Below are 230686 nucleotides of genomic sequence, written 5' to 3'. Positions count from 1 at the left end.
AAAATCTAATCAAATTTATTTTTGCGACGTAGCTCATATACTATGTTAGAAAATAAGCTTCGCAGTTTTCTTACTCAATGATAAACAATGACGGTTAAAGCAGATGTCAAAAATCAAGAGAATTTTGGGTATTTAGCCGAAACCTATCCTCGAAATGGGTCCTTTATGCTACTAAACATCAAAAGGACTTTTTCTTTTAAGTTTTATGTGATTAATAAAAAGCTCAGGTTTACATTGATATTGAGACGACGTGATGAAAAACGTTCGGCTTCTTTTGAAAATTAGTAGCCTTAAAAAACATATGAAGAGGAATTTATCAGATTTTATTCGCACCCGAACTCTGTCTTGAAAGTGGCCAAATATACGTGATTGGTAGAAAATTAGTGGTCTCGGTTAATAGACTCGGACCACATGAGGACCTTTTAAGATTCTTTTTCGAACAAATGAATGCTTTGGAGTTATATTGATTATGAGCATAATTAAAGCTGTCTAGAATAGCATTCGTTTATTTACAGATAGTTCTTTTTTCTACATATTCTATTATAATACTATTTTAGTAGTCTGACCAATATTTTTGGTTAATACTATGCTTTTGCTTTAAAAAATCAACTTAGTGTATCCCTTTTAATTCAGTATTATGGACCAGTAACAACCTTAATAATGGGGCAAATCTCATCTTATTTAACTATCGATTTGTCGCCATGTTAGGTGTATTTTTATATGAAGGGAGTTGAATTATTACCATAATTCACTATTTAGTCGATTTCATCCTATCGAAAAAATTGGAGGGGAATGTTACCTTGTAATTATATGCACCGCATATGATTGGCGGAATAATGATTGTTTTTGGGTTATCACTAGATGGGCACTATAGCGCAATACTATTTTAGCAGGAGCGGTATTGTAGCTCTAAGAAATGATATGGGCAACACAAAATTACTTATAGCGCTCGATCCTATTTAGCCTATTTATTTTCTTTTTATTTTATGGTAGCGGTTTTAATAACTTGCGATTATATTTCAAAATGCAGAATAACATAATTTTTTTAACCAAAAAAATGCCTACATTGTGTGAGGATTTTTTGTTAATGTAAGGTCGTTGTGTGTATTTAGCAGATGGAAGGGCATCTTGTGGGGGGTCTTTCATGGCAAAGCACGAGCGGCCCGCTGGAAATAGTTAAAACAAGAGGGAAATCTCGTTACACTAGATTTTGATCAATTAGAATGAAAAATCTTTGTTTGGTATCTCTTTTGATAATGTAATTTCGGGATTATCTCAGATAGTACGTCAATCTTCGAAATTATCTTGTATTAGTTGGTAAAACAAAACAAGTGGTAACATATCATAAAAGTATGATTTTATATAGAATTTCTTTTTTGACCGTGAGACTTAGAAACGTATATACTGGATAAGGCTGAATTGTAAATAGGTTGAAAAATTAAGTCACTTGTTTCAATTTAACTATCCTGAAGATTACAACACAATAATGTCACCTTTTGTGTAAGCTTTATTTTTAAAATATTTAGTCATCATCCATACACACAAATAGTAAGATTAGGTGGTTTGTAAACGGATACTTATTGAGTTATTTTGACTGGAGATTAGGAATCCCCAAAAACGATTCCTTGGTTTTTTAAAGATAGGAGTAAGTTACCATGGATTCTACAGTGAAATTACGAATTTCAAACCAAAAAAAATATTTGGAGAGTTTTCGAAGCAGATAAAAGGTCTTGATAGGTTTTAAGTCAAAGTAAAATTAATACAATTTACATCTAAATCTAATCACACTCGTACGAACTGAAGAACAATTAATATGACTACGAATTTCGATTAAAAACATATTTAAACCACTAAAACCTCTAATAAATAGAATCCATCCAGTTTTTAGACAATACAAGATAAAATCGTATTTCTTATCTGGCCCCATTCGAGTTCAAGATTTCCTAAAGAATCACATACGGACGTGGTTAATTTCATAAATGAAAAATACTCTAGATTTGTTCACATGATGAGACTTTATTATTGAAACTATTATTTCTGATATACATAGCACCAAGATTATTTCAATCCTGTCAAGTCTAATTTATCTAATTGATTTTCCATCAATTCTAGATATTTTAAATTTTGACAATTGTTAAAATGAGAAATGATAAATCATTATAAAATTATATTTTAGATTATTTGCTCCCTTAAAATTTGATTAGAGTATAATTTTCTGACTCGCAGAGTAAGAAAGAGTACTTACCACCGACAACTTTAACGCAGTAAGTTTCTTCTGTCACAAACCATTTGAGTTCCTTAAACTACTAACCTCTAATTTGTTCGATGGTTACAGCACAATTCAAAGTTTCCCGGGTACTTTCCCGTACTTTAGTGTAAGCAAATTTTGATACACCACAACTACTGAAGGTTTCTGGCACTAACATTAAATGAAGAGTAAGTCTTTATTAGTACAATTTAATGATTTAAATTCGTCAAACAGTTACATCTAGTGAAGAAAGTAAGGTTAGTATAACAATTCAAAATGAATATTTGTAAAAACTCGTAATTCCTACTAAACGTTAATTGCGGTAAAACTTACGTACTTCTATTAGTGTAGTGCTTCATTTTGGATTGTCCGTCACTTTAGCATCAACTTAAAATAATTTCAGCTAAATATTGCGGTTGTCTTATAGAACTCGCGCTAATAACTTCGCCTTTAAAGTAGTCAGGAATATTCATATTGTGACACATTCTTAACCCTACATACTGCCAATATCACCGTAGTTTTTTTTTTGTCGATTATGGCAAATATACAACAAAAATCAAATATTTTATACTTTAAATAATTATAAACACAAAAAGTCAATCCTGAGAGGCTTTTATGATAAAAAAGTGAGAATTTAATTTTTCCGAATTATCATTTTACGCTTTCAAAGAGTAATACATCCATGTTGTCAACCTAAATTCGAGCTGGTGCGTTCGTGATGCAGATGAAGTATTTTCGTTGCAGCATTCACTTTTTCTCTCTTCTTCACGTGAAGCTGCAGTGTGAGATGTACTTTCTTTTGCATTCTTTGTTGAATTCATTACTATGAAATCTGCAGATTCCACCTTTTTTCAATTTTTACCGTCTTCTTTTTCAAGGTGACGAGAAGGAATGAAAGCAACGATATCATTCCCATAATCAGACGACACTTGTCAACTCTCAGAGATTTGTTGAGGATGATCCAACGCGACAGCTCTTGTAACTGATCCGGGTTAGCCAGTGTTGTTAGTGACTAACGATATTTCGGTCCTTCACATCTACTTTAATACCTACAACGTCAGTATTTCCACACGTTTACAACCTAGCTGGGTGTTTGCATTTTCTTAGGTCCAGATAATTCAGAGATGTAGATTATTCAATTTCTTCTTTAATTACGAAAACAATACACCGTTGTGAAGTTTTCTAACGATACTGTATGTTTAGACCTACAGGGTATTTAGAGTAATATAGTCCAGGCTTTGAGATAATTGTTTGATCTCATGTATCTTACGATCTTTCTTATCTAATGTTAAGATTGATTTCGATTATCCCTACTTTGAAATCTTGAGCAGACGTAAATGAGTAGCCATGACTTTCAGAAAACGTGGATTAAACTTCAAACACGTCAGCAACACGATGAAATGCTCCGTATCAGCGATAACGATACTTTACCAGAAACCTTTATACCAATGTTTAAGTTTGCATCAAGTGCCTCCCCTGGTAGTGAGCGTTTTTATTTGTCTTTCAATCCTATTGGATTTTGTTGTTTCATCATCGAATCAAGGATTACAACGTTTTAAATTTTTGATCAATTCAAGAACCTCAGATGGGTGGTTGATTCTAGACAAGAAAGGTCAGTAATGTGATTAATCATCAACATAGTAATAAACACACCGTAAGAAGTACTGGTTTTAAAACACTTCTAATACTTGTCTTTTTGTAATTTGACCAAGGATTTCTTCTTTTGTACTTCAATATCCGCTTCATAAGCGCTTTGAGCGATCCAACAACGTTTTTAAATTCGTGGTTGATTACAACTTGAAGTCATAGTTGTGTTTACTGTAAGTCATATCTCTAATTGGATTAACATCAATATGAGAAGGTAACGCACGTTCGATCGAAACGTAAGATCTCCTATAGTTTACATTTAACAACCAATTACCGATTTCTCAGTTTCATGCAGCGATATCTATCAGCAATTGCTAGTAGCGCTTTTCTGTGAGACAATATAATTGATGTTTTTATCCTCACGGATGTCAATTAAACCTCTTTACGTATCAAACTTTTTAAGTTTGGGTTGTACGGAATTCGTTTAAAGAGCATAACCACTTCAGATTAGCTTGATATCCCACAGATAAGTTTCTAGTAATTTAAAACAACCCATCTACTATTCTTCCTTGATTGTCGTCGATACACCGTTTTGTACTAATTTTCGAATTCTTGCAAGTGTTGTTCTACTAATAATATTTTCGCAAATTGTGAGTTTAAAATTGCTAAAATTCTTTGGGTATTGGATTTGTTCAGACATGCTGATTAAAACATTTGTTTATTTGGTTGTTTGCGTATATGAGTGATGAGAAACACCAGAAGCTTGTTTGTCATACTTAACCTGAAAACTCGAGGAAACTCTTATTCCCCAAACGGACTGCAACAATTACTACATTTTTAGTTAACAACCAAGCAAATACTACTGATAATTCCACAAAACCACAAAACATAACCATATATCACCGGTTTTCCTGGCTTTCTTATTAGAGCAAAAAGCCCCCCGTTTACACCAACACACTCCCATCAGCTCTCGCCTAAATCATCCGTCCGACGTCTCCGGGACTACCGCAGGATACCGGCTCATCCGGCTAGGCTGTTGTAGGTGATGTTATTCTATAGTTAGTTTATCTGGGAATCTTACAAAAAAAATTACTCAAGAGAGATTTTTATGACATAAAAGGCTATATTTGATGCACACTAAAAAAGAAACAATCCTCATAAATCTACTATCTTTGGGTCTATTCTGCGAAGATATAGTTTGTCAATCTACGTAGGTTGGCCAACGCAACACACCATAGAATACAGACAACTACTTGTACATAACACAAATGACCTTATCCAACACCAAGAACTTTAATTGAAACTTTGTTTTTCAATCGCAACAGAACTAGTACTTTTAGTGATACCAATATTTGCTGCAAAGCAGAATAATTCATGAAGATGGAGAACCTTTTGCAAACTATGTTTAGACTCTTTGTATTACGTATCATTGGAAGTGCACTTGTTTAAATAGCTTTCAAAGCACAAATCAAAGCTAACTCACAATACGTAAGATAATTTATTCAGCAAAATTACGATCAGAATTTTTATAGACTTGTTCGGACAATATTCAAACTCGAATTATCAAATTCAGAAATTCAAGTCCTCAATAGTGAAAAAATAGAAAAAGGCTATACTAATCTACCAAATACATTGTTTCAGAATGTTAGTTAACGGAGAAAAGACAAGTAAACCGTTATTGGCTACCCACATTATAACTTTTCATCGCCAGAAATTTCAAGGGCTGCAATTTGGATCAACTTATATCAACGCATGTTACCCACAAGCATACCCTGATATTCACACATATTTACAAATGCTCTCTGTTGCCGCTGAAGAAAAAACAAAAAAGAAAGATCGAAAATTAAATTATGACCGAGATTTCGATCATGAATTTTATGAATATTCTCATCTAAGGATCTTGATATTTATATCAGAGAATTTAAGAATATTTTTACGAACAAACGGATGATATTCTTTTACATATTATAACTTATCTCACAAACTTTATTAAAAACAACTTATGTTTTTTTGAAAGTTATTAACGATCTCTATCTATGATATTAAAGCTATAGACAGTCTTGCAGACAAAATTTTATTTAGAACTTTTATTGCTAGTTAATACTTACGAATAATTACTTATTTGGTTAGCGTAGATCTAACGATTTTAGAGATGAATACGTCCAAAGCAATAAACATTCAATTATTAAGTACAATAATCCAATAAAAGGCGCATTAAATTGGCTTCAAATGGTTACGGGAAGACATAATCATACAAGATTGAACTAAAACCGCTCACGAAGAAACTCGATCACGAGAGTACACGCTCGCGAATACTTTTGGATGGCTTGTCGATTAGATCGATACCGTGGAATCTCATGTCTGACGAGTACAATATCTTCTAAGTGCTGGCAAATTTCTTGACTTTGGCCATTTAAAGTTTATTAAACGAACTCGTCTAAAAGTATAGACTTTCTACAAAATTTTTTACCCCAATCGGTGTTGTGTCAAATCTCAAACGCTCCCGATATATATATGTGGGATTTATTTGGATTTTACAAAGCTATAAAACAATCAAACGGTAGTCAAATGCAATTTATTTCGTACCAACGAATAACAAAGCAATCAAGCTAAGAGGATACGATTGTGAGAACTTTTTTATTGTACTTAGTTTACGTTAATTTGGATTTTTAACATATACAAACCCTATTTAAACAGCGTAAAGTTTTTACAGTCAAATCAAATGATAAGATTTATTTCACCGCACAATCCAAACATTTCATTATCTAACTGAGTTAGCAGTGTTTTGCCGATCTTTTAACCCTAACAGATTAAGACAAGGAATATGCTAGTGAAGGAGAAGTCTGTAGTTTGAAGGTTTTTGTAAAAGACGGTGTTTTGGAATTTTACTTGACCTAAACCGGCCAGAAAACAGCTTATTTGCGCTAAGATAGGTGGTTATGGATATTTATAGTTTTTGAATCAATAAGCTTGATTTAAATTTTAGTTTGGAAGACAGTGAAGATCTTTGATCACTGAAAGATAAATTGGTTTCTCGGACTCTGCTGTTGTAAGGAAACATGTTTTATCGATTGTTCAAAAAGCTTTGGTAGTAGGACAAGCCAGAATGCTAGAACTAGCATCACAGCACAAAGAACGTATCTTATTTCAAGGAAACTACCAACATCGCACTCAAAAATCAAAACGACACCAATCGCAAGTTCAAAGGCCATCTCTGATTTAAGAACTACCAAGGCAACAACCATTGTTATATAAATCTAGAGTAGACCTTGTACAATCTTTTTCTAAGGTTTTACAATTTTTTATAAAAATTTTAAACCAAAATAGAAAAAAACGTATATTTTTATAAACAGATGAATAAGGAAAATGGAGAAAAAAAAGGTTTATAGGACTCGAAGAATATTCTCTCCCTATTATATTTAATGACAACCGAAAATTAAGGTAACATAATTTTTTTAAGGGAGGGCTTAAGCCACCAGTAAAGTACCAGATTTTAAAACGCCACATCCGTTCAATGTATGATAAGAACATACACTGCCACCTAGGTCACCTCGTCTTGAGCTGTAACTCAAAGAATATGCTGGAAATTTTCCCAGGTGGTCAGGAATTTGGGATTTTACTGACAAACCATTGATTGTCTTCTTGAAAGCTAATTCAACGCTAACATGTCGAGTGTCTGTTTGAAGCTATCGTTTTGAACGCGACGACAGTCCTGGCACCATTAGAAAACACAAGCACACAACAGAAAAGGCATTTCCCAAACGAAGAATGCATTGGTATAGACGCTTGTTTATTATGGTTGCGCAAGAATGACCAACAAAGGGATATATTTCCAAGGGAAGCTGGGTCTTATGTCTAGAGACGGTCCATCTTAAATACAGGACAATCGGTTCATCTAGCTGTTGACAATTATCATCATAAACTACATAAGCGATGATTCATTACACCTTAAACTTTTGAATGTTGTATTTACCCTTGCTTACTATATCCAACAGTCAGACTACACCTTCACGCTTAAATGCAGTCTTTCCCGCTATACACCAAGCACAGAAACCGAGACGCTAAAATTATGACAATATAGCAGTTGGTCAGGCTGCTGTGTCACTTAAAGGTTACTCCGAATGGAGGCTATATTTATGGTGTATTGCTGGCTTCAAAAACGCAAAACGGTGTACATTGTCCAGCGGAGCTTAGGTCCTCACCCAGAGGGATTATTTATAACATCGAATCTTAATAATGGATTCTGTTTTTCAGGATGGCGATGCCAATAACCAATAAGAATGCACTTATTGGTGATTGGAAAAAGTGGTGGTCTAATGAACAGTCACGAATTGAACAATTGGAGCTTACTGTATTGATAAGCTCCACTTAAATAAAATAATGAATGACAGACTTACCAACCAATTCAACGGTATAATCTTGTAATAACATTCGTCGCTCAACGATTGACAACTTCTCAGGCGGAAATCCCCCCCAACCCCCCAGTCCGAACCTACTATCCCCCGAAATAAAATTACTTTATGAGGAATTGACAGCTACGTCTGTGTGTAATCTTCTCTTTTTCCTCTGTTTGTAGTTGATGAGCGAGATCCACCGTTAGAGTGTGTCCTCCTGAAAAAGGAAACTATTATTTAAACAGATTGTGCGGATCCAGATGTTGTTTGTAGTGTTCTTGCATTGATTGGGTATGGCTTGTCCTCTTTGAGCGGAATGCACTGGTTGATAGCAATAAAAAAATAGGTTCTTTTTTTTACATTTGTTCTATTATTGTTAAACAGATTCGCCATATTAACGCACAGGTCTTGTAGCATTCGAGCATTTGTACATAGTACCACTTAATCACTCGCCCTCATAATGTTTTAAATTTAATTCCCTCTGGCCAGAGATAAAACATATTAGCTAGTACTATGATCTCCTCATCCACTGGTAGGGTAAGTTAAACCTCCGGTGACGCTGATCCAACAGTAGGCGGAATATGATAAATTGATGGAACACAATCACCCACCCTCTGCACTAGGGCACGCTAATAAACCGATGCCGCACACAAGCCCACTAACAGTACTAGGTCGAACATATTTATCTAAGAGTAAATGACAGAAAAACAGTAAAACTGCAACATGTTATTGACAATAGAGATGACTGACAGGGAGATAATGTATTGAAAAACACACAATCCAACATTTAATTGATTAGTGACTAATTTATATTAATAATTGCTTACTAATTATTGAGCAAAGCTCGGGAGGAGGGAACTTTGTCTGTAATTTTAAACTAGGAGTCATCACTACTCACGCTAAGTTCTTTGGACAAAATATGTTGTATTATCAATTTTACCACACCAAAACAGGACAATCGTGGTCTAAAACAAAGGCATTTTTTGCATTTGAACTGTTTTACTTTTACTAATATAAAGGGTGTGCCCTCAGTTTACGTTTTTAAACAATGGGGTGCCACCCGCTTAAGGTTTTAGGGTATGATCCCCAAACATACGAGCATGAATTAAGATTTCGGCTAAATCCAACGTGGGTCGTGCCCTGGGTACAAAATGCTACCTCGTTCGGATAATCGTACCGAGACGGTATAAGCCCTATGCTAGAGATCTATTAATCCAAGAATGGAAGGTTGAGTGAATTGCATAGGAAATTCTTAAGTGGGTCCAAGAGGTAGGCTTTTTAGGAGAATTAGATTTATTTCATTCGTTGTCATATAATCGATAATAGGGGCGGCACTTTCAATTCCACACCTGTATTTTTCCAGTGTTTCTAATTCTGAGAGAGCTTGTTAAACAAATAATCGTTTTTCATTTAGATTCCACCTTTATCGTACCAAATTTGTCACCAATATGCGCATATTTGACACGTTATCAATAACAAGGAATTTTATTATATTTGCTATTTGCTTTTACTTAGGATATGAGTCATTCAAGGTCCTTGATATTAGTTTGTCGTTGATTTTTGAGGCGATGTTGGGGTAGTTTTCTATAAAATAACGATCTCGATCTTTTGCAGTATGGATGTTTCGATCAATTTCTTTGAAGCACCCAAGTTTATGGAGAAAGATTACAGTTTTTCCCCAGGCAGGATTGTATAACGCATATATCGTTCTCATTTATCACAGGATTCACTTCTTCAACGCTAGATAAATATATCGAGTTGCTTGATCATAAAACTATCAAAATCATTATCCCATCTTTTCGCGGCAAATCGAGGTGTTTTCATTTCTATTTGTCGATGTGAAAACAAAAACAAGTCTAATACACCCCTTCAAACTTCCCGACTTTCTTGCTGAGAATTTTTTTCATCGTTTTAGGGTAAACATCGGCAAACACTTTAACAGTGTAGAAAAAGAAAATGTTTTGGTGATGTTTTTTTTAATAAATCGTTTATCATTGGGTTATATTGGAACTGTAAAACTTAGGTATTTGGTACTCTGTTTTTAAGGCTATTAAAAATCGAATTATTACCGCGTACAATACACGATGGTTTCCAATCTAATTCTCTAGCGGCGTTTGATAGGTTTGTATATTGTTGGTACGAAATGAAAAGTGCTTTAGACTAACGTGTCTGATAGTGTTTTCTAGTATGGTGACTCAAATATCAGCAATAAGATTATACTCGGTATGTTTGGATTTTGCACAGATTTGGGGTTAAAAAATGTTTTGTCGAAAAGTCAGTATACTTTTAGGCGCATTTGTTATTCACATGTAAAAATTGGCAGCGAGAATTTGCGCAGCATTCGATAGTATTTTGTCTTTCGGGAGCAGTCCATCACGTCTCGATTATCATCAAAGCATGACCGTATGGGCGGGAGCGAGGGTATTCTTCGTGGAGTCTAGGATTCTTCGTGGAGCGGTTTTTAGTTAATCTTTGTTATTTTAAATTTTGGTGTTCGTATCTTTGAAGGCGCAATATTAAATCTTTTATTTCGTTATTGTATTATAATTGAATTTTTTAATATTTGAGTGATATCAAAAATCGTTTAGATGTAGCTGGAACACATAAGTCAACAGTTCGTAAGTAGTTAGTATCATAAATATTCTAATACAAATTTTTAGTTTCAATACTGTCTAAATGCTTTATCTATACATATAGATCGATAAAATCTATCAAAAAAAACATAAATATTTGTTTAAAAATGGCTTTTGTGATTAATTATAATATTTTAAATAATATTCACGATAGTTCGTCAAAATTCTATATAACTATTTGAGAATAAATTCCGATTTATATTGGAGCATATTATAAAATTATGATCGAAATCTGTTCTAAATTAATTTTGACAATTTCATCAGAACACGAAGATTTTTCCATCTAGTAAAATGGGTCGCCTATTTTTTATTTTATATCTTTGATCAAGATTTCAATCAGAAGAATTCTGGATGTAAAAATTAAATTTGTCTGCAAAAAGAATATAGATTTATCAGCTTTATCACAGTACTGAAAAATGTATTGTGATATCGTAAAGCTTTTTTTATTTTTTCCTATTAGTACGATGATTTTGACTTTGAAATTCGAGTTTTAAATTGTTCAAGTCTATAACAAATTTGAAGTAATTTTGTAATCAAATTGATCTTGAATTTGTGAGTTAGCTTTGATTATAGTTTGCAAAAGCAATAACCAGTCACTTCCTGCATTAATAAATGAGTAAACTAGCCAAATGCAAGTCATTTATAATTATTGTTTTGAGAACTATGGTATCATAAAAGTATCGTAAGTTGCGATTCCCACCCGTTTCCCTTCAGTTATGATTTATGATTACTTTATTTGTTAACGGTTTTTTAACATTTTTCATTTTTTTGTCTTCTTTTTTGTTTCGTTTGGCACATTATCTGTTACGACCACAAATCTTGCAGATATACCCATAGTTGAATAAGCCGGCTTGATTTATTTGTTGATCAAATATCTCCTTATCTTTCATAAAAATAACAAGAGTAATTTTTTTCGCGTAAGAGTCATTAATAAATAATTAGAAAACACCAACTCAATATAGAGAAGGCGCGGAATTGTAGTGAGCTTGGGCGGAGCGCTCACGGCGCATGAGGGCTGGAGTGAGAAGAGAACCGGGATTATGCTCCAAAAAAGGAAAAGATACTTTATGGTGTTTGTATTTGTTTGTGGTAATTATGTAGTATTTTCTTATGTCGTTACACTAAAAATGTATTCATATTGCAGTCTTTTGGTGATAAGGTTTCCATAGGTATATTATTATAAAACCATTCTGTTGTTTTCTCTCATAGAACTACGGCAGCGAATAAACATTTTAATAGCATGTTGAAAATCAAGACAGAAGCGTATATAGCACATATTAACTGGACAATTCGAAGAAGGAATTGAAGTAGATAGATGAACAACACTTGCACGAATTCTGACGACTTAGTATCAAAAACGTTTAACGCTACCAGATCACGAAGAAGTAGTCGATGGTGTAGGTGTGTACGAATTCTGATAGCGACGTTCATAGTTGATGCAAAGCATGAAGTCAGCGGTGTTTCGACTCTTTAAACACGAATTCCGTTACACCCAACTTCCAAAGTTGGTGTTTGGGGAGGTGAGTGGGATCTGTCGCGGTACTTGATTGACCTCCGTAGCGGATTACCACAGGTCAAATAGACTTGTACTCACAGAACAGGCGTACATCAAATCAATGGGATCGCGTTTATCGCTGCTACTGACACGGGAGCCATCGTTAATGGTTATGTTACATGTATAGAACTAAGGTGGTTATGCTCGTTGACGTTTTCGGACTCGAAGCGTTCTTACCTGGGTCTGCAAATTGATGATTACACCAATTCGAGATTATGACAGTTTACGTAAACCAACACTAAGGAATTCAAAGTTGTGAACATCACACCACGAATTTTAAAAACGTGTTGATCTCACAAAGCTCGCTTATTTGAAGGCGGATACTTGAAGTATCAATAAAGAAAGAACTCATGGGTCAATTATAGTACAAAAAGGACAAGTAATAGAAGGTGTTTTGTTAAGATAACATTACTTTTACCGTGTGTTTATTGACTTAGGTGGTGTTCGAAGCGATTAAATTCCACTTATACTGACCTTTCTAGGTCTAGATCAACTCACCACATCTGAGGTCTTGCATTACGATCCAAAATTTACACGTATGTCATCTGCTTTCGAAGCTGAGGACATAACAAGAATCACTTAGGAATTGAAAACAATTAACGCACGTCACCACATGGGATGACACTTGATGTCAAACTTAACTCTTGTGTGATAACGTTTACTGGTAAAGTTGGAGTTATCGCTGAATAACGGAGCTTTCATACGAAGTCGTGAAGGTGTTGACGGTTTAATCCCACGTTTTTGAAATGTTCATGGTCTACTCATTTACGTTCTGCTCAAGATTTCGTAAACGGAGGTGATGTAATCGAAGCTCGGGAGATCTTAAATCGATGAGCATGGACGATCGTAAGATGTCATTAGGTCTCCAAACAATTCTTCAAGAACCATGGGACTGATATTACGTGCTTCAATACCCAGTCGGTCGTTTCTAAACCTCCAGGTATTCGTTAGAAAAACACAAACTTTTGGGTATTTTTCGTATGGAAATAGCAGAAGGAAATGAAGGACTTCATCGACTATCTTGGACATATGCTTGGGCCTAAGCACATCAAACACCCACCTGAGTTTGTAAACGTTGGTGCAACAACTTGCCGTTGTAGTATATAGCAATTAGCTGTAGCCGGACGTATAATTTTCGTTAGGTCACAAACAAACTCACTGCTAACCTGGGATCAGTACGAAGATTCATTCGCTGTTGGAAACTATCCACAACGGAGAGCTCTCTGAGATTGTTGACACAAGGAGCTACTTGTAGAACTATGGAGAGTGCTATCGTTGCTTTCATTCTACTCGTCACCATGACACAACGATGACGGTAAGAAATTGAAAACAAAGGTGAATCTGCAGATTTCAAAGTACATTGAATTCAACAAGAGATTCAAAAGAGTAAGTAGCATACTCACCCAGCTTATCTTCCGTGAAGTAAGAAGAGAAAAATGTGAAAGCAGCAACTGAAAATATTCATCAGCATCGTACTAACGCACCAGCGGCGACTTTGAGGTGTCAACACTCATGATGTATTCGCAGCTCTAGAAAGGCTAAATGGGAAAACTCTGAGAAAAACATAATTCACACTTTTTATAGAAATAGAAAGCCTCACAGGGATTGTGAGGCTTTTTTTTGTTTAAAATTATTTAAAGTAGGAAACTATGTAGTGGTAGTTTTTGTGGTATATTTGCTCCAAAATCTTACAAATGAAGGAAAAACTACTTTTTAGTAACATAGCATTAGATTTATTTTGAATAATGTTGTTGCACTAAGATAGTGAATATTCCTAGATGCTAATTTTAAGCGAAGTTATTAGCGGCGAGTTCTAGTACTACAACACGCAAAAAATTTTAGACTGGAAATTATTTTAAAGTTGCTGCTAACTCAGTGACGGAACAAATCCAAGAATAGAGAAGCACTCTAACTACAAGAATTGGGACAGTTAAGTTTTACCGCAATAATAACTCTTTAGTCAGGGATTAGCGGTTTTACAAATATTTTTTTTTTTGTCAGGGTTTGAATTGTTATACTAACTACTTTCTTCACTAGCTTGTAACTGGTTTGACGAATTTAAAATCATTAAATTGTACTAATAAGAAGCTTACGTCATTTAATGTTTGTAGCCTAGAGAAACCTTCAGTATTTGAGGTGTGATATCACATTTGCTTACTACATTTTACATGTAAACAGGGTTAAATAACACTTGAAACTGTTTAATTGTGGCTTATAAACCAACTAACAGAATTAGATGTTAGTACTAGTTTAATGTAAACTCAAAAGAGTTGGTTGGTGAGCAGAATAACACTTACTGCCGTTTAGCAATTTGTCGGAGTTTAAGTACTCTAACTTACTCTGCGTAGTCCGGAAAAATTTATTGAACATCTATCAAATTTAATGGAGGGCAAAGCAATCTAGAGAATTATAGATGTTTTTAGGTAAAAATGATTTATCAATTCTCACAATTTAACAGGATTGTCAAAATTCAAATATCTGAGATGTGTATGGTAATCGAATTAGATCCAATTACGACCATGACAGGAATTTGAATAATACCTTTTGGTGCTGAATATATCAGGAAATCACATATATCAAGTGTCTAGAAGTCTCTCATGTTTTGACAACTCTAGAGTTATATTTCATGGAATGGAAATAAACTCAGTCGTCTTTGGATCGTGAGTTCTTTAGTAAATCTTGGAACTCTTAATTTGCCATGATATCACATTGACTCATTGAACTATTCGGAGATGTGGTTCTAAATGGAACTGGATTGTAGTTCCTAGATTTAATAGATGGTTTTAGGTTGTATAAAAATGTTTATAAATCTCAAATGTAGTCAGTCATAATAATTTAACAACCATTAATCCCCCCCCCCACCCCCCCCCCCGACGGAGTTTCTTAGAGAATATTAGATTGTAGTTTTCATAACTATTGGTGACCTATGGACTTAAGAACTATCTCAAGACCTCCCATTTTATCATGCTTCGGGAAAATCTCCAAATTGATTTTTTTGGTTTGTACTCTCGGTTAATTTCATGTAGATCATACTTTTAACTAAACACCTATCTTCACCAACCACAGTGAATTGTTATTGGTATTCCTAATCCTCCAGGTCAAACTAACACTCCATAAGGTAATCCTTTTACAAACACGCTCAACCTAATTCTTACCTATGTTGTGTGGGCTTGGATCTATGACCGTAAATAATTTGTAAACACTAAACGATACACAACAAGGTTTACATTGTATTGTGTTGTCGAGTCATCATGTGATTAGAGTCATGTAGGAAACCAATTGACTTAGAATTTTTGCAACCTCTTTTACAATATCATCCTATCCAGTAGATAGCTTTTCATGTCTCTACGGTCCACACTGAACTTCTCACTCAAATCACTAGCTGTTTATGATGTGTTAGGCTCCACATTGTTTGGTTTTACACAACTACAAAAGGAAATTTCGAATAATTGCACGTCTCTACTGTCATAGAACCGGGAACATAAGCGCGATTGCATCAAATAGATACTCAAACAAAAGGGAATTACAAGGTTCAAAGCTTTATCAAAACACTAGTGGCTATAACTTATATATTACGCACTTTTTTTTTAGGGCGGCGAGACTATTTCAGCTGTCCGCTCTATCTTTGTGGCGAGAACTGCCGCGACCACTAAGGATGGCCGCTTCAATCTGGGCTAGGAATACACACAATCAGATCTTACATCTACCACCACATGCCTCACAGCAATGTGCGGATTTTTTTGGTTAAAAAAATTATTGGTTAATGCTGCATTTTGAAATAGTAATCGGCAGAGTAATTACCGCTACCAACAATAAAATAGAAAATACCAATTGCTAAAGTAACAGCCGGCTAGAAATAGTATTGTGTGTTGCCATATAATTCATTCGCGCTACAATACCGCTCCTGCTACCATAGGTAGTTGCGCTATTCTTGGCCCATCTAGTGCGTAAACCCAAAACAATCATTATTCGCCAATCATATGAGCTGGTGCGATCAACTGTTACAAGGCACATTCGCCTCCCAAATTTTATCTTATAGGGGGATCTGAAAACTTACTGAATGAGATGAATATTGGTAATCAATTCACACTCCCTTCATGAATAAAACAATACACATAGGAGCCAATACGGCCGAAGTCAGATAGTGTTCACTAAGAATGAGCATTTGCCTCCATTTATTTAGGTTTTTTTACATTGGTCCTAAATACTGTAGTTTAGAAATTGACATACACTAAGGTCGTTGATTTTTTAAAGACAAGCATAGTGATTAGACCAAAAATCTTTGTACAGACTAATCGCAAATGCGTTGAATATAAGTCACAATATTGTAGGAAAAAACGAACTACTCTGTTCCATAGGCCGAATGCTATTCTATATCCTTTAATATAATTCGTCATATTCCAAATAGAAACGCCTCCAAACATTCATTTTTTTCGAAAATCCAAAAAGACAGTCAAAAATGGAGGTCCACAATGATTTCTATTGCGACTAACCGACACCTAAATTTACTACCCGATTACGACTTATAGTTTTGCCACTTCAAGGACTATTTCTTTTTCGACTACCAGTCTTTGCTAAATTCTTCTTCGAGTATGTTTTTAAGGCTACTAATTTTTCAAAAATAAGCCGCAACTGTTTTTCAACACTTCCGATGGCAATTATCAATGAAAACCTGAGCATATTTTTATTCTAACATAAAACTTAACAGCTAAAAGTCTATTGATATTAGTATCATAAAGTAACCCATATCGCGAGGCTCATTTTCGGCCAAAATGTGACCACAATTTCTCTTTTGCTTTTTTGACTTTCTGCTTTACTGTACATTGTGTTATGCGCTTAGAATTCCGGAAAACTGCGCGAAGCTTTATTTTCTAGACTATACTTTATACTGGCTACGGTCTGCAAAAAAATGAGGTGAGAGTGTGGTGGATTTTCATCTAGTGTTTTTAGAATTGTTCCCACATATATTAAGGCTGCACTTCCTGCTCACGGTGTGCTCATGCACAAAAAGGTCTCCTTGCGCGCATGGAGAGAGTCCTAAAGATCATTGACGTTGACGCAAAAAAACAAAACACTGGCAGCCTGTAACGCTGCGTATTTGTACTCCTAATGCAGGTATTAAACAGTTGGTTTTGATTGTTCGCACTTTTACTATGGACGGGTTCGATTCTGGACAAATCAGCTAATCCTGTGGGCACAATTTGAAGCTCAGAGATGGTGTGTAAGCACAAACAGCCTCTTGCGTGTTGAAAAACACATGGAAGAAGTAGGAGTGCCGCCTGCTCTTTATGCAGAAATAAAAACGATTATTAGCCTATTTATCTATTCCGCTCGCAATTTTTGGTCATTATCCTCTTTTATGGTGGCATTACGTACCACCGAATCGATGCTATAGTTACCAGACCTTCTGAAAGTAGAATACGAGTAATTGAAATGCCTTTATCTGTGTTTTTGAGGTGGAAGAAGATATTCTTGTACAAGTTACGTTATTTGACAGAACCTCGTACGCACCGAATACTGAGAAGTGCCGGCATTTGAAATTGAAGGACAAAAGGTGTGGGAGCAAACTGCCCATGCTGGTTGAGTGCCTTAAAACGCAGTATTAACGGAAGTAATGCGCCTAGCAAGCTCACCACACGGCCCTCATAGACTCACTCAAAACTCGCCCTCAAACTTCAGCTAATCGCAGGCTCGTGAACAGCTAAACCAATTCTATAGTTATGAAAAAATGGAGTACAATTCGTACCCCAACATTATTATAGAAACATTTTTTTTCTGGGAATGATTAAACAACGCAATCCTTTGGTCTATATATTTGTTTATCACACGTGGTTATTCGTGTTTTTGGCGCCTTAACTTCATAGACGTTATCGGGGTATAATGACATTGGCAAATTTGACGGTTCTGACATCCGATCACAATTTACCCCGACACCATGGACGTTTTGTATCCACCATTCAAACATATTTTGGGGATGTGGTGGCCATGTTTCATGTTTTAAATGCAAGATTGAGCGGTTCGATACTGTTAGTATCAAAAATGTAGGCTGATCTGTGGGACCTAAACTCAATAATATATTATTGTAGGCGGCCAAAAGAAACCATGCAGCGGGCTTGTTGCCTCGTTATTATGCGCGTATGGCCGGAGCATTACAGTTGAAACGCTACTTGGCTCGTTCAAACGGAGTTAGATGAAACCGAAAAAAGAAGTACACCCTACATCGATTACTGTGCTATAACAATAGCACTACAGGACGGAAGGTGATGCTACTTTCCGCAAGGACCTACCCAATCAATTTCAAACCTGTTCGAAACAGGAACAGCCCACCTTACTCCAAACAAACATAGGCCTATTGTCTGTATACCTATCGTCATTGACGGTGTCCGCGATCATATGATAAAAAAGGCTTGCGTTGTCAAGAAAACCAGGACATTTTACAATCATTCTAATCATCAAAGAGCCATTGCAATTTGATTATGAAAACGACACACGAATGACGCGAAATTGTAGACAAAGTAGAGTAAGCGATTAGAGCAACATCTCATCATTTCCTTAATGTGCTTTCGGTTGAAGAACTAGAAGAAACAAGAACGAATGAATAGGTTGAGAGAATGGAGGTTTAGTAAGGTCGTTGAAGAGTTTACCGGATTAATTGGTTAACTGCATCATCGACTGAAATACTTACGTAACTTCAAAGCCGATTACACGCAAATCAATCATATTACCCTTAACGAATAAGCCTTTTCTAACGGACTCATAACCTCTAACCTATCGTAAATCATGAATATTCCAAAATACCTCATTACCTAGAATTAGTTATACATGGCGGTGGTTTTGCAGGGCATCTCGCTTTGGCGAAAGCCTTAGAAACAAAAGCTGTACACGTGGTGCTTATGTTGAGATAAAACATTATTACCTAAACTTTTCAAACCTTACTGTATCAAGTAGCAACAGGTGGACTCTCGACGACACGGGTCGATTGGCTTATAACTATGGCGAAAAGTGATTCTGGAAATATGATAATTTATCTTTTAGGTCTAAAATGTACGCGAAATTGACACAAACCAACCACATCACCATACTGCCATTAGGGGCGCTTGCGTTATGATTATATTTGGTCCTTGGCAACATGGGGCAAAAAACGCATTATTTTTGGTAACAAAGATACTAGACGCCCCCGCATGGCAGCTGAAAACATCCCACAAGCGTTGAATATACGAAGTTTGATTTTGGAAAACCTTTGAGCATAGCGGTTTTTTAACCAACGATATAAGCTGAAAGAGCAAGTCTTATTACATTGTCCTTGGGGGTGGCGGACCACAGGAGTATAGAGATGGCTGGGCTTTGGCCAGAAATGAAAAAAGAGCCAGATACTTCAAAAGACTAACCCGATCTTGAATATTTCCAAAATGCTCACATCAATCTGCATTCAAAGTGGCGACCCGAAGTCCTGACTCTATGAGTGAGAAGAAATCTCGATTGCGGCGATCGAAAATTCATGGTAGGCTTAGGATGTGCGTATTTGGGACAACATGTGGCGTGTTAAAAACACTATAACGGTCGAACTGTTACCACAAATTCCGACTGACTTTTGAGGCGGCAACGAGTGATTTGGATGTTTTTTCCACCCTTCAGGTGTACACGGGGCTTTGGTGCAGGCATTAGCCCCCGATTCGATAATGAAATGAAAAGCGGAAAGCATTCCGCGGAACATGTAATTTAAGCCATAATACACGGGTAGGAAAATCTCTTAGCTAATAGGCGCGATGTCGCTTGTCATGGCAACAGAGATATTCACAAGGGCTCCTTGATGGCCACAGCTATACAACCAAGGTAAAAGTTTTGGGAGAAAATATTGTGCAAGGTCTTATTCACAAACAACCATAGGAGGCCTTTGCGAATATTGCGACAAAGGTTTCGATGGCTCAACCATCGGTCGAAATAAGGCAGTTGTTGATTATACAATTTCTTTTGCATCCAGTCTGTGAGTATTTTTTTTTCCTCCACTCGATTGTTGTTGTTGAGAAGAGAATAACGCTGTGGTTCACCCTGACCTTTAGGAAATCATAAACTGCCTTATTTGACGATGGTTGCATCGAACCTTTGTGAAATTCAAAAGCCTTTGGGTATGTTTTGAATAAAGTTCCAATTTTTCTCCACAATTTTACCTAGTTGTAAAGTGGTTGGGCCTCATGGCTGCCTTGTGGCAAAATCAGTGGTATACCTCCCAGCGACATAGGTATAGCAAATAGATTTTCGTTATTCTTTGGTAACTTCTTTACGCGAATGGTTGCTATTATAATTCACGATGGTGGTACTCATGACACGCTAGTACACGCAGTCCAACTACCGTTGGCCTCCAAAGTAGTTCGGCATTTGTGGACAGAACCGCGTAAGAAATACCGCCTTATTCATAGCACTCTCAGTCGCCGGTATTTTGCCGCAATGAGGAATTTTCTCACTCATAGTATTCGGATTGGTCGCATTTGAATCAGTTGAGTTGCATTATGGACCTAACAAGATCGGGTAGTCTTTTAGAAGAATGCTTTTTATTATTTGGCCAAAGCGCCCGCAACGCTCACTGATGGACGCCCCAAGGCCCAAAAACTCCGACATATAATCCGCTATAATAAGGTTCAACCCCCCGCTTGTCCGTTTTCCCCATACCCTATCGCAAATCCACGTCTAGTGGGCATAAAAAATCATCATATTAAACAAAAAAATAACCCCACCAATAAAAATCACTAATCCCTCCCCACCACCACTCCTAACAAACTACAACCAAAAATTAAATTATACAAATCCAATTACCACCCACCCCCAAACCAAATCCACCCAAAACCCTCCCCTTCACCTCCACTCTACAATCTACCATAATACATAACCTACTCTTAATCCCTAATTAAATAAAACACCCTTCCCTACTCAATAAAAAAACTTAAATCCCCCTTCAACATCCCCCCCCCTCCATACACCCCAAACTTAACCCACTTACAAATCGCAACTCAAACCTTCACTCTTAAACCACTTAACTCCCCTTTCTTTTTCTTTTTTTACAACAACTACCTTTACACTTACCAATAAACCTTAAAAAAATTAACTCCAAACTACAACAAACCTATCACCTTAACCCCAACCACCTAACCAAACTCAACCCCAAAAACCCACAACCATAAAATAAAAACTAAAACCCTCCTCAACTCCATCATTATATAACATCACACCAAAAAACCCCCAAACTACCCATTAACTAAAACACCACCCAATCCCATTAAAATCATCACCCATCAATACCCACAAAAAATCCTCCTCAAAAAACACCCATCCTTTTCCCTACCATCTCACATACCCCACTACATAAATAAATCACCATAGTTATAAAAAATCCCTTAAACCATCAAATTTAAATTTCCCTAACACCCTAATCCTATACTAAAACACAATAAATATTTAACAACAAAACAACTTAACCAACAAAATTCCTCCTATAACCATACCTACCTAACACCATTACTCCTCCACTCTTCCCCCTTAATCCATTAAAAAAATTCTACACACCCACAATCTAAACTTAACTCAACTACCCAAAAATCACACACTACTTCTACCAATCAACCCCATCCCATTCCCATCCCCACTTAAATCATTAATTCACCCCCTCCCAATTAAATTTACCAACCACCATCAAACTCCAACAAATCCAACCCCCCAACCATCACCTAACATCTAATTTCCCCCCCTCCAACCCAATATCACCCCCACACACATCCACCCCCTTAATTAAACCACCACCACCCCCCCCATAAAACACCCATATTTTACTCATACAAAAAAAACCACACACACTCATTAAACTATAACACAAACTCAACTACCAAAACTATAAAAATCAATCAAACACAAACTTAAACAACTCATATCATCAAACACCAAAAAACCAACCACCCACATTCCTAATACACCAAAATAACCCCCAAACCCATTTTTTTTTCAACAACTTCTTTACTCTTACCCTAAAAAACCACCAAAACACCCCCCTCACCCTATCCCAACCAAACACTCAACAACTCTTTACCTTCCCCATCTCAAACTAAATAACACCAACACCCATTCACCAAACCCCCCCCAATCACTTCCCAACCACTTTCCCCCAAAAAAAACAACTCACCCCACTGTTCCCAACAAAACATATATAAACTCTTTAAATATCCCCCCCAAATAACCCAAATCTTCCCCTTCAAATATCAATCCCTACACACCCAATTCCACCCCCCATATAACCCATAAACTTCCCACCCACAACTTATCCCTAAAAATAAAAAAATCCAACCCTACACAAAAACTCATACAACTACCACTTCTCATAACTCATCTCCTACTATCCTCACTAACACCACATTTTCCCCCAAACACCCCCATATCCCCACCCCAACCACAAACAAATACCCTCTACTCCACACCAAACTACACTCCCAACCTCAAACTCTAAAAAACAACCCATACCCCATACCCCTACCTCTCCCTACAACCACCCCTCTCAAATTTTACCCCAATCCTCCCACAATCCCATTTAAAACATACCACCCCCCCCCTCAAAAAAACTAAACATAATCACACCCCCCTACCTTAAACAATCACATCTCACTCCTATCATCATCCCTAACTTTGCAAAATCCACTACTAACCCCCAAACATCTCTAAAACCCTCAATACAATCCCCTCACATAAATCTAATTCCCCACACTACTACAATTTACTCCCCAACTTATACTTAAAATTCACTCAACCAATTCCCAAAAATCAAAAAAACTCCCATCCATCAAATTATCAAAAAACAAATTCCACATCTCAAACACCCTCAACTCCACTCAATAAACAACCCTACTAACAAAAAAACACCAAACCCAACACCACCAAAACACTACTAATCCCCACAAAAATTAACCACCACTAAATAAACCCCCACCACAACTATACACCAACACCCCACATCAACACTCCATACCCCCAACCCACCAATTTCCACATCCCCACACAAACCACTCAAACTCTCCCCTCACACCCTTAAACATCCACCATCCTTTTAATCAACCACCCACAACCCACCACTACCCAAAACACTAATCACTCCCCAAATACATTACTTCAAAACCCACACCCAACACACACTACCCAACCTCCACCCCACCTACACCACATTCACCCACTCACCAACTTCAACAACACTCTCCACCACAAAACCCCCCCCCAAATACCAACTAACACTACCCATCCCAATCCACCCAACAAATCACTTATTCCACACCCTAATAACCACTCCCAACCATATCAAACCATAAAAAACACATACTACACATTACCCCAACTCAACACAAACCCCCATTCCATCACTGCCCTATTTCATCAACCAAACCTACCCCATCACCCATATATCTTCAATAAACACACTACCTTATCCCCTCCATACAACACTCCCTAATCCTACTATCAAACATAATCATTCAAAATTCCACTCATCTTCCATTCACACTCCACCCCACTCTTCACACAACACCCCCACTACATACATCACCAACCCCAACAACAAAACACAAATACCATTCCAAAACTCCAACTCACCTACCACAATCCCAACAATACAATAATTAACCCCCCCCCCCACCATTCCACCATCACCAAACATCTCATCAACAATCAACCCAATATACAACTCAAATCACACTTCAACTTAAACCATCAAATACCACACAACTCACCCCACTACAAAAACCCAATAACAACAACCCACTCTCCAACCACCACACCATTCCCCCAAATTCAAGACCCCTCAATAATACAACCCTAAAAAACCACACAACCCCCCCACTACCTCAACCCACAAATCAACCCCAAACCAACATAAAACAACCAAACCACTCCTTCACACTCACCCCCAACCCCTCAACCACAAAAACCCCACTCATCCAACCCCCTAATCACCTCCCACCCTCATACCACCCCACACCATTTCCCTACAAACATACACCATAACATCACATAAACCTACCACACCCCAAACAACCACCCAACCCAAACACCCAACAACCTAATATACCCAACAAATCCACCCACAATCAACCCACAAAAACCCCCACCCCAACACCCAACCACCCACTCACAACCCCCCCACCAACCTCCAACACCCAACATACCCCACCCCAACACTACCACTAAACCCAACCCCCCAACCCTCATATTCCAAACACACCCCCCCACAACCCATACCCAATCTAAAACACCCAAAACCAACCATACACAACTCCCACCCCCCTAACACCCACATACCTACACCCAACAACCACACCACCCAAACAACAAACCAAAATCCACTAACCCTCTCCAACCCCCACACATACCACACACCCAAAACTCACAAACACCAATCACACCTACCCCCACCCAACAACCACCTCAACCATTACAACCTCCCCAAACCCTTCCAAACAACTCCCCCAACACAACCACCCACCCAACCCATACAAACCACCCACCCCTAACCCATCAAACCCCAACCACCCAACTACCCCAAAACACACCCACATCTAAAATTAACCAAAAACCATCCAACCCAACCACCACCAAACCACCACACACCCTAACCCCCACCAACTACCCCTACTAAACTACACCCCACAACCCCATCACAACACCCCATACAACCCATACCCATCCCCCATACCCCACAACACCTAACAACACACCAAAACCCCCTAAACACCCACCCAAAACCCCACCCAATACCCACACCCAACCCAACACCACCCCACCCTACCACCAACCCAACCCCAATCACTCACACACACATCTCCCCACAAACACCCACACCATCAACCCACCCCCACCAACCCACCACACACAACCCACACCCCACACCCCCCCAACCAACACCCCAACCCCACAACCCCCCCCACCCACACAAACCACCCCTACACCAACACCACACACCCCAACCACCCAACCACCACCCACCCCCAAACCACCAAATACTCAACTCACCCCACCAAACCCACCAAACAACAAAACCACCCACCCAACCCAACCACCACAAACCCCAACACCCACCCACCCCCCAAACACAACCCCACAAAAACCAAACCCCACCACACACAACCCACACAACCCCCCAACACCCACCCCACCAAACACCCCACCAACCTCCACCCCCCCCACAAACCACACCAACCCACCACACCCCCACCAACCACCACCAACACCCACCCCACACACCACAACAACCCCACCAACCCACACCAACCACACCCACCAAAACCCACACCCACCCCAACCAACACCCACCCACCAACCCAAACCACCACACCCCACCCCAACACCCACCCAACCCCAAACCAAAACCCAACCCTCCCACACCACACCCTCCCCACATCCACCACAAACCACCCAACACACCACCCAAAACACCCACCCAAACCAACCACCAACACACACTCAACCCATCACCACCCCACACCCACTACAACCCACCCACACACCCAACCACCACCCCACCCCCCACACACAACCACCCCACACCCCCACCCCACCATAACACCAACCCCAAACACCACAAAACCACCAAACACAACACACCCCCCCACAACCCCACCACCACAACAACCCCCCAACCAACAACAACCCCCACCCCTCACCCATCAACAACACCCACCCCACAACCCCAACCCCCCCCACCTCCTACCAAAAAACCCAACCACCATACACAACCCCCACAACAAACAAACCACCACCCCAACCCACAACCACTCCACCCAAACAACCCCACACCAACACCCCAACAACACCAACAACCCACACCACACCCCCACCCAACCCACCCACCCCCCAACTCAACCCCCCACCCCCCACCCCCACAAACCAACCACCCCCAACCAAACAACAACCCCCCCCACCACAACACCATCACCCTACAACCAACCCCAACCACCCAACCATACAACACCTCACCCAACACACCTAACCCCCACAACCACAAACCACCACACCAACCCACCCCAACACCACACCAACCCCACCACAACACCCACCAAACCACCCCCCACACACAACACCACCCCAACCCACCAAAACACCAACCCACAACACAAACCCCACACCCACCCCACCAACCAACTATCACACAAAACCCCAAAACCTACCACAAACCCACCAACCACCCCAACAACAAACCCACAAACTCACACCCCACCCCACCTAACCAAAACCACACCAACCACACACCCACACAACCCCCACCTACCACCCCAAACAACACAACACCACCCCATCCACACACCACCAACCACCCCCCACCACCCCCCACAACAAAACCTAACAACCCACCAAACCCCCCCACAAACAACCAACAACAAACCACCCAACACACCACAACACCAAACAAACACACAACCCACACCCAACCAACACAAACACCACCCCACCCCCAACCAAACACCCACCACACCCCCCCAACACCAACACCCACCACAAAACACCAAACCCCCACCCACCCCACCACCCACCCCCCACCACCCAACCCCCACCCACACCCCCCACCCCAAACCACCCAACCACACCACCCACAACAACCACCACCCCACCACACCCCACAACACCCCCACCCACAAACCCCACCACACCCAAACCCACCCACAACACACCACCCCACCCCACACCCCACCCACACCCACCAACACCACAACCCCACCAAACCAACACCCAACCCCACAACCCCCCACCCACCCACCACAACCCCCACACCCCCACCCCCCACAAACCACCACACCACCCCACAACACCACCCCCCACCACCCAACACACCAACAAACCACCCCCCACACACCCACCCCAACCCCACCAACCCCCACCACACCACCCCCACACCCACCCAAACCCCCCACAACCCCCACCCCACCACACCACAACAAACCCACCACAACCCCACCCCAAACCACACCACCCCACACACCACACCAACCCCCAACCCCCCAACACCCCCACCCAACCAACCCCCCACACCACCACACACCCCACAACCACCACAACCCACACCACCCAACACCCCACCCCCACAACCCCCACCCAACAACCCACAACAACACACCACAACCCCCACACAACCAACAACCCCACCACCCCAACCACCCACCACCACCCCCACCACACACCCCCACCACACCACAACCACCCCCCACACCCCCCACAACCCAACCCACACCCACCCCACCCCCCCACCACCACCACACACCCACCCCACCAACAAAACACACCACACACACCCCCCACACCCCCACCCCACACAACCCCACCAACACCACACCCACCACCACCCCCAACACCCCCCACCCCACCCCACCAACACCCACCAACCACACCCCAACCCCACAACCACAACACCCCCCACAACACCCCACCACCACACACCCCCCACCCCACCCCCCCACACCCCAACACCACCCCCACCCACAACCCACACCACACCAAACCCCAACCCCAACACCCCCCACACCCACACCCACACCACACCCCCCAACACCCCACCCCACACCACCCCCCAACCCAACACACCCACCCCCACACCCACCACAACACCCCACCCCACCCCAACCCACCACCCCCACACCCACACCCACAACCCACCCACCACCCCACCCCCCACCCAACACCCACACCACCCCAACCACAACCACCCCACCACCACCACCCCACAACACCACCCCCCCACCCAACCACCACCCCCACCCACACCACACCACCCAACACCACCCCCAACCCACCAACCCCCCACACACCAACCACCACAACCCCAACCACCCCACCCACAACCCAACCCCCACCCACACCCCACCACACCCCACACCCACCCCCCCACACCACCACACCCCCCCCACCACCCACCAAACACACCCCACCACCAACCCACCCCACAACACCCCAAACACCCCACCCAACCCACCCCCCACCACCCACCCCCACACCAACACCCACCCCCACAACCCCCACCACACCACCCCACCCAACCACCCCACCACACCCACCAACCACCACACCCCCACCACAACCCACCCCACCCACCAACCCCACCCCACACCACCCCCACCCACCAAACCACCCCACCCACACACCCCACCCAACCCCACACCACACCCCCACACCACACCCCCACCCACCCCCACCCACACCCCACACCCCCACCACACCCACCAACCCCCCACCCCAACCCACACACCACCCCCAACCCCCACCCCCCACACCAACACCCACCCCCACACCACACCCACCACCCACCACCAACCCACCCCACAACCCACCCCCCACAACCCACCCAACCCCCACCCACCACACCCACCCCCCAACCCCCACCAACCACCCCACCCCACCACCCCCCCCACCAACCCCCCCCACCACACCCCACACAACCCCCACACCCACCCCCCCACACCCCACCCCACCCCCACCCAACCCACACCCCACCAACACCCACCCACCCAACCCACCACCCCCCACACACCACACCCCCACCACCCACACCAACCCCCACCCCACCCACCCCCCAACCAACACCCACCCCAACCACCCCCCCCCACCACCCCCACAACCACCCACCCCCCACCACCCCCCCACCCCCCCCCCACAACCCCACCCCACCCAACCCCACCACAACCCACACCCACCCCAACCCCCCACCACCCACACCACCCCAACACCCACCCACCCACAACCCACCCAACCCCCCACACACCCCCACCCCCCCACAACCCCCCCCCACCCCACCCCACAACCCCACACCCACCCCCACCCACCCACACCCCCCAACACCCCCCCAACACCACCCACACACACCCCCCACCCCCCACCACCACCCCACACCAACCACCCACCCACCCACCCCCACACCACCCCCACCACCCCAACCACCACACACCCCCAACCCACCACACCACACCCCACCACCACAACCACCCCACACCCCACCCCCCCACCCCAACCACCCCCACCAACACCCCACCACAACCCCACCCCACCCCCACCACCCCACCACACCCACCCCACACCCCACCACCCCAACCCACCCCCACACCCACACCCCCCCCCAACCACACCCACCCCAACACCCCACACCCCACCCCCCACCCCCCCCACCCCCACCCCCCAACCCCCCCACCCACCCCCCAACAACCCCACCACCCCACCCAACCACCCACCCACCCCACCCCCACACCCACCCCCCACCCACAACCACAACCCACCCCACCCACCCCCCCACCCCCACCCACACACCCACCACCCCAACCCCACACCCAACAACCCCCCACCCCACACCCCACACCCAACCCCACCCACCCCACCACCCCACCACACCCCCCACCACCCCACCCCCCACCACCCCCCACCCACCCCCCCACCACCCCACCCACCCCACCAACACCCAACCCCAACCCACCCACCCCACCCCCCACACCCCAACCCCACCACCCCCCACACCCCACACCCCACCCCCCACCCACACCCACACCCACCCCACACCCCACCACCCCCCACCAACCCCCCACACCACCCACCCCCACCACACCAACCCCCCCCCACCACCCACACCACCCCCCACCAACCCACCCAACACACCCACACAACCACCCCAACCCCAACCCACACCCCCCAACCCCACCCCACCACCCAACCCCCCCACACCCCCACCCCCACCACCCACACAACCCCACCCACCCCCCACCACCCACCCCCCACCCCACCCACCCCCCACACCACCCCCACACCCCAACCCCACCACACCCACCACACCCCCACCCACCCCAACACCACACCACACCCCACCCACACCCCCCACCCCCCCCCCACACCCCCCACCAACCCACACCCCCCACCACAACCCCCACCCCACACCCACCCAACCCACCCACCACCCACACCCCCCCCCACCACCCCACCAACCACCCCCCACAACCCCCACCCACCAACCCACCCCCCCAACCCCCCCACCCCACCCCCACACCCACCACCCACCCCACCCCCACACCCCCCCCACCCCCCCCCCACAACCAACCCACACCCCCCACAACCACCACCCCCACCCCCACACCCCCCCACCCCACCACCCCCACACCCACCCCCCCAACCACCCCCCACACCCCCACCCCACCCACCCCACCACCCCACAACCCACCCACAACCACCCCCACCACACCCCCCCACCCAACCCCAACCCCCCCACCCCACCACCCCCCCCCCAACACCCACCCCCCCCACCCCCCACAACCCCACCACACCCACACAACCACCACCCCCCCCACAACCCACCCACCCACCCACAACCCACACCCCCACCACCCCCCCACCACCCCCCACACCCACCCCACCCACCCCACACACCCCCCACCAACACCCCCCACCCCCCACCCACCCACCCCCACCACCCCCACCCACCCCCCCAACACCAACCCCAACCCCCCACCACCCCCACCCAACACCACCCCACCCCCCCACCCAAACCACCCACACCACCCACCCCACCCCCCAACACCCCACACCCCCCACACCCCACCCACCCACCACCAACCCACACACCCCACCCACCCCCACAACAACCACCCCCCACCACCAACACCACCCAACCCCCACCCACCCCCCCCCACCCCACCACCCAACCCACCCCCCCCACCACCCCCACCACCCAACCACACCCCACACCCCCACCCACCCACCCAACCCCACCCCCCCCCACCCCACACCCCCCCAACCCACAACCCCCACCCCACCCCCCAACCACCACCCCCCACCCCCACCCCACCACCCCCACACACCCACACACCCAACCCACCACCCCACCCCACCCCAACCCCCACCACCCACCAACCCACCCCCCCCCCAACCCCCACCCCACAACCAAACCCACCCCCACCCACCCCACACCCCCCAACCACCCCCCCCCCCCACAACCCCCACCCCACCCCCCCAACACCCACCCCCACCCACCCCCACAACCACCCACCCCCACACCACCCACACCAACACCCCCAACCACCCCACCCCACCCAACCCCACCCCCAACCCACCCACCCACCCCCCAACCCACCAACCACAACCCCCACCCCACCCACCACCCCCCCCCCACCCCCACCCCCCACCACCCACCCCACCCCCCACCCCCACAAACCCACCCACACACCCCCCACACCACCCCCACCACCCCCCCCCACCCACCCCCCACCCAACACCCCACCCACCCACCCCCCCAACCCCCACCACCAACAACCCCACCAACACCCACACCCCCCCCAACACCCCCACCCCACCCACAACCCCACCAACCCCCCACCCACCACCCCCCCAACCCCCACCCACACCACCCCCACACCCCCCCCCCCCCCCCCCCACCCCACCCCCCCCCACAACCCACCACACCCCCCACCACCCCCCCAACCCCACCACCCCCCCACCCACCCACCCACCACACCACCCCCCACACCCACCCACCCCCCACCCAACCACCACCCCACCCCCCCCACCCCCCCACCAACACCCCACCCCACCCCCCCAACCCCACCACACACCCCACCCACAACCCCCCACCCCCACCCACACCCCCCCCAACCCCCCCACCCCCACCCCCCACCCACACCACCCCCACCCCCCACCCACCACACCCCACCCCCCCACCACCCCCCACCCCCCCAACCACCCCCCCCACCCCCAACACCCCACCCACACCACCCACACCCACCCACCCCCCCACCACCCACCCCCCCACCCAACCCCCACCCCCCAACCCCCCACCCACACACCCCCCACCCCAACCACCACCCCACCACACCCAACCCCCCCACACCAACCCACCCACCCCACACCCCACCCCCACAACCCCCACCCACCACCACACACCAACACCCCCCACACCACACCCCCACAACCCACCCACAACCCCCCCACCCCCACACCCCCCCACAACCACCCACCCACCCACAACAACACCCCAACACCCACACCACCCCACACCCCCCCACCACCCCACCCAACCACACCACCCACCCCCACCCACCACACCCCCACACCAAACCCACCACAACCCACCCCAACCCAAACAACCCCCACCCCCCCAAAACACAACCCCCACCCACAACAACCCACCAACACCCACACCCCCCCACCCAACCCACCCCAACCCCCCCACCCCCCCACCCACAACCCCAACCCAACCCCAAACACAACCACACCCACCCCAACAACCCCCCACCAACCCCAACACCCCACCCACACCCACCCCCCCACACCCACCAACCCACAACACCAACCCACCCACACCCCCACCACCCACCCCCCACCACCCCAACAAACACCACCACCAAACAACACCCACCCACCAACCAACAACCCCCCACACAACCAAACCACACACCACCCAACCCCCCAAAACCCCAAAACCACAAACCCACCCCACCCACACCCAACCCACCAAACCACCCCACCACCCCACCCCAAACACCACCACACACAAACCCCAAACCCCCCCCAACCACACACCCCAACCCACCCCCAACACCAACCACAACACCACCCCACACCCCCCACCCACCAACAACACCCCCAACACACACCCCACCCCCCCCAACACCCCCACAACCCCACAACACACCCCAACCCCCCAACCACACACCACCAACCCCCACCACCACAAACCCCACCCCCCCCACCCCCCCACCCAACCAACCCCAAACACCACCCAAAACCACCACAACCCACCCCCCCCCACCCCACCCCCCACCACACCACCCAACCCACCCCAACCCAAACAACCCCACCCCACCAACACCCACCCACACCACCCCCCACACCAACCCACCAACACCAACCAAAACCACCCCCACACACCCACCCACCACCCAAAACACCCAACCACCACACCCCCACCCACCAATAACCCCACACACCCACCCCCCAAAACCACACACACCCCCCAACCACCCACAAACCACCACAACCACCCACCCCACAACCCCACCAACACACCCCCCCACACAACCACAAAACCCACCCCCCACCACCCAACCACAACCCCAACCCCACCCCACCACCCAACACCACCACCACCCACCCCAACACCACCCACAAACACCCACCAACCCCAAACCCCACCCACACCCAACCCCCACCCCCCCAACCACCCCCACACACCAACACACACCAAACACACCCACCAACAACCCCCCACCCCACCCCACCACCACACCCCCCACCCTACAAACACCCCACCCCCCACCCAACCACAACCCCCACACCCACCCCCCACCCCCCACCACACACCCCCCCACACCCCCCAAACCCCACCAACCCACCAACCCCCCCACACCCACACCCCCCCCAACACACCAACCCCACCACCACCAACCAAACCCACACCCCCCCCGCACACCACCCAACCCCTCCAACCCCCCCAACCACCCAAACCACACCCCACCAAACCAACAAAACCCCAACACACCCACCCCAACCCCCACACCACCAACCCCCCCACCACAACAACCCACACCCCCCCCACCCACCAACACCCCCCCAACCCCAACCAACCCCCCCCCCACCCACCAACCACCCACCACACCCAAAAACACCCACCAACCCCCACCCACAACCCCACCCCCAAACCCCCACCACACAACCCCCACCCCCCCCACACACCCCCACCCCCCCCCCCCACCAACCCACCCCACACCCCCACCACCAACCAACCCCACCACCCCCACCCACAACACCCCACCAACCCACCCCCACCCACCCCCCCCAAACCACCCCAACCCCCCCACACCCCCCCCCCCACACCCCCCACACCCAACACACACACCCCCCACCCCCACCCCAACCCCCCACCACCACCCACCAAACACACCACAACCACCACCAACACCACACCACCCACCCCCCCACCACCAACCAACCACACCCCCACCACCCCCACCCACCCTCAACCACACCCCACCCAAAACACCCCCACACCACCCCAACCCACCCCCCCCCACCCCCACCCCAACCCAACACAACACCACACCACACCCCCACCCCCCCCCACCAACCCCCACCCAACCACCAACCCCACCCCACCAACACCCCCCAACCCACACCCCACAACCCAAACCACCACCCACCAACACACCCCACCCCCCCCCACACCACCCCACCCCCCCCCACCCACCCCCCCACACACCACCCCCCCCACACCCCCACCCCCCCACCAACCCCCCACACAACCCACCACCCCCACCCCCCCACCCACCCCCACACCCCAACACCCACCCCACCCCCCACCCAACACCCCAACACCCCCCCCACCCCCCCACCAACCCCCCCACACCAACACCCACCCCCAAACCCAACACCCCACCACCCCACCCACCCCCCACACCCCCACCACACCCCCCACCACCCACCCCCACCCAACCCCCACCCACCCACCCCCCACAACCCACCAACACCCCACCACACACACACCCCCCACCCAACCCACCCCACAACACACCCCAACCACCCCCCACCCCACCACCCCACCCCCACCCCCCCCAACCCACCCCACACACCCACACCCACCAACCCCCCACCCCCCCCCACCCCCACCCCCCAACCACCCCCCACACCACCACCACCCCCCCCAACCCCACACCACCACCCCCACCAAACCCCCCCCACCCCAACCAACCCAACCCCCCACCCCACACCCCCCCCACCCCACACCACCCAACCCCCAACCCCACACACCCCAACACCCCCCCACCCAACCCACCCCACCACCCACCCACAACCCAACCCCCAACACCCCCCCCCACACCCCAACCCCCCACACCACCACACAACCCCCACACCCACCCCACCCCCACAAACCCCCCCCACACACCCCCCCCCACACCCCCCCCCCCCACCCAACCCCACCCCCCCCCACACCACCCCCCCCAAACCCCCCCACCCCCACCCACCCCCCCCCCACCCCCCACCCCCACCCCCCCCCCCACAACACCCCACCCACCACCACCCCCCACCCCCCACCCCACCCCACCCCCCCCACCCCACCACACCCAAACACCCACACCCAACCCCCCACCCCCCCCCACCACCCCCCCACACCCACACCCCCCCCACACCAACCCCACCACCCCAAACACCCCCACCCAACCCCCCCACAACACCCCCACCCACCCCAAACCAACCACCCACCACCCCCACAACACCACCACCCCCAACCACCCACCCCCCCCACACCCCACACACCCAACCCAACCCCACCCACCCCCCCCACCCCCCACCACCCACCACCCCCCCCCCCACCCAAACCACCCCCACCCCCACCCAACCACCCCCCCACACCAAACCACCACACCCCCCACCCCCCCACCCAACCACCCACACCCACCCCCCCCAACCCACCCCCACACCACCCACCCCACACCACAAACCCCCAACCACCCCACCCAAACACACCACCCACCCCACCCACCCACCAACACCCCCAACCAACACCCCACCCCCCACCACCCAACACCCCAACCCCCCCCACCCCCACACACCACCCCACCACCCCCCACCCCACCCCCACCCACAACCCCACCCACCCACCCCCCACCACCCCAACACCACCCCACCCCCCCCCCCCAACACCCCCCAAACCCACCCCCCACCACCCCACAACCCCAACCCACCACCCCCACCCCAACCAACACACCCCCACCCAACACCCCACCAACACACCCCCCCCCCCCACACACCCCCACCAACACACCCCACCCACCCAACCCCACCACCCCACACCCCACACCCACCCCCCCCCCCACCCCAACAAACACCCCCCAACCACCCCCCACCCAACCCCCCACCACCCCCACCAACCCACACCCACCCCCAAACACCCCCAACACCCCCACCACACCCCCCACACCCCACACCCCCACCACCCACACCCCACCACACCCCCAAACACCCCCAACACACCCAACCAAACCCCCCACCCCCAACCACCCACACACCAACCCCACCCCACCCCACACACACCCCCACCCCAACCCCCCACACAACCCCCACACCAACCACCACCCACCACACCCACCCACCACACCACACCCCCAACACCCACCCACACCCACACCACACCCCAACCACCCACCACAAACCAACACAACCCCCCCCCCCCCCACCCAACCACCCCACCCAACCCCAACACACCCCACCCAACCCACCACACCCACACCACAAACACCCACCAACCCCCCACCCAACCACCACAACCACACACCACCCCCAACCCACAACCACACCCCCCACCCCAACCCCAACCCACCCCACCACCCCCAACACACCCCACCCACCCCACCAAACCACACCCACACCCACCCACCCCCAACCCACCCCCCACCCACCCAACCCCACCCACCCCCACACACACCCCCCCAACCCACCCAAACACCCACCCACACCCCAAACACACCCCCACCCCCCACCCCCACCCACACCCCCACACCCCCCCCCAACCCAAACCCCCCCACAAACCACACCCACACCACCACACCCCACCCCACCCACAACACAACCCCCACCCACCCCAACACCACCCCCCAACACCACCCAACACACCACCCCACCCCACAACCCCCCCCCCCCCACACCCCCAAACAACCCCCACCCCAACCACCACCCACAACCCCCACACCCCACCAACCACCACCCACCCCCCACCACAACCCCACCCCCCCACCCAACCCCCACAACCCCCACCCCCACCACCCCCCACCCACAACACACCCACCCCAAACCCCCCAACAACCAACCACAACCCCACACCCACCCACCAACCACACCACCCCACACACACCAAACACCCCCCACACACCCCCAACCACCCACCACCAACACAACACCCCACCCCCACCCACACCCCCAACAACACCCACCCCAACACCCACCAACACCACCCCCCCCCACAACCCCCACACAACCCACACACCACAACCAACACCCACCCCCACCACCCCAAACCACCACCCCCAAACACCCACACAAACCCCCCCCCACCAACCACCACCCACACCCACACCCCCCCACACCACCAAAACAACACCCCCACAACACCCCCCACACCACCCCCAACCCCAACCACCCCAACACCAACCCCACACCACCCCACCCCACACCACCCACCACCAACACCCCACAAACAACCCACCCCACCACCCCCCAACACCCCCCCCACCCCCACCAACACCACCCCACAACCCAACCCCCACCCCACCACCACACCCCCCAACCCCACCCACCCCAACAACCACCCACCCACACACCAAAACCACACCCCCCCCCACACCCCCCCCCCACCCCCCCCACACACACACCCACACCCCCCAACACCCCACCCCCACACCACACCACCCCAACACAACACCCACCCACACCCCACCCCACCCCCAACCCCAACCACCCACACCCCACCACACCCCAACCCACCCCCACAACCCCAACACCCCCACCCCCCCCCAACCCCCCACCAACCCCAAACCCCCCCCCCACCCACCCCACAACACCCACCACCCCAACACACACCCAACACCCCCCAACCCCACACCACCACCCCAACCACACCCCCACCCCCCCAACCACCCCACACCCACCCCCACACACCCCCCCCCCAACACACCACCAACCCCCCCCACCCCCCACACCCCCACCCCCCACAAACCACCCACCAACAACACCCCCAACCCCCACCACACCCCACCCCCCCACACACCCACCCCCCCACAACACCCCACCCACCCCAACCCCCCCCCCCCCCCCCAACCCACAACACCCCCACACCCCACACCACACCACCACCCCCCCCCACACCACAACCCACCCCCACACCACAACAACACCCACCCACACACCCCACACAACACCCCCCCCCCACCCAACCCCACCACCACCAAACCCCACCCCCCACCCACCCACCACCCCACCCCACCCAAACCCCCACCAACCCCCACACCCCACAACAAACACCACCAACAACCCCCCCCACCCACCACACAAACCACAACCACCCCCACCAACACCCACCCCACCCCCCCCCCACCACCACCACCCCAACCCCCCAACACACCCACCCACCCAACACACCCCCCCCCCCCACCCCCCACCCCCCCCAACCCCCACCACCCACCCCCCACCCCAACCCCCACCACACCCACACCACCCACCCCCCCCACCACCCACCCACACACCCCCCCCCCACACCCCCACACACCCCCACCCCACCCAACCCCACCACCCCCCACACCCACAACCCCCACCCACACCCCCCCCAACCCCCACCCACAACCAACACCACCCCCAACAACACCACACCCCCCACACCCCCACCCCCACAAACACCCACACACACCCACACCCCACCAACCCCCCCACCCCCCCCCCAACCACACCACCCACCACACACCCACCCACCCCACCCACCCCCCCAACCCCACACCCCCCACCCACCCCCACCACACCCAACCCACCCCCCCCCACCCACCAACACACCCACAACCACCCCCCCCAACCCACCACCCCACCAACACCCACACCCCCCCAACCACCCCAACCCCCCCCCCACCCCCAACCCCCCCCACCCCCACCCACCCCACAAACACACCACCACCCCCACCACCCCACCACCCACACCACCCCACCACCCCACCCCCCACCCAACCCCCCACCCCCCCCCACCCCCACCCACCCACCCCAACCCCACACCCCCCCCCCCCCCACCCCAACACCCCCCACCCCCACCACACCCCCACCCCCCACCCCAACCCCCCACCCCCCACCCACCCCCCCCCCCCCACCCACCCACACCCACACCCCCCCCACCCCCCAACCCCACCCCAACCCCACCCACCCCACCCACCCCACACACCCCCACACCACCCCCAACCCAACCCAACACCCCCCCCAACCCACCCAACCCCCCCCACCACCCCCACAACCCACCCCCCCCACCCCCACCAACACCCACCCACCCCCCACCCCCACCCAAAACCCCCCACCCCAACCCCCACAACCCCCCCCCACAAACCACCACCCAACCACCCCCCCCAACCACCCACCACCCCACACCCCACCCACCAACCCCCCCACAACCCAACACCACCAACCACCCCCCACCCACACAACCACCCAACCACAACCCCCCCACACACACCAAACCCCCCACCAACCCCCACCACCCCACCCACCCCAACACCCCCCAACACCACCCCCCCACCCCCAACCCACCAACCCCCACCCCACCCCACCACCCCCACCCCACCCCCACAACCACACACCCACCCACCCACCCCCACAACAACCCACCAACCCACACCCCCACACCCACACCCACCCCCACAACCACCCACCCCCCACACCAACCCCACCCCCCCCACAACCCCCCCCCACCCCACCCCCCCCCCCAACACCACACCCCCCACCCAACACCCACCCAACCACCCACCCCCCCCCACCCCACCACCCACACCCACCCACCAACCCAACCACCCCAACACCCCACCCACCCACCCACACACCCCCAACCCCCCACCACACACCCCACCCCCACCCCCCCCACCACCCCACCCCCCCAACCCCCCAACCACCACACACCACCCCCCCACACCCACCCCCAACACACCCAACCACCCCACAACCCCCACCCCCCCAACACACCCCCACCCCCCACAACCCCCACCACCCCACCCCAACACCCCCCACAACCACCACACCCCACCCACCCCCCCCACCACCCCCAACCACCCCCACCCCACCACACCCACCACCCCCACACACCCCACCAACACCCCCCAACCCCCCACCAAACACCAACACCACAAACCCACCCCACACCACCACAACCCACCACCCCCCCACACACACCCACCCCACCCACCCCAACAACCCCCCACCCCCCACCCCCCACACACCCCCCCCACCCACCCACCCAACACAACCCCCCACCACACCAACCCCCCACCCACCACCCCCCCACCAACCCCCACCACCCACCCAACCACCCCCAACCACCCCACCCCCCACCCCCACCACACCCCCCCCCACACACCCCCAACCCAACCACCCAACCACCCACACCACCACACCAAACCCCCCCCACACCCCCCACACCCAACCCCCCACCCCCCCACACACCCACCACCCCCCAACCACCCCACCCCCCACCCCAACCACAACCCACACCCCCCCCCCACCCCCCCACCCCCCACACACCCCCCACCCCCAACCCCCACCCACCCACAACACCCACCACACCCCCACCCCCACACACCCCCCCCCCCACCCACCCCACACCCACACCCCCCCCCCACCACAACCCCCCCACCCCCCCCCCCACCCCCACCCCCCCCACACCACCCCCACCACCCCACCACCCCACCCCCCCCCAACCACCCCCCCACCCCCCACCCCCCACACCACACACCCACCAAACCCACCCCCACCCCCCACCCCCAACCCCCCCCACCACACCCCCACCCCACCACCACCCACCCCACCACCACCCCCACCCACCCCAACCACACCACCCCCACCACCCCCCCCACCCCACCCCCACACCACCCCCCACCCCCCACCCAACACCCACCCAACCCACAACCCCCCCCACCACCCCCAACACCCCCACACCCCACCACCCACCCCACCCCCCCCCAACCCCCCACCACCCACCACCAACCCACCCCCCCCACCCCCCCCCAACCACCCCCACCCAACACCACCACACCCACCCCACAACCCCCACCCACACCAACACCCCACCCCCCCCACCCCCCCACCACCACCCCCAAAACCCCCCCCACCCCACCCACCACACCCACAACCCCCAACACCCCCACCCCCCAACCCCCCACCACACCCCACCCCAACCACCCCCCACCAACCACCCACCCCCCCAACCCAAACCCCACCCCCCACCACCCCCACCAACCAACCACCCACACCCAAACACCCACCCCCACCCCCCCACCCCAACACAAACCACCACCCACCAACACACCCCCCCACCCACCACCCCACAACCCCACCACACCCCCCCCCACCAACACCCACCCAACCACCAACCACCCAACCACACCCCACCCACCCACAACACCCCACCCACCCCACCCCCCCACAACCCAACCACACCCAACCACAACCCCCCCCCACCCCCCAACCCCCACACCACCACCCAACCCCCCCCCCCCACCCCCCCCCCCCCCCCACACCACCACCACCCACCCCCCACCCCCACCCCAACACCCACACCCACCCCCCAAACCCCCCACCCACCCACAACCACCACCACCCCCCCCCACACCACACCCCACCACCCCCACAACCCAACCACAACACCCCCCCACCACACCCACCCCACACACCCAACACCCCCCCACCACAAACACCCACACAACCCACCAACCCCACCCACACAACACACACCCCCACCCAAACCCCACCCACACCCCACCACCCAACACCACACCCACCCAACCACACCCCCACCCACAACACACACCCAACACAAACCCACCAACCACCAAACCCCCAACACCCACACAACCAAACACCCACACCAAACACACACCAACCCCCAAACCAACAAACCCCCCACCCACAACCACCCACACCACACAAACACCCACCCCCAACACCCACCCAACCAACCCCCAACAACCCCAACACCCCCAAAACCAACCACCACCCCCACCCCAACCACCCACCACACCCCACAACACCCCCCCACAACAACCACACACCACCCCCAACAAACCCCACCCAACCCCCCCAACCACAACCCCCCACACCCCACACACCCCCAACCCAACCCCCCACCACCACACCAAACCACCCCCCAACACCCCCACCCCACCAACCCCACCCCAACCACACCCCACACCCCACCCACCAAACCACCCCCACCCACCACCACCACCCCCCCCACCACACCCCCCACCCCAACCACCACCCAACACCCCACCCAACACCCACAAACAACCCCACCCACAACCACCACCAAACCACCACCCCCACAACCACCCACCAACAACCCCACACCCCCAACCCCACCCCCACCCACCAACAACCACCCACAACCCCCCCACCCACAACAACCCCACCACCACCAACCCCCACACACCAACCCCACCCACCAACAACACCCAAACCCACCCCACCACCCCAACAACCCCACCAACCAAACCCCACACCCCACCCCCACACCACCAACACCACCCCCACCCCCACCAACACCCCCCAAACCACAACACCCCACACCCCACAACCACCCACCAACCCCACCCCCCACCCACCCCCCCCCACCACACCACAACCCCCACCCCAAACCCCCACCCCCCACCCACCCCCACAACCCCAAAAACACCACCCCCACACCCCCACCCACACCACCCCCACCACAACAACCAACCCCCCAACCAAACCCCCACCAAAACCACCCACCCCCACCCCCACCACCACCACACACAAACCCACCACCCACCCCCACCCCCACACCCCCACCCCAACCCCCACCAACCCCAACCACCCCACCCCCCACACCACACCCCCCCCCCCACCCCCCCAAAACCCCACCCCCACCACCACCCCAACCCCACAACCACCCCCACCACAACCCCACCCACCCACCACCACCCCCCCACCACCCACCCCCCCCCACCACCCCAACCCACCCCACACCAACCCACCACACACCCCACACCACCCCCCCACACACCACCACCCACCCCCCACCAACCCCCAACCCCCACCCAACCCCCACCCACCCCAACCACCACCCCCACCACCCCACCCACCACACCCCCCCACCCCCCACCCCACAAACCCACACCCCCCACCCCACCCCCCCCACCCACAACACCCCACACCCAACCACCACCCCACAACCCCCCCCAACAACCACACACCCACAACCCCACCCCACCACCCACACCCCAACCCCCCACCCCACACAACCACCCCACCACCCACACCACCCAACCAACCACCCACACAACCCCCAACACCCCCCCAACCACCCAACCCACCACCCCCCACACCAAACCCACCCACCCCACACACCCCACCCCCACACCCCAACCCCCACCAACCCACCCCACCCACCCCCCAACACCACCCCCCCCACCCCACCCACAACCACCCACACCCCCCCACCACAACCCCCCACCCCCCCCCACACCCCACCCCCACAACCCCCCAACAACCAACCCCCACACCCCCCACCCAACCACCACACCCCCAACCCACCCCACCACACCCCACACCCCCAAACACCCACCACCACCCACCCCCCCACCCACACACACACCCCCACCAACCCACCCACACCCCAAAACCCCCCACCCAACCACCCCACACCACAACACCCCAACCAAACCACCCCCCACCACCCCCACCCCAACCAACCCCCAACACCACACACCCACACCCCCAACACCACAACCACCACACACCCACACCACCCCCCCCCCACCCCCAACAACCCCACACCCCAACCCACCACCCCCACAACACCCACCAACAACCACCCAACCCCCCCCCCACCACAACCACCCACCCCCCCAAACCAACCCCACCACCCCCCAACCCACCCAACACAAAAACCACCACAAACCCCACCCCCACAACCCCACACACCACCCACAACCACCCACCCACACAAAACCCCAACACCCCAACAAACCACACCCACACACCTCCAACACCACACCCCCCCAACCCACCACCCCAACCCCACCCCACACCCCCACCCAAACCCCACACCCCACAACCCCACACACACCCCCAACCCCCACCCCACAACCCCAACCCCCACAAACCCCCCCCACCCAACCCCCCACCACCCACCCCACCCCCCCCCACACCCCACAACCACACCACCCCCCAACACCCCAAACACCCACCCCACCACCCCCCACACCCCCCCACACCCACACCCCCAAACACACCCAAAACCCCCACACCACCCCACCCCCACCCCCCCCCCCACACCCCACACACCCACCCCAACACCAACCAACCCCACCCACCAACACCCCACACCACACCCCCCCCCCACACCCCCACACCACCCCCCACCCCCACCCCCCCACCACACCCACCCCCCCCCCCAACAACCACACCCCACCCCACCCCCACCCCACCCCCCCCAACAACACCACACACCCAACCCCCCCACACAACCCCCCCCCACCACACACCAACCCCCACCACCCCACCCCCACCCACCCCCACCACCACCCACCACCAACCCCCCACCACCCCCCCACCCCCACCCAACCACCACACCCAACACCACCCCACCCCCAAACCCCACAACCAACACCACCCACCCCCAACACCCACCCACCCCACCCCACCACCCCCACACACCCCACACCCCCACCCCAACCCCCAACCCCCCCAACCCACCCCCCCCACACCACAAACCCCCAACACAACCACCAACCCCCCACCCACCCACCCCCCAACCCCACCCCCCACCCCAACACACCCCCACCACCCCCACCCACACACACAACCCAACACCCACCCCCCACCCCCCCCACCACCCCCCACAAACACCAACACCCCCACCAACCCACCAACCCCCACCCCACCCACACCACCAACCCCAACCACCACAACCCCACCCCCACCCAACAAACCACAACCCCCCACCCCACCCCCAACCCCCCAACCCCCCCACCCACCCAACAACCACCCCCCCAACCCACCCCCCCCCACACCCCCCCACCCCCACCACCCCCCCACCCCCCCCCCCAACCCCCCCCCACCCCACCCCCCACCACCCCACAACCCCCCCCACCCCCCCAACCCACACCACAACCCCCCCACCCAACCACCCACACCAACACCAACACACCCCCAACCCCCCACCACCCCCCCCAACCCCACCCCCACACCCACCCCCAACCCACAACCCCACAACACCCCCCCCACCCACACCACCCCCCACCCCCCACCAACACCACCCAACAACCCCACACCCCCCACCCACACCACCCCCCACCCACCCAACCCACCCCCACACCACAACCCCACCCACCCCCACCACCCCCCCAACCCAACCCCCACCACACCACCACCCCCACCCCACCCCCCACCCACCCCCCCCCAAACCCACACCACCCCCAAACACCACCCACACCACACCCCCCCCACAAACCCCCCCCACCACCCACCACCACAACACCCCCACCCCACCCCCCCACCACACCCACCACCAACCACCCCCCCCCACCACCACACCCCCACACCCCAACCACCCCCACCCCCCCACCACCCCCCCCACCCCCCCCCACCCCCACCCACCCCCCAACCCCCCCCCCCACCCCCACACACCCAACCCACCACCCCCCACCCCCCCACCCAACACCCCCCCCCCCCCCCCACACCCCCCCCCACCACCCCCACCCCCCCCACCCACACCCACCCCCCCACACCCCCCCACCACCCCACACCCACCCCCCCCCCCACACCCACCCCCACACCACCACCCACACCACCCCCACACCCCCACCCCCCAACCCCCCACCCCCCCCACCCCCCACACCACCCCACCCCACCCCCACCACCCCACCCCCAACCACACAACCACCCACCCCACCAACCACCCCCACAACCCCCCCCACCCACCACCCACCACCCCACCCCACAACCCCACACCCCCACACCCACCACACCCCACCCACCCACCCCACACCACCCCCCACCCACACACCCCCCCCCCACACCCACCCCCACCACCCCCACCCCACCCCACCCCCCCACCCCACCCCCACCCCCACCCCCCCCACCCAACCCCACCACCCACCCACCCCCCCCACCCCCCACCCACAACCCCACCCAACCAACCCCCACCCCCAACCCCCCACCCCCCCCACCCCACACCCCCCAACACCCCACCCCACACCAACCCCCCACCCCCCCCCCCCCCCACCCCCACCCACCCCCCCCCCCCACACCACCCCCCACCACCCCACCCACCACCCCCCCCCCCCACCCCCCCACACCCCCACACCACACCCCCCACACCACCCACCCCCACCCAACACCCCCCCCACAACCCCCAACACCCCACCACCCACCCCCACCCCACCCCCCCAACCCCCACCCCCCACCCCCCCCCCACCCCAACCCCCCACACCCAACCCCCACCCCCACCCCACCCCCCACCCACCCCCCACACACACCACCCCCCAACCCCCAACCACCCCCCCCCCACCCCCCAACCCCACCCCCACCACAACCCACCCCCACCCCCCCCACCCCCCCCCCCCCCACACACCCACCCACACCCCACACCCCCCCACCCCACACCACCCAACACCCCACACAACCCCCCCCCCCACCCACCCCCCCCCACACCCCCCCCCCCCAACCCCACCAAAACCCACCCCCACCCACCCCACCACAACCACCACACCCCCCCACAACCACCCCACACCCACCCCCCCACCACCCCCCCACCCCCCACCCCCCCACCCCCCAACCACACCCACCCCCCCACCACACCCCACCCCCCACCCCCCCCCCAACCACACCCACCACCACACCCCACCACCACCCCACACCCACACCACCCCAACCACCCCCCCACCACACCACCCAACCCACCCACCCCCACCCCCCCCCCACCACCCCCCCCACACCCCCACCCACCCACCCCCCACCCCACACCCCCCCCCCCCCACACCCAACCCCCACCACCCCCACCCACACCAACCCCCACCCCAACCCCCCCCACCACCCCAACCCACCCCCCCCACCCCACAACACCCCCACCCCCCACCCCCACCCAACCACCCACCCCACCCACCCCCCCACCCACCCCCACCCAACCCACACACACCCCACCCCCACCCACCCCCCCCCCCACCACCCCCACCCCACACCCCCCCCCCACACACCCCCACCCCACCAACCACACCACCACACCCCCCCAACCACCCCCACCCCACCACCCACCCACACCCCACCCCACCCCACCACACCCCCCACCACCCCCCCACCAACCCACCCCCCCACCCCACACCCCCCCCACCCACCACCCCCCACCAAACCCCACCCACCCCCCAACACCCAAACCACCAACCCACCCCACCCCCCCACCACCCCCACCCAACCACCCCACCACAACCAACCCACCACCCCCCACCACAAACCCCAACCACACCAACCACCCCCCCCCCCCCACCAACCCCACCACCCCCCCACCCCCCCACCCCAACCACACCCCCCCCACCACAACACCCCACCCCCCACCCCACCAAACACCCACCCACCCCCAACACACACCCCCCCACACACCCCCCCACACCCACACCACCCAAAACCCACCACCCACACCACCACACACCACCAACCCCCCACACACCCCACCACACCCAACACCCCACCAACACCCACCACCCAAACAACCACCCCACCCCCCACCAAACCCCCCACACCCCCCCCACCACACCCCACCACCCCAACAACCCACACCCCCCCACCCCCCACCACACACCCCAACCCACACCCCCCAACCCCACACAACCCCCACCACCCCCACCCCCACACCCCACCACCCCCCACCAACCACACCACCCCCCCAAACCCCACCCCAACCCCCCCCCCACACCACCCCCACCAACCCACCACCCACCCCCCCACACAACACACCCCCACCAAACCAACAACACCCCCACCCCACCCCAAACCACCACCCAACCCCACCAACACACCCCCCACCCCACCACAACACACCCACCAACACCCCCCACCCAACCACCCCACACCCCACCCCACACCACACCCAACACCCCAACCCCACCACCCCACACCCCACCACCCACCCACACAACCACCCCACCAACACACCCCACACACCCCACCCCCCCCCCCCAAACACCCAACCACCCAACAACACCCCACCACCCCCCACCCCCAACACACCCACCCCCAACACACCACCCCCCCACCCCAACCCCCCCCACCCACACACACCCCCACCCAACACCACCCCCCCCAACCCCCACCCCCACCCCACCCCCACCAACCCACACCCCCACCCACACACCAACCCACCAACCCCACCACCCCCCACCACCCACACCCCCCACACAACCACCCCACCCCACCACACAACCCCAAACACCACCCAACACACCAACACACCAACCACACCCACCCCCCACCCCACACCCACCACCCCACCCCCCCAACCACAACCACCCCCCACAACCACAACACCCCCCACCCCCACCCAACCCACAAACACCCCCACCCACCCCACCACAACCCCCCACACCCCACCCCCACCCCCAACACCCACCCCCCCCCCCCAACCCCACCCCCACCACACCCACCCACCAACCCACCCCCCCACACCCCACCCCACACAACCCCACACCACCCACCCCCCAACCCCCACCCCCAACCCCCCCACCCCACACCCCACCCACCACCCCCACCCACCACCCCACACCACACCCCACCCCACCCCCCAACACACCCCCACACCCCCCCACCCCAACCCCAACCACCCACCCCCCCACACCCCCCCAACACACCCACCACCCACCACAACACCCACCCACCACCCCCACACCACCACAACACCCCACCACACCCCCCCACCCCCAACCACCACCCCCACCAACACCACACAACCCCAACCCACCAACCCAAACCCACCCCCCACCACCAACCCCACACCACACAACCCCCCACCCACAACCCACCCACCACACAACCCCCACCACCACCCCCCACCACAACCCCCACCACCCACAACCCCCCAACCAACCACAACCCACCACAACCCCCCCCACCACCCCCCCACCCCCCACACACCCCACCCACCAACACCCACCACAACACCCCCAACCACCACCCCCAACACCAAACCCCCACCACACCCAACCCACCCCCCACACCACCCCACCCCACCACCACCCCCACCCCCAACACCACCCACCCACCACAACCCACACCCCCCCACACCCCAACCCACCCACCCCCCACCCCACAACCCCCCCCACAACACCCCACACACACCCCCACCCAACACCACACACCCCACCACCCCCCACCACCCACCCCCCACACCCCCCCCAACACCCACCCCAACAACCCCCCCCCACAACCCCCACCACCCCCCACCCCACCCAACACCACACCCCCCACCCCACCCACCAAAACCCCCCCACCAACCCACCCCACCCCCACCCACCCCAACACCCCCCCACCCCCCCCACAACACCCACCCACAACACCCCCCACCCACACCCACCCCACCCCACCAACCCACCACCCAACAACCCACCCACCCCCCCCAACCCACACAACCCCCACACACCCCCACCCCAACACCCAACCACCCACCCCCACCCACACCACCCCCCACACCCACCCCAACACACCAACCACACCCCCACACACCCCCCCACACCCCACAAACCACCCCCCACACCACCCCCAAACCCCCACCCACCAACCAACCCCCACACCAACCACCCAACCCCCCCCACACCAACCCCCAACACCCACCCCCAACCCCCAACCACCCAAACACCAACCCCCACCCCACACCCCACACCCAAACACCCACCACAACCACCCCCCACACCCCACACCACCCAACCCCACCACACCCAACCCAACACCACCCCACACCACCACAACCCCCCACCCACAACCCACCCACCCCACAAACAACCACAACCACCCCCCCCCCACACCCCCACACCCCCAACCCCCACACCACAACACCCCACCACAACACACCCCCACCACCCCACCACCAACACACCCACCCAACCACCACAACCCCCCCACCCACAAACCAACCACACCCACACCCACCCACCCCCACCACACCCCACAAACACAACCCCACCCACCACCCCCACACCAACCCACCACCCCCACACACCCCCACCCAACCCAACACCCCACCCCCCCACAACCACCACAACCCCACCAAACCACCCCACAACCCCCCCCACCCCCCACCCCACCCCCACAACCCCACCCACACAACCCCACCCCACACCACCCCCCCCCAACCCCCCCCCCACACCCCCACACCCACCCCCACCCCACCACCAACACACCACCCCACACCCACAACCCCCCACCCACAACCCCCCCCCCACCCACCCCCACCCCACACCCCACCAACACCCACCCCCCCCCAACCCCACCCCACCACCCCCACCACAACCCACCCACCCACAACACCCCCACCCACCCCCCACCCACCCCCACCCCACCCCCACCAACAACCACCCCCACCAACCCACCAACCCCCACCACAACACCCCCCCCCCCACCCACACACCCCCCCCACCCACACCCCACCAACACAACCCACCCCAACACCAAACCCCCACCCCACCCCCACCACCCCACCCCCACCCACCCCCCCCAACCCACCCCCAACCCACCCCCCACCCCACCCCCACCCCCAACCCCACCCCACCCCCCCCCCACCCCCACACACCCCCCCCCAACCCCCCACCACACCACCCAACCCACCAACCCCCCCCAACCACACCCACCACCAACCCCCACCCCACACACACCCACCAACCCCCCCCAACACCCCCACCACCCCCAACCCACCCCCACACCCACAACACCCCACCACCAACCCCCACCCCCCACACCCCACAACCCCACACCCCCACCCCACCCACCCACAAACCCACCCCCCCACCCAACCCCCCCACACCACCCCCACACCCACCCCAACCACCCAACCCCCCCCACCCCACCCCCACCCCCACACCAACACCCACCCACCCCACACCCACCACCCAACACACCCACCACCCCCACCCCAAACCACCCCACCCCCCACACCCCACACCCCCACACCACACCACCCCCAACCCCCCACAACCACACCCACAACCCCCCCCACACCCCACACCCCCACCCCCAACCAACCCCACCCCCCCCAACCCCACCCCCACCCCCCACACCCCCACAAACCCACCACCCACCCCACAACACCCCACACCACAACCACCCCACCCCCCCCCAAACCCCACCCCCCCCCACCCACACCCACCCACAACCACCCCACCACCAACCACCCCCCACCCACAACCCAAACCCCACACCACACAACCCCACCACCCACCCACACCAACCACACCCCACCACACACACCCACCCCCCCACCCAACCACACACCCCCCACCCCCCAACCCCCCACACCACACCACCCACAAACACCACCAACACCCACACCCCACCCACCCACACCCCCAACCACAACACCACCCCACCACCCCCCAACCACCACCCACCCCCCCCACAACACACCACCCCACCCAACCCCCACCAACCCCCCAACCACACCACACCCCCACCCAACCCCCACCCACACCAACAACACCCACCCCCCCACACCCACACCCCCCCCCCCCACAACCACCCCCACACACCCCCCACCCCACCCCACACCCCCCCCACCCAACCCCAACCCCACACAAACCCCACCAACACCAACCCAACCCCCCCACACCACAACCCCAACAACCCCACACCCCACCAAAACCCACCACACCACCCCACAACCCCCACCCCCAACCCCCAACCCCACACCCACCCCCAACCCACAACCACCACCAACAACCCCCCAACACCCAACACACCCCCACCCACCCACACCACCAACAACCACCCCCCACAACCCCAACCACACCCACCCACACCCCAACCACCCCACCACACCCACACCCACACCACCCCACACAAACCCCCACACCCACCCCCCCACCCCCCACACCCCCCCCACCAACCCCACCCACACCCCCAACACCCACCCCACCCAAACCCCCCACCACCACCCCCAACCCACCCCCCACCACAACACACACCCCCCCAACCACCAAACCACACCCACCAACCCCCACCCCCCCCAACCCCACCCCCCAACCCCCCCACAACCACACCCCACCCACCCCAACCCCCCACACCACACCACACCCCACAACAACACCCCCACCACCACCCCCAAACCACCCCACACCCCAACCCCACACCAAACACCCCACAACCACCACCCCCCACCACCCCACACCACACCCCCCCACCCCACCCACCCCCACACAACCCACCCCCCCACACCACCCCCAACCACAACCCACCCCACCCCCACCACCACCCCCCCCCCCCACACACCCCACCACCCCCCACCCCCACCAACCCACCCCACCCCCCCCCCACCCCCCCCCCCACCCCACCCCCACCCCCCCCACCCACACCACCCCCACCAAACCCCACCCCACACCCCCACCACCCCCCCACCAACCCCCACCCCACCCCCCACCACCCCACCCCCCACCCCCACACAACCCCCCCCCCCACCCACCCACCCACCACAACCCCCCCACCCCACCCCAACCACCCCCCCACCCACCCCCCCACCCACCCCCACCCCACAACCCACCCCACCCACCAAACACCACCAACCCCCACCCCCCACCACCACACACCCCCCCACCACCACACCACCCCACCCCACCACACACACCCACCAACCCACCCCCACCCCCAACAACCCCCCCACCACCCCACCCCACACCACACAACCCCCCCACCACCCAACCACCCACCCACCAACACCCCCCACCCCCCACACACCACCCAACACACCCCCACCCACACCCACCCCCCCCACACCACACCCCCCCCACCACCCCCACCCAACCCCAACACCCACCCCCAACCCCACACCCCACCAAACACCCACCACACACCCCCACCCCCCACCCCCACCCCACCCCCAAACCCCCCCCCACCCAACACCCACCACACCACACCAACCCCCCCCCACCACCCCCACCCACCACCCACCCACCACCCCCACACCCCACCCCACACCCCCCCACACCCCCCAACCCACCCCCCCCCCACACCCCCCACCCCCCACCCCCCCACACACCACCCCCCCCCCACCCCCCCACCCACCCCCCCCCCCACAACCCACCCCCCACAACACCCCACCCCCACCACAACCACACCCCCCACCCACCCCACCCACCCCACACCCCCCACCCCAACACCACACCACCCCAACACCCACCACCCCCACCACCACCCCCCACCCCCCCCACACCACCCCCCCCCCACACACCACCCCCACCCACCCCAACCCCACCACCCCACCCCCACACCCACCCCCCACCACACCCCACCCCCCACCCCCCACACCACCCACCCCCACCCACCCCCCCCACACCCCCAACCCCCACAACCAACACCCACCAACCCAAACCCCACCCACCCCCCCCAAACCCACCACCCACACACCCCCCCCCACCCCACCAACCCCCCACCACCCCCCCAACCCCCCCACCCACCCACCACCACCCAACCCCCACCACACCACCCACCCCACCCACCCCCACCCCCCACACCACCCACCCCCACCCCACACCCAAACCCCCCACCACCACCAACACCCCACCCCACCCACCCCACCCAACACAACCCCCCCACCCCACACCCCACACCCCACCCCCAACCCCCACCCCCCCACCCCACCAACCCCACACACCCACAACACCCCCCCCACCACCACCCAACCCCCACCCCCCCCCCACACCCCCACCCACCAACCACCCCCACACCCACCCCCACCCCCACCACCCCCACACACCCCCCCCAACCACCCCCCCCCAACACCACACACCCAACCCACCCCCAACCCCCAACCCCCCCACCCCCCCCACCCACCACCACCCACCCCACACCCCACCCCACACAACCCAACACCCCCCCACCACCCCCACACCACCCCCCACCCACCCACACACCCACCACCACCAAACACCCCCCCACCCACACCCCCCCCCCCCACCCCCACCCACAACACCCACCACCCAACCCACCCCCACCAAACCCACCCAACCCCCCCACCCACCCACCCCCCCCCACCACCCCACACCCCCCCCCCCCAACCCCACCCCCCCACCCCCAACCCCCCCCCACCCACCCACCCCCCACACCCCCCCCCCACCCCACCCAACCCACCCCCCCCCCCACCCCCCACCACCCCCACACCCCCCACCCCCCCCCCACCCCCCACACCCACCCCACACCAACCCCCACCCCACCCACACCCCCCCCCACCACCCACCACCACACCCCCCCACACCACCAACCCACCCCCCCCCCACACCCCACCACAAAACACCACCCCCACCCCCCACCCACCACCCACCCAACCCCCCCCCACACCCCCCCCCCACCAACAACCACCACCCACCCACCACACCACCCCCACACCCCCCCCCCCACCAACCCCCCCACCCCCACCACACCCCCCAAACCCCCACCCCCCAACACCCCACACACACCCACCCACCCCCACCCCCCCAACCACACCCCCCCACCCCCCCCCACCCACCCCACCACACACCCCACACCCCCCCACCCCAACCCACACAACCCAACCCACCCCCCCCCACCACCCACCCCCCCACCCCACCCACCCCCCCACCCCCACCCCCCACCCCCCACACCCCACCCCCCACACCCCCCCCACACCACAACCACCACCCCCCCCCCCACACCCACCCCACCCACACCACCCCACCACACCCCCCCCAACACCCACCCACCACCAAAACCCAACCCCCCACCCCCACCCCCCACCCAACCCCCAAACCCACCCACCCCAACACCCACACACCAACACCCCACCCCCACCACCCCCCACCCCACCCAACCCCACAACCACCCCACCACACCCAAACACCCCACCCCCCCACACCAACCACCCCCAACCCCCCCACCCCACCACAACCCCACACAACCACCACCCCCCACCACCCCACACCCACCCCCCCCCACCACCCACCCCAACACCCCCCCCCACCCCCACCCCCCACCCCAACCCCCCACCCCCCACACACACCCCCACCCACACACACCCACCCCCCAACACCCACCCCCCCACCCCACCCCCCCCCCCACCCCCCCCCACCCCCCCCACACACCCACACAACCAACCCACCCCCCCCACCCCCACCCCCCCCACCCCCCAAACCCCCACCACAACACCACCCACCCCCCCCCACCCACCACCCCCACCCACAACACCCCCCCCCCAACCCCACCCCACCACCCACACCACCCCACCCCCACCCCACACACCACACCCCCACACCCCCCCCCACCCACCCCCCAAAACAACACCCCCACCCAACCCCCCCCACCCCCACCCCCCCCCAACCCACACCACCCCCCCCCCCACCCCCAACCCCCCCACACACCCCCCACCCCACCCACCCCACCCCCACCCCCCCCCCCCCCCCACCCCCACCCCACCCCCCACCCACCCCCACCACACCACCCCCCACCCACCCACAACCCCACCCCCAACCCCCCCCCCCCACCCACCCACCCCCACACCCACCACCCCCCCACCCCACCCCCCACACCCCCCCACCACCCCCCCCAACCCCCACCCCACCACACCCCAACCCAAACACCCAACCACCCCCCCCCCCCACACCCAACCCCCCCCCAACAACCCCCACCCCCCCCCCCACCCCAACAACCAACCCACCACCCCACCCCCAACCAAACCACACAACCACAAACCCACCCCCCACACCCCCCCACCACACCCCCCCCCCCCAACCCCACCACCCCCACACCCCCACAACCCCACCAACAAACAACCCCCAACCCCCCCCCCAACACACCACCCACCCAACAACACCCCCACCACCCCCAACCCCCCCACCCCACACCCCACCACCCCACCCCCAAACCACACCCACCCCACCCACCACCCACCCCACCCCCAACACCCCCCCACCCCAACCCACCCACACCACCCACACCCCACAACCCCACCAACACACCCCAACCACCCCCACACCCCCCACAAACACCCCACACACCCACACACAACCCCCCCACACCAACCACCCACCAAAACACCACCACCCCCACACCCACCCCCCCACACCACCCCCCCACCAACAACACCCCACACACCCCACAAACCCCAACACCCCCCCACCCCAACCCACCCCACACCCAAACACCCACCACCCCACCTCCCCACCCACACCACCCACCCCCCCCCCAACACACCCCACCCCCACCCCACCCACCACACCACCACCCCACACCCCACAACCCCCCACCACACACCCCACCCCCCACCCCCCCCACCACCCCAACACCAACCCCCCACACCACCCACCACCACCACCCACCCACACCAATAATACCACAACACCCCCACCCCACCACCCCCCACCACCCAACCCCCCCACCCCAAAACCCCCCACACCAACACCAACCCCCCCCCCACCACCCAACCCCCAACAACCCACCCCACACACCCCACCACACCACACCCCCACACCCAACACCACCACCCACAACACCCACAAACCCACCAACACCACCCCAACACCCACCCCCCACCCCACCCCCCCAACCCCCACCCCCACCCCACCCCCAAACCACCCCAAACACACCCCACCCCCACCCAACCCCCCCCCCCCCCCCACACACACCCCCAACCACACAACCCACACCCACACCACCCCACCACCCACACCCACCACAAACACCACCCCACCCCCAACACCACAAACCCACCACCCCCCCACAAACCCACCCCCAACACAAACCAACCACCCCCACCCCCCAACCAACCACACACCCACACAACCCAACCCCCCAACCCCCCCCACCCACCCACAACACCAACCACCCCACCCCCACACAACCCCACCAAACCCACACAACACCCCACCACAACACACACACCCCACCCCCCCCCCCCCCAACACACCCCACCCACCACCCACCCCCACCACCCACACCACCCCCCAACCACCAACCCCCCCACCACCCCCCCAACACACCCACCCAACCACCACCCCACCCAACACCCACCCCCACCAACCCCACACCCACCACCACACAACCCCCCCCACCACCCCACAACCACCCACCCCCACCAACCCACCCCCACCCACCCCCACACCCCCACACCACCCACCACCACACCCACACCCCCCCCCACCCACCACCCCCCCACACCACCCAACAACCCCCAACCACCACCCCCAAACCCCCCCCACACCCCCACCAACCCCCCACCCCACCCACCAACCAAACCCCCCCCCACACCCACACCACCCCCAAACCACACCCCACCACACCCCCCACAACACAACACCCCACCACACACCCACCACCACACCCAACCCCAACACCCACCACCCCACCCCACACCAACCACCCCCCCCAACCCCCCCCACCACCCCCAAACCCCCCCCCAACACCCCACCACCACCCCCCCACCCCACACCCACCCAACAACCCCCAACCCCACCCACCCAACCAACCAACCACCCCCCCACCACCACACCCCCCACACCCACCCCCACACCACCCCCCCACACACCCCACCCACCAACCCACCCACCAACACAAACCCACCCCACCACACCCCAACACCCCCACCCCCCACCACCCCCCCCACCCCCCACCCCCCCCAACCCAACCCCACCCCCCAACCACCCCCACCACCCAACACCCACCCCCCCCCACACCACCCCACCCCCCCACACCAACACACACCCACCCACAACAACCCACCACACCCCAACCACAACCCCCACCACACCACCCCAACCCACCCCAAAACCCACCCACACCCCCCCACCAAACACCCACACACCACCCCCCACACCACACCAACCCCCCAAACCCCCACCACCCCCACCCCAACAACAACCCCCCCACCCACACCCCCCACCAAACAAACCACCCCAAACACCACCCAAACACACCCCCCCCCACCCCACCAACACACCCCCAACCCCCACCACCCCACAAAACCACCCACACCAACCACCCCACACCACCACCCCCAACCACCACCCCACCCACACCAACAACCACCACAAACCCACCACAACAACCCCACCAAACACCAACCAACCCACACCCCACACACCCCAACCCAACCACCCACCACCCACCAAACACCCACACCACCCAACAAACCCCCACCCACACCCCCCACACAAACACCCACCCACCCCAACCCACCCCCACCACCACACAACACCCAACCACCACCAACAACCCACACCACCCAACCCCACCACCACCCCCACACAACCACAAACCCACCCACACCCCAACACCCCCCAACCAACACCACAACCAACCAACACCCACAACCAACCCCCCAACCCCCACCACACACACACCCCCCCAACCCCCCAACCCCCAAAACACCCCACCCCACAAACACCCCACACCAACACCCCCCCCCCCCACCCACACCCAAACCACCACCCCCAACCCACACACCCCCACCCAACAAACACCACCAACACCCAACAAACACCCCACCACCCCACCCCCCAACCAAAACCACACACCACCCCCAACCCCCCACCACCCCACCAAACCAACCCCCCACCACCCCCCCACACAACCCACCCACCAACCACAACAACACACCAAACCCCCACCCACAACCCAACCCACACCCCCCCACAACCCAACACCACACCCCCCACCACCACCCAAAACCAACAAACCCAACACCACCCCCCACCACACCCAAAACCCACCACCACCCACCCCCACCCACCACACCACCCACCACAAACCCACACCCCCCCACCCCCACACCACACCCAACCCAAAACCACCACCACACCCCAACCCCCCACACCCCCCCACCCACACAACCCCCCCACCACCAACCCCACCCCACCCAACACACCACCAAACCCCCCACCACACCAACCCCCACCCCACACCCCCCCCAACCCCACCACAACCCACAACACACACCCCACCCCCACCAACCACACCCACCCCACCCCCCCACACCCACCACCACCAACCCCAACCCACCCCCCACACCACCCCCAAACCCACACCCCCACCACACCCCCCCCCCCACACCCACAAACCCAAACCAACCACCACCCCACCCAACCAACAACCACCCAACCACCCCCACCCCCCACCCCCCAAACCACCCCCAACCCCCCCACACCCACCCCACCCCAACCCCCCCCCACCCCCCCACCACCCCACCCACCACCCACCCACACCAACCACCCCCCCCACCACACCCCCACCCCCCCACCCCAACCCCACCCCCAACAACCCCCCCCCCACACCCCCCCCCCACCACCCCACCACCCACAACAACCAACCACCAACCACCCCACCAACCACCCACCCCACAACCCCCCACCAACACCACCCACACCCACCAAACCCCACACACCCACAACCCCCCACCCCACCCCCCACCCCCACCAACCCCCCACCCACCCACCCACCCCCCCAACAACCCACACCCAACCCCCACCCACCCAACACACCCCAACCCAAACACCCCCACCCCCCCCAACCCCCCACCACCCCACCCACCCCAACACAACCACCCACCACCCCCCACCCACCCCCCACCCACCAACCCCCACCACCACCCACCCCCACCCACACACACACCCCCACCACCCACACACCCCAACCCCCCCCCACCCCCCCACCAACACAACCACCCCCCACCCAACCCCACCCCACACACCCCAACCCCCCCACCCCCACACCCACACACCACCCAACCCCACCCCCACAACCACCACCCAACCACACCACACAACACCACCACCCCCCACCACACCCCACACCCCCCCCCACCAACCCCCCCCAACCCCACCCACCACCCCCCCCCCACCCAACCCCCCACCCCCCCCCAACAACCCACCCACCCCCACCCCCACCCCCCCCACCACAAACCCCACCCCCCCCACCACCACCCCAACCACCCACCCACCACAACCCACCAACACAACCCCCCCACCCCCCCACCCCACCCAACCCCCACCCACCCACCCACCACCCCCCACCACCCACCACCACCACCCCCCCCCAACCCACCACCAAACCCCCCCCCAACACCCCCCACCCACCCCACACACACCCCCCCCAACACCCCACCCACCACCCCACCACCCACCACAACCCCCAACCACCCACCCAACCCACACCACCAAACCACAACCCACCCACCCCACCCCAACCCCACCAAACCACCCACCACCACAACACCCACCCACCCAACCACCACCACCCACCCAACACCCCCCCCACCACCCCAACCCACCCACCCCCACCACCCCCACACCCACACCACCAACACCACCCCAACCCACCACCACCCACCACCCCACCCCCCACCCAACCCCACCCACCCCCCAACCCAACAACCCCACAACAACCACCCCCCACCCACCACCCACCCCCCCACACCCACACAAACAACACCCCACCACCCACCCACCACACCACCCAACCACCACCCCCCACCACACCACCCCCCACCACACCCCCAACCAAACACCCCACCCCCCCCAACCCCCACACCCCCCACCCACCACCAACACCCCAAAACCCACCCCCCAAACCACACACACACCACCCCAAACAACACCCCACCACACCCCCACACCCACAAACCACCCACCACCACAACACCCCACACACCCACCCCAACAACCAAACCCAACACCAACACCACCCACCCAACCCCCCACCCCCACCCCCACCCCCACACCCCCCCACACCCCCCCACCCCACCCCACCCCACCCCCACCACACCACCCCCCCACCCCCCAACACCCCACCCACACCCCCCCCCCCCCCCCCACCCAACCCACCCCACAACCACCCACCACCAACCCCCACCCACAACCCCCCACCCCCCACCCACCCCCACAAACCCACCCCACCCACCCCCCAACCCAACACCCCACCCCCACCACAACCCCCCACCCACCACCCCCCCCCCCCCACCACCCCCACCACCAACCCCACACCCCCCACCCCCACCAACCCCCCACCCCAACCCCACACCCCACACCCCACCCACCCCCCCCACACCACACCCCCACACCCCCCCCCACACCCACCCAACCCCACCCACACCCCCACCCCACCAACCACACACCCACCCCCCAACCACCACCACCCACCCCCCACCCCACCACCCCACCAACACACCCCACCCCCACCAACACCCCCCCCCCCCCCACCACCCCAACCCACCCACCACACCACCCCACCCCAAACACACACCCCACCCCCCACACCCACCCCACCCCAACCCCCCACCCACCACACCCCCACCACCACCCCACCACACCCCACACCACCCCCCCCCACCCCACCCACCCCACACCCCCCCCCACCCCACCCAACCCCCACACCCCACACCAACCCCACCCACCCCCCCCCCCACCCACCAACCACCCCACCCCCCACCCCACACCACCCACCCCCCCACCCACACCCCCACACCCCCCAACCACCCCCCACCCCCACCACAACCACCCACCCCCCCCACACCACCCAACACCCACCCCCCCCACACCCCCACACCCCACACAACCACCCCCCCCCCACCCCCACCACCCCCACCCACCAACCACCCACCCCCCACCCCACACCACCACCCACCCCCCAACCCCACACACCCACCACACACCAACACCAACCCCACCCCCCCCACCCCCCCACCCACCACACCCCCAACCACCCCCACCCCACCACCCCCCACCCCCCACAACACCCACCCCCCCACACCCCCCCACCCCCCCACACCACCCCCCCCACCACCCCACCCCCCCACCCCCCACCCACCCCCCCCCACCCCCACCCCCCACACCCCCACCACCCACCCCCACCCCACCCCACCCCCCCACACCCACCACCCCCCACAACCCACCCCACCACCCCCCCCACCACCCCCCCCCACCCCACAACCCACCACAACACCCACCCCCCCCACCCCCACCACCACACCCCCAACCCCCCCCACACCCCACCCCCAACCACCCACCCCACCCCCCACCCACCCACCCCCAACCCCCCCCCCAACCCACCACCCCCCCACCCCACCCCCCCACCACCCACCCCCCCCCCCACACCCACCCCCCCACCCCCACCACCCCCCCCCACACCCACACCCCCCACCACCCCCCCCCCACACCCCCCCCCACCCCACCCAACCCCCACACCCACCACCCACCCCCCCACACCCCACCCCCCCACCCACCCCCCCAAACCACCACCCCCACCCCACCACCCCACCCCACCCCCCCCACCCCACCCCCACAACCCCACCCCCCACACCCCACCCCCACCCACCCCCCACCCCCCCACACACCCCCCACCCCACCCACCACACCCCCCCCACCACCCCCCACCCACCCCCCCACCCACCACCCCACCACCCACACCCCCCCCAACCACCCCCCCACCACCCACAACCACCCCCACCAACCCCCCCACCCCCACCCACCCCACACCCCCACCCAACCCCCCCCCCACCCCCCCCAACCCCACACCCAACACCCCCCACCCCCACACCCACCACCCCACACCACCCCCACCCACACCCCCCACCACCCACCAACACCCCCAACACCCACCCCACCACACCACCCCCACCCAACCACACCCCCCACAACCCCCACCACCCCCCCCAACCACCCACAACCACCCCCCCACACCCCACCCCACCACCCACCCCCCACACCCCCACCCCACCCACCCCACACACCCCACCCCCCAACCACCCCCACCCACCCCCACCCCCCACCCCCACCCCACCCACACCCCCCCACCCCCCACCCACACCCCAACCACCCCACACACCCCAACCCCCCCCACCCCCAACCACCCCCACCCCACACCCCCCCAACCACACCCCACCCCCACACCCCACACCCCCACCACCCAACCCCCACCAACCACCCCCCACCCCACCCCCAACACCCCCCCCCACCACCCCAACCCCCCCACACCCCCCACACACCCCACCCCACCACCCCCCACCCACCACCCACCCCCACCCAACACCACCCACCCACACCCCCCCACACCACCCACACCCACCCAACCACCACCCACCCCACCAACCCCCCACACCCCAACACCACCCCACCCCCACCCACCCACCCCACCAACCCCCCCCCCCACACCCAACACCACCCCACAACCCACACCCCCCAACCCCCACACCACCCACCCCCCCACCACCCCACCACCCCACCCCCACCCCCCACAACCCCACCCCCCCCCACCCAACCACCCACACCCACCCAACCACCCACCCCCAACCAACCACCCACCCCCCACCACCCCCCACCACCACCCCACCCCAACCACCCCCACCCCACACCCCCCACCCCACCACCCAACCCCCACCAACCACCCCCACCCCACCACCCCCCAACACCACCACCCCACCCCCCCCCACCCACCCAACACCCCCCCACACCACCCCACCCCCACCCCCACCCCAACCCCACCACCAACACACCCCCACCCAACCCCCACACCCACCAACCCCCCACACCACCCCCAACACCCCACCACACCCCCACCCCCCCCACCCCAACCCCCCCACAACCACCACCCCCCCAACCCCACCACCACACCCACCCCCAACACCCCACCCACCCCCCAACCACCCCCACACCCCACCAACACCCCCCCACCCCCCCCCACCCACCCCCCACCCCACCCACCACCCCCCAACACCCACCCCACCAACCCACCACCCAACCACCCCCCCCACACCCCACCCCACACCCAACCCACCCCCCACCCCACACCCCCCACCACCCACCACCCCCACAACCCACCCCCACCCACCCACCCAACCACCACCCCACCCCACCAACCACCCACCACCCCACCCCCACCCACCCCCCCACAACACCCACACCCCACCCCACCCACCAACCCACCCCCACCACCCCACCCACACCCCCCACCACCCACAACCACCCCCACCCCCACCCACCCCACAACCCCCCACACCACCACCCCCCACCACCCCCACCCCCACCAACCCACCCCCCCACCACCCCCAACCACACCCCCACCCCCCCCACCCACCCCACCACCCCACACCACCAACACCCCCCCCACCCACCCCACCAACCCCCCCACCCCACCCCACCAACACCCCCCACCCACCCCACACCCCCACCACACCACCCCCCACCCACCACCCACCCCAACCCACACACCCCCCCCACCCCCACACCCACCACCCACCCCACCCACACCCACCCCCCCACACCCCCCCCACCCCACCAACCCCACCACCCACCCCACCCCCAACAACCCACACCCCCACCACACCCCCCACCACCCACCAACACCCCACCAACCCACCACCACCCCCACACCCAACACACCCCAACCACCCACCCACCACCCACACCACCCACCCACCCAACCCCCCCACCACACACCCCACACCCACCCCCACCCCCAACACCACCACACACCCACCCCAACACCCCCACCCCCACCCACCCCACACACCACCCCACCCCCACACCCCACCACACCCACACAACCCACCCCCCCAACCCCACACAAACCCCCACACCCACACACCCCCACCCCAACCCCACCACAACCCACCACCCCCCCACACCACCAACCCCCCCACACCCAACCCCACCACCACACCCACCACACCCCCCCACCCCCACCACCACCACAACCCACCCCACACCCCCCACCCCACACACCCCCCCACACACCCCACCACCCCCACCCCCACACCACCCCCACCCACCCCCACACCCCCACCACCCCACCCCACCCACCAACACCACACCCCCACCAACCCCACCACCCACAACCACCCCACCCCCACCCCACACCCACCCCACCACCCCCCAACACCCCACCCACACCCCAACCCCCACCCCAACCACCCCCACCAACCCCCCCCACCACAACCCCCCACCCCACCACCACCCCCACCCCCACACCCAAACCCACCCCCACACAACCACCCACACCCCCCACCCACCCACACCCACACCACCCACCAAACCCACAACCACCCCACCCCCACCCCCACACACCCACCCCCACACCCACCCAACCACCCCCCACCCACACCCCACCCCACCCAACACCCACACACCCCACCCACACACCCACCCCCAACACCCACCACACCCACCAACCCACCCAACCCCCCACCACACCCCCCACCAACCCACCCACACACCCCACACAACCAACCACAACACCCCCCACCCCACACCCAACACCCCACACACCCCCCACCACCAACACCCCCACCCACCACCACACCCCACCCCACCACACCCAACACCCACACCCCCCACCACAAACCCACCCCAACCCCCCACACCCCACCACAACACCCACAACCCAACCACCCCACACCCCCCAACCCCCCACACCCACCACCACACCACAACCACCCCCACCACACCCACACCACCCCACCACACCACACACCACACCAACCACCCAACACCCCCACCCCACCCCACAACCACCCACCCCAACCCACCCCACACCACCACCCAAACCCACCCCACCCCACCACACCCCCCAACACCACCCCACCCCACACCACACCAACACCCACCACCAACCACCCACAACCCCACCACCCCACCACCCCCACACCCCACCACCCAACACACACCCCACCCAACCCCACACCACACCACCCCCACCAACCACCCACACCACACCCACCACCCACCACAACCCCCAACCCAACACCCCACCCACCCCACACAACCACCCAACCACCAACCCCCCACAACCCCCAACACCACCCCCACCACCCAACAACCCCACCAACCCCACCCACCCACCACCCCCCCCCACCACCCCCCCAACCAACCACAACCACCCCCACACCCCCCCACCCACCAACCCCCCACCAACACACCAACCACAACACCCCACCCACAACCCCCCCACCACCCCACCACCCAACCACCCCCCACCCACCCAACCACCCACACCCCCCAACCACCCACCCCCCACACCCACACCCACCACACCAAACAACCACCCCACACCCCCACCCCCCAACCCACCCCAACACACACCCCACCCACCCCCCACACCCACCCCCACCACCCAACCCCCAACCCACACCCACCCCAACCCCCACCACACCCACCCCCCACAACCCCACCCCAACCACAACCCACCACCCACAACCCCACCCACCCCCAACCCACCCCACCCCCCCCCACACACCCACACCCCACCCACCAACACCCCCCCACACCACCCACAACCCCACCCCAACCCACCCCCACCCACCACCCCCCCCCACCCCACACCCACCCCACACCACAACACCCCACCACAACCCCCACACCACCCACACCCACCCCCCACACCCACAACACCCCACCACCCCCCACCAACCACCCCCCCACACACCCCCCCACCCCCACCACCCAACCACACCCCCACCCACACAACCACCCACCACACCCCACACCCCACCCACCACCCCACCAACACCCCAACCACCACCCCCCACCCACCCCACCCACCCCCCCACCCCACACACCCACACCCCCCACCCCACCACACCCCCAACCACCAACCCCAACACACCACCCCCCACACCACCCCACCACCCCCCACCCACCACAACCCCCCAACACACCACCCAACCACACAACCCCCCCACCCCCCACCCCACCACCCCACACCACCCCCACACCCACCCCCCACCACCACCCCACCACACCCCACACCCCAACCCACCCCCAACAACCCACCCCCCCCCCACCCCCACCCACACCACCCACCACCCCCCCACCCCACCCCCAACCACAACCACCCCCACCCCCCCACACCCCCACCCACCAACACCCCCACCCCCACACCCCACCCACCCCACCAACACCAACACCCCACCCACCCAACACACCCACCACACACCCCACCCCCCACACCAACCCCACCCACCCACCCACCCCCACCCCAACCACCACCCCAACACACCCCACCACCAACCACACCCCCCACCACCCCCAACCCACAACCACCCACCCAACAACCACCCCCACCCCAACCACACCCCCCAACCCACACCCCCACACCCCACACCCCACCACCCCACAACCCCACCAACCCCACCACACCCCCCCCACCCACACCCCACCCCCCCCACCCACCCCACACCCCCACACCAACCCCACCCACACCCACCAACCCCACACCCACCCAACCACCCCCACCCCCCACACCACACCCCCCCCCACCCACCACCCACACACCCCAACCACCCACCCACCCCCCACCCCACACCCCCCAACACCACACACCCCACCACCCCCCCACCAACCCACCACCACCCCCCACCCACCCCCACAACCCACACCCCAACCACCCCCACCAACACCCACCCACCCACCCCACACCCCACCCACCACCCCCCACCAACCACACCCCCAACCCCACCCACCACACCCCACAACACCAACCCCCACCCCACCACACCCCACCCCCACCCACCCCACCACAACCCCACCCCAACCACCACCAACACCCCAACACCCCCCCCACCACCACCCACCACAACCCCCACCCACCCACCCCACACACCCCCACCCCCACAACCCCCACCACCACCCCAACCCACCCCCACACCCCCCACCACACCCACCCACAACCCCACACCCCACAACCCACCCCCACCCCACCCACCCCACACCCCCCCAACCCACCACAACACACCCCAACCCACCACCCCACAACCCACACCCCCCACCAACCACACCCCACCCCACCACCCACCACCCCACCACAACCCACCCCAACACACCCCCACAACCCCCAACCACCCACCCACCAACACCCACACCCCCACCACACCCCCACCCACAACCACCCCACCCCCCACCAACCCCACCCACCCCCACACCACCCCACCCCCACCCACCCCCAACCACCCCACCACCCACACCACAACCACCCCCCAACACACCAACACCCACCCCCCCACACCCCCACCCAACACCACACCACCCCACAACACCCCACCCCCAACCCACACCCACCCCAACCACCCCCCCACCCACCCCCAACCCACCCACCCACAACCCACCCCAACCACCCCACCCACACCCCAACACCAACCCACCCCCACCACCACCCCCCACACCCCCAACCACCACCCACCCCAACCACCACCCCACCACACCCACCCCAACCCACCACCCCACACCCACCCCCCACACACCCCCACACCACCACAACCACCACCCACCCCACACCCCCACCCACCCCCACCACAACCCCCCACCAACCACAACCACAACACCCCACACCAACCACCCCCCCCACCACACCCAACACCCCCCAACCCACAACCCCACCACACCCCACCCACCCAACCCACACCACCCCCACCCACACCACCCACACCACCCAACACCACAACCCACCACCAACCCCCCCACCCCACCCAACCCCACCAACACCCCCACCCCACCAACCACAACCCCACCACCCACCCCCAACACACCCAACCCCACCCCCACACCCCACCACCCCACACCACCACCAACACACCACCCACCCCACCCAACACCCCCACACCCCAACCACCCACCCACCAAACACCCCCCACCACCAACACCCACACCCCACCACCCCACCCACAACCACCCCAACCACCCCACCCCCACAACAACCCACCCAACACCACCAACCCCCCACAACCACCCCACACCCCCCAACCCACCCCCCACCAACACCACAACCCAACCCCACAACCACCACCAACCCCACAACCCCCCACCCCACACAACCCCACCCAACCCAACCCACCCACCAACACCACCACACCCCCACCCCACACACCCCCACCACAACCCACCACCCCCAACCCACCCACAACACCCCCAACACCACACACCCCCCACCAACCACCCCCACCCACCCCACACAACCACCCAACCACACCCCACCCCACAACCCACACCCACAACACACCCAACACCACCCCCAACACCACCCCCACCACACAACCCACCCCCACACCACACCCAACCACCCCCCACAACCCCACCCACACACACACAACCCACCCAACCCACACAACCCCACACAACCCCCACCAACACCACACACCCACAACCCCCCACCCCACCCACCCACAAACCCCACAACACCACCACCCCAACACAACCACAACCACCCACACCCCCCAACACCACCACCCAACCACCCACCCACAACACCCCACCAACCCACCCACCAAACCAACCCCACCCCACACCACCCCACCCCAACACCAACCCCACCCCACAACACACAACCAACACCACCCCACACACCCCCACCACACCAACCACACCCACCCACAACAAACCACCCCACCAACCACAACCCACACCACCACCAACACACACCCCACCACCACCACACCCCACCCACACCAACACACCAACACCCACACCCCACCACCACCACCCCCCCAACACCCAAACCACCCACCACCACCCACCAACACCCACCACCACACAACCCCACCCCCACCCACCCACCAACAACCCCACACAAACCAACACCACCCCACACCAACCCACCCCCCCAACCACCACACCCACCAACCCCCCACCCCACCACCCACCACAACACCCACCCAACCACCAACACCCACCAACCCCACCCACCAACCCACAACAAACCACCACCCCCAAACCCACCACACCCCCAACCCACACCACCACACCAACACCACCAACCACACCCCACCCCACCACCCCACCACAACACCCACCACCCACACCCAACACCCCACCAACCACCCCCACACCCCCCACCCCAACCCACAACCACACCCAAACACCCACCCCCAACCAAACACCCACACCCCCACCACCAACCCCACCAACACACACCCACACCAACACCACCCAACCACCCAACACAACCCCCACCCACCAACACACCCCCAACACCCCAACCACACAACCCCCACCAAACACCCACCACCACCCACCACCACCCCCACAACCAACCACACCCCAAACCAACCCCCACAAACCACACCAACCCACCCACCCCACAACCCACCCAACACCCACAACACCAACCCCACCAACAACCCACCACACCCACACACCCACCACCCCAACCCCCACCACCCACCCCCCAACCAACAACAACCACCACCACCCCACCAACAACACCAACCCACACCCACCAAACACACCCACCCACCCACCAAACCCCCCACCCACCACCCCACCCCCCACCAACCCACCCCACCCAAACAACCCAACACCACACACCCAACCCCACACCAACCACCCCACACCCACCAACCAACCCCACCCCCCACAACCCACAACCCCACACCACCCCACCACACAACCCACCACCCCACCCAACACCCCCACCACCCCCAACCCACAAACACACCCCAACCACAACCCCACCACCAACCCCACACCCAACACCAACCCCACCACACCCCACAACCACCCACCACCCACCCCAACCCACAACCACCCACCCACCCCAACACCACACAACAACCCCACCACCCCACACACCCCAACACACCCACACACCCACCCCCACCCAACCCACCACCCCCCCACCCCAACACCACCAACCCAACCACCAACACCCAACCCCACCACCCACCACCCACACCCACACCCCCAAACCACCACACCCCCCCACCCACCAACCACCCACAACCACCCCCAACCACCCCCACAACACCCCACACCACCACAACACCCACCCCACCACACCCACCCCACCCCCCCCCACCAACCCAAACACCCACCCCAACCACAAAACCCACACAACCCCCCACACCCCACCCACCAACCACCAACCACACCCCACCAACCAACCCCAAACCACCCACCACAACACCCCCAACCCCACACCCACCACACCACCCACACACAACCACCCCACCCACACCACAACCCACCCCCAACCCCAACAACACACCCCCACCACCAACCCACACACCCACCCCACCCACCCACCACCCAACCACCAACCCCAACCCACCCCACCACCCCACAACCACACCCCAACCCCAACAACCACAACACACCACCCCCCCACCAACCCCACAAACCACAACCCACCCACAACCCCACAACCAACACCCAACCCCCCCACCACCCCCCACAACCCACACAACACCCCCACCCACCACCCACCAACCCACCCCACCAACACACCCCCAACACCCACCAACACAACACCACCACCACAACCCCACAAACCACCACCCCACCACCAACCCCCACACCACCCAACACCCCCACCCAACAAACCACACAACACCCACACCCCCACCACCACCCACACCACACCCACAACCCACCAACACCACCCCCACCCACAACACCCCAACCACCCCACACCACACCCCAACCCCACCACCCAACAACCACCACACCAACACCCCAACACCACACAAACAACCCAACCCCACCAACCCACCACACCACAACCCCAACACCACCCAACCCCACCCCAAACCACCACACAACACCACCCACAACCCACCACACCAAACAACCACCCCACCCCACCACACCACACCACCAACCCCCAACCCCACCACACCACCCCACCACCCAACACCCCACCACACCCCACAACAACACACCCCACCACACACCCCCCACCCAACCACCCACCCACACCCACCCCACACCACCAACCCACCCCACCCAACCACCAACCACACAACCCACACAACCACCACCAACACCCCCACCAACCCAACCCACCAACACCCCACCAACACCCCCCACCCACCAACCCACCCCCACACACCACCCCACACCACAACCACCCCCACACCCACACAACACAACCACACCACACACCAAACAACCCACCCACCACCACCACCCAACAACCCACAACACCCCCCCACCCACCCAACACCCACCACCCAACAACCAACCCCACACCAACAACCACACCCCACACCACCACAACCAACCCCCAACCACCCCCCCAACCACACCCACCACCCACCACCACCCCCACCACACCCACACAAACACCCACACAACCCCCACACCAACCACCACCCCACCCCCAACAACCACCCACACCAACACCACCAACACCACACAACCCCACCCCCCCCAACCCACACAAACCCACACCCACCACAACCCACAACCCACCCACACCCAACCACCCCCACACCCACAACCCACCACACCCACAACCACACCCCACCCCCCAACCACACCCACACCCAAACCACCCAACAACCAACAACCCAACACACCCCCAACCCACCCCCACAAACCACCACCCACACCCACCAACACACCCCCACAACACCCCAACCACCACCACAACCAACCCACCCAACCACACCCCCCACCAACCCCCACCCCACACCCACCAACACCCCCACCCACAACACAACCACCCCACCCACACACCCCAAACCACAACACCCCCACCCCCCAACACCCAACCAACCCCAACCACCACCAACCCACCAACCACCACAACACCACACACCCCAACCAACCCACCCACCCCCACCACAACCCCAACCAACCCACACCCACCACAACCCAACAAACCACCCACACCACCCCCCACAACACCACACAACCCCCCAAACCAACACCCCACCAACCCAACACACACCACCCCACCCAACCCACACAACCCACCAACCACACACCCCACACCACCCACCCCACACCAACCCCACCCAACCCACCACACCCACACAACACCCAACACACCACCAACACCCAACCCCCACCAACACCCCACAACACAACCCACCCCACACACCACACCCCCACACCCACCCACACCACCCCCCACAACAACCACCCCCACACCACCAACCAACACCCCAACCCCACCACACACCCAACAACAACACCAACCCCACACCACCCACACCAACCACCCCCACACAACCCCCACCCCACAACCCCACCCCACCCCCACACCCCCAACCCACCACAACCCACCAACCCACCAACCCCCCACCAACCACCCACAACACCACCACAACCCCACCCACCCCCACCAACACCACAACCACCCCACACACCACAACCACCACCCCCCACCCACCACCCAACCCCCCAACACACAACCACCCACACAACCCACCCCCACACACCACCCACAACCCAACACCACACCCCACCAACCACCAACCCACCACCCAACCACACCCCACCCCACCACAACCACCCCACACAACACACCCCCACCCACCACCCCACCCACCCCACCACCCAACAACCCCCACCCCAACACCAACCACCACCCCCCCCACACCCCAACACCACCACACACCCACCCACCACCACCACCCACAACCCCACCAACACCCACCCCACACCCCCACCCCAACACAACCACCCCCACCCACACCCCACCACCAACCACCCCACACCAACCCACCCACCCCACCCAACCCCCCACCACCCACAACCCCCACCAAACCACCAACCAACCACACAACCACCCCCACACCACCAACACCCCACCACCCAACCACACAACCCCCACCCCCCACCCACACCCAACACCCCAACCCACCACCACACCCCCACACACCACCCACCCCCCACCCCCACCCACAAACCACACCACCCACCCCAACCCCCCCACACCCAACCCACCCAACACCACCCACCACACCCCACCCACCAACACCCCACCCCCACAACCCCACAACCACCACCAACCACCCCACCAACACCCCCCCACACCCAACCACACCCCACCCACCCCACCCACCACCCCAACACACCCACCACCCCCACCCAACCCCACACAACCACACCCCACCCCCAACCACCCACACCCCCCACCCACAACAACCCAACACACCCACCAACCACACCCCCACCACCCAACACCCACACCCCCCAACCCAACCCACCCCCCAACCACCACCCCCACCCCCCCCACCACACCCCACCACACCCCCCACACCCAACAACCACCACCCACACCCCACCACCCCCCACAACCAACACCCCAACACACCCCCCACCACCCCACACCACCCCACCCAACAACCACCCACACCCCACCCACACCCCCACACCCCCACCACCCCACACCACCCCCACCCCAACACACCCCACACCCACCCCCACCACCCCACCCCACCACCCACACCACCCCCCCACCCCCCCACACCCCACAACACCCCCCACCCCCCACAACACCAACACCACCCCCCACCACCCACCACAACCCACCACAACCCCACACCCACCACACCCCACCCACCCCACCCCCACACCCACCACCCACCCCACACCCCCACCCAACCACACCCCCCACCACCCACCACCCCCCCCACACCCCACCACCCACCCCCACCAACCACCCACCACAACCACCCCAACCCACACCCACCACCCCCACAACCACACCCAACCACCCCACCCCCCACCCCACCCAACCCCAACACACCACCCCCCCACCACACCCCACCACCCCCACCCACAACCACCCCACCCACACCCACCCAACCCCCCACCCACACCAAACACCCACCCCACCAACCACCCCACCCCCACCACCCCAACCCACCCACCACCCCCAACCCCACCCACCAACCCCCCCACCCACCACCCACCCCACCACCCCCCAACCCACCCCCCCCCCACCAACAACCCCCACCCCACCCAACCACACAACCCAACCCACCCACAACCCCACCCCCACCACCCCACCCCCACCCACCCACACCACCCCCCAACCACCCCCCACCCCACAACCCCCCCACCCCAACCACCCCCACACCACCCACCCACACCCACCCCAAACCCCCCACCCAACCCCCACCCCCCACCACCCACCCAACCACCCCCCCACCCCACAACCCACCCACCCCAACAACCCACCACCCCCCACCCCCCCACACCACCCCCCCACCACCCCACACCCACCCACCCCCCCACCACACACCACCACCAACCCCCAACCCACACCCACCCCCCCAACACCCCACCACAACCCACCCCCCACCCCACCCAACCACACCCCCCACCACACCCCCCACCCCCAACCACCCCCCCACCCCACCACCCAACCCACCAACACCCACCACACCACCCCACCCCAACCCCCCCACCCACACCCCCCCACACAAACCCCCCACACCCACACCAACCCCCACCCCACACCCACACACCCCCACCACACCCCCACCCCACCCCACCAACACCCCCACCCACCCCCCCACCCAACCCAACCCCCACCACCCCACCCACCCACCCCACAACCCACCACCCCACCAACCCCCCACCCACCACCAACACCCCCAACCACCCACCCCACACCCACCCACCACCCCACCCCCACCCACCCCAACACCCCAACACAACCCCACCCACCCACCACCCACCCCACAACCCCCACCCAACCACCCCCCCACCACCCCCCACCACACCCCCACCACCAACCCCCCACACCCCACCCACAACCCACCCCACCCCCCCCACACCCACCCCACCCCCCCACCCACACCCACCCACCCCCACACCCACCCCAACACCACCCCCCCACACCCCCACCCACCACACCCCCCCCCCACCCACACACCCCAACCCCCCCCCACCACACCCCACCCCACCCCCCCCCACCACCCCCCCCAACCCAACCACACCCCCCAACCACCCCACCCACCACAACACCCACACCCACCAACCCCACACCCCCCAACACCACACCCACCCCCCACACCCAACCCCCACCCCACAACACCCCCCACACCCACACAACCCCCCACAACCCCCCCCACCACCCCACCCAACACCCAACCCCCACCCCACCACACCCAACACCCCACCCAACCCCACCACCCACCCACCCCCAAACACCCACCACCACCAACACCCACCCCACCACCCCACCCCCAACCACCACCCCCACCCCCACCACCCCAACAACCCCACCACCCACCCCCACACCCCCACCCCACCACCCCCCACCCCACCCACCACCCCCACACCCAACCCCCCACCCACCACCCCCCCCCCACCACCCAACCACCCCACACCCCCCACACCAACCACCCACACACACCCACCCACCACCCCCCACCCACCACCCAACCCCCCCACACACCCAACCCCCCCACCACCCCACCACCCACCCACCACACCCACCCAACCCCCACCCCACACCAACACCACCCCACCAACCCACCCCACACCCCAACCACCCACCCACCACAACACCCACCCCCCCAACCCCAACACCCCACCCACCACCCACACCACCACCCCCACCCACCCACCCCCCAACCACCCACCCCACCACCCCCCCACCCACCACACCACCCAACCCCCCAACACCCCACCAACACCCACACCCCCCCACCCCACCCCCACAACCACAACCCACCCCACACCACCACCCCCCCACACCCCCAACCCCACACCCCACCCACACCACACCCCCCACACCACCCCCACCACCCCCCACCCCACACCCCCACCCAACCACAACACCCCACCCACACCCCCCCACCCACCCCAACACCCCACCCCACCCCCACAACCCACCCACCACCCACACCCCACACCAACCCCCCACACCCCCACACCACACCCAACCCCCACCACAACCCCCACCCACCCCCCCACCCCACCCACCACACCAACCCCCCCACCACCACCCCCACCCCCACCCCACCCACAACCCCCAACCACCCCCAACCACCCACCCCACAACCACAACCCCCACACCCCCCCACCCACACCCCCCACACCCAACCACACCCACCCACCCCCCACCCACAACCACCCACCACCCCCCACACCCCACCACACCCAACACCCCACCCAACCACCCACCACCCCACAACCCCCACCACCCACACCCCACCCCACCCCACACCCCCCACCACCACCCAACCACCCCACAACCCCCACCACCAAACCCAACCAACACACCCCCCCACACCACCCCAACCACCAACACCCCACCACCCAACCACCACAACCACACCCCACACCCCACAACCCCACCCACCCCACACCCAACCCCCACCCCACACCACCCAACCACACCCCCCCACCACACCCAACCACCCCCCCACCCACCCCACCAACCCACACCCCCCACCCCACCCCCACCCCCCCACCCCACACCCCCCCCCAACCCCCCACCCCAACCCACACCCACCCCCAACCCACCCCCACACCCCACCACCCACCACACCCCAACACCCCCACCCACCCACAACCAACCCACCCCCACCCCCAACCCACCACACCCACACCCCCCCACCCACCAACCCCACCCCACCCCCACAACCCACCACCACCCCCACCCCACCACCCACCAACCCCACCACCCCCACAACCACCACACCCCCCCCCACCACCCAACCCACCCACCCCACCACCCACCCCCCACCCCCACAACACCCCACCCACCCCACCCAACCCACCCCCACCCCCCACACAACCCCCACACCAACACCACCACCCACCCCCCCACCCACCACCCCCACACCACCCCCCCCCCCCACACCCACACCACCAACACCCCACCAACACCCACCACCCCACCACCCCCCACCCCCACCCACCACCAACACCCCCCACCACCCCCACCCACACCCACACCCCCACACCACCCCACCCCACCCACACCCACCCCACCACACCCCCCACCAACACCCACACCAACCCCCACACAACCACACCCCACCCCCACACCCACCACCCACAACCCCCACCCACAACACCCCACCACAACCCCACCCCCCCACACCCCACCCCACAACCCCACCCACCCCACCACACCAACCCACCACCCCACACCCCCCCACCCCACCACAACCCAACCACCCACACCCCCACACCCCCCCAACCCCACCACCCACCCCAACACCCCACCCACCAACCCCCCACCCACCACCACCCCACAACCACCCCCACCACCAACACCAACCACCCCACCCCCCCCCACCACACCCCACCCACCCCAACCCCCACCCCCACCACAACCACCCACCACAACCCCCCCACACCACACCCCCCCCCACCCACCCCACCCCCACCACCACCACCACCCCCACCAACACCCCCACACCCACCCCCCCACCCACACCCCACCCACACCACCCACCCCCACCCACACCCCCCCCCACCACACCCCCCCACCACCCACACCACACCCACCCACCAACCCCACACCCACCCACACCCCAACCCACCCCACACACCCCCACCACACCAACACCCACCACACCCACCACCCCCACCCCCACCACCCACCACCCCCCACACCCACCCACCCACCCAACCCACCCCACCCCCCCACACCCCCAACACCCACCCCAACACCACCCACACACCCCACCCCACAACCACACCCCACCCAACAACCCAACCCACCCCCCCACCCCCCACACCCACAAACCCACCCCACCACCCCAACACCACCACCCCCCACCCACCCACCCCACCCACCCACACCCCACCCACACCACCCACCAACCCCCCACACCACAACCCACCCCACAACACCACCCCCCACCCCCACCAACCACCACACCACCCCACACCCACCCCCAACCCACACCAACCCCACACCCCCCACCACCAACCCCACAACACCCCCACCCCACCCCCACCACCCACAACCACCCACCCCCCACAACCACCCCACACCACCCCCCCACACCCCCACCCCACCAACCCCCACCCACACCCCACCCACCCCACCCAACACCACCCCCACCACCCCCACCCCCCACCCCACCCCACCCAACCCCCCCACCCACCACCCCAACCAACCCCACACCCACCCACACCCCCAACACCCACCCCCACACCCCCACACCACCCCCACCCACCCCCAACACCACCCACACCCCCACCACACCCCCCCACACCCCCAACCACCCCACCCCACCCCACCACCCACACCCCCCACACCACACCCCACCAACACCACACCCCCCACCCAACCACACACCCCACCCCCACCCCACAAACCACACCACCCACCCCCACACCCCACCACCACCAACACACCCACCAACCACACCCCCACCCCCACCACCACCCCCACAACCCACCCACACACCCCAACCACCCACCACCCACACCCCCACAACCCACCACACCCCCACACCCCCCACCACCACCCCACCCACCCCACACCCACCCCACCCACCACACCCCACCACCCCACCACCCCCAACCCCACCACCCACCCCCCCCAACCCACACCAACCCACCCACCACCCCACACCCCCCAACCCACACCACCCCACCCACCACCCACCCCCACCCACCACCACCCCCACCCCCACACCACACCACCACCAACCACCCCACCACCAACCCCCACCACCCACACCCCACCCAACACCCCCCACCCCACACCACCCCCACCACCCCCCCCCACCCCACACCCCACAACCACCCCACCAACCCCACCCACCAACACACCACACCCCCACAACCCCACCCCCCACCAACCCCCACCCCAACCCACCACCACAACACCCCACAACCACACCCACCAACCCCACCCCCCACCCACCCAACACCACCCCACACCCACCAACCACCCCCCACACCAACCAACACCCACCACCAACCACCCCACCCCCAACACCCCACACACCCCACCCACCCCCACACCCACCCCCCACCCAACCCACACCCCACCACCAACCAACCCCACCACCCCCACACCCCAACCCACCCCCACACCACCCCACACCCACACCCACCAACCCCACCCACCAACACCACCCCACCCACACCCCCCACCCCACCCCCAACCACCCACCCCCCACCAACCCCCCACCCCCACACCCACCCCACCAACACCCACCACCCCCCCACCCCAACCCACCCACCAACCCACCCCCACCCCCCACCACACCAACCCCACCCCAACACCCCCACCCCACCACCCACACCACCACCCCACCAACACCCACCCACCAACCACACCCCCCACACACCCACCCCACCACCCAACACCCCCCCACACCCCACCAACCACCCCCCACCCACACCACCCCCCCACACCCCCACCAACACCACCCACAACCCCCCACACCCACCACCCCACCCACCCCACACCCCCCCACACACCACCCCACCACCAAACACCCCACCACACCAACCCCACCCCCCAACCACACCCAACCCCACACCCCCACACAACCCACCACCCCCCCACACCCACAACCACCACCCACAACCACCAACAACCACCACACCCCCACCCCCCACCAACACCCCACACCCCACCACCCCCACCCCCCACCAACCCCAACACACCCCACCCCACCCACCACACCCAACCCACACCCACCCACACCCCACCCCCACACCACCCAACCACACACCCACCCCCCCAACCCCACACCCACACCCAACCAACCCCCCCACACCAACCACCCCACACCCCCCCCACCACCACCCAACCCACACCCCCCACCACCCCACCCACCACACCCCCACCCACCCCACACCACCCACCCCACCCAACACCACCCACCCCACCAACCACCACCCACCCCCCCAACCCACCCCACCACCACCCCACAACCCACCCACCCCCCACCACCAACCCCCCCACACCCACCCCAAACCCACCACCCACACCAACCCCAACCACCCCCACACCACCCCACAACACCCACCCCACCACCCCCACCACCACCAACCCCCCACACCCCCACCCCCCCAACCCCAACCACCCCCCCACCCACACCCACACCACCCCCCCCACCCAAACCACCACCCACACCCCACCCCACCACACCCCACCCACAACCAACCCACCCAACCACCCCCCCACACAACACCACAACCACCCCACCACCCCAACACCCACCCACCCCACACCACCCCCACCCACCCAACCACCCAACCACCCCACCCACCCACCCCCACAACCACACCCACAACAACCCCACACCCCACCACCCCACCCACCAACCACAACCAACACCACCCCCCCACCACCACCCAACCCCCACCACACCCCCACCAACACCCCCCACCAACCCACACCCACCCCCCACCCACCACACCCACCCCACCCCCACACACCCAACACCCCCAACACCCACCACACCACCCCCACCCCACACCACCCAACACCCCACACCCAACCCACAACACCCCACCACCCCCACCAACACCCCACACCACCACCCCCCAACCAACACCCCACCCCCACCACCCCAACAACCCACCCACCACAACCACCCCCCAACCACCCCACCCACCCCCACCCCACACCACCCAACAACCCCCACCACCCACCCAACCACCACACCCCCCACCACCCCAACAACCACCCAACCCCCCCACCAACACCACCCCACCCAACCCACACCCCACCCAACCACACACCCCCACCACCACCCCACCCCCACACCCACAACCACCCCCACCCACCCCACACCAAACCACCCCCCCCACACCCACCCACACCACCCACCCACCACCCAACACCCCACCAACCACCAAACCCCCCACCACACCACCACACCCCACCAACACCAACCCCACAACCACCCACCCACCCCCACCAACACCCACCCCCACACCACCCCCCACACCCCCCCACCCAACCACACAACCCCACCCCCCAACACCCACCACCACACCACCCAACACCAACCCCACACCCCCCCCACCCCACACAACCCACCCCCCAACCCACCACCACCCAACACCCCCCCCCCACACCCCAACACCCACACCACCAACCCCCACCCAAACCCACACACCCACACCCCCCACACCCACCCCCCACCAACCCACCCACAACCACACCCAACCCCACCACCCCAACCCCCACCACACCCACCACCCACCCACACCACACCACCAAACCACCCCCCAACCCCACACCACACCAACACCCACACCACAACCCCACCACAAACCCACCAACCACACCCCACCCCCAACCACAACACCCACCACCCCCACCCACACCCAACCCCACACAACCAACCCCACCCACCACCCAACACCACAACCCACCCCCACCCCACCACCCAACACCCACAACCCACCACCCCCACCACCCACACCCCCCACAACCACACCCACCACCCACAACACCCCACCACAAACCCAACAACCCCCCACCACACCCCACCCCACAAACCACCAACCCACCCCCCCACCCCACACCCCCCCAACCCAACCACAAAACCACCCCAACACCCACCACCAAACCACCACACCCCCAACACCCAACCACCCCACCCCCACCCCACCCACACCCACCACAACACCCACCCCACACACCCACCCAACCAACCCCCACCACCCACCACCAACACCACCCAACCCCAACCCCCCCACACCAACCCACCACACCCAACCCCCCAACCCCCACCCAACACCACCAACACACCCCACACCACCACCCAACACCCCACCAACCCACCACCCACCACACCACACCCCCCAACCCACCCACCCAACCACCCACCCACCCCAACACACCACCCACACCAACACCACCACACAACACCCACACCCACCACCACAACACCCACCACCCCACCCCCCCACCACCCAACACCCCACCCCCCACAACACCCACACCCCCCACCCCACCCACACCCACCACAAACCACCCCACCACCAACACCCACCCACACACCCCACCACACCCCACCAACACCCACCACCCCCAACACCCCCACAACCACCCCCCAACCCACCACAACCACCCAACCACAACACCACCCACAACACCACCCCACCCACCACAACCCCCACCCACAACCAACACACCCACCACCCCCACCACCCACAACCCACAACACCACCCACACCAACCACAACACCACCCCCACCAACCCACCACAACCACACCCCAACCCCACCCCCACACCCCAACACCCACCCCCCACCAACACCACACCACAACCCCACAACCCCAACCCCCCACCCCACCCACCCAACCACACAACCCACCCCCAACCACACCAACCCCCACCACCCCCAACCCACACACCCCACACCACCACCAAACCCCCCACAACCACACCCCCAACCACCCAACCCCCACACCCCACCCACAACACCCCACCCCACCCCACCCCACCCACACCACAACACCCCAACACCCCCACAACCACACCCCCCCAACACCAAACCCAACACCCACCCCCACCCACACAACCCCACCACCAACACCACCACCCCACCAACCCACACAACCACACCCCACCCCCACCCCCAACCCACCACCACCCCCACAACACACCAACACACCACCCCACCCAACACCACACCACCCCACAACCCACCCAACCACACCACCACCCCCAACACCCACACCCCCCACCACCCAACACCCCACCAAACCACCCCCACACACCCACCACCACACCACCCAACCCCCACCCCAACCACCACCACACACCCACCCCCCACACCACCACCCCCACCCCACCCCAACCACCACCCACCCCCCAACCCACAACCCCACCCCCAACACCCCACACCCAACCACCCCCACCCCACCACAACAACAACACAACCCCACCACCCCACCACCCAACACCCCACAACACCCCCCCACCCACACCCCACCCACCACCCACACCCCCACCAAACCCCAACCCACCCCCACACCCACCCAACCACCCCCCCACCCCACAACCAACACCCCACACCCCACAACACCCACCCCCACCACCCACACCAACACCCACCCCACCAACACCCCACCACCAACACACCCCCCCCCACCAACCACCCAACACCACCACCCCCACCCACAACCCACCACACCCAACCCACCCCCCACACCCACCCACCCCCACCACCCACCAACCACCCCCAACAACCAACCCCACCCCACCACCAACCACACCCCCAACCACACCCCCACCACACCCCCACCAACCCCCCAACCACACCCCCACCCACAACCCACCACCCCCACCACCCCACAACCCAACCCACCCCCACACCCACCAACCCCCCACCACCCCAAACCCCAACCCACCCCACCAACACCCCACCACACACCACAACCACCCCACACCCCCCAACACACACCAACCCACCCCACCACCCCACCCCACCAACCACCCCACCCACAACCCCACCCCACACCCCACCCAACCCACCACCCCACCAACCACCACACCCCCCAACACCCCACCCACCCCCACCACACCAACCCCCACCAACCCCCACACCCACCCACACACCCACCCCCAACACCACCCCACACAACCACCCACCCACACCCCCACCACCCCCCCACACCACCAACAACCCCCCCACACCCACACACCCACCACACCCCCACCACACCACCCCACCCCACCAACCCCACCCACACCCCCACACCAAACCAACCACACCCCCCCACAACCCCACCACCCCCCCACCCCACCCCCACCCACCCCCCACACCCCAACCCCACCAACAACCCACACCCCCCACCAACACCCCCACCCACCACACCCCAACACCACCCCCCACCCCACAACCACCACACCCCCACCCCACCAACACCCACCACCACCCCACCCACACACCACACAACACCCCCCACCACCCAACCCCACCCCCCCACCAACCCACCCACAACCCACCCCCCCCCACCACCCCACAACAACACCACCACCCACCAACACCCAACACACCCAACCCCACCCACCCCAACCCCCCACCCCACCACCCCACCACCCCAACACACCAACCCACCCCCACACCCACCCCACAACCCCACCCACAACCACCCCACCACCAACCCACACCCACCACCCCACCAACCACCACACCCACACCCACCCAACCCCACCACCCCCAACCCCCACCCACACCCCACCACCCAACACCCCCACCCCCCCACACAACCCCCCCACACCCCACCCACCACACCACAACCCCACCCACACCACCCCACCCACAACCACCCAACACAACCACCAAACCACCACCCCCACCACCCCCCACACCCAACCCACCACCCACCCCCCACACCCCACACCAACACCACCCCACCACACCCCACACACCCCCACCCCCCACCACCCCACACCCACCACACACCACCCCAACACCCACCCCACCCAACACCCCAACCCACCCACACCCCAACCCCCCACCCCCCCACCCCACCCCCAACCCACCACCCACCCCCACCCAACCCCCCCCACCACCAACACCCCACCAACCCCCCCCACCCACACAACCACCACCACCCCCACCACCCCAACCCCCACCCCACCACCCCCACACCACCCCACCCACCCCCACAACCCCACCCCACCACACCCCCCACACAACCCAACCCCCACCACCCACCCCACACCCCCCACAACCCAAACCCCCCACCCACCCACCACCCCCAACCCCACCAACCCCCACACCCCACCCACACACCACCCACCACAACCACCCCCCCCACACCCCACCAACCCCCCACCCACCCCACCACCCCCACACACCCAACCCCCCCCCACACCCACCACAACCCCCACACCCCACCCACCCCCAACCCCACCCCACACCCCACACCCCCACCACCCCACCCCAACCAACACCCCCAACCCCCACCACCCACACCACCCCCCCCACACCCACACACCCACCCCCCACCACACCCCACCACCCCAACCCACCACCACCAACACCCCCCCCAACCCAACCCCCCACCCCCAACCACCACACCCACCACCCCCACCCCACAACCACCCCCCACCCACCCACCACCCCCACACCACCCACCAACCACACAACCCCACCCCCAACCCCACCACCCCACCCAACACCACCCCACCACACCCCCACAACCCCCACCACACCAAACACCACCCACCCCACCACCACACACCACCCCCACCACCCCCCACCCACCCCCAACACCCCACCCACACCAACCCCACACCCACCCACCACCCCACCCCCACCCAACCCACCACCAACACCCACACCCCACCCACCCCCAACACCCCACCCCCAACACCACCACCCCCCACCCCCCACCACAACCCCACCCCACCCACCCCCACCACCAACACCCACCACCCCCCCAACCACCCCAACACCCCACCCACAACACCCCACCCACACCCAACACCCCCCAACCCCACAACCACCCCCACCACCCACAACCCCCCCCACCACAACCCCACCAACCCACCCCCACCCAACACCCCACACCCACACCCCCACCACCCCACCACAACCCACCCCACACCCCCACCACCCCACCACCAACCACCCACACCCCCCACCACACCCACCCCCCACACCACCCCCCCAACCACACCCACCACACCCCACCCACCAACACCCACCACACCCCCCCACCACAACCCCACCAACACAACCCCAACACCCCAACACCACCCCACCACCCAAACACCACCCACCCACACCCCAACACCACCACACAACCCACAACCCACACACCCACACCACAACCACACCCCACACCCACCACCACACCCCAACCCCCCACCCCACACCCACAACCACACCCCCCCACACACCCCAACCCACACCCCCACCCACCCACCACCCAACCCCCACCCACACCCAACACCCCCCCCCACAACCCCCACCACCACCCCCACCCCCCCACACCCACCCCACCCCCACACCCCCACCACCCCCACCCAACCACCACAACCCCAACCCCACACCCACACCCCCACAACACCCCAACCACCACCCACCCACCCCACCCCACCCCCACAACCCACCAACCCCACCCACCACACACCCACCACCCAACACCCCACCCCACCCACAACCACCACACCAACCCCACCACACCCACCCCCACCCACAACACCACCCCACACCCACACACCCCCACCACCACCCCACCCCCAACCAACCAACCCACACCACACCCCACCAACCCCACAACCCACACACCCCCCAACCCCACCACCCCCCCACCCACCAACACCACCCCAACACCCCCACCACAACACACCACCACCCACCCCCACCACACCACCAAACACCCCCCCCAACACCCACCACCCACACCCCACCCCACCACCCAAACCCCACCCACCACCCCACCCCCACCCCACCACCACCACCCACAACACCAACACCCCACCACACCACCCCCACACCACACCAACACCCACCCCCACACCACACCACCCCACACCCCCACACCAACCCCACCCACCCAAACACAACAACCCACACCCCCAACCACCCACACCCCACCAACCAACACCACCCCACCCAACCACAACCACCCACCACACACCACCCAACCCCACACCCCACAACCACCCAACACAACCCCACCACAACCCACCCACACCCCCACCACAACCCCACCCACACCCCCAACCACCCCCACCCCAACACCACAACCACCACAACACCCCACCAACACCCAACACCACACCCACCACACCCACACCACAAACCCAACCCACACCCCCAACACCCACCACCACAACACACAACACCCACCCCACAACCCACCCCACAACAAACCCCCAACCACCCCCCACCCACCACAACCCCAACACCACCCAACCACCCCACCAACCCACCACCAACCCCCCACCAACAACACCCAACCACCACAACCCACCCAACCCACCACCCAACCCCACAACACACCAACCACCCCACCCACAACACCACACCCCCCACCCACACACCCACCCAACCAACAACCCACAAACCACACCCCAACCACACCCACCAACACACCCCACACCCCACCCACCACACACCCCCACCCCACCCAACCCCCACCAACCCACCCCCACCACAACCAACCCACACCCAACCACCCCACCAACCACACCCACCCCACACAACCCCACCACACCAAACACACCCCCACCACCCACACCACCACACCCACCACCCACAACAAACCCCACACCAACCCCCAACCCACAACACCACACCACCAACCCACACAACACCCACACCACAACAACCCACCCCACACCCCCACCCCCACACCCCCACCCACCCCCAACCAAACACCCACACACCCCACACCACACACACCCACCCACACCCAACCACCACACACCCCCAACCCACCAACACCCACAACCCACCCCCACCCCAACCACACCACCCACAAACCCCCACCCACACCCACCCCACCCCACCAACCACCCCACACCCCACACAACCCACACCACCCCACACACACCAACCACACCCCACCACACCCCACACCCCCAACCCAACAACCACCCCACCCAACCCCACAACACCACCAACACCACCAACCCACCCCCACAACCCACACCCAACCACCCACACCACCCCACCAAACCACACCCCACACCCCCACACCCACAACAACACCACACCAACACCCCCCACACCCCACACCCCCCACCACCCACAACACAACACCCACCCCACCACCCACAACCACACCCACCCCACAACACCACAACCCCACCACCCCACACCCCCACCCAACACCCACCACAACCCACCCACCCCACAACACCCCAACCAACCCCACCACCACAACACCCCCCCACACCAACCACACAACCCCACCCACACCAACACCCCCAACCACCCCCACACCCCACCACAAACCAACCACCCACCACCCCAACCAAACACCAACCCCACAACCACCAAACCCACCCCACCCAACCAACCCACCCCACCCCCACCACAACAACCACCCCCAACACCACCACCCACAACCACACCCACCCCACCCCAACCACACCACCCCCACAACACCCCCACCCCCACCCACCCACCAACACCACCCCACAACCCCCACCCACAACAACCCCCCAACCACCCACCCCACACCCCCACACCAACAACACACCCCCAACCACCCACACCCACCCCCACCCCCCCCAACCCCACCCACCAACCACAAACCCCCACCCAACCACAACCCACCCACCCACCAACCCCACCCACCCCACACCCACACCCACCACACCACACCCCACCAACACAACCAACACCCAACCCACACCACCCCAACCCCCCCAACCAACCCCACCACCCCCCCCCACACAACAAACAACCCCCCAACCCAAACCACCCAAACACCAAACAAACCCACCCACACAACACCCACCACCACCACCCACCACCCCACACCACCAAACCCACCCCCAACAAACAACCCACCCACCCAACCCACCACACACAACCCCCAACACACCCAACCAACCCACACCACCCACACCACCAACACCACACAAACACCAACACACCCCCCCACCACCCCCAACCACCCACCAACAACCCAACCCACAACACAACCACAACCCCCACCCACCCACCACCAACCCACAAAAACACCCACCCCCCAACACACAACCCACCACCACCCCACACCACCAAACCCCCACCCACCACCCAACACCACACCACAAACCAACCACCCACCCCCCCACCCAACACCCCAACCACCCCCCCCAACCCAAACCCCCACAACACCACCACACCCCCAACCACACACCCCACCCACACCCCCAACAACACCCCACCACACCCCAACAACCACACCACCCACAACCCCACCCACCCACCCCCACCACCCACCCCAACACCACCAAACCCCACACCAACCCCCACCCCCACCCAACCACCAACACCACCCACCACCCACAACCCCCACCACCCCCAACAACCCCAACCACAACAACCACCCAACCACCCAACAACACAACCACACCCCACCCCACCAACCCCACCACCACAACACCCACACCCCCCACCCACAACACACCCCCCACACCACCCACACACCCCCCCCACCCACCACCCCACACCACCACAACCCCACCACCCCACCACACAACCACCCACCCCCACCAACAACAACACCCACACCACCAACCCCACACCCCCCCCCACACCCACAACCACCCAACACCCACAAACCCACCCAACCCAACCAACCACCCCCCAACCACCCACCCCAACCACCCCACCCAACCAACCACACCACCCCCACCCCCCCCAACCAACCACCCCCCACCAACAACCCAACACACACCCCCAACAACACCCACCCCAACAAACCCACACCCACACCACCCACAACCCACCCCCACCAAACCAACAACACCCCACAACCACACACCCACCCCCACCCACAACACCACCACCCCAACCACCCACCAACCCACCCACCCCCACCCCCACACAACCCCACACCCACCCCCCACACACCCACCAACACCCAACACACCCCCCCACACAACCCCCCAACCCACCAACCCCACACACCACAACACCCCACCCACCCACACCCACCACCACCCCACAACCCCACCACCAACCCAACACCCACCCCCCACCCCCACCCCACACCAACACCCCAACCCACACCCACCACCCCACCAAACCCCACCCCCACCACACACCCACCCACCACCCCCCCAACCCCACACCCCACCCAACCACACCCCACCACCCCAACCCCCACCCAACCCACACCACCCAACCACCCCCCACACCACCAACACCACCCACAACCCCAACCACCACCCCCCCACACCAACACCACCAACACCCCACCCCACACCACAACCCCCCCACCACCCCACACCCCCCACACCCCACACCCACCACCCACCCCACCCCAACACCCCCCCACCCCCACCACCCCCCACCCCACCCCAACCACCACACCCCACCCAACCACACCCCCCACACCCACAACCACCCCACCCAACCACACCACACCCCCACAACACCCCACCCACCCACCCCCCCACCACCACCCAACCACCACCACCACCCAACCCCCCCACCACCCCCACACCACCCCACCCACACCCCAACCCCCCCCACACCCCACCAACCACACCCCACCACCACCCCCCCCCACACCACCCCCACACCCACCCCACACCACCCCCCACCCCCACCCACCCCACCCCAACCACCCCCCAACCCCCACCCACACCCCCACCCCCACCACCACCCCAACACCCACCCACCCACCCCAACCCCCCAACCACCCACCCCACCCCCCCACCCCCACCCACCACCCCCAACCAACCACCCCCCACCCACCACCCCCACACCCCACCCCCACCCCACCCACACCCACACCCCCCACCCACCACACACCACACACCCACCAACCCCCCCAACACCCACCCAACCCACCACACCCCACCCCCCACCCCCACACCCACCCACAACACCACCCACCCCAACCAACACCCACCCCACCCCACAACCCACCCACCCCCCAACCACACCCACAACACCCACCCCACCACCCAACACCACCCACCCACAACCCCCCACCACCACCACCCCCACCCACAAACCCCACCCCACACCCAACACCCACCCCACACCCCCACCCACACCCACCCCAACCAACCCCACCACCCCCCCAACCACCACCCCCAACCCACCCACCCCCACCCAACCCCACCCCCACCCCCACACCCCCCCACCAACCCACCCCCACCCCCAACACCACACCACCCCACCCCCCCACCAACCCCCCCACACCCACCACACCCCCCCCACACCCCCCACCACCAACCCCCACCCCCCACACCACAACCCAACACCACCCACACCACCCCCCCACCCACACCCCAACACCCCACCCACCCCACCCCACCCACCCCACCACACCCCACCCCACACAACCAACACCCACCCAACCACACCCCCACACCCCCCCACCCACCCCACCCACACACCACCAACACCCACACCACCCCCCACCCCCCACACAACCCCACCCCACCCACCCCACCCACACACCCAACACCACCACCAACCCCACACCACCACCCCACACCCCCCCACCACACACCCCAACCCAACACCCCCACCAACCCAACACCCCCCAACCCCACACCCCACCAACCCCCACCCCACCCACAACACCCACCCCACCCACCAACACCCACCCCACCAACCCACACCCCCCACACCAACCCCCACACCCACCCCACACCCCCACCACCACAAACACCACCACCCCCCACCACCCCACCCACCCACACCACCCCACCCCAACACCCCACCCACCCCACCACAACACCCACCACCCCCCCACCCCACACCCACCCCCCCCAACCCACAACCCCCACACCCACCCACCCACCCCCACCCCCCAACACCACACCCCAACCCCACACCAACCCACCCCCAACACCCCACCAAACAACCACACCCCAACCCACCCCACCCCCCACACCCACCAACCCACCCACCCCCAACCACCCCCCACCACAACCCCACACCACACCACAACCACCCCCACCACCACCCACCAAACCACCAACACCCCACCCCACACACCCCACCCACCCACACCCCCACCACCCAACACCCACCCAACCACCACCCCACAACCCAACCCACACCCACCACACCCACCCCCACACCACACCCACACCCCCCCACCACCCCAACCACCCACACACCCACCACCCCACCCACCCACCCCCACAACCCACCACCCACCCCACCACCACCCAACACCCACCCCCACCCAACACCCACCACACAACCCAACACCCCCACCACCCCCACCCACAACCCCCACCCCACACCACACCCAACACCACCCCCCACCCCAACCACCCCCACCCCCACACCCACCCCAACCCCCCACCCACCCAACACCACCCACCCCACACCACCACCCACAACCCCCCACACACCACACCACCCCACCAACCACCCACACCCCACCCCCCAACCACCCCACACCACCCCCACCAACACCCCCACCCACCAACCCCCACCCCCCCCACCACCACCCCCAACCCCCACCCCAACCACCCCACACCCACCCCAACACCACCACCAACCCACCCCCCACCCCCCCACCACACCCCACCACCCACACCCCCCACCACCAACCCACCCCCAACCACACCAACCACCCACCCACCCCACCCACAACCACCCCCCAACCCCCCACCCACCCCACACCACCACACCCCACACCCCCCCACCCCAACCCACACCCCACCCACACCCACCCCCACACCCCCACCACACCCCCCCAACCCCCACCACACCCACCCACAACCCAACCCCCCCACCCCACCACCCCCCCCACACCCCCCAACCCACACCCCACCCACCCCACCCCACAAACACACCCACCACCCACCACAAACACAACACCCCAACCACACCACCCCCCCACCCACAACACACCACCCCCACACCACCACCCACAACAACCACAAACCCCAACCACCCACCCCAACACCCACCCACCAACACCACCCCCCACACCCACCCCACACCCACCACAACCACCCACCACCCACACCCCCCCACACCAACAACCACCACACCCCCACCCCACCCACCAACAACACCCACCCCAAACCAACCCCCACACCCCCAACCAACCACCACCACACACCCCCACCCAACACCCACACCCACCACCCCACACCACCCAACACCACCCCCCACACAACCACCCACAACCACCACCCACAACCCCCACCACCCCCCAAACCCCCCCCACCACACCCCACACCACCCACCCACCCCACAACCCACCACCACCCCCACACCACCCCCCACCCACACCCACCCCCCACACCCACCCCACCACCACACACCCCCACACCACCCCACACCCCCCAACACCCCCCCACCACAACCACCCACCAACACCCACACCCCACCCCCCACCACAAACCCACACACCACAAACAACACACCCCCACACAACACCCACCCCAAACCAACAACCCCCCACCCAAACCACAAACCCCACCCCTCCACCACACCCCCCCCACACCCCCACCCAACCACCAAACCACCCCACCACCAACACAACACACAACCACAACCAATAACCCCCCTAAACTAAACCACCCACCACAACCACCCATACCTAAAAAACTCCCACCACCAAATACTACCAACCCACATCCACCTAACACCCAACTCACCCCTCACACCTAAACACAATCCAACCCACAAAACCCTTATATATCAACCCCTCACCCCCCATTAACCAAATCACCCCAACCACACCACCCATTCCCAACTAATCTAACCAAACTAACCCATACAAACATATACAAAACTTAATACCCCCACACCACACCCCTAAAATTCACATCCACTAAACCCAACACACACCACAAATACCCAAACATCCCACACAAAATCCCTCAACACCACAAAACTACTACCAACACACAAACCACAAAAATCCACACTTCCAACCTAACCCCACCTAACCTAAATAAACACCCTAAATTCCCCACAACACCCCACCCTACTAACAATATCAACATACCATTCAACCCACACCACAAATCCCAAACACACTCCCCACCCCAAAAAAACAACTCCCCTCCATCACCACACCAACCTCCACTAAAAATCACCACCCCAAATACACATAAAACCAAAACCCCCACAACCAACACCCCCCCAACCAACCAACACCCACCAAATCCACACAAAAAACCCACCAATAATACATAATACCCCACACCCTCCCTACCCCAACCTCACCTCCTCTACCAAAAAAAAACCATACATTACCCCACATTACCCCCCAAACCCCAAAAAATCCACAACCCCACAAAACCACCCACCAAACACAACAACTAACACACCCCCCACCCTAATCACAATTTAAACACACCATCCACACACCCCAACTCCTACAAATACCTACACATAACAACATCAAACCCCACACCAACCCAACCCCTAACACAACCCCACCCCCTTAAACACCACAACCACAATAACACCACAAAATAACAAACTCAACTAACCTCCCATCAAACATATACATCCAACCCATATCATATAAAACACTACATTACTCACCCAACACTCCCTCACCACACCCTTACCCCCACCTCACCATCCTCAACATTTTTACCCACATACCAACCACTCCCTATACACAAACTTCCCAAATAAACCAACCCATAACCATTCCTACCTCTACCAAATCTCTCACAATCCACTACAAAATACCAAATCTCTCCATTCACCCAACCTAACACCCTCAACAAACCTCCCCTCAATTTCTTTCTCATCTTACAAACTATCTACACATCAACAACTATTCATCTTTTAAAAACTAACCAACAAATAAAAATTTACAATACCACCAATCTTCCCCCAAACAACAAACAATACTAACAATACCAACCACCAATCCAAAAAACACAAATCACAACACACAATAAACTCATTAAATCCCCCAACACACCACACTACTAACATATACTTCACACACACCATCAAAACCCAACCCATTAAAATACAACAACATACACAATTCAAACAACACATCACAAACTAACCACCACAACACCCCCAAAACAATTACCAAACCCCTTAATAATATAACAAATCACTAAAAAACCCACCACCACTTCAATAACTAAAACCACACAAAACCCAACAAATCACCACACCACACCTCAACAAAAATCTCACAACACCCAACACATCACCACACTAACACCAACCAAAATCAAAAACACATCCCCTCCCTCCAAAAACACAATACCCAATTTACATCAAAAAAAACCAAAACACACCAAATCACCCAAACACTCCACAAAATTCAACCCCAACCCAAATACATCCCCCTACACAATCAAAAATCAAAACACCTAAAATCCCCCATACAATACTCCACTACACTAAAAACAAAAAACACAACTACCTAATCCAAAATCAAATCCAACTCTAAATCCACAATACACCCTACACACCCCAAATCATACCAAAATCAACCACCCAATCAAATCCAAATATCTAACTCAAATCAAATATCAAATCCCTCCACACCCCCTATCCAACCATCCCAACACACCTTCTACCACAAATCCCCCATCACACCAAACACCAACAAATAAAATCTCCCACAATTACACACCCTACACTACCTAATCTCAACCCCCCTAAACCAACCCTAAAATAAAAATCACAAACAAAAAACCTAACCAACAAAAATACAAACAAAAATAAATAAATCCCCAACACATAACTCCCCCAAACTCCTACACCCCACACTTACTCAAACATCTTCAATAAAAAAAAACTAATCCACCACACACAAAACAAACACCCCACCCCTCTACCAAAAAAAATACTCAACCACCCCCACCACACTCCCCCCCCACCCCACTCATCATTCTCTTACAATACTACTCATAATTTCTTCTCTCACCTTTCTCTCTTCTTTTCTATATAATATCCCTTTTCAAAATCAACCCCCTTCCCCTAAACACAATTATAACATAAAATTAAAATATTACCAACACTACTACAAAAAATACTAACCACCCCATACAACCAAAATCTACAAAATTATCCACCTCTAAACACTTACACCAACCAACACCCCCCCAAATAATAAAAAACACCTCCCACCCTCTCCTCACACCCAAAACACACTCATAATCCCCCACCACCCTCTCTAAAAACTCCAAAACCATCCCAAATCTCCTTACAATCATACTATCATCCCCCAATCCTCCAACTCCTCCAACTACACCCCTAAACATACCTCACCTCCTCCTACTACTCATTATAATAATAACTCCAACATCACTCTCTAACACTAATCACACCATACCTAATCTATAACAACAAACCCTCCAATAACCCCCCCAACCCTAATTATCACATACTCTACAACCAATCCACTATCTTCACCCCTTACCAACTACAATAACCCTCCCCTTTACACACCACATTTCACTCTAACACTATCACATCCCATTCTCCCATAACCATTAAAATAACCATACTCCACCTTATTACATCATAATCTAAAACTCACTCTTAAAACATTCAACCAATCATAACCCCAACTCTCAACATCTAAACTACCCCCCCAATTCCAACCCTAATATCCCCACCCTCCAAACCCCCTAATAATACAACCCCCTTAACAATCCTTTCACAATCCTACCCCCTCCTCCCACAATTACCAACCCCCCTTCCCTACAACTCCTTTTTTTCCTAAATTTGGTGGTGTTGTGTCCCACACACAAACAATTTGTTTTTCCCCCACCCCCCCAACCCCCCGGGGGTGTGTGTGTGTGTGTGTGTGTGTGTGTTGTTAAAACACATAATTCTTACGGTGTGTATCTTGATTGGTGGTGTAGATGATTAATACTTATGCTTTCAGGTTAGAATAACACATCAGAGGTTCTTGAATTAGATCAAAATTTAAACGTTGTAATCCTTGATTTCGAATGAGAGAAAACAAGAATCCATTAGGATTGAAACAATAACGCCGTCACCATGGGATGCACTTGATGCAACTTAACTATTGGTGATAAAGTTTCTGGTAAAGTAGTGAGTTATCGCTGATACGGAGCTTTCAGAGAAGTGCTGAGGTGTTGAAGTTTAATCCACGTTTTGAATGTCATGGTCTACTCATTTACGTTCTGCTCAAGATTTCGTTAAAGTAGGTGATGTAATCGAAGCTCAATCTTACATAGCATAGATGACGATCGTAAGATGTCATTAGGTATCAAACATTATCTCAAGATCCATGACTGATATTACTTTAAATACCCAGTAGGTTTTCTAAACATACAGTATCGTTGAAATCACAAACTTGGTATTTTCGTAGAATTAGAAGAAGGAATTGATGGATTAATCTACATCTCTGGACTTATCTTGGACTAAGAAAATCAACACCCATCTGAGTTTGTAAACGTTGGTGAAAAACTTGACGTTGTAGTATTAGAATTAGATGTTGAAGGACGTAAATTATCTTTAGGTCACAAACAAACTACTGCAACCTTGGATCAGTACGAGATTCATTCGCTGTTGGAATATCCAACGGAGAGATCTCTAGATTGTTGACAAAAGGAGCTACTGTAGAATTTGGAGATGATATCGTTGCTTTCATTCCTACTCGTCACCTTGAAAAAGAAGACGGTAAGAAATGAAAAAGGTGAATCTGCAGATTTCAAAGTAATTGAATTCAACAAGAATTCAAAAGAGTAGTAGCATAACTCACACTGCTATCTTCCGTGAAGAAGAAGAGAAAATGTGAAAGCTGCAACTGAAAATTATTGCCTTATACACGCACCACGCGACTTTAGGTGACACAATGATGTATTAGCTGCTTTGAAAGCTAAATGGAAAAATCTGAGAAAAAATAATTCTCAACTTTTTTATAATAGAAAGCCTCACAGGGATGTGAGGCTTTTTTTGTTTAAATTATTTAAAGTAGGAAAATATTTAGTGTTAGTTTTTGTGTATATTTGCTCCAAAATCTTACAAATGAAGAAAACTACTTTTTATTAATTGCATTATTTATTTTGATAATGTTGTTCACAGATAGTGATATTCTGAATGCTAATTTTAAGGCGAAGTATTAGCGGCGAGATTCTAGTAATACAACCGCAAAAATTTAGCTGGAAATTATTTTAAAGTTGATGCTAACAGTGACGGACAAATCAAGAAAGTGAAGCACTACTACTAAAAGAATTGGACGTAAGTTTTACCGCAATAAACTCTTAGTCAGGGATTACGGTTTTACAAATATTCAGGTTTGAATTGTATACTAACCTACTTTTCACTAGATGTAACTGGTTTGACGAATTTAAAATCATTAAATTGTACTATAATAAGCTACTTCATTTAATGTTTGTAGCCTAGAGACCTTCAGTATTGTGGTGTGATCAAAATTTGCTTACTACATTAAATGTAACTGGGTATAAATAACACTTGAAACTGTTAATTGTGGCTTTAACCAACTAACAGAATTAGATGTTAGTAAGTTAAAGTAAACTCAAAAGAGATGGTTTGTGAGCAGAATAACTTACTGCGTTAAATTTGTCGGGTTTAAGTACTCTTATTACTCTGCGTAGTCAGGAAAATTTATTGACTTCTATCAATTTTAATGGAGCAAATAATCTAGAAATATAGATGTTTTAAGGTAATGATTTATCAATTCTCATTTAACAGGATTGCAAAATTAAAATATCTGAATGTGATGGTAATCAATTAGATACTTAGACTTGACAGGATTGATAATCTTTTGGTGCTGATTATATCAGAAATAATATTTCAAGTATAGAAGTCTCTCATTTGACAAATCTAGAGTTTTTCATGTATGGAAATAACACTCACGTCTTTGGATGTGAGTTCTTTAGTAAATCTGGAACTCTAATTTGCCATGATATAAATTGACTAATTAACTATTGGAGATGTTGTTCTAACAGGAACTGGATTGTTATTCCAATTTATTAGGGTTTTAGTGTAAAAATGTTTTTAAATCTAAATTTAGTAGTCATAATATTTTACAACCAAATCCACTCCACGGAGTTTATTAGTAAGAATATTAGATTGTAGTTTTAATAAATTTGTGACTTTGATCTTAAGAACTATTCAAGACCATTTATCATGCTTCGGAAAATCTCCAAATTGATTTTTTTGGTTTGAATTCGGTTAATTTCAGTGATAACCATTTAACTAACACTATACTTAAAACCCAATGAATCGTTATTTGGTATTCCTAATCCTCCAGGTCAAAATAACACCATAAGGTATCCTTTTACAAACCACACTAATCTACCTGTTGGTGTATGGATTATGACGTAAATAATTTTAAAATAAAGCTACACAAAATGGTTACCTTGATTGTGTTGTAGAGATCTTCAGTGATAGTTCATGTGGAAACAATTGATTAATTTTTGCCAACCTATTTTACAATTCATCCTATCCAGTAGATACTTTTCTAAGTCTCACGGTCAAAAATGAAATTCTAAATAAAATCAATAGCTGTTTATGATATGTTAGGCCAACTTTGTTTTGGTTTTACCAACTAAAAAGAATTTCGAATATTGACGTATCTAGTCTTAGAACCGGAAATTACATTAATCAAAATAGATACACAAACAAAGGGATTCAAGGTCTAAGTTTATCAAAAACTAGTGGTTAACTATATTACGCTCTTTTTTTAGGAGCTATTTCCAGCTGTCCGCTCTATCTTGTGGCGGCATAAATGCCGCCGCCACAAGGATGGCCGCTTCCCTCTGGGCTAGGAATACACACAAACGACCTTACATATAACAAAAAGTGCCTCACAGCAATGTGAGGCATTTTTTTTGGTTAAAAAATTATTGGTTATTGCTGCATTTTGAAATAGTAATCGGCAGAGTTTTTACCGCTACCATAAAATAAAAAGAAAATACAAATTGCTAAAGTAACAGCGGCTAGTAATAGATTGTGTGTTGCCATATAATTCATTAGCGCTACTAATACCGCTCCTGCTAAAATAGGTAGTTGCGCTATTATTGCCCATCTAGTGAGTAACCCAAAACAATCATTATTCCGCCAATCATATGTGCTGGTGCGATATAATGTACACAGGAACATTCGCCTCCAATTTTATCTTATAGGGGATATTAAATCTACTAAATATGAATATTGGTAATAAATTCAACTCCTTCATGAATAAAAATACACCTCGAGCAATTCGGACAAAATCGATAGTTAAAATAAGAATGAGCATTTGCCCATTTATTTAAGGTTTTTACATTGGTCATAATACTGTAGTTTTAGAAATTGATACACTAGGTAGTGATTTTTTAAAGCAAAGCATAGTGATTAGACCAAAAATATTTGTTCAGACTACTAGAAATGAGTTGATTATAAGTAAATATTTAGAAAAAAGAACTATCTGTTAAATAGAACGAATGCTATTCTATATCCTTTAATACAATTCGTCATATTCCAAATAGAAAAGCTCCAAGCATTCATTTTTTCGAAAAAGAAGTCAAAAATGGTGTCCCAATGATTTCTATTGCTAAAACGACACCTAATTTTTCTACCAGATACGACTTATAGTTTTGCCACTTTCAAGGACATATTCTTTTTCGAATACCAAGTCTTTGATAAATTCTTCTTCGAGTATGTTTTTAAGGCTACTAATTTTTCAAAATAAGCCGACTGTTTTTCATCACTTCGATGCTCAATATCAATGAAAACCTGAGCTTTTTATTATCAACATAAAAACTTAAAAGAAAAGTCTTTGATTTTAGTATCATAAAGTACCCATTTGCGAGGATATTTTCGGCAAATGTGACCCAAAATTCTCTTTTTGATTTTTGACTTTCTGCTTTACTGTACATTGTTTTATGCGATTGAATTAAGAAAACTTGCGAAGCTTTATTTTCTAGACTATATTTATATTGGCTACGGTCTGCAAAAATAAGATTTGATTATGGATTTTCACTATTTTTTAGAAATTGTTCCCCATATTATTAAGGCTGAACTTCCTGCTACGGTTGCTCATGCTAAAATGGCTCCTTTTGAGCGAATGGAAGAGCTAAAAAATATTGACTTTGAAGCCAAAAAAACAAAAACTGCAGCCGTAATGATGTTATTGTATCCTAAAGCAGGTTTAACACATTTGGTTTTGATTGTTCGCAATTTATATGAAGGCGTTCATTCTGGACAAATCGCTTTTCCTGGGGGCAAATTTGAAGCAGAAGATGGTGTGTTTGCACAAACAGCCTTGCGTGAAACACATGAAGAAGTAGGAGTGCCGCCTGATTTTATCGAAATAAAAAAAGATTTTTCGCCTATTTATATTCCGCCTAGCAATTTTTTGGTTTATCCTTTTATGGGAATTAGTACAAACGAAATCGCATTTGTTCCTGACCCTTCTGAAGTAGATCGAGTAATTGAATTGCCTTTATCTGTGTTTTTGAGTGAAGAAATTATTGTAAAAGTACGTTTGACAACCTCGTACGCCACCGATATTGAAGTGCCGGCATTTGAAATTGAAGGACAAATGGTATGGGGAGCAACTGCCATGATGTTGAGTGAATTAAAAGAAGTATTAAAGGATGTAATGCGACTATCAAGATAAACACGAAATATAGAATCAATCAAAAATAGCACTAAAATTAGCTAATCGAAGGATAGTGAACAGCTAAACCAATCTATAGTTATGAAAAAATGAGTACATTCGTACCCCAACATTATTATAGAAACATTTTTTTTATGGGATTATTAAAACGCAATCCTTTTGGTCATATATTGTTTATCAAAAAGTGGTTAATTCGTGTTTTTGGCGCCTTAACTCATAGACGTTATCGAGGGTTTAATGAATTGCAAATTGAAGGTTCTGAAATCATTAAAAATTTACCCGAAACCAATGTTCTTTTTGTATCCAACCATCAAACCTATTTTGCGGATGTGGTGGCCATGTTTCATGTTTTTAATGCAAGTTTGAGCGGTCGTACTGATAGTATCAAAAATGTAGGCTATCTGTGGGAACCTAAACTCAATATTTATTATGTAGCGGCCAAAGAAACCATGCAAGCGGGCTTGTTGCCTCGTATTATGGCGTATGCCGGAGCCATTACAGTTGAACGTACTTGGCGTTCAAAAGGAGTAGATGTAACCGAAAAAAAAGAAGTAAACCCTAACGATACTGAGAATATAAAACTAGCACTTCAGGACGGATGGGTGATTACTTTTCCGCAAGGAACTACCAAATCATTTAAACCTGTTCGAAAAGGAACAGCCCACATTATCAAACAACATAAGCCTATTGTTGTACCTATCGTCATTGACGGTTTCCGCCGTTCATTTGATAAAAAAGGCTTGCGTGTCAAGAAAAAAGGAATTTTACAATCATTTATCATCAAAGAGCCATTGCAATTTGATTATGAAAACGACACCATTGACGAAATTGTAGAAAAAGTAGAGTATGCGATAGAGCAACATCCATCATTTCTTAATGTGCTTTCGGTTGAAGAACTAGAAGAACAAGAACGATTGAATAGGTTGAGAGAATGGGAGGTTTAGTAAGTCGTTTAAGAGTTTAACGGATTAATTGGTTAACTGCTTAATCGACTGAAATAATTACGTAAATTCTAACCGATTAAACAATTAACCTATTACCCTTAACGAATAAGCCTTTTCTAACCGATTAACCTCTAACCTTATAAATCATGAATATTCCAAATACCTCTTTACCTAGAATTGTTATCATTGGCGGTGGTTTTGCAGGAATCGCTTTGGCGAAAGCCTTAAAAAAACAAGCTGTACAAGTGGTGCTTTTGGATAAAAACAATTACCATACTTTTCAACCTCTACTGTATCAAGTAGCAACAGGTGGACTCGAAGACGGTTCGATTGCTTATCCTTTGCGAAAAGTGATTCAGGAATATGATAATTTTTATTTTAGGTTAACCAATGTTCGAGAAATTGACACCCAAAACCAAAAAATAAATACTGAAATAGGGGAGCTTGCTTATGATTATTTGGTCTTGGCAACTGGGGCAAAAACGAATTATTTTGGTAACAAAGAAATAGAACGCAACAGCATGGCGATGAAAAACATCCCACAAGCGTTGAATATTCGAAGTTTGATTTTGGAAAACTTTGAGCAAGCGGTTTTAACCAACGATATAGCTGAAAGAGAAAGTCTTATTAATTTTGTCCTTGTGGGTGGCGGACCAACAGGAGTAGAGTTGGCTGGCGCTTTGGCCGAAATGAAAAAAGCCATTCTTCAAAAAGACTATCCCGATCTTGATATTTCCAAAATGCACATCAATCTGATTCAAAGTGGCGACCGAATCCTGAATACTATGAGTGAGAAATCCTCGATTGCGGCCGAAAAATTCTTGGAGAGCTTAGGAGTGCGTATTTGGAAAAATGTGCGTGTAAAAAACTATAACGGTCGAACTGTTACCACAAATTCCGAACTGACTTTTGAGGCGGCAACGGTGATTTGGACTGCTGGTGTACAAGGGGCTTTGGTGCATGGATTAGCCCCCGATTCGTTAATTGAAAAAGCGGAACGCATTCGCGTAAATGAATTTAGCCAAATAAAAGGGTACGAAAATCTATTTGCTATAGGCGATGTCGCTTGTATGGAAACAGCTGATTTTCCACAAGGGCATCCTATGATGGCCCAACCAGCTTTACAACAAGGTAAAGTTTTGGGAGAAAATATTGTGAAGCTTATTCAAAACAAACCCATGGAGGCTTTTGAATATTGCGACAAAGGTTCGATGGCAACCATCGGTCGAAATAAGGCAGTTGTTGATTTACCTAAATTTCATTTTGATGGTGTTTTTGCTTGGTTTGTTTGGATGTTCGTCCATCTCTTTTCATTGATTGGATTCAAAAACAAAGTCATTGTTTTTATGAGTTGGGTGTACAATTACATCCGTTTCGACCGTGAAAGCCGACTCATCATTCGCCCTTACAAAAAAAGAAGTTTTACGACCTTTACGAGTGATGAACTTTAGGAGGAGGGGCTAAGTTTTAAGTTGCTAAGGTTCTGAGAAATGAAAAACATAGCGAGTATCTGTGAAATCGGTGTTTAAAAACTTTGTGCTCTTAGTGCTACCTTTGTGTGCTTTGCGGTTAAATAAGAACTTTAAATTTCTTCTTTATAGTTAATCAAAAGATTCAAGAACTTACTATAGCTTTTCAATCCGTCTTCCTGCTGATTGATTTTTAAAAAACGATTGTAAAAAGCATGAAAAGCGGTCTCAATTGGCGTTTGATAATTTTCCCAAAAGGCTTCATTTTCTTGGTAGTTTTTGATGATTCCAGGATTAATGGTTTTTAGTAAGACTTTGAATGTCTTTTCATCACGCATTTGCCAATTTCCTAAACAATAGCGAAGCGCATAACTATAACCTGCATATTTAAAATAGAGATTTTCATTTTTTACAGAAGCCAAAAATCCGATAAAGTTACATTCACTTTCACTTCCATAACCCAGTTGATGAGCCATTTCATGAGCAGAAACCATTGGGAAATGAACCATCGGAATTAAAAAATTGACTTGAGACTCATTGGTAAATGGATTTAAATAACCTCCAAACCCCATATAAGTCAACGGTAAGCTAATAATTGATGGCTTAGAACTAAGATGCTCGAATTTGAAAAAAGGATGTTTAGCAGCTAGAATGCGGTAGCCTTTGACATTCATTTTGAAAACGCTGTCTTGTGTGTACGGAAAAATCACCTTCAAGCTATCGTTATTGGTAATTTGGTTCTGAAGGGCATTTGTTTTCGAAATTAACTTTTTGGTAAAAGTCAACAATTCGGCATCTGTATATTCTCTTTGAATATTCATTTTTTCAAACAATGGTTCACGATAATAATTCAAGCCCCAAAGCAAATGAAAGATAAAGTAAAGAACCGATAGAAAACTCAAAATGGTTAAGCTGTTTTCTTTCCAAGAAGTTTTCCAAGATTTTCTATGGTTCCAAAACCATTTAACAATAAAAAAAATAAGAATTCCATAAAGTAAATCCCCAACAGAAAACGGAAAAACACCCAATGTAATTCTTAACATCTTAGAAATAAAAAGATAGAAACCATTGCTGTAATATTCTTCAATAAAATCAGGAAAAAAAGCGATTACTTTTAGAAACAGAATTTGAACTATTAAGAAAAGGGGAAGTAGGTATTTTGATTTCACAAGATTAATTTTGAAAACGTAAATATAGCGAATTAACTAGTTAAAAGCATAAACACAAAGAGCACAAAGGTAGCGCTAAGAAGCACAAAGATTTGATAATTAGACTTTATTCATCTATTTAATTTCCACTTAGATAAACATTAAACACATAGGAACATAGCTATTTTAGTATATAAATGGCGTGATCCTTTTTTTAAGGTAACATAGCTATGTGAAACCAATGTATTGGTCTATCTCTTTCTTTTAATCTATGTTTCTATGTGTTTTAATTTTTTTTATAAATAATTGTACCCTTTGAGTTAGATTAAACTTTGTAACTTTGAGTTCTTAAAATTTAAACCTCTCAAACACGATACATGAGTCAAGAAATAAGAAACCTAGAGCCACAAGCTTTGTGGAATAAATTTGCCGATTTAAATGCAGTACCTCGTCCATCAAAGAAAGAAGACCGAGTGATTGCCTTTATGAAAGATTTTGGAACTAAACTTGGATTGGAAACTTTTGAAGATGAAATCCGCAATGTAATTATTCGTAAGCCAGCGACTCCAGGGATGGAGAACCGTAAAACGGTTGTTTTACAAGGGCATATCGATATGGTGCACCAAAAAAATAACGATACCGTTTTTGATTTTGATACCCAAGGAATCGATATGTATGTGGATGGGGATTGGGTTCGTGCCAAAGGAACGACACTAGGAGCGGATAATGGGCTAGGAGTAGCTGCGATTATGGCTATTCTTGAAAGCACAGATATTGCGCATCCCGCTCTTGAAGCTTTGTTTACGATTGATGAAGAAACCGGAATGACAGGAGCATTTAATTTGGAAGCAGGAGTTTTAAAAGGAGAGATACTTTTGAATTTAGACACTGAAGAAGATGACGAAATCGGAATTGGTTGTGCTGGTGGACTAGACGTAACAGCAGTTGCAGAATATGATGAAGAAGAAACTCCAGAAGGTTCAGTTGGATATACCATCACAGTTAAAGGTCTAAAAGGTGGACATTCAGGAATGGATATTCACCGTGGTTTAGGAAATGCTAATAAAATCATGAATCGTATTTTGTTTAATGCTTTTGATGATTTTGGATTACAAATTGCTGAAATCAAAGGAGGAAGTTTGCGTAATGCCATTCCGAGGGAAAGTGTTGCAAAAGTGATTATCGCTGCTGTTTATGACGAGGCTTTTGTTTTTGATATGCAACAAGTAGTCAACGAAATCAAGAACGAATTCAAAACTACAGAGCCTAATCTAGAAGTGGTTTTCGAAAAATTAAAGAAAACACCTCAGTCGGTTATGCCATCAATGGCTCAGTATTATTTTGTTCGCTCCATGTATGCCGCACATAATGGTGTATATAGCATGAGTGCTGATTTTGACAATTTGGTCGAAACTTCAAATAATATTGCCATTGTAGAAGTTGGAAACGGAAAACTAGAAGTAAAATGTTTGACGCGTTCATCCGTTGAGTCGGCTAAATATGATTTGGCTACAGCCATTCAATCTTCATTTGAATTGATGGGTTGTGAAGTAGAATTTGGAGGTGCCTACCCAGGTTGGAATCCTAATCCAGAGTCGGAAATATTGAAGGTTTTGTTGCCTATTTATGAAAAACAAAACAATGAAAAGCCAAAAGTAGCTGCTTGTCACGCTGGATTAGAATGTGGAATTTTAGGAATTAATTATCCTGATATGGATATGATTTCGTTTGGACCAACCATCCTTGGAGCTCATAGTCCTGACGAAAGAGCGAGTATTTCTTCGTCTCAAAAATTCTGGAAATTTTTAGTTGAAGTTTTAGGGAATATTCCTTTGAAATAGCGTTCAGTGTTCAGTATAAAAAAAGTGTTCAGTTTACCAATGCAAACTGAACACTTTTCCCTGAATACTGAATACTATTCTTAGTCTCTCTTAGGACTATTCTTTTTTTCTCTTTTTTCTTCCTTCTTCTCTTTTGCTGTTTTCAACGGTTCTTTTTTTGCCGTTTTTTTAGCGTCTTGACTTTTTGCCATGGTTTGTTTATTTAGTTAGGAACCTATGGTTCTTAGCGAAGGTAGGTAATGTATTGCTTGAATATACATTTGACCTAAAATAAATAACGTAATGTCCTTTATTTAACTTTTTTAAGGATTTTATACTCTTCATAACAACCACTAATAGCGTCCATGATTTGAAGGTCGTTAGCGGTTTGAATAAAAGATTCGGAATAGTTACAACGTTGCAAAATTTCGGCAATTTCTTTTTTGTCGACTCCTAAAAGTACAGCAATGGTTTCTCTATCAAATTTAGATTCCAAAAGATTTCGAACGGTGTCATCTTTCTTCATGTCTTTTAATTTCCGCAATTCATTTCCTTTTTTTCCAAAGATATTGTAAAGCATATCTGCGGGGTTAAATATAGACCCTAAGATTTTGTTGAAAGCATTGGGAGCGTATTGTCCAGTTTCATATCCTTGGGTAAGTCCAGAGATACTGTAACGATAGTTTTCTTTGGTAGGAATGGTTTTAGAATCGACTTCTAAGTAACCAGTAAGGTTAAAGGGTCTGATTACAATTTCTTCAAGTGCTATGGCTCTTTCGGTCAAAAAGATTTTAGCGACTTTATTTTTCAACCAGTCATTGGTAACTTTTACTCTCAGGGATTGAAAACCTAAAAGGGAAATATGTAAAGTGTCATTAGGATGAACATCAATTTCAAAATAACCTTTGGAATTAGTTTGTGCTCCTCTTACCTTGTTAATATTGATGACATTGGCATCTATCAACGGAAGTTTAGTGTTATCATTATAAATAAAACCAGTAACTTTTTGAGAAGATTGGGATTCTTGTGCAGAGAGCGACAAGGATAGCGTTAAAAAAAAGAAAACTACAAAATATTTCATAAACTGTTTTAAGACTTTAAAAGTAATAAATCAGCAATTAATATTTTGTAGTTTCTTTATATAATTATAAGAAAATTAACAGTGGGTGTTAGTCTCTTCTTGGTCTTCTTGGTCTTGGTGCATCACCAAAGCTTTCAGAACGTCTTGGTGCTCTATCAGAAGAACCTTCTCCTCTTGGGGCTCTGTCAGAAAAACCACCCTCTCTTCTAGGAGCTGAGCTTCTTCCTCCAAATCCACCTTCTCTTGGAGCTGAATTTCTATCTCTTCTGAATCCACCACCAGAACCTTCACGTCTTGGAGCAAAGTTTCCTTCGCGTCTTCCACCTGAGTTTCTTCCGTTGTGGTCACGTCTTCCGCCACCATCATTTTTAGAAATTTCAACATTGATACGACGTCCTTCTAATTGTACGTTGTTCAATACTTCCATTACTTTATCAGTGTGTTCTGGGTCTGTGTTAAAGAAAGAGAAACCTTCTTTTACATCTACTTTGAAAACATCATCACGACCTAGGTCTAACGTTTCTTTCAAGTAATCTTTTAATGACATCCAGTCAAAGTTATCTCTTGAACCAATGTTCACAAAATATCTTGTAGCACCATTATTGTTTCCTCTTGAAGCACCTTCACCTCTGTCATCGCGTTCGCGTCTGTCTCCAGATTGAGTAGAAATGTCTCTGTTTTTCTTGTAGTAATTGATAAAACGGTTGAATTCTACTGAAACCATTTTCTTAATCAATTCTTCTTTAGATAAATCTTCAAGAACATTGTTGATAGCTGGTAAGTAGTTGTCAATTTCGTGATCAACTTCTGTATCTTTAATTTTATTAGCTAAGTGCAATAATTGGATTTCACAAATCTCAATTCCTGAAGGAATTGTTTTTTCTTCAAACTTTTGTTTGATGATTCTTTCGATAGAGGAAATTTTACGCAATTCACTTTTGGTAACAATTACGATAGAAGTTCCTAATCTTCCTGCACGACCTGTACGACCAGAACGGTGGTTGTAGGTTTCGATTTCGTCAGGTAATTGGTAGTTTACTACGTGAGTAATATTGTCAACGTCAATTCCACGTGCAGCAACGTCAGTCGCAACAAGCATTTGGATTTGGCGCCCTCTAAACGATTTCATAACCCCATCACGTTGTGCTTGTGATAAATCTCCGTGTAAGGCAGCAGCGCTGTATCCATCTTCGATTAATTTTTCAGCAACAGCTTGAGTATCTCTTTTTGTTCTACAAAAAACAACTGAGAAAATGTCTGGGTTGGCATCAGCTAAACGTTTCAAAGCTTCGTAACGGTCACGAGCATTTACAAGGTAAAATTCGTGTGAAACGGTGTTTGATCCTGAGTTTTTAGCTCCTACAGTTACTTCAACAGGATCAGTCATGAATTGTTTACCAATTCTAGCTACCTCTGCAGGCATAGTTGCAGAAAATAACCAAGTGTTTTTTTCGTCTGGTGTAGTCGAAAGGATGTTGATGATATCATCATAGAATCCCATGTTCAACATTTCATCTGCTTCGTCAAGAATACAATAGTTGATTTGAGTAATGTTTACTAAACCTCTATTGATCATGTCTTGCATTCTTCCTGGAGTAGCCACAATTATTTGTGCTCCTCTTTTTATGTCTCTTGCTTGTTCTGTAATGCTAGCTCCACCGTAAACTGCTACCACATTAATACCTTTTTCGTATTTAGAGTAGTTTTTAAGTTCGTTGGTAATCTGCAAACACAACTCGCGCGTTGGAGATAAAATTAATGCTTGTGTGTTTCTGTTGTTAGCATCAATTTTTTGGATAACTGGAAAACCAAAAGCTGCCGTTTTCCCTGTCCCTGTCTGAGCCAACGCAACCATATCTGTATCTTTTTCCAATAATAGGGGAATCGCTTTCTCCTGTACTTCGCTCGGATTTTCAAATCCTAGATCTAAAATCGCTTTCAGTAACGATTCACTCAATCCTAATTGTTCAAATTTATTCATATGTAATTTTAAATAGGGTGCAAAAGTACTGTTAATAATTCACATAAACTAATGGAGTTCTAAGTTTTAGTGTTTTATTAATATGTGATTATCAGAAAGTTATATTTATTTAAGATGAATTCTTCTTAGTTTTTTGTTTTTATAGCTTGTTAAATAGTCAGCAAAATCAAAAAGTTTTGTAAAATATTGTGATTTAAACGATTATTTCAAGCTGTTTAAAAAGGAAATTAAAGCCCGAGTCGCTTTTCCACGATGACTGATTGCATTTTTAAGCTCAGCTGGCATCTCGGCAAAGGTCACTAGCTGTCCTTCTGGCTGGAAAATAGGGTCGTAGCCAAATCCTTCTTGTCCAGATTTTGAAAGTGTAATCCCGCCTTTGGCAATTCCAGTAAAAAGTTGCTGCTCGCTATTAAGGTTTAAAGCAATCACCGTTTTGAATTGTGCTTCTCTATTATTTTCAGTTTTTAAAGCTTGTAAAAGTTTATCCATATTAGCAATCGAATCAGATGGTTCTCCCGCATAACGAGCCGAATAAACACCTGGAGCTCCATTTAAAGCAGCGACTTCAAGACCTGTATCGTCAGCAAAACAGTCGTAACCATACTTTTCAGTTACATAATTGGCTTTCAATATCGCGTTTCCTTCAATAGTATCTGCCGTTTCGGGAATTTCTTCGTGACAACCTATCTCGGCCAAACTTAGGATTTGAATGTTATCCGGAAGGAGTTGCTGAATTTCTCTAATTTTATTTTTATTGTTTGAAGCAAAAACAAGTTGCATAGACTGATTTTTAAGATTTGCGTTCAAATGTACAGAATTTTGGTATTTTTTCTTTTAGGCTTCTTTCACGAAAAAAACTCAATAGTGATAACTCATCAAAATTGATAGTATGCTAAAGAATTCAAAATTAATACTTTAGTTCTGTTAAATGGAGGTTAAATCGCTATAAATTAATTGATTATGTAATTTATAGTTGTATCTTTGGTAGGTGGTTTTGATTAATTATTTGTTTATATCAAGTTTCACATAAAATTGATGACTCAATTTTCATTTTCAGCTGTAAGATGGAATATTTTGGAATAAGTAAGCTGAAGTGATGAATCAAAACCTACAAAATGGGAGCGTGTAAAAAGCGCTCCTTTTTTTTTGCCCCAAATTTTAAATTGCCCAAATAGTATATTTTAATCCGCTTGTACTTAATACTATAAATAATTGTGAATATCTATTTCGGGAATATTGGATTTTTTCTGCATTAAAATTTACCTTTGACATCCTTAAAATGTAAAGATATTATGAGCGCAACTTGGTACGAATGCAAAGTAAAATATAGAAAAACAGATGAAACAGGACTACAAAAGGTCGTAACGGAGCCTTATTTAGTAGACGCTTTATCATACACTGAGGCTGAATCTCGTATAAATGAAGAAATTGCAGCTTATACCAGTGAAGAGTTTAAAATCACCAACATCAAAGTGGCTAATTTTGCCGAAATTCATCCTTTTGAAAACACTGATCGTTGGTTTAAATCCAAAGTTTCTTTGTTAGCCTATGACGAAGAAAGCGGTAAAGAACGTAAAACCAATATGTATTTGTTGATTCAGGCCAACGATATTAGAGAAGCCTACGACAACACCATCCATGTAATGAAAGGCACAATGGGGGATTACACCATTCCAGCCATTGCTGAATCGCCTATATTGGATGTTTTTCCATATTTCAGTGGGGAAGAAGGAGCAGTGGAAGCCCTAGAAAGATTCAACGCAATCAAAGCTTCCAAACCTTTTGTGGCAGAACAAAAAGAAATTTCAATTGAAGCAGAACTAGAAGCAGAACTTGAAACCGAATTAGAGGAAACCATCTAAAACGAATTATAAATAGGCTCGTATAAATAATTTAGCGAGCCTTTTTTTTTGATAATTAGGGCGCGTCCTCCGTAAACTCCGGACCGGGCTATTCGTTGCAATCTTTTTATAATTCCGCTATCGCTACATTATAAAAAGGATTTCCACTGCTATCCCTCGCGCAAAATCGGGTACATAATCATGTTTTGTATTTTTTCAAGACGAGACAAAGCTGTATCTTTTAACGATGTTGGTCCAGTAAAATAACATTTCCATCAGGATCAGTCAACATAAGACTCGCAGGTCCTTCCGATTTTTCATCAGCTTCTGTTGTTAGTGTGAGACCGCTATTTTTTAACTGTTGCTGAATTTTACGAATGTCGTCAAAATTATCTAGATTTTTAGCATTCTCATCCCAACCTGGGCTAAAAGTCAAAATATTCCCTTCAAACATCCCTTGAAAAAGTCCAATGAGAGCATTGTCATTTTTCATTATCAGATACTGATGCTCCATGCTTCCCGCAAAAACCTGAAAACCTAATTTTTCGTAAAACTCTTTTGATACTTTTAAGTCTTTGACATTCAGACTCATTGAAAACGCTCCTAATTTCATATTAATTAATTTGAGTTAGTACTAATTTTTGGATTACTCAATTTAATAAAAAAATAGATAGGGAAGTAATTTCCTTGAGGAGATGTTTTTAATTTGTTGTCTTATTGTGGATTTCGATGAAGGAAAAAACCACAAAACCTATGTAACCGCTCTTTGCGTTGTTCCTAAACTTTATTATGTGTGCTGTGCAAATGTCTCTGACTTTGCGCAATTTTAAAAAGTTGTTTTAAACGAAATCGTTCTAAAAGTCTCTGGCTTTTGCATAAATATTTTTATAAAATCTACAAATCGATAGCGCTTCTAACCGAACTATTGACGTTTTGAATCCATCAGTATTCACAAAATGCAATTAACAAGATTAGTCAAAAGTCAGGAGACTTTGTGATGATTGTCATTCATAAAATCGATTTTAAAAATACCTCAAAGTCTGAAGACTTTGCGGAGCGGGGTTTCGATGAAGGAAAAAACCACAAAACCTATGTAACTGCTCTTCGAAGTGTTCCTAAACTTTATTATGCGTGCTGCGCAAATGTCTCTGACTTTGCGCAATTTTAAAATGTTGTTTTAAACGAAATCGTTCTAAAAGTCTCTGACTTTTGTACAAAATGTTTTTATAAAAAATCTACAAATCGACAAAGCTTCTAACCAAATTATTGACGTTTTGAATCCAGCAGTATTCACAAAATGCAATTAACAAGATTAGTTAAAAGTCAGGAGACTTTGGGATGATTGTCATTCTTAATAGCGATTTTAAAAATACCTCAAAGTCTGAAGACTTTGCGGAGCGGGGAAGTAATTTCCCTGAGGAGATGTTTTTAATTTGTTGTCTTATAGTGGATTTCGATGAAGGAAAAAACCATAAAACCTATGCAACCGCTCTTCGTATTGTTCTTAAACTTTATTATCTGTGCTGCGCAAATGTCTCTGACTTTGCGCAATTTTAAAATATTGTTTTAAACGAAATCGTTCTAAAAGTCTCTGACTTTTGCACAAAATGTTTTTATAAAATCTACAAATCGATAAACCTACTAAACATATTGACGTTTTAAATCCAGAATTCACATAATGCAATTAACAAGATTAGTCAAAAGTCAGGAGACTTTGGGATGATTGTGATTCTTACTATCGATTTTAAAAATACCTCAAAGTCTGAAGACTTTGCGGAGCGGTGAGCGGGCAGTTCGAATTTATCAAAAATCTGCTTTGTGTAAATTTTCAATATTTATTAATTTTCTTCCAAATATTCTTTCTGCGTCATCTTTAGCTGTACTAAGTTGCTTGTTGTTTAGTTTAGCTTCTGCTATTTTAACTTCTTCGATTATTTGATTTTGTTGAATAATAGAAAAGTCTTTTTTAAACTCGTTATAGATTAAAAACCAAATATAACTTTTGTAATAATCTTTTTCTAAACTATCACCATCTCTATACATATAAGCTAAACTTAATCTTGTCGAAGTTATATTTCCGCTTAAATTTAAATTATCTGGATTTTCTAATAACGATAATTTTGTTGCCCATTCAAGCATTTTATTCGTATTTTTTAACACCCCTAAACCTTGTTTAAAACAATTTACAACATTCCACATACAAGTTGCGTCATCATTATTTGCACACTTTAATGCGTATTCAAATGCTTTTTCAGCGTCAATTTCTGTTCCAATTCCATTTCCATAAGCCATCATCATTGCATAATGACCATCGTTAAAGCCATTTTCGGAAGATTTTTTATACCATTCAAAAGCTTCTTTTTCGTTTTTAACAATTCCAACTCCATTTTGAAGAAAATAACCTAAATTATATTGAGCTTCCGCATTTCCTAATTCTGCAGATTTTCTCAAAATTGGAAGTGCTTTTTCGTAGTCTCGCTTTTTTAATAATTCTTTAGATTGTATATTTAATTCATCTGCATTTTGACCGAAGACAAAATTCATAAATAACAATCCAATAATGAGCAAAAAATATTTTTTCATTTTTTTCTATTTGTTGTTTAACTTCCTTGAAATGTTTTGTAGCTCGTGACTTTTCAATTTTTGATTTAATTGGCTCTTCGTAGTGTTCCTAAACTCTATTACACGTGCTGCGCAAATGTCTCTGACTTTGCGCAATTTTAAAATGTTGTTTCAAACGAAATCGTTCTAAAAGTCTCTGACTTTTGCACAAAATGTTTTTATAAAATCTACAAATCGATAAACCTACTAAACATATTGACGTTTTAAATCCAGTATTCACAAAATGCAATTAACAAGATTAGTCAAAAGTCAGGAGACTTTGGGGTGATTGTCATTCTTAATATCGAATTTAAAAATACCTCAAAGTCTGAAGACTTTGCGGAGCGGGTTTGTACAGATACCTATTTTATATTCCATTTAGCTAGTGCAAGCGTCACGCTCGTACCCGGTCCAATTGTCATATGTGTTTTTGTCTTTTCTTTGTGTGCACGAGCGTGACGCTCGCGCAAGCATGGGGCACTCTGTCAGTTACTGGCAGAGCCGTCTACTCGATTAGCGGTCGTGCTTACTTTACGTATCTATATTTATCACGACGTTTTTCAAAAGCTTTTTCGCCTCCTTCAAGTATTCTACAAATTTCGAGATTTATGTCATTGTTTTCTAATGCGCCAGTATTGTAGCTTAAATTTTCATCTTCATTGATTGCAATTATTACTTGTTCTGAGTCGGAATTAACTACCAAATTTGCATTATGAGATACTATAATTACTTGACGATATTCTTTTATTTTTTTGAAAAGTTCAATTAGATGATTTGTTATAAAATCATTATCTAAATCATCTTCTGGTTGATCAAAAATTATTGGACCTGAAAATAATTGTGTAGCCAATTTTAAACATAAATAAACTGTCCCTTTCTGACCAGCGGACAAATTATTTATACTTTTTCCACCGATTGTAATATCAGGTATAACATAAACATACTTGTTTTTTATTTCGGGGTCAACAAATATTTGAAAAATGTCACTATCTATACCATTGTAAAAGCAATTAGAGTTGTTATGTTTTATTTTTTCTATTTTTTCAATGGTATAATTTAAAACGTCATGTGAAATATTTCTTGGATTTATTTCTAATAGTTCTAAGATTTTCTCTTTAGATTTAGGTCGTAAGGCTCTACCATCAATATAATTTTCTGCAATCTTAATAAATTGATTTATATTAAAGAAAGTTATACCCTCAATAGAAATTTCTTTGTCAGCAAGAATATTTTTAATTAACTCATTTTCTCTTTGACCTCTTTCTGTGTTATCAAAAATTTTGTCCTTCCATACCGTGTTGATGAAATGACCTTCTATTAATAGTGTGTTTTTTTGATGTTGAATAATTTCATTTAAAGATATCTTTACGTCTATTAACTCTTTCTTTTTGTTTTTTATACTGCTTAATTTTTCTTCAAGCGTATTTTTGCTTTCTTGATAACCAGTTAAATTATTGAGTAATTGTGATAAATCACCTTTGAAGTCTTTAAAATTATCCTCTTTTATCGTTTTGTTTTTTTGTTCAAATTCTATAATTTCTTTGGAAATTTTTCTGAATTCAACAATTATTTCTCTTTGTTGTGTTTCTGTATCAATATTAGAAATATTGTCAAAGTTTTTAATTTGATCATTAAGTTGATCTCTAAAACTGATGATGTCACTTCTTAATTCTTTTAACTTTCTAAGTTTGCTCTCTTTTTCGTTAATAGTATTTATATTTTGGACATAATCTTCCAAGAGTTTTTTGTTTGATCCTTCTGTAACCAAATCAATATTATCTTGGATTTCATCAATCTTAGTTTTAACAAATTTCTCGTCATTTATTTTATTGTTTCTTTCGTCAATTCTATCTAGCCAATCAAGAATGTTCCAATAGTTTTGGAATTTTTCTTTTATTTCAAATTCATTAACCGCTGATTGCGGTTTCTTAAAACCAGCTCCTTCGAGCATTTCTAGAATTTCTTTTTTTAGATTTTCAGAACTTTCAGCAATTTCCTTAACCTTGCTTTGATAAATAAATGTGAATGGTAAATTAACTTGAGAATTTAATGAATAAGTTTTTGTGTCAGCTTCAGAATTCTGTTCCCAACTTATATTAAAATTATTATCTAAATTTATTTTGGACGCTAGAGATTGATTTATTTCTTTGCCTAGACCATGCCCTAGATAATTTACAAGCATTGATTTACCTTGTCCACGACCTCCAATAATTGAAACAAGATTTCTATTTAAAGGAAAAATTATTGGAGAAAAAGTCAATTCTGAATTAGAATCATTTAATATTTTTATATTCGATTTTATTTCTATCGACGTAAAGATAGGTTTGTCAAAATCTTTTTCAGGATTATTTTCTTGAACTTTAACTCTTTCGCTTGGCTCATAAATAACTTGTTTGAGGCCTTCGAAAGTTGGATCAGCTTTGACCCAACAAAATTGATTATTGTCAGGATTAAATATTTTTTTATTTTCATGTGCATCACAACCATGGAAACATGGTTTTAAAGATCCGCACTTACGTTTTACTTCATCTTCATCATCTATGATTTTATTTTTAGCATCTGTTTTTTTTCCTAAGAAATACTTACTGTCACCATCATTTGATGAAAATATACAATCTGAAAATTTATAAATATTTTGGCGTGTGGCATCTAATGCGCTCACCTGTTTACCTTCAAAATAATCATAATGTTTGTGGAGACCTGAAACTCCGTCTTTACCATTTGCAACTATAATAATAGTATTTTTTTTTAATTCTTCATCTTTTTCAAAAATTTCTTTAAGGACATGAAAAGGAACTACAAATTGTAATATACCAGCCTGAAGAGCTGTATTATTGGGCATTGATGGATTGTTTGAATGTGTTTTTCCAAGATCAATTAAATCATCTCTAGTTGCTTTGAATCTTCTTCCGCTAAATTCGAAATATAAATTTTGAAAAAACCTATTATGGATTTTACTTTCAAATTGAGGGTTAAAAATGCAATGAATATTTATTGGTATACTTGAAGCAGTAACAGGTGAAATTCTTAATTCTACATTTGGAAGAATTAAATCAAATGATTTTGTGAATTTTCCTTTTTTATAATAATCGATAAACTTAAAATAATTATCAGTACACAAATAGTCTGTTACTGCAATTACTGAAATTTCTGCGGAATGTTTATTTATATCGTTTATGTAATTGTCCCATTTTTCATCAATCGTTGCGCCATCGAAATTATCATTTTTTTTTGTTTCTGGAGTATGAATATGCAAATCCCATCTTCTCCATAATGAACCAATTGAGTAATTTTTCCCTGTCATAATTTTTATAGTAATTTTCTTTCCGCATGACCGCTAACTAGTATATAAGTCTGACAGCCGTCATATTTTATTTTTCCAAACATACAACTTAATCCCCAAAAATACTTACAACTATTCTTTCAGTTATTAACATTTTTCAAAGATAATTCCCTCTTTATTATAAGTGTTACGGGAAACCATAATGACGTTATTATTTACACCAAACGCCTAGCCCCGGTAGAAGTGAAAAGCGAACGCAGGGTGAAAACCACTTTTTTCTGGTGGTGGCAGAGCGACCAGAGGAAGCTCCTGCCAGCGCCTAGAAAAAGGGTTTGAAACCAAGTTCCTTGTAACGGATGACGGGAATAGCTACAGAAGTATGTCTACATAAAAAAACTTCCAACAAGCGTAAAAGATTACGCATCAGGAATATCAGGTTCAACTAACCTTATTAATTTTTCGATTGATTCTTGCCAACCTAAATAACACATTTCCACAGGAATGGCAACGGGAATATTTTCTTGAATAATCTTTAGTTCGGTACCTACTGAAACTGGATTTAACCATACTGATGTGGTCATCAGACCTGGTAAATTAGGGTCGTCAAATTGTTCTGCATATTTGATAAATGCATTGGGCTCTATGGCTACAAATTTCCCTCCAAAAGAATGGCGTTTTCCAGTTGTAAAATTTTCAAAAGACATTTTAAATTGACCTCCAACTTTGACTTCTATTTCATGTATCAAACAAAGGAATCCATAGGGTGGAATCCAGGATGCGTAGGCTGTGGGGTTTGTAAAGGCACGATAGACTTTTTCAGGTGTTGCCTTAATAACGCGATGCAAGGTTACTGTTTGTGTTGACATGGCATGACTAATTTTGGTTAGTTAAAGATACTAATTATTTTGTTTTGCAGTGCTCCATTTACAGTCATTATGGTATTACAATTTACGAATACCTAAAACTAAAAAAGCCACTAGATAAATACCTAGTGACTTTTAATTAACCAACCAATTATAACCTAACTAAAGATTAACTTTTATTGCCATCCGCCACCTAAGGCTCTGTATAATTGAATAATGGCTTTGTATTGTTGGTACTTGTTGTCTACCAAATTTAATTTGGCATTCAAAGCGTCATTTTTAGCGGTTAAGACCTCTAAATAATTGGCTAAACCATACGTCAGTAACTCATCTGAGAATGAAGAAGCCTTTGTCAAAGCTTCGACCTGTTTTTCTCTAACCGAAATTTTATAGGTTTCGTTTTTGTATTGTGCCAAAGCATCCGAAACTTCTTTGCCTGCTGTCAATAGCGACTGCTCAAATTGTAAAAAGGCTTTTTCTTGATTAGCCTGTGCAATTTCGTACTTGGTTTTAATCTGTCTTTGGTTAAAGATAGGTTGTGTCAAACCGGTAACAATATTGGTAAAAATGGAGTTGGCGCTCAACCATTTTCGGATGTCGATACTTTGAAAACCTCCTGTAGCGGTTACTTTTAAGCTTGGATAAAAACTACTTTTGGCTACATTGGTCATCTCGAAATTAGTAATCAAATTGTATTCGGCAGCAATTACGTCTGGACGGTTACGAAGCAAACTTGCCGGTACTCCCAAGCTAATAGCAGGTTGTAGTTTTTGAGTATCAAAACTAGAACGTTCTATTTTTGTAGGTGCTTGACCTAAAAGGACACTTAATGTGTTCTCTAACAAAATAGTGTTGTTCTTTAAATCGGCGATGATTAATTGGGTCGCGTATTTTTGTGCTTCGGTTTGCTTAACACCAACCTCAGTAACATTTCCCGCTTTTTTCAAAGCCAGAATCGTCTCGATGCTTTTGTCTCTGTTAATCAAGGTTTCCTCGGCTACTTTAATTTGCTCGTCAACGGCTAATAATTGAAAATAAGTCGAAGCGATGGCTGCAATCAATTGTGTTTTTATCGCTTGATTAGCGGCATTGGTTTGCAAATACGCCGCTTGAGCGCCACGCTTGTTGCTTCTTATTTTTCCCCAGATATCAGCTTCCCAACTTAGGTTCCCTAACAATTGAAATTGATCTACGGTTCTGTTGTTCACAATGGCACCAATCTGACTGTTTTTTGACAATTCTTGATGTGTCCAATCCGTTGTTGTTGTTAAAGTAGGGAAGTAGCCTGCTTTTCCTTGTAACATGGTAGCTTGGGCAGCTTCCAAATTTTGCATAGCAATGCGGATATCCAAATTGTTTTCCAATCCTTTTTTGATATAGCCTTGCAAAATAGGGTCGGTAAAAATGCGGTCCCAACTCAGATTTGCCAATGAAAGACTGTCTGTGGAAACGGTTTCCGTACGGTATAAATTTTCTGTTTTTACTTCTGGTCGCTTGTAATCTTTGGCTACAAAACAGGCTTGCATTAAAGTAGCTGTACCAACGAGTATCCCAATTTTATATATTTTATTTTTCATTTTTTTCGGCTAAAGATTGAACATCTGATTCTTGTGGCGTAGGCAATGGTTTGATGGAAACTTTTTCCTGTAAATTTTGGAAAACGATAAACAAAATAGGAACGACAAATACTCCTAAAATCGTACCAATTAACATTCCTCCAATGGCTCCAGTTCCAATTGCTTTATTTCCAATCGCTCCTGCACCTTGCGCTAACATCAATGGCAATAATCCAAAGATAAATGCAAATGAGGTCATCAAAATAGGACGTAAACGGGCAACCGCTCCTTTGATGGCAGCTTGGGTTACGCTGAGTCCTTTTCGTCTCGCATCGGCCGCAAATTCGACTATCAAAATGGCATTCTTAGCGAGTAGTCCAATCAACATAATCAATGTAATCTGGAGGTAAATATTGTTACTCACTTTGAATAGATAAGCAAAAATATACGCTCCCGCTAAACCAATTGGTAATGAAAGTAATACTGCAAAAGGTAAGATGTAACTTTCATATTGTGCGGCTAATAAGAAATAAACAAATATCAAGCACAATAAGAAAATATAGATAGTTTGTCCACCTGCACTAATTTCTTCACGAGTCATTCCTGAGAATTCATATCCATAACCCAAAGGCAGGGATTGACTTGCTACTTCTTGTACCGCTTTAATAGCGTCACCTGAACTAAATCCTTCGTTTGGTGCTCCTGTAACTTTTACCGAAGTAAACAAGTTAAAACGATCTATAGCTTGTGGCCCAAATACTTTTTCTAATGTCACAAATTGTGAAATTGGGGCCATTTGTCCGCTGCTATTTCGAACTAATACTTTGTTCAAAGATTCAGGATTACTTCTGAACTGTGGTTCTGATTGATACACCACACGGTATTGTTTTCCAAATTTATTAAAGTTGGATGCATAAACTCCTCCATAATACCCTTGCATGGTTCCCAAAACATCGGTTACAGTTAAACCTGATTTTTTGATGGCCGCTACATTCAAATCAATACGATATTGTGGAAAATTGGGTGAGAAGGATGTTGCTGCATATTTAATTTCAGGGCGGCTATTTAAGTCCGCTAAGAATTTGGTTTTCACCGCTTCTAATTCTGTTATTGTTCCCCCTTTTTGATCTTGCAATTGGAATTCGAATCCATTACTGTAACCAAAACCAACTAAGGTAGGACGAGCAAAAAACAATACTTTGGCATCCTTAACCGTAGCAGCACGTTTGAACAATTCTTGTACAACCGCAGTTACTTCTTGATTATCGCCTTTACGTTCGGCCCATGGTTTTAATTTTACAATTACCATCCCGTAATTACTTCCAGTTCCACTTATTAAACTACGTCCAGAAATACGAAGTACTTCTTTGATTTCTGGAATATCTTTTACTTTATCTTGAATTTGGACTAATATTTCCTCTGTTCGCTGTAAAGAAGTTCCCGGTGGAAGCGAAACATCCGATAGAATAGCTCCAGTATCTTCACTAGGTACAAATGCTTTTGGTGTAATATTTAGTAGCAAAATGAAAATCCCTGAAAATACGGCTATTCCTAAAAATGCTATCCATTTGCGTTTTACCAAAAACTCAACTGATCTTTTGTATTTTCCGGTAGTGTTTTCAAAACCAGCATTAAAAGCAGTATAAAAACGCTCCAAGAAGCCACGTTTCTTTCCTGTTCCGTGCTCTTTTAAGAAAATAGCGCATAGTGCAGGTGAAAGTGTCAAGGCGTTAATTGCAGATAATACAATAGATACCGCTAAGGTTAATCCAAATTGCTTATAAAAAACTCCTGATGAACCACTAATAAACGAAACTGGAATAAATACCGCCGACATGACTAATGTGATAGAAATAATAGCACTACTAATATCACTCATGGCACTGTGTGCAGCTTTTTTAGGATCATGTTCACCAGCTTCCATCTTGGCATGAACAGCCTCGACGACTACAATGGCATCATCAACCACAATTCCGACCGCGAGTACCAAAGCAAACAAGGTTAACAAGTTGATGGTAAAACCAAATAAACTCAAGAAAAAGAAGGTTCCAATAATAGCAACTGGTACAGAAATAGCAGGAATAAGTGTTGACCTCCAATCTTGTAAAAAGATAAATACCACTATAAACACCAATAGGAACGCTTCAATTAAAGTATGAATAACTTTTGTAATAGACTCACTCAAGAAATCATTGGCATTAATCAAAGTCACATATTTCACTCCTTTAGGGAAATTAATCGCTGATTTATCCAAAACTTTTATGGAGCCTTCAATTACTTCTTGTGCATTAGAACCGGCAGTTTGTGCAATGGCAATCGCAATAGATTGGTTTCCGTTAGTATACGAATTACTCGCATAATTTACGGCCCCTAATTCGATTCGAGCAACATCACCTAGTTTTAGAACTTCACCATTTGGAGTAGAACGTACTACTATATCTTCAAATTCTTTGGTGTTTTGTAGACGCCCTTTGTATTTTAAAGTATATTGAAAAGATTGATTGCTATCTTCCCCTAATTGCCCAGGAGCAGCTTCAATATTTTGTTCAGCCAATAAGTTTGAAATATCCGAAGGCACTAATCCATAAGCGCCCATAACATCAGGTTTTAACCAAATACGCATCGAATAATCTCTTTGACCAAAAATAACAGCATCTCCAACACCTGGAACACGTTTAATTTTTGGTAAAATATTAATGTTGGCGTAGTTTTGAAGGAATGTAATGTCGTATTCAGGATTCTCGCTATACAACGATAAAATCAAGATATTATCACTTTGTCTTTTGGAGGTGGTAACCCCTGCTTGAGTTACTTCTTTTGGTAATAACGAAGTGGCACGTGACACACGATTTTGTACGTTTACCGCAGCCAAATCAGGATTGGTACCCAATTTAAAGTAAATATTTATAGAAGCTGAACCGTCATTATTAGATGTCGAAGTCATGTATGCCATGTCTTCAACGCCATTAATTTGTTCTTCCAAAGGTATTACTACCGAGTTCATTACCACCTCGGCACTAGCACCTTGGTAGTTTGCTGAAACTGTTACGGTAGGAGGGGCTATTTCTGGATATTGGGAAACGGGCAGGGCAATTAGCCCTAAAACTCCCAAAATAACGATGATAATAGAAATCACCGTTGACAATACGGGTCTGTCAATAAATTTTGAAAACATAAGCTGTTATTTTTCTAAAATTAATTAGTTGATTTGATTTTTTCAGGATTGATTACGGTAGCATAATCAACTAATTCTGGTACTATAGGAGTCCCTTCCGAAACGATTCCCACACCTTCAATAAGAATTTTGTCATTGACATTTAATCCTTTATCCACTACAAAAAACTGTCCTCCAGGAATGGCACGCACTTCGACTGGAATAGATTTTACCTTATTTTCCTTATCAGCAATAAGGACAATGCGTTTGTCTTGTAATTCTAAAGTAGCATTTTGTGGGATAACAATAACATCTTTTAAATCAGTTGGAACCTGTACCGTTGCACTTCCTCCTGAACGCAATAATTTATTGGCATTTGAGAAACTCGCTCTTACATTGAAAGATCCCGTTTGCGTATTGGCTTGTCCGCTGAAAGTTTCAATTTTCCCTTTTTGTTCATACACCATTCCGTTGCTTAAAACCAAATTTACAGCTGGCATATTAGCAATCTTTTGTTGAAATGTTTTCCCTTCTGCATTCATCATGATGTCTAATTGTTGCTTTTCATTTACTGAGAAATAAGCATAAATAGTGCTAACATCAGAAATACGTGTTAGAGGTTCAGCCGTTTGACTACTCACATAACTTCCTATTCTTAATGGTAAAGTACCCACGATTCCGTTCACCGGACTTTTGATAGAAGCATAATTGATTTTGGCTAGAATACCTTGGTAGGTACTTTTTGCACTTGCCAAATTTGCTTTTGCAGTTTCGAGTTGGACATCACTAATGATATTGCGTTCTACTAATGGCTTCAAACGATTTACTTCAACTTGAGCCGCTGCTACTTTTGCTTTGGCTGCGGCAGCTTCTTGGTTAGCAGTTTGAGTTTCAAGTTTAAAAAGCAGTTGCCCTTTTTTTACTTCCTGACCTTCTTGAACGTATATTTTTTCAATATAACCATCAACTTTGGCACGAATATCAATATCCGTAATTCCTTCTAAAGTAGCTGGGTATTCCGCTAGTAGGGTAGTATTTGAATTGGAAAGCTGCACTACTTTATATGGCATTGCTTGAGGAGCTGCTTGTTCCGCCTTTTTTTGATTGCATGACAATAAACTGATAGACACTATGATTGCAGTTATGAAATATCTCTTTTTCATCTGGGAATTATTTATTGGATTTATTTTGACTTTCTATTCTTTTAAATTCGTTAATGGTCTTGAGAAATAGTTTTTTTACTTCACCAACATGTTCTCTATATGCTTTTACATTCTGTAGGTTGCATATTTCTTCGGGACATGAAGCTGTTTTTTCTCTGTAATCAACTATTCTATCCATAATAAGCTGCTCAGAGTCGACTAGTTTTAAGTAATTATCTAATCGCTCACTTAGGTCTGCAGGTTTAAAATATTTTTTTCTATCACCTGCTTTGGTGATATACGAAATCTTGTCCATCTTAAGTAATAAGTTCAAATTGGTAGATATAGAACTTTTACTAGCTCCCATTTTCTCTAACAAAGATTCAAATGTTAAGCCTGTCTTACAGCCATCAATGATTAGTGTTCCTAATATTCTCGCCGCAAGAGGAGGGATGTTGTATAATTTCTCAAAATGATTTCCAAACATTTCGATAATCTCTAGTCTATCGTTTTCTATACTCATGTTTAGTATTTTTATTTTGCAAAATTACAACAGGTTCGGTAATTACCGAACTAACCGAACTTAAATTTTTGTTAAACGTTTGTTTTGATTATAATGAAGCCCCAAATTGGAAAATTAATGAGGTGTAAATAATTAAAAACAGATTTATAGGCTACGGTTTTTAAAACCAAATTTCCCTATATTTGTTGACCTTAAAAAAAGTCATAGTGAGTCAAATCAATAAACTGAAAATATTCAATGATCCAATTTATGGGTTCATAACTATTCCAAACGCATTAATTTATGATTTAATTCAACATCCCTATTTTCAGCGTTTGAGACGTATTACACAAATGGGGTTGTCTTATTTAGTCTATCCTGGTGCCAATCATACTCGTTTTCACCATGCTTTAGGCTGTTTACACTTAATGCAAAAAGCTGTTGATGTGTTGCGTTTTAAAGAAGTAACCATATCTGAAGAAGAAGAAAATGCTTTGTATATTGCTATTTTGTTGCATGATATTGGTCACGGTCCTTTTTCGCATACAATGGAGAAAAGCATTGTAGAAGACGTTCATCATGAGGAAATTTCCTTGTTTTTTATGGAACAATTAAACGTAGAATTTGAAGGGAAATTGAATTTAGCTATCAAAGTTTTTAAAGGAGAATACCATCGTACTTTTATGTTGCAACTGATATCAAGTCAACTGGATATGGACCGAATGGATTATTTGAAACGCGATAGTTTTTATTCGGGAGTAGCTGAAGGAAATGTCAATTCGGAGCGTTTGATTCAGATGATGAATGTGGTGGATGATGTATTGGTAATTGAAGAAAAAGGAATTTATTCGATAGAAAAATTCTTAATGTCTAGAAGATTAATGTATTGGCAAGCCTACCTACACAAAACAAGTTTAGTTGCCGAGTTAATTTTGACAAAAGTTTTAAAAAGAGCCAAAGAATTAACCAATAAAGGGATTCAACTGACTTGTAGTGAACCTTTGCAATTTTTTATGCAAAATAAAATTTCGCTTGAAAGTTTTGATGCTAAAAATTTAGATTTGTTTTCGCAATTAGATGATTTTGACATTATTAGCGCCTTAAAAACTTGGCAAAATAATGATGATTATATTTTATCGTCTTTGAGTAAAATGATTATCAATCGAGATTTATTAAAAATTAAATTGTCATCTGATAAACCTACAATTGATGATTTGGACATCTTGAAAGAAAAATTTGCTCAAGAAAACAACCTAAGTCTACAAGAAACAAATTATTTTATTTTTAAAGGAAAAATAAAAAATCAAGCCTATAGTATAGAAGCAGAACCCATTCGAATACTTAAAAAAGACCGTTCTGTTGAGGATGTATTTGAATCTCCAGACCAACTGAATTTAAAATCTTTATCAAAATCAGTAACTAAGTACTATATTTGTTTCCCAAAACATCTCGAACAAATAAAGAATTAACATCAATTTTTTTATATTTTTGTCGAAATGAAAGGAGATAGTCATTTTTTTAAAAGTATAGATGAGTTTCAATCAAGGAAGTTCATTTTATAAGTTTTAAAAAAATAATTTAAACAAGATGAAATTTACAGCAGAACAAATAGCGGGAATTTTAGAAGGAGAAGTAGTTGGTAATCCCAATGCTGAAGTTTTCCAGTTATCTAAAATTGAAGAGGGAAAAGATGGTTCTTTGACGTTTTTATCGAATCCCAAATACAATAATTATATTTATACTACAGAAGCAACTATTACAATTGTTAACAAAACTTTTGTACCTGAATCTGAAATTAAAACTACCTTAATTAAAGTTGAAGATGCTTATTTATCATTTTCAAAGCTACTAGAATTTTATGACCAAGTAAAAGGACATAAAAACGGAATCGAACAGCATACTGTAATCGCAGAGAGTGCTACTTACGGAGAGAATTTTTATTTAGGAAGTTTTTCATATATAGGCACAAATGTAAAGATTGGTGATAATGTGAAAATTTATCCTAATTGCTTCGTGGGCGATAATGTAAAAATTGGTGATAATGTTACCATTTTTGCAGGTGCTAAAGTTTATTCTGAAACCATTATAGGGAATAATTGCACGATACATTCAGGAACCATTATTGGTTCGGATGGTTTTGGTTATGCTCCTAATGCTGATGGCACATTCAAAAAAATTCCACAAATTGGAAATGTCGTAATTGAAGATAATGTTGATATTGGGTCTTGTACAACTATCGACAGAGCGACGATGGGATCTACAATCATTCGTAAAGGTGTTAAGTTAGACAACCAAATTCAAATTGCTCATAACGTTGAAATAGGGGAGAATACTGTAATTGCAGCACAAACAGGTATTGCTGGTTCTACCAAAGTTGGTAAGAACGGTATGATAGGAGGACAGGTAGGTATTGCAGGGCATTTGACCATTGGTAATCATGTTCGTATTCAAGCACAATCGGGTGTTGGTCGCAATATTAAAGATAATGAAGTTTTGCAAGGAAGTCCTACTTTTGGATACAACGACTTTAGTAAATCGTACGTTCATTTCAAGAACTTACCAAAGATAATTACAGAAATAGAAGAGTTAAAGAAACAAATATTAAACAATAAAAACGGAAACAATGGTTAAACAGAAGACCATCAAAACAGAAGTATCTCTTACTGGAGTTGGATTGCATACGGGTAAAGAAGTAAAAATGACTTTTAAGCCTGCTCCAGTAAATAATGGTTTTACTTTTGTTAGAGTTGACTTAGAAGGGCATCCTGTTGTTGAAGCAGATGCAAATTATGTTGTAAATACACAAAGAGGAACTAATTTAGAAAAATTAGGTGTAAAAATTCAAACTCCAGAACATGTTTTAGCAGCATTGGAAGGATGTGATTTAGACAATGTGATCATCGAACTAAATGCATCTGAATTACCTATCATGGATGGGTCTTCTAAATATTTTGTTGAAGCTCTTGAAAAAGCCGAAATTGAAGAACAAAATGCCAAGCGAAATGTTTATGTAGTGAAAGAAGTTATTTCTTTTACTGATGAAGAAAGTGGCAGTGAAATCCTTGTAATGCCAAGCGATTCTTATAGTGTAACGACTATGGTAGATTTTGGAACCAAAATTCTAGGAACACAAAATGCTACTCTTAAAAATATTTCCGATTTTAAATCTGAAATTGCTAATTCAAGAACCTTTAGTTTCTTACACGAATTAGAATCATTATTAGAAAATGGTTTGATTAAAGGTGGAGATTTAAATAATGCTATTGTTTATGTAGATAAAGATATCTCAGATTCAACAATGGCTAATTTAAAAGTAGCTTTTGGTAAAGATACCTTAGCTGTTAAGCCTAATGGTATTTTAGATAATCTAAACTTACATTATCCTAACGAAGCAGCAAGACATAAATTATTGGATGTAGTAGGGGATTTGGCTTTGATTGGAACTAAAATTCAAGGTAAAATTATAGCTAACAAACCAGGGCATTTTGTAAATACTCAATTTGCCAAAAAAATGGCTAAAATCATCAAAATTGAGCAAAGAAATTTTGTTCCAACTTATGATTTGAATCAAGAGCCTTTGATGGATATTCATAAAATCATGTCGGTTTTACCTCATAGGCCTCCATTTTTATTGATTGATAGAATTATCGAAATGTCTGAAAGTCATATTGTAGGAATGAAAAATGTTACAATGAACGAAAGTTTCTTTGTAGGACATTTTCCAGGAGCTCCAGTAATGCCAGGGGTTTTAATTGTTGAGGCTATGGCTCAAACAGGAGGGATTTTAGTATTAAGCACGGTACCAGACCCTGAAAATTATTTGACTTATTTCATGAAAATGGATAATGTTAAATTCAAACAAAAAGTATTACCAGGTGATACCTTAATATTTAAGTGCGATTTGATTACTCCTATCAGAAGAGGAATTTGTCATATGCAAGCGAATGCTTATGCTAACGGTAGATTAGTTGCAGAAGCAGAATTAATGGCACAAATAGCTAAAAAACAATAAATTATATTGATTCGTTTAATTGTTTATTTGTTATAAAAACAAAGAGCTAATTAAACGATTAAACGAATAAACAAGAAATAGATGAATCAACCATTAGCATATGTTCATCCGGGCGCTAAAATAGCCAAAAATGTAGTTATCGAGCCTTTTACAACCATTCATAATAATGTCGTTATTGGTGATGGAACGTGGATTGGCTCTAATGTAACTATCATGGAGGGTGCTAGAATAGGGAAAAATTGTAATATTTTTCCAGGAGCAGTAATTTCTGCAGTTCCTCAAGATTTAAAATTTGGTGGAGAAGATTCTTTAGCAATCATTGGTGATAATTGTACCATCAGAGAATGTGTTACAATCAATAGAGGTACAATAGCTTCAGGTCAAACAACCATAGGGAATAACTGTTTAATCATGGCTGCAGCGCATATTGCTCACGATTGTCATGTAGGTGATAATGCCATTATTGTAAATGGTGTTTTATTAGGAGGTCATGTTACAGTAGGTAATTATGCCGTAATCGGTGGATTGTCTGCCGTACATCAATTTATTAGTATTGGAGACCATGCTATGATTTCAGGTGGTTCTTTACTACGTAAAGACGTTCCTCCTTATACTAAAGCAGCCAAAGAACCTTTGTCTTATGTAGGAATCAATTCTGTTGGTCTTAGAAGAAGAGGTTTTACCACTGAAAAAATTAGAGAAATTCAAGATATTTACCGAATTCTTTACCAAAAAAATTACAATACAACACAAGCAATAGGGATTATCGAAGCAGAAATGGAAGCAACTCCAGAACGTGACGAAATTTTAGACTTTATCCGTAACTCTTCACGAGGCGTTATGAAAGGGTATTCAGGGAATTATTAAATAAAAGTTTAATTGTTTAAATGTTTTAATCGCTTAGTCGAAAAACAAATAAGCTATTAAAATATGAAACAAAATATTAAATAAAAACACAATGGCATCTACATCAGATATTAAAAACGGACTTTGCATTAAACACAATCACGATATTTATAAAATCATTGAATTTCTTCATGTAAAACCAGGAAAAGGACCTGCATTTGTGAGAACTAAATTGAAATCATTGACAAACGGAAAAGTATTAGATAATACCTTTTCTGCAGGTCATAAAATTGATGTTGTAAGAGTTGAAACACATACTTTTCAGTTTTTATACCCAGAAGGAAATGATTTTCACTTTATGAATGCTGAAACTTTCGAACAAATTACTTTAAACAGAAATGTTTTGGATTCACCAGATTTGTTGAAAGAAGGTGAAAATGTAATGATTCAAATCAATACTGAAACAGATTTACCTTTATCAGTTGATATGGCACCATCAGTAGTTCTTGAAGTAACCTATACAGAGCCAGGTTTAAAAGGAAACACAGCTACTAATGCGACTAAACCTGCAACAGTAGAAACAGGAGCAACAGTAAACGTTCCTTTGTTTATCAACGAAGGTGATAAAATCAAAATTGATACCGCTTCAGGTTCTTATATGGAGCGTGTAAAAGAGTAGTTTTTTATAAGTTTTTAGTTTTCAGTCGCTGTTAACAATGGTTATTAAAGATTGAAAACAGAGACTGAAAACGGAGACTAAAAACGAATAATAAGCTATGAAATTCCCACAAATTCACTCTTTACAAGAGATAGCCAATTTATTGCAATGCGAATTTATTGGTGATGAAAATTTTCCAGTTTTAGGAATGAATGAAATCCATGTCGTTGAAAAAGGCGATATTGTTTTTGTAGATCATCCTAAATATTATGATAAAGCCTTAAATTCGGCAGCTACTATTGTTTTAATAAACAAAAAAGTAGCTTGTCCAGAAGGCAAAGCATTGTTGATTTCTGATGATCCATTTAGGGATTTCAATAAATTGACCCAACATTTCAAGCCTTTCCAGCATGCTTCCGTTTCAATTGCAGCTACAGCTCAAATAGGAGAAGGAACCATGATTCAACCTAATGTTTTTATTGGTAATCAAGTTGTAATTGGTAAAAATTGTTTGATTCATGCTAATGTTTGCATTTATGACCATACTGTAATTGGCGATAATGTTATTATTCATGCAGGAACAATTCTAGGTGCTGATGCTTTTTATTACAAAAAACGAGAAACAGGTTTTGACCAATTAGTCTCTGGCGGAAGAGTAGTTATCGAAAACAACGTAGGCATTGGTGCACTTTGCACTATTGATAAAGGAGTTACAGGTGATACTACCATCGGCGAAGGAACTAAAATTGATAACCAAGTGCATGTAGGTCATGATACTGTTATTGGAAAAAAATGTCTAATTGCTTCTCAAACAGGAATTGCTGGTTGCGTAATTATTGAAGATGAAGTAACGCTATGGGGTCAAGTGGGTACTACCAGTGGTATTACAATAGGAACCAAAGCTGTTATTCTTGGTCAAACAGGCGTAACCAAATCCGTGGCAGGAGGGAAGTCTTATTTTGGAACTCCTATACAAGAGTCAAGAGAAAAGCTAAAGCAACTAGCCAACATTAAAAAAATTCCAGATATTTTAACTAAATTACAATAGTATGTCTTCAAAAAAAATTGTTCTTGATTTTTATAAATCAGATGCATTAATTAACGCTGATGTAATCAAAGAATTTATTCATCCTGAAATTATTGTTGATTGGAATAACAGTGAAGGATTTACCCAATTGGATTATGATTCTATAATTAATTTTTCAGAAGTATTGAGTAAAGCTTATGTTCGTTCCAAAGTAAGAATAAGCCATATCGTATCTGAAAATAACATGGTTTCAGTGCGTTATTCTCATTTTGCGAAAACGATTGAAAATCCAAGAGAAGAAATGTTGATAGGCCATTTTATGGTAATCTGGGAAATAAAAGACGATAAATTATTCCGCGGGTTTCAAATTAGTCAAAAACCATAAATTTTGTGTTAAAAAATCGGATTTAGAACACAAATTAGTGCTTTCTATTTTATATTTTTGCAACACAAAATTTAAAAACTACATAAAATATATATCATGAGTGTTTTAGTTAATAAAGATTCCAAAATAATTGTTCAAGGATTTACAGGAAGTGAAGGTACATTCCACGCTTCTCAAATGATTGAATACGGTTCTAACGTTGTTGGTGGAGTAACTCCAGGTAAAGGTGGTTCTACACATTTAGAGCGTCCTGTATTTAACACTGTAAAAGACGCTGTTGAACAAGCAGGTGCTGATACTTCTATTATTTTTGTACCACCAGCTTTTGCTGCTGATGCTATTATGGAAGCTGCTGATGCAGGTATTAAAGTAATTATCGCTATCACTGAGGGAATTCCTGTAGCTGATATGATCAAAGCGAACAATTATGTGAAACAAAGAAACGCTAGATTAATTGGTCCTAACTGTCCAGGTGTAATCACTCCAGGAGAAGCTAAAGTAGGTATCATGCCAGGTTTCGTTTTCAAAAAAGGAACTGTAGGAATCGTTTCTAAATCAGGAACTTTAACTTACGAAGCTGCTGACCAAGTTGTAAAACAAGGTTTAGGAATTACTACAGCTATCGGAATTGGTGGAGATCCAATCATTGGAACAACTACTAAAGAAGCAGTTGAATTATTAATGAACGATCCAGAAACTGAATGTATCATTATGATTGGTGAAATTGGTGGTCAATTAGAAGCTGATGCTGCTAAATGGATCAAAGCTGATGGTAACCGTAAACCAGTTATTGGTTTTATCGCTGGAGAAACTGCTCCTGCTGGTAGAACAATGGGGCACGCTGGAGCTATCGTTGGAGGTTCTGATGACACTGCTGCTGCTAAAAAACAAATCATGAGAGACAACGGAATCCACGTTGTTGATTCACCAGCTGAAATTGGTAAAAAAGTAAAAGAAATTATGGGTTAATCCTTAATTTTATTTAAATACTAAAAGCTCCGTCTTGTTGAACTAACAGACGGAGCTTTTTTTTGTATTAAATTTAAGGCTTTAGGAGCAGAACATTCGGTGTTTTTAGGAAAGTTGGGTTCCTGCTGTCCGCTATATCTTGTGGCGGCATAAACGCCACCGCCACAAGGATGCCGCTCCCATCAGGGCTCAGAATGAAACATTAGGATTCTTATTAATGTTTATTTTAGAACAAAACAGATTTGACAACTTTTGAAAAGTGGTCAAATCTTAAGGAATAACATAAAACTTCATGATTTTACTCTTTTTTATCCCTAAAAAAGAAATTGTTTATCGTTTTTAATCGGTATTTCAAATTCTAACAAAAACTTAAAGGCTAAGTTTCTCAAAATCTTAGTACCTTTGCAAAAAATATAAATAATGTACAAAGAATTAGAAAAGTTTAAAAATAACAATAGTTTTACTTTTACTATTGAAGATAGTTTAGAAGAAGTGTGTAATGCTTCTGAAGGAAGCGGTGTTTTTGTTGTAAACGCTATCAATGGTGAAGAAAAAGAATTAATCATGGTAGGTTCTACTGGAACAGTACAAAATGATGGTTCTTTGAAAAGTAAAAATGGAGGTTTGTACGATAAAATCGTAAACGGACACCAATTTGCAAAAACAGGAAGAAAATATTCTTGGCCAGCACAAATGAAATTAGAAAACATCGAAAGATTAGAAGTACTTTGGTTCGAAACTTTCAATGACCAAATCAAAGGAATTCCAACAGCTGTTGAAGGGCAGGTTTTGCAAAATTATGTTGATGCAAATGGTAAATTACCAAGATGGAACGTGGCTTTCTAAGAAAGACCAACAAATATTCAAAAAAGCTTTACTTCTGTAAGGCTTTTTTTGTTTAACAAATTTCATAAAATGGCTAAATAATCTATATTTGTAACTCGAAAAAAATCTTATACCAAAATATGAAATTACTAGAAGGAAAAGTAGCCATAATAACAGGCGCAAGTCGCGGAATTGGAAGAGGTGTTGCTGAAGTTTTTGCAAAACACGGAGCTAATGTCGCTTTTACATACAGTTCATCAGTTGAATCTGCTTTAGCATTAGAAAACGAATTGAATGCTTTAGGTATCAAAGCTAAAGGATACAAATCAAATGCAGCTGATTTTAACGAAGCACAAACTTTGATAGATACTGTTTTAGCTGATTTTGGAACAATTGATATCTTAATCAACAACGCCGGAATCACAAAAGACAATTTATTAATGCGTATTTCAGAAGCTGATTTTGATGATGTTATTGCGGTAAATTTGAAGTCAGTATTTAATATGACTAAAGCGGTTCAAAAAACATTTTTGAAAAAACGTGCTGGCTCTATCATCAACATGAGTAGTGTTGTGGGAGTTCAAGGTAACGCTGGTCAAACAAATTATGCAGCTTCAAAAGCGGGTGTTATTGGTTTTACTAAATCTGTAGCTTTAGAGTTAGGTTCTCGTAACATTCGTTGCAACGCTATTGCACCTGGATTTATTGAAACTGAAATGACTGCTAAACTAAGCGAAGATGTCGTTCAAGGATGGAGAGACGGTATTCCGTTGAAACGCGGTGGAACTACTGAAGATGTTGCTAACGCTTGTCTTTTCTTAGCATCAGATATGAGTGCATATGTAACTGGACAAACATTAAATGTTTGTGGAGGAATGCTTACTTAAGAAGTTTTCAGTATTCAGGTTTAAGTATGCAGTTTTGTGATGTAGATTTAAAATTAAACTACTGATCACTAAAAATCTTAATACTGAACACTAACTAGAATTACTGATCACTAAAAAACTGAATATTGAACACTAATTAAATATGACAACAAGCACCATTCTATTAATACTAGTTTCTTTGTTAGTAGCGGGTGGTTTGTCTTATTTTCAATACCTATATAAAGCCAAGAACAATTCAAAATTGAATTTGTTTTTGGCTTTTTTGCGTTTTTTATCTTTTTTTAGTATTCTATTATTGTTAATCAATCCGATGATTACCAAGAATACTTTAGAAATTGTAAAACCAACATTGGCGGTTGTTGTAGATAATTCTAGCTCTATAACTCATTTAAACGGCTCCAAAGCAAGTTTAGATACCTATCGCTCTTTGGTTAGCAATAAAGATTTACAAGAAAAGTATACCATTCAATCTCTTCAATTTGATGCAGATTGTTTGTTTTCTGAAAGTTTTGATTTTAAAGGAACTCAAACCAATTTGGATGCTGTCGCAAAAAATCTAAAGAACACCAATCGCAACCAGAACTACCCAACAGTACTTATCACTGATGGTAATCAAACTTCAGGAAATGATTATGTATATAGTTTCGGTAGTGAAAATTCAATTTTTCCCGTTGTTATTGGTGACACAACCAAAGTCTTGGATTTAAAGATTAATCAGCTAAATGTAAACAAGTATGCTTTTTTTAAGAATAAGTTCCCCGTTGAAGTTTTTCTTGGTTATTCAGGAACTAAAAACGTGCAAGCAGAATTTTCTATTCGAAATGGAAATTCGATACTCGTTAAGCAAACCGTTTCCTTTTCTTCTACAAAAAAGACAGCTGTGATCAATGTACTTTTGCCTGCTGATAGAGTAGGGACACAAGTTTATAAAGCAACGATCACTTCTGTAGAAAAAGAAAAAAACATATACAATAACACAAAGAATTTTGCTGTTGAAATTATCGATCAAAAAACAAGTATTGCAATTGTTTCTGCAATTTCGCATCCTGATATTGGTGCGTTAAAAAGAGCGATTGAATCTAATCAACAACGTAAAGTAACAATCGTTAAACCTAATGATATCAAAACATTAGAAGATATATCTGTTGTAATGTTTTACCAACCAACATCCGAATTTAAAAGTGTTTTCGAAAAAAGTAAATTGTCAGGTATCAACAGTTTTATTATTACTGGAATGCATACAGATTTTAATTTTTTGAACCAACAACAAGACTTTTTTGATTTCAAAATGAGCAATCAGCAAGAGGATTATTTGGCTGGATTTAATCCGCAGTTTAACAACTTTGCAATTGAAAATATTGGCTTCGAAAATTTACCACCACTAGAAAATCCTTTTGGAAAAATTACAACCAAAGGAAATATTGCTGTTTTACTTTCGTCAAAAATTAGAAATATTGATACCAATGCGCCTTTGTTATCTTTTACCGAAAATCAAGGAAAACGAATGGCGTTTTTGTTTGGAGAAAATAGCTGGAAATGGCGTTTGACAAATACCATTGACAATCAGTCGGCTGATAGATATGATGTTTTTATAGATAAAACCATTCAGTTTCTAGCCTCTAACAACACTAAGAAATCATTAGTTGTCCAACATGAAAACTTTTATAATTCAGGTGAAGGAATTGAAATTTCAGCTCAATATTTTAATAAAAATTATGAGTTTGACGAAAAAGCGCATCTAACTATTTCAGTTAGCAATAACAAAACCAAGCAAACTAAAAACTACGATTTATTAAAAACGAACAATGCCTATAAAGTAAACCTAGACGGACTTGGAGCGGGTAATTATACTTTTACTGTTAAGGAATTAAACTCAAATAGTAATTATTCAGGCAAATTTGAGGTTTTAGATTTTGAGATCGAAAAACAATTTGTAAATCCAGATAATGAAAAATTAAATCAATTAGCAACTCAAACAGGAGGGAAGGTTTATTATCCTAATCAAATTAGTGAATTGATTCATACTTTGGTTAATGATGAAAATTATAAAACCATTCAAAAAAACAAAATTAACCGTTCGCCTTTAATTGAATGGTATTGGTTATTGATAATGATTGCTGGATTTCTTTCGGTTGAATGGTTTGTTCGAAAATACAATGGTTTGTTGTAATCATTTAAAATTATAGGTTGAAAAAAATACTAACTCTATTTTCATTTTTAGAATCTAATAAGACAGTTCAAAAAATATTTTTTATACTGTTACTGCTTACGTGTGTATTTGCTAAAGTTTCCCCTCCAGTAGCTTTATTGTTAGGTTTAGTAGTAGCCAATCTTTCTGGACACCCTTTTTTGCCTTTTAATCATATCGCAATTCGGTATTTATTGCAATTTTCAGTAGTCGGTTTAGGTTTTGGGATGAATGCGTTGAACGCTTTAGCCATTGGTTCAACTAGTTTTCTGTTTACTATTAGCTCTATCGTTGCTACCATTGGTTTTGGATACCTCATTGGTAGATGGTTGTCTATCGAAAAGAAAACGTCACATTTGATTTCGTGTGGAACAGCAATTTGTGGAGGCAGCGCCATTGCGGCCATTGCACCCATCATTAAGTCAGATGAAAAACAAACCTCTGTAGCTTTGGGAGTGATTTTTATTTTAAATTCTATCGCTCTTTTTCTTTTTCCCTCTGTTGGTCATTGGCTTAGCCTAACACAGCAAGAATTTGGTTTATGGTGCGCTATTGCCATTCACGACACGAGTTCTGTGGTAGGCGCTGCAAATAAATTTGGTCATGAGGCATTAGAAGTAGCTACTACGGTTAAATTGGCTAGGGCATTATGGATTATACCAGTAGCTTTGTTGACCACGATACTTTTTAAAAACAAGTCTAGCAAAATTAAAATCCCATATTTCATTGGATTCTTTATTTTAGCCATGCTTTTAAATACCTATCTGCCTGAAATTGCTTTGTTTGCTCCAAAAATAGTTGTTGTTGCTAAAGTTGGTTTGACAATAACCTTATTTTTAATAGGGTCAGGTTTGAATTTTAATGTCTTACGCTCAGTAGGTTTTAAACCTTTACTCCAAGGTGTGTTGCTATGGTTTTTTATTGCTGCATTAGCCTTAGTTTCAATTATGTGCTTTACTTAAGACCTAATCTAGATTTTAATTTTAAAAATAATAATGCCATTTTATAAGCGGTATCTGGAGCAGAACCTTTTTCTTCGTTATTAATTTTATAAATCGCAAACAACTCATCCAAACTAAAATCTTGGTCTGTAATCTCGACCAATTTTTGATGCATAATATTGATGTCCAGAGCTTCATTTTTCAAATGACCACATTCTAAGCGTTCTAACGCAGCATTAATCATTTCCACATGAAAATTGATATTGTGTCCTACTAAAATGGCATTTCCTAAATAATCAATAAAGGCTTTGATAGCGTCAGGTTCTCCCATTTTTTTCAACTTACTTTCAACGATAAAATCAAAAGGAAGCTTGTTATCATGAAAATATTTGTATTGCATCAAAACAGCTTCAAAATTATCACCAATATGAATACTATCATCTATTACTGAGAATGCACCAAAAGTCAAAATCACATCTTTATATAAATTTTCTCCTGTAGTTTCAGTTGAAAGAATTACATATCTTTTGGATTTTTTATTGAATGTCGATAAATAAGTCTTCCAGAATTCTGGATAAACTTTATTCATGCTTTTTAACCAATCTAACATAATTAAGAAAAATGAGTTAATTGAAATTTATTTTTAATCAAATCTTCCAATTCTTTCATTGGCAAGAGTGCATTTTTAAGCTTTTCACGATCAATTTTAGTCAATTCTTCAATATTAATATATTGTCCAGAATCATCGTTTTTAATCCCTTCTAAAGTTCTAAATTTAGTTAAGGTTAAAAAAGCGTCAGCACAATCAAGATAAATTTCAGAATGCTTTGGATCTGTTATCGCCAATTGTTTGAATCGGATGTAGGTATTGTTGATTCCTTTGATACCATAACTAAGTGTAAACAAACGTGCTCCATCAATAAGTGGCATCAATGCACGGGTTTTGATATCAAATTTATCTTTGTGAGGACCATCTTCTTCCACAATAAATTTCTTAAAGAAACTCAAAGGAGCATTTTTACGCAAACAATCATTACCTAGAAAATCGTAGAATAAAGGATTGTTACTTGCATTTTCAAAAACAATCGTATTTATAGCATCTTCAATTCTTTGGTCACCAAAAACAATTTCGTAATCAAAAAAGATACTGCTCAATTCGTTTTTATTATCTCCTGGAGTTCTCATCCAAGTGTCATACTGTTTTAACCAGTCAGACAATGATTTACACCAAATCATATTACTAGCCATATGCCCATTTGGACACAAAGAATAGCCTACTTTTTCAAGCTTTAATGTTGTTTTTTGGGCTAACTTCAAAAAGTAATCTTTGATGTCTCTAAATTTTTCTGGAGCCACATCCTCAAAAACTAAGTAACTATCTTGATCTGTAAACAACAACTGTTCTTTTCTCGCTTGACTACCAATACTTAACCAAGCAAAACGAGCAGGAGGGGAGCCTAATTCTAAAATAGACTGCTCAACGGCTCTTCTCAGAATAGCAAAATTAACCTCACTTGCAATATTTGAAACGTGGGTTAAAGGAATGTTTTTTTGAATAGATGATTGAATAATATCGGCCAAACGCAAACGAATTTGTTTTAATTCACCAGCTGATTGAGAACGTTTGATTTCTTTTACCAATACACCTGGATTATTGGCTTGAGCCAAAATTAAATCATGCTCAGAAATAACACCCTTAATTTCTGTTTTATCAGAACCATCAACTGTAACACATAAATGAGCAACATTATTCTTAAGCATTAATAATTGAGCTTCAGCAAGAGAAACATTTTCTGTCACGGTAATCACAGGCCAAGACATTATGGCATCGGCAGTATCAGTAATAGGAAAACGCCCCGTAGCAATTTTAGAAGTCATGTCTTTATCTGTGACAATACCAACAGGAATATTATTCTCGCATACAATCGCATTATTCACTCTCATTTCTGCCATCAGTTGTGCTACTTCTTTAATAACAGTATTACCATTAGTTAATAGAGGAGAAGTGTTGAAAGTTAAATTTTGAAAAAATTGCATTCCCGACTGTTGTCCTGTAAAAAAAGCATTTTCGGAGATTAAGTTACTTTCGTAATTTTTTTTATCCTTTGTATTACGTTTGTCAATTGCGAAACTTTCTAACAATTGATTTAATACATCCGAATTATTAGCTACAAATGGTCTAAAAACAGCAATTGGTATAGCATAAACAACACTTTCTTCACGCGCTTTTGCTGTCATCATATAATTGTTTTTAGCAAAAAACGGACGTAAACCAAAGATAGTTCCTTGATGACATTTATCTAGAATTGTTTCTTCTGCATCCGAAATAATATAAAGATTTATCAATCCAGACGCTACTACATAAAAGCTATCGTGTAGTGGATCGTTTATTTTGAAAATTGTTTTGTTTTTTTCTAAATTTAGAACGCGAATACTCGATGCAATCTCTGATAATTCTGCAACAGTTAAATGATTAAAGGGCGTGTATTCTTTTAAAAAATCTGCAATTTGAGTAGCAATTGAATTCATAGTTTTTGAAAGTTCTGTTAAGCAAAATTAATAAAATTAATAGTCAAAATCATATCTGGTGAATTGATTCTAATTCTTTTATTAAAATATTTTTTTTCAATTCATTTAATCCGAATATCTGAAAAATAATAATCTTTTTACTGTCATACAAGATATATTTGGCTTATTTAATTCATTTTAATCATTTCTTATTATATATGGGAATAAGAGGTGTTCTTAATAATTCTATTTTACATAATATAAATTATGATTCAATTATGAAACCGTCTATTTTAATTAATGAATATAATTTTTACAATAAAACAACTAAAAATTAACTTCAATAAAATAAAACACTATTTTTACTATCCCTTATCTAGAAATAAATGACTCCAAACGAAAAAACAATACACAAGTTTTATACTGCATTTGCTAATGCAGATACCGAAATTATGTTTAGCTGTTATGATTCAATAATTAGATTTCGAGACCCTATTTTTGGTTTGTTACATGGCAAAGATGTATTATGCATGTGGTCGATGTTAGCTGAAAAAAGCCAAGGTAACCTAAAGATTGAATTATCTAATGTAAAAGCTGATAATTTTTTAGGTTCAGCCACATGGATTGCTACTTATAATTACGGTCCTCGTAAAAGAAAGGTAATCAATAAAATATATGCTAATTTTCATTTCAAAGACGGTTTAATTATCAAACATACCGATGACTTTGATATATGGAAATGGGCCACCCAAGCACTTGGCTTAAAGGGTTTTCTTTTTGGTTGGACGGGATTTATGCAGAAAAAAATCCATGAAAATGCATTAATTTCTTTAAAAAAATATAAAAAAACACATTTTGATACTAAACACTCTAATTCAACTCTTTAATCGTGACTTAACTCGATTGAAATCGGAAATTGAAGCCTACAAAACCGAAAAAAGCATTTGGAATACCGATAAACAAATTACAAATTCGGCTGGTAATCTTTGCTTGCATATAGTTGGAAATCTAAACACTTATATCGGTGCAACCTTAGGTAATACTGGATATAAACGTCAGAGAGATTTAGAATTTTCGTTAAAAAACATTCCCAAACAAGATTTGATTCTTAAACTTGAAGAAACCATTCAGATAGTAAATACTAGTTTAGAACTTTTATCTGAAGAACAACTTTTAGAAGATTTTCCTATAGTAGTTTTTAAAGAAAAAACAACTACTGAATTCATGCTAATTCACCTTACCACTCACCTAGCTTATCATCTAGGCCAAATTAATTATCACAGACGCTTACTGGATAGTTAATATTAAATTTTAAAAGTTAATTTGGAAATTATTCACAAACTCTTACCTTGCAGCACTCTTTATAAGATAAAATTTATTAGACAATGAAAGAAATAGTACATAAAAAATTAAATGAATTACAAGCAACGGCTATTTGTGGGAATGATATTAGTTCTTCTTGCTTATATGTTTCAGCACTAACCATCTTATATGCAGGGCAATATGCGTGGATTTCTTTATTATTAGTTGCAGTAGTTCTTTTTTTGTTTCGTAAAATTTATAATGAAGTCGTTGGAGCAATTCCATTGAATGGTGGTGCTTACAATGTTTTGCTTAATACATCTTCAAAAAGATTAGCTTCACTTGCAGCAACCTTGACCGTTTTATCTTATATGGCAACTGCCGTAATATCAGCCTCCGAAGGAATGCATTATTTACACGGTATTGCCCCAAGTATCAATATAACCATTGCTACTATTGTTATATTGTTGTTATTTACAGGCTTAGCTATTTTAGGTATTGGAGAATCTGCCATTGTGGCTGTGGTCATTTTTATCACTCATTTGACCACCTTAAGTTTACTTGTATTGGCTTCTGCATTTTTTATTTTTACCAATGGATTAGATACTTTTTATATCAACTGGAGTCTTCCAATTTCGTCTGGAGGAATTGTTAATGCACTGTTTTTAGGGTTCTCAGCAGCAATGTTAGGTATTTCTGGATTTGAAAGTTCGGCAAACTTTGTAGAAGAGCAAGAACAAGGTGTGTTTCCAAAAACCTTGCGTAATATGTGGGCTATAGTTAGTTTTTTCAACCCTGTAATTGCTTTACTATTGATATGCATCATTCCTTTAGCCGAAGTTGGAGAACACCATGAGTCGTTATTAGCCTATTTAGGGAATACTACTGGAGGATCTTGGTTAGCTTATTTAATTTCTATTGATGCTGTTTTGGTACTTTGCGGAGCAGTATTGACTTCTTTTGTGGGGGTTTCTGGATTATTGAATCGTATGACATTGGACAGAATTTTACCTAACTATTTCTTAAAACAAAATAAAAGAGGCTCAAATTATAGAATTATCATTAGCTTTTTAATTCTTTGTATATCTGTTTTATTAGTAACCAAAGGAGACTTAATTGCACTTGCGGGTGTGTATACTTTTTCCTTTTTAGCTGTTATGGGATTGTTTGGTATTGGAAATTTATTATTGAAATTCAAAAGAAAGAAACTGCCACGTCCTGAAAAAGCAAGAGGAATTTCGGTGATTTTTGCGGTTTCTTTGATTATAGCAGCCTTTATAGGGAATGTTCAATTGAATGTTGATTCGTTTTACACTTTTATAAAATATCTTGCTCCTGCTTTATTATTTGTTAGCGTGATGCTTAATCGTTCTTTTCTTATCAAAGTCTTAATTGAGGCTTTAGAGTATTTTTACAAACCACTTCGTAAAATGGTGATTTTTAGTAACCGTTATTTGCTAAAAATGAATTTAAAAATAAACTCTCAAGAGTTTGTGTTTTTTACCAAAGGTGATGATGTTGCGATAATAAACAAAGTAATGCAGTACGTTCAAAATAATGAAACTACTAAAAAATTAAAAATCGTAAATATTAATAAAGATCATATAAACAATGATTTGTTAATTTCTGACCTTAAAGTTTTAGATAGAGCTTATCCTGAAATTGACATTGAATTTATTGAGTTAGAAGGTGTTTTTGGCCCTGAAATTATTGATATTTTATCGAATGAATGGAATATCCCTAAAAACTTTATGTTTATAGGTTCTCCTGGTGATCGCTTCTCTTATCGAGTTTCTGAATTAGGTGGTGTCCGATTGATTATGTAAATATCTCGGCTTTTGTGTCAGGATTTAGAGTATTATCGTCTTATTAATTAATTCTTAAAATGAAATAATTATGAAACAACAGTCTAAGTTAGTCGTAATTGTGATTCTTTTATTTTCGCAATTCATTCAAGCACAAAGTCCGTGGACAAAAGAAAAAGGGAAAGCCTATATTCAATTAGGAGCTTCTGGAATATTTTATAACCAAGCTGAAATCGATGGAAAAACAGTTGATTTGAATGCTGATTATAGTGATGTTACGACACAGTTATATACAGAGTTTGGACTAACTGACAAACTCGAAGCGCAATTGATTGTACCATACAAAATTGTCAGTGTAAAATCGGCTATAAACAATGCTACGGCTGATTTATCGGGATTGGGGAATATTACCATAGGGTTGAAATACAAATTGTATGACCAAGCTTGGAAAGTTAGTGCAGGACTACAATATGTAGCAAATACTATTGATTACGATAACGGATTAAGCACTGGTTTTGCTGCTAATAGTTTAATTCCTTACCTAGCAGCTGGAACAAGTACTGGAAAATGGTATTATTTTGGAAATTTAGGGTATGGTTATATGAGTAACAATTATTCTGATTACGTAAAATTGGATGCTGAATTAGGTTATAATATCATTCCAAAAGGACATATTATCCTTGCTTTTAATTCTAAAAATGTAATTTCAAAAGAAACTGCTTTCAATAACAATAGTACGCAATGGCCTTCTTATTTAGATCGCCAGACTTATAATGCTATGGGGTTAAAATTGAATTACGAATTTACACCCGACAAATTCGGAGCTAACTTCTCTGTTTTCGGAGCTTTTGGAAATGACAACGCTCCCCTAGCCCCATCATTAAATTTAGGAATTTATACTAAAATTTAATTTTTTTTTCAAAAGATAATGCGGACAGAAATAGTTGGCGAAAAAACACTGTAAAGCCCTTAAAAATATAATTTTCTTGAAAGTTTATTGAAATGAATTTCAATAAACTTTTTTTTTGAAGAAAAAATCAAAAAAGAGCAAAAAAAAACTTCTCAATTTCTTGAGAAGTTTTGTGGGCGATGAGGGGTTCGAACCCCCGACCCCCTCGGTGTAAACGAGGTGCTCTGAACCAGCTGAGCTAATCGCCCTATTTTATTTTGCTATACTTGTTCTGTATTGCGAGTGCAAATATAGAACTAGATTTTGTATTTACAAGCGTTTTTTGAAAATAAATTAATAAAAATTCAACATTATTTTCTTAGTTACTCAATCACAATACTTTAATGATTTAGTATTTTTTTGTAATACCCTTCGATAGTATTACATTTGCGGAAACAAATTCAATACCATGGCTCGTTTTAAAGAAAATGATTTACCCAAAGCAAAACTTACTAGTAGTTCACTACAAAAAGCTCTAAGAATATTCAATTACACCCATAATCATAAATGGAAATTTTTTATTGGTTTAGTTTTTTTATTACTAACTAGTGCAACAGCTCTTGCTTTTCCTAAACTAATGGGAATGCTTGTGGATTGTGTTACAGACAAAGACTTAGGTAAAGCTAATGAAATTGCTTTGGCACTAATGGGAATCCTTTGCCTTCAAGCTATTTTTTCATTTTTCAGAATCTCCCTTTTTGTTAATTTTACGGAGAACACCTTATCCAATATTCGTTTTGCGCTGTACGAGAATTTAATTAAACTTCCAATGTCGTTTTTCTCTCAAAAACGTGTTGGTGAACTTAACAGTCGCATAAGTGCCGATATTTCACAATTACAAGATACCCTAACCACAACTATAGCCGAATTTCTTAGACAATTCATTTTAATAATTGGTGGATTTATAATTTTAGGAAGTATTAGTCCTAAACTAACACTTATGATGCTTTGTGTTGTTCCTGTTGTAGCAGTTGCAGCGGTGATATTCGGAAGATTTATTCGTAAATACGGAAAAATGACCCAAGACAAAGTGGCCGAAAGTCAAGTTATCGTTGAGGAAACTTTACAAGGAATTAGTAATGTTAAGGCTTTCGCCAATGAGTGGTACGAATTACAGCGTTATAAGAATAAAATTAAAGAAATCGTATCTATCGCAATCAAAGGTGGTCAATACAGAGGGTATTTTGCCTCATTTATCATCTTATGTTTGTTTGGTTGCGTTGTAGCTGTAGTTTGGTACGGAATAACATTAACTATTAAGGGCGAAGTTGAAGGTGTAGGTGATTTAATTTCATTTATACTTTACACCACTTTTATTGGTGCTTCATTTGGCGGAATCGCTGAAATGTATGCGCAAATTCAAAAAGCTGTAGGTGCTACGGAACGTGTTTTTGAATTATTAGACGAAACTCCCGAAAAAATAAATTCACAACCTCATGATACAATTGTAACCAAAATAAAAGGAACAGTAAGCTTTAAAAATGTTGCCTTTAGTTACCCTTCGCGAAAAGAAATCCAAGTATTGAAAGACGTCAATTTCACTGCTGATTTTGGTCAAAAGATAGCCGTTGTAGGTCCTAGTGGTGCTGGAAAATCCACTATAGCCTCTTTATTATTACGTTTTTACGACATTTCTAGTGGCGAAATTGTCATTGACGGAAAAAATATTTACGATTATGACCTCGAAGAATTGCGAGGTAATATGAGTATCGTTCCGCAAGACGTGATTCTTTTTGGTGGAACTATTAAGGAAAACATCGCTTACGGAAAACCAAATGCTACTGACGAAGAAATATTAGTAGCAGCCAAACAAGCAAATGCTTTAAATTTTATTGAAGGTTTCCCAGAAAAGTTCGAGACCATCGTGGGAGAAAGAGGAATCAAACTTTCAGGTGGACAACGCCAGCGAATCGCTATTGCTCGTGCTTTACTTAAAAATCCGAGTATTCTGATTCTTGACGAAGCAACTTCTTCATTAGACAGTGAAAGTGAGAAATTAGTTCAAGAAGCTTTAGAGATTTTGATGCAAGGAAGAACTAGTATTATTATTGCGCACCGTTTATCAACCATTCGCTCTGCTGACCAGATTTTAGTTCTGGATAACGGAACGATTTCTGAACAAGGAACACACAAAGAGCTGATTTTACTAGAAAATGGTATTTATAAAAATTTAAGTAATTTACAGTTTAGTCATTCTTAAGTTTTAACAAAACACACGCTAAAGCTCCATTTCCGTCATAGAAATGGAGTTTTTTTTTGGGAGCAGAAGACTAGGACTTTTTAGAAAATATCGTTCCTGCCATCCGCTGTATCTTGTGGCGGCATAAATGCCAGCCGCCACAAGGATGCCGCTGCTGTCAGGGCTAGAGAAAAACATCTGGACTTATTTGACATTATTTTTTCTCCGTTCTCTTTCAGTTTTGATTAACTCCAATTCTCGATTGGTTTGCCCCACCACTGAAGTGTTCTCCTCTGCCCGACGAATTAAGTAAGGCATCACGTCTTTGACAGGTCCAAAAGGCAAATATTTAGCAACATTATACCCTTCTTGAGCTAAATTATAACTGATATTGTCGCTCATCCCATACAATTGACCGAACCAAATTCTCTTATCATCTGGCTGAATATTCTTTTGAGCCATTAAACCCATTAAGTAATAACAACTTTTTTCGTTATGCGACCCAAGAAAAAGCGCTATTGTTTCTAAGTTCTCAATAGCAAACAAGAGCGCATCATTATAATTTCTATCTGTCATTTCTTTGGTTTCACAAATTGGAGAAGAATAATTTAATTCAATTGCCCGTTCTCTTTCCTTTTCCATATAAGCTCCACGAACTAATTTAACACCAAAATAAAAACCTTCTTCACTGGCCAAATCTTTTATTTTTTTCAAATAATCCAATCGATCACAACGATACATTTGAAACGTATTATAAACAATAGCTTTTTTGGAGTTGTATTTTCGCATCATAGCTAAAGTCAAGTCATCAACAGCATTTTGTAACCAACTTTCTTCGGCATCTACTAGCAAAGGTACATCCTTATCAAAACCCTCTTTACATATTTTATCAAAACGAGCAACTACCCTATTCCATTCTTCTTGTTCTTGAACGGTCAGTTTTTCATTTTTGCTCTTTTTTTCAAACAAATAAAAACGGCCTAATCCTGTAGGTTTAAAAACGGCAAACGGAATAGCCAATCTTTCTTTAGCAAAATCAACAGTCTTTAAAATCATTGCTAAAGCTAATTCAAATTGCTCCTCGGTTTCCTTCCCCTCGACTGAATAATCCAAGACTGACGAAACACCTTTGGTAAACATTTTATCAACTACTTTAAGGCAATCATCTTCATTAACACCACCGCAAAAATGATCAAAAACAGTCGCTCTTATTAAACCCTCAACAGGTAAATGGGCTTTCAATGCAAAATTAGCTACTAATGTACCTATGCGAACTAGCGGTTCATTAGCAATCATCTTGAATAAAAAATATGCCCTTTCTAGCTCGGTATCTGTCTTCAACGAGAAAGCAATCTCTGTATTGTTGAATATTTTTTCCATGAAATTAATAATGCATTTTAAGTAAAGTTATCAAAATCTATTCGTTAGATAGAGAGTCAAATTTTAAAAAAAATCTATGAATTCACGAATTTTATTAATTAATTCAAGTTGCTAGTTGCTGTAGTATAAAAACAAAGCAGAGGTTAAGTAAATTTGTTTTGCGAACCAATAAACCTCCCCAATGCTTTGTAAAGACAAAATTATATCAATTTTTTGTTTAATAGATGATATTTTACAAGGAATTCAACATGTTGAAGATGTAAGAAGACAAGTTAGTGATAGCGAAATTATCTTGACTGCAATAGTTTCTTCAACGAGTTTTTATGGTAATCATTGCTCTGCTATAAAATTTATGAAACAATATGGATTCATCCCTAATATGCTTGATAAGAGTAGATTCAATAGACGTTTACATAAAGTTGGAAAACTTTTATACGAGTTATTTGAGATAGTAAGTTCTTATTTTAAAGATTTCTGTTGTGAAATGCATTATATCATTGATTCTTTTCCTGTTTCAGTTTGCAACAATATGAGGATTACAAATTGTAAGATTGTTTCAGGTAATAAATGGAGAGGCTATACTGCCAGTATGCGAAGTTATTTTTATGGAGTAAAAGTACAATTACTCACCACAAAGGATGGGATTCCAATAGCTTTTCATTTCACGCCAGGAAAAACTGGCGATGCAAAAGCTTTAGGGAAAATGATTGATAAATTACATGTAGAAGCTTCATTATATGGTGATAGTGCCTATACAGATTACGGACTAGAAGACATTGCATTAAATAAAAAATGCATCTTATTAAAAATTCAACGTAAGTCAAATGCTAAAAGAATTGATACGCTAGAACAAAAAAACGAAAAACTCAAGATGAGGAAAAGAGTAGAAACAACAATAAGTGATATAAAGAAAATGTTTCCAAGAACAATTCATGCTGTTACATTAGAAGGTTTTTTAATAAAACTAACACTATTTGTCTTTGGACTACAATTAAATAAGGCTATTAACTAGCAACTTGAATTAATTATAACTCTATTTTAATTCGTGATTTCGTGGCGAACAAGACTCATACGTTTATACTAATTCTTATTGAATGTTTGTTATCCTAAAAACAGTACTTAATTTTTAAAAAATTACTCGAATAAAAATCAAAAAAGCATTAGTTTTGTCAATTCAATTTAAATACTGAAAATAACTCTCTTTTTCTCGTTTAACGTATTCAACTTGAACATTTTTACACCAATTTTGAAAATTATTAAATAGATATGTCTTTACAATCACAAACCATTCAAGCTGTTGATCATCCCATACATTTTAATGAAAAAGGCTACGAAGCTTTAAATATACATTTAAAAGAAAACAAATATTCTAATTTATTTATTATTGTTGATAGCAATACCAATGAATTTTGTTTGCCTAAATTCCTTCCTCTTATTGAAACTGATTTAACAATTGAAATCATTGAATTTGAAGCTGGTGAAATCAATAAAAACATTGATACTTGTGTACAAATATGGAACGTATTAACGGAACTTGGTGGTGATAGAAAAAGCTTAGTAATCAACCTTGGTGGCGGTGTTGTCACTGATTTAGGAGGTTTTGTTGCTTCTACGTTCAAAAGAGGTATTGATTTTATTAATATCCCTACTACTCTGCTTTCAATGGTAGATGCTTCTGTTGGTGGAAAAAACGGTGTGGATTTAGGAAATTTAAAAAACCAAATTGGTGTTTTCAATTTACCTGAAATGGTGATTGTTGATACTGCTTTCCTAGAAACTGTGCCTCAAAACGAAATGCGCTCTGGACTTGCCGAAATGTTGAAACATGGTTTGATTTACGATAAAAACTATTGGGAACAATTTTTAGATTTAAAATCGATTGATTTTGATGCTTTAGACGAGTTGATTTTCCGTTCAGTAGAAATTAAAAACGACATAGTTACCAAAGATCCAACAGAAAAAAATCTAAGAAAAGCATTGAATTTTGGCCATACTTTAGGACATGCTATCGAAAGTTATTTTTTAGAAAATGAAAATAAAACAACACTATTGCATGGTGAAGCTATTGCTGTAGGAATGATTTTAGAAAGTTACATTTCTTTAAACAAAAACTTAATCTCCGAAAAAGAATTCAGTGAGATTAAAACTACACTAAAATCAATCTATGACGACATTAGTTTTGAAGAAAATGACATCGAACCAATCCTAGAATTACTCATTCACGATAAAAAAAATGAGTATGGGACGATTCAGTTTGCTTTAATTGAGGGTATCGGTAAGATTATCATCAACCAAACAGTTGAAAATGAATTGATTCTTAAAGCCTTTAAAGATTATCAATCTTAATTATTTTTTAGCTAAAAAGGATTGCATTACGTATATAATATTTTTTACATTTGCCGCAATGAAAAAGGATACAAAACAAGGAAGTTACTCATCTAAAAGAGCACAAAACAATAAATCATTTTTGACTATATTGGAGTGTTTCTATACGATTAAGGGTAATTTTATTTTTGACCTTTTTCAGTTCCTCAAAATGGAGCATGAAGAATTACAAATCATTTATGCTAATATTAGAGTTTGAATTTTAGTTTAATCTATTTTTTATTTCTAATTCTAAAAATAAACTAAAACTAAAATGAACACTAAATATTCTGACTTAATAAATCAAACATACTATTTCCCACAAGAAGAATTTACCTTAAACAAAGATAATCTTCAATTTCACAATATCGATTTGATGAAATTAGTAGAGCAATATGGTACACCTCTAAAGTTTACCTATTTGCCTCAAATATCCAACAACATCAACAAAGCCAAAAACTGGTTTCGTAAGTCGATGGAAAAAAACAAATATGAGGCTAAATACTATTACTGCTACTGCACTAAAAGTTCTCATTTTGAATATATTATGAATGAAGCTTTCAAGAATAACATTCACATTGAAACTTCATCTGCTTTTGATATTAATATCGTTGAAAATTTATTACAAAACGGCAAAATCAATAAGAGTACTTACGTAATCTGTAATGGTTTTAAAAGAGACCAATACATTGAAAACATTGCCCGTTTGATTAATCACGGTCATAAGAATACCATTCCAATTATTGATAACTACGAAGAGTTAGATTTACTTCAAGCGGAAATTAAAGGAAAATTCAAGATTGGAATTCGTATTGCAGCTGAGGAAGAACCTAAATTTGAGTTCTATACTTCTCGTTTAGGTATCGGATACAAAAACATTGTCAATTTTTATAAAAAACAAATTCAGGACAATCCAAAGTTGGAACTGAAAATGTTGCACTTTTTCATCAATACCGGTATTAATGATACTGCTTATTACTGGAATGAATTAGTGAAATGTATCAAAGTATATATTGCTCTTAAAAAAGAATGTCCTGGTCTTGACGGATTGAACATTGGTGGTGGTTTTCCTATCAAAAATTCTTTGACTTTTGAGTACGATTACCAATATATGATTGATGAAATCATCAACCAAATCAAAATAGCTTGTGATGAAGCCGAAGTAGATGTTCCTCATATCTTTACCGAATTTGGTTCATTTACTGTAGGTGAAAGTGGTGGCGCTATTTACCAAGTTTTGTATCAAAAACAACAAAACGACAGGGAAAAATGGAACATGATTGATTCTTCTTTCATCACTACTTTACCAGATACTTGGGCAATTAACAAACGTTTTATCATGCTGGCAGTAAACCGTTGGAATGATACTTACGAAAGGGTTTTATTAGGAGGATTAACTTGTGATAGTGACGATTATTACAACTCTGAACAAAACATGAATGCTATTTATTTACCCAAATACAATAAAGAGAAACCATTATACATTGGTTTTTTCAATACAGGAGCATACCAAGAAACCATTGGTGGATATGGTGGCTTACACCACTGCTTGATTCCACAACCAAAACACATCTTAATTGATCGTGATGAAAATGGGATTTTAGCAACCGAAGTTTTTTCAGAACAACAAACATCAGAAGACGTTTTGAAAATATTAGGGTACAACACAAAATAATAATTCAATATAGTAATAGTTAAATTAAAAAATCTTTACATTTGAAATTAGATTCTCTTTCAAATAATCGATTTTAATATCTTTAAAAAAAATACAATGAGTAAGGGACCTATTAGTCAATTTATCGAAAAGCACTATTTGCATTTTAATTCAGCTGCATTAGTTGATGCCGCAAAAGCCTATGAACAACAATTAGCCAACGGAGCTAAAATGATGGTTACTATGGCTGGAGCAATGAGTACAGCCGAAATTGGTAAAATATTTGCCGAAGTAATTCGTCAAGACAAAGTTCAAATCATTTCTTGTACTGGAGCTAATCTTGAAGAAGATATCATGAACTTAGTAGCTCACTCACATTACGAAAGAGTTCCTCACTACAGAGATTTAACAGCTCAAGATGAATGGGATTTATTAGAAAGAGGTTTAAATAGAGTGACAGATACTTGTATCCCTGAGCACGAAGCGTTCAGACGTTTACAAAAACACATTTTCAAAATCTGGAAAGATGCTGATGACAAAGGAGAACGTTATTTTCCTCATGAGTTTATGTACAAAATGTTACTTTCAGGAGTTCTTGAAGAATATTATGAAATAGACTTAAAAGACAGCTGGATGTATGCTGCTGCTGAGAAAAATTTACCTATTATTGTACCAGGTTGGGAAGATAGTACGATGGGAAATATTTTTGCTTCTTATGTAATTAAAGGAGAATTGAAAGCATCGACTATGAAATCTGGTATTGAATACATGACTTTCCTTGCTGATTGGTATCCAAAAAACAGCGCCAATGGTGTTGGCTTTTTCCAAATTGGTGGAGGTATCGCAGGAGATTTTCCTATCTGTGTAGTGCCAATGTTGTACCAAGATATGGAAATGCACGACGTTCCATTTTGGAGTTATTTCTGCCAAATTTCGGACTCAACAACTAGTTACGGGTCTTATTCAGGAGCAGTTCCAAATGAAAAAATAACTTGGGGTAAATTAGACATTAATACACCAAAGTTTATTATTGAATCAGATGCTACTATTGTAGCGCCATTAATTTTTGCTTATTTATTAGATTTATAGAATATCATTATGAAAAGAGTAATTGTTGATTACGCAAAACTTACAAACGAAATTTTAAACCTATTAGTGGAGCGATTCCCTGATGGATACGACGATTCTGATATTATTCGTTTTAGAAATGCTAAAAACGAATTGATTGAAGCTGTTGAAGTACGTACAGAAGACACTATTTATTTAGTTAAAGTAAGTACTAAACTAGCTGATAGAATCGAAAATTATGACGAGGATGATGAAATCGATGACGTAATCGAACCAATTGCACCAATCAAAGGTTTAGATATTGATGATGACATTGACAGTGATGACGATGAAGATGACAATCTTGACAAACCCGATTTTGATGATGAGGACGAAGATTCAGATGACAAAGATAGTTCAGATGATGACGATGACGACGATGATGAGGATTAATTCTTCTCTATAATAATACTAAAGGAACTCCATTCAAGAGTTCCTTTTTTTATTATAAAAACATATTCATTAGTGTAATTATAATTTTAAATTCAAAAAATTGGTGTTAATTTGTAGTAAAAATTTTTATATTAGACCACAATTTTTCTACTCACCTAAAGACCAGTTTTTATAAACGCCATGATCAACACTACTCTACTTCACGACACCTTAAAAGACAATTTTGGTTTTGAAAAATTCAGACCCAATCAAGAAAAAATCATCAATTCTATTTTATCAGGAAAAGACACACTAGCTATTATGCCTACTGGTGGTGGAAAATCAGTTTGTTTTCAGTTGCCTGCGATAGTATTACCTGGTATCACAATAGTCATATCTCCGTTGATAGCTTTAATGAAAGATCAAGTTGATAGCTTAAAAGCAAACGGAATTGTAGCTTGTTACATAAACAGCAGTCAGTCAGAAACAGAACAGCAAGCTCATATTGAAAATATCCTGAATAATAAAACAAAATTAGTTTATGTAGCTCCTGAAAGTTTGTCGTATTTAGAAAACACATTTAATCAAATCGCTGTCAGTCTTATTGCCATTGATGAAGCACATTGTATTTCATCTTGGGGACATGACTTTAGACCAGCTTATACTAATTTAGGCTATCTAAAAAAACGCTTCCCTTCTACTCCAATTTTAGCATTGACAGCTACAGCAGATAAAGCAACGCGTGAAGATATAAGTAAACAACTAAACTTGATAAATCCTGTTCTTTACATTTCCTCTTTTGATAGGAAAAACCTAAGTTTAGAAGTTCGTCCTGCTTTAGATAGAGTCAAACAAATCATTGATTTTATCTCTAACAAACCATTAGAATCTGGAATAATATATTGCCTAAGTCGTAAAACAACCGAGGAATTGGCTGAAAAATTACAAAAATCAGGTATCAATGCCAAAGCATATCATGCTGGGCTGGATGCTAACCTTCGCGCGCAAACACAAGATGAATTTATAAATGATGATTGTCAAGTGATTTGTGCAACGATTGCCTTCGGAATGGGAATTGATAAATCAAACGTGCGCTGGGTAATTCATTACAATCTCCCAAAAAATATTGAAGGCTATTACCAAGAAATAGGTCGTGCGGGTCGTGATGGATTACCATCAGAAACGATTATGTTTGAAAGTTATGGTGATGTAATTCAGTTACAAAAATTTGCGTCACAAGGTTTGAATGCCGAAGTACAATTGGCAAAATTAGAACGTATGCGACAATATGCTGATGCATTAAGTTGTAGAAGAAAAATTTTGTTATCCTATTTTGGAGAAATCGTTACTCAAAATTGTGGCAATTGCGATATTTGTAAAAATCCCCCCGCCTTTTTTGATGGAACTATTTTGGCACAAAAAGCTTTATCTGCTATCATTCGTTTAAAAGAATCAGAGCCTTTACCTGTAATTGTTGATTTTTTGAGAGGATCTAAGAACGCATACATTTTCGAAAAAGAATATCAAAATCTAAAAACCTATGCCGTTGGTGCTGATGTTTCTTGGTACGATTGGAATCAATATCTGATTCAACTAATTAATCAAGGCTATTGCGAAATTGCTTTTCATCAACAAAACAAAATTAAACTAACACCTCTGGCACATGAAGTTTTATTTAACGGTGAAAAAGTACAACTAACAACGGTTCAAAAAGCAACAGCAGAAAAAGTAACTATCAAAGAATCAAAAGTAAAACCTAAAAATGATTCTCTTTTTGAAATGTTACGAAAAATACGTTACGACCTATCCAAAGAAGAATCGGTTCCGGCTTATGTTATTTTTAGTGATGCTGTATTAAAAGAAATGGAAATCAATCGCCCAATGAGTGATGATGAGCTACTCGCCATTGACGGTGTTGGAAAAGTGAAATTAGAAAAGTACGGCCATATTTTCATAAAGGCCATAATCGATTTTCATAAAAGCAAAGCAGCCAAACCTAAAAAAGGAGCTACCACCTATAAGGAAACTTTAGCCTTATTCGAAAGCGGACTTTCCCCTGAAGCAATTGCTGAAAAAAGAAATTTGGGTGTTAGTACCATTATGTCACATCTGGCTAAATTATACCAAGAAGGAGTTGCCATTGATTTATTTCAATTCATTACTAAAGAAGAAGTGACAAAAATTGCAGAGGCCAAAATAATCCTAGAAAGTCCAGCGGCTTTAAAGCCCTACTTTGAACATTTTGAAGAACAAGTGCCTTATGAGAAAATCCGATTGGCATTAGCTATAATTGAAAAAGAAAGTTCTAAATAATAAAAATCATGATTCAATCTTTTGCTCCTTATGTAGATTCTAAAACGGAGATTTTAATTTTAGGTACCATGCCCGGAATTGCTTCTTTGGAAAAACAAGAATATTACGCACACAAAAGAAATCATTTTTGGAAAATCATGTACACGCTTCTCAGCGAATTACCTATTTCTGAAGTTTTTGAAGAAAAAATTAAACTTTTGAAATCTCATAAAATTGGACTTTGGGATGTGTTACAAAATTGCGAACGCAAAGGAAGTTTGGACATCCATATCAAAAACCAGAAAGAAAATGATTTTGAAACTTTATTTCAAAAATATCCTTCTATTCATAAAATAGCTTTTAACGGCAAAGAAAGTCATCGGTATTTTACCAAGAAGTTTGGACAAATAAAAGGCATCACATATTATGTGATGCCTTCTACTAGTCCGGCTAATACCATGACTTTTGAAAATAAATTAAAAATCTGGGCTACTATTTTGAAATAGCTTACAGATATCTTTCTTCAAATATTTTTTGGTGGTGTTTTTGATGTCCAATCGTTAAAAACCCTAAAGCTCTAACCGAAACCAAATTATCAGAAACTGTTCCTATTCTCATTAATTGTTCATCAGTCAAACTTTTGAAAAGAAATAAAGTTGAAAAGCGAACTGCAGATAATTCCGCTAATAAATCCTGAATACTCCTAGCGTTTGCATCGGTGTTATCAACAAAAAGATTTTCATCAAATCCTGGTAAAGGAGTGTTATCATTTCTTGAAATTCGCATCGCGCGATAAGAAAAAACCCTTTCTGAATCAATTAGATGCTGAATAATATCTTTAATAGTCCACTTATCTTCAGCATAACGAAAATCAAATTTATCCATAGGAATATTTTGAACAAACTTGATAAATTGATGAAGACTTATTTCTAAGTCTTCAATCAATTCAATATTATCTAATGCTTTTATATAGGTAGCAAAAAAAACAGAATATTCGCTTTCTTGTAATTGACTAGAGTTCATCTATTAAAATTAAGCTGAGTTTCTACTTGCATTGGTATTCCCAAAAAGAGAACGCATTACAATTTTCTCATACACCTTAATTAAGGCTTCATCAGGTTTATCTGCTTTGTTTAATTCGTTAATTCTCAATAGTGCATATTGCTGTATTGTCAACAATGGCAATACAATACGCTCTCTAATCTCAATAGAAGCTTTACCGTCAGGGTAGTTTTCCATCAATTCTTTATGACCAGCAATTTTCAACAACAAACGTTTGGTGTCCAAAAATTCATCGTAGATGTTTTGCCAAAATTCACCAAACTCAGGATCATTTTTCATATAGGCTGTTAATGGGAAAAATGACTTAGCCAATGACATCATACTATTTTCAAGAAGTGTTCTAAAAAACATTGAATTATCATACAAAGCCTGAACTTTATCCCATTCACCTGTTTCTTCAAAACGCCTTAAAGCAGCTCCTACTCCATAAAAACCAGGAACATTTTGCTTCAATTGACTCCAAGAACCAACAAATGGTATCGCTCTTAAATCTTTAAAATCTAATGATGCCGACTTACTTCTTTTAGAAGGGCGACTACCAATATTTGTTTTAGCATAATACTTCAAAGTACTCATTTTCTCCAAATAAGGTATAAATTTAGGATGATTCTTGAAGCTTAAATACTTCTCATATCCTAACTCAGAAAGCTGCCCCATCACTTCTTTATCTTCAGGAGAAAGAATGTTGTTCGTTTTATTAAATACCTGATTCGTTACACCTGCACTCAATAAGTTCTCTAAATTGTGACGACAAGAATCCAATGTTCCAAAATTAGAACTAATAGTTTGTCCTTGTACTGTGATTTGAATTTCTTTGTTTTCAATATTTGGACCTAAAGAAGCGTAAAATTTATGCGTTTTTCCTCCTCCACGTGCCGGTGGTCCACCACGACCATCAAAGAAAATTACTTCTACATCATATTTCCTAGAAATAGCAGTCAAAGCTTCTTTGGCTTGATAAATACTCCAGTTGGCCATCAAATAACCTCCATCTTTTGTACCATCAGAGAACCCTAACATGATTGTTTGAATGTTACCTCTGTTTTTCAAATGAGCCGCATACATCGGATTAGTATACAATTTCTCCATGATATTATGAGAATCCAACAAATCATCAACTGATTCAAAAAGCGGAATCACATCTACGGTAGGTTGCTCCCAATCAGTTAAACGAATCATGGCTAACGTTTCCATTACATTCAAAGCACTTTCGTTATTACTAATGATATAACGATTTGCTCCTTGCTCACCATTTTTGGCTTGAATAGTTTTTATTGCTTGTATTGATTCGATAGTAGAACGAGTCATTACATCTTCAAAGTCAGCTCCGTTTAGATTTCCTTTTGCATTTGATAATACATCAAATTTTTCAGCCTCTGTTAATTCATAATAATTTTTAGGAAATACAGAAGGATCATTTTTTTGATAATAATCAAAAACATCTCTAAAAACAGCATCATGAATACGACTGTTTTGACGAATATCCAAAGTAGCAAAGTAGAAACCAAACAAATTAACATTGATTATCAATGACTCTAATTCATCAAGATATAACGATTCATGTTGCTCAACTACGATATTTTTAATTTTGTTTAATTGAGATTTCAATTCATCAAGAGTAATAAATATATCTCCTTGCGAATAAAAAACAGAACGGTATAATTTATCTTCTAATTCAGCTATCAAAACATCTACATTAAAGAACGTTAATTTTCTTTTTAGACGTCTTACTTCCATATAGTAACATTTTAAGATTGAAGTCCTCAATCTATCAGCTACTTTTAATGTAATTTCAGTTGTTACAAATGGATTTCCATCACGGTCACCTCCTGGCCAGAAACCTAATTTGATAATCGAATTATCAACTGTTTCACCTTGAAAAACATTCTTTTGAAGATAATGAATCATATCACTTGAGGTAGGATAAAATACATTTTCTAGGTACCAAATTAAACTTACTGCTTCATCGAAAGGATTTGGCTTTTCGTTTTTGATAAAAGGAGTTTTACCCAACTGAGCCAATAACTGCTTAATTCTAAGTAAGTCATTCTCTCTAATTGCTTTTGTTAAGTCATTGATAATACCTAAAACGGCACCAGGGTAAAATTGTGTAGGATGTGCTGTTAGCACTGTTCTTACATTGAAGTCTTTTAAAAACGCAACTAACTCTTCTTTAGCTCCTCTAGCATCTGCCTTTTCTTTAATATCTCTCAAAGACCCTCTACCTTCCATGTTGTTAACTACTGGAAAAGCAGCATCTTCAATAGCATCAAACAAAACAATTTGACGTTCTATATATTGAATAAAGCGAAACATTAAATCAATTTGCTCTTTCTCATTAGTACTATGTAAGTACTTCTTTGAGAAAAATTCCATTATTTCTTTAGGTGTTTCTTGTTTTTTGAAACCCGTTTCACAAACATCGGTAAATAAAGGCAACATTACACCTGTATTATCAATGGAGTCAAAAGGTAACGTTATAAAAACACTATTATAAATATTGTATTTAGAAAGGACATTTTGATTAAAACGCTCAATTTTTGGAAGTGTATACATAAATTATTATCGTTATTTTAGATTGGATTTTATAAAAAAATAACCCCAAGAACTAACTTAAGGTTATATTTAAAATATAAACTTTTATTCTTATTACATGTTTTTAAAGATGGTATGCATCAAACGTTTCTTATCGTTGATACTTTCCTCTAAAGAAATCATAGTTTCAGTTCTATATACGCCATCAATATCATCAATCATAAAGATTACATCTTTAGCATGTTTTGTGTCTTTTGCTCTAATCTTACAAAAGATATTAAATTTCCCTGTAGTCACAGAAGCAACAGTAACAAATGGAATTTCATTGATTCGCTCTAAAACAAACTTAGTTTGTGAGGTGTTGTTAAGGAAAACACCTACATAAGCAATGAATGAATACCCTAATTTATCATAGTCCAAAACCAATGATGAACCCATGATAATACCAGCATCTTCCATTTTTTTAACACGAACATGAACAGTTCCTGCCGAAATTAATAATTTCTTAGCAATATCTGTAAAAGGAACTCTTGTATTGTCAATTAACATATCCAAAATCTGATGATCTACTTCATCTAAACGGAATTTACTCATAATTCTTTAAATTAATTTTATTAACTCACTTACAAAGTATAAAAATATACATAAAAACAATAAAAACAGATAAAATTTTAAATTTTTATCAATCCGTTAACGAATTTTATGTTATTATCTAAGTTGAAAGTTGCTTTTTGATCTAATTTCGGAAAATTTTGATGTTCATCTTGGTATGTAGCTCCTTTTCCATCATATTCGTAATGACCAAAACGCCCTTCTAAATCTCCAATTTCAGCAATATAAGCGTTGAAAACAATATCATTTCCAATCAACTCCTCTTTGTATTGAGCAGCAAAATTCGTTATTTTTTCAATACCATCATAATTTATTTTTATGTTTTTGTATATAAAATCATAAAAAACGGGTTTATTTTGAGGAATATTCAAATAATTCTCAATTCCGTTAACAACTATATCGTTTTCGGAAAGTATTTTATAACTTGTAAGTAAAGCCATGAAAACAAATTTCCGAGTTTCTTCACGCTTATAATCGTCTTGATAATGCCCTGCTTCAAACAATAAAGTTGGCACTCCTAAGTATTGAAACGTATCACCTATGCAATTGATATTAAAGGAATCATCAAAACGACCCACCTGATTGGGTATATATCGCTGTAAAACCGAATTAATTCCTGCGATTAACTCAATCGCTTTTAATCGAGAATCATTTACCTCTCGAGCTTCATTATAAGAAGGCGCCAAAAAAGACATAGTTGCTGGCTTCCCTGAGTCCTCTACACCAAAAATTGTACGTTGATCATGTAGATTGAAACAATAATGAGGTTTAAAGTCCTCAAATACCTCACGCAGCACTCTGCTCTCTGGTTGAGTTAAATCTTGAGAGTCCCTATTTAAATCAACTTTATTAGCATTTACACGAGTATACAATCGAGCTCCATCTGGATTAAGCATCGGAAGTGCACAAAATGTAAAGGTATCTAATAATTGAGTTGCTAATTCTGAACCGCTTTTTAATAGATTAAAAAAATCAAACAATCCTTTAGTAGTCGTACTTTCATTTCCATGCATTTGTGACCACAAAAAAATTCTTGTTTTTCCGCTTCCAATTTGGTATTTATAAACAGGTTCTCCAAGAACTGATTGACCTATAATTGACAGTTCATTATTCGTATTTAATTTTTTCAAAAGAGGCTCAACTGAATCTAAAGTTAGATACCTACCCGAGATAGATTGCTCTTTATTTTCAATGAACAGTTGTTCTAAATTCATAACATATTATTTAATTTACAAAAGTAAACATCTTTATTTTTACATTTGTAAACTACAAAAAACAAGACATTATTATAATTGTAAACAGATTTGTATTCAGATTAATTGTTTTTAAATAGCCTGTAATTGACAAATGTTACTTAAGTTTAACTCCAATACTTACCTATTGTAATTCAGTTACTTAATGTTGTTTATTTAACCTTATCATTTATACATAAAGTTGTGTTTTGATTGATTTACAGTTGTAATTTTGCGTTTTTAACTCTAATTGATTACATTTGTAAATAGTTAATTTTTAATTACAATTTACAATGGTAAACATAGATGATTTTATAAAAAGATTAGAAATTATACTAGATTACTATGGGCTAAATGCTTCTGCTTTTGCGGATAAAATTGGTGTACAAAGATCTAGTTTATCCCATCTTCTATCTGGCAGAAATAAACCTAGCTTAGATTTTATTCTTAAAATATTGGAAGAATTTCCAGATGTAGATTTATACTGGATACTCAACGGAAAAGGTCAATTTCCTAAGACAAACGGAAATCAAAATGTTGTAGACAACATTACGAATACCATTTCAAAAACAGAGACACCTACTCCTGCCAAAGAAAACATCGAATCAAATGATTTGTTTTCTGAAGCCGTTACAATCGAAAATAAAGAAATAGAAACATCAAAGAAAGAAATAATTGAAGCTAACATTGCAGCATCTTTTTCATCGGATGTGGAAAAAATAGTTTTCTTTTATAAGGACGGTACATTCAAAGTTTTTAATTCAAAATAGTTTGTCGGATTAAATTAAATCCTATTTTTGAAACAAACTGACCTTCATGATAAAACAAATACTCAGCTACCTTATCCCTATTGTTCTTTATAAAAGGAAATCAAAACTAAGTAAGTCTTTGGAGGTTTTATGGAATAAAGGTGAATTAGTTATTGATTCTGAAAACACTAATTATTCTTATGGCGATTTACAGCGAATTTTAAAAATTGGACTTCTAGATATCGGTTTTGAAAAAATAGTACGCATGAATCATATTCTGGTACTTGGGGTTGCTGGAGGTAGCGTAGTTAAAACCTTAATTGAAGACATTCAGTTTAAAGGTAAAATCACTGGGGTTGAAATTGATCCCGAAATCATTAAAATTGCTAATAAATACTTCAATCTTAAAGATATTTCTCAACTCAATATAGTAATTGATGATGCTTTCGAATTTGTTCTAAAAACCAAGGACAAATATGATTTAATTATTGTCGATGTTTTTCAAGATACCCAAATGCCTAATTTTTTATATCAAAATTATTTTACAGATAGAATTTGTTCTCTTTTAAACTCCAAAGGATATATTTTATTCAACACTATGCTTTTGGATAAAAAACAAAATCTCCTTAATGAAACCTATATTTCCAGTTTCAAGAAGGAGAACTTTAGCATCCGTGCTATTCCTAGAGTAGAAAAACACAACGAATTAATTGTAATCGAACGTACACATTAAACCATTTTACGGGCTTTTTCTAAATCTTCTTTAGTATCTATCCCAATTCCAATGTGAGTAGTTTCTATCATTTTGATGCTTTTGCCAAACTCTAAATAACGTAATTGCTCTAATTTCTCGGATGCTTCCAAGGACTGCATTGGTAAATTATAAAAATCCATCAAAGCTTGTTTTCTAAAGGCATAAATCCCGATATGCTTCATATAACGTACACCTACATTCGTTTCTCTTGGAAAAGGAATTACTGAACGAGAAAAGTACAATGCAAATCCGTTTTGATTCACTACTACTTTTACATTATTAGGATTGTTGATTTCTTCCTCTTCTTTAATTTCACACATTAACGAAGCCAAATCAACTTTCTTATCAAAATCATTTTTATAAACTTCAATTAATTTCTCGAGCGCTTCAGTATCTATAAAAGGTTCGTCACCTTGCACATTCACTACCACATCCACATCCATGTTTTCAACCGCTTCGGCTATTCGGTCACTTCCTGATTCGTGTTCCTTGATACTCATAATGGCTTTTCCTCCATTGGAATCAATTTCGTTAAAAATCAATTCGGAATCCGTTACAACAAATACATCATCAAAAAGATTTGATTTTTTGGCAGCTTCGTAGGTCCTTAAAATCACTGTTTTTCCTCCCAAATCCTGCATTAACTTGGCATGGAATCGTGTAGAGGCGTAACGTGCGGGAATGACTGCTATTATTTTCATTTTGTATTATTTTTTACTGCTAAGGTGTTTTGCCGTTAAGGCACTAAGTCGCAAAGATATTTTAAAAATTTAATTTAGAGATTAAGATTTATAACAAAATCATTTTAAGTATTTTCAATAAACTCATACTCAACGAATCGGTATCATATTTCCCCTTAAAAAATAAACCCCACTTAAATTTAGTGAGGTTCTGTTTAAATATTTAAATCGTTATAATGTCCTTTTAAACTATGAATCAATACTATACCTTCATCTGGAATTTCATAAACAATTCGATGTTCTTCATTTATTTTCCTAGACCAAGTTCCTAGTAAATTATATTTCAACGCTTCAGGTTTACCAATTCCTTGGAATGGAGTTTTAACTATATCTTCAATCAAAAGTTGGATCTTTTTCTGAATAGCTTTATTGCCTGATTTCTTCCAAAATTCTATATGTTCAATAGCTTTTTTAGTGAATTTTACTTCCATAAATCTTCAGTAGAAATAGTCGTAGAATCACCTCTCTTATACTCCTCTCTGCCTTCTTCAACTGATTTCACAAAATCAGGATTATAAGGACTATCATCTTCCTCTACAGTAATATTTTTAACTCCTTTTAAATGTTCTAAAAGTGTTTTAACAAACGAAAGGCTTTTTTTATCTACCTCAATAGTTATAGTACTCATCTTGTATGTTTTAAGATTACAAAGATAATTAAAAATCATTTTTTTTACTAAAAACCTTTCAAACAATCTTTTTTTTTTTAAGGATGATATAATCAAACTAAAACCTATAAATTAAATAATAGTCTTTTAATTTCCTGAAACTTAAATGACTTATATGTTTAAAAGGATTAATCCACAAAGCTGTCATCCTTAAATCCTATCAAATATAATTTGTTTTTGGCACGGGTCATGGCTGTGTACAACCAACGAATATAATCCCTATCCACACCGTTGGGTAAGTATGGTTGTTCAATGAAAACCGTATTCCATTGCCCTCCTTGTGATTTATGACAAGTGATTGCATAGGAGAACTTTACCTGCAGCCCATTAAAGTATTCATTTGCTTTTACTTTTTGAAATTTCTTGTATTTGGTAGTCTCATTTTCATAGTCTTTCATCACCTCTTCATATAAGCGATTCGAGTCTTCATATGACAAGGATGGTGATTCACTTTTGATGGTATCTAACAACAAAACCGTTTCAAAAGGAATTTGTTTTGGATAATCGACCATTCTTATTTTTACTTTGGCAAACTTAAAACCGTACAATTCTTGGATCTTGAAAATTTCTAAAACTTCGATAATATCACCATTGGCAATAAAACCAGCTTCGTCCGAATCTTTTAACCAAAAATAATTATTCTTGACCACCATCAAAAAATCGCCAGAAGACAACTCACTTTCCTTATCCAAAATTTTAGAACGGATTTGTTCATTGTACTGGTTTGCTCTTTTGTTAGACCGAACAATAAAAGCGGTGTCCTCAATACTATAATTACTATACGAAGAATGAATGGCATCTTGAATATCATAGCCGTCAATTAATCGAACAATATCTTTAAATTTACGAACATCAAACTGAAAATCACTAATAAAAGAATCTTTCAACAATTCTCTTAATTCGGTAGCGTTGAATAAGATTCCTGAGTCTTCTTCTTGACGCATAACTTCATCAAGTTCAATATGCTCGACTTCTTTATTGTAATGTAAGCTTAAAGTGTTAATATCAAGCGCAGGACTCACCTCTAAATTCACTGGCGGCAACTGTGCGGTATCTCCAAGCAGTATCATTTTACAGTTGGTTCCCGAATAAACATACGAAATCAAATCGTCCAACAACGAACCGTTTTCGTATAATTTAGAATCTGAATTGGTGTCTGAAATCATCGAAGCTTCATCGACAATAAATATGGTGTTTTTATGTTTGTTGGGTTGCAATACAAAAGAAACGCCACCTCCAGATGATTTCTTCGGGAAATAGATTTTTTTATGAATCGTATAGGCTGGTTTATCGGAATAATTAGCAATTACTTTTGCCGCACGACCTGTAGGTGCAAGCAACACATATTTTTTATTGATTTCCTGTAGATTGTTTACGATTGTCGAAATCACAGTCGTTTTTCCTGTCCCTGCGTATCCTTTGAGTACAAAAATTGTATCATTATAAGTATCAGTCAAAAAGACAGCAATTTTTTGAAAAAAAATATCCTGATTGTAGGTTGGTGCAAAAGGAAAATTTTTTCGTAAAAGGCTATAAAATAAGGAGGAATTCATCTAATTGTGGAAATTGTAAATTGAAGTTCAAAGGTAGCTTTTTTTAGCAGACCAATTAAACGGATGTAACAGATTAACACAGATTACTTTTTAAAACTTTCGATAAATCCTCGTACTCTCTAGTACTCTTGGTATCAAATCTTAAAAAAACTTTGCGAACCACATAACCACTTTAGTCTGCTTTACGCTAAAATTATTCTCCTTAAATACTATTGCTGTTGGTTTTAAAATTTGTAAGTTTGTCGTGCTGAAAAAATCAACAACACTAATGGACATTACCGAGAAAAAATACAAAAGACTATCCATTCAAGTATCCTTGACTGGGCTTTCTTATTGCTGTTTTGACACTTTAAACAACACGGTTTCCTCTTTTAATGAAGTTCATTTTGACGCTATTGATAAAGGGATAAAAATCGAAGAATTATTTTCGGATGCTTTTGAAAAACATACTGAATTGAATGAAGATTTTGATGATGTGTTAATCATTCACAATAACAACCTTTCGACTTTTGTGCCTACTGCACTTTTTGATGAAAATTTCATTGGAAGCTATTTGCAGTATAACACTAAAGTATTTGAAACGGATTTTTTTGCTTTTGACGAAATCAGTAATTATCAAATTAATGCGGTTTATATTCCGTATGTCAATATGAATAACTTTTTTATTGACAAATTTGGCACTTTCGATTACAAACATGCCAACAGTATTTTGGTGACCAAGTTAATGGAGAAATCCAAAAATAATGATACCAAAACCATGTGGGTTCATTTTAATGAAGGGCATTTTGAAATCATTGTAATTCAGAATCAAAAGTTGCTTTTATTCAATTCTTTTGAATATTCTACCCCAGAAGATTTCTTGTATTACCTCCTTTTTACAGCAGAACAACTCAATATGAATCCGGAGAATTTCCCTCTCGAATTAATAGGGAATATTGTTACGGATAGTGATTTTTACAAAATAGCCTATCGATTTATTCGCAACATCCGTTTGATTGATGTAGAAGACTTACGATGGAACAATTATTTTTCTGAGGCCGAAAACAGAAAACACTTTATACTTTTCAACTCATGAGAATCATTTCAGGTAAATACAAAGGCAGACGTATCTCACCACCAAAAGGACTTCCTGTTCGACCAACGACCGATATGTCCAAAGAGGCCTTATTTAATGTTTTGAACAATCATTTTAATTTTGAAGGATTAAAAGTACTGGATTTGTTCTCTGGAACAGGAAATATTAGTTACGAATTTGCCTCTAGAGGAAGTTCTCCAATTACTTCTGTAGACGGAGATTTTGGATGTGTTAAATTCATTAAACAAACAGCAGCCGAATATGACTTTAATATTGCTGCCACAAAAAGTGATATTTTTAAGTTTTTAGAAAAAAACAAAGCTACCTACGACATTATTTTTGCCGATCCTCCATATAATTTTGATCAAGCAACGTTCGAAAAGATTGTATTACTCATTTTTGCGAATAACTGTTTGAATGATGACGGCATGATGATTATAGAACATTCTAAATATACCAAATTAGACCATCTTACCCACTTTTCATTTAAGAAAACCTATGGTGGTTCCATCTTTAGCTTTTTTGAAATGGAAAACGGAGAGCAAGAAATAGAAGAAGACACTGATGGTGAAGAAGAATAAGAAAATCCCTTTACGATAAAAAATAAAGGGATTTCTGCTTTTTATATATACTATTTTAAACCAACGAAAACAGGTTAAACCCATGAGTTTTATAACCGTAGATTCGCTAATTTTTTTAATAAATTTTGATTATAAAAAAACCGCTTCAAGCGGTATTAGCGCAAATTTATTCGTTTCTAAAATCAAAATATAAGATTAAAAGAAAAAATTTGCGAATCTGTGGTGTTTTTAAAAAAACTAATGCATTTACTCTGCCAATGAAGAGATTTTAGATAATTTATCCAAAACCATTTTATAGGTTGGAGTATCTACCTCGTATTTGACCGCTTCGTTCACAACATATTCTGTTAAAGACGCTAGTTCAAAATTATTTCCTGCTAAAATATCACGATGCATCGATGAAGTTGCTTCATGAGGTGTTTTTTCTAATTTTAAAATCGTTTGCATGATGATATCATCAGGTAGATTTATGCCTTTTACAGCCGCTAGCAAGGTAATTTCATGAAGTAAATCCACATAAAATTTACGACTTTCAGCTGAGTGCAGGATTTCTCCAATATTTTGATTCAAATAAGAAGTTGCCGAAGCCAAAGTAGAAATGAACACAAATTTTTCCCAAACCGTATCTTCAATATTTTCGACCAAATAACTTTGAATATTTGCCTTTTGAAAAAGCAATTGTAAGTTTCTCAATTTTCCGATGGGTGCCGTATCAGACCCAAAGAATAACTTTTCATAAAAACCCATTTTTCTAATCGTACCAGGAGTTTCAATTTGTGAAACAATATAAACACAACCTTGCAAGACTTCGTTATCTGGAAAAAGTGTACTTATACGCTCCGTAGCATCTACTCCATTGTAAAGTGGTAAAATTATGGTGTTTTTAGTAATGCATCTAGCTACTGAACTTAAACTGGTTTCAATATCATAGGTTTTAGTAGCACAAATCAAATAATCAAGTTTGCCAATTTCATCGGGATGGTCTGAAACTTTAGAAGGAAAAACTGTCATCTCGGATTCATCCAAAACGATTTTCAGCCCATTTTCGGCAATGTGCTGCTTTGTTAATCCACGAGCAATAAAAACAACATCAACTGATTCTGAACTTGCATAGGCTTTTGCTAAGAGACCACCAAAATAACCTCCTACTCCACCTATCCCTAGAATTCCTATTCGCGTTTGCATTTTATTGGCTTAATTGAATTAATTATTTAAGATTAAATTGTACTTCTTAAACACTTCTAGTCTAAGGTTCTTATAAGCTTAGTAAGTTAAAGAAAAAAAAACAGACCTATAAGCCGGATTCTGTCACCAATAAATTGGCGCCTTATCATTTATCTAGGCTTACAATTACTCATAAGCTCAAGCTATCTACCCTTCAGCAACGGGCGAGAAACCCTTAAATGCTGATATACTTGATATTTCACCGCATAGAGTTTACCTGGTTTCACTACAGCCTTACCTGTACATACTTTCTGTTGCACTTGTCCTAATTCCTCCCGAAAACGGGACAAACCGACGGGTGTTACCCGCTATGCTTCTCTATGGTGTCCGGACTTTCCTCAATTCACCAAAGGTGAACAGCGATAAGGCGGTCTGTTGTGCAAAATTACATTTTTTAGAACGTAAATACTATTTTTAAAACCACACTTTAACAGGTCATTTGCAAATAATTAATTTTAAAATAGTTATCTTTAAGTCTGAACTTAAAAACCAACCATCATGACCAAAATGTACCACTACACTTCCGTAGCCAAGGCTTTAGACCAATTGAATGAAAAAGGTTTTACATATGATTTCAATTTACATGAAGAAGATATCGTCAAAAACCCTAGTAAATATGAAATTGTACATGTATATCGTTATGAAGGAGATAGCAATCCCGATGACGAAGCGGTTGTTTACGGAATTAAATCAACTTCAGGAAAAAAAGGCGTTTATGTGGCTGGATTTGCAGCCAATTCGGTTAACGAAGCTACCGAAGTCCTGATTCAACTTAGTATTAAAGGAAGAAATAAATCTTAACTTATTTCCGCATTGAAATAAATGAACCAAAATGATACATATGGAATCTTGGGGCAATTTGCTCCCAAATGCGAAATAAAGGACTGGATTAATGAAGAAGGACAGTTTGATAATAGTGTCCAGATTGAAAACTACAAAGGAAAGGTTGTTGTATTATTTTGTTTTCAAGATTGGTGTCAAGGCTGTCACTCTATTGGTTTTCCCGCACTTCAAAGAATGACTGATGCATTAGGAAGAAACGAAGAAATTGTTTTTCTGGCTATACAAACCGTATTCGAAGGACATTCTGTAAATACATTTGACAAATTAGTCGAAAACCAGAAAAAGTACCAATTAAAAATTCCTTTTGGCCAAGACAATGGTGACACAACAACTCAGGGCGTTTCAAAAATCATGCATCAATACCGTACAGGCGGAACGCCTTGGTTTATAGTCATTAATCAAGACGGAATTGTTATTTTTAATGACTTCCATATAAACACAAAAAAAGCTATTGCTATTTTAGAAACCCTTAACTAAATTCAAATGATGCTCAAATGGCTTGATATCATCAAATTAACAAGCAATAACAAACCAATTCCTGATTATGAAATCGAAAAAAATGACGCAGAGAGGAAACAACGATTAGCAGAAGAACAATTTAAAGTTGGCTCTAAAAAAGAAATACAAACTGCACAGCATTCTGATATTTGTTCTCCATTTCAATCTGTAAAATATATTTGTATTGGTTGTAAAGTCCCGTTATTTGATGAGGATCAAGAGCTAAAAAACATTTCAAATACCTATAGTTTTACCCAACCAATAAAAGATAATACAATAGGGTATTACAAAGTAAACTCAGATGTTCAATATCATATAGAAGCATTTTGTACTAACTGCAATACGCCTTTAGGATATGTATTTCAAGATGACGCAACGCTAAGTGGTTTACGATTCGATATCAATTCTTATTCATTGCAAAAAATGGTTATCGAAGAACGAAAACTGACTATGGGTGGTGGTTGTTTTTGGTGTACCGAAGCTATTTTTCAACAATTAAAGGGAGTTTTACAAGTAGAAAGTGGATATAGTGGTGGCAAAATCACAAATCCAACCTATCGCGAAGTATCCAGCGGTTTGACGGGACATGCTGAAGTAATTGAGATTACTTATTTAGTTGCCAAAATTAATTTTTCAGATTTAATTAGAATCCACCTAACAACACACAACCCAACTAAAATCATTAAAAAAGGAAAACAAAACGGCACACAATATCGAAGTATTATTTTTTATCGAAATGAATATGAAAAAGAAAAAATTACAGAAATAATTAACGAACTGCAAAATAATTATAGCTCCCCAATTATTACAGAACTAATGCCTTTTGAGTATTTTTATAAAGCCGAAGAGCGGCATCAAAATTATTACAGTCGTAACCCAGAAGCTAGTTATTGTCAAACAGTAATCGACCCAAAATTAGCGCAGTTTAAAGTCTTATATAAAGAAAAACTTAACAACTAACTCTAAACCATTATATCATGAAAAAGCCAAATATACCACAAAAAGCCCCTTACGTTATTAAAGTCACAGCTGGAACCTATGCTTGGTGCGCCTGCGGTCAAAGTAAAAACCAACCCTATTGTGACGGTTCTCATAAAAACACCGATTTCAAACCAATTATTGAAACGGTTACAGAAGAAAAAACGGTAGCTTGGTGTGGATGTAAACACTCAGCTAATGCACCGTTTTGTGACGGAACTCATAATAAACTGTAGTCTTGAGTTTGCTACATTTAGTTGATTCAACTAGAAAATAGTGTTGTTCTTTTTATAAAATAATCTTTGATGCCATTTTATAAAATCTTGCCCTATTTTTATAAATACAGTTAAACACAGTCGCACTTCTTAACAGAAAACATCATTATAAAATAGGTCGTTTTCGCCCCAGAGCGAAACGGCAGCCCCGAGGATTTGTGCGCTATTTTTTTACTGACGCTAGAGAGCGACCAGAGGAAGCTCCTCTAGTGGCTTAGTAAAAAAAGCGAACAAATTGAGGGCTATAGTGTAGCGCTGGAAAAGGCGCCAAAAATTATTCAATAGGAATTGCGAGCACTGGAATGGAGAATTCATTGGCTGCTTTTTTGGTGAAGCTAGGATGGAACAAACTGTCAAAAAAACCTCTTTTATACGTTAGCATAGTGACAATATCAATGTCTTTTTGGAGTATGAAGTCCAGAATCGTTTCTTTGACTTCATTACAATGAATCACTGAGAATGTAATTGGTTCTTCTTCGAATTCTTTTTCCCATTCTTTGACCGTTTCATTGGAAACATCTGATTCGTTTGTTTTTACATACAAACATTTTATGGCTGCTTTTGTTTTACGGGCAATTTTAATAACTCTCTTTAAGGCATTTTTATCTTTAGGCCTAAATCGCGTGGTAAAACCAATGTTTTTAATCGTTTTAAAGTTGGCATCATGAGGAATGCATAACATCGGAATGTCGATATCAGTGATAACATTACCAGAATTAGACCCCAAAAAAAATGCTTCCCAGCCGGCCGCTCCAGAGGTTCCCATAACTAGGAAGTCAATTTTATCTTCTTTAATAGCTTTTTTAATATTGAAAGTGAGGTCACCATCCATTAAGCGGTGCGTCATTTTTATCTTGTCTAGATTTCGTTCTTCGGCTATGGTGCGTAGTTTAGGAATCTCATCTTTGAACATATCAAATTGTGCTAATTCTAAAGATTCATAAATGACCATATAATTTTCTGGAAAAAACTGATTGTCTACTACAGGCAACTCAAAACTATGCAACACAATCAACTCTCCGTCCAGTGTTTTAGCTAACTCTAAAGCGTGCACAAAGGCATTATTGGCAACTTCTGAAAAATCGGTTGGAAATAATATACGTTTCATAGTGAAATTTTTTAAGTGAAATTTAATTTAAAAATAAGAATAAAAAGAGTTCTTGGTGTTAATTTTAAATTTTAAACGTCGTTAGGCATGAATCACTAAAACTGGAATTTTGATATCTTCGGTTGTTTTTTCGGCATAATTGGCCACAAACATCCCTTCAAAAAAACCGCTTTTATAGGTAAGTATTGATAAAACATCGATTTTTTCCTTTTCAACAAAACCCAAAGTCACTTGTTTTATTTCGTCACTTTGAAACATAAAATATTCCACTGGTTCGTCTTTAAAAGCTAACTCCCATTCTTTTATGGTTTCAATATCTATTTGTGAGGTTCGGTTTTTTATATAAAGACATTTTACTTTGGCATCAATGATTTTTGCTAATTCTAAAGCCTTTTTCAAAGCTAGTTTGTCTTTAGGTCTGTAATGAGTAACAAAACCAATCGTTTTAATTTTTCGGTGTTCCACACCAAAAGGCACACACAACATAGGTACATTAATTCCCAAAATCACAGAACCCGAATTGGTACCCGAAAAAAGGGTTTCCCAGTCTGTGGCTCCCGAAGTTCCCATGACCAAATAATCTATCGCTTCTTCATCAATGCATTTTTTGATATTAGCTACCAAATTCCCTTCCATCAAGCGATGCGTCATTTTAATGTGTTCAAAATGATGTTCTTCGATGATTTCACGAAGTTTAGGAAGTTCCTCTTTAAACAAATCAAAATGCGCTAATTCGACCGTATCATAAACCTCGGTGAAATTCTCTGGAAAAAATTGATCGTCCATTGGAGGTAAGTCATACGAATGCAGAAGAATTAGTTCGCCTTCGACTACTTTTGCAAATTCTAATGCATGTACAAAAGCATTAGTGGCTACTTCAGAAAAATCAGTGGGAAATAGTATACGTTTCATTTTAAACACTTTTAATAATTGAACATAAACTCATCTTATAAAGATACAATTTTAACATATTAATTCCCAGTTATTTGTGAATTATATACTCTAATTCGTGTCTTTATATACAAAAACTAAATACTGCTACAGTTTTATTACCTTTGCAGTCAATACAAAAGAAAATGCTAAACAACGACGCTATAGTAGCACTAGCCACCCCATCGGGAGCTGGAGCGATTGCAATAATCCGAATTTCAGGACAAGAAGCCATAACCATTGGAAATTCGGTTTTTAAATCTATTAAAGAGAAAGATTTACTAAAACAAAAATCACACACCTTACACCTAGGCCATATTGTTGATGGTGCCAAAGTACTCGACGAGGTACTAATTTCTGTTTTTAAAGGACCAAATTCCTATACAGGTGAAAATACGATTGAAATTTCGTGTCATGGTTCTACCTATATCCAACAACAAATTATCCAGTTATTGTTGCGAAAAGGCTGTCGAATGGCCGATGCGGGAGAATTTACATTACGTGCCTTCCTAAACGGCAAACTTGATTTATCGCAAGCCGAAGCTGTCGCCGATTTGATTTCGTCAGACAACGAAGCCAGTCATCAAATTGCCATGCAGCAAATGCGTGGGGGTTTCTCGAACGAAATTGCCAAACTGCGTGAAGAACTGTTAAACTTTGCTTCGCTTATCGAACTCGAATTGGACTTTGCAGAGGAAGATGTTGAATTTGCTGACAGAACACAGTTTCATGAACTCTTGAACCGAATTGAGTTTGTCCTTAAAAGACTCATCGACTCTTTTGCCGTAGGAAACGTTATCAAAAACGGAATTCCTGTAGCGATTGTTGGTGAACCTAACGTAGGGAAATCAACGCTCTTAAACGCTTTGTTGAACGAGGAACGCGCCATTGTTTCGGACATAGCAGGAACGACTCGTGATACTATCGAGGACGAATTAGTTATTAACGGAATCGGTTTCCGTTTTATTGATACGGCTGGAATTCGCGAAACCAAAGACGTCGTGGAAAGTATTGGAATCAAAAAAACATTTGAGAAAATTGAACAAGCACAGTTGGTTATTTACCTAATGGATAGTTTAAAGTTTCAGGCTTCAAGTTCAGAATTTATCGTTGAGATAGAAAAAATCAAAAACAAATATCCTTTAAAACAAATCTTAGTTGTAGCCAATAAAATTGATCGATTAAGCAAAGTGGAACTTCAAGCAGTTCATCAACAACTTGAAACTTTAAACTTGAAACAAATTTTTCTGAGTGCTAAAGAAAAAACAGGTATTGAGGAATTAAAAAACACCCTACTCTCTTTTGTAAACACAGGTGCTTTACGTAATAATGAAACAATCGTAACCAATACAAGGCATTACGACTCTTTACTTAAAGCACTGGACGAAATATCAAAAGTAAAATACGGACTGGAAACAGGACTTTCCAGCGACCTGATGGCGATTGATATTAAGGAAGCGTTGTACCATTTTGGGATGATAACGGGTCAGGTTACAAATGATGAATTGCTTGGGAATATTTTTGCTAATTTTTGTATCGGGAAGTAAAGATAGTATTCAGTCTACAGTTTTAGTATTCAGTTAATCTTTTAATCAAAATAAATAAGGCTGTCCAGGCAGGCTATCCACTACAAGTCCGCAGGCATCAGGCTATAAAACTAAAACCCCAAAAGGAGCTTCTTGCAGTCGCTCTTTTGGGGTTTGTTTTATTCGCCTTCTTCCTTTACGGGCTTTTCGTTACTATCCTTGACAGGGAAAAAGATTCCTTATTCAATAGCTTTTTATTGGCCCCAAAAATAGTTAAACTATGCACTTTAGTACATTTCGCTTTAGCCTCTAAAAATTTTAGCCACAGATTATAAAGATTCAAAGGATAATCTGTGCTAATCTTTTTAATTCTATCTAACTCTTTGTCTAAATGTGTGTTTATCAAATATTTCTATTAAAAAAAATCTGTGTAAATATGCGTGCAAAAAATAAGCACGCAGATTTGGCAGATTTTTGCAGATAATAATTTTGATATTAATTAGAAATTTGTGTAATTCAATTTAATACATTTTTGAATTTGTGCTAATTTGTGTAATTTGTGGTCTTTTTCCAAGTTAGCAACTCTTTGTCAAAGTCCGACCACTTTCTTTAAATCTGTGGCTAATTATAGCGTTTTCATATACAGATTTTTAGTCTGACAACCAAATCTATGGCCTTTCAGTCAATAGTGGTTTAGTCATAAATCATCCCCTATCAAAGGCTGATTACCTAAATCCACCACCCAATCACTCACTTCAAAATGAAACCATTCACAAAAAGTTTTGAAATCTCTTTTTTGAGGCCAATCGTTTTCGTCAGTCCATATTCCTTCTAACTCTAATTCAAAAATTGTTTTACAGTACTTTTTGATTAACTGGTTGGCATCCTCGAAATCTTCTTTGGTTAGATAGGTTTTGGACTCGCCCAACATTCCAGCATCCATTTGGAAATCAGGTGTCAATTGATTATTCCAATCAACAAAAGGCGCTTTATAGCTTATGGTAATGGCTGAACGGTTATATACTTTCATGACTTATATTCTATTTTCTCTTCCGCCACCATCCCCAAAACCCCATCCCCTTCAGGATAATTCTTCGCAGTCATTGCGAGGGACGAAGCAATCATATCTTCGTGCTCTTTGGTGGTACTTTTTTTGTCTAGTTTTTTGTTATTGGACTCTTGTTTCCTGCCTTTTTTAGTGGGATTAGCCAAAGGCTCAATTCGCTTTGCTCGGGTACCGCGCTCCGCTCGCAATGACTGGATGGATTGCAACAACTCCCTAGCATCGTCATCACTATCCAGCTGCTCGCTTAACTCCCCTTTAAATGCCTTATGTAATATTGCTTGTGGTAACGTATCTATTTTATTTTTTAGGCTTTTGTATTGTTCTTCTATAGTATCTGCTTTGCCAAACAAACTTTCTACTCGATTTACGATTTCTTGTTGTTCATTAAGAGTTGGAAGTTTGATTTCAAACTTCTTAATTCCTCCTAAAGGCACAGTTAATTGGGCTGTACCAGTTGCAACATTTCGAGCCTGAGTATATATTAAATCAGACTTAAGCAAAATCTTTAAAAAGTTTGAATAAATTTTATTGTTATCAGGTCTTAAAATTGCAATATGTCTCTGAAAACAAAATTCTTTATCAAAATCAACAAGCAAAGGAATCCCATAAGATCCTGTAACAGTATATAATAAATCTCCTTTTTGAGGTTTTCTAGTTTCTTTCAATGAATTATAATATTCTTGTGGTACAAATCTTGAAACTTTTTCAAATTCAAAATAACCTTTACTTACATTTGAAATAACTAAAAATGGAACTCCCTCATTGACTTGTGGAGGTGCTTGATGATCGCCATCTGTAATTGAATTACAAATATCATTTAACAATATATTTTTCCAAGCTTCCAACTCCTTCCCTTTCCTCCATTCCTCTGTCAATTTACCAGTAACCGCTTGCGTAAGCACTTGCTGACGAAAATCCTTTAGCAATAAAGGAACTTTTTCCATACTGGTTTTTATAGTTTCCAGTTGGGCAAATAAACGATCTAATTTATCTACAATGCGGTTTTGCTCGGCTAGTGGTGGGAGGGGGAATTTTAAATCCCATAATACGGTTGGGTCAACATGAGGAATCCCCACACCTCTTGCGTTTGAATTAATGAACGGATATTTATCTAATAAATAATAAAATAAGTAATTAGAATTAATTTTAATTGGCTTAAAGGCAACAAGAGTTGAACCAATAGCTCCAAAATTTGTCTTTGAAACCCAGCCGCTTCTTGCACCATCCCAAACCATCGCCACATCTCCTTCTTCAAATAATTTTGAACTTTCAATATCCGCAAATTGTCTTATTACACTATATTCAAGTGCTTTAATATCCATGTAAGGAATCGAACCTTCAAACTCAATTTCTGATTGAATTTTTGGCTTTTTCCCTTTTACATTTTTAGTAACATCTTGCAAGGATACATTTACCCAATTTTTTGGTAATTCCTTTCCCATTAATTCAATTCTTTTATCATAACTTCCTACTCATTTTAGTGTGATTGCTTCGTTCCTCGCAATGACAGGGTGGTTATCTTTTTGACTAATTCAATTCTTTTATCATCGCATTCAATTGCTCCGTGATGCTTTGTAATTCACTTAAAGCTTCCTTCGCAATATCAATCGGCTCGCCTAAATCATCGCTATTCGTCAACGTATTATCAGCAATTAAACCTAAATCGAGGCTGTAGTTTTTCTTTTCTATATGGACACGTGAAATACAGTTCCAGCGTTCGTCTTTTATTGTTTTACGTTTGTCATCAGATACCAAACCATCATAATCTTGCTCTACTTTATCAAAAGGAATTCCTCCTGTGTAGGCTAGAACAAAATCTTCAAAGGCTTTTTCTGTAAATGGTGTGCGTTTTCCGTAACTAGGTGCATTAGTACGCATATCATAAAACCAAACGTTCTTAGTATTGTTAGTTTCGGTTTTTTCACGGGTAAAAAAGAGTACGTTGGTTTTTACACCTGCGGCATAAAAAATCCCTGTAGGCAAACGCAAAATAGTGTGTAGGTTACATTTGTCCATCAAATCACGTCGTATTTTCTGTCCGTCACCGTCTTCAAAGAGTACGTTATCGGGCAAGACTACTGCTGCTCTGGCTTTGCCGTCTTTCTTTAAACTACGGTATATGTGTTGCAAAAAGTTCAATTGCTTGTTGGCCGTAGGGAACGTAAAATCGTCACGGCTTGGGCGTTCACCTCCCTGCTTGGTACCAAATGGAGGATTTGCTAACACTCCATCAAAACCGTTGAGGGTTTTACCAAATTCGGTCAAGGTATCCCCTAGATGTATGGTACTTTCCATTCCGTGCAAACGGGCGTTCATCAATGCCAATCGGTGCGCATCAGGTACGAGTTCTACACCTGAGAAGGCGTCGTTTACTTGAAACTGTCTTTCTTTTTCGCTTAAATCGTAATAATTATCGTTTTTGCTACGCAAATAATGATCTGCCGAGATCATGAAACCAAAAGTACCACAAGCTGGATCTGTCCAACGTTCGCCAATCTTTGGCACCATCAAATCGACCATGATATTAATCAATGGTCGTGGTGTAAAGTATTGCCCTGCGCCACTTTTCTTTTCACCTGCATTTTTCTCTAATAGGCTTTCGTAAATATCACCCATGACATCACGATCGTCCTCTTCGTACCAATCCAGTTTATCAATAGCAACAACAAGCGAATTAAAGTTGACAGGCTTGCGCAAACTCGTTGAAGCGTTACTGTAGATTTCCTTGATGCTTTGGCTTGTAGTCTTATCACTTACAGTGGCTAGAAATTCACGGTAACGTGCAAAAGCTTCGGCATTATCATGTTCGTTTACAAAGTAGCTCCATTGAAACTCTGCTGGAATTTCATGACTAAATCCTTTTACTTCACTTAATTTCAGGAAAAGAATATAAGTCAGCTCATTTAAATATTGGTGGTAGGTTACCCCATCATCACGCAATACATTACAAAGATTCCAGAGTTTATTAGCTATTTCTTGTGCACTCATTGTTTTATTGTCATTGCGAGGAATGAAGCAATCTCATTCCTCAATTAGTATTTAGTGTTTGTCATTGCGAGGAACGAAGCAATCTCACTCCAATGCTCCAGGTTATTTGCTCGTTTTACTTGATCTTGCTAGTGTGATTGCTACGCTATCGCTCGCAATGACGAAGTGTAAAAATATTTAAATAGTCATTATATCTTTAATCTCTTCATATAAATCTTTCCAAGTTGGATTCAAAGATCGGATTAATTTATTTTTATCGTCTCTTGAACCCGCTTTTATTTGTTTCTCTCTTACTATTGCATCTCCTATTTCTTGAAATTGCTCATAGTAAACTAAAATATTCACATTATATCTAGCTGAAAATGATTGCGGATACTTTTTTTCTTTATGCTCTAAAATTCTTTTAGGCAAATTTGAAGTAACACCAGTATATACCACGGTTTGATACTTATTTGTAATGATATATACAAATCCTGGTTTCATAGTTGTATTCATGTTAATGCATTGTCATTGCGAGGAACGAAGCAATCTCACTACAGTATATTGTATTGCATACACCCAACAATTAATTATTATCGTTTATCAAATTGACCACCAATTTGGTTATCATGTCTTTCTCTTCTGATTTGCTTTCGGCAATCATAATAGTAATAGCAACCAAAGCATTATCGGCAATTTTTTTGTTTCCTTCTTGGTTTAGTAATTTATTATTCAAGTCTAAAAAGTAAATGAATAATCCTGCTGCAATTCGCTTATTTCCATCAGAAAAAGAGTGATTTTTTACCACGAAATACAAAAGATTAGCTGCTTTTTCTTCTATTGTGGGGTACAAATCTACTAAATCGAAAGTTTGATAAATAGTTTCTAAAGAACTTTTAAAGGACTGATCTTTTTCATTACCAAATAAATCTCCAGTTTGTTGAAAATTACGCCAAATATGAATTTGCTTAATTGCTTCATCATAAGTCAAGCGCTTTGTTTCGGTAGCGATATAATTCGAATCAATACTTAATTTTTGATGATCGTATTTATCTAAAGTTTCTAAAGCATAGGCATATTGCTCTAATACTTTTAAAATTCCTTTGGCTTCGTTTGAGGATAAATTGTCAACATTAGCAGCTTTTGTAGCCAGTTTTAGAGCTTGCTGTATTTCGGTGTATTTATAATTGAGTTCTTTTAATCTCTTTTCATTTAGTGCATATCCTTTTACTAAATAGTCCTTTAAGCGTTGGGTTGCCCAAATTCTAAACTTGGTAGCTTTAGCCGAATTTACTCTATACCCAACAGAAATAATCATGTCAAGGTTATAAAAATCAACTTTTCTAGTTACCTTTCTGCTTCCTTCTATTTGAACTATTTCCATTTTGGAAATAGTTGCTTCAGGCAACAATTCAGATTCTTTAAGTATATTTTTAATATGCTTATTTATAGCTGGTACTTCTGTTCCAAAAACTTCTGCAATCTGTTTTTGATTTAACCAAACCGTTTCATCTTCAAACTGGACTTCAATTTGAGTATGGTTTCCTTTCGAAGTATAAATTATAATATCACTCATTAGGCTGTAAATAAATTATCATTCAACAAAGCAATCACTTGATCCAGTTCGTTATTAAATATCTTTTGAATACGAGCTAAACCACCTTCTTCTTTAAAGGTTTGGTTGATGAATTCTTTATCAAATATGTCTTCATGAAGCAACTGCTTTTCAAAGCGTTCAATCCATTTCAACTGGTGCATATTCCAATCTTTCATAGCTTTTACTTTGGCAATTGCATTTTTAATTCGGTCTTCATGACTTACTAAAACAGTATCTAATGCTAAAGTTCGGATATAGGAAATAATATCGGCTGCTATATCTTGATTCTTGGCATTTTTCCATGCTGCGTTCAAAGTCAACTCATTATATCCCTCCTGGTCTAATAGTAGTTTTAGTTCTTTTAATGATTTTCTATCCAAATCCGAAGGCTTGGTGCAAATCGTTTTTAAGGCCAAAATAGTATTGCGATTTTCTTCGATAAAGGTTTTAAAACCCTCGATATAATCTTCTGGTTTCGAAGCTTTACCATACCCTCGTTCGATACCTATTACTTCGTCATGGTGCTCAGAAACCAATTGCATTTTAGGCTGATAGACCTTTTTATCCAAGAAATCCCAAAGACTAGCGTAATTAGCTAATACATTTTTAACATCTGCTCCATCAACACCCAACAGATTTTCGATAAATTCCTCTGGACTATCCCCTTTGGCATAATACATAAACTGTTCTAGTTGTCCTTCGTTAATCTGTTTCTTTTTGCGTTGTAACTTGGCTACAATCTGCTCCAATTGCTTTTTGGAACGTTCAGGAGTATCTATGAAATCTAATTCTTCTATTAATTTTTGAAAAGATATAGAAGGATTAGAAACGGTTTTCATTTGTGTAAAATCTTCTAAGGCCTCATAAACTCGAACAGCATCATAAATCTTAAAAAATTGTTTATTGATTTCAGGACACAAACGAGTGGCTCTACCTAACATTTGTTCAAACAAAATACGAGAACGCACTCTACGCAAAAACACCAAATTAGTTATTTGAGGGACATCAATTCCTGTAGTCAATAAATCAACTGTAACCACGATATTAGGGAATTTCTCGTTTTTGAATCGTTTGGTTAAATTCTCAACATCATAGACATTCCCCGTTAATTTTTGAATAGCCCCTTGCGGTACATCAATACCTATTTCAGCATATTCTTCTTTTAGTAAATCAACAATCAAATCTGCATGAAAATCCCGAACCGCAAAAATTAAGGTTTTTTCATCCCCTTCAGGATCTATATTTTGAACCAGTTCTTTGATTACCGCTCTATTAAAAGGCTCAGTAATCACTAGTTTATTGAATTGTTCAATTTCTACTAGTAATTCATCCTCTAATTCAGCTAAGTCTTCAATAGAATTAGTTTCAGGATTAAAAGCCTTTGGCTTTTCCCCTTTCTCCCAAAGAATACCATTTTCGCTCAAATTAGTTTTAATAATATAAGGTGGCTCATGATCTGTCAAAAAACCATCAATAACTGCTTCACGATAGGAATAATTATGGACGGGTTTTCCAAAAATTTCTGTAGTGTGTAAAGCAGGTGTAGCAGTTAACCCAACGATATAAGCATTAAAGTATTCTATTACCCTTTTATATTGCCCTACATAATCATTCTCATCTTTAAAGGATAAATCCTCCTCGTTTATTTCTTTGTCTAGATTATAGCCTCTATGTGCTTCGTCAATAATAATACAGTCATAAGCATCAATAGCTAATGTTTCGTTATCCGAATAAAAAAGGCGTTTCACCATGCTTTGAACGGTAGCAAAATGAAGTCTCGTTTCTGTTTCAGGATACACATCTTTCATTTCCTCTATTTTATAAATATTAGAAAAGGTATTAATATCTTCTACTTTGTTGTCCTTGAAACTTCCCAATGCCTGTGATGCTAACAAACGTCTATCCGTTAAAAACAAAATACGCTTAAAACGATCCGATTTAATGAAGCGGTAGGCCAAACCAATAGTTGTTCTCGTTTTTCCAGTACCAGTAGCCATTACCAACAGAGAACGTTTGTCTTCAGGATGATTAATCAGTTTTTCTTCTACTGCTTTAATAGCATCTATTTGATAATAGCGTAATCCTAAACCACTGGGATTTTGCAAATAGTCGTATTCACTTATTTGCAATCGGCTGTTTGCTGTTTCAATATCTCTTTCGAATAAATCAACCAATCCTTGTGGTGAAAACCAACCTCGAAGTGCTTCTGCCCTATTGCGTTCTTTCCGAATGTCCAAATGCCATATACCGCTTTTGGCTTTTATTTGTTCCAAATAATTTCTACCATTCGTAGAGAAAAGAAAAGGAACTTTATAGCCATTCCAATTTCCTAACAATTTGAAATCGTTTTGTGCTTCTATTCTTTCAGCATATATTTTTGATTGATGCAAATCTGTCGAAATATCCGTTGCAAACTTTTTAGCTTCCACAATACCGTATAATTCCATCCCCACAAACAAAGCATAATCAGCCCATTTGCCATTACATGGCCACTCGGCAATTGCTTTGTTTTTTCCTTTTTCGGGTAGCGACTTATTCTTTTTGTAATTAAGCTTCTCCGTTTCACAATCCCAACCAGCATCTCTTAATTGTTCATCAATAATTGCTCTTGTTTCTGCTTCGGTTTTACCTATGTTGCTGGCATTGGTCAAAGCACGTTGTTGTCTTTCAACCACCAGCTCAGGTGTTGCATTGATTATAGCCACTTTTGCCTGATAATCGACTACTTGTTTTGATAATCGCTCCAGTTCAGCATTTAATTTGTCTAAACTAACTTTCTGATCATCTTCAGGAAGTTGATATTCTGTAGTTTCAATATAATCATTCTCATAGGTTTCATAAAACCACTTCGCTAATTGAAAACATTTTTTGAGAATATATAAGGCTTCTTGTTTTGAACCGCTTCCATCGTGACTGGCTTTATTTCCAGATTTTCGAATAACATGAAATATATCTTTGACTACGTCAGGAATACAATTTTTATAAAATAACTGGTTGATGCGTTCCACTTGATTTCCATCAAAAGGGACTAAATCTTCAAATTGCCAAATTAGTTGCGCTAATTTCTCAGAAAACAATCGAGACTTAGACAAGGATGAACTAGGATCGATATAAATTAATCGCTCCGATAATTCACTAATAGTGAACAACTCAGGATAATTTATTTCTAGGAATGAGAATGTTGAAGCCATCAATTTAAACTGAATAAATAAGAATTTACATCATTTGTTAGTGATTGCTAATATATTGAAAATAATTAAGTATTTCAGATAGCAATAAAAAATCCAGAATTAAATTGATTTTTATTAATATGAAGATTAAGTTACCGATTTGAAAAAGGTATTTAAAATATTTTTAACTTCTTTTTCTTACGCAGTATAATTTTGCTTCTAAATCACTCAAAAATCAATAAAAAGACCTGAAATTTAGAACAGTTTCATAATTCACAAAACAACAAATAACTACAAGTCAATTACTTATCATTTTTTAACTATTATTTTACAGAAATTAGCACCCAAAAAACCTCCCGATTGTGTTAAATTTGTTGTATAAAAAAGGCTATAAAAAGCACCAAAAAAAAATAAATAAATTAATCATATCTTTGTAAAGTACTGATTTAATTGACAATAATAAGGAATGATAACAGGACAAATAACAAATGTTGTTTTTTCTTACACAATAATACTAATTTCTGTAATTTTTTTTAAAAAAATTTTCCTTTTATGTACCTCAAACCTTATAAAGTACTATAAACAAAGGAAAACTAATTTCTGTATTGGAAAGTAGCAACAAAGTTATAAGTTTTAAAAAACCTAACACCCAAAATAAACACCCAAAAATCTCCATGACAGTACACGAATTAGTAGGTAGTTACGCCATTGAAGGCAGTAATCAAGACGAGACCAACAGAATAGCTTACCGTGGTAAACTACATTTATCATTGGACGAGAACAACCGCGTACTAGCACATTGGGTTATTGGAGAAAATCAAGAACAATTTGGACATGGTTTTTTTAAAGACAATATCTTGGTAATCAATTTTTACTATACAGGTGAAGAGGAAGTGAAATTCAAAGGAGTGGTGGTTTACCGTTGCATTAACAAAGATATACTAGACGGTTTTTGGTCGGAAAAATACGGAAACCCTCAGTATTTAGGAACCGAACGTTGCCTAAGACTTCAAACGACAGAAACTCCAAACTGATTTCCGTAACTTTGTTGGTTAATCAATTAATTCTTTAGTTAAAAAAAGCACATGCAAAACCGTTATTCAATTGTAATTAGCCCTCCAGATGAAATTATTGCGTTGGTGAAATCCATGAAGGAAGCACTGGCAAAAGAAATAGGTTGGTTTCACAGTAAAAATTCGCTTGCACACATTACGATTAACGAATTTATGGCTACCGAAAATGAAATCGAAAGCATCAAAAAACAACTTTACAACATTTGCGACGCCATTCAGCCTAAAACGGTTTCCTTAGACCATTTTGACACTTTTCCCAACGGTGCTTTTTTTCTAGCACCTGATGAAGTCTCGAAAACCAACTTGAAACACATTCTCAAACAGTTCAATCAGTCCTTCAAAGTAAAAACGCTATTCAAAAACAGCGAACCGCATTTGACAATTGGTCGCCAGTTGAAATCGGAACATATTACCATTGCTTACCGCCTTTTTTCTAATCCGATTGCTATACAATTTGTATCTGATAGTATCGCATTACGACTTTTTAACCCCACAAAAAAACAGTTTGAAATAATTGACCGTTTTGATTTTAATGATAACCCCAAACCAACTTTAGAACAAGGGCGTCTTTTTTAAAATTTCATTTAAAATGAACAATACCAAGACGCTTTACCTTTTAATTTTTTTATGAGATAATTTTAACAAAGCATTAAAAAACAATCCTATAAACCAACAGACAGTCACCACCATTTTACACAGATATTGTTATTACTTTTAAAGCATAAAATCTGTGAAAATCTGCAAAATCTGCGTGCCCAAAAAAATAAATAAAATCAAAGTACGACTAATCAAAAAACATTGTTTTTAAAAACAAAAAAAGGATTCAGAAAAAATCCAAATCCTTTTTAAACTTCAATCAATTTTTACAGTTTGTTTATATAACTGCCGTAAATATCCCTAAACTGATACCCCGTAGCGATACGGTCTTTACTTAGTTTTCTATTTTCAACCATCGCCCACAATACAAATTCTTTCATAAAAAGTTGCTCTTCTTTCGGTACTTTATTTTGAAACTTTTGAATCAAAACTTCAAGCGGTTCGATACCATTGAGGATAGTTTGATATTCCGCATCCGTACATTCGTCTAGCAATTCAAAACCATTTTCTGCAAAAAACCATTCAACCAAGTCGGTATAGGTATTTTTCTCATTGGGTTTTTCGAGTTTTTCAATTTTTGGAAAATAGTCTGGAAACAAATTGCGTATAGCAGCTCCCAACAGATGTTGTGCTACAAATGCCGCTCCCTCCTGCTCTCCTTCATAAACCAATTCTATCTTTCCTGTAATAGCAGGAATCACCCCCATAAAATCAGACAAACGAACCACCGTTTTGTCTTCTCCATTCAGTAAACACCTACGTTCGGCGGTACTCAATAAATTTTCATAAGCCGTAATACTCATTCGGGCACTTACCCCACTTTTATAATCAACATATTCACTAACTCTTGCTTCGAAACTAATTTGCTCCAACAAATCCTTAGCCAGCGACGGAACATACACCCTTTCCTCCTGCTCCTTATCCAATCTAGCCTCTTGCTCCGTAATTGTTCGGGCAATAGCAACGGTTTCAGGGTAATGTGTTAAGATCTGTGAACCAATACGGTCTTTTAGCGGCGTTACAATGCTTCCTCTATTGGTATAATCCTCAGGATTGGCTGTAAAAACAAATTGGATATCAAGAGGCAAACGCAATTTAAACCCTCGAATCTGAATATCCCCTTCTTGTAAAATATTGAACAAAGCCACCTGAATGCGCGCTTGTAAATCAGGCAATTCATTAATCACAAAAATACAGCGATTAGCCCTCGGAATCATCCCAAAATGAATTACTCTATCATCAGCATAAGACAACTTCAAATTAGCCGCTTTAATCGGGTCCACATCTCCTATCAGGTCGGCCACGGTGACATCAGGGGTTGCTAATTTTTCCGAAAAGCGCTCTTTGCGATGCAACCACGAAATAGGGGTTTCATCACCCTGTTCCTTGATAACATCCTGAGCAAACCTCGATATCGGACAAAAAGGGTCGTCGTTAATCTCAGAACCACTCACATACGGAATGTATTCATCGAGCAACTCCACCATCTTGCGTGCCAATCTGGTTTTCGCCTGCCCTCTCAAACCCAATAAATTGATGTTGTGTCGGGATAATATAGCGCGTTCCAACTCTGGAATCACGGTATTTTCAAATCCATGAACACCTTCAAAAACAGGTTTTCCCGCTTTTTTTCTCTCAATTAAGTTGGCCCTCAATTCGTCCTTAATCGATTTGGATTGGTATCCCGAAGCCTTGAGCTCCCCTAAAGTTTTTATGTTTTCTATGTTCATTTTATCTTTATTTCTATCTAATTATTTTGTTTTTCACTCTTAATCCTTCACTCTAAACCACAAACTATAAACCATTAAAAATCAATCATTAATCAAATTTCAACTCCATGTTATTACTGACCACTAAAAAAACTGACCACTGACCACTAGCTACTGACGACTAATCAACTACCTCACCCGCTTCTTCCTATTTGTTTCATAATCCTCAAAAATCATTTCGCCCAGCCCTTTTAAGCCTGTATAAAATGCTTTCCCTTGATTGGCCTCTGTAAATTTGTTGACAAACTTCTGTAAATAAGGGTCGCTGGCAATCATGAAAGTCGTAATAGGAATATGCAATTTTCTAGCTTGTTGCGCCTGAGTATAGCATTTATCTACAATATATTCATCAAGACCGTTGCTGTTCATGTAGTAACTCCCGTCACGTTCTCTCACACAACTAGGCTTGCCATCGGTAATCATAAATATCTGTTTGTTGGTATTGCGTTTTCTGCGAAGCATATCCATCGCCAATTGCAATCCTGCAACCGTATTGGTATGATAAGGTCCTACTTTCAAATAAGGCAAATCCTTAATCGCAATCGGCCAAGCGTCATTCCCAAAAACCAATATATCTAAAGTATCTTTTGGATAGCGGGTCGTAATAAGTTCTGCCAGAGCCATGGCCACTTTTTTAGCAGGCGTAATTCTGTCCTCACCATACAATATCATGCTGTGACTAATGTCAATCATTAGCACAGTACTCATTTGAGATTTATGCAAGGTATCTTCAACAACCAAATCATTTTCAGTCAGCCTAAAATCTCCTATACCATGATTGATTTGTGCATTACGCAAACTCTCTGTAAGCGAAATACGCTCAAGACTATCCCCAAAATAAAACTCCCGAAACTCCCCCGTATGCTCATCACCTAAACCTGAATGTTTGGTTTTATGATTCCCAGAGCCCGAGCGTTTTAGGTTTCCAAAAATTTGTTCCAATGCCTGTTGTCGAATCGCACGTTCCGTTTTAGCAGTAATACCTAAACCTCCACTACCATCATCTCGCAGCTCTTCCTTGATGTAACCTTTTTTCTTTAAATCTTCAATAAAATCATCAATGGTGTACTTTTCGTCCGTGAGTTGATATTCCTTGTCTAATTCGCGTAACCAACTGATGGCTTCGTCAAAATCCCCAGAGGTATGCGTAATCAACTCTTTGAAAATCTGAAAAAGTTTCTCAAACGGACTCTGTTCTGGCGCCGTGTATTGCTTAAAATAAAACCCTTTTTTAACTTCATTTTTCATAATTTTAAAATTACGGCTTTTTTAAAGTATAGCTCCCCCAAACGTTTATTAATTTTAAGTTAAAATCCTGTTTTTAGACTGTCCGGGCAGGCTATCCACTACAAGTCCGCAGGTATCAGGCTATAAAATACAACCCCAAAAAGGAGCTTCTTGCAGTCGCTCTTTTGGAGTTTATTTTATTCGCCTTCCCCCTTTGCGGGCTTTTCGTTCCTATCCTTGACAGAAAAGACCAAACTGCAAACCAAAACGTCAATCGGCTCCATTTTACGTTCCCTCGTACCAATTTGTTTTGTATTTTTGACACAAAATCAAACCATCAAAATAGCAATGAATAGTTATTTCCTGCATAACGGAATTGAAAGTAGTGGTCCATTTACCCTAGAAGAATTAAAATCTAAAAATATCAAACCCAACACCCCCGTATGGTGCCAGGGAATGCCGGATTGGAAAACAGCTGCCGAAGTCGAAGAACTAAAGTTTTTAATTACCGTGATTCCTCCTCCTTTGAAAAGGAACGATACAGTAGCCACTTCAACTGTACAAAATATAAAAACAGAAAATCAATTAGTTGAGAAGAAACAAAAAGCCAAACGAATTTTTGGTTTAAAGAAAAGTGTTTTCTTCTCAATTAGCCTACTAGCTGTATTAATAATTGCTAGCTTGTTTCTCAATTTCTATCAAGAAAATCGAAGAGCAGAATTGGAACTAAAGAACAAACAAACTGAAAAAGACAATATACAGTACCGTTTGCAACAAAAAGAAATTGAAGAACAAAAAATCCAATTAGCCATTCAAGAAAAAATTGAGGCAGATCGGCTTTTAAATAATAAAAAAGAAACGATTAAAAATAGATTGTTTTCAAACGAAGAACTACTAATCTCCGCAAATACGAATTTTGAAAATGCAAAAAAGAAATTAGCCGATGCTTCTAATTTTCAATTTTTCAGGTCTTCCGAAGAACGAGCAGAACAAATTGATCAAGCTCAAAAAGAAGTTACTTATTGGAAAAAAGAAATTGAAAAAATCACCAATGAAAACGACCAACTAAAGCTAGAATTAGAAAAAATACGGTAATGATAAAAGGGTTTAGAAAAAAAGTCTAAACCCTTTTACAATAAACTAACCTCTAAGTAACAAAGAAATAGCAAATCATCTTTAAATAATTAGAGCTAAATCTTCCTTTTTTATCGGTTTAGACATATATCCTGTTATTAATTTATTGTTTTTGGCCTTGTTTTTATCTTCAAAAGCTATTGACGAACTTGAAATATAAATTATTATATTGCGTTTTATATCTGATTCTATTTTTTGAAATTCCTCCATAAACCCCCATCCATCCATAATAGGCATTTCAATATCTAACAAAATAACATCAGGAATATTCGTTTGATTCTCCAATGCTAATACTAATGCTTTTATAGCTTCTTCTCCGTTAGAAAATGTAGTTGTTGAATCAAGTAATCCTAAATTAGAAATTATTTTTTTCATGACTATTTTATAAATAGCGTCATCATCAATTAACCAAATAGATTTTTTTTTCACGATATATATATATTAAAACAAGTCCCTACGCCAGGTTGACTATCAATAGTAATTTTACCCCCCATAGCATCTATCTGGTTTTTAGTAATAAACAACCCTATACCTTTTGATTCAGGATTATTACTAAAGGTTTTATACATGCCAAATATCTTCGAACCATAACGTTTTAAATCAATTCCGATACCGTTATCCGCTATCTGAAGTACTTTTTTATTTCCTTCAGTCACAATAGAAATGGTAATCTCTGCTTGTTTATTGGGGTCACTATAACGTATAGCATTGGAAATTAAATTGTAAAGAATACTTTCTAAATATGCAGGATTATATACTATTTCGATGCCATCATCAATATTCAAATTAATTTTGACAGCTTTCTCTTTTATTTTATCAGCAAGAACCTCAATGGTATTATCTATATAATCCTTTAACTTTATTTTTTCAACTACTAGCCCTAAGTTTGATTGAATATTAACCACCTCATTCAAATTCTCTAGTGTTTCATTCAAAGCATCAGAAACATTTTTTAATAACTGAACTAACTCTATAACTTCTTCTTCCGAATCAGATACATTAATTAAATCAGTCAATGAGGATATATTACTGGTATGCGACCTTAAATTGTGTGAAACGATATAGGAAAAATTTAATAATCTTTTATTTTGTTCTGTTACTAAATCAAAAGAGTTATTTAAATCATTTTGAATATCTTTTGTTTTAGTGATATCAATCATAATTCCACGAAGAAATTCGACCTTCCCATTGACAGAAATTACATTCACCATGTCTCTTAACCAAACAACGGAACCATCTTTGGCAATCATTCGATACTCAAATTCATGATCCGCATTTTCATTTGTCTTTTGAGAACAAAAGTTCAGAACATTATTTTTATCATCTTGATGAATATGATTCTCCCAAAAATAAGGCGTTGATAACCATTCTTCCGAGGTATATCCTAAAATATCTTTTACTTTTTCACTAACGAAAGTAAATTCCAATGATTCGGCACTACATTCCCACACAATACCATCAATAGTATTGATTAATGATTCAATTTTTTGTTGGTATTCTTTTGATTTACTTTCAGCTAACTTACGTTTTGAAATATTTTCAATTATAGAAATATAACTAGTAATTTCGCCATTAAATTTATGCAAAGAAGAGACAGTCAGTTTAACCCATATTAGTTTACCATTTTTTTTAATATATCTCTTTTCAATTGAATATTTATTGATAAGTCCTTTTTTTAACTCCTCTAATTTATTCAAATCTTTTTCTAAATCTTCAGGATAGGTAATTTCCATGAAGCTTTTATTTTTTATTTCGGCTGCACTATAACCTATAAGATCACATAACTTGGCGTTAATCTCGATAAATTTACCTGTATCTTTTTCAACATTAGCCATTCCTACACCAGCCTGGTCAAAAAATGCTTTAAATTTTAACTCACTATCAACCAATTTCTTAGCTTGATCAACTACTAAAAGCTCTAATTTAGCAGGCTTTCTTAAAATGGAAGTAGTCATAAATCCAAATAGCACAGCCAATAAACCTCCAAATAATGAAAGACTAATTAATAGTGAATAGATTTCATACCAAGAACTAGTATCTATTAAATAAATTTTCCAATCACCATCTGGAATCGAACTTGTTATATAATTTAAGTCCGAGAAATCAGTATTTCCATCTAAGAAAAAAACTTCTTCTGATGTATCAAGATTAATTTTGGATAACTGAAAAACATACTTCGAATTCTTTTTTGAATAAAAATTAAAAAAATTCACAAAGTTTTCAAATCGAATAACTACTGCCGAAAAGCCCCAAAAGCTATTGTTTTTATATACAGGCAATCGGCCTACAATCCCCTTACCTCCTTGCATTAAATCAATTGGCCCGGCAAAATACATCTTTTGACTTGCAATTGATTTTAAAGTTTCTTTTCGATGTCTTTCTGATGTTACTATATTCAATCCAAGAGCTGCTTCATTCCCTTCTAATGGATAAATATATTTAATTATCCCATTAGGAACTAGCTCAACGGCATCAATGCTTTTATTTGACTCTACTAGTTTTTTTCCAACAGCTTCAAAATTCTTTGGAATTCCATCATCATTTATAGTTAACGCAAGTGTTAAAGTAGTTGTGTAACAATTTTTAAAAAAAATTTCCATGTCCTGATGAACAACCCTAAGGAAATTGCTCATTTCTTTCCGATTATTTTCTTTTATAATCTGATATTGTTGAAGTACAATATAGGATACAATTAAACTAAGAGTAATAAAGATTAAAAAACCAGCTGTTTTGGGCTTATTTAAAAGCTTCTTCGAAATTTTTGAAATCTTTTTTAAAATCATCTTGGTTTAAGAATTTGAAAAAATCCTATCTTTTTATTTATTTTTAAGTAAAGCAAATATAGCACATTTTAGGTATTGTATTGTTAGAAACCTAAATAATTAACCTACAAAGCATAAAAAACACTGTTAAAAATTCAATAAACTTCACTTTTTTACTAAAAAAACTCATTTTTATCAAAATAATAGCTCAAATTTCCTTTTAGTACTTATAAGCATCTTCCTAAGGAGCACATAAATTTCAAAAAACATAGAAGAATCTGAATCATAATGACGAAATTTGCCGTAATAATTAAGGGAATCAAAATTTGTATTCTTAGAAATCAAATAATCATGGGCAGAAACAACGATAAGAATATTAAAAAACATAATGACAAATTGCACAAAGCACAAGATAAAATCAAGCAAGCCGCCATGATCCGTAAAGAAAAACTAAAGGAAATTACTAAAAAATTTAACGAAGATAAATCTAAAGACAACAAATAAATTCACATAACAATGGCCGACAATAAATTCGAAATATTAAAAAATAACATTCAAGAAGTTATTGACTTGATAGCTACAAAAGACACTATTGCAGCGGGAAATAAATTAATTAATATCAGTGAACAATTAGACGAAATGCTTGACTTTGCAGAAGAAGATGAAGATCTAATTCAAATTAGTAAATACCAAGTGTTATTAAATCAATTGTTATTAAAAGTTAACCCAATTACTTAAGAATAAATTAAAATTGTTTCAACTAATGCTAAATACAAACTGTTATTGCTGTTCAGGAAAAACATTCAAAAATTGCTGTGAAGCTTTTCTTTTAGGGAACAAAAAAGCTTTTTCTGCCGAAACCTTAATGCGCTCACGTTATTCAGCATTTGCAACTCATAATGTTGACTATTTAATTGAAACCACGCATTATTCTACACGAAAAAACCATCATAAAGAAGCAATACTCGAATGGGCAACAACAAATCAGTGGTTACAACTAGAGGTTTTGAAAGCAAGTGAAACAACAGTTGAGTTTAAGGCTCATTATAAAGATAATTTAGGGCAATACCAGATTCATCATGAATTTTCTACTTTCAAAAAAGAAAATGATAATTGGTATTATGTTGATGGTCATTTTTTAGATTAAATAACAAATCTAAATCCCTACTACATCAGACAATTACAACAAGACTAAAACAATAAAAGACTCTAATTTACAATCCTAGTTGTTTCAATATTTTCTAATTCTTGTCTTTAATTAATTTTTATTCCATTATATTTAGGAATTAATTAAAGACAACGAAGAAAAATGTATTGGTATCACGAAGATTTACAACGACTAGAAAAGGAAATTGCAGGATTTGAAAAAAATCCTAAGCTAATTTTTTACGGAAGTTCAACTTTTACTTTGTGGTCTGAATTAACAACCATTTTTAAAGAGTATCATCCTGCCAACTTAGGTTTTGGAGGTTCAACATTAGCTTCTTGTACTTGGTTCTTTGACCGATTATTTGAAAACATAGACAATATAGAAGCAATTATTATCTATGCAGGAGAAAATGACCTAGGAGAAGGTAGACACCCAGAAGAAGTAATTCTGTTTTTAGAAAATTTATTGCATAAAATTAGAGCCAAATATGGCAATATACCTTGTACTTATATCTCAATAAAACCTAGTATAAATCGCTGGCATTTAGCAGGAAGTATTCGTTTTACCAATAGTAATATTCAAAAATTAATGGCCAAAAATTACAATTTATATTTTTTAGACATTTATGATTTGATGTTAACTAATGAAGGTACTCCTAATCCTAACTACTATATAGAAGATGGGCTACATCTTACTCCAGCAGGATACGAATTGTGGACAGAAGTTATAAAAAAACACTTGGAATTATCTACAATAAAACTTCAAAACGTTTAATAAAAAGTTAGTAAACTACTTCTCAAAAAAGGTGTCATGAAAAGAGAATATCACAAATGGTATAGTCCTAATCTTGAGAAAGAAATGGAACTTCTTGTTTTTGGTCATGCAGGTGCCAAAGTATTATTTTTTCCACCTCGAATGGGACGCTTTTACGATTATGAAAACTGGAAAATCATTGCTGCGGTTGAACATAAAATCAATAATGGAGATTTACAGATTTTTTGTGTTGATAGTGTAGATTTAGAATCTTTTTACAATAACTTTTGCCACCCCGGCTATCGAATTTATAGACATATACAATATGAAAAATATGTTCTTGAAGAAGTCTTAGCCTTGGCTAATTTGATTAATCCAAATCCTAATATAATTTCGGCTGGTTGCAGCTTAGGGGCTTATCATGCCGTAAATGTTGCCATGCGTCATCCTTCCTTATTTTGTAAAGTGGTAGGCATGAGTGGTCGTTATGACCTCACAAAATCTAATGGTTATTTTCAAGATTTATTAAGTGGCTACCATAACGATTTCATCTACTTCAATATGCCCAATCAATTTCTAAAAAACCTTGAAGACCCTCAATTGATACAGCAATTAGATAAAATGGATATTATTCTTAGCATAGGAAAAGAAGACCCCTTCTTGCAAAGTAATCATGAACTAGCGGGCATCTTTAATGAAAAAGGTATTTCCTATAATTTATACGAATGGGATGAGGAAGCCCATAAAGCTTGCTATTGGAGGAAAATGGTTAACTTATATTTGTAATATTCCATCGCATTCAACACTTGATAATCACTAGTAAAAACTGTCTCTTAGTGGTTTTAAAAATCAGTTTTTAGAATTTTTAAGCTACCAAATGATTATATCAAAAAAGTGAATTTATTCCCTTTGAACCTCCGCTTACAATGATTATATTTGCAACCTTGAAAAAAAACTTAAAATGAAGATATCATACAATTGGCTAAAACAATTCATTAAAATAGATTGGAAATCAGAAGAAGCTGCTGCTTTATTAACTGATTTAGGACTTGAAGTTGAAGGAGTTGACAAATACCAATCAATTAAAGGAGGACTTGAAGGAATTGTTGTAGGTCACGTATTAACTTGCGTCCCTCATCCTGATGCAGATCGCTTAAAAATCACAACTGTTGATATAGGTGAAGGAACACCAATTCAAGTGGTATGTGGTGCTTCGAATGTAGGTGCTGGTCAAAAAGTACCAGTAGCGACTATTGGAACGGTATTATACGACAAAGAAGGAAACTCTTTTACTATAAAAAAAGGAAAAATTCGTGGACAAGAAAGCCACGGAATGATATGTGCTGAGGATGAATTAGGTCTAGGGAATGGACATGACGGAATCATGATATTAGATGAAGCCCTAGTTCCAGGAACTTCTGCGGCTAAAGTTTTTAAAATTGAAAATGACGAGGTTTTCGAAATTGGCTTGACACCAAATCGTGCCGATGCAATGAGCCACTTAGGAACCGCTCGTGATTTACGTGCTGGTTTAATTCAAAAAGGAATCAACACTGAATTGATTACGCCTTCTGTCAGTAATTTTAGAGTTGATATGCGTACGTTGAAAATTGACACTAAAATTGAAGATATTAGTTTAGCACCTCGTTATTGTGGGGTGACCATTTCAGGGGTTACGGTAAAACCATCTCCTAATTGGTTACAAGATCGTTTAAAAGCTATTGGTATTACACCAAAAAATAACATTGTAGATGTAACAAATTATGTATTACATGATTTAGGACAGCCATTACATGCCTTTGATGCATCAAAAATCAATGGTAAAATCAACGTAAAAACGCTAGCTGCTGGAACTAAGTTTACAACTCTTGACGATGTGGAACGCGTTCTTCATGAAGAAGATTTGATGATTTGTGATGACAAAGGACCTTTGTGTATTGCAGGAGTTTTGGGAGGTAAAAATTCGGGAGTTACTGAGCATACTAAAGATATTTTTATTGAAAGTGCTTATTTTAACCCTGTAAGTATTCGTAAAACTGCCAAAAGACACCAATTGAGCACTGATGCTTCTTTCCGTTTTGAGAGAGGAATCGATCCAACTATTACAGCTTATGCGCTAAAACGTGCTGCTATTTTGATTAAAGAAGTAGCTGGTGGTGAAATCACTTCAGATGTGAGTGATGTGTATCAAAAGAAAATTGAAGATTTTAGCGTTTTTGTCAACTTTAAAAATGTAGCTAAAATTATTGGTCAGGAAATTCCAAAAGATACTATTAAACAAATTTTGGTTTCTTTGGACATCAAAGTTAATAGTGTGTCTGAAGCTGGATTAGGAATTACTATTCCTGCTTACCGTGTTGATGTACAAAGAGAAATTGATGTTATTGAAGAGATTCTTCGCGTATATGGATATAACAATATTGGGTTTTCAGGAAAATTAAACGCTACAGTTGCTAATGCTCCACGTAATGAAGATTATAAAATTCAAAATATAGTAGCCTCTCAATTGAATTCACAAGGTTTTCATGAAATGATGGCAAACTCGCTTACTACTGCTGATTATGTAAAACTATCAGATAATCTTAAAGAAGAACATAACGTAACCATGTTGAATCCGTTGAGTAATGATTTAGCGACTATGCGTCAATCATTATTATTCTCTGGACTAGAAGCGATTTCATATAACATCAATCGTAAGAATAGTGATTTAAAATTGTTTGAATTTGGAAAATCATATCATAAATTCTTATCTGGATTTGAAGAACAAAAACATTTAACGTTATTCCTTACTGGAAGTCGAAACAACGAAAGCTGGACTGCACCACAAGTACCATCCAATTTCTTTTTACTCAAAGGATATGTAGATGGAATTTTGGCTCGTTTTGGAATTCAAAAAACGCAAAACTCACCCGTTTCAAACGATATTTTCTCTGAAGGTGTTGCTATTGGATCAGGTCATAATTCTTTGGTTGAATTTGGAGTAGTGAAAAAGTCAATCTTAAAACATTTTGGAATCAAACAAGAAGTTTTTTATGCAGATTTTAACTGGGATGCTATTTTGAAAGCTATTTCGCTTAAAATTAAATATACTGATATTCCTAAATATCCTGAAGTTAGAAGAGATTTAGCGCTATTAATCGATCAAGCAGTCACTTATGATTCAATCTATGCAGTAGCCAAGAAAACTGAAAAAAGTTTGTTAAAAAACATTAATCTTTTTGATGTTTATGAAGGTGACAAACTTCCTGAAGGTAAAAAATCATATGCTTTGAGTTTTATCATTCAAGACAGCACTAAAACGCTTACTGATGCACAAATTGATAAATTGATGAGTAAATTACAAACCAATTTTGAAACGGAACTCGGAGCTAGTTTACGATAAAAAAATCCAGTCATGTACTGAATTAAGGAGCCAATTCTAAAAATAGAATTGGCTTTTTTTATTATGAATTTACATCTGCCCCAGATTGCAGCGATAGCCCCGACTGAAAAATGCTTATTTTTACAGGAGCAGTAGAGCGACCAACGGAAGCTCCTACTGTGACTAAGTAAAAATTGCATTTTGAAGAAGGGCTATAGCGGAAAGCTGGATTAGGCACATTATTACAAATTAAATTAAAAAAAAAAAAAAAACAATAAACTTTGTCAGGAATAAAACTTTGTATCGACTAAATACGTATATATCATTAAATTACAGTAAAATGAAAGTATTACAAATTGTTTTGGTGTTTAGCATCCTGTTTGGACTCAATTCCTGCATAAAAGAAGATATTGTTGACGACCAAATTGAAGAAAGTATTCGAATAAATAATTCTTTTTCGAATTTTACAGTTGGCGAAACTATCGTATTAGATGCTTTTTTCTTTGATAACCTCGGGATGAAACAAACGGTTGTTTTTGATTTGAAATCAAACAATCCTTCAATTGTTGAAATTGAGAATTCAACTCAAAAAATTATAGCAAAAAGCAAAGGGACTACCACCATTGTTGTTTCTGCAGTTTATAATGGTAAACAAATTGAAAATACAGCAACAATTACCGTAATAGAGTCCGGAACACCACCTGACCCCAATAACGTTATCAAAATAGGAACATTAGTAAAAACAAGTTCCTATGCCTCAGCAGGTGATTTCGAAATTACTGCGATTACTGGAGGAATACGTATCCAATTTGCGAGTAATTATGTAGCTGACCAAAATTTACCTGGGTTTGCAATGTATTTGACAAACAACCCTAATAGCCGAACAGGAGCGATAAAAATTGATGCGCAAGGTGATGCTGATGGGGTAATTTATAAAGGAGCATTTACTATGGATGTTATGGGAGTTGGAATTAATGATTTTGGATACTTGACCCATTGGTGCGACCCTTTTAGCATTAAAGTTGGTGAAGCACAAATTAAAAACAAATAATTATGAGCAGTAAATTAGCAAAATTATCACTTTCGCTCGTACTATTTTCTCAAATTATATTTGGGCAATGGAACAAAGGTGAAGGAAATGGATATTACAAGTTGGCAGCAAGTTCATTAGTCGCAGACGAGCATTATACTAGTGCCAAAGAAAAAGATCCTAACATCACAAGAGGAAATTTTATCATCAGTGCTTATGGTGAATATGGACTAACCGATAAATTTGATTTAGTAGCCTACCTTCCTTTGTTATCTAGAGTGTACCAAAACAAACAAATATCAGGTACAACTGGAGCTGTAATTCAAGAAGGTGAAAGCGTAAACTCTATTGGAGATATAGACTTAGGGGTACGTTATGGTATTTTCAAAAATGACCAACTCGCTTTATCAGCCACTTTAAAGTTAGGATTGCCTACAGGGAAAAAGAATGGTGGTACCGATGGAAGTTTACAAACTGGTGATGGTGAATTTAATCAATTAATTCAGTTAGACCTTGGTATTCCTTTTAAAATTGGTAATCAAAACAGTTATGCAAAAGTATATTCTGGTTTTAATAACAGAACAAATGGCTTTTCGGATGAATTTCATTTTGGAGGTGAAATAGGGACTAAAATTCAAGACAAATTATTTGTTGCAGCAAAATTTAGCAATGTTCGCTCATTTAACAATGGAGATAATAATAGTACAGGACAAGGGATTTTTGCAAATAATGTTGAATTTACTAATCTAGGTGGTGAATTAGCCTATTATATCTCTAAAAGTTTTGGGGTTATGGTCAATTATACAGCAATACTTTCAGGAAAAATAACTTATGCAGCTCCAACTTATACTGGTGGATTATTTTTGGATTTTCAATAAACAGAACTCGAATATCATCAATTAAACCAACTGATTTTTATCATATTTTATATCGTTAGGGATTACTAATTTTATATTCTAAACTTTATAAGACATGAAAGAAAGCACTTTATTTACTTGGGATAACGGTTCAATAATCATTGTATTTGTATTCGGATTTGTGATTATAGCCTTGGTAGCTACTATTTTTTTACTAATGAATAATGACAAAAAGAAGCAATAAAAAAAGGATATCCGACTTGGATATCCTTTTTTATATATGTTTAATAGGGATATTATCCTCTGATTAATTTTTTGTATTTCAAACGTTTTGGCGTTAAATCCCCACCTAAACGTTTTTTCTTGTTCTCTTCGTATTCTGAGAAACCACCTTCAAAGAAGTATACTTCTGAGTCTCCTTCAAAAGCTAGAATGTGCGTACAAATTCTATCTAAGAACCATCTGTCGTGCGAAATAACTACAGCACAACCTGCAAACTGCTCTAAACCTTCCTCTAAAGCACGCAATGTATTAACATCCAAGTCATTCGTAGGCTCATCTAGTAACAATACGTTTCCTTCTTCTTTCAATGTCATCGCAAGATGTAGACGGTTACGTTCCCCACCAGAAAGTGTTGCCACTTTTTTGTTTTGATCGCTTCCACCAAAGTTAAAACGACTTAAGTAAGCTCTAGAGTTTACTTGACGTCCGCCCATCATAATCAATTCTTGACCATCACAGAAGTTTTCCCAAATAGACTTATTAGGATCGATATTAGAGTGTGCTTGATCAACATAAGCGATTTTTACTGTCTCCCCTACTGAGAATTCTCCGCTATCAGTTTCTTGCTCTCCCATAATCATTCTGAAAATAGTCGATTTACCAGCACCGTTTGGCCCAATAATTCCAACTATTCCAGCTTGTGGCAAAGTGAAGTTCAAATTATCATATAATAATTTGTCTCCAAAAGCTTTAGCAACACTTTTAGCTTCAATTACATTCGTACCTAAACGTGGTCCATTAGGAATGTAGATTTCTAATTTTTCGTCTAATTCTTTTTGGTCTTCATTTAATAATTTATCATAGTTCTGTAAACGTGCTTTTTGCTTTGTTTGACGACCTTTGGCTCCTTGACGAACCCAGTCCAACTCACGCTCTAAGTTTTTACGACGTTTTGAAGCTACTTTTTCCTCTTGTGCTAAACGATTTGATTTTTGATCTAACCATGAAGAGTAATTTCCTTTCCATGGAATACCTTCTCCTCTATCTAGTTCTAAAATCCATCCTGCTACATTGTCAAGGAAATATCTATCGTGTGTTACAGCTATTACAGTTCCTGCATATTGTGCTAAATGTTGCTCTAACCATAAAACAGATTCGGCATCCAAGTGGTTGGTAGGCTCATCTAGTAATAATACATCTGGTTGTTTTAATAACAAACGACATAAAGCCACACGACGACGCTCACCACCTGAAAGGTTCTTAATAGGAGTATCACCATCTGGAGTACGTAACGCATCCATTGCAATCTCCAATTTTGTATCAATTTCCCAAGCTCCTAAAGCATCAATTTTATCTTGAAGTGCAGCTTGACGATCCATTAACTTATCCATTTTGTCTGGATCAGAATAATTTTCTTCAAGACCAAACAAATCATTTATTTTGTTATACTCTTCAAGAACTTCCATCGTTTCAGCAACACCTTCGCGTACAATTTCGATTACTGTTTTAGAGTCATCAAGAATAGGTTCTTGCTCTAAATACCCTACAGTGTAACCTGGAGCAAAAACAACATCACCTTGATAGTTTTTATCAACCCCAGCAATAATTTTTAAAAGTGATGATTTTCCAGATCCATTAAGACCTAAAATACCAATTTTAGCACCATAAAAGAAACTTAAATAAATATTCTTAAGTACTGCTTTGTCTGCTCCTTGATAGGTTTTACTCAATTTTGACATTGAGAAAATTACCTTTTTATCGTCTGACATATTATATATGATTTTAATTTTTAAAAGTGTACAAATATAACATTATTAAAGATAAATAATAACAAGTTGAGAAGACAATCATTAGGATTATCATTTATAGCATTTATCATTGATATGTTTTGTCTGTCAATGTTTTCATAAATGCCACTAGTGCTTTAATCTCTTTATCTGTCAATTCTAATTTATCCGATGCTAAGGTTTGATTTTCAATGATTAAACCAAGGCCAACTCCACCTCCATTATTGTAAAATTCTATCACCTCTTCAAGTGTTGTGTACAGACCGTTATGCATATAGGGCGCAGTAATAGCGACATTACGTAATGAAGGTGTTTTAAAAGTATGCTTTAATTGTGGCATTTGATATTGCAGATACCTTCCCATGTCGGGACTGATTTTAGTTCCTTTTTTGTCATCTGGAGTACCAATGACTTCATGCTCTGTTTTTTGATAAGTTGGCGGCACAGTGCCATTAAATAAAGGAATAAAATGACAAGTCGCACATTTGGCTTTTCCAGCAAAAACATTGAAACCTAACTTCTCTTCTTCTGAAAAATCATCTGAATCTCCACGCATGTATTCATCAAATTTACTATCGAAAGCATTCAAAGAGCGGATGTAACTTGCTAGAGCATTTTGAACTTGCCACTCCTCAATTTTTTTAGATTTAGGAAATGCTTTTTTAAAAAGTCTTATATATTCTTGGTCTTTGTTTAACACCTGAATCGCATTGGCTACATTTCCATGCATTTCTTCTTTGTTTTGAATCACATCCAAACTTTGTTTTTCTAAATCCAACTGGCGTAAATCCCAAAACTGTGCATTTTGCAAAGATGCATAGGTTAACATAGGGGTATTTCGACTTAGAAAGCCACCTTTAAGCGATTGGTTTGTTTTCAAACCGTCAGTAAATCCTTTTGAGGGAATATGACAAGAAGCACAATTTCTTTTTTGATCATTCGAAAAAGAGTTTTCATAAAATAATTTCTCTCCTAAAACGGCCTTCTCTTCGCTAAATCGATATTCTTCGGATGGGATAAAAGCATTGACATTAAAGGCTTTTTTATCAAAAATAGTACTTGCACTTGGATTTACAACACTGTTTTTAGTCGTTGACTCAATCTTATTTATTTTCTGAAAAGAAACCAACTTTACACTAATAGGATTAATAAAGTTTTTAATAAAATAAGCTCTATCAAAAGTGTTAAAATCAGTATTAGCATCACAATATTTTGCAGCTTTATCAATTAAATCTACTATTTTATTTTCACATTGATCTGATGCTGGTGTATTGAAATTCATCTTTAAAATTAAGCTCTTTAACGATTCCAAACTACTTTTAGCTTCTGGTATCGACCTCAAAGCGATTGGCGAATCAAAACCGGTTATTCCTAAACTCATAATCCGAATTAATTCCATTTTTGAAGCATCTAAAACATGTGAATTTGAAATCGTAATAGCTGCTAAATGCTGTTGTACTTGCTTTAAATTTCCAATTAACACTTTAATTTCTCTGATTAGTGTTTCTTTATTTTCAGAACTATAGTTGGGGTAAATTAACTCCTCCATGACTTGAAAACCATTTGGAGAAATAAAGGTATTTTCGGCTACTTCCAATTCGTCTAACGCAGGGCCATTGATAAATCGAGCTGAATTTGGCGTAAAATATTCCACTGCCCATTCTATTTTTTTATAGCCTATTCTTGTAGAATCAAAAGCTTGTTGGATTTTAACGTCATCATCAGTTTTATCAACTAGTGTTTGAAAATCAACACATTTTTCATTTATTTTATCAATATTCAAAACTAATTCCTCTTGAATCGTTAGTTCCTTATATTCCTTCTCACAACCCAAAAACACCATTAAAAGTGATAGTTTCAGAACAAAAACTACTTTTTGGAAATACATATTTTTAAACAATCTCATAATATTTAGGATAATAAAAACAAAAAAACAACCCTATAAATAGGGCTGTTCTTCATTAAATTAATTTCAAAAATTACTTTTGAACATTTCTTATTATTACGGTTTGTCCACCTTCTTTATTCGTGTTTACACCACTTCCATCAGCATTTTTGAAAGCATCTTTTTGCCATGTGTGAGGGTGAATATTTAAGATAAACGTATTTGGAACTCCAATTACATCTGAAATATCTTCCATAGCACCATATTCCCAACTTCCAAATTTTGTCACACCTGCTTGATTGTATGCAGCATTCCAAATAGCATCATCACGTTTGTGATTCATTGTCATCCATGGTTTGTTTACTTTGGTTGCAATATTGTACTGCCAGATATAAGAATCGTGCTTAGCATCAGCATAATAAGAGTCTCCATCTTCCTGGATATACACATAGTTTTCGGTTACACAAATGTTGTCTGGATTAATGATTCCAGTCCCTGGAGTTGAATCTCCCTCAACTACTAATTCTAATTTACCTAATAGTGGGTTTGTGTCATTTAAAACTAATTTATAAACTCTTCCCCACATAGTATATCCTGTTACTGGATTGTTGTTTGAAGATTGACCTGTTGCCGTAAAGTAAATTTCGCGATTATTTTTTGCAGAACCTTTTCTGTAATCAACATCTTCTACTCTTGAGAAACGGATAGCACCTAAATTGTTTACAGTCGTATTGATTTCAGCACCAGTTAAGTTTTTAGCATTTGGTATTTCCACAAAAGAAACATCAAATGAAGTTCCAACATTCATAGTCGTTTCAACTTGTACACCGTCATTTCTTTTTAAAGCATATAGTTTACCGTTAGTAAGATCACCAACAGTATTACTTACATACATAATAACCTGACCTGCACTAATGTGTGAAGTTGAATACGATTGATCTTCACCAATAAGAATAACTGTTTTACCTGCATATGCACCTTTAGGTAGCGGAACCGCATTTTCCATACTAGCTTTTCCTAAAGCCGGCAATACTCTGTCCGTTCTACTTTTATCAGCAGTTAAGCTAAAAGGATCAATTCCGTGAACCATACTTTCTTCACCACTTTCTCCAGCAGTCAAAAACATTGGTCCAAATCCGTGAATTGTAGGTGTTGCTAAAGTTGCAGAGCACAACCTTGTCATTCCTCCAATTCCATCAACAATATACTCTCCTTTTATAGGCTTCAAAGTCTTATCAAAATAAACTCTCGAAACTGATTTCAATATTTCATGATTGGTAATCATCATGTAACCATCGCCATTAGCGTCTTTCATGAATCCTGCCCCATCAGGTTGCGCTCCATAAATAAAACTCGGAGAACCTGGTAATACATCTGAACTGCTTATCAAAGATGTGATTTTTAAATTCTCAAAACCTTCTTTAGCAACCACTAATGCTGGTACAGAAGAAGTGTAGTTAAAGTCAATTTCAGAATTTACAGCTGTTGAATTGTCATCATCATTTTGACAACTAAATGCGGCTAACCCTAATACGGATAACGCTCCTACTCTTTTTAAATAATTAAGTTTCATGTTTTATCGTTTTAATATTTTTTGACAAAACTATATTCAAAAAGTCGTGTAGAGGTTACCTAATATTATTCAAATAATGACCTTTACGTTAGCAATAGTTAACCAAACCATTAAGAAGTTAGTTTTAAGTTAACAGACTACCTAAGCCCTCAAAAAAACAAAAAATATAAAGCATAAAAAAACGACGATAACTACAGATAGTTATCGTCGCTTATAACATATTAGCAGTTTTTTATACGCGTCCTTTCAATGAATTAAACACCCAAGATATTGCTAAGAATCCTACTCCAACAGCTGCAAATCCCCAACCTGCTACATCATCATATCTAAAAGCACCTAAGCCTATCAATAAGAATCCCATGAGTAACATGATAAAAGTTGCCCAGCCTAAAATTGTGTTTTTATTCATTGCCATAGTGTGGTGTTTTAAAAGCAAATATCGATAATTTTTAATGTTAATTAAAAATATGAAACAGCATTTCTTTTAATAAATCGGCATTTGATAGTGCATTAGCACCTACTCCTTTACTTTTTACATCAATTTCACGCAAAGAAGCCACTATTTGACTCACTTTTCGCATAGGGTAATTTTTGATCGCTACATCATATTCTTTCATGAAATAGGGATTTACACCAATCACCCCTGCAGCCGTTTTCGGGTTTTTATCTTTCAGTCCATGGTATTTTAATAATTGTACAAAAAAACCAAAAACGAGACCCGTAGTCATAACCATAGGATTGTCTTTAGGGTTGTGAGCAAAATTTTCAGCAATAGTATACGCTTTTAGTTGGTTACGTTCGCCAATCGCTTTACGTAATTCAAATACATTAAAATCTTTACTAAAACCTATATTTTCTTCAATATCATGAGCCGTTATCGTACTTCCCTTAGGTAAAATAAGCTGTAATTTTTCGAGTTCGTTGTTTATTTTACTCAAATCAGTACCCAAAAACTCCACCAACATGGCAGTAGCTTTGGGTTCGATATTGTATTTTTTCCCAGCTAGAACGCGTTTAATCCAGTCTCCTACTTGATTTTCATATAGCTTTTTACTTTCGTAAACCAAACCATTTTTAGCCAATGTTTTGGTGACTTTTTTACGTTTGTCTAATGTTTTGTATTTGTAAGCCATCACTAAAACCGTGGTAGGCATAGGATTTTCGGCATAGGATTCTAATTTCTCAATAGTTCTGCTTAATTCTTGTGCTTCTTTTACAATTACTACTTGGCGCTCCGCCATCATTGGATAACGCTTCGCAGTCGATACAATATCTTCAATCGTTACATCACGTCCATATAAAACTGTTTGATTGAATCCTTTTTCCTCTTCGGTCAAAATAGTATCTTCAATAAAATCCGATAATTTATCAATATAATAGGACTCTTCTCCCATCAAAAAATAAATAGGTTTTATATTTCCAGCCTTTATATCGTTTACAATTTTTACTACTTCGTCCATTTTTTCTATATCAGGTTTCAAGTTTCAAGTTTCAGGTTTCAAGTTTTGGAAAACTTACACAGATTTAATGTTTTTTCACACGAATTTCACAAATTTACACGAAACATTCGATGCGAAAATTTCACTAATATGCCTTAGGCAGATTAAATTAGTGTAATTTAATTTTACGACTTCCTTAATTTGTGAAAATCTGTGAAATTTGTGTTTAACTCTTTTTATTCAGTTAGACTTTATTGATTATTAGCAAAACTATAAACTAAATAACTATTTTTGCCCTATGCAAAAACTCAATTTTCCTTCTTACTCTTTTCGATTCAAAAATAGCGAAAATAAAGTGTCTATCTTTGATGAAATACGGAAAAAATTCATCATTCTTACTCCAGAAGAATGGGTGCGTCAACATGTAGTTCGTTTTTTATTGGAAGAAAAAAAGATTCCAAAATCACTAATCAACGTCGAAAAACTTCTCAAAGTCAACGGACTAAATAAGAGATATGATGTTGTTGTTTTTAATTCAGATGGTAGTATACATATATTAGTAGAATGCAAAGCTCCTGAAGTCAAAATTGCACAAGCTACATTTGACCAAATAGCTCGTTACAATATGACCATGAATGCCACGCTTTTGATGGTAAGTAATGGATTGAATCATTACTTTTGCCAAATGGATTATGAGAATGAAAAATATCATTTTCTTCCTGATTTACCACAATACAACAACTAATTAAATGAAAATAGCAGTCGTTATCCTCAATTGGAATGGACAATCTTTATTAAAACAATTTTTACCTTCGGTAGTTGAATTTTCTCCTGAAGCAACAGTATATGTCGCAGACAATGCGTCGACTGATGATTCTATTACTTTTATAAAAAGTAATTTTCCAACTGTTCTAATTGTCCAAAACAAAGGGAATTTCGGCTTTGCCAAAGGCTACAATGAAGCCTTACAGCATATTGAAGCAGATGTTTATGCACTTGTAAATTCAGATATTGAAGTAACTCAAAATTGGTTACAACCCATTATTAAAACCTTCGAAAACGAACCTCAAACAGCCGTAATTCAACCTAAAATATTGGATTTCAAAAACAAAGCCTATTTTGAATATGCTGGAGCTGCTGGTGGATTCATCGATAAATTTGGCTATCCCTATTGCCGTGGACGTATTTTTGACACTATCGAAAAAGATAATGGTCAATACAATGATGAAAGAGAGATCTTTTGGGCATCAGGCGCTTGTTTTTTTATACGAACAGCAATTTATAAAGAACTAAAAGGTTTTGACGATGATTTTTTCGCTCATCAGGAAGAAATTGACTTATGTTGGCGTATCATAAATAAAGGACATACTATTAAGTACAATCCCAATACTGTCGTTTATCATGTAGGAGGTGCAACTTTAGAACAAGGTAATCCCAAAAAAACTTACCTTAATTTCCGAAATTCACTATCGATGTTAGTCAAAAATTTACCTGGAAAATGGTTGATTCCCATTTTATTTTGTCGTTTAATATTAGACGGAATTGCTGGATTGCAATTTATTTCAAAAGGAAAATGGTCTCATTTTACAGCAATTTTAAAAGCTCATTTTTCTTTTTACAACTCAATACCAAATACTTACAAAAAAAGAAACACAAATCAATCCCCAAAATACTACCATAGCCCTAGTATTATCTACCAGTACTATGTTAATAATGGCAAGGTATTTGTTAACTAAAATTAACAGTATTTTATAAGTATATTATAAACATTAAAAACTAAATTTGTACACCGAACCTAATTAATGAATTTATGAAAAAAATCGTAATTGCCTTATCAGTATTAACTTTATTTGCTTCATGCGTTTCTAAAAAGAAATACAACGAACTAGAAGCTAGAAACAAAGAAACTCAAGATTTATTAAACTCTTGTACTGTAAAACTAAATTCTTGCTTAGAAGAAAAAGCAGGTCTTGCAGCCTCAGTAGCTGGTTTAAAAGAACATAATGAAACTTTAATTACAACTTCTAAGAACTTAACAATGTTAACTTCAAAAGGAGCTGAAAACTTAGAGAAATCTTTAGAAAGCTTAAAAGAGAAAGATTTAAAAATCACAAGATTACAAGACGCCTTAACTAGAAAAGACAGTGTTACACTTGCCTTAGTATCTAGTTTAAAAAGTTCTGTTGGGATTTCAGATCCAGACATTGAAATCAATGTTGAAAAAGGAGTGGTTTACATTTCAATTGCTGATAAATTATTATTCAAAAGCGGTAGCTATGATGTAACATCACAAGCAAAAAGTGTATTAGCGAAAGTTGCAAAAGTTGTAAACGACAAACCAGACTTCGAATGTATGGTTGAAGGACATACAGATAACGTTCCTTACCTAGGAAACGGAGTACTGTTAGACAACTGGGATTTAAGTGTGAAACGTTCTACATCTATCATCCGAGTTTTAACAAACCAATTAGGTGTTAAACCAGAGCAATTAGTTGCTGCAGGTAGAAGCTCTTATGTTCCTTTAGTTTCTAACGATTCTGCTGAAAACAGAGCTCGTAACCGTAGAACTCGTATCATTGTATTACCAAAAATTGATCAATTCTACGACATGATCGAAAAAGAAATGAAAAAACAAAAACAATAATTTGTAAGTTGTTATTCAATTATAAAAAACGTCTTGAGCAATCAAGACGTTTTTTTTTTATCCTATTTCAATAAATTAATTTTATTCACTGCAAAGCCCTATGATAGTTTGTTTTTTTTAATGTAAATTAGTGAAATAAATTTACCCCAAATTGAAATTAACCTCCAAAATACTACTGACATTAGTTGTTTTATTTGTGTCAATGAAACAATATAGCCAACATCAATCTCAATTGTCAGTTGAAGTAAATATTGATGAAAAAATTTTAAATATTCATCAAAAAATTAGTTTTCACAACCAATCAAACGATACCCTTAGCACTATTGTTTTGAATGATTGGAATAACGCTTATTCAAATGTAAATTCGCCACTTGCTAAACGTTTTTCGGACGAATTTTACAGAGGATTTCATCTAGCCAAAGAAGAAGAGCGAGGCAGTACCCAAAACATCACTATTATTGACGAGAACAAACTGTTTCTTTCTTGGCATCGCAGTACGAACACTCCCGATGTTATCAGTGTTAAACTAAGAGAAAAACTGGCTCCAAACGAAAAAACGACACTTTTACTGACTTATATAGTAAAAGTACCTAGCGATCGCTTTACAAAGTTTGGATACACGGATCTTGATGGAATGAATCTAAAAAACTGGTTCCTTACCCCTGCTCGATACAAAAACCATAAATTCATTACATACAACAATGAAAATTTAGATGATATTGTCAATGCAATTTCTGATTTTGACATCGAATTAAAAATACCGATAAACTATGCTCTGACCACCGACTTAAACAGTTCAATTTCGACACAGACGAACACATTTTCTATATATCAACTTTCTGGTAAAAACAGAATGGACTTTAGTCTTATTTTGGAACCAACTTCTACATTTGAAAACTTTCCATACGAGGAGGTAAATGTTATAACTAATCTAAAAGACACTAAATTATCTTCTGTACAAAAAGCCATTATAATTGATTGCATTGTGAAATATACTACCGATTTAATTGGCAAATATCCCTTTGAAAAAATTGTAATTTCTGAAACAGATTATGAACGAAATCCTTTTTACGGTCTCAATCAATTACCTTCATTTATTAGTCCATTCTCAGACACTTTTGTGTATGAAATTAAGTTTTTGAAAACCTATTTAAATGCTTTTCTAAAAAACAGCTTGGCTTTGGACCAAAGAAAACAAGCATGGATTCATGATGCCATTCAGGTGTATGCCATGATGAAGTACATTAACATCAATCATCCCAATAGTAAAATGATGGGAAGCGCTTCAACTTTTAAATTATTAAAAAGTTTCAACTTAACCAATTTAGATTTTAACGAACAGTATAGCTATTTTTATATGTTGATGGCCAGAAAAAACCTAGACCAACCATTAAGCATGCCTAAAAATGAGTTAATCAAATTCAATGAACAAATCGCTAGTAAATATCGCGCTGGATTGAGTTTGCGTTTTCTAGATAATTACTTGGAGAATCAAGTTGTTACCAATAGCATTAGAGAATTATATTCCTCAAAACAAGGTCTTGAAGTTGAAAATAATGATTTTGAAACCATTTTAAAGAAAAATTCAACCAAAGATATTGATTGGTTTTTCAAAACCATTATAAACTCTAGAAAAGCAATTGATTATAAGTTCGCATCTGTATCAAAAACCAATGACAGTATTTCTTTTAGTCTAAAAAACAAAACAGGAGTAATTGTACCTGTTCCCGTTTATGGTGTAAAAAATGGAGAAATTGTTTTAAAAAAATGGCTAGAACCTAAAAACAACGATAGTTTATACACTATCGAACGCAATAATGCAGACAAAATAGTATTGAATTATAAAAACGAAGTTCCAGAATATAATTTAAGAAACAACTGGAAATCATTAAAAGGATTTTTCCCAAACAATCGTCCAGTGAAATTTGTTTTCATGAAAGATTTAGAAGACCCTTACTACAATCAAGTTTTATATGTACCCACTTTAGACTATAATTTATATGATGGTTTTATTCCGGGCATTAGATTTCATAACAAAACAATTCTTGACAAGCCTTTTACATTCGACCTAACGCCTGCTTATTCCATAGGTGCAAATACCTTTTCCGGCTCAGGCTCATTAGTCGTTAATCAAAACTATAGAGAAAGCAATCTTTTTAACGTACGCTATGCTATTTCTGGTTCTTATTTTCATTTTGCTCCTGATGCCACATATTTAAAATTAAATCCAAATGTACAAATACGTTTTCGTGAAAATGATTTTAGAGATAACCGAAAAGAACTAATTTACATACGCCAAGTGATTGTAAACAGAGAAGAAAGTAAAATTATTCCAAGTGATTTTTTAGAGAATTATTCTGTTTTCAATGCCAGATATTACAATACAAAAACTGAGGTTACCAATCATTTTAGTTTTATGTCGGAAATTCAAATTTCAAATAAATTCAGCAAGGCTATAACTGAAATATCTTATCGAAAACTATTTGAAAACAACCACCAAATTAACCTTCGTTTATTTGCTGGAAGTTTTATACACAATCAAACCAATACTGACTTTTTTAGTTTTGCACTAGATAAACCAACCGATTATTTATTTGATTATAACTATTATGGAAGGTCAGAAGAAACAGGTTTCTTTAGCCAACAACTTATCATTGCTGATGGTGGTTTTAAATCCAAGTTAAAAACACCTTATGCTAACCAATGGATGACCACTTTGAATGGAGGATACAATATCTGGAATTGGATTGAACTTTATGGAGATGTTGGCTATTTAAAAAACAAATACCATAACGACCGATTTTTATTTGATAGCGGAATTCGATTAAATTTAGTAACTGATTATTTCGAAGTATATCTTCCAGTCTATTCTTCAAATGGTTGGGAAATAGGTCAAAACAAATACAATGAAAAAATACGATTTGTGATTACTTTATCTCCAAAAATTGTCATGAATTTATTCAACAGAAAATGGTTTTAAAATAGCTATATCTTTTTTGCACTATAAATATCTATTCACTAATAAAAAAATTAAAAAAACAAAAAACTCTCATTTTTTTACATAATATTTAATGATTTTAAAACTATATTTTTATTAATGCATTATGAAAATAGCTAGTTTTTAAGTAAATTTGCGCCCGTAAGTTATACCTTCATGAACTATGATAAAAGAAAAAAACAATACTGCATTAACATTTGAAGATTTCAAAACCGAAGTGTTGAATGATTACACTATTGCGATTACAAGTAGAGAATGTAGTTTGTTGGGAAGAAGAGAAGTTTTAACTGGAAAGGCAAAGTTTGGCATTTTTGGCGATGGTAAAGAAGTACCTCAAATAGCCATGGCTAAATTCTTCAAGAATGGAGATTTTCGTTCAGGATACTACCGTGACCAAACATTTATGATGGCAATTGGTGAATTGACTGTTGAACAACTATTTGCTGGACTTTACGGAAATACGGATATTAAAGAAGAACCAATGTCAGCTGGGCGCCAAATGGGAGGTCATTTTGTAACCCACAGTTTAAACGAAGACGGTTCTTGGAAAAATCTAGCGGAACAAAAAAACTCTAGTGCCGACATCTCTCCTACTGCTGCACAAATGCCTCGTCTTTTAGGACTAGCACAAGCATCAAAAATTTACCGAAATATTGACAACATCCCTAATCAAGCTAATTTTTCAAACAAAGGAAATGAAATAGCCTGGGGAACAATAGGAAACGCCAGTACAAGCGAAGGTGTGTTTTTCGAAACTATTAATGCTGCAGGAGTATTACAAGTACCAATGGTAATAAGCATTTGGGATGATGAATATGGAATTTCCGTACATGCCAAACACCAAACCACCAAAGAAAATATTTCTGAAATATTAAAAGGATTTCAAAAAGAGCCTAATACGAATGGGCTTGAACTGATAAGAGTTAAGGGTTGGGATTACTCTGACTTGATTGCAGCATATGAAAAAGCAGATGCAATTGCAAGAGAACAACACATTCCCGTATTGATACATGTTGATGAACTAACACAACCGCAAGGGCATTCTAGTTCAGGTTCACATGAACGATACAAAAGCAAAGAACGCCTAGACTGGGAAAAAGAGTATGACTGTGTAAGACAGATGCGTTTGTGGATGATTGCCATTAATATTGCATCGCCTGAGGAGTTAGACGAAATCGATGCTAAAGCTAAAAAAACAGTACTTGAAGCAAAGAAAAAAGCTTGGATTACGTTTATTACCCCTATTATTAACGAACAAAAAGAACTCGTTACACTGTTAGAAAGAATAGCGCTTTCTAGCGATAATAAAGAGGATATTCTATCTTATACCAAAGCATTAAAAAGCATCAAAGAGCCTTTAAAAAAGGAAATTTTAGTTACTGCTCGCAAGTCTTTAAGACTGATTCCAAACGGACCTGAAAAAACAGAATTAGTTAATTGGATTGCGAAATTTAATGAAAAATATCAAGCAGCTTTTAGCAAACATTTATATTCAGAATCTAAATTCAATGTTTTTTCGGCAAAAGAAATAGCACCTGAATACGCTGAAAATGCAAAACCAGATATCGATGGTAGAATGATTATCAGAGATAATTTTGATGCTATCTTTAGTAAATACCCTGAAGCTTTAATTTTTGGTGAAGACTCGGGTAATATTGGAGATGTAAATCAAGGTCTAGAAGGACTTCAAGAGAAATTTGGAGAACTTCGTATTGCTGATGCAGGAATTCGAGAAGCAACCATCATTGGTCAAGGTATTGGAATGGCTTTAAGAGGCTTAAAACCTATTGCTGAAATACAATATTTAGATTATCTACTCTACGCTATTCAAATATTGAGTGATGATCTTGCCTCCTTACAATATCGAACTGTTGGAAGACAAAAAGCACCTTTAATAATTCGAACTCGTGGTCACCGTTTGGAAGGCGTTTGGCACTCAGGGTCTCCAATGGGAATGATTATTAATGCTATAAGAGGAATTCACGTATTGGTCCCTAGAAACATGACAAAAGCTGCTGGATTCTACAACTCACTCATGGAATGTGATGAACCTGCTGTAGTCATTGAGTGTTTAAACGGTTATCGTTTAAAAGAAAAAACACCACTAAATTACGGAGAGTTCAAAACTCCAATAGGTGTTGTTGAAACTATCAAAGAAGGAACAGATGTAACCTTAGTTTCATACGGCTCCACCTTAAGACTAGTGGAACAAGCTGCTGAAGAACTAATGGAAACTGGTATTAATTGTGAGGTTATCGACATTCAATCTTTAATTCCATTTGACATTAACCATGATTTGGTAAAAAGTGTCATGAAAACTAATCGACTTTTAGTAATCGACGAAGATGTACCAGGCGGCGCTTCTGCTTATATTTTACAGCAAATCATCGAAGAGCAAGATGCTTATCAATATTTAGACAGCAAACCACAAACCTTAGCTGCTAAAGCACATCGTCCTGCTTATGGAACCGATGGAGATTATTTTTCAAAACCGTCCATTGAAGATATATACGAAAAAGTATATGAGATGATGCACGAAGCAAATCCTAATAAATTCCCTAGCTTGTATTAAGCTTTAAAACATACTATTATAAACAGCAGTAAACTTAAAATTTACTGCTGTTTTTTTTTTTGCATAAAAAAACTGCCTAGAAAATTTTCCCTAGGCAGTCTTAATTATTTATTTATAATCAAAAAATTAAATTCCGGCAATAGCCTTTATCTCATCAATGATTCTTAATGCCAACGTATCTGCTTTTTCCTGAGTAGATGCTTCGGTATAAATTCTAATGATAGGCTCTGTATTTGATTTTCTTAGGTGTACCCAATTTTCAGCAAAATCGATTTTCACACCGTCAATAGTCGTGATATCTTCGTTTTTGTATTTTTCTGTCATAGCAACCAAAATCGCATCAACATCAATTTGAGGTGTCAATTCGATTTTGTTTTTACTCATATAATATTCTGGATATGAAGCTCTCAAAGCCGAAACTGTCATTTTTTTGTTAGCCAAATGCGTTAAAAACAAAGCAATCCCAACCATACTATCACGTCCGTAATGTGATTCAGGATAGATAATTCCTCCATTTCCTTCACCACCAATGATAGCGTTATTCTTTTTCATCAAATCAACTACATTCACTTCACCAACTGCACTCGCCTCATAACTTCCATTGTGCAAATTAGTCACATCGCGTAATGCACGAGAAGACGACATATTCGAAACCGTATTTCCAGGTGTTTTGCTCAAAACATAATCCGCACAAGCCACCAAAGTATACTCTTCACCAAACATTTCTCCGTCTTCAGAAATGAATGCTAAACGGTCTACGTCAGGATCTACTACTATTCCTAAGTCCGCTTTTTCTTCAACAACTAATTTACAAATATCTGTAAGATGTTCTTTTAAAGGTTCTGGATTGTGAGGAAAATGACCGTTAGGTTCACAGTACAATTTCACCACTTCTACTCCCATTTGTTCCAATAATTTAGGAACGATAATTCCTCCTGATGAATTCACGCCATCAACTACCACTTTAAACTTAGCCGCTTTAACAGCCTCTACATCTACTAATGAAAGTTCCAATACTTCATCGATATGAATATCCATATAAGCATCGTTAACGGTAATTTCTCCTAAACTATCCACATCCGAAAAATCAAACGCTTCATCTTCGGCAATTTGAAGAATTTTTTCACCTTCAACACCATTTAAGAATTCTCCTTTTTCGTTTAATAATTTTAATGCATTCCATTGTTTGGGATTATGAGACGCTGTAAGGATGATTCCTCCATCTGCTTTTTCTAAGGGTACTGCTATCTCAACTGTTGGAGTAGTTGACAATCCTAAATCAATAACATCAATTCCTAATCCTATTAAAGTATTCACAACAAGGTTATGAATCATCGGTCCAGAAATACGCGCATCACGACCAACAACAACCGTTAGTTTCTCTTTGCTTGAATAATTCTTTAACCAAGTACCATAAGCCGAAGCAAATTTTACTGCATCAACTGGAGTCAAGTTATCACCTACTTTACCTCCGATAGTACCACGAATTCCTGATATTGATTTTATTAATGTCATTAATATGTATTTTAAAATTGATTTTTTGATTTTATTCGCACAAATATAATAATTGAAGAATTAAAAAAGTCATTTAGATTTCCTATTTTAGACAAATGAACTTTTTAGCACATATTTATCTTTCGGGAAACAACGACTTAATTAAAATTGGAAATTTTATGGCCGATGGTATTCGCGGGAAACATTTTGAAAATTTCCCTTTGGAAGTTCAAAAAGGAATCAAACTTCATCGTGCAATTGATACTTATACCGATGCACATCCTATATTTAGAAAAAGTACAAAGAAGTTACATGCACGTTACCACCATTATGCAGGTGTGATTATTGATGTTTTCTATGATCATTTTTTGGCAAAAAACTGGAAAAACTATTCTGACGAAGATTTCTCTGAATATATTGACCAATTTTACCAATCTCTAGAGAATCATAAATCGATTTTGACTGAAAAAACGATTAAATTGATGCCATATATGATTCGTCAAAATTGGCTGTCAAGCTATCAAACAATCGAAGGAATTCACCAAATACTGACCCAAATGGATTATCGAACTAAAAACAAATCCAATATGCGTTTTGCTACCGAGGAACTTGAGCAATTTTATAATGAATTCGAAAATGAATTTACTTCTTTTTTTGAAGAATTAAGAATTCATTCCAAACAACAATTACACAATATGTAAATCCATAATTTTTATATTTATGAGTTTTATAAATTCCCTTGAAGCTACATTTCAAACCAATAGCAATCCTGAAAATGCGATTGCAATGTCAAAATACATGAAGAATAAATTTCCGTTTTTCGGAATAAAAACACCTGACAGAAGACAGTTATTGAGTGTGCTTTGGAAAGAAAACAAACAAGAAATACAATCAAATCCTAGAAAAATAGCCCGAATCCTTTTTTCAAAACCAGAAAGAGAATTCCACTATTGCGCCATTGAAATCTTGATAAAAGAACTCAAAAATAACTTTCAAGAAGATGATATTCATTTAATTGAAGAATTAATTACAACTAATAGTTGGTGGGATAGTGTTGATACTATTTCAAAATACATACTCGGTGGCTACCTTTCTCAATTCCCTCAAAACATCACAAAAATCATTTCAAAATTTTCAAAGTCTAACAATCTCTGGCTCAATCGAAGTACTATACTTTTTCAGTTAGGATACAAAACCAAAACTGATTTTGAATTACTTAAAAAGATTTGCATAACTCATCAAAACTCAAAAGAATTTTTTATTCAAAAAGCTATAGGATGGGCTTTAAGAGAGTTTGCCAAAACGGATTCACAAGCTGTCAAAGAATTCGTTTTAGTTAATAACTTAAAGCCTTTAAGTCGAAAAGAAGCACTCAAAAATTTACCTATTGCTTAAATTAATAGTATTTTTGCTCTTGTAAAAAACAAACCAAAATGTTCAAAAAATATATTTCTAAATTAGAAAGTATTGTCGCTTTATCTCAATCCATCTTGACGGAAAAACAATTTATTTTCCTTTCAAGTGTATTGGTAGGTATAAGTTCAGCTTTTGCTGTTATTGTTTTGAAATCATTTGCACATTGGGTATTCCAGTTTGCTACTAGTATCAATAAAATATTAAAACTAAGTTTTATAAATAGTATTTTACCTATTGCAGGTCTTTTACTAACGGTGTTTGTTATCAAACGTTTATTAGGAGGAACTATCGAAAAAGGCACCTCGCAAATTTTGTATTCAGTAGCCAAAAAAGCAAGCATTATACCTAGTAAACAAATGTACGCTCATATTGTGACGAGTTCCTTGACTGTAGGCTTAGGAGGTTCCGCGGGTTTAGAAAGCCCAATTGTGGTTACTGGAGCTGCTTTTGGCTCAAACTTTGCTCAAAATTACAAACTCAGCTACAAAGACCGAACTTTACTTATTGGTTGTGGTGTTGCGGCTGGTATTGCTGCTGCCTTTAACGCCCCTATTGCAGGAGTTTTATTTGCCATCGAATTTTTATTAGTCGATGTGAGCATCTCGGCTTTTACTCCCATTATGATTGCTGCCGCTACTGGCGCGTTAGTTTCGGTGATTACCTTAGACGAAGCTATATTGTTAAATGTAAAACAACAACAAGAATTTGATTATCATAAAATTCCATTTTATGTTTTATTAGGTATTGTTACAGGTTTTATTTCTATTTACTACACTCGAAATTTTCAAAAAACAGAGCATTTCTTCTCACATATGAGAATGAATCCTTATAAGAAGGCACTTTTTGGTGCATCTTTATTAGCCGTGCTAATTTTTGTTTTTCCAACACTTTTCGGCGAAGGATATGAAAGCATCAAAACACTAGCAGAAAATAATGCAGGTGATTTACTCGAAAACACCTTGTTTAGTTCATACCAAAATAATAATTGGATTATCTTAATATTCGTTGGCGCAACAATGATGGTCAAAGTTTTTGCTACCTCGATCACCTTAGGTTCCGGAGGTAATGGAGGTAATTTTGCCCCTTCTCTTTTTGTAGGTTCTTATGTTGGATATGTATTTTCAAAAGCAATCAACTTAACAGGACTAACCCATTTACCAATTAGTAATTTTACGATGGTGGGAATGGCAGGAATCTTGAGTGGATTATTTCATGCTCCATTAACCGCAATCTTCTTGATTGCCGAAATCACTGGCGGTTACAGTTTAATGCTTCCATTGATGATTGTAGCTTCTATCAGTTTTGCTATATCAAAACGATTTGAAAAACACTCCATGGATGTAAAAGAATTAGCTAAAAGAGGACATGCTTTTACGAGCAACAAAGACACTAACGTGCTTTCAACCCTAAATACGAACTCAATTATTCATACCGATTATCTAACACTATCACCAGATGAAAATCTTGAAAAATTGGTTGATTTAATTTCGCATTCGAATCAATCTGTTTTTGCAGTAGTTGACAAAGATCAACATTTATTAGGAGTTATTCATTTTAATAATATTCGCGAGATTATTTTTAATAAATACCGTGTAAAATACACTTTGGTAAAAGATATCATGATTCCACCAGCAGATATCATTTATCCATTTAACAGTATGGAAGTCGTTATGAATAAATTTGAAAAAACAAAACGAACCTTCCTACCTGTGATTAAAGATGAAAAATACTTTGGATTTATCTCTAAATCAGAGGCTCTTGAAGCCTATCGCAGTAAACTAAAAGCTATGACAATAGAATAATTCTTATTTGCATGTCATTTAAACATATAAGTCATTTAAGTTTTAATTTTTCAAATATTCTATTAGCTTAAAAATATATAGCACACAGATTAGAAAAATTAAACCAATTTTGAGAAATCTCATTTCTAGCTCCTTAGTCTAATACCTTATATTTTGTAACTGTTTTAAAAAAGCATCTATTATCATCATATACAGTATGATTTTAACAGAAACTTGCCAACTGTTGTACGGAAAGAATCAATCAAAATGGTAACTTTGCTTTTTTGCAAAAACTATGCTAGATACAGACAATACAATTGAAGTACTGGGTGCGAGAGTACACAATCTTAAAAATATAGATATTTCTATTCCAAGAGAGAAGTTAGTTGTAATTACAGGACTTTCGGGCTCTGGAAAATCCTCTTTAGCTTTTGACACGATTTACGCCGAAGGACAGCGTCGGTATGTCGAAACTTTTTCGGCTTATGCGCGTCAGTTTTTGGGCGGATTAGAACGTCCTGATGTGGATAAAATTGACGGGCTTTCACCAGTGATTGCCATTGAACAAAAAACAACTAGTAAAAGTCCGCGTTCCACAGTGGGGACGATTACGGAGATATATGACTTCTTACGTTTGCTTTATGCACGTGCGGCCGATGCCTACAGCTATAATACGGGTGAGAAAATGGTTTCTTACTCTGATGAGCAAATTAAAGACTTGATTGTAAATGATTTCACAAACAAGCGTATCAATATACTAGCACCTGTTATCAAGGCTAGGAAAGGACATTATAGCGAATTATTTCAACAAATTGCCAAACAAGGTTTCCTTAAAGTGCGGGTTAATGGTGAAATTAGAGATATTACCCCCGGAATGAAACTCGATCGTTATAAAACCCATGACATTGAAATTGTGGTGGACAGAATGGCAATTGACACGACTCCCGACACAGCAAAAAGACTGGGTGAAAGCATTAATACAGCGATGCATCATGGAGAAAACGTTTTGATGGTTTTAGACCAAGACAGCAATGAAGTACGTTATTTCAGCCGAAACTTAATGTGTCCAAGCACTGGTATTTCGTACCAAAACCCAGAACCCAATTTATTTTCGTTTAACTCTCCAAAAGGAGCTTGTGACCATTGTAAAGGTTTGGGAACGGTGAACGAAATCAATATCAAAAAAATACTTCCTAATCCTAAATTATCAATCAAAGCGGGTGGTTTTTTGCCTTTGGGCGAATACAAATCATCCTGGATTTTCAAGCAATTGGAGATCATTGGAGAGCGTTTTGGGTTTAAAATCACTGATCCTATCGAAAGTATTTCAGACGAAGCGATGGAGATGATTTTAAATGGAGGAAAAGATAAATTTACAGTTAACTCAAAAGATTTGGGTGTAACACGTGAATACAAAATTGATTTTGAAGGAATTGCTCATTTCATCAAAAACCAACACGATGAAAGTGGCTCAACAACTATTAGACGTTGGGCCAAGGAATTCATGGACGAGATTGACTGTGCTGTATGTGAAGGTTCACGTTTAAAAAAAGAAGCCAACTACTTTAGAGTCAATGAAAAAAGTATAACCGAACTGTGCGCTATGGACATTTCGGATTTGACGGCATGGTTTGATGATTTGAACAAAAAATTATCAGAAAAGCAAATGGCGATTGCCTCTGAAGTTTTGAAGGAAATCAAAGATCGATTAGCATTCTTGATGAACGTTGGTTTAGACTACCTAGCATTGAGTCGAAGCTCAAAATCACTTTCGGGAGGAGAAGCTCAACGCATCCGATTAGCAACTCAAATTGGTTCGCAATTAGTAGGTGTATTGTATATTTTGGATGAACCAAGTATTGGTTTACACCAAAGAGACAATGAAAAATTAATACGTTCACTAGAACAATTACGTGATATTGGGAATTCGGTAATTGTTGTAGAGCACGATAAAGACATGATGGAACGGGCGGATTATGTGATTGACATTGGTCCAAAAGCGGGAAAATTTGGAGGAGAGATTATCAGTATAGGAACTCCAGCCGAAACCCTTGCCTCAGATACCATTACAGCGCAATACTTAAATGGAAAACTGAAGTTTGAAATTCCTAAAAAACGTCGTGAAGGAAACGGAAAATCGTTAAAACTAACTGGTGCAACTGGAAACAACTTAAAGAATGTTTCTATTGAATTGCCTTTAGGAAAGTTGATTTGTGTGACAGGAGTTTCAGGAAGCGGAAAGTCGACTCTAATCAACGAGACGCTCTACCCAATTTTGAACGCACACTTTTTCAATGGCGTCAAAAAACCACAACCCTACAAGAAAATTGAAGGACTAGAACATATTGATAAAGTAATTGATATTGACCAAAGTCCAATTGGTCGCACCCCTCGCTCCAACCCTGCTACTTATACCGAAGTTTTTACGGAAATCCGAAAGCTATATACCATGACACCCGAGAGTATGATCCGTGGATACAAAGCGGGACGTTTTAGTTTTAACGTAAAGGGTGGGCGTTGCGAAACTTGTCAGGGTTCAGGTGTGAGAACCATTGAAATGAACTTCTTACCTGATGTATATGTGGAATGTGAAACTTGTCAAGGAAAACGTTTTAACCGTGAAACACTCGAAATTCGATACAAAGGAAAATCCATTTCGGATGTATTAAATATGACCGTGGATGAGGCCGTTCCATTCTTTGAGAATATCCCTAAAATTCACCGTAAGGTAAAGACTATTCAAGATGTAGGTTTGGGCTATATTACGCTAGGACAACAAAGTACAACCTTATCAGGTGGAGAAGCACAGCGAATTAAACTAGCTGGCGAATTATCTAAAAAAGATACAGGAAACACCTTTTATATCCTTGACGAACCTACTACCGGACTACATTTTGAAGACATTCGTGTTTTGATGGAGGTAATTAATAAATTGGTCGCAAAAGGAAATACCATTCTGATTATCGAGCACAATATGGATGTGATAAAACTTGCCGATTACATTATCGATATAGGTCCTGAAGGTGGTAAAGGTGGTGGAAAAGTTGTGGCAACAGGAACACCTGAAGAAGTAAGTAACAACAAAAAAAGCTATACAGCGAAATTTTTAAAAAAGGAATTGAGTTAAGAGAGAAGGAACACAGATTTAAGAAATTAGAGAAATCTCTCTATCATTTTTTAAATAAAACAAAACCATTTCATTTCATAAAAAGTACTTCTTATGATTGTTATTCCAATATTTTTAAAAACAACCAATGAACTTATTTTTAATCCGTTAAAGCTAGGCATCAAAAGTATTTATTTAGAACTAGAAAGCCAAGAATATAATGCTTGTGAATTGCTATTGAATGATAAAAAAGCACTTTTTAGAACTGCCAAAACAACACCAACTAAGACTGGGCAATTTGTAACTTTATGGAAAAGAACTCCTGAAAGACCTATTGCTCCCTTCCATGAAAATGATCGTATTGACTTGGTATTTATCCATTGTGAAACGGTGTCACAAACTGGGTGTTTTATTTTTCCAAAAAAAGTATTGATTGAAAAAGGCATTTTTTCAACTGACTTAAAAGAAGGAAAACGTGCTTTTAGAGTGTATCCTCCTTGGGACAAAACAACTAGTAAACAAGCACAAAAAACACAAGAATGGCAACAGGACTATTTTATTGAATTAAAAACTCAGAATTCAATTCCAGTAAAACTTCAACAACTTTGTTTCTAATTTATAGATAGTCTGTCTTTTACAAATTACAAACGTTATTTCTTATAAAAGTCATAAAAATAAGTGTGGAAATTCTGGGATTTTTTATGAAAATAGGTTATATTCGTTAGGACCAGACTAGCCCAGATAGAAGCGGCATCCTTTGACTGCCTTCATTAGGCAGGCAAAGATAGAGCGGATAGCTGGATTTAGCTCCAAATAAAACTATAACTAACCACAACAACCCATTTCTTACTATGAGTTGTTGTTAATTCAACCAAAATATGAGATTAGAAGACTTTGATAATGATGAAGAAAAAGTAATCCACGATAGTTTAAAGCAAAAAACTTGGAATGAAATTAGAACCAATGACAGTTGGGCGATTTTTAAAATCATGTCCGAATTTGTGAATGGATACGAAACTATGGGGAGAATTGGACCTTGTGTAACCATTTTTGGGTCGGCAAGAACCAAACCCGAAGACAAATATTACCAACTGGCCGAAAATATCGCATTTAAGATAGGAAAAGCTGGTTACGGTGTAATCACTGGCGGTGGACCAGGAATCATGGAAGCAGGTAATAAAGGTGCGCATCTGGGCGGCGGTCCTTCGGTAGGACTAAACATTGTATTGCCTTTCGAGCAGCATTTTAACCCTTATATCGATTCCGACAAAAACTTGAATTTTGATTATTTCTTTGTTCGAAAAGTCATGTTTGTTAAGTATTCACAGGGATTCGTGGTCATGCCTGGAGGTTTTGGAACTATGGATGAATTGTTTGAAGCATTAACTTTAATTCAAACGAAGAAAATAGCTAAATTCCCCATTATACTGGTTGGAACTACTTTCTGGTCTGGATTAGTGGATTGGATTAAAGCAGTACTGATTGAAGGTGAAAAAACAGTAAGTCCAGAAGATTTAAATATCATAAAAATAGTCGATACCGCTGATGAGGTTGTAGAGGTTTTGGATACATTCTATAAAAAATACAATTTGAAACCGAATTTTTAAACCTAAACTAACTTATTTTGTGTAGTTTTTTTTTAAAAACACATAGATTCATAGGTTTTTAATGGAGAAAAAGTCACTTTGCTTAGGATAGAAAAACATAGCTTTTAAAAACATTTACCGAAAATATAAAAACCATTAAGAATTAAGTTTACTAAGCTTTGTGTAGCTAAATTTTCTTAATTCTTAATGGTTTAAATTTATTTTGTTTCTCTACTAAAGTATATCCAAACTTCCTTTTCCCTCTCTAACGACCACAGGCTCGTGTTCAGACAAATCAATTATTGTTGAACCTACGTTATCTCCATAGCCACCATCGATTACCATATCAACAAGGTTTTGCCATTTTTCAAAAATTAATTCAGGATCAGTTGTGTATTCAATTACTTCATCTTCATCACGAATGGAAGTCGATACAATTGGATTTCCTAATTGACGTACTATTTCCAGAGCAATCGAATTATCAGGCACACGAATACCTACAGTCGTTTTTTTCTTAAACTCCTTTGGTAGATTATTATTCCCTGGAAGAATAAAAGTATAAGGACCAGGCAAAGCTCTTTTAAGTATCTTAAATGTAGCCGTATCAATCTGGCGTACATAATCAGACAAATTACTTAAATCATGGCATATAAAAGAGAAATTAGCTTTTTCAAGCTTCACCCCTTTAATTCTAGCAATGCGTTCCAGTGCTTTCGTATTGGTAATATCACACCCCAAGCCATAAACAGTATCTGTAGGGTAAATCACCAATCCTCCTGCTTTTAAAACCTTAACCACTTTAGCTATTGCAGCTTCACTAGGTTTGTCTTCGTATATTTTGATGAACTCTGCCATTTTTTTTATTTATTAATGCCTATTATTTCTTTAAAAACACTTAGGAACATAGATTTTATTTTTAAAACTAAGACGTTTTACTTGAGATAGTTATCATAGGTAGCTCCTAGAATCAAATCATTACTTTTTCTTCTTCTTGCTTTTGACAATTCCTCTTACTCCAAAATCAACGGCTAATTTTACCCATTTAGACAATTCCTCTTCTGTTGTAAAGCCTTCAGGTTCGACAAACAGGAAATTTTTCATCGTTTTGCCCGTAAAATTCATCGGACTCACATGATTATCTTCTAATAAAGGTTCGTAAAACTCTTCCATTACCCGCAACATCAATTGATTTTTTATGACTCCAATACACATTTTGTCTTGAATCATAAAGGCATTACCACCAAACATCTTCTTTTCAATGAAAACTATTTGAACAGCAATAAGTTGTTTTTGGATTCGTAAAGACAAAATTTCATCAAAAGCCATATCTTTTTATTTAAAGGTACACCATTAACTTGAAACTTCAAACCTTAAACTTTTTAACAAAAAAGGTTAACCAATAATATCCAACTTTGCAAAGCGCAATAACAATTTCTTAAGGCCTCCAACTTCAAACTTAATTTCGGCTTTTTTATCCGCTCCTACTCCTTCAATTTGGATAACTTGCCCACGTCCAAAGCGTTCGTGCATTACTAAATTTCCAGCTACTAAATTGTTATCAAATAAATTAGCTCCCCCCGAAGGTCCTTTCCCCGTTACTGGCTTTAGTTTTCTAACATTCACCTCAGGCTTAGATGCACTATTTGCATTGTATTTTGGTGGTGGTGTTCCATTAGCAGGTTTTGACAATCGGAATTTAGATTTATCCACATCGTCAAAAATATCTTTGTCAATCATCGATTTATAACGATAATTGCTTTCAGCTGGAGTCAAGTATTCTAAAAACTGACCATCAATTTCTTCAATAAAACGAGAAGGCTCACAATCCGTTAGTTTTCCCCAACGATAGCGCGATTGTGCGTACGTTAAATAGGCTTGATGCTCCGCACGCGTTAAAGCCACATAAAATAAGCGACGTTCTTCTTCTAATTCACTTCTTGTACTCATACTCATCGCTGATGGAAACAAATCTTCCTCCATTCCCACCACAAAAACATGAGGGAATTCCAACCCTTTCGCCAAGTGAATCGTCATCAATCCCACACGGTCTTGGTCGGAGGTATCATTATCTAAATCTGTTGCCAACGCAACATCTTCAAGAAATTCTTCCAAAGAACCACGAGCTCCGTCAATTTCTTTTTGACCTTCGGTAAAATCCTTGATACCATTTAATAATTCTTCTATATTTTGCACACGCATCATTCCTTCCGGAGTAGCGTCTTTTTTCAATTCTTGAACTAATCCTGTTTTTTTGGCAACATGATCAGTTAAGTAAAAAGCATCTTGATTTTCGTTAATCACTTGAAAACTGCGAATCATCAATACAAAATCTTTTAGTTTTTGCTTGGTACCCGAGTTTAGCTTCAAGTCAATTTTATCGATGTTTTGCATCACTTCAAAAATAGAACGCTTGTAATGATTAGCGGCTACAGTCAATTTCTCGACTGTTGTATCTCCAATTCCTCTTGCAGGATAATTAATCACACGCACCAAAGCTTCTTCGTCTTTTGGATTCACTACCAATCGCAAATAACACAATACATCTTTGATTTCTTTCCTTTGATAAAAAGACAAACCACCGTAAATTCGGTACGGAATATCTCTTTTTCGCAAGGCATCCTCCATCGCACGGGATTGCGCATTGGTACGATACAAAATCGCAAATGCACCGTTGTTGAGCTGGTTTTGCATCTTTTGTTCGAAAATTGTACTCGCCACAAAACGCCCTTCTTCGGCATCTGTCATGCTTCGGTGCACTTTTATTTTCGGTCCAGAATCGTTATCCGTCCAAACAATCTTATCCAGTTTGACCTTATTTTTATCAATAATGGTATTAGCCGCTTCTACAATATTACGAGTGGAACGGTAGTTTTGCTCCAAACGATAGGTTTGTACCCCTTGGTAATCTTTTTGAAAATTCAAAATATTGTTGATGTTAGCACCGCGAAAAGCATAAATACTTTGGGCATCATCTCCAACCACACAAATGTTCTGAAACTTATCCGACAAAGCCCTTACAATCAAATATTGAGAATGATTTGTATCTTGGTACTCATCCACCATGATGTAGCGAAAACGGTTTTGATATTTCGCCAACACTTCAGGGAAACGCGTTAATAATTCATTGGTTTTCAACAATAAATCATCAAAATCCATAGCACCCGACTTAAAACAACGATCTACATAATTTTGATAAATTTCCCCCATTCTTGGCTTTTTGGCCATCGCATCGGCTTCTTGCAAATCAGGGTCGTTATAGTATGCTTTAACGGTAATCAAACTATTTTTGAAAGTCGAAATACGACTCAAAATCTGTTTAGGCTTATAAATATCTTTATCTAATTGCATCTCCTTGATAATCCCTGAAATACAACGCAACGAATCTTGCGAATCGTAAATCGTAAAATTCGAAGGATACCCCAACTTATCAGCTTCCGACCTTAGAATACGGGCAAAAATAGAGTGAAAAGTACCCATCCAAAGATTTTTAGCTTCGCTAGCCCCTACAATCGAAGCAATTCGCTCTTTCATCTCACGCGCCGCTTTATTGGTAAACGTCAGTGACAAGATATTAAAAGCGTCCACTCCTTGATGCATTAAATACGCAATTCGGATGGTTAATACACGGGTTTTACCGGAACCGGCACCCGCAATAATAATCATAGGACCGTCTTTTTGTAATACTGGCAGACGTTGGGCTTCGTTGAGTTGGGAAATGTATTGTTGCATGAAAAAATCTATTTATGCAAAAATAAGGATTTAAGAGTTAATACTGATAAAGGATTTTAATCAGTTGGAAGATTTTTTTAAACACATAGGTTCATAGTTTTTTCTTTGTAGAATAGTCACTTCGCTTGACATAGTAATCATAGCAAATGGAAATAGTAATTACAAAATCGGAAAAGTAATTGTTATTTATTCTTAAAATGTAAATAGATAATTTTTTATAAGTGTTTAATTCTGCAAAAACATTCTTTAATCAACAAACCTATGCTTTTCTCTCCTAAGCAAAGCGCCTTCAGCTCAATCTAAATTCTATGCTTCTATGTGTTTAAAATGCTTTACCGCATCTATGAAAGCATATCAAAATCAAACCCCCAATCCACATTTTGATCATACCACAACTTCCCTTCTGAAACTGTTAATGGACAGTCAAAATTATTCGTATAAAGTGCTCCTGTACCCAATCCTTGTGGCATGGCATTATGCAATAAATACGTCCATTGTGCTATCGCATTCAGTCCAATATTACTTTCCAAAGCGGACGTTATCCACCACCCTATTTCATACTTTTCAGCCAGCATAATCCACTCCATTGTTCCTTTAAAACCACCCACAAAACTAGGCTTCAAAATGATGTATTGTGGCTTAATTTTTTGTAATAAAGCTTCCTTATCTTCTAAAGCAAACACGCCAATCAACTCTTCATCTAATGCAATAGGAAAAGGTGTTGTTTTACACAACTCTGTCATCCTGTCAGTATTGTTTTTTTGAATAGGCTGCTCAATGCTATGTAATTTAAATTCAGATAATTGATGTAATTTATCTAAAGCTTTATTTAAATCGAAAGCACCATTAGCATCAACCCTAATTTCCATCTTATTCGGTGGGAAATGAGTCCGTATAAAGCGTAACAACTGCAGTTCTTTATCGAAATCTATCGCTCCAATTTTGAGTTTTATACAGGTAAAACCTTGCTTAATTTTTTCGTTGATTTGATCCATCATAAAACCCTCGTCACCCATCCAAACCAAACCATTTATTACGATCGGTTTTCCCTCGTTAGTAAAGGCCGATGGAAACAACAAAAACGGGTCCTCACTATCCAAAGAACGAAACGCCATTTCGACACCAAATTGTATCGATGGGAACTCCAACAAAGCATTCCACAAAGCTTCTTTACCTAAGTGAATATTATCACACGTCCATTGTAATTTCTCTTCATAATCCGGACGATCATCCGCACTTAATCCACGGAGAATCCCGCATTCTCCTATTCCTTTTTTACCGTTTTTTTCAAGAACGATAAACCAAGTTTCTTTTTGCGTCATCACTCCTCTGGAAGTTCCGGAGGGTCTTTTAAAATCGAGAATGTATTTATGGTAAGTTGCTTTCATTGTTTTTAAACAGATTGATTCATGTTTTTTTTAGCTAAACATAGCAAAAAAAATATTTTAAACCATTAAGGCATTAAGAATTATTAAGAATCAAGAGCTTAATAAAACTTAATCCCTTAATGGTTCAAGAAAATGAGATTACTTCTCCTCAAACATGTGCATGATTTCTTGGCTTACTCCCATATTCGAGAATCCGCCGTCGTTGTATAAGTTCTGTAGTGTTACTTTCTTAGTCAAATCAGAGAAAAGCGTCAACGCATAATTGGCACAATCCAAAGCCGAAGCATTCCCTAGAGGCGACATTTTCTCAGCAAAAGCAATGAATTCATCAAAACCTTTCACTCCTTGTCCCGCTCTTGTTGCCGTAGGTGATTGCGAAATCGTGTTCACACGTACGTTCTTATCTCTCCCGAAGAAATACCCAAAACTACGGGCAATCGACTCTAAGAACGCCTTATTATCCGCCATATCATTGTAATCCGGGAATACACGTTGCGCTGCCATATACGATAACGCCACAATGCTTCCCCACTCGTTCATGGCATCTTTTTTATATAAAACCTGCATCACTTTATGAAAAGAAACTGCCGACACATTCCAGCCTTTTTGCGTAAAATCATAATTCTGGTCGATATAATGATTCCCCTTGCGCACATTCACAGACATCCCAATAGAATGCAACACAAAATCAATCTTACCACCCAAAATTTCCATCGACTGAGTTACTAAGTTTTCTAAATCTTCAATCGAAGTCGCATCAGCAGGAATCACTTGCGAATTGGTTTTTTGAGCCAAAACATCAATTTCACCCAAACGTATCGAAGCAGGCGCATTGGTCAACACAAAAGTTCCACCTTCCTCATGCACGCGTTCCGCCGTTTTCCAAGCAATCGAATGTTCATCCAAAGCTCCAAAAATAATTCCTCTTTTCCCTTTCAATAAATTGTACATAGTTCACTATTTTATAAAATCACCCAAAAATACATAATCCAACACTGGCTCGCAATAGCCTAATCTTTTTCATTTTTCAGGACCACAATATGAGGTGTATTTAAGAAAATCGCTCCCGCCATTCGTTATATCTTGTGGCGGCATAAACGCCAGCCGCCACAAGGATGCCACTTCTGTCGGGGGTAAACTAGAAACATTTGGTATTTTCAGGAAAGCAAAAAAAATCCCATCTATGAAAGACAGGAATTTGTATATTTTAAACTTTTAATTATTATTCATTTAATAAAGTTTCAACTTCTTTTTGCAAAACAGGTAAATTCTTAATTACAATTCCCCAAATCACTTCATCTGAAACCGAATCATA

At 44.7% G+C, this 230686-nt stretch carries 119 protein-coding genes, 1 tRNA gene, 1 other RNA gene and 2 pseudogenes (1 of these 123 running past the window's edge); 65 read left to right on the top strand and 58 right to left on the bottom strand.

Annotation, left to right across the window (positions count from 1 at the left end; all coding sequences use genetic code 11):
- The first annotated feature begins 87 nt into the window (after nucleotides 1–87).
- Nucleotides 88–285 (top strand): hypothetical protein, encoded by a 198-nt coding sequence (locus tag SLW70_RS12435; RefSeq protein WP_320888755.1) that lies wholly within the window; start codon nucleotides 88–90, stop codon nucleotides 283–285.
- A gap of 3300 nt (nucleotides 286–3585) precedes the next feature.
- Nucleotides 3586–3807, top strand: coding sequence for a hypothetical protein (locus tag SLW70_RS12430; protein WP_320888754.1), 222 nt, complete (start codon nucleotides 3586–3588; stop codon nucleotides 3805–3807).
- 4659 nt (nucleotides 3808–8466) lie between these two features.
- Here SLW70_RS12430 and SLW70_RS12425 read toward each other — a convergent pair.
- From SLW70_RS12425 to SLW70_RS12410, 4 genes are all read right to left on the bottom strand, one after another.
- Entirely contained in the window at nucleotides 8467–8646 is a 180-nt protein-coding gene (locus SLW70_RS12425) for a hypothetical protein (RefSeq protein WP_320888753.1), read from the bottom strand.
- Between the two features lie 1090 nt (nucleotides 8647–9736).
- The gene (locus SLW70_RS12420; RefSeq protein ID WP_320888751.1) at nucleotides 9737–9943 is read right to left on the bottom strand and encodes a hypothetical protein; all 207 of its coding nucleotides are present in this window, start codon (nucleotides 9941–9943) and stop codon (nucleotides 9737–9739) included.
- 1424 nt (nucleotides 9944–11367) lie between these two features.
- Nucleotides 11368–11502: a hypothetical protein gene (locus SLW70_RS12415; RefSeq protein WP_320888749.1), complete on the bottom strand. Its 135-nt coding sequence runs from the start codon at nucleotides 11500–11502 to the stop codon at nucleotides 11368–11370.
- A gap of 1737 nt (nucleotides 11503–13239) precedes the next feature.
- Nucleotides 13240–13446, bottom strand: a complete 207-nt coding sequence (locus tag SLW70_RS12410; RefSeq protein ID WP_320888748.1) for a hypothetical protein — start codon at nucleotides 13444–13446, stop codon at nucleotides 13240–13242.
- Between the two features lie 84113 nt (nucleotides 13447–97559).
- Between SLW70_RS12410 and SLW70_RS12405 the strand changes: the two are divergent.
- Nucleotides 97560–98427, top strand: a pseudogene (locus tag SLW70_RS12405) (S1 RNA-binding domain-containing protein); the annotation flags it as partial.
- A 2084-nt stretch (nucleotides 98428–100511) separates the two neighbouring features.
- Here SLW70_RS12405 and SLW70_RS12400 read toward each other — a convergent pair.
- The 3 genes and pseudogenes from SLW70_RS12400 to SLW70_RS12390 form a co-directional block, all read right to left on the bottom strand.
- Nucleotides 100512–100763, bottom strand: coding sequence for a hypothetical protein (locus tag SLW70_RS12400; protein WP_320888747.1), 252 nt, complete (start codon nucleotides 100761–100763; stop codon nucleotides 100512–100514).
- Between the two features lie 38 nt (nucleotides 100764–100801).
- A complete protein-coding gene (locus SLW70_RS12395; protein ID WP_320888745.1) occupies nucleotides 100802–100933 on the bottom strand; it encodes a hypothetical protein in 132 nt (43 codons plus the stop codon).
- A 167-nt stretch (nucleotides 100934–101100) separates the two neighbouring features.
- Nucleotides 101101–101518 (bottom strand): annotated as a pseudogene (locus SLW70_RS12390) (DUF4268 domain-containing protein).
- A 92-nt stretch (nucleotides 101519–101610) separates the two neighbouring features.
- On the opposite strand from SLW70_RS12390, the gene SLW70_RS12385 reads away from it, so the two are divergent.
- From SLW70_RS12385 to SLW70_RS12375, 3 genes are all read left to right on the top strand, one after another.
- A complete protein-coding gene (locus SLW70_RS12385; protein ID WP_320888743.1) occupies nucleotides 101611–102261 on the top strand; it encodes a CoA pyrophosphatase in 651 nt (216 codons plus the stop codon).
- Between the two features lie 134 nt (nucleotides 102262–102395).
- A complete protein-coding gene (locus tag SLW70_RS12380) occupies nucleotides 102396–103205 on the top strand; it encodes a lysophospholipid acyltransferase family protein (RefSeq protein WP_320888742.1) in 810 nt (269 codons plus the stop codon).
- Between the two features lie 146 nt (nucleotides 103206–103351).
- Nucleotides 103352–104656, top strand: coding sequence for an NAD(P)/FAD-dependent oxidoreductase (locus SLW70_RS12375; RefSeq protein WP_320888741.1), 1305 nt, complete (start codon nucleotides 103352–103354; stop codon nucleotides 104654–104656).
- A 131-nt stretch (nucleotides 104657–104787) separates the two neighbouring features.
- On the opposite strand, the gene SLW70_RS12370 is transcribed toward SLW70_RS12375, so the two are convergent.
- The gene (locus SLW70_RS12370; protein ID WP_320888740.1) at nucleotides 104788–105843 is read right to left on the bottom strand and encodes a DUF3810 domain-containing protein; all 1056 of its coding nucleotides are present in this window, start codon (nucleotides 105841–105843) and stop codon (nucleotides 104788–104790) included.
- A 356-nt stretch (nucleotides 105844–106199) separates the two neighbouring features.
- Here SLW70_RS12370 and SLW70_RS12365 point away from each other — a divergent pair, with 356 nt between their 5' ends.
- Nucleotides 106200–107663 carry an aminoacyl-histidine dipeptidase gene (locus SLW70_RS12365; RefSeq protein ID WP_320888739.1) on the top strand — a complete coding sequence of 488 codons (1464 nt, stop codon included), beginning with the start codon at nucleotides 106200–106202 and terminating at the stop codon, nucleotides 107661–107663.
- 289 nt (nucleotides 107664–107952) lie between these two features.
- On the opposite strand, the gene SLW70_RS12360 is transcribed toward SLW70_RS12365, so the two are convergent.
- The 3 genes from SLW70_RS12360 to SLW70_RS12350 form a co-directional block, all read right to left on the bottom strand.
- Nucleotides 107953–108723 (bottom strand): carboxypeptidase-like regulatory domain-containing protein, encoded by a 771-nt coding sequence (locus tag SLW70_RS12360; protein ID WP_320888737.1) that lies wholly within the window; start codon nucleotides 108721–108723, stop codon nucleotides 107953–107955.
- Nucleotides 108724–108811: 88 nt separating this feature from the next.
- The gene (locus SLW70_RS12355; protein WP_320888735.1) at nucleotides 108812–110704 is read right to left on the bottom strand and encodes a DEAD/DEAH box helicase; all 1893 of its coding nucleotides are present in this window, start codon (nucleotides 110702–110704) and stop codon (nucleotides 108812–108814) included.
- Nucleotides 110705–110905: 201 nt separating this feature from the next.
- Nucleotides 110906–111484, bottom strand: a complete 579-nt coding sequence (locus tag SLW70_RS12350; protein WP_320888733.1) for a non-canonical purine NTP diphosphatase — start codon at nucleotides 111482–111484, stop codon at nucleotides 110906–110908.
- A gap of 512 nt (nucleotides 111485–111996) precedes the next feature.
- Here SLW70_RS12350 and SLW70_RS12345 point away from each other — a divergent pair.
- Nucleotides 111997–112566 (top strand): DUF4494 domain-containing protein, encoded by a 570-nt coding sequence (locus SLW70_RS12345; RefSeq protein ID WP_320891794.1) that lies wholly within the window; start codon nucleotides 111997–111999, stop codon nucleotides 112564–112566.
- Between the two features lie 220 nt (nucleotides 112567–112786).
- Here the strand turns inward: SLW70_RS12345 and SLW70_RS12340 are convergent, their stop codons facing one another.
- The 8 genes from SLW70_RS12340 to SLW70_RS12305 all read right to left on the bottom strand — a co-directional run bounded on the left by SLW70_RS12340 (nucleotide 112787) and on the right by SLW70_RS12305 (nucleotide 125667).
- A complete protein-coding gene (locus tag SLW70_RS12340) occupies nucleotides 112787–113158 on the bottom strand; it encodes a VOC family protein (RefSeq protein WP_320888732.1) in 372 nt (123 codons plus the stop codon).
- Nucleotides 113159–114348: 1190 nt separating this feature from the next.
- Nucleotides 114349–115128: a tetratricopeptide repeat protein gene (locus tag SLW70_RS12335; protein ID WP_320888731.1), complete on the bottom strand. Its 780-nt coding sequence runs from the start codon at nucleotides 115126–115128 to the stop codon at nucleotides 114349–114351.
- A 544-nt stretch (nucleotides 115129–115672) separates the two neighbouring features.
- Nucleotides 115673–118450, bottom strand: a complete 2778-nt coding sequence (locus SLW70_RS12330; RefSeq protein WP_320888730.1) for a TrlF family AAA-like ATPase — start codon at nucleotides 118448–118450, stop codon at nucleotides 115673–115675.
- 395 nt (nucleotides 118451–118845) lie between these two features.
- The gene (locus SLW70_RS12325) at nucleotides 118846–119295 is read right to left on the bottom strand and encodes an SRPBCC family protein (RefSeq protein ID WP_320888729.1); all 450 of its coding nucleotides are present in this window, start codon (nucleotides 119293–119295) and stop codon (nucleotides 118846–118848) included.
- 173 nt (nucleotides 119296–119468) lie between these two features.
- A complete protein-coding gene (locus SLW70_RS12320) occupies nucleotides 119469–120869 on the bottom strand; it encodes an efflux transporter outer membrane subunit (RefSeq protein ID WP_320888728.1) in 1401 nt (466 codons plus the stop codon).
- The gene (locus SLW70_RS12315; RefSeq protein WP_320888726.1) at nucleotides 120859–124023 is read right to left on the bottom strand and encodes an efflux RND transporter permease subunit; all 3165 of its coding nucleotides are present in this window, start codon (nucleotides 124021–124023) and stop codon (nucleotides 120859–120861) included. The genes SLW70_RS12320 and SLW70_RS12315 overlap by 11 nt, the downstream gene beginning before the upstream one ends.
- A 20-nt stretch (nucleotides 124024–124043) precedes the next feature.
- Nucleotides 124044–125165, bottom strand: a complete 1122-nt coding sequence (locus SLW70_RS12310) for an efflux RND transporter periplasmic adaptor subunit (RefSeq protein ID WP_320888725.1) — start codon at nucleotides 125163–125165, stop codon at nucleotides 124044–124046.
- A gap of 7 nt (nucleotides 125166–125172) precedes the next feature.
- Nucleotides 125173–125667 carry a hypothetical protein gene (locus SLW70_RS12305; RefSeq protein WP_320888724.1) on the bottom strand — a complete coding sequence of 165 codons (495 nt, stop codon included), beginning with the start codon at nucleotides 125665–125667 and terminating at the stop codon, nucleotides 125173–125175.
- A 206-nt stretch (nucleotides 125668–125873) separates the two neighbouring features.
- Between SLW70_RS12305 and SLW70_RS12300 the strand changes: the two genes are divergently transcribed.
- From SLW70_RS12300 to SLW70_RS12245, 12 genes are all read left to right on the top strand, one after another.
- Entirely contained in the window at nucleotides 125874–127115 is a 1242-nt protein-coding gene (locus SLW70_RS12300; RefSeq protein ID WP_320888723.1) for an HD domain-containing protein, read from the top strand.
- 118 nt (nucleotides 127116–127233) lie between these two features.
- On the top strand, nucleotides 127234–128277 hold the full coding sequence (lpxD, locus tag SLW70_RS12295; RefSeq protein WP_320888722.1) for a UDP-3-O-(3-hydroxymyristoyl)glucosamine N-acyltransferase: 1044 nt from the start codon (nucleotides 127234–127236) through the stop codon (nucleotides 128275–128277).
- A complete protein-coding gene (locus SLW70_RS12290; RefSeq protein WP_320888721.1) occupies nucleotides 128270–129658 on the top strand; it encodes a bifunctional UDP-3-O-[3-hydroxymyristoyl] N-acetylglucosamine deacetylase/3-hydroxyacyl-ACP dehydratase in 1389 nt (462 codons plus the stop codon). Before lpxD ends, SLW70_RS12290 begins: the two co-directional genes overlap by 8 nt.
- Before the next feature lie 81 nt (nucleotides 129659–129739).
- Complete coding sequence (gene lpxA / locus SLW70_RS12285) at nucleotides 129740–130525, top strand: acyl-ACP--UDP-N-acetylglucosamine O-acyltransferase (protein ID WP_320888720.1); 786 nt, start codon at nucleotides 129740–129742, stop codon at nucleotides 130523–130525.
- Between the two features lie 91 nt (nucleotides 130526–130616).
- On the top strand, nucleotides 130617–131183 hold the full coding sequence (efp, locus tag SLW70_RS12280; protein ID WP_320888719.1) for an elongation factor P: 567 nt from the start codon (nucleotides 130617–130619) through the stop codon (nucleotides 131181–131183).
- Between the two features lie 97 nt (nucleotides 131184–131280).
- Entirely contained in the window at nucleotides 131281–132210 is a 930-nt protein-coding gene (locus SLW70_RS12275; protein WP_320888718.1) for a UDP-3-O-(3-hydroxymyristoyl)glucosamine N-acyltransferase, read from the top strand.
- 1 nt (nucleotide 132211) lies between these two features.
- Complete coding sequence (locus SLW70_RS12270; RefSeq protein WP_320888717.1) at nucleotides 132212–132574, top strand: nuclear transport factor 2 family protein; 363 nt, start codon at nucleotides 132212–132214, stop codon at nucleotides 132572–132574.
- Nucleotides 132575–132670: 96 nt separating this feature from the next.
- On the top strand, nucleotides 132671–133543 hold the full coding sequence (gene sucD, locus SLW70_RS12265) for a succinate--CoA ligase subunit alpha (protein WP_320888716.1): 873 nt from the start codon (nucleotides 132671–132673) through the stop codon (nucleotides 133541–133543).
- Nucleotides 133544–133963: 420 nt separating this feature from the next.
- Entirely contained in the window at nucleotides 133964–134389 is a 426-nt protein-coding gene (locus tag SLW70_RS12260; protein ID WP_320888715.1) for a hypothetical protein, read from the top strand.
- A gap of 119 nt (nucleotides 134390–134508) precedes the next feature.
- Entirely contained in the window at nucleotides 134509–135255 is a 747-nt protein-coding gene (gene fabG, locus SLW70_RS12255) for a 3-oxoacyl-[acyl-carrier-protein] reductase (RefSeq protein WP_320888714.1), read from the top strand.
- Between the two features lie 142 nt (nucleotides 135256–135397).
- Nucleotides 135398–137425, top strand: a complete 2028-nt coding sequence (locus tag SLW70_RS12250; protein ID WP_320888713.1) for a hypothetical protein — start codon at nucleotides 135398–135400, stop codon at nucleotides 137423–137425.
- A 17-nt stretch (nucleotides 137426–137442) separates the two neighbouring features.
- The gene (locus SLW70_RS12245) at nucleotides 137443–138405 is read left to right on the top strand and encodes a YeiH family protein (protein WP_414458226.1); all 963 of its coding nucleotides are present in this window, start codon (nucleotides 137443–137445) and stop codon (nucleotides 138403–138405) included.
- On the opposite strand, the gene SLW70_RS12240 is transcribed toward SLW70_RS12245, so the two are convergent.
- Entirely contained in the window at nucleotides 138398–138973 is a 576-nt protein-coding gene (locus SLW70_RS12240; protein ID WP_320888711.1) for a 3'-5' exonuclease, read from the bottom strand. The two genes, SLW70_RS12245 and SLW70_RS12240, sit on opposite strands and share 8 nt — an antisense overlap.
- Nucleotides 138974–138996: 23 nt before the next feature.
- The gene (locus SLW70_RS12235; protein ID WP_320888709.1) at nucleotides 138997–140913 is read right to left on the bottom strand and encodes a DUF294 nucleotidyltransferase-like domain-containing protein; all 1917 of its coding nucleotides are present in this window, start codon (nucleotides 140911–140913) and stop codon (nucleotides 138997–138999) included.
- A 365-nt stretch (nucleotides 140914–141278) separates the two neighbouring features.
- On the opposite strand from SLW70_RS12235, the gene SLW70_RS12230 reads away from it, so the two are divergent.
- The 4 genes from SLW70_RS12230 to SLW70_RS12215 all read left to right on the top strand — a co-directional run bounded on the left by SLW70_RS12230 (nucleotide 141279) and on the right by SLW70_RS12215 (nucleotide 144909).
- Entirely contained in the window at nucleotides 141279–141779 is a 501-nt protein-coding gene (locus SLW70_RS12230; RefSeq protein WP_320888708.1) for a nuclear transport factor 2 family protein, read from the top strand.
- Nucleotides 141748–142194, top strand: coding sequence for a DUF1572 family protein (locus SLW70_RS12225; RefSeq protein ID WP_320888707.1), 447 nt, complete (start codon nucleotides 141748–141750; stop codon nucleotides 142192–142194). The genes SLW70_RS12230 and SLW70_RS12225 overlap by 32 nt, the downstream gene beginning before the upstream one ends.
- Nucleotides 142195–142277: 83 nt before the next feature.
- Nucleotides 142278–144020 carry an APC family permease gene (locus tag SLW70_RS12220; RefSeq protein WP_320888706.1) on the top strand — a complete coding sequence of 581 codons (1743 nt, stop codon included), beginning with the start codon at nucleotides 142278–142280 and terminating at the stop codon, nucleotides 144018–144020.
- Nucleotides 144021–144090: 70 nt separating this feature from the next.
- Entirely contained in the window at nucleotides 144091–144909 is an 819-nt protein-coding gene (locus tag SLW70_RS12215; RefSeq protein WP_320888705.1) for a hypothetical protein, read from the top strand.
- A 173-nt stretch (nucleotides 144910–145082) separates the two neighbouring features.
- On the opposite strand, the gene SLW70_RS12210 is transcribed toward SLW70_RS12215, so the two are convergent.
- Nucleotides 145083–145157: transfer RNA gene (locus SLW70_RS12210), tRNA-Val, on the bottom strand.
- A gap of 200 nt (nucleotides 145158–145357) precedes the next feature.
- Between SLW70_RS12210 and SLW70_RS12205 the strand changes: the two genes are divergently transcribed.
- Nucleotides 145358–147148: an ABC transporter ATP-binding protein gene (locus SLW70_RS12205; protein ID WP_320888704.1), complete on the top strand. Its 1791-nt coding sequence runs from the start codon at nucleotides 145358–145360 to the stop codon at nucleotides 147146–147148.
- A 183-nt stretch (nucleotides 147149–147331) separates the two neighbouring features.
- Here the strand turns inward: SLW70_RS12205 and SLW70_RS12200 are convergent, their stop codons facing one another.
- Nucleotides 147332–148507, bottom strand: a complete 1176-nt coding sequence (locus tag SLW70_RS12200) for a proline dehydrogenase family protein (RefSeq protein WP_320888703.1) — start codon at nucleotides 148505–148507, stop codon at nucleotides 147332–147334.
- 181 nt (nucleotides 148508–148688) lie between these two features.
- On the opposite strand from SLW70_RS12200, the gene SLW70_RS12195 reads away from it, so the two are divergent.
- The 8 genes from SLW70_RS12195 to SLW70_RS12160 all read left to right on the top strand — a co-directional run bounded on the left by SLW70_RS12195 (nucleotide 148689) and on the right by SLW70_RS12160 (nucleotide 156802).
- Nucleotides 148689–149519: an IS982 family transposase gene (locus tag SLW70_RS12195; RefSeq protein ID WP_320888702.1), complete on the top strand. Its 831-nt coding sequence runs from the start codon at nucleotides 148689–148691 to the stop codon at nucleotides 149517–149519.
- Between the two features lie 254 nt (nucleotides 149520–149773).
- Nucleotides 149774–150853, top strand: a complete 1080-nt coding sequence (aroB, locus tag SLW70_RS12190) for a 3-dehydroquinate synthase (RefSeq protein ID WP_320888701.1) — start codon at nucleotides 149774–149776, stop codon at nucleotides 150851–150853.
- A gap of 58 nt (nucleotides 150854–150911) precedes the next feature.
- The gene (locus SLW70_RS12185) at nucleotides 150912–151091 is read left to right on the top strand and encodes a hypothetical protein (RefSeq protein WP_320888700.1); all 180 of its coding nucleotides are present in this window, start codon (nucleotides 150912–150914) and stop codon (nucleotides 151089–151091) included.
- A 54-nt stretch (nucleotides 151092–151145) separates the two neighbouring features.
- Entirely contained in the window at nucleotides 151146–152546 is a 1401-nt protein-coding gene (locus SLW70_RS12180) for an arginine decarboxylase (protein WP_320888699.1), read from the top strand.
- Nucleotides 152547–152642: 96 nt separating this feature from the next.
- Nucleotides 152643–153614 carry a deoxyhypusine synthase family protein gene (locus SLW70_RS12175; RefSeq protein WP_320888698.1) on the top strand — a complete coding sequence of 324 codons (972 nt, stop codon included), beginning with the start codon at nucleotides 152643–152645 and terminating at the stop codon, nucleotides 153612–153614.
- 9 nt (nucleotides 153615–153623) lie between these two features.
- A complete protein-coding gene (locus SLW70_RS12170) occupies nucleotides 153624–154025 on the top strand; it encodes a DNA primase (RefSeq protein WP_320888696.1) in 402 nt (133 codons plus the stop codon).
- Nucleotides 154026–154205: 180 nt separating this feature from the next.
- Entirely contained in the window at nucleotides 154206–156317 is a 2112-nt protein-coding gene (gene recQ, locus SLW70_RS12165) for a DNA helicase RecQ (protein ID WP_320888695.1), read from the top strand.
- 8 nt (nucleotides 156318–156325) lie between these two features.
- Nucleotides 156326–156802, top strand: a complete 477-nt coding sequence (locus tag SLW70_RS12160) for a DNA-deoxyinosine glycosylase (RefSeq protein WP_320888694.1) — start codon at nucleotides 156326–156328, stop codon at nucleotides 156800–156802.
- A 1-nt stretch (nucleotide 156803) separates the two neighbouring features.
- Here the strand turns inward: SLW70_RS12160 and SLW70_RS12155 are convergent, their stop codons facing one another.
- The 4 genes from SLW70_RS12155 to SLW70_RS12140 all read right to left on the bottom strand — a co-directional run bounded on the left by SLW70_RS12155 (nucleotide 156804) and on the right by SLW70_RS12140 (nucleotide 161719).
- Nucleotides 156804–157319 carry a DinB family protein gene (locus tag SLW70_RS12155; protein ID WP_320888693.1) on the bottom strand — a complete coding sequence of 172 codons (516 nt, stop codon included), beginning with the start codon at nucleotides 157317–157319 and terminating at the stop codon, nucleotides 156804–156806.
- Between the two features lie 9 nt (nucleotides 157320–157328).
- Nucleotides 157329–159914 (bottom strand): phosphoenolpyruvate carboxylase, encoded by a 2586-nt coding sequence (locus tag SLW70_RS12150; protein ID WP_320888692.1) that lies wholly within the window; start codon nucleotides 159912–159914, stop codon nucleotides 157329–157331.
- A gap of 93 nt (nucleotides 159915–160007) precedes the next feature.
- A complete protein-coding gene (locus SLW70_RS12145) occupies nucleotides 160008–160487 on the bottom strand; it encodes an Lrp/AsnC family transcriptional regulator (protein WP_072943262.1) in 480 nt (159 codons plus the stop codon).
- Between the two features lie 77 nt (nucleotides 160488–160564).
- Complete coding sequence (locus tag SLW70_RS12140) at nucleotides 160565–161719, bottom strand: M14 metallopeptidase family protein (RefSeq protein WP_320888690.1); 1155 nt, start codon at nucleotides 161717–161719, stop codon at nucleotides 160565–160567.
- 311 nt (nucleotides 161720–162030) lie between these two features.
- Between SLW70_RS12140 and SLW70_RS12135 the strand changes: the two genes are divergently transcribed.
- Nucleotides 162031–162507 (top strand): helix-turn-helix domain-containing protein, encoded by a 477-nt coding sequence (locus SLW70_RS12135; RefSeq protein WP_320888689.1) that lies wholly within the window; start codon nucleotides 162031–162033, stop codon nucleotides 162505–162507.
- Between the two features lie 46 nt (nucleotides 162508–162553).
- On the top strand, nucleotides 162554–163219 hold the full coding sequence (locus tag SLW70_RS12130) for a fused MFS/spermidine synthase (protein WP_320888688.1): 666 nt from the start codon (nucleotides 162554–162556) through the stop codon (nucleotides 163217–163219).
- On the opposite strand, the gene kdsB is transcribed toward SLW70_RS12130, so the two are convergent.
- The 4 genes from kdsB to SLW70_RS12110 all read right to left on the bottom strand — a co-directional run bounded on the left by kdsB (nucleotide 163216) and on the right by SLW70_RS12110 (nucleotide 166200).
- Nucleotides 163216–163941, bottom strand: coding sequence for a 3-deoxy-manno-octulosonate cytidylyltransferase (gene kdsB, locus SLW70_RS12125; RefSeq protein WP_320888687.1), 726 nt, complete (start codon nucleotides 163939–163941; stop codon nucleotides 163216–163218). The genes SLW70_RS12130 and kdsB overlap by 4 nt on opposite strands.
- Before the next feature lie 194 nt (nucleotides 163942–164135).
- Nucleotides 164136–164411: a Txe/YoeB family addiction module toxin gene (locus SLW70_RS12120; protein ID WP_320888686.1), complete on the bottom strand. Its 276-nt coding sequence runs from the start codon at nucleotides 164409–164411 to the stop codon at nucleotides 164136–164138.
- Entirely contained in the window at nucleotides 164402–164608 is a 207-nt protein-coding gene (locus tag SLW70_RS12115) for a DUF2683 family protein (RefSeq protein WP_320888685.1), read from the bottom strand. Before SLW70_RS12115 ends, SLW70_RS12120 begins: the two co-directional genes overlap by 10 nt.
- Before the next feature lie 167 nt (nucleotides 164609–164775).
- The gene (locus tag SLW70_RS12110; RefSeq protein ID WP_320888684.1) at nucleotides 164776–166200 is read right to left on the bottom strand and encodes an ATP-dependent DNA helicase; all 1425 of its coding nucleotides are present in this window, start codon (nucleotides 166198–166200) and stop codon (nucleotides 164776–164778) included.
- 268 nt (nucleotides 166201–166468) lie between these two features.
- Here SLW70_RS12110 and SLW70_RS12105 point away from each other — a divergent pair, with 268 nt between their 5' ends.
- Together SLW70_RS12105 and SLW70_RS12100 are read left to right on the top strand one after the other, a co-directional pair.
- Nucleotides 166469–167275, top strand: coding sequence for a DUF3822 family protein (locus tag SLW70_RS12105; RefSeq protein ID WP_320891792.1), 807 nt, complete (start codon nucleotides 166469–166471; stop codon nucleotides 167273–167275).
- Nucleotides 167272–167856, top strand: coding sequence for an RsmD family RNA methyltransferase (locus SLW70_RS12100; RefSeq protein WP_320888682.1), 585 nt, complete (start codon nucleotides 167272–167274; stop codon nucleotides 167854–167856). Before SLW70_RS12105 ends, SLW70_RS12100 begins: the two co-directional genes overlap by 4 nt.
- A 246-nt stretch (nucleotides 167857–168102) precedes the next feature.
- On the opposite strand, the gene SLW70_RS12095 is transcribed toward SLW70_RS12100, so the two are convergent.
- Together SLW70_RS12095 and rnpB are read right to left on the bottom strand one after the other, a co-directional pair.
- Nucleotides 168103–169041: a 2-dehydropantoate 2-reductase gene (locus SLW70_RS12095; RefSeq protein WP_320888680.1), complete on the bottom strand. Its 939-nt coding sequence runs from the start codon at nucleotides 169039–169041 to the stop codon at nucleotides 168103–168105.
- 93 nt (nucleotides 169042–169134) lie between these two features.
- Nucleotides 169135–169459: RNase P RNA component class A (gene rnpB, locus SLW70_RS12090), an RNA gene on the bottom strand.
- Nucleotides 169460–169578: 119 nt separating this feature from the next.
- Between rnpB and SLW70_RS12085 the strand changes: the two genes are divergently transcribed.
- From SLW70_RS12085 to SLW70_RS12070, 4 genes are read left to right on the top strand one after another with little or no spacing between them, the layout of a single operon-like run.
- Nucleotides 169579–169881, top strand: a complete 303-nt coding sequence (locus SLW70_RS12085) for a hypothetical protein (protein ID WP_320888679.1) — start codon at nucleotides 169579–169581, stop codon at nucleotides 169879–169881.
- Between the two features lie 21 nt (nucleotides 169882–169902).
- The gene (locus SLW70_RS12080; protein ID WP_320888678.1) at nucleotides 169903–170400 is read left to right on the top strand and encodes a peroxiredoxin family protein; all 498 of its coding nucleotides are present in this window, start codon (nucleotides 169903–169905) and stop codon (nucleotides 170398–170400) included.
- A gap of 6 nt (nucleotides 170401–170406) precedes the next feature.
- Entirely contained in the window at nucleotides 170407–171381 is a 975-nt protein-coding gene (msrA, locus tag SLW70_RS12075) for a peptide-methionine (S)-S-oxide reductase MsrA (protein ID WP_320888677.1), read from the top strand.
- A 17-nt stretch (nucleotides 171382–171398) separates the two neighbouring features.
- Nucleotides 171399–171635, top strand: a complete 237-nt coding sequence (locus tag SLW70_RS12070; RefSeq protein ID WP_320888676.1) for a CDGSH iron-sulfur domain-containing protein — start codon at nucleotides 171399–171401, stop codon at nucleotides 171633–171635.
- Between the two features lie 313 nt (nucleotides 171636–171948).
- On the opposite strand, the gene SLW70_RS12065 is transcribed toward SLW70_RS12070, so the two are convergent.
- Together SLW70_RS12065 and SLW70_RS12060 are read right to left on the bottom strand one after the other, a co-directional pair.
- Complete coding sequence (locus SLW70_RS12065; protein ID WP_320888675.1) at nucleotides 171949–172782, bottom strand: universal stress protein; 834 nt, start codon at nucleotides 172780–172782, stop codon at nucleotides 171949–171951.
- Nucleotides 172783–172863: 81 nt separating this feature from the next.
- Complete coding sequence (locus SLW70_RS12060; RefSeq protein ID WP_320888673.1) at nucleotides 172864–173694, bottom strand: universal stress protein; 831 nt, start codon at nucleotides 173692–173694, stop codon at nucleotides 172864–172866.
- Nucleotides 173695–173858: 164 nt separating this feature from the next.
- Here SLW70_RS12060 and mnmE point away from each other — a divergent pair, with 164 nt between their 5' ends.
- Nucleotides 173859–175259: a tRNA uridine-5-carboxymethylaminomethyl(34) synthesis GTPase MnmE gene (gene mnmE / locus SLW70_RS12055; RefSeq protein ID WP_320888672.1), complete on the top strand. Its 1401-nt coding sequence runs from the start codon at nucleotides 173859–173861 to the stop codon at nucleotides 175257–175259.
- A gap of 676 nt (nucleotides 175260–175935) precedes the next feature.
- On the opposite strand, the gene SLW70_RS12050 is transcribed toward mnmE, so the two are convergent.
- From SLW70_RS12050 to hsdR, 6 genes are all read right to left on the bottom strand, one after another.
- Nucleotides 175936–176268, bottom strand: a complete 333-nt coding sequence (locus SLW70_RS12050) for a hypothetical protein (RefSeq protein WP_320888671.1) — start codon at nucleotides 176266–176268, stop codon at nucleotides 175936–175938.
- On the bottom strand, nucleotides 176265–177746 hold the full coding sequence (locus tag SLW70_RS12045; RefSeq protein WP_320888669.1) for a restriction endonuclease subunit S: 1482 nt from the start codon (nucleotides 177744–177746) through the stop codon (nucleotides 176265–176267). Before SLW70_RS12045 ends, SLW70_RS12050 begins: the two co-directional genes overlap by 4 nt.
- 85 nt (nucleotides 177747–177831) lie before the next feature.
- Entirely contained in the window at nucleotides 177832–179292 is a 1461-nt protein-coding gene (locus tag SLW70_RS12040; RefSeq protein ID WP_320888668.1) for an N-6 DNA methylase, read from the bottom strand.
- A gap of 177 nt (nucleotides 179293–179469) precedes the next feature.
- Complete coding sequence (locus SLW70_RS12035; protein WP_320888667.1) at nucleotides 179470–179775, bottom strand: GIY-YIG nuclease family protein; 306 nt, start codon at nucleotides 179773–179775, stop codon at nucleotides 179470–179472.
- An 82-nt stretch (nucleotides 179776–179857) separates the two neighbouring features.
- Nucleotides 179858–180847, bottom strand: a complete 990-nt coding sequence (locus tag SLW70_RS12030; RefSeq protein ID WP_320888664.1) for a virulence protein RhuM/Fic/DOC family protein — start codon at nucleotides 180845–180847, stop codon at nucleotides 179858–179860.
- The gene (gene hsdR / locus SLW70_RS12025; RefSeq protein ID WP_320888661.1) at nucleotides 180847–184059 is read right to left on the bottom strand and encodes a type I restriction-modification system endonuclease; all 3213 of its coding nucleotides are present in this window, start codon (nucleotides 184057–184059) and stop codon (nucleotides 180847–180849) included. The genes SLW70_RS12030 and hsdR overlap by 1 nt, the downstream gene beginning before the upstream one ends.
- Nucleotides 184060–184712: 653 nt before the next feature.
- Between hsdR and SLW70_RS12020 the strand changes: the two genes are divergently transcribed.
- Nucleotides 184713–185072: a hypothetical protein gene (locus SLW70_RS12020; protein ID WP_320888660.1), complete on the top strand. Its 360-nt coding sequence runs from the start codon at nucleotides 184713–184715 to the stop codon at nucleotides 185070–185072.
- A 51-nt stretch (nucleotides 185073–185123) separates the two neighbouring features.
- Entirely contained in the window at nucleotides 185124–185687 is a 564-nt protein-coding gene (locus tag SLW70_RS12015; RefSeq protein WP_320888659.1) for a 2'-5' RNA ligase family protein, read from the top strand.
- 287 nt (nucleotides 185688–185974) lie between these two features.
- Here SLW70_RS12015 and SLW70_RS12010 read toward each other — a convergent pair whose 3' ends face one another.
- Together SLW70_RS12010 and SLW70_RS12005 are read right to left on the bottom strand one after the other, a co-directional pair.
- On the bottom strand, nucleotides 185975–187438 hold the full coding sequence (locus SLW70_RS12010) for a magnesium chelatase (RefSeq protein ID WP_320888658.1): 1464 nt from the start codon (nucleotides 187436–187438) through the stop codon (nucleotides 185975–185977).
- A gap of 168 nt (nucleotides 187439–187606) precedes the next feature.
- The gene (locus tag SLW70_RS12005; RefSeq protein ID WP_320888657.1) at nucleotides 187607–188725 is read right to left on the bottom strand and encodes a vWA domain-containing protein; all 1119 of its coding nucleotides are present in this window, start codon (nucleotides 188723–188725) and stop codon (nucleotides 187607–187609) included.
- Nucleotides 188726–189052: 327 nt separating this feature from the next.
- Between SLW70_RS12005 and SLW70_RS12000 the strand changes: the two genes are divergently transcribed.
- On the top strand, nucleotides 189053–189799 hold the full coding sequence (locus tag SLW70_RS12000) for a DUF4339 domain-containing protein (RefSeq protein WP_320888656.1): 747 nt from the start codon (nucleotides 189053–189055) through the stop codon (nucleotides 189797–189799).
- Between the two features lie 81 nt (nucleotides 189800–189880).
- Here SLW70_RS12000 and SLW70_RS11995 read toward each other — a convergent pair whose 3' ends face one another.
- Both SLW70_RS11995 and SLW70_RS11990 read right to left on the bottom strand, forming a co-directional pair.
- On the bottom strand, nucleotides 189881–190267 hold the full coding sequence (locus SLW70_RS11995; protein ID WP_320888655.1) for a response regulator: 387 nt from the start codon (nucleotides 190265–190267) through the stop codon (nucleotides 189881–189883).
- Nucleotides 190264–192471 (bottom strand): PAS domain S-box protein, encoded by a 2208-nt coding sequence (locus SLW70_RS11990; protein ID WP_320888654.1) that lies wholly within the window; start codon nucleotides 192469–192471, stop codon nucleotides 190264–190266. Before SLW70_RS11990 ends, SLW70_RS11995 begins: the two co-directional genes overlap by 4 nt.
- 480 nt (nucleotides 192472–192951) lie before the next feature.
- On the opposite strand from SLW70_RS11990, the gene SLW70_RS11985 reads away from it, so the two are divergent.
- The 6 genes from SLW70_RS11985 to pheT all read left to right on the top strand — a co-directional run bounded on the left by SLW70_RS11985 (nucleotide 192952) and on the right by pheT (nucleotide 197885).
- Nucleotides 192952–193104, top strand: a complete 153-nt coding sequence (locus SLW70_RS11985; protein WP_320888653.1) for a hypothetical protein — start codon at nucleotides 192952–192954, stop codon at nucleotides 193102–193104.
- 12 nt (nucleotides 193105–193116) lie between these two features.
- Nucleotides 193117–193338: a hypothetical protein gene (locus SLW70_RS11980; RefSeq protein ID WP_320888652.1), complete on the top strand. Its 222-nt coding sequence runs from the start codon at nucleotides 193117–193119 to the stop codon at nucleotides 193336–193338.
- A gap of 25 nt (nucleotides 193339–193363) precedes the next feature.
- Entirely contained in the window at nucleotides 193364–193747 is a 384-nt protein-coding gene (locus SLW70_RS11975) for a YchJ family protein (RefSeq protein WP_320888651.1), read from the top strand.
- 162 nt (nucleotides 193748–193909) lie between these two features.
- Nucleotides 193910–194524, top strand: a complete 615-nt coding sequence (locus SLW70_RS11970) for a GDSL-type esterase/lipase family protein (protein ID WP_320888649.1) — start codon at nucleotides 193910–193912, stop codon at nucleotides 194522–194524.
- Between the two features lie 36 nt (nucleotides 194525–194560).
- Nucleotides 194561–195289, top strand: a complete 729-nt coding sequence (locus SLW70_RS11965; protein ID WP_320888647.1) for an esterase family protein — start codon at nucleotides 194561–194563, stop codon at nucleotides 195287–195289.
- A 175-nt stretch (nucleotides 195290–195464) separates the two neighbouring features.
- Nucleotides 195465–197885: a phenylalanine--tRNA ligase subunit beta gene (pheT, locus tag SLW70_RS11960; protein WP_320888646.1), complete on the top strand. Its 2421-nt coding sequence runs from the start codon at nucleotides 195465–195467 to the stop codon at nucleotides 197883–197885.
- Between the two features lie 61 nt (nucleotides 197886–197946).
- Here the strand turns inward: pheT and SLW70_RS11955 are convergent, their stop codons facing one another.
- Nucleotides 197947–198102, bottom strand: a complete 156-nt coding sequence (locus SLW70_RS11955; protein WP_320888645.1) for a hypothetical protein — start codon at nucleotides 198100–198102, stop codon at nucleotides 197947–197949.
- A 102-nt stretch (nucleotides 198103–198204) separates the two neighbouring features.
- Here SLW70_RS11955 and SLW70_RS11950 point away from each other — a divergent pair, with 102 nt between their 5' ends.
- From SLW70_RS11950 to SLW70_RS11940, 3 genes are all read left to right on the top strand, one after another.
- On the top strand, nucleotides 198205–198915 hold the full coding sequence (locus SLW70_RS11950; RefSeq protein ID WP_320888644.1) for a hypothetical protein: 711 nt from the start codon (nucleotides 198205–198207) through the stop codon (nucleotides 198913–198915).
- 2 nt (nucleotides 198916–198917) lie between these two features.
- Nucleotides 198918–199772, top strand: a complete 855-nt coding sequence (locus tag SLW70_RS11945) for a hypothetical protein (protein WP_320888643.1) — start codon at nucleotides 198918–198920, stop codon at nucleotides 199770–199772.
- Between the two features lie 94 nt (nucleotides 199773–199866).
- Complete coding sequence (locus tag SLW70_RS11940) at nucleotides 199867–199995, top strand: hypothetical protein (RefSeq protein WP_320888641.1); 129 nt, start codon at nucleotides 199867–199869, stop codon at nucleotides 199993–199995.
- 52 nt (nucleotides 199996–200047) lie between these two features.
- On the opposite strand, the gene ettA is transcribed toward SLW70_RS11940, so the two are convergent.
- From ettA to holA, 5 genes are all read right to left on the bottom strand, one after another.
- The gene (gene ettA / locus SLW70_RS11935) at nucleotides 200048–201742 is read right to left on the bottom strand and encodes an energy-dependent translational throttle protein EttA (RefSeq protein ID WP_320888639.1); all 1695 of its coding nucleotides are present in this window, start codon (nucleotides 201740–201742) and stop codon (nucleotides 200048–200050) included.
- A gap of 106 nt (nucleotides 201743–201848) precedes the next feature.
- The gene (locus tag SLW70_RS11930) at nucleotides 201849–203666 is read right to left on the bottom strand and encodes a cytochrome-c peroxidase (RefSeq protein ID WP_320888637.1); all 1818 of its coding nucleotides are present in this window, start codon (nucleotides 203664–203666) and stop codon (nucleotides 201849–201851) included.
- 73 nt (nucleotides 203667–203739) lie between these two features.
- Nucleotides 203740–205218 carry an alkaline phosphatase PhoX gene (locus SLW70_RS11925; protein WP_320888635.1) on the bottom strand — a complete coding sequence of 493 codons (1479 nt, stop codon included), beginning with the start codon at nucleotides 205216–205218 and terminating at the stop codon, nucleotides 203740–203742.
- Nucleotides 205219–205450: 232 nt separating this feature from the next.
- On the bottom strand, nucleotides 205451–205633 hold the full coding sequence (locus tag SLW70_RS11920) for a CAL67264 family membrane protein (protein ID WP_320888633.1): 183 nt from the start codon (nucleotides 205631–205633) through the stop codon (nucleotides 205451–205453).
- 40 nt (nucleotides 205634–205673) lie between these two features.
- Nucleotides 205674–206678 (bottom strand): DNA polymerase III subunit delta, encoded by a 1005-nt coding sequence (gene holA, locus SLW70_RS11915; RefSeq protein ID WP_320891791.1) that lies wholly within the window; start codon nucleotides 206676–206678, stop codon nucleotides 205674–205676.
- Between the two features lie 277 nt (nucleotides 206679–206955).
- On the opposite strand from holA, the gene SLW70_RS11910 reads away from it, so the two are divergent.
- The 5 genes from SLW70_RS11910 to SLW70_RS11890 all read left to right on the top strand — a co-directional run bounded on the left by SLW70_RS11910 (nucleotide 206956) and on the right by SLW70_RS11890 (nucleotide 214871).
- Nucleotides 206956–207402, top strand: coding sequence for a type I restriction enzyme HsdR N-terminal domain-containing protein (locus SLW70_RS11910; protein ID WP_320888632.1), 447 nt, complete (start codon nucleotides 206956–206958; stop codon nucleotides 207400–207402).
- A 4-nt stretch (nucleotides 207403–207406) separates the two neighbouring features.
- A complete protein-coding gene (locus tag SLW70_RS11905; protein WP_414458225.1) occupies nucleotides 207407–208393 on the top strand; it encodes a glycosyltransferase family 2 protein in 987 nt (328 codons plus the stop codon).
- A gap of 74 nt (nucleotides 208394–208467) precedes the next feature.
- On the top strand, nucleotides 208468–209301 hold the full coding sequence (locus tag SLW70_RS11900) for a flagellar motor protein MotB (protein WP_320888631.1): 834 nt from the start codon (nucleotides 208468–208470) through the stop codon (nucleotides 209299–209301).
- Nucleotides 209302–209503: 202 nt separating this feature from the next.
- Nucleotides 209504–212281, top strand: a complete 2778-nt coding sequence (locus SLW70_RS11895) for an aminopeptidase (protein WP_320888630.1) — start codon at nucleotides 209504–209506, stop codon at nucleotides 212279–212281.
- A 181-nt stretch (nucleotides 212282–212462) separates the two neighbouring features.
- Entirely contained in the window at nucleotides 212463–214871 is a 2409-nt protein-coding gene (locus SLW70_RS11890; RefSeq protein WP_320888629.1) for a thiamine pyrophosphate-dependent enzyme, read from the top strand.
- Between the two features lie 126 nt (nucleotides 214872–214997).
- On the opposite strand, the gene glmM is transcribed toward SLW70_RS11890, so the two are convergent.
- Nucleotides 214998–216386, bottom strand: coding sequence for a phosphoglucosamine mutase (gene glmM / locus SLW70_RS11885; protein ID WP_320888628.1), 1389 nt, complete (start codon nucleotides 216384–216386; stop codon nucleotides 214998–215000).
- Between the two features lie 95 nt (nucleotides 216387–216481).
- Here glmM and SLW70_RS11880 point away from each other — a divergent pair, with 95 nt between their 5' ends.
- The 6 genes from SLW70_RS11880 (at nucleotide 216482) to SLW70_RS11855 (ending at nucleotide 224275) form a co-directional block, all read left to right on the top strand.
- Entirely contained in the window at nucleotides 216482–217066 is a 585-nt protein-coding gene (locus SLW70_RS11880; RefSeq protein WP_320888627.1) for an acyl carrier protein phosphodiesterase, read from the top strand.
- Between the two features lie 19 nt (nucleotides 217067–217085).
- Complete coding sequence (locus SLW70_RS11875) at nucleotides 217086–217760, top strand: DNA alkylation repair protein (protein WP_320888626.1); 675 nt, start codon at nucleotides 217086–217088, stop codon at nucleotides 217758–217760.
- Between the two features lie 38 nt (nucleotides 217761–217798).
- The gene (locus tag SLW70_RS11870) at nucleotides 217799–219583 is read left to right on the top strand and encodes a chloride channel protein (protein ID WP_320888625.1); all 1785 of its coding nucleotides are present in this window, start codon (nucleotides 217799–217801) and stop codon (nucleotides 219581–219583) included.
- Nucleotides 219584–219857: 274 nt separating this feature from the next.
- Nucleotides 219858–222689 carry an excinuclease ABC subunit UvrA gene (uvrA, locus tag SLW70_RS11865; protein WP_320888624.1) on the top strand — a complete coding sequence of 944 codons (2832 nt, stop codon included), beginning with the start codon at nucleotides 219858–219860 and terminating at the stop codon, nucleotides 222687–222689.
- A 93-nt stretch (nucleotides 222690–222782) separates the two neighbouring features.
- On the top strand, nucleotides 222783–223283 hold the full coding sequence (locus SLW70_RS11860; RefSeq protein WP_320888622.1) for a MepB family protein: 501 nt from the start codon (nucleotides 222783–222785) through the stop codon (nucleotides 223281–223283).
- Nucleotides 223284–223546: 263 nt separating this feature from the next.
- Nucleotides 223547–224275, top strand: coding sequence for a TIGR00730 family Rossman fold protein (locus SLW70_RS11855; protein ID WP_320888620.1), 729 nt, complete (start codon nucleotides 223547–223549; stop codon nucleotides 224273–224275).
- A 213-nt stretch (nucleotides 224276–224488) separates the two neighbouring features.
- On the opposite strand, the gene SLW70_RS11850 is transcribed toward SLW70_RS11855, so the two are convergent.
- The 6 genes from SLW70_RS11850 to SLW70_RS11825 all read right to left on the bottom strand — a co-directional run.
- Nucleotides 224489–225109 carry an L-threonylcarbamoyladenylate synthase gene (locus tag SLW70_RS11850; protein ID WP_320888619.1) on the bottom strand — a complete coding sequence of 207 codons (621 nt, stop codon included), beginning with the start codon at nucleotides 225107–225109 and terminating at the stop codon, nucleotides 224489–224491.
- A gap of 120 nt (nucleotides 225110–225229) precedes the next feature.
- Nucleotides 225230–225580, bottom strand: a complete 351-nt coding sequence (locus tag SLW70_RS11845; RefSeq protein WP_320888618.1) for a TfoX/Sxy family protein — start codon at nucleotides 225578–225580, stop codon at nucleotides 225230–225232.
- 66 nt (nucleotides 225581–225646) lie between these two features.
- Nucleotides 225647–227983: an ATP-dependent helicase gene (locus SLW70_RS11840; RefSeq protein ID WP_320888617.1), complete on the bottom strand. Its 2337-nt coding sequence runs from the start codon at nucleotides 227981–227983 to the stop codon at nucleotides 225647–225649.
- A gap of 341 nt (nucleotides 227984–228324) precedes the next feature.
- Nucleotides 228325–229371: an o-succinylbenzoate synthase gene (locus tag SLW70_RS11835; RefSeq protein WP_320888616.1), complete on the bottom strand. Its 1047-nt coding sequence runs from the start codon at nucleotides 229369–229371 to the stop codon at nucleotides 228325–228327.
- 138 nt (nucleotides 229372–229509) lie between these two features.
- The gene (locus SLW70_RS11830) at nucleotides 229510–230322 is read right to left on the bottom strand and encodes an enoyl-ACP reductase (protein ID WP_320888615.1); all 813 of its coding nucleotides are present in this window, start codon (nucleotides 230320–230322) and stop codon (nucleotides 229510–229512) included.
- 271 nt (nucleotides 230323–230593) lie between these two features.
- Nucleotides 230594–230686, bottom strand: partial view of a DUF86 domain-containing protein gene (locus tag SLW70_RS11825; protein WP_320888614.1) — the 3' portion only. It continues 246 nt past the right edge of the window; the window shows 93 of its 339 coding nt (coding positions 247–339); its start codon lies off the right edge, out of view; its stop codon occupies nucleotides 230594–230596.

Origin of the sequence: Flavobacterium sp. NG2, assembly GCF_034119845.1 — a bacterium.
Lineage (GTDB): Bacteria > Bacteroidota > Bacteroidia > Flavobacteriales > Flavobacteriaceae > Flavobacterium.
Note: the sequence above shows the minus strand (reverse complement) of the source record. Positions and strands in the feature narration are given on the sequence as shown.

Excerpts from the sequence above, each read along its gene's own strand:
- SLW70_RS12220 (WP_320888706.1), top strand. The coding sequence starts at position 142,278 with ATGAAAGAAATAGTACATAAAAAATTAAATGAATTACAAGCAACGGCT.
- SLW70_RS12385 (WP_320888743.1), top strand. The coding sequence starts at position 101,611 with ATGGATTTTCACTATTTTTTAGAAATTGTTCCCCATATTATTAAGGCT.
- SLW70_RS12315 (WP_320888726.1), bottom strand. The coding sequence starts at position 124,023 with ATGTTTTCAAAATTTATTGACAGACCCGTATTGTCAACGGTGATTTCT.
- SLW70_RS12120 (WP_320888686.1), bottom strand. The coding sequence starts at position 164,411 with ATGGAAGTAAAATTCACTAAAAAAGCTATTGAACATATAGAATTTTGG.
- SLW70_RS12070 (WP_320888676.1), top strand. The coding sequence starts at position 171,399 with ATGAAAAAGCCAAATATACCACAAAAAGCCCCTTACGTTATTAAAGTC.
- SLW70_RS11890 (WP_320888629.1), top strand. The coding sequence starts at position 212,463 with ATGATAAAAGAAAAAAACAATACTGCATTAACATTTGAAGATTTCAAA.
- SLW70_RS12430 (WP_320888754.1), top strand. The coding sequence starts at position 3,586 with ATGAGTAGCCATGACTTTCAGAAAACGTGGATTAAACTTCAAACACGT.
- SLW70_RS12240 (WP_320888711.1), bottom strand. The coding sequence starts at position 138,973 with ATGAATAAAGTTTATCCAGAATTCTGGAAGACTTATTTATCGACATTC.
- SLW70_RS12415 (WP_320888749.1), bottom strand. The coding sequence starts at position 11,502 with ATGACTTGCATTTGGCTAGTTTACTCATTTATTAATGCAGGAAGTGAC.
- kdsB (WP_320888687.1), bottom strand. The coding sequence starts at position 163,941 with ATGAAAATAATAGCAGTCATTCCCGCACGTTACGCCTCTACACGATTC.
- SLW70_RS12170 (WP_320888696.1), top strand. The coding sequence starts at position 153,624 with ATGAAAAGAGTAATTGTTGATTACGCAAAACTTACAAACGAAATTTTA.
- hsdR (WP_320888661.1), bottom strand. The coding sequence starts at position 184,059 with ATGGCTTCAACATTCTCATTCCTAGAAATAAATTATCCTGAGTTGTTC.
- SLW70_RS12425 (WP_320888753.1), bottom strand. The coding sequence starts at position 8,646 with ATGCTACAAGACCTGTGCGTTAATATGGCGAATCTGTTTAACAATAAT.
- SLW70_RS11945 (WP_320888643.1), top strand. The coding sequence starts at position 198,918 with ATGAGCAGTAAATTAGCAAAATTATCACTTTCGCTCGTACTATTTTCT.
- SLW70_RS12355 (WP_320888735.1), bottom strand. The coding sequence starts at position 110,704 with ATGAATAAATTTGAACAATTAGGATTGAGTGAATCGTTACTGAAAGCG.
- ettA (WP_320888639.1), bottom strand. The coding sequence starts at position 201,742 with ATGTCAGACGATAAAAAGGTAATTTTCTCAATGTCAAAATTGAGTAAA.
- SLW70_RS11830 (WP_320888615.1), bottom strand. The coding sequence starts at position 230,322 with ATGTACAATTTATTGAAAGGGAAAAGAGGAATTATTTTTGGAGCTTTG.
- SLW70_RS12345 (WP_320891794.1), top strand. The coding sequence starts at position 111,997 with ATGAGCGCAACTTGGTACGAATGCAAAGTAAAATATAGAAAAACAGAT.
- SLW70_RS11845 (WP_320888618.1), bottom strand. The coding sequence starts at position 225,580 with ATGGCTTTTGATGAAATTTTGTCTTTACGAATCCAAAAACAACTTATT.
- SLW70_RS11875 (WP_320888626.1), top strand. The coding sequence starts at position 217,086 with ATGAGTTTTATAAATTCCCTTGAAGCTACATTTCAAACCAATAGCAAT.
- SLW70_RS12085 (WP_320888679.1), top strand. The coding sequence starts at position 169,579 with ATGACCAAAATGTACCACTACACTTCCGTAGCCAAGGCTTTAGACCAA.
- SLW70_RS12015 (WP_320888659.1), top strand. The coding sequence starts at position 185,124 with ATGCAAAACCGTTATTCAATTGTAATTAGCCCTCCAGATGAAATTATT.
- msrA (WP_320888677.1), top strand. The coding sequence starts at position 170,407 with ATGATGCTCAAATGGCTTGATATCATCAAATTAACAAGCAATAACAAA.
- SLW70_RS12160 (WP_320888694.1), top strand. The coding sequence starts at position 156,326 with ATGATTCAATCTTTTGCTCCTTATGTAGATTCTAAAACGGAGATTTTA.
- uvrA (WP_320888624.1), top strand. The coding sequence starts at position 219,858 with ATGCTAGATACAGACAATACAATTGAAGTACTGGGTGCGAGAGTACAC.
- SLW70_RS12365 (WP_320888739.1), top strand. The coding sequence starts at position 106,200 with ATGAGTCAAGAAATAAGAAACCTAGAGCCACAAGCTTTGTGGAATAAA.
- SLW70_RS11850 (WP_320888619.1), bottom strand. The coding sequence starts at position 225,109 with ATGGCAGAGTTCATCAAAATATACGAAGACAAACCTAGTGAAGCTGCA.
- SLW70_RS11965 (WP_320888647.1), top strand. The coding sequence starts at position 194,561 with ATGAAAAGAGAATATCACAAATGGTATAGTCCTAATCTTGAGAAAGAA.
- SLW70_RS12030 (WP_320888664.1), bottom strand. The coding sequence starts at position 180,847 with ATGAGTGATATTATAATTTATACTTCGAAAGGAAACCATACTCAAATT.
- SLW70_RS11985 (WP_320888653.1), top strand. The coding sequence starts at position 192,952 with ATGGGCAGAAACAACGATAAGAATATTAAAAAACATAATGACAAATTG.
- SLW70_RS11975 (WP_320888651.1), top strand. The coding sequence starts at position 193,364 with ATGCTAAATACAAACTGTTATTGCTGTTCAGGAAAAACATTCAAAAAT.
- SLW70_RS12000 (WP_320888656.1), top strand. The coding sequence starts at position 189,053 with ATGAATAGTTATTTCCTGCATAACGGAATTGAAAGTAGTGGTCCATTT.
- SLW70_RS11925 (WP_320888635.1), bottom strand. The coding sequence starts at position 205,218 with ATGAAACTTAATTATTTAAAAAGAGTAGGAGCGTTATCCGTATTAGGG.
- SLW70_RS12410 (WP_320888748.1), bottom strand. The coding sequence starts at position 13,446 with ATGTCCAAGATAGTCGATGAAGTCCTTCATTTCCTTCTGCTATTTCCA.
- SLW70_RS11840 (WP_320888617.1), bottom strand. The coding sequence starts at position 227,983 with ATGCAACAATACATTTCCCAACTCAACGAAGCCCAACGTCTGCCAGTA.
- SLW70_RS12175 (WP_320888698.1), top strand. The coding sequence starts at position 152,643 with ATGAGTAAGGGACCTATTAGTCAATTTATCGAAAAGCACTATTTGCAT.
- SLW70_RS11905 (WP_414458225.1), top strand. The coding sequence starts at position 207,407 with ATGAAAATAGCAGTCGTTATCCTCAATTGGAATGGACAATCTTTATTA.
- SLW70_RS12360 (WP_320888737.1), bottom strand. The coding sequence starts at position 108,723 with ATGAAATATTTTGTAGTTTTCTTTTTTTTAACGCTATCCTTGTCGCTC.
- SLW70_RS12050 (WP_320888671.1), bottom strand. The coding sequence starts at position 176,268 with ATGAAAGTATATAACCGTTCAGCCATTACCATAAGCTATAAAGCGCCT.
- SLW70_RS11855 (WP_320888620.1), top strand. The coding sequence starts at position 223,547 with ATGAGATTAGAAGACTTTGATAATGATGAAGAAAAAGTAATCCACGAT.
- SLW70_RS11930 (WP_320888637.1), bottom strand. The coding sequence starts at position 203,666 with ATGAGATTGTTTAAAAATATGTATTTCCAAAAAGTAGTTTTTGTTCTG.
- SLW70_RS12270 (WP_320888717.1), top strand. The coding sequence starts at position 132,212 with ATGTCTTCAAAAAAAATTGTTCTTGATTTTTATAAATCAGATGCATTA.
- SLW70_RS11970 (WP_320888649.1), top strand. The coding sequence starts at position 193,910 with ATGTATTGGTATCACGAAGATTTACAACGACTAGAAAAGGAAATTGCA.
- SLW70_RS11980 (WP_320888652.1), top strand. The coding sequence starts at position 193,117 with ATGGCCGACAATAAATTCGAAATATTAAAAAATAACATTCAAGAAGTT.
- SLW70_RS12060 (WP_320888673.1), bottom strand. The coding sequence starts at position 173,694 with ATGAAACGTATACTATTTCCCACTGATTTTTCTGAAGTAGCCACTAAT.
- SLW70_RS12335 (WP_320888731.1), bottom strand. The coding sequence starts at position 115,128 with ATGAAAAAATATTTTTTGCTCATTATTGGATTGTTATTTATGAATTTT.
- SLW70_RS12260 (WP_320888715.1), top strand. The coding sequence starts at position 133,964 with ATGTACAAAGAATTAGAAAAGTTTAAAAATAACAATAGTTTTACTTTT.
- SLW70_RS11835 (WP_320888616.1), bottom strand. The coding sequence starts at position 229,371 with ATGAAAGCAACTTACCATAAATACATTCTCGATTTTAAAAGACCCTCC.
- SLW70_RS12400 (WP_320888747.1), bottom strand. The coding sequence starts at position 100,763 with ATGTTCCTGTGTACATTATATCGCACCAGCACATATGATTGGCGGAAT.
- SLW70_RS12005 (WP_320888657.1), bottom strand. The coding sequence starts at position 188,725 with ATGAAAAATGAAGTTAAAAAAGGGTTTTATTTTAAGCAATACACGGCG.
- SLW70_RS11910 (WP_320888632.1), top strand. The coding sequence starts at position 206,956 with ATGCAAAAACTCAATTTTCCTTCTTACTCTTTTCGATTCAAAAATAGC.
- SLW70_RS11940 (WP_320888641.1), top strand. The coding sequence starts at position 199,867 with ATGAAAGAAAGCACTTTATTTACTTGGGATAACGGTTCAATAATCATT.
- SLW70_RS12250 (WP_320888713.1), top strand. The coding sequence starts at position 135,398 with ATGACAACAAGCACCATTCTATTAATACTAGTTTCTTTGTTAGTAGCG.
- mnmE (WP_320888672.1), top strand. The coding sequence starts at position 173,859 with ATGCTAAACAACGACGCTATAGTAGCACTAGCCACCCCATCGGGAGCT.
- pheT (WP_320888646.1), top strand. The coding sequence starts at position 195,465 with ATGAAGATATCATACAATTGGCTAAAACAATTCATTAAAATAGATTGG.
- SLW70_RS12325 (WP_320888729.1), bottom strand. The coding sequence starts at position 119,295 with ATGTCAACACAAACAGTAACCTTGCATCGCGTTATTAAGGCAACACCT.
- efp (WP_320888719.1), top strand. The coding sequence starts at position 130,617 with ATGGCATCTACATCAGATATTAAAAACGGACTTTGCATTAAACACAAT.
- SLW70_RS12215 (WP_320888705.1), top strand. The coding sequence starts at position 144,091 with ATGAAACAACAGTCTAAGTTAGTCGTAATTGTGATTCTTTTATTTTCG.
- SLW70_RS12105 (WP_320891792.1), top strand. The coding sequence starts at position 166,469 with ATGGACATTACCGAGAAAAAATACAAAAGACTATCCATTCAAGTATCC.
- sucD (WP_320888716.1), top strand. The coding sequence starts at position 132,671 with ATGAGTGTTTTAGTTAATAAAGATTCCAAAATAATTGTTCAAGGATTT.
- SLW70_RS12100 (WP_320888682.1), top strand. The coding sequence starts at position 167,272 with ATGAGAATCATTTCAGGTAAATACAAAGGCAGACGTATCTCACCACCA.
- SLW70_RS11990 (WP_320888654.1), bottom strand. The coding sequence starts at position 192,471 with ATGAGCAATTTCCTTAGGGTTGTTCATCAGGACATGGAAATTTTTTTT.
- SLW70_RS12115 (WP_320888685.1), bottom strand. The coding sequence starts at position 164,608 with ATGAGTACTATAACTATTGAGGTAGATAAAAAAAGCCTTTCGTTTGTT.
- SLW70_RS12145 (WP_072943262.1), bottom strand. The coding sequence starts at position 160,487 with ATGAGTAAATTCCGTTTAGATGAAGTAGATCATCAGATTTTGGATATG.
- SLW70_RS12305 (WP_320888724.1), bottom strand. The coding sequence starts at position 125,667 with ATGAGTATAGAAAACGATAGACTAGAGATTATCGAAATGTTTGGAAAT.
- SLW70_RS11880 (WP_320888627.1), top strand. The coding sequence starts at position 216,482 with ATGAACTTTTTAGCACATATTTATCTTTCGGGAAACAACGACTTAATT.
- aroB (WP_320888701.1), top strand. The coding sequence starts at position 149,774 with ATGTCTTTACAATCACAAACCATTCAAGCTGTTGATCATCCCATACAT.
- SLW70_RS12320 (WP_320888728.1), bottom strand. The coding sequence starts at position 120,869 with ATGAAAAATAAAATATATAAAATTGGGATACTCGTTGGTACAGCTACT.
- SLW70_RS12290 (WP_320888721.1), top strand. The coding sequence starts at position 128,270 with ATGGTTAAACAGAAGACCATCAAAACAGAAGTATCTCTTACTGGAGTT.
- SLW70_RS12310 (WP_320888725.1), bottom strand. The coding sequence starts at position 125,165 with ATGAAAAAGAGATATTTCATAACTGCAATCATAGTGTCTATCAGTTTA.
- SLW70_RS12150 (WP_320888692.1), bottom strand. The coding sequence starts at position 159,914 with ATGTATACACTTCCAAAAATTGAGCGTTTTAATCAAAATGTCCTTTCT.
- SLW70_RS12080 (WP_320888678.1), top strand. The coding sequence starts at position 169,903 with ATGAACCAAAATGATACATATGGAATCTTGGGGCAATTTGCTCCCAAA.
- SLW70_RS12180 (WP_320888699.1), top strand. The coding sequence starts at position 151,146 with ATGAACACTAAATATTCTGACTTAATAAATCAAACATACTATTTCCCA.
- SLW70_RS12200 (WP_320888703.1), bottom strand. The coding sequence starts at position 148,507 with ATGGAAAAAATATTCAACAATACAGAGATTGCTTTCTCGTTGAAGACA.
- SLW70_RS12020 (WP_320888660.1), top strand. The coding sequence starts at position 184,713 with ATGACAGTACACGAATTAGTAGGTAGTTACGCCATTGAAGGCAGTAAT.
- SLW70_RS12130 (WP_320888688.1), top strand. The coding sequence starts at position 162,554 with ATGATAAAACAAATACTCAGCTACCTTATCCCTATTGTTCTTTATAAA.
- SLW70_RS11920 (WP_320888633.1), bottom strand. The coding sequence starts at position 205,633 with ATGGCAATGAATAAAAACACAATTTTAGGCTGGGCAACTTTTATCATG.
- SLW70_RS12185 (WP_320888700.1), top strand. The coding sequence starts at position 150,912 with ATGAAAAAGGATACAAAACAAGGAAGTTACTCATCTAAAAGAGCACAA.
- SLW70_RS12395 (WP_320888745.1), bottom strand. The coding sequence starts at position 100,933 with ATGACCAATGTAAAAACCTTAAATAAATGGGCAAATGCTCATTCTTAT.
- SLW70_RS12275 (WP_320888718.1), top strand. The coding sequence starts at position 131,281 with ATGAAATTCCCACAAATTCACTCTTTACAAGAGATAGCCAATTTATTG.
- lpxA (WP_320888720.1), top strand. The coding sequence starts at position 129,740 with ATGAATCAACCATTAGCATATGTTCATCCGGGCGCTAAAATAGCCAAA.
- SLW70_RS12340 (WP_320888732.1), bottom strand. The coding sequence starts at position 113,158 with ATGAAATTAGGAGCGTTTTCAATGAGTCTGAATGTCAAAGACTTAAAA.
- SLW70_RS12195 (WP_320888702.1), top strand. The coding sequence starts at position 148,689 with ATGCTTTGTAAAGACAAAATTATATCAATTTTTTGTTTAATAGATGAT.
- recQ (WP_320888695.1), top strand. The coding sequence starts at position 154,206 with ATGATCAACACTACTCTACTTCACGACACCTTAAAAGACAATTTTGGT.
- SLW70_RS12045 (WP_320888669.1), bottom strand. The coding sequence starts at position 177,746 with ATGGGAAAGGAATTACCAAAAAATTGGGTAAATGTATCCTTGCAAGAT.
- SLW70_RS11860 (WP_320888622.1), top strand. The coding sequence starts at position 222,783 with ATGATTGTTATTCCAATATTTTTAAAAACAACCAATGAACTTATTTTT.
- SLW70_RS12380 (WP_320888742.1), top strand. The coding sequence starts at position 102,396 with ATGGGATTATTAAAACGCAATCCTTTTGGTCATATATTGTTTATCAAA.
- SLW70_RS12110 (WP_320888684.1), bottom strand. The coding sequence starts at position 166,200 with ATGAATTCCTCCTTATTTTATAGCCTTTTACGAAAAAATTTTCCTTTT.
- SLW70_RS11895 (WP_320888630.1), top strand. The coding sequence starts at position 209,504 with ATGAAACAATATAGCCAACATCAATCTCAATTGTCAGTTGAAGTAAAT.
- SLW70_RS12035 (WP_320888667.1), bottom strand. The coding sequence starts at position 179,775 with ATGAAACCAGGATTTGTATATATCATTACAAATAAGTATCAAACCGTG.
- SLW70_RS11950 (WP_320888644.1), top strand. The coding sequence starts at position 198,205 with ATGAAAGTATTACAAATTGTTTTGGTGTTTAGCATCCTGTTTGGACTC.
- SLW70_RS12010 (WP_320888658.1), bottom strand. The coding sequence starts at position 187,438 with ATGAACATAGAAAACATAAAAACTTTAGGGGAGCTCAAGGCTTCGGGA.
- SLW70_RS12230 (WP_320888708.1), top strand. The coding sequence starts at position 141,279 with ATGACTCCAAACGAAAAAACAATACACAAGTTTTATACTGCATTTGCT.
- SLW70_RS12065 (WP_320888675.1), bottom strand. The coding sequence starts at position 172,782 with ATGAAACGTATATTATTTCCAACCGATTTTTCAGAAGTTGCCAATAAT.
- SLW70_RS12420 (WP_320888751.1), bottom strand. The coding sequence starts at position 9,943 with ATGAGAACGATATATGCGTTATACAATCCTGCCTGGGGAAAAACTGTA.
- SLW70_RS12235 (WP_320888709.1), bottom strand. The coding sequence starts at position 140,913 with ATGAATTCAATTGCTACTCAAATTGCAGATTTTTTAAAAGAATACACG.
- SLW70_RS12095 (WP_320888680.1), bottom strand. The coding sequence starts at position 169,041 with ATGCAAACGCGAATAGGAATTCTAGGGATAGGTGGAGTAGGAGGTTAT.
- SLW70_RS12350 (WP_320888733.1), bottom strand. The coding sequence starts at position 111,484 with ATGCAACTTGTTTTTGCTTCAAACAATAAAAATAAAATTAGAGAAATT.
- holA (WP_320891791.1), bottom strand. The coding sequence starts at position 206,678 with ATGGACGAAGTAGTAAAAATTGTAAACGATATAAAGGCTGGAAATATA.
- lpxD (WP_320888722.1), top strand. The coding sequence starts at position 127,234 with ATGAAATTTACAGCAGAACAAATAGCGGGAATTTTAGAAGGAGAAGTA.
- SLW70_RS12435 (WP_320888755.1), top strand. The coding sequence starts at position 88 with ATGACGGTTAAAGCAGATGTCAAAAATCAAGAGAATTTTGGGTATTTA.
- SLW70_RS12205 (WP_320888704.1), top strand. The coding sequence starts at position 145,358 with ATGGCTCGTTTTAAAGAAAATGATTTACCCAAAGCAAAACTTACTAGT.
- SLW70_RS11900 (WP_320888631.1), top strand. The coding sequence starts at position 208,468 with ATGAAAAAAATCGTAATTGCCTTATCAGTATTAACTTTATTTGCTTCA.
- glmM (WP_320888628.1), bottom strand. The coding sequence starts at position 216,386 with ATGACATTAATAAAATCAATATCAGGAATTCGTGGTACTATCGGAGGT.
- SLW70_RS11870 (WP_320888625.1), top strand. The coding sequence starts at position 217,799 with ATGTTCAAAAAATATATTTCTAAATTAGAAAGTATTGTCGCTTTATCT.
- SLW70_RS12375 (WP_320888741.1), top strand. The coding sequence starts at position 103,352 with ATGAATATTCCAAATACCTCTTTACCTAGAATTGTTATCATTGGCGGT.
- SLW70_RS12040 (WP_320888668.1), bottom strand. The coding sequence starts at position 179,292 with ATGAGTGCACAAGAAATAGCTAATAAACTCTGGAATCTTTGTAATGTA.
- SLW70_RS12140 (WP_320888690.1), bottom strand. The coding sequence starts at position 161,719 with ATGAATTTAGAACAACTGTTCATTGAAAATAAAGAGCAATCTATCTCG.
- SLW70_RS12155 (WP_320888693.1), bottom strand. The coding sequence starts at position 157,319 with ATGAACTCTAGTCAATTACAAGAAAGCGAATATTCTGTTTTTTTTGCT.
- SLW70_RS12135 (WP_320888689.1), top strand. The coding sequence starts at position 162,031 with ATGGTAAACATAGATGATTTTATAAAAAGATTAGAAATTATACTAGAT.
- fabG (WP_320888714.1), top strand. The coding sequence starts at position 134,509 with ATGAAATTACTAGAAGGAAAAGTAGCCATAATAACAGGCGCAAGTCGC.
- SLW70_RS12330 (WP_320888730.1), bottom strand. The coding sequence starts at position 118,450 with ATGACAGGGAAAAATTACTCAATTGGTTCATTATGGAGAAGATGGGAT.